Raw genomic sequence first — 178,157 nt, 5'->3', positions numbered from 1 at the left:
GAAGTCGGTCTGTTCGGTGGTGCCGGTGTTGGTAAAACCGTAAACATGATGGAACTGATCCGTAACATCGCCATCGAGCACAGCGGTTATTCCGTGTTCGCGGGTGTGGGCGAGCGTACTCGTGAGGGTAACGACTTCTACCACGAGATGAAGGATTCCAACGTTCTGGACAAAGTAGCCTTGGTATACGGCCAGATGAACGAGCCGCCGGGAAACCGTCTGCGCGTTGCTCTGACCGGCCTGACCATGGCCGAGAAGTTCCGTGACGAGGGTAACGACGTTCTGCTGTTCGTCGACAACATCTACCGTTACACCCTGGCCGGTACTGAAGTATCCGCACTGCTGGGCCGTATGCCTTCCGCAGTAGGTTACCAGCCGACCCTGGCTGAAGAGATGGGCGTGCTGCAAGAGCGCATCACTTCGACCAAACAAGGTTCGATCACCTCGATCCAGGCCGTTTACGTACCTGCGGACGACCTGACTGACCCGTCGCCAGCGACCACTTTCGCCCACTTGGACGCCACCGTCGTTCTGTCCCGTGACATCGCTTCCCTGGGTATCTACCCAGCGGTTGACCCACTGGACTCGACTTCGCGCCAGTTGGACCCGAACGTGATCGGCACCGAACACTACGAAACTGCTCGTGGCGTTCAGTACGTGCTGCAGCGTTATAAAGAGCTGAAAGACATCATCGCGATCCTGGGCATGGACGAACTGTCCGAAACCGACAAACAGTTGGTTGCCCGCGCTCGTAAGATTCAGCGCTTCCTGTCGCAGCCGTTCTTCGTGGCTGAAGTCTTCACCGGTGCTTCGGGTAAATACGTTTCCCTGAAAGACACCATTGCTGGCTTCAAAGGCATCCTCAACGGTGACTACGACCACCTGCCAGAACAAGCGTTCTACATGGTTGGCGGCATCGAAGAAGCGATCGAGAAAGCCAAGAAACTGTAATCATGGCGCCCGGAAACGGGCGCTCATCAGGTTGAGGCAGGCAAATGGCTATGACAGTCCATTGCGATATCGTCAGCGCGGAAGGAGAGATTTTCTCCGGTCTGGTCGAGATGGTGATTGCGCACGGTAGTCTGGGCGATCTGGGTATCGCTCCAGGCCACGCGCCGCTGATCACCGGTCTGAATCCGGGTCCGATCACGCTGACCAAGCAGGGTGGAGAGACCGAGGTGTTTTACATCTCCGGTGGTTTCCTTGAGGTTCAACCGAACATGGTCAAAGTGCTTGCCGATACCGTGCAACGCGCCAGCGACCTGGACGAAGCCTCTGCTCAGGAAGCCGTTAAGGCTGCCGAGCGCGCCCTGAACGAAAAAGGCGCAGATTTCGATTACGGATCTGCGGCTGCACGTCTGGCGGAAGCTGCAGCCCAGCTGCGCACCGTTCAGCAGATTCGCAAGAAGTTCGGCGGCTAAGGCCAACGTCTTTCATGTGCGATTGAGTAAAAGGGTAGCCTCGGCTACCCTTTTTCTTTTTCTGCGTCTTCCCGAATCATCTGCTCAGCCACGGCTGCGCCCGCTTGGAATCCTTTCATGTCACTCGATATCGTCATTCTTGCTGCTGGCCAGGGCACCCGCATGCGTTCGGCCTTGCCCAAGGTTTTGCACCCAGTCGCCGGTAACTCCATGCTGGGCCATGTTATCCACAGCGCTCGTGAGTTGTCGCCACAAAGCATTCAGGTGGTTATTGGTCATGGTGCGGATCTGGTACGTGAACGGCTGGCGGCTGACGATCTGAATTTCGTTCTACAAGACAAACAATTGGGCACGGGTCACGCAGTCGCTCAAGCAGTGCCCGTACTGAGCGCGGACACTGTGCTGATCCTCTATGGCGACGTTCCATTGATTGAGGTCGAGACCCTGCAACGCTTGCTGACGCTGGTCAATGATCAACAGTTGGGCCTGCTGACGGTCAATCTGGACGACCCAACTGGCTATGGTCGCATCGTGCGGGACGCTGACAATCGCGTCAGCGCCATCGTTGAACATAAAGATGCAAACGACGCGCAGAGGGCCATCAAAGAAGGCAACACCGGCATTCTGGCGGTACCAGGCAAACGCTTGGCGGACTGGCTGGGGCGTCTGTCCAACAACAACGCCCAAGGCGAGTACTACCTCACCGACGTTATCGCCATGGCCGTGAATGACGGCCTGACGGTGGCCACAGCACAGCCACAGGACGCCATGGAAGTGCAGGGCGCGAACGATCGCAAACAGCTTTCGGATCTGGAACGTCACTATCAACTGCGTGAAGCTCGTCGCCTGATGGCCCTTGGTGTGACCTTGCGCGATCCCGCTCGTTTCGATGTCCGTGGCCAAGTGACAGTGGGCCGAGACGTCATGATCGACATCAATGTGATTCTCGAAGGGCAGGTGGTGATTGAGGATGACGTGTCTATCGGCCCCAACTGCGTCATCAAAGACAGCACCCTGCGCAAGGGTGCGATCATCAAGGCCAATAGTCACCTGGAAGGGGCGGTCGTTGGAGAGGGCGCCGATGCTGGGCCGTTCGCGCGCCTGCGTCCTGGAAGCGTTATGGGGAATCGTGCCCATGTGGGTAACTTTGTTGAATTGAAGAACGCGCAGATGGGCGAGGGAGCCAAGGCGGGCCATTTGGCCTATTTGGGCGATGCAGTGATCGGGGCGCGCACCAACATCGGTGCAGGCACCATCACCTGCAATTACGACGGCGCCAACAAGCACAAGACCGTTCTGGGCGAAGATGTCTTCATAGGCTCCAATAACTCGTTGGTAGCACCTGTGGATATCTCGTCGGGTGCCAGCACAGCGGCCGGATCGACGATCACTCAGAATGTGGCCGTTGAACAACTGGCCGTGGCCCGTGCACGTCAGCGCAACATTGATGGCTGGAAGCGCCCGGTCAAAGTTAAAAAGCCCTGATTTATCCACAGCCCGAATCGGCCTGATCTCGACCCGCGTTCAGGCTTGATTCAATCCACAGGTGCTACCGTCGGTCATCCATCGACCTGCGACCTGTGCATTCGCGCTTGACGAATAACTTTCGATAGGTTTCTATTCGCTTCGCTATCTTTCGAAACGAAACTTAAAGTCGAAAATGTCGAAACGTAATACTCCCCAACGCCGTCACAACATTCTCGCCATGCTTGGTGAGCAGGGCGAAGTCAGTGTTGAAGCGTTGGCCAAGCGCTTCGAAACCTCAGAAGTTACGATTCGTAAGGACCTAGCTGCTCTTGAAAGCAATGGCCTGTTGCTTCGTCGCTACGGCGGGGCAGTGCCAATGCCTCAAGAACTGATCGGCGAGCCCGGCCAGCCGGTTTCCAGCTACAAACGCGCTATTGCCCAAGCTGCGGTCGCTCGTATCAGGGAGCATGCCCGAATCATCATCGACAGCGGCAGCACCACCGCCGCGATGATTCCCGAACTCGGTTTGCAGCCCGGCCTGGTCGTCATGACCAACTCCTTGCATGTGGCTAATGCCTTGGGTGAGTTGGAGCATGAGCCGGTGCTGTTGATGACCGGCGGCACATGGGACCCCCATTCCGAATCCTTTCAAGGCCAGGTCGCCGAACAGGTGCTGCGCTCCTACGATTTCGATCAACTGTTCATCGGTGCTGACGGCATCGATTTGCAGCGTGGTACCACGACCTTCAACGAATTGCTGGGCCTGAGCCGCGTCATGGCGGATGTCGCTCGCGAAGTGATCGTGATGGTCGAAGCCGACAAAGTCGGTCGCAAGATCCCCAACCTGGAGCTGCCGTGGAGCAGTGTCCATACCCTCATTACCGATGATCGCCTGCCTCAAGAAGCGCGCGACCAGATTCAGGCTCGTGGCGTGACGTTGATCTGCGCCACTGTTTCCTAGGAGAAGACCATGTGTGGAATTGTCGGCGCTGTCGCTGAACGTAATGTCACTGCCATCCTGCTGGAAGGCCTCAAACGTCTGGAATACCGCGGCTACGACAGCGCGGGTGTTGCGCTGTTCAGTAACGCCGGAGTGCTGGAGCGTCGTCGTCGTGTCGGCAAGGTGAACGAGCTGGAGCAATCGTTGGCAGGTGAGCCGCTGGCCGGTCGTCTGGGCATCGCCCACACGCGCTGGGCCACCCACGGCGCGCCACTGGAACACAACGCACACCCGCACTTTTCCAGCGGTGAGCTGGCGGTTGTCCACAACGGCATCATTGAAAACCACGAACCGCTGCGCGCCCGTCTGAAGGACCTCGGCTACCTGTTTACCTCGGATACCGACACTGAAGTCATCGTGCACCTGTTGCACCACAAGTTGCAGGACACTCCGGATCTGACCGCAGCGTTGAAAGCCACTGTCAAAGAATTGCACGGTGCCTACGGCCTGGCGGTCATCAGCGCCAAACAGCCAGACCGACTGGTCGCCGCCCGCAGTGGCAGCCCGCTGGTCGTGGGCCTGGGGCTGGGCGAAAATTTCCTGGCATCCGATCAACTGGCGCTGCGCCAGGTCACTGACCGCTTCATGTATCTGGAAGAGGGCGACATCGCCGAAATCCGGCGTGACAGCGTACAAATCTGGACCGCTGCCGGTTTGCCGGTCGAACGCGAAATCGTGCAATACCGTGAAGGCGCCGAGGCCGCGGACAAAGGCGAATTCCGCCACTTCATGCTCAAGGAGATCCACGAACAGCCGAAGGTCGTGCAACGCACGCTGGAAGGCCGACTGGGTCAAGAGCAGGTTCTGACACAAGCCTTCGGCCCTCAGGCCGCAGAGTTGTTCGCCAAGGTGCGCAATGTGCAGATTGTCGCCTGCGGCACCAGCTATCACGCCGGTATGGTTGCCCGTTATTGGCTGGAGGGTCTGGCAGGTATTCCGTGTCAGGTCGAAGTGGCCAGTGAGTTCCGCTACCGCAAGGTCGTGGTACAGCCGGACACGCTGTTCGTTTCGATCTCCCAATCCGGCGAAACCGCTGACACCTTGGCCGCGCTGCGCAACGCCAAGGAGCTGGGTTTCCTCGCCAGCCTCGCGATCTGTAACGTCGGTATCAGCTCGCTGGTGCGCGAATCCGACCTGACCCTGTTGACTCAGGCCGGTCCGGAAATTGGCGTGGCCTCGACCAAGGCCTTCACCACTCAACTGGTCGCCCTGATGTTGCTGACCCTGTCGTTGGGGCAAGTCAAAGGCACACTGCAAGCCGGTGTCGAAGCCGAGTTGGTAGAAGAACTGCGCCGTCTGCCGACTCGTCTTGGCGAAGCGCTGGCCATGGACAGCACTGTAGAGAAAGTGGCCGAACTGTTCGCCGAGAAGAACCACACCCTGTTCCTGGGCCGTGGTGCGCAATTCCCGGTGGCGATGGAAGGTGCTCTGAAACTTAAAGAGATTTCCTACATCCACGCCGAGGCCTACCCGGCAGGCGAGCTGAAACACGGCCCGCTGGCGCTGGTCGACAACGATATGCCCGTTGTCACCGTCGCCCCGAACAACGAGCTGCTGGAAAAGCTCAAGTCCAACCTTCAGGAAGTCCGTGCCCGTGGCGGCCAACTGATCGTCTTCGCCGACGAACAAGCTGGCCTGAACAACGGCGAAGGCACCCATGTCGTCGCGATGCCACATATCGTCGACGCCCTGGCGCCGATCCTGTACACCATCCCGCTGCAACTGCTGTCTTACTACGTGGCGGTACTCAAGGGTACGGATGTGGATCAGCCGCGTAACTTGGCCAAGTCGGTGACGGTGGAATAAGTTATCCACAGAGGGGGTGTCTGCAACACGCCGACATCCCATCAGCGCGTTATCCACACTGCTCAAACCGCCAGCCCTTCCCCGCGAACCCGCCTGCGTCAGCTATCGTCATAAGATCGGATGATCCGCACATCGACCGACACTTTCAGAAGGTAGAACACGTGAAATGTTCGGCATTTGCCTTGGTGCTGCTCTTTTCTCTGCTTATCAGACCCGCTGCCGCTGATCCTTATCAGATCGTGACGGAAGAATGGGCGCCGTATAACTACACCGAAAACAACCAGCTCACTGGCATGACCACAGATGTGGTGCGGGCGATCATGGGGTTGACTGGGGATAACTTCGAGACCGTGGTGCTGCCCAGTATGCGCAGCGCGAAGGTACTGAACAGTCGACCTCGGACCATTCTGTATTCGATGTTTCGCACCCCGGATCGCGAGCCGTTATACAAGTGGGTGGGGCCGATTGCCGAGGAGTCGATCTATCCCTATCAATTAGCCAGCGCCACGCCAGTCAACACCCTTGAGCAATTGATGCATGCGCCTCAAATCACGACGCGGATCGCGGGTTTGATCCCCAATACGTTGGAGGCCAAAGGCTTCACCAATCTGGACAAGAGCGCGACGGGCAGCGATCAGCTTTATCGCATGTTGTTGGCCGGACGCACGGATATCATCGTCGGCGACACCCCGGCAGGGGTCGTGTATTACAGCCATCAACTGAACATTCCACCGGCGACGCTGCGCAGAATTCCGGTTGAGCTGTATCGCTCATCGTTGTACATCGCGTTCAGCCCTGACTCGGAAGACAGCGTGGTAGCCGCTTGGGCGAACGCACTGGAAACGCTGCGCAGCTCGGGCGCTCTGGCGCGTATTCAGCGTCGGTATGACCATCTCGTTGAATGAAGAAGGGCTTTACGCAACCTTGATCAAGCCCTCGGCTTCGCGCGCCGAGCCTTTCGCTGTTTTGCCCGCCTGTTGCACGGCCCACTTCATGAATTCGACAATCGCCCACTCTTCTCGCCGCTCTTTCGCGCAGTAGACGAAGTAATCGAATTTCAGCTCGGACGTCGCGTGGGTGACTTGCACCAGTCGCCTGGAGCGTAGCGCTTCGGACGCAAAGACGTTATTCACAAGGGCGATGCCTTGGCCTGCGCAAGCAGCACTTATCAACAGGGACTCATCACCGTAGCTGGACCCCTGAATCATTTTGCGGTTGCTCACGCCAAATGCGTTCATCCACACCTTCCAGTAGTTGCGTTCGGTGTCCTGCAACAGTGGATAAGTCAGGCAATCCTGCGGGCTTTCGATGGTGCGCTGTTTGGTGAGCAGTTCCGGGCTGCACACCGGGATCAGGTAAGACGACCACAGGCGGGTGGCGTGGTTGTCGGGACTGGCGGCCATTTCGCGCTGGATCGAGATATCCACATGCCCGTGCTTGAGGTCGGAGAGGCCGTTGCAGATCTGGATCGAAATTTCGATGTTCGGGCAGCGTTCCTTGAAGTCCCCAAGGGCAGGAATGAGCCAGGAACTGGCGATGGTGGACGTGGTGCTGATGACCAGACGTGTTTGCCGGGGTTGTTTGAGTGCAGCGCCGGACCAGGCCTTTTCGATGACGTCGAAGGTGTCGGCCAGTTCGTCGTACAGGCTCCGACCACTGCTGGTGAGCTGAATGCCTTTGGCATCGCGTTCGAACAGGCGCTTGCCGATCTGATCTTCCAACCCTTTGATTTGCTGGCTGATTGCGGCGGGGGAAACGCAAAGGTGATCCGCCGCGCGTTTCATACTGCCCACTTTGCACACCTCGACGAAGGTGCGCAGTGCAATCAATGGGATCGCTCTGCTCATCGTACGTATTCCGTGTTCAGCAGTCGGAAGAGGGAGACTGTGGATAACTTACGAACCCGAAACTCAGGTCGTCGCGGGAGTGTCCTGGGTTTCCGGTGCGGGTCTGGGTTTGCTCTTGCTGAGCACGAACCACACCGCCAGGCAGATCAGGCCGCCGCCGTACAAGTGGCCGGCTGACAGGTGTTCATCCAGGAACATCACTCCCCAGAGCACGCCGAACGGTGGGATCAGGAAGGTCACGGTCAGGGAGCGCACCGGGCCAATGTCGGCGATCAGGCGGAAATACAGGATGTATGCGCACGCAGTACAGATGAACCCGACGGCCGCCAAAGACAGCCATACCGTGGCATCGCCCCAGCTGGCAGGCGGATTCACCACCGCCGAGATACCGAAGAACGGGGCCAGAAACAGCGTTGCGCCGACCTGACTACCGAAGGCGACCAGCTTCGCATCAAGGCCACCCTGATCGGCAATCCACTGACGCGTCAGGAAACCGGCTGCGCCGTAGCAACTGGTGGCAACCAGGCAAGCCAGCGCGCCCATGACCACGGTGCTGGTGAAGGTCATCGGGCCGGTGGTGGTCAGCAACGTTATCCCCAACAAGCCAATCAATACGCCTGCCGCTTTCTTCGGCGTCAGGGTGTCGTTGAAGAACATCGAGCCAATCAGCACGCCCATCAAGGGTGTGGTGGCATTGAGGATGGCGGAGTAACCGGCGGGTAATAACAGGGCTGCCATGCTGTACATCAGAAACGGAATGCCGGAGTTGATGACGCCCAGGATCAACGTGGCTTTGAACTTGCCGTTGAATTCATGATGCGTTTTGAGGATGGCCAGAATGACCAATAAACCGATGGCGCCCAACAGCACGCGAAAGAAGGCCGTCGGTAATGCGCCCAATACTGGCGCTGCCACGCGCATGAACAGAAAACTGGCTCCCCAGATCGCCGCCAAGAGCAGTAACCGAACATAATCAGATGGCCGCATGACACTTCCTTCCTGTCTTCAATGCGTTCAACAAAGCGGCTCGAAAAGTGTAGATTGACGCTTGTCGAGCCGGGGTGTGATGATTTCAACAGTGTCTTAAGCGTCGCTCAAGCGAGCTTTTCTAAAGCACATTAGATTTTCTTAACTCAAGGATTGGCATGAAATTCCCGCCCCTGTACGCCTTGCTGTGCTTTGAAGCGACGGGGCGTCACGCCAGCATGAAGAGTGCGGCGGGCGAGCTTTTCGTCACCCCGGCCGCGATCAGCCAACAGATCGCCAAGCTGGAAAAGGCCGTTGGCGTCACGCTGTTCATTCGCAACACCAAGCGTCTGGAGCTGACCCCTGAAGGCAAGATTTACCTGCGCGCCATTCGCCCGGCATTGGGGCAAATCTCGGACGCCACTCAGCGTTTGATGAACGACAACGGTCCCAACACCATCACCGTCAGCTGCACCAGCGGCTTTGCCATGCAGTGGCTGCTGCCCCGCCTTCCGGATTTTCAGGCGTTGTGTCCCGGTATTGAAGTGCTGATCAGCACCACCAACCGCTTGGTGGATTTGCTCGGCGATGGGGTCGATTTCGCCGTCCGCCATGGCTTGGGGCGTTATCCGGGGCTTGAGGTCGAGATGCTGATCAATGACCGTCTTCAGCCCGTTTGCGCGCCGAGTTTGTTGCCGGATTCCCGTTACCTGTCGTCCCCGATCGATCTGAAGAATTACAACCTGCTGCACGATGAACATCGCGAAGACTGGGCCTTGTGGCTCAGGGCCGTGGGTATCGAAGATGCTGAAGCGGCAGTGCATCGCGGCTCGGTGTTCGTGGATTCCAATGGCGTGATCGAGGCGGCGCTGGCGGGGATGGGTATCGCGCTCGTGCGCCGTTCGCTGATTCGTGAAGAGCTGGCATCCGGGCGTCTGGTGGTACCGTTTCGCGCCACCATCGACACGCCGATCGCGTATTACCTGGTCTACGACGAGACCGCCATCCTGCCCAAATCCAGCCGCCAGTTTCGCGACTGGCTGGTGTCCCAGGCGATTGCCAGCCAGCGGGAATTCACGACGCGCTAGTGTGCATAACCGTCCCCTACAGAAACTGCGTTCAGTTATCGGATGTTTATCGCGACAGTTAAGTCCTGCTTCAGTGTTCAGAATTAAAACACTCGTCAAGAAAAACACACCCAACCCTCTGATAAATATGCCGATTAAGCAAAGTTGAGTTAAGTCAAACTTAACCGTTGCTTGCGTATTTCTTGTTTGCTCCCTTTTGCGATTTTCTTCAGCTTATCCCTCAACTCGACGGCGTTGTTCAGCCGCTTAAACAACGGGCAGGGATGCTCCGCGCTGAAGGAGAACTTCATGACAGACTTTCAAATATTCCGGCCCATGGCGTGGGACAAACTGGTTCATGAATACGACCTGGACGGGTCCAGACTATTGCCCTGGGACGGTTACCCCACACCGATCGGAGGGGGCTGGTGTGTCGTGCGCCCGGGCACGAAATCGTTGTCGCACACCCAGATCGATCAGGAGTTTTTCATCGGCATCAAAGGCAACGCGAAGTTGGTGGTGGGCGATGAAACCTACCCCTTCACCATGGGCGATATCGCGGCCATTCCCAAACACACCGACCATTACGTCGTGAATGACACCGACGAAGACTTCCACTTTTATGTGGTCTGGTGGGATCGGGATTCGGCCAACCGCTTTCTCGATGAAGATGCGCAGCAGGCCATGGCGCTCAATGAGTTCGCTCTGCAAAAAGCGCCCATTCATGACGTCTCCGATCAGAGGGCTTCGTAATGGGCAAACTTCTGGTCACCATTACACCGCCCACACCCAATGGCGATTTACACATTGGGCACATGGCCGGGCCGTTTCTGGCTGCCGATATCTTCACTCGCGCCCAGCGCCAACGCGGCCATGACTGCACACTGGTGTCGTACTCCGACGACTATCAGTCGTACATGCTTCGGCGTGGAATCGAGCTGGATCGCGCGCCGCAGGAACTGGCACTGGAAAACACCGACAAGATCAACGACACCCTGGCCAAGATGGGGATTGAAGTTGATTTCTGGATGCGCCCTTATCGCAACAACTACTTCAAGAAGGCTGTCGAGGAAACCTACGAAGCCGCTGTGAAGGCAGGGGCCATTTACAAAAAGGTCAGCCAGGAGCCGTATTGCGAACATTGCGATAAATGGGGCTACGAGGCTTTCGGTCGGGGCAACTGTGATCACTGTGGTTCGGACTCCGACGCGAGCCAGTGCGAAGAGTGCGCGCACACGCCCAATGCGTCGAAGATGAGCGAATTCCGCTGCAAGTTGTGCTCGGGGCAAATGATCTGGAAGCCGGTAGAGCGCGAGTTTCTGGCGCTCTCCAATTTCCGCAGTCATCTGAAAAGCACCTTCGAGCACGCGCCGCTGCGGCCTTTCATTCGCCGCTTCTTGAATGAGGAATTCGAGATCGGCCCGATTGACTGGGCCATTACCCGCCCTCATGACGGCGGGCTGGACCTCAAGCCAGATGGCAGCCGACGCATCCACACGTGGGTCATGGGCCTGTCGGGTTATCTGGGCGCATTTCGCGAGTACCTGCACGAGCACAAACACGCGCCGTGGGAATACGACGAATATTGCCGTTCGGGCAAAGGCCGACTGGTGCATTTTCTCGGTTATGACTGCGCGTTCAGCCACATGATGGTGTACCCGGCCTTGTTGCAGACGATGCACGGCTATCGCATGCGTCAGACGTTCTACACCAACCAGTTTCTGACGTTGAATGGCAAGAACCTGTCGACCAGCCGCAACTACGCGATCTGGGCGCGGGACCTGGTGGCAGATGCCTGCACCGACAGCGCGCGGTTCTACCTGGCGTTGATTGCGCCTGAGCAGGACACCGACGATTTCGATGTGGATAAGTTTGCATCGTGGCGTGAGCACACGTTCAACGAAGTGCTGGTCAAGCTGGCCGCTCAGGCCGAGCGCGAGCGTGTCGACGGCGACAGCCTCAAAGTGTCCTCGGCGGATGCGGCGGCAATCAAGTTGTTGGTCGCTCGCTGGTTCGAGGTGACCTCGGTCGACCACTTCACCATGAAAGGCCTCGCGGTGCTGCTTTCCGACGTCATCAACGCGGCCCGTGATCGCCAGCTGCTCGGCAAGCGCATCCTGCCGTACATGGCCCTGATTGGGGCCATCGGCGCGCCCGTGTTCCCGGACCTGGCCCGGCAGATTCTGCGCTATTGCCGTTTCACCGAGAACGAGGTGTTTCAGCAACTGGTGTACGTCAGCGCCGTCGAGTACGAGATTTGATCGGGGGACATGCGCTGATGAAGACCTCATTCGATGTGATCGTGATCGGCGCGGGTGTCATGGGTGCGTCGGTTGCCGCTGCGCTGGTCGAGAGTGGCCTGGACGTCGCCTTGATCGAAAAGGGCATCGGTGGCGGACAGGGGGCGACGCGCGATACCGGCGGCATCGTGCGCGGGCTGGAACTGGACCCGGTTTTGCGTCCGCTGACCAGCCCCGCGTCCCGGCATGGCAGCACCGGCATCGTTCACGCCGTGTTCGAGCAGGCCCTCAAGCGTACCGGTGTGGCTTACATCGCCAGCCCTGGGGTCTGTGGAAAATACCTTGATGCGGTGGGCAGCGAGGGGACGCAGAACGTCGAACTGCACGCCTCGGTCAGCCCGTTGGATAACGGTCGCTTCTCGGCGTATTGCCCGGAAGAGTGCCTGTTGATCGAGCGCAATGGCGGCATCGTCGATGCACGGGTTGCGGTGTCGGGCCTTTGCCGTTACGTGCGGGAAAAGGCCGCTTTCATCGACCATCTGGCAGTGGATCGCTGCGTGGAACATGAGGGGCACGTTCAGGTGTTCGCGGGGCAACTGCGGCTGGAAGCCACGTGGGTGGTCGATGCGTGCGGTGCCAGTGGCCCGCTCGCCAGGCCTTATGGGGCGGTGCATGCGCGCACAATTCCTTTCACCCGAATAGGCTGCGATCAGTCGCCGAGCATGCCGGTCATCGCGCATCACCTGAACACCTACCTGCTGCCGTTGGGGCGTAGCGTGATTCAGGTGGGTGGGCAGCATCGGCAACGGGCAGAGCATGCCGATCAGTTGAATCTTGCGGTGCTGGACAACGAACAGGATGTGATCGAGCGCATCGCCAGGCTGGGTTACGACGCTCACCACAGCCTGCCGATCGTGACGCAAGTGGGCTGGGATGCCTACACCGATGACGGTCGGCCATTGATCGGGCGTTTCAGCCCTAACAGCCATATTTATCTGGCGACCGGCTTCTGCGGCATTGGCTTCAAGATGGCACCGAACGTCGCCGAACGCCTGGCTTACGAGTTAGGCAGCCTGATGGCCGGGGTGCAACTGGAAGCCAACCATCGCTCGATCATGCAGGCGTTCTGTCCTTCCCGGTTCACCGAGGTGGCCTTGTCATGATGCGCCTGGGAATCTGCGCGGCGCTGGACGTCGGCACGACCTTGCATGCACGGAGCTTTTTGCGAGGCGTTTATCTGTCCAGCCATCTGTTCAGCCATGTTCGTCGCGCTCAACACCTGTATTTCGATGACGGTGCCAGCGCGGATGGGGGACGGGCAGCGGCCAGGCGTTTCATCGATGCGCGGGTGGATGCGGTGATCGGCCACTTTGCGTCCGAGTCGGCGGCAGCCGTGGTAGAGAGTTATGCACAGGCTGGCATTCCGCTGATTCTCCCGGCCTCGACTTGCGCTGCGCTGACCGAGGACGGCAGTACGACGTTCCGTGTCTGTGCTTCGGATCGTGTGCTGGCCGGGCGCCTGTTGAAGTTCGCTGAAGCGCAGGGTCTGCGCAAGCTGGCGTTGTTCGCCGATCCAAGCCTGCATGGGCAGCGGCAACTGCACGAACTGGTGCAGAGCGCGCAGTTATCCACAGTGCGCATCGTTTCGGATACAGGTAATGCTGATGCGCTGGTGTTTTGTGGACGCCTGAAAGCCAGTCGCCAGTTCCTTGTGGAAAACCGCGCGGCCGGTTGTGAATTACCTCTGTTCTTTACCGATGACGCGGCTTCACCTGCGCTGGTCAGCGGCCTGGAACAGACCGGCAGGGTGTACGTCGTCAGTTTTCCTGTAGCCAGCGACCTGCCTGAAGCGCAGGCGGTCGACCTCACGTATCAACGCTTCTACGGCGAGCAGGCGCCGGTTTACGCCATCGAAACGCTGGCCGCCTTTTCGCTGGTCGATGTGGCTGCGCGTCAGCGGCGCGGCCTGCTGGATGCGTTGCGCTATGAAAAGTTTTCCACACCCGCAGGCCCCGTCAGCTTCAGCAATGGGGAAAACGATCACGCCCGGGTTTCGCTTTGGGTCTACGCCGACAAGCGCGTCCACGAACGACGGCTACTGAGTTGAACCGGGCCGACAGGCTCGCCACGTCTCTCAATCTTTCAGGAAGAACCACCATGAATCAGTTTGAAATCGAGGGTTTGCGTCAGGAGCTGGACGTTGCGTCGGTCGGCTTCGGTCCCGCCGGTATTGCGCTGGCCTGTGCGCTGGAAGACGAAGCGGAAGACAACGGCAAAAAGCCGTTTCAGCGAGTGAAGTTTTTCGAGAAGGGGCGCGACGCGACTTGGCATGGCGCATTTCTGCTGGCGGGGACGGACATCAATCACCACGTATTTCGTGATCTGGTGACCCCGCGTAACCCACGCAGCCGGTTCTCGTTCGCCATGTACCTCAAGGAGAAGGGGCGGCTGTACAAGTTTGGCCTGCTGGGGCGTCCGGCCAGTCGCGTGGAGTGGTCCGACTACATCGGTTGGGTTGCAGATCAGTTAAAGGATTATGTGTCCTACGAAGAAGGGGTTGTGGATATCTTGCCGGTCGCAGAAAAGGGCGTTCTGAAGGCTGTGGATATCGTCACCTCGGAAGGGACCTACCGCACCAAACGGCTGGTACTTTCCCACGGCAGCCTGCCCAAAATCCCTGAGGCCTTCAGCGCGCATCTGGGCGGTCGGGTTTTCCACACCTCCCAATACCTGAAGAACATTCACTTGGGTGGTGGTCCGATTGCCCAGCGCTGGCTGGTGTTGGGTTCGGGGCAAAGCGCAGGGGAAGCGGTGGCGCATCTGTTGGGCGCCGCGCCCACCACCCAAGTGCATTCGGTGCATCGTGGGGTGGGTTTCCGGGTGGGCCAGTTGGGGCAGTTCCCCAATATGGCGTTCCTGCCGGAGCAGGTTGATTACTTCCATCAACTGGAACCTGCGCGTCGCAACAAAGTATTCGACGAAATCCGCTCGACCAACTACGCAGGCATCGACGCTGATGAAAGTCAGGCGTTGTACTCGTTCATGTACGAAGGCGAGGTCAGCGGGCATCAACGGCTGAACTTACACATATGGTCCAACGTGGTGTCTGTGGAAAAAGTCGGCGACGCCTATTCCGTTCTACTGCGTGACAGCAACACCGGCCTTGAGACCACGCTCTATGTCGATGGCATCGTGCTCGGCACCGGTTATGAGCAACTGGCTGTGCCACCGCTGCTGACGTTGCTGCAACCCTGGTTGTTGCGCGATGAGGATGGCAGCCTGGCTGTGGACAGATCCTACCGGGTAGGTCTGCAAAACAGCGAAGGCTTGCAGATTCTGGCCAACGGCACATCGGAGAAAACCCACGGCATCAGCGATGCGCAATCGTTCTCGATGGTGGCGTTACGCGCTCAGCAATTGACCGATGCCTTGCTCGCCACCCAGCCACGGCAACTGGCGCCCGTGGTGGCCCATCCAAAACGCGCCGTGGCTGCACGCGCCGAGGCACGCCCATGAACTTCATTTCGCATATTGTCGGCGACTCGAATTTCGTTCGCCTCAAGGGGCTGGGCTTCGAGAACCTGCACCTGAAGCTGGAATCCTGCAATCCAGCAGGCTCGATCAAGATGAAGACGGCCATCGGTTTGATCGACTCTTATGCCGAGCGGCGACTTATCCACAAGGAGACCGTGTTGATCGAGTCGTCGTCCGGCAATCTGGGCGTGGCGCTGGCGATGATCTGCGCCGAACGTGGCTACAAATTCTGCTGCGTGGTCGATCCGAACACCAACCTGCACAACATCAAGATGATGGAAGCCTTTGGCGCCCAGATCGTGATCGTCACCGAGCGGGATGACAACGACGGCTATCTGGGCACGCGCATTCGCTATATCCGCGACACCGTCGCCCGTGATCCGCGCTACCTGTGGCTCAACCAGTACAGCAATCCGGCGAATGCCCGCACCCACGAGCAGACCACCGCCCGGTCGATTCACATCGCCTTTCCGGCGCTGGATTACCTGGTAGTGGGGGCGGGGACAACAGGGACATTGATGGGCTGCGTGCAATATTTCCGCAAGCATTCGCCGCGCACAAAGATCATCGCCGTGGACAGCGCAGGCTCGGTCACCTTCGGCCAGGCGCCAGGCAAACGCTACATACCGGGGCTGGGATCGAGCCAAATGCCTCCCATTTTTCGCGCCAATCACCTTCACAGGCAGCAAGTGGTCGATGAGCGCGCGACGGTGGCGATGTGTCGTTGGCTGGCCAAGTCCAATGGTGTTCTCGCGGGCGGTTCGACCGGAACCGTCGTCGCCGGGCTGGCCGCGCCCTCGGTGGGCATTCCCAAGGATGCGGTGATCGTGGCGATCTCGCCGGATGCAGGTGAGCGCTACCTGGAGACGATCTACAACGACGAGTGGGTCATGCAGAAATTCGGTCTCGCCGAGTTGTCGGCGCTTTCCTCGCAACCGATCAGTCGTTACCTCAAACAGTACGTGCATACGTTCGAAAGGGAGGAGGCCAATGTCTGATTTTCATGTCATCCCCGGCGCGGTGATCAAAGACATCCTCGATGCTCAGGCCCACTCAATGGTCACGCGGGTCGAACAGGTTTACCTGCAACACCATGACGGCCAGACCCTCAACCCGGACAGCTACTTTCTGCGTTTTCCACAGCAGCCTGCCAACCGCATCATCGCGCTGCCCGCGTCACTGGAAGGCGAGGATGCGGTGGCCGGGATCAAATGGATTTCCAGCTTTCCCGGCAACGTTCAGCAGCAGAAACCCCGTGCCTCAGCAGTCGTGATTCTCAACGACCGCGAGACCGGCTATCCCTTCGCGTGCCTGGAAGGCGCACAGATCAGTGCTGTCAGAACCGCAGCCTCGGCAGTGTCAGGCGCTTATTGGCTCAATGGTCAGTCGCATCACGTCGAATCTGTGGGATTTGTCGGCGCGGGCGTCATCGCCCGGAACATTGCCCGCATGCTGGCCGTTGAAGGCTGGGACATCGGGCAGGCGGTGGTGCATGACTTCGATGCGGCGTCGGCCGATGCCTTGAAAGGTTACGTCGAGCACATCGACTTATGCACAGCCCGCACCGGCTCGCTTGAAGAGGCGCTCGCTGCGGACCTGGTGATCTTTGCCACGACGGCGGGCGAACCTTACGTGAAGCCTCCGATGGCGTTTCGCGCCGGTCAGGTGGTGTTGAACATTTCTCTGCGCGATATCGCCCCCCAATTGCTGCTGGCGGCCAATAACCTGTGCGATGACGTCGAGCATTGTATGAAGGCCAACACCTCGCCCCACCTGACCGAGCAGCTCACCGGCAATCGCGATTTCATGAACGGCACCCTCGCCGGGCTGATCCGGGGCGAATTCACGCTTGATCCGGACAAACCCTCAATCTTCTCGCCGTTTGGATTGGGCGTGCTGGACCTGGCGCTGGCCAAGTTCATCGTTGACACCGCACTGGCCGAATCACGCGCTGTGGCCATCGATTCGTTCTTTGGAGAAACCCTGAGATGGAACTGAGTTCAGCGCTGCGTTTTGGTCGAAACACGTTCGAACGGCCAGTCTTCAATGATCGCGAGGCCGCCATTCGAATCGGCATCGTGGGCTGCGGTTCGCGCGGGCTGACCGTGCTCGAACGGCTCTGCGCGTTGGCTGGGCAGAGTGAGCGGCGGGTCGAGATTCATGTGTTCGACCCTCGCCAACCGGGGCCGGGACTGCACTCGGTGGAACAGCCCGACTGGTTGATGCTCAACACTGTGGCGTCGCAGATTTCCATGTTTCCCGACTCGGCTGCACTGGGTGGGCGCAGTGGGCGGCCGGGGCCGAATTTCTATGAATGGTGTCTGCGCTACAAGGCGACCGAACGCGTTGTCCGACCCAATGAATTCTTGCCTCGAGCGTGGTTGGGCGAATACCTGGCGTGGACGTATGAAGAGGTGATTCGAGCGCTGCCGGAGCACATGCAGGTTATTCATCATGCTCGCACTGTGGATAACATCGAACACATGGACCTGGGCGGGTTCGTGTTGTCCGCTGATGACGGGCGCAGCCATCGCGTGGACTGGTTGTTGATCACCGTCGGGCATGCCGATTCGCCCCGGCCAGTGGACAACCTTTTCGGGACGACGCAACGTTTAGGAGCTTATCCACAGGCTCAAGCGATGAGCCGTATTTCTTCCACAGCCGCAGTGGGCATCGAGGGGTTGGGCCTGTCAGCCATGGATGCCGTAGCGAATCTGACAGTGGGGCGGGGAGGGCGCTTCGTCGAAGGGCCTGAAGGGCTCGATTATCAACCGTCTGGGCGGGAACCACGCGTGTTCATGTATTCGCGTAGCGGGCTGCCTTATCGCACGCGGCCTGACATCGCACCTCATCGTGTCGGCGGTGCGCCACTGATATTCACGTTATCCACAGTGGCCGACCTTCGTGAGCGAAATCCCGATGGCCTAGACTTTGAAGCCCAGGTATTGCCGTTTATCAAAGCGGAAATGATCGCTGAATACTTCGGCATGGTGGCATCTTTGCGCGGCAAATCGTCCTTGCGTGTGAAATCTGAGATCGCGACGTCGTTTCTGCTGGGCGAAATGGGGGCCAAAGCTCAGGCGCTGTCACAGGAATTCGGCGTGCCCATGCCTGATGAAAGCCTCTTCAATCCCCGACGCACTCAAGCGCCTGTGGATAATTATTCACAGTGGGTGCAAGCCTTCATTCAGGAGGATCTGAAGGAGAGCATCGCTGATCTGGATCACAGTCCGATCAAGGCGGCGGCTGAAGTCTGGAGAAGTTGCCGTGAACAACTGCGTCGTGTTGTGGATAACAATGGTTTGACTCCGGAATCTCATCGCGTGTTCTTTGATGAATATGCCCCGCTGGTCAACAGGATGGTCGCGGGTCCGCAAAAAGAGCGTCATCAGGAGTTGCTGGCGCTAGCGAAGGCTGGAATTGTGTACTGGGTTCACGGCTCCAAAGTTATGCACAACTCCAGGACCGGTGAAACCTCGATTCAGCAGTCAGACACCGAGATCATCTCGCTGGAGACAGTCATTTGCGCCCACGTCAGCGACAGCCGACGCAGTGATGCGCAGCCTGAAATCATTCGCCAATTACGCGAGAGCGGTATTATCCACAGCCTCAATGCCGAGGGTGAGGGCGTTAGGGTCAACAGTGAAGGAAAGGCGCAGCCCAATCTGTGGATAACCGGGCCTATGGTGGAGGGGTCGACGTACTACAACCATTACGTGCCTTCGTCGGGGAGTTATTCACGGGCGTTCGTGGATGCGGACCGAATTGCGCGGGAGATGTTGGGGGTGGTGGTGACGGTGTGAATGCCGGTTCTGCCTGCTGCGCCTGCCGTTCGCTCAAAAGAGATGTTCTTGGCCCTTTTTCGTCTAGAAGGGCCTGTCTTTAATCGTATCCATCACTTGTTGCTCAATCAGCAGCCATTGGGCCGCGATGCTGCATCTTGCCTCGATCAGTTGTTGAATCACGTGAAAGTCTCTCAGCAGGTCCCTTGCGAAGATGGGTTCGTGATGAGCAATTCTGTTTCTGAGCATTCTGATAGAGTTCAAGTCGCCGAAAATTCTCTCCCGGTGTTCGGCGATGGTTTCTGTAGACATGAGGTTTGGCAGCACATGACGGAGGTGGGTATTCCAAATCCGGTCGTCGTGTCGGCTGGTGAACATCTTTTCCCAAAACACAAACTTGAGTTCAGCGATCACTTGTCCTGTTTTTTCCGTTCTCTGACGCACACATTGAAGATCCTTTAAGGCGTTGTAACCAGGCCCACTCTGCCGGGGGAGGCTTCGGTCAAACCCTGGATTCCACGGCCACTGTGGACCATGGACAGATTCAAGGGCGTCAGCGACCGCATTTCGCATCACCACTTCACAAATGTGGAGAGGGGTGAGAAATGCACCACAGATTCGTGCGTTCCACGCATACAGTTTCAATGCTGCTGAAATGTCGTGCCCCGCGGCCAAGGCGCGGGCTTCATACGTGGACATTCTTGATGGAGACAAAGCGGCTTTGACTGCGCATGATTTCTGCATTGACTGGTAAGACCTACATCCATATAGTTTCCGCACTAGCCACGGGATACGCGGGTGCTAGCACCTCCCCCCGAGGACAGACGAAGCAAAAAAGAACCCCGCCGTTGGCGGGGTTCTTCGTTTTCGGCGCCGAATTATACGCCCCTGTTTTTGGCCTCGATGGGGGAGAATCGCCCGATTTTCCATCGTGCCTTGTCAGACTTTTCCCTAACACCCTTTCCCCGCCCCCGCACATTTCAACCCCGCATTCCCCGGCAAATACTGCCGTCTGATGTTCTCCAGTTCTCCGCTGGCACGCAGGGTGTCGATGGCGCGATTGATCTGAGGCAGCCATTGCGCGAGTTCGGGTTGAAGTTTGATCACCAAGGGCGCTTCGCTGAGTTTGGCGCCTTGCTGGAACTGGGCGGGGTCCAGATGGTTGCTGGCGACCAATGCGTCGAAGATGTCGTCGACGATGGCGATGGCGTCGACGCGTCGGCTTTGCAACAGCTTGATCAGAGCGTCGTCCTGTGAGGTTTCCAGCCGTTCGATGCGGTGCATTTCAAGGGCCGGGTCCAGCGCCCAGTAGGTGTAGCCGCGCACCATGCCGACGGTGAGGTGGTTCATCTGCTCGATGGGGCGTTTGCGGTCGGGGTGGTCGGCGAGGAAGTACAGGTGCTCGTTGACACTTGAGTAGGGCTTGGAGAACACGAAATGACGCTGTTCTTCGGGGCTGTTCCAGATCAGCGCATCGGCGTAATTGAGGTCGATGTCGCCCTTTTGCAGCATTGATTGCAGGCGATTGACCGGGTAGGTCACGAACGTGACGTCGACCTTGGCAATTTGCATCACGCGCCGGGCGATGTCGACGGCCAGCCCCTGTAAATGGCCGTTGGCGTCTTCATAAGCGTAGGGCTTCCATTGCGCACTTCCGGCAACGTAGGGATCTGCCCACGCGGGCAACGCGCACAGGTAGAGCAAACACCCCATGATCAGTTTGCGTCCCATCCCCATACATTCCCTCGGTCATGGGTTCCCGTTAAAGGAGACCTAGCCTAGCAGCGGCAGATGTCCAGTATGTGTCGTAATGCCACTATTTGCCGAAGGATTCACGAAAAACCATGAAAAAAGCCCGCGCTGACAGAGCCAGGCGGGCTTCGGGTGATTGGGACGTTCAGGATCCAGGGCTCAGGCGAATGATTTTCGGGAACTCGGTCAACGTGACCGGGGCGCTGCATTGGTCGCCATTGCAGTTCCATTGCTGCCCGCTGTTAGCCATTCCCCGATCCGGCTTTTGGGTGTCGAGCATTCGCAGCGGGCCGTTGTCCATGGCGCTGGCACCGACACTCTCCAGGCGTTCACGCCCTGAGGCCCACGCCACCAGAATCCGCTCGTGGCCGTCGGTGAATGCCAGTTTGTAGACATTGTCGGTTTGCAGGCTGTGTGCAGCGTCGTAGCTGAAGTCACTCAGGTACGGACTGATGGCCTTGAGCACGGCGTAAGCGGGTTTTGGATTCAGGTCGATGTCGAGCAAGCCGAAGTTGTGCTCCTGATCGTCCCTTTTCGTGCCGTCGTTGATCAGGTCGTACCACCACATGCCTTTGATGTTGGGGAGGGTGCGCGCCAGGAAATACGCCCGCGCCAGATATGCAGCTTGACGAGGCGTATCGACGCCGCAGTTGCCTTCGTGGCTGGGCCAGCTCATTTCCGTCAGGTACAGCGGCACCTGTTTGCCTGCTTTGGCGCTGATGCTGCGATCCACGCCTCGCATCCACTCGATCCAGCTTTCTGGCGTGTTTCGATCGCGGCCTTCGCAATGCACGTAAGGGTGCAGCGAAATCCCGTCCGCGTACTTGAGCACGCCGCATGCGACGATCCGATCGATGAACCCGGCTTTGATACCCGCCGTGGTGGCCGCGCCCGCCAGCACTTTGGCCTGTGGATTGTTTTTGCGAATGATGGGTGCGGCGTCCCGTACCAAGGCCACGTAGTCGCTGCTCAGTCGCGGGTCGGACGGCCCGTCGACATCCCATTCGTTCCACACTTCATAGAACTTCACCGGGTTGCCCAATTGGCGAGTGATGTAGTCGACGTAGTTCAGGTAAGGGATTTTCACCTCGGGTTTGCGCGGCTTGGCGCCTCCCGTGAACACCGATCCATAGCCGAGGATGATCATCGGGTTCAGGTTCAGCCCTCCCGCCTTGGCCATCCATTGGCGCCATTGCGGGACGACGCGCAGTTGGCCGCGGATCGGTTCGGCGGTAGACCAGAATGCGTCATCCCGGATCGAACTCGCGCCCGCGATGCTCGCCAGTTCCAGGCTGCGCAGCGGCTGGTTCGGGTTGTTCATCGAATGGGTGGCGACGCCCACGATGAAAGGGTCTGCCACGGCAACGCCAGCGCCGAAAAGGCAGGACAGTAACAGCAGGCCTACGCGGCCAATACTCAATGCGCTCATGCGGGAAATGCTCTTCAGCTCAAACCTGGCAGGCCGCGCCACTGGGCGGCCTCAACTGGCTTTGGGGCACTGGCTTTGACCTGATATCTCGCTGCCAGCGCGTGCCCGATGGCCATGCCGAGGAACAGGTTGGCGAGGGTCACTTCCAGCGTGTCCGTGGTCCAGCTGACGATGCAGATGCAGAACCCGGTCGCCAGCATCGCCCGCCCGTAACGCGTGGTGCTGTTCGCGAGGGTGATGAACAGCGGGATATGCAAGGCATAGAGAAACAACCCGGCCACACCAAAGATTGCCCACAGGTAGACCACGGTGCTGTCGGAAATGGCGAACAGGTCCGCGCCCGGAATGGGGTATGCCGCGACCGAACTGCCCACCAGCCCAAAGCCTGCGCCTGTGTATTCGCGGTCTTCACGAATCAGCTCGTTGATCACGGTTGGCCAGGTGTTGACGAGCCGGTCATAGATCGATGACAGCGAGCTGGCGGCCGACACTTTGTTCGGGTCGAAATCGAACATCATCGCCGCGAACGGCAGCGACATCCCCAGTAGCACGGCGAAGACAATCGCGCCGCGGGTGGTCCAGCGAAATTGCAGAATCATCATCAGCCCTGCCGCCCCGGCCAGCGCCAGGACCGGTGCCTTGCTGGTGGTCAGCACCACGCCCGCCAGCCCCACGGCAAAGATGCCCAGTGCCAGGAGTCGGGAGCGCACGGTCGCCATCAGGTACAGGCTGAAAATCGAAATGATGATCGCCAGTGCACTGGAAATCCGCGCAAAGCCCGCAGGCCGGTCGGCGTCCTCGGAGGCCCAACTGGTATTGGCGCTCAATTCGGTGCCGCCGATGGAGTAGCTATAACCCTTCCACGGCAGATTGGAGTATTTGTCCAGCGCCAGCCCCGCCAGCGAGGCACCGAGGGCAAACACAATCGCCCACATGAACAAGCGCTTGTGACGAATGATTTGATCACCGCAGGTCAGCCCGAACAACAACGGGGCAATGCCATAGAGCGCGAACGCAAAATTACCGAAGCCCGCGCCATTGAGCGTCGCCCAGGCCGCTGACAGCAGCAGCGCGATGAAACTCAGCCACAGCGCAGGTCCTGCCTTGAAACTGCGCAGTTCCAGCGCGAAGAACAGCAAACAGGCGACTTTCGGCACGTAGAGCAAAACCGACACTCCGGCCTTGTCCAGATAAAACCGTAGCGCGCCGGAAAAGGTCTCGACAAGGATCAGACTGATCGCGACGACGACAATGGCGGTGGATTTGTCGAACGACATGATCGAAGGCTTTTCAACGTAAACGGGGGAAGGCGACATCATGGTTACAGCCCCTCGGGAGCGCTGGAAGTGATCGGCAGGCGCAGCAGCGAACAGGAAAGTGAGATCTGTGAGGCAAAGCTACCGCTCATCGAAGTCGGCGCAGGCCGTCGATTGGGGTGGAAGTCGTTGTGTGTTGGAGGGCCGTTGCGGGAGGGTGTGGCCGTGAAAGGTCCCTCTGGAACGGCGTGACAGGGGATATATCAGCCTCAGAATTTGGGGCTGTCAACTAAATAGTCAAATTTTCGGCCATTTGTCAGAGATCAAAAGATTCGTGTGTTGTAACTTATTGAATTTATTGAAGGCGTAAAAATTGACGCTATTAAACAGAAGAAAAAATGAGTCATAGCCCAAGCTGTCTATGACTCATTTTTGTAACAGGTAGATTGCCTGTCGTCGTTATCGGAATTTTGACGACCCCTGTGGGAGCGAATCACCTTTTGCCGCGGATCAGGTGTACTTGCGCTTATCCGGTGCAGGCGGGAAGTACTGGTACAGCCACGTCTCGCTCAAGGTCCGGTCGCCGGTCTTGATGAACATGCGCATTTCCACCGGGTCGACCGAGTCGTTGGTCGGGTACCAGTCGAAGGTCACGCGGAAGCCCTTGATGTCCGGCAGTACGAGTACGTTGAAGTCCTGCACCTTGCCATTGGAAACCGTGACCACCGGCTCGATGCCAGCGCCTTCGGGCAGTCGATCGATCCCGCCGCCGTTGAAGTCGACGGCAAAACGCCGTGCCCAGACGTCCGGGTAATGCTCGCCCGGTGCCCAGCCTTCGATGAAACCGCCCATGCCCGAGCGGGTCGCGTGGACTTGTGCCAGCGGCGTGCTCACCGGCGGCAGCGGGCTCCAGTAGAGTTTGTAGCCGTAGTTCATCGACATTCCGGCTTTGACCGGCACTTTCGGGTTCCAGAACGCGACGATATTGTCCAGCGTCTCGCCCGTGGTCGGCAGTTCCAGCAGGTCAATGGAGCCTTCGCCCCACGGTGTGGTCGGCTCGACCCACAGGCTTGGCCTGCGGTGGTACCAGTCGACCGTGTCTTGGTAGGTCTTGAAGTCATGGTCGGTCTGCACCAGACCGAAGCCTTTCGGGTCTTTGTCGGCGAAGGCGTTGAATTGCAGCTTGGCCGGGTTGTTCAGCGGGCGGCAGATCCACTCGCCGTTGCCGCGCCACATCGCCAGACGGTCCGAGTCATGGATTTCGGGGTGAATCGTGTCGCACATGCGACGCTCATGGGTGCCGCAACTGAACATGCTGGTCATGGTCGCAATACCCAACTGCTCAATGTCGGCGCGAGCGTTGATGTGCGCGTCGATGTCCATGACCACGCGTTCGGCCTGGCAGTCGATGTCGAAGCGATAGGCGCCCGTGGCGCTCGGCGAATCCAGCAGCGCGTAGACCACGAAGCGGGTGGCGTCCTTGGTCGGTTTCTCGAACCAGAACTTGGTGAAGTCGGGAAACTCTTCCGGCTTGTGCGCATAGGTGTCGATGGCCAGACCGCGGGCGGACAGTCCGTACTGCTTGTTGCTGTCGATGGCGCGGAAGTAGCTGGCGCCGAGGAACGACAGGATGTCGTTGATGGCGATTTCCGGGGCCTTGAACAGTTTGAAACCGGCAAAGCCCAGGTCGCCTTTGAGCTGGCTTTGATCGATGCGACTGGCTTCATAGTTGAACAACTCTGGGCGGAAATGCACTTCGCGCGCCTGGTTTGTTGCCGGGTCGACGCTGTACATGCGCACCGGGGTTTTGAAACCTGCGCCGACATGGAAGAAATGCACGTCCAACTGGCCCTTCACGTCGTTCCAAAGGGAATGGCCAGCGTCGTATTTGATCGCGTTGAATTGTTGCGGTGTCATGTTCGCCAGGGTTGGCGGCAGGTTCTGCTTGGTGCTGACGTAGGCTTTGCCCGCCATTTGCTTGGCGAGGTCTTGCAAGGTCTTGAAGTCGAAATGTTCGATGTCGCCGTCTGCTGCTGCCGCCAAGGCACGTGCTGCGTAGAGACCCGAGGCGGGCAGCACGCTATAGGCTGCCAGCGCCATGGAAGCTTTCAGTAGATTCCTGCGATTCATAAGGTGAAGCCTCTGAAGAAATGCTGTGCCTTCCTGCACATGGACGTGCGCTTTCCCAATCCTTGCCGAACGCAAATTACCAACAACACAGATAACAATCTCGGCATCTTGTTCGCAAAAAAGAGAAAAAATCGTTTCAGGGCACTTCGTGCGAAGCTTCAATAGGTTGCCAATGGTGTGTTCAGGTTTGTTGAACAAACGCCAGCCGTGCGGCGAATCCAATCAGCAAGCTGCCAAACAGCCACTGCTGGACCCGTTGCACTGTTTCGCTGTGTGCCAGCCAGTGGCCGATCCAGCCTCCGGCCATGGCGTAGACGCTGTCGAACGACAGGCCGATCACCACCAGGATCACCCCCAATTCAGCGAACTGCACGGGCACAGACCCGATCCGGGGATCGATGAACTGCGGCAGCAGCACCGAACAGAACAGCAGCGCCTTGGGGTTGAGCAGATTGGTCAGCAGGCCACGCAGGATCGCCGTTTGCCAGCCGATCGCCTGATCAGCGGTCCTGGTGGTGTGCAGAGCGCCTGCCGCGCCCGGTTTGAACATCTTCAGTCCCAGCCAGAACAGGTAGGCAGCGCCCACACCTCGCACCACGTCGAATGCCCAGGGGGTCACTTTGAGCAGTGCCGCCAGACCGAAGGCTGCCAATGCGACGTGGCAACCTCGGGCGATGGCCAGTCCCAGTGCAGTGGCCAGGGCTTTGCTTCGTCCATGGCGTGCGCCGGTTTGCAGCAACAGAATCATGTCGGGTCCCGGCACCAGCAGGATCATCGACAGGGCCACGATAAACAGCGCGATGTTTTCCATTATTCGGCTCTCAGGGCAGGGATTCGGAGAGAAAATTCTATGGCCGAAGGGCAGGGCAGGTGCTTGCGTGTTTGACCCTTGAAAGCCTTAGTATTGGCAGCTTCTGCTTCTATAGCTGCCTGAAAGGTGTCTGATATGCCAAACCATCCGAATGTGAGACTGGATGCCTACGACCGCCGCATCCTCAACGCGCTGCAACGCGATGGTCGCTTGACCAACGTGCAACTGGCCGATGAGATCGGACTGTCGGCTTCGCCCTGTTTGCGCCGGGTTCGGCATCTGGAAGAAGCGGGCGTCATTCGGGGTTATCAGGCAACGCTGGATGCCGATGCATTGGGGCTGGGGCTGACGGTGTTCATCGGGGTGAAGGTGGACCGCCATCACGAAGAAGAAGCGCAGAAACTTCATCAGGCGGTGTCGGCGTTGCCTGAGGTCATCTCGGCGTATCTGGTGTCGGGCGAGTCGGATTTTCTCCTGCAAGTAGTCGTCCCGGACCTGCGCAGCTACGACCGTTTTCTCAGCGAGACGTTATTGAAAATGCCAAGCGTGCGGGACATTCGCAGCAACTTTGCGATTCGCACGCTCAAGCCCCAAGGGCCACTGCCGTTGGGGCATTTGCCGGTTTAAGGCGGTGAGCACTCTGTAGCAGCACGGCTTGCCGGCGGCGGCGATTTCATATGCGCGACCGTCGGCAAGCCGTGCTGCCACAAAAGGGATGTCCGCGAGCCAATCACGCTTGCGTCGTATGCCCACCCGCACCCATCGCCGCCTGGCGCAACGCTTCGGAGCGGGTCGGATGTGGATGGCAGGTCAATGCCACATCTTCTGCCGACGCCGCGAACTCCATCGCCACGCAATACTCGGCAATCATCTCGCTGACACTCGGGCCGACCAGGTGCACGCCGAGGATTTCGTCGGTTTTTTCATCGGCCAGTACTTTGGCGAAGCCGTCGCTCTCGTGATTGACCTTGGCCCGGCTGTTGGCGCTGAACGGGAATTTGCCCACTTTGTAGGCGCGGCCTTCCTCCTTCAATTGCTCCTCGGTCTTACCGACACTGGCCATTTCCGGTCGGGTGTAGATGACGTTGGGGATCAGGTTGTAATTGAGTTCGCCCTTCTTGCCGATGATGCGTTCCACACACACCGCCGCTTCATCTTCGGCCTTGTGCGCGAGCATGGGGCCTGAGGTCACGTCGCCGATCACCCAGATGCCGTCTACCGCCGTGCGATGGCCCTTGTTGGCCAGCACGCCGCGCTTGTCCACTTCCAGCCCGACGGTTTCCAGACCCAGGCCTTTGGTCACTGGACGTCGGCCGATGGAGACCAGCACGTAGTCCGCTTCGATCACCTCGGCCTCGCCACCTGCTGCGGGTTCGACGGTCAGGCTCACGCCAGAATCGCTCGTGACGGCAGAGGTCACTTTGGAACTGAGTTTGAAGTTCATGCCCTGACGCGACAGCGAGCGGTGCAGTGTTTTGCCGGTTTCCAGGTCCGAGCCGTGGGCGACATGATCAAGGAATTCAACCACGGTCACTTTGGCGCCCAGCCGACGCCAGACCGAACCCAACTCCAGACCGATGACGCCCGCGCCGATGACCACCAGATGCTTGGGCACTTCGCTCAGGGACAGCGCGCCAGTTGAGTCGAGGATGCGCTGGTTGTCGATGGTCACGCCCGGCAGTGGCGTAGGTTCGGAACCAGTGGCGATGATGATGTCTTTGGCAGTCAGCTCGGTTTCAGCGCCGCTGGCGTCGGTGACGATGACCTTGCCAGGCCCGGCGAGGCGCCCCCAGCCCTTGACCCACTCGGCTTTGTACTTGCGAAACAGAAACTCGATGCCCTTGGTCAGCCCGGTCACGCTCTCGACTTTCTGCGCCATCATTTGCGCCAGGTTCAAGGTGGGTGTGACCTCAATGCCCAGCTTTTTGAACTCGTCTCCAGTGGCGGCTTCGTACAGCTCGGAGGCATGCAGGAGTGATTTGGAAGGGATGCAGCCTACGTTCAGGCACGTCCCGCCCAATGTCTCGCGGCCCTCGATGCAGGCGACCTTCAAGCCTTTTTGCCCCGCGTGGATGGCTGCGTTATAACCGCCTGGGCCGCCGCCAATGACGACAACGTCGTAGTGACTCATGAACGTACTCCTGAATGAAGAATCGACAGTGGAGGGAAGCGTAGACGTCCCTTCACGAATGTTCTGAAAGATCACAATCAGTAAAATTACGGCTGTAATATCTGGTCATGATTAAGCTGAGGTCAAGCCCTGTCCATTTCAAGGGCTATCGAGCCAGCAGAAAATGACCTGTGGATAAGATGTACACAGCTTGTGTGTAAAGCTGTTGAAACAGTTCGTTCACTCTGATGCGTAAGCTTTGGCCGAAGGCGCCGTGACCGGTTTCGTCACTTCCGCTACCGCCCGCCGGATGCGATTGAAAATGGTCACCAGCAGCAGAATGGCCATGATCGCCAGGGTGATATTGATCGGCGCAGTCAGCACGTAACCCGAGCTGATTCCGACCCCGAAAATCGCAAAACACAGCATCCGGACGTGGCTGTTCATCGGCCCGTCGCGACGCCGTGACGCCTTGATCAATGGCCCGAGCAGACCGGCAAATTCGCTGAAAATCGCCAGCAACGTCACCAGCAAAACCAGCAGCAGGCTTACCTTGGGAATGACTGCAAACGGCAGAAACAGAGCGGTTTCTGCAATCACACGGCTGAGCTCGTTGGCGCAATTGCCGAGTCGGGAGTGTTGACCGAATTCGCTGATCAGCGACGCTTCGACTGCGTTGAACAGCATGCGAATCAGTATCCAGATCGGGATCAGTATGAAGATCCAGTCGTTGAGCGCGAACGCGGCGACCAGCACGCCGACGGCCACTGAAATCAGCCCTGCACACAGGGTGACGTGAATGGCGCGCACACCGTCGTCGAACAGGGTTTTGGCGAGGGGGTGCAGGCATTTTTGCAGCCAGGTGTTGAGCATGATCGTGGCCCCCGTTGCCTGTGGATAACTATTCGGGAGCATAGTGCAGTTTTCGCGTGACGCAGATCCCTGTGGGAGGAATCGGGCCTGGGGCGTGAAGGGTCGCGCTACGGGTTGGAGGATTACCTGGAAATCAAATACCTGCTGATGGGTGGTTTGTAGTCGGTGATCGTTCCTACGCTCCGCGTGGGAACGATCAATGTGTATGGAAATTTCTGGTTTCGCTTCTCCGTCAATAACAATAACTGGAGGCAAACATGTCTGTTCACCCGGTCCAGATCGATGATCTGCCCATCGGTAAATTCCACATCAAAATCGCGGGCCTGACCTTTGGCGCACATTTCACCGATGGCTACATTCTGGCCTGATCGGCATCGCGTTCACGTTGCTCAGCCCCTAGCTTCAACTGGACGCCTTCTGGCAGGGGCTGATCGGGGCGTCGGCGCTGATCGGTCTGTTTCTCGGTAGCCTGTTTTTCGGCTGGATTTCCGACCGGCTGGGACGCCAGAAGATCTTCCTCGTCAGTTTCGTGTTGATCACCCTCGCCTCAGTCATGCAGTTCTACGCCGAAACCGCGATGCAACTGTTCCTCTGTCGGGTGTTGATCGGCATTGGTCTGGGCGCCGGAGACCCAGGCGTTGACGTTGAATCAGGCGTGTTCGGTGAAGGAGGAAGGCGAAGCCTCTGTTGCGACTCCAAAGGTTGTGCTCGGTTCTCAGATTTGAGGTGATTCCTTGTGGGAGATTCTATGGTGTCTGATCAATTGCTTTCGCCACCAAGGCGGCTCCCACAGTGATCGCGTCGAATCCAGATTTTTCGTTCGGCGCTGAACCTGTGGGAGCCGGCTTGCTGGCGAAAGTGCCGTGCCAGGCAGCATTTCGTTGTCGGATGTACCGTTTTCGCCACCAAGGCTCCCACAATGGTTGAAATCACGGGTTACTTACCAAACTCAACCACTCGGTAAATAACTGCACCTTCGACAACCCCTGCTTGTCATTGGGTACGTCGAGCCAATAACCGTACGGGCCGATCACTTCCACGGGGGGTGATCGGCAGCAGGCTGCCGTTGGCCAGTTCGCGCTCGATCATTTGCCGATCGATGACGGCCAGCCCACCGCCTGCCAACGCGGTGTTGATCACCTGATCCAAGGTACTGAACTCGATGCCCTGAGTCGCATCGACATCGATTCTTCCCACCGCACTCAACCAGTTTTTCCACACCTTCAGTCGTTTGCCTTCGTGCAGGATGTGCAGCAACGGAAAGCGGCGCAGGTCTGGTGCTTCGCCGTTTTCGAACAGTTCCGGGCTGGCCACGGCGAGTGCCGCTCCATCACCAGCAACTGGCTCTGGCAATGGGTATCCGCTTCCAGCCCGAAGCGAATGTGGCAATCCACGTCGGCATACCCCTCATGACTGGCCTGATTGGTCACGCTGAGGCTGATCTCGGGATAGCGTTGCACGAAGGTGCGCAATTGCACCGATAGCCAGCGGGTGGCCCAGGTCGGCGGCGCGAGGATACGCAGCCGCTGGCGCAAATTCGGCACCCGCACCGATTGCAGGGCGCGTTCGATGTGATCGAATGCTTGAGCCAGATTCGGTGACAGCGCAGCGCCCGATTCGGTCAGCGACAAGCCGCGAGGCGCGCGAATGAAAAGGGTGACGCCCAGATAGTCTTCGAGCTGTTTGATTTGTCGGCTGATGGCGCCCTGGGTCACGTTCAGCGACTCGGCGGCCTTGCTGAAACTGCGATGGCGTGCGACTTCTTCGAAGATGCGCAAGGTGTTCAGCGAAGGCAATTGACGCATGTGACGGCTCCAGCGCTGATCCGTGAAGCAGCGAGCGATGTTGTTTTTGTGGGCATTCGATAGCGCGTATCTGACGCGGTTGCGCAGGGTGGCGCAAGGGCTGCGCGGCAAAAACGCGGCCCTTGTTCGTCCGATGGGGGGCTAACCTGTCTGATGGCTGTCTGGGTGAAGAATTCGTCATGTTCGTAGGCGAGAACCAGACGAAAATTTCACGGCGCGTGTTATATCGTAACGCCTCATAAAACAGTGTTGCGGGATGTTTATTCCGCAGATTCGGCAGGTCGAGTGATGAGTTCAGCGTTCAGCAAATTCTGGAGTGTCGATGCGGGTTGATCTGGATGTCGAAGGTGCAGCGCCTGCAAGCCTGCCCAGGTTTCAGCGCGCGAGCTTTCAGGTGCGTCGGCTGTCGCGATTGACCTACGTACTGGGCGCGATGGGCGTGATGGGCCTGGTGGTTTCGCTGTTCGTCGATCTGTTCTCTCCTAATTCTCTGTGGACTGCTGTGCTGACCAACAGCGCGGCGAGCCTATTGGTGCTCGCTTCTGCGTTGCAGTCTGCGCAGATCGTGGCGCTTTGGCGATCTCACGTGCTGGCCCCTGATGACGTCGAAGTCATGGCCGACGAGAATGCCGTTGCCGAAGAGCAGGGCTGGTACGACCGCCTGTTGGGACGTATCGGCGGGGCAGGGACCTCGATGGTCGGCCAGATCGGCGTGCCGGTATTCTGGCTGGCGGGGTGGTCGTTGCTGGCGTTGATCAGCATTGGCCTGGTCTGGAATTTCACCCTTGTCGGCAGCAACGTCGGCCTGATCGGCAACGTGGTCGGTGGCCTCCTGTTATTGATCGGCTTTGGCCTGCTGGTGCTGGAGCGGCAGTTCAGCAACGAGTCCGAAGCGAGCTGGCCCGAGTCCGAGCAATTGGCGCAGATCGCGCGGGCGGCCATTGGCACGTTGTTGGTCGCGGCGCTCTGCCTGTTCTTCTCCTCGGTTGATCGGGTCTGGCCTGCGCGTCTGGCGGTGCTGATCGGCCTGTTGCCGGGGCTGGTGGCGGTCGAACTGTTGATCCGCGCCCTGCTATCGATCTTCAGCCCGCGCAACGAGCGCCTTGAGCCGCGTCTTGTGGCCAGCAGCTTCATCGCCGGCCTCCTGCGTTGGCCACCGCGTCCGTTGACAGCGTTGCAGAACGAATTGCACAACCGTTTTGGCATCGACCTTCGGCAAGTCTGGGCGTTTACCTACATGCGTCGGGCATTTCTGCCTGTGCTGGCGGTGATCGTAGCTCTCGGTTGGGTGCTCAGTGGTGTACATGAAATCCCGATGCAGGGGCGGGGCATCTACGAACGTTTCGGCAAGCCGGTCGAGGTATTGGGGCCGGGGCTACACGCCGGGCTGCCATGGCCGTTTGGCACAGTGCTCCCGGTAGAGAATGGAGTGGTGCATGAGCTGGCGACCAGCGTCTCTGAGGGTGCCAGCACTGAACAGACCCTCGACCCCGCCGAAGGTCCGCCGCCCACTGTTGCCAACCGCCTGTGGGACGCCACTCACATCAACGACAAATCCCAAGTGATCGCCAGCGGTTCGGGCGACAAGCAGAGCTTTCAGATCGTCAACATGGACGTGCGCTTCGTCTACCGCATTGGCCTGGACGATCAGGCGGCCATGGCTGCGACCTACAACAGCGCCGACATTCCGAGTCTGATTCGCAGCACCGCCAGCCGCGTATTGGTGCACGATTTTGCCTCGCGGACCCTCGACGAATTGCTCGGTGAGCAGCGCACCGATCTGGCCGCCGATATCGGCAGCGCCGTCGCACGGGACCTGAAAAAACTCGACAGCGGTGTGGAAATTCTCGCGACGGTCGTCGAGTCGATTCATCCGCCCGCCGGTGCTGCCAATGCTTACCATGCCGTACAGGCCGCGCAAATCAGTGCGCAATCCTTGATTGCCCGTGAGCGCGGTGCGGCGGCGGATCAGGCCAACCTCGCCCAACTGCACGCCAGCATCGCCCACGATCAGGCCGCAGCGACGTCTCGCGAAGTCATGGCCACCGCGCAAAGTGCCGATCTGCGCTTCAGCGCCGAGCAACAGGGCTACGCCAAGGCCGGTCAGGCGTTTCTGCTGGAGCAGTACCTGAGCCAACTGACCCAAGGCATGACCCACGCCAAATTGCTGGTGCTGGATCATCGTCTGGGTGGCGGCAGCGCGCCGACCATCGATCTGCGTTCTTTCACTCTTCCGGTCGACCCCGCCACGTCGCCCAAATCAGCCGAACAGCCAGTGGCTGAATAAGGAGTCGTCCCTTGAGTCTGTTTCATTCCCACGATCATCACGATCACTCTGGCCATGGGCATCACCACGGTCACCACCATCATGGCGAAGATTCCGGTCCGGTCGGCTTTCCGTGGCGTCGGGCAGGGCTGGCGGCGGTGCTGATCGCCTTCGCGGTGGCCGCGGCGAGCCTGGTGCAGGTGCGCTCTGGCGAGGCGACGGTCGTCACTCGGTTTGGCAACCCGTCTCGCGTGCTGCTCGATCCGGGCCTGAGCTGGCGCTGGCCTGCGCCGTTCGAAGCGGCCATTCCTGTGGACTTGCGTTTGCGCACCACTTCCAGCGGCTTGCAGGACGTCGGCACCCGTGATGGGCTGCGCATCATCGTGCAGGCCTATGTCGCCTGGCAGGTGCAGGGCGACCCGGACAACGTGAAGCGCTTCATGCGCGCCGTGCAGAACCAGCCGGACGAAGCAGCGCGGCAGATCCGTACCTTCGTCGGCTCGGCACTGGAGACCACTGCGGCGAGTTTCGATCTTTCGAACCTGATTAACACCGACGCCAATCAAGTGCGCATCGGTGACTTCGAAAACCAGTTGCGCCAGCAGATCGATAAGCAATTGCTGGCCACCTATGGCGTGCGCGTCCTGCAAGTCGGTGTCGAGCGTCTGACATTGCCTTCGGTCACGCTCAACGCCACGGTCGACCGCATGCGCGCCGAGCGGGAAACCATCGCCACCGAGCGCACCGCCATCGGCAAGCGTGAAGCCGCGCAGATCCGTTCAGCCGCCGAGCGTGATGCGCGCATTGTCGAAGCCGACGCGACGGTGAAAGCCGCCGACATCGAAGCGCAGTCTCGCGTGGAGGCGGCGCTGATCTATGGCCGCGCTTACGCCAGCTCGCCGCAGCTCTATAACCTGCTGCGCTCACTGGACACACTGGGCACCATCGTCGGCCCGACCACCAAGCTGATTCTGCGCACCGACGCCGCACCGTTCCGCGTGCTGGTCGACGGTCCGCCTGCCCTGGATGGCAAGCAGGACGGCAAAGCCGGGACGCAGCCATGAGTGAGCTGGACTCGACGCACATCGAGCGTCCGGTGGTGAACAGCCCGTGGCTGCAAGCCAGCCGTCTGGCGTTCCTCGGTTTGTACGTGGCGACATTGCTCGCGGCCCTCGGCTGGGCAGTGTCTAACGTGCGCCAGATCGACCCGCAAAACCGCGCCGTGGTGTTCCGTTTTGGTGAACTGGACCGCGTGCAGAACGCAGGCCTGCTGCTGGCCTGGCCGCAGCCCTTCGAACAAGTGGTGCTGTTGCCGTCAGCAGACCGCGTGATCGAGCGCCATGTGGAAACGTTGTTGCGCTCCCCCACAGCGCTTGCCGCTGACAAGGTCACCAGCTTCGCCACGCCGATGAGCGACGCATTGGCAGGTTCGGGTTTTCTGCTGACTGGTGATGCCGGTGTCGTACAGCTGGATGTGACGGCGTACTACAAGGTCACCGACCCCCGCGAGTTCGTGTTGCAGGGTGAGCACGTGCTGCCAGCCTTGGATCGTCTGGTGAATCGCAGCGCGGTCAGCCTCACGGCCGCGCGGGATCTGGACACGATTCTGGTGGCGCGCCCTGAACTGGTCGGCTCCGACAGCCAGGCCGCCGAGCGTCGCGAACGGCTGCGGGGTGATTTGGTGCAAGGCATCAACAAGCGTCTTGAAGAGCTGACGGCTACGGGCGTTGGACTGGGCGTGGAAGTGGTGCGTGTGGACGTGCAATCCAGCCTGCCCCCCGCTGCTGTGAACGCCTTCAACGCTGTTCTGACTGCCAGCCAGCAAGCCGATCAGGCCGTGGCCAACGCACGCACCGATGCCGAGAAACAGAACCAGACTGCCAACCAGCAGGCTGACCGTCTGTTGCAGGTCGCCCACGCCCAAGCCTCCGAGCGACTGGCCAAGGCACAGACCGACACTGCTGCCGTCACGGGGCTGGCACAGTCGATCCAGAACAAGAGCGACCCTGGCCTGTTGCTGCGCCTGTATCGCGAGCGCGTGCCCGGCATTCTCAAGCAGGCCGGTTCTGTGACGACGGTCGATCCCCATGACGATTCACGCCTGATCATTCAGGGAGCCGACAAATGAGTGGCGACGCCGCACACACCCATTCCCACGATCATCATGATCACCACCACGCGGAACCCGCCGCGCCCGGCAGTATGCTGACCCGCAACGAGCAGCGCAGCGCCGCGCGGCAACTCACGCTGGCGATGCTTGCGCTGGGACTGCTGGCGCTGGGGCTGGTCTGGCGATTCTTCGCACCCGAGCAAGTCGGCGTCAGCCAGCTGCTGTTGGGGGCTTCCTCGCTGCTGGTGGCAATTCCCGTGGTCGGTGCCGGTTGGCACAGCTTGCGCTACCCGAGCCTGCACGGCATCACCGATCAACTGATCGCGTTGGCGATGCTTGGCGCCTGGGCGACGGGCGACCTGATGACCGCTGCGTTGCTGCCGATCATCATGATCTTCGGCCACGTGCTGGAAGAGCGCAGCGTCATTGGTTCACAGGAAGCGATTCAGGCCCTCGGCAAGCTGACCCGCAGCCATGCGCGCCTGATCGCTCCTGATGGCTCGATTCGCGAAGTGGATAACGGCTCGCTGGTGGCCGGTGATCGCGTCGAAGTGCGCGCCGGAGATCGAGTGCCCGCCGATGGCTTGGTGATGTCTGGTCAGGCCAGCCTCGACACTGCACCCATTACGGGAGAATCTGTACCCCTCGAAGCCCGCGCGGGCATGGAAGTGTTCGGCGGTGCGATCAACCTCGACGGTCTGCTGCGCATCGAAGTGACGCGCATCGGCAACGAATCGACGTTGGGCAAAGTCATCGCACTCATGCAGAGTGCCGAGCGTTCGAAGCCGCCGATCACGCGGCTGCTGGAGCGTTACGCAGGCAGCTACATGGTGCTGGTGCTGCTGATCGCCGCCGTAACCTGGTTTGTCACCAACAATGCCCAGGCGATGCTCGCAGTGCTGGTCGCTGCGTGCCCTTGCGCGCTGGTGCTGTCGGCGCCTGCTACGGCCATCGCGGGAATCGCTGTAGCCGCCCGCCATGGCATTCTGATTCGCAGTTCAGCGTTCCTTGAAGAACTCGCCGACCTGACCTCGCTGGTGGTCGACAAGACCGGCACCCTGACCTACGGCAGCCTGCGCCTGCAATCGATAAAAGCCGAGGAGGGCGCGGGCGATGAGGTGGTTGCGCTGGCCGCAAGCCTGGGGTCTGCGAGTAGCCACCCGGTCAGTCGCGCGCTGGCGGGGTTGGTGGAGAAAGATCATCTGCTGGCGCTGGAAGACATTCGCGAGCGGCAGGGCTTGGGTGTTGTTGCGAAGACCGTTCGAGGCGAAGCAGCGTTGGGGCGTCCTGAACTGTTCGCGCAATTGGGTATAGCCACTTCACCCGTTCCCAACCATGACGGCCCGATTGCCGGGCTGGCCGTGAATGGGGTGTTTCTCGCGTGGCTGCTGCTGGCGGACAGCCTCAAGCCCGAGGCGCGTCAGGCCCTGGGTGAGTTGCGCGATCTGGGCATGGGGCGCCAGTTGCTGCTGACCGGCGACCGACAGAGCGTGGCCGATAGCCTGGGCGCCGAGGTCGGTATCAGCGACATTCAGGCGCAGGCGTTGCCTGAAGACAAGCTCAATCGGGTCATGGGCGAGATCAAAAGCGGCTTCCGGCCGATGGTGGTTGGCGACGGTATCAACGACTCCCTCGCGTTGAAAGCCGGCGTGGTGGGCGTTGCGATGGGCGCAGGCGGTGCTGACATCGCGTTGGCGTCGGCGGACATCGTGCTGATCGGCAGCGACCTGCGCCGCCTGGGCACCTGTGTGCGGTTGAGTCGTCAGTGCCGCTCGACGTTGCAGGTCAACGTGATCATCGGTCTGGGTTGGACGCTGGCGATTGTGGCGCTGGCGGCGTTCGGTGTGCTCGGTGCAGCAGGCGCGATGATTGCGGCGGTTTTGCACAACCTCAGCACACTGCTGGTGCTGGGCAACGCGGGGCGTCTGTTGCGCTTCCACGAACCTATCGCGAAATTTCACAATCCCGCTTAAGCCTTTTAATTCGGCGCTTTCAAGGAAAGCGCCGAAACAGACGCTCCCCCTAAGTATAAAAATTCGCTTGAGCTTTGAAGAACTCTGTAACAAATTACCAGTCAGTCATGAAGTGGGTGCTCCAACGCAGCAGGCTTCAAATTGGCTCGATCCTGGGGCAAGGAAGTACCCGGCATTAGGTTCGTCGCAGTTTTTCAAAAAAGCCGATAGCCTGACGGTTTCCAATCCAAGGGAGCTGGAACCGGTTTTGGACTACCCTTTTCCGTATTTGTGGATCAGGGGGTTATCTCAATGCTTGCGCAATTACCACCAGCGTTACAGAAGCTTCATCTACCACTGCGACTCAAGCTCTGGGATGGCAATGAGGTTGAACTGGGGGCTGACCCCAGCGTCACGATTGTCGTCAAGGACCCCTCGCTGGTGTCTGACTTCACCCACCCTAGCCTTGATCTGCTGGGCAGTGCGTTCGTTGAAGGGCGCCTGGAGCTGGAAGGCTCGATTAGCGAAGTCATGCGCGTTTGTGATGAATTGACCGCAGCGCTCGGGGACCCGGACGACGGTGTCGCGCCGGTCCGTACGCAGCACGACAAGGCCACTGATGCCAAGTCGATTTCCTACCATTACGACCTGTCCAACGACTTCTACCGGCTGTGGCTGGACAAGGACATGGTCTATTCCTGCGCTTACTTCAAGACCGGCGAAGAAACGCTGGATCAGGCCCAGCAGGACAAATTCCACCACCTTTGCCGCAAGCTGCGTCTCAAGCCTGGCGAGTATTTGCTGGATGTCGGTTGCGGCTGGGGCGGTTTGTCCCGTTTTGCCGCTCGTGAGTATGGCGTGAAGGTGTTCGGCATCACCCTCAGTCGCGAGCAACTGACACTGGCGCAGGAGCGGGTGAAGGCCGAAGGGCTTCAGGACCGTGTCGAACTGCAACTGCTCGACTATCGCGATCTGCCGCAGGATGGCCGCTTCGACAAGGTAGTGAGCGTCGGCATGTTCGAGCACGTCGGCCATGCCAACCTAGCGCTCTACGCCAAGTGTCTGTTCGGCGCGGTGAAGGAGGGCGGTCTGGTGATGAACCACGGCATCACCGCCAAGCACACTGACGGTCGCCCAGTCGGGCGCGGTGCAGGTGACTTCATTGATCGCTACGTGTTTCCCAATGGTGAGCTGCCGCACTTGGCAATGATCACCGGGTTTATCAGCGAAGCGGGTCTTGAAGTCGTGGACGTTGAAAGCCTGCGCCTGCATTACGCCAAGACGCTGGATCACTGGAGCATGCGGCTGGAGGCCAAGCTGGATGTTGCGGCGGCGATGGTGCCGGAGCAGGCGCTGCGGATCTTCCGTTTGTACCTGGCCGGGTGCGCGTATGCGTTCTCGAAGGGCTGGATCAACCTGCATCAGATCCTGGCGGTGAAGCCCCATGCCGATGGCGGCCATGACCTGCCATGGACGCGGGATGATCTGTATCGCTGATCTTGGCCTATGTAGCAGTCCAGCTTGACGGCGAAAGCGTCAGGGCAGACACAAGAATGTTGACTGACACGCCGCCTTCGCCAGCAAGCTGGCTCCCACAGTTTCGGTGCAGACAACGAGATTTGGATTCGCGGCGATTATTGTGGGAGCCGCCTTGGTGGCGAAGGCGTCAGGTCAAACAACATAGAAATTCCTATAGGACAACGGTGTTGCGGTTTCAGAGAATCGGTGAAATCAGCCGCGCCACGCGCATCCCCAACTGCTGCAAGTGATGCGTCTCCTTGCTCTCCTCTATGGAAATCTCATGGGCATTGCTGAAGTCATCGCTCAGCATCGCCTCGACCTCCCGCGCAAAATCCTCATCCACGGTCAGCAACATCAGCTCGAAATTCAGCCGGAATGAGCGGTTATCCAGATTGGCGCTGCCAATGGCTGAAATCTCGTTGTCCACCAGCACCACCTTTTGGTGCAGGAAACCCGGTTTGTAGCGGAACATTCGCACCCCAGCGCGCACTGCTTCGAAGGCGAACAGGCTGGATGCCGCATAAACGGTGTAGTGATCGGGTCGCGAGGGCAGCAACAGACGCACATCCACGCCACGCAGCACCGCTAAACGTAGTGCTGCTGACACCGCTTCATCGGGGATGAAATAAGGCGTGGTGATCCAGACCCGTTCGGTCGCCGCATGAATCGCCTCGACGAAGAACAGCGAGCACGTTTCCTGCCGGTCGGCGGGGCCGGTGGCAAGGAACTGACACAATACCCCGTTCTCTGGGTAGCGCTCGGGCAGAATTAGCGGCGGCAGTTCGCGGGTCGCCCAGAACCAGTCTTCGGCAAACGACTCCTGCAAGCACGCCACCACCGGCCCGACAATCGACACATGGGTGTCGCGCCACGGCGCAAGCGGAGGCTTGAGTCCCAGGTATTCATCGCCGACGTTATGGCCACCAACAAAACCCTTCACGCCATCCACCACCACAATTTTGCGGTGGTTGCGAAAGTTGATCTGGAAGCGGTTGAGCCAACCGCCACGGGTAGCGAACGCCTTAATCTGCACCCCGCCTGCGCGCAGCTTCTCAACATAACTGGCGGGCAGGGCATGGCTGCCGATGCGGTCGTACAGCACAAAGACCTCAACGCCTTCGGCCGCTTTCTCTAGCAATAGGGACTGCAAGCGGCGCCCCAAGTCGTCGTCGTGAATGATGAAAAATTGCACGAACACTACACGCTTCGCCGTGCGGATGGCATCGAAGATGGCAGAGAATGTGGCGTCGCCATTGATCAGCAACTTCACCTGGTTATTCGCCAGGCACGGCATGCGGCCCAGCTTGGGCATGGCACGCAGAGACTCGTAAGCGGCTGAGCGCCGGGCGGCTACAGCCTCCTCAATCCACGGCTTCCAGTTGAAGTCGACGATGGCGTTGCGCATCTCGTCGTTCGCCTGGCGCCGCGCCTTGATGTAGGCGTCAAAGGTGCTGCGACCGAAAACGAGATAGGGGATGAGCGTGATGTAGGGGATGAAAATCAGCGGCATCGCCCAGGCAATCGAGCCTTGTGCGGTTCGTACGGTCAGCAACGCATGAATCGCTGCTACGATGCCGATCAGATGAGTGAAGCCAAGCAAATAGCCAAAGAAATACGGGCTGTGGTAATCCATGCGCAACCTTGTGCTCGCGGCGTAGGTGTCTAACAGACCACAGCGCGCGGGGATTGTCGCTATTTTCTTGCGGCTGCAACTGGTCCGGGAATTCGCCGTCTAAGCGTCATCGTCGGGTGGCTGATGTCCGGTCAGCAGCCTGCACTCAACAGCTTCAGTGCAAACAGGAAATCATGTTCATGAAAAAGCGCGTATTGGCGTTGATGGTTTGTCTGGCCGCGCCCTTCGCTCAAGCGCAGGTGCTGCAGCCCGGTTTGTGGGAACTGACGTCGAGCAACATGCAGGTCGATGGGCAGCAGATGCCGGACATGCAGGTGATGCTCGCGCAACTGCAAATGATGGCGCCGCAGCAGCGGGCTGCGATGGAACAAATGCTGGCAAAACAAGGTATTACGTTGGGCGGACAAGGCGTGCGGGTGTGCCTGACGCCGGAACAGGTGAAGAATGAGCAGATCCCGCTGACTGATCCGAAGACCGGCTGCAACCAGCAGATCACCGATCGCAATGGCCCGACGTGGAAATTCAAATTCAGTTGCCCTCGTGCGCAAGGCACTGGCATTGCGCAGTTCCAGAGCGATCGCCAGTTCACGACTCACGTTGTCGGTTCGTTCAACGCCACTGGCCAGCAGCAGAACGGCAGCATGGACACCAAGGCTGTCTGGCTGGGTCAGAACTGTGGAACCGTCAAGCCTCGTACCTGAATGACCGTTCGTCTGAACGCCCCGCCAGCCGGGGCGTTTTAGTGTTCGCAGCTAAAACGTTGAGGCTGTTCCACGTGGAACATCTTGTTGTTTCACTTGAGTTTTTTGCCGTTACCCATTGTTTTAATGCGAAAACTTCAACGCCAACCTATCAAAAGCTTCATCTTTGACACTGTGCGGGCATGTTATATTGTTGCGAAGAATGTCACCTTTTTTCGGAACGTGTCATGCACCGACGTCAAATGCTGCTCAATATGCTTTTGGCCAGCGCCGCCTTCGCGCTTCCTTTCTCTGTCAACGCCACGCAGATTCGCAACGCTCGCCTTTGGCGCTCCGACAGCAAGCTGCGGCTGGTCTTCGATCTCAGCGGCCCGGTGCAGTACAAGACGTTCACGCTGAGTGCGCCTGAGCGCATCATCATCGACATCAGCGGCGCACGTCTGGAAGGCAACTTCAGCCAGCTCGCACTGGAGAACACGCCGATCAAAGGAATTCGCTCGGGGCATTTCGGGCAGGGCGACACGCGTATCGTGCTCGACCTCGCGTCCCCCGTTCAGCTCAACAGCTTCTTGCTGGGGCCTGAAGGTGCGCAAGGCAATCGACTGGTGCTGGATCTGGGGCATGACGTCGCTGCCCACGCGCCGGTGCAACTGGCTGCCGCGCCTGCGGCGGCTGCTAAACAACCTGCGCCCGTGACTGACAAGGCTCATCCCAAGCGCGACATCATGGTGGTGGTCGATGCAGGTCATGGCGGTAAAGACCCGGGCGCCATCGGCTCCAAAGGCGAGCGCGAGAAAGATGTGGTGCTGTCCATCGCACAGTTGCTCGCCAAGCGCCTGAAGCGTGAGAAAGGCTTCGATGTGCGATTGGTGCGCAACGACGACTTCTTCGTGCCACTGCGCAAGCGCGTCGACATCGCCCGCAAATACAACGCCGACATGTTCATCTCCGTCCATGCCGATGCGGCGCCACGGCTGACGGCCTCCGGCGCGTCGGTCTTTGCGTTGTCGGAAACCGGCGCGACCTCGGCAACCGCCCGCTTCATGGCACAGCGCGAGAACGATGCGGACCTGATCGGCGCCAACAGTCTGCTCAATCTCAAAGACAAAGACCCGATGCTGGCAGGCGTGATTCTGGATATGTCGATGAACGCCACCATCGCTGCCAGTCTGCAACTGGGCCACTCGGTGCTGGGCAGTCTGGAAGGCGTGACCACGTTGCACCAGAAGCGCGTGGAACAGGCAGGTTTTGCGGTGTTGAAGTCGCCGGACGTGCCCTCGATTCTGGTCGAGACCGGCTTCATCTCCAACAGCCGCGACAGCCAGCGCTTGGTGACGGCGCGTCATCAGCAAGCGGTGGCCGATGGCTTGTTTGACGGCATGAAGAGGTACTTTGAGCGCAATCCGCCGGTAGGGTCGTTCGTGGCTTGGCGTCAGGAGCAGAAGGCGGCGGAGCAGGCGCTCGTTTGATTCAATGAGTCCTGCGCGCTTTTTGTGGGAGCCGGCCGGGCGGCGCTCCGCTTGCTGGCGAATGCAATCTGTCTGACCACAGCAGGTGTATGACACACCGCGTTCGCCAGCAAGCCGGCTCCCACACATTAATCCGTGCCCTACTAGCGGCAACCCATCACCCGATCACAGGTGATCTTGCTCCGGCTGCCGCTGGAGCTGGACACCCGGCTGATGGTCGTCCAGCCCACTTTCTGGATTGTCCCCACCCACGCCTCGCCATCCGAGGCCAGCCCCGTAAAGAACGTCAGCGACCCATAGCGGCTGTTGGTCTGTGCCCAACTGCGTTTGTCCGCGCTTTCGTAACCGCGCAAATACATCGTCGTGCCTGCCATCGCCACGCTGTATTGGTTGTTGTAAGCGTCGATGCACGCCAATAACGTCGCGCTGCGCGTGCACAGCGCCTGATCCAGTTTTGGTGACGGCGGTGCTGCAAACGCCTGCGCGCTCAATAGCAGAACAAACCCGGCAAAAACGTTGAGAACCCTGACCATCGAGCGGACCTTGTAAAAAGTGTTAGCAGGTTTGTATTGTTATACTATAACGTAAAACCCACCTGAACCTGCTACCTGATGAGACTCCCATGAACCGTCTTCCCGTTACCGTCCTGTCCGGCTTTCTCGGTGCCGGTAAAAGTACCCTGCTCAACCATGTGCTGCGCAACCGCGAAAACCTGCGTGTCGCGGTTATCGTCAACGACATGAGCGAAATCAACATTGATGGCAGTGAGGTCCAGCGCGACGTCAGCCTCAATCGCGCCGAAGAAAAACTCGTGGAAATGAGCAACGGCTGCATCTGCTGCACCCTGCGCGAAGATTTGCTGGAAGAAGTCAGCCGCCTGGCCAACGATGGCCGCTTCGATTACCTGCTCATTGAGTCCACGGGCATTTCCGAACCGCTTCCCGTGGCCGAGACGTTTACCTTTCGCGACGAGAACGGACAGAGTCTCGCCGATATCGCGCGGCTGGACACCATGGTTACCGTGGTCGACGGGCTTAATTTTCTGCGGGACTACCAGGCTGCCGAAAGTCTGGCGACCCGTGGCGAAACGCTGGGCGAGGAAGATGAGCGTTCGATCACCGATTTGCTGATCGAACAGGTCGAATTCGCGGATGTAATCCTCATCAGCAAGATCGACCTGATCAGCGCAAGCGACCGCCAGGAATTGATGGCCATTCTTCAACGCCTCAACAGCCAGGCCGAAATCCTGCCGATGGTGATGGGCGCAGTGCCCTTGGGCAAGATTCTCGATACCGGACGTTTTGATTTCGAACGCGCCGCCCAGGCGCCGGGCTGGCTCAAGGAACTGCGCGGCGAACATATGCCGGAAACCGAGGAGTACGGCATCGCATCAACGGCCTATCGCGCCCGTCGTCCGTTTCACCCGCAGCGCTTTTTCGACTTCATCAACGGTGAGTGGACCAACGGCAAACTACTGCGCTCCAAAGGCTTCTTCTGGCTGGCGAACAAGCACCAAGAGGCAGGGAGCTGGTCCCAGGCGGGTGGTCTGATGCGCTACGGCTTTGCCGGGCGCTGGTGGCGTTTCGTGCCCAAAGAGCACTGGCCGCAGGACGAGGAAAGCACCGAAATCATCATGCGTAACTGGATGGCGCAGAGTGGCGATTGCCGTCAGGAGTTGGTGTTTATTGGGCAGAATATCGATTTTGATCAACTGAATGCCGACCTTGATGCTTGCCTGCTGACGGACATCGAAATGGCGGCGGGCGTTGAAGGCTGGACGCAGTTGGCCGATCCGTTTGGGGATTGGCACGGCGAGGCGGCGTAACTCGATGGAATTCCTGTAGGAGAACAACTGTGGGAGCGAATTCATTCGCGAGAGGCCGGTACATTCGATAGAGATGTGTCGACTGTACCTACGCATCGCGAATGAATTCGCTCCCACAGGGATGTCGTGCGCTTGTCAGATCCGGGAATGGATCTGGACGGTTATTGCGCCTTCCACACACCCTTACTCTGCTGCTCACAGAACGGCTTCAAAAACGCCGCATCGCTGGCCACGCCGTAATAGTGAATGTTCTGCCGATAGGGCATATTGGCGACTTGCGCGTTGCTGCACTGGCCAAATGACCCAGATGGGCACTGGTCCGCGTAGGTCACTTCGACCTTCTGATCCTTGAGCTGTGGTTTGCAAAAGCCGTCGTGGAACAGATCCGGCGGGATGGTGAGATTTTCCTGACAGACCTTCACGTCAAGCCGTTCGCCCTGACTGTGGACAACACAGGATTCAGCCCACGCCTGATTCGACGTGATGGCCAGCAGCACCAACGCCAGCCGCGCGGGCAGCCAGATTGCTCGCATTGATTACCTCCGTCTGCGCTCGTTTTCGGGAGCGACGTTCAAGAATGGCCGGACATGCTGCAGAACATTCCCACCCATGTCATTGCTGGCCCTTTGGGCGCGGGCAAGACCAGTCTGATCAAACACCTGCTGTCGCAGAAACCGGCGCATGAACGCTGGGCGATTCTGATCAACGAATTTGGCCAGATCGGGCTGGATGCTGCGCTGCTCGCCACGGCCGAGGATGGTATCGCACTTGGCGAGGTGGCTGGCGGCTGTCTGTGCTGCGTCAATGGCGCGCCATTTCAGATCGGGCTGGGCCGTCTGCTGCGCAAGGCGAGACCGAATCGCGTGTTCATCGAGCCTTCCGGTTTGGGCCATCCGGTGCAATTGATGGCGCAATTGAGAGAGCCACCCTGGGTGGGGGTACTCGCCGTTCAACCCAGCGTGGTCGTGCTCGATGCCCAGTCGCTTGCCGCCGGAAAGCCGCTTTCACAGACTCAACACGAGGCTGTGCAGAGCGCCGGTTTGTTGGTGCTCAACAAATCGGCCGGGCTCGACGACGCGCGACGACAGTTCATCGGCGAGTCTTTACCTGATCGGGCGTTATTCTGGACGGAGCTGAGCGCGGTACCGCTGGAGCGTTTGCCGGGCGTCGAGGTGCAGGGCATCGAGGGTGTGGATAACTTCGTCGCGCCCAAGGCCCTCGCGCAATGGCCTGCTGTCTGGGCCGATCCCATGACCCCGATTTGCCTGAGCCAAGGGCAGGCGGAGGGTTGGAGCATTGGCTGGCGCTGGCATCCTGACCGGGTGTTCGACGGCGCGAAAGTGCAGAGTTGGCTGCGAAGCCTTGACTGGCGGCGTGCCAAGCTGGTTATCCACAGCGCAGACGGGTGGATATCCGCGAACGCACTGGAGGGGAATGCTCTGAACTGGGCGCCGAGTGAGTGGCGCAAGGATTCGCGGATTGAATTGATCTTTGCAGAGCCTCAGGACGAGCTCAGGTTGAATGCGCAGTTGGCGGAGTGCGCAGCCTAGCGGCTGTTATCCACAGTGAATCACTGCTTCCATTTGTTGTGTTCCTGCCGCCATTCGCTGAGCTGAATGATTTCGGCAGTCGGTTTGGGGTCTTTGATTTCGAACGGGTAGGGCGCCAGCTCGATCTGCGCGGTGTGGGCGCCGAACATGGTGATCGTGCCGGGATGGCGTTGCTCGCCCGTCACGGTGAATTCGAAGTTATACACACGCGCCAGACGCTTGCGACCCTCGTTGTCGCGCTTGAACGTGATGCGACGCAGCGCAACATTGCCGTCGAGCAATTCGATATCGAGCTTGGCGCAGTGCTGCTTGACGCGCTCCAACGCCCGTTCGCGCAAACCATGGGAATGCCACAGCCATGCGCCAGCGGTTGCCAGCAACATCAGGACGAAAATATTGCCCAGGGTCAGCATGAAAAGAGAGCTCCAACAGAAGACGTTCAGCTTAACTGCGTCAGGTCACCGACAGCCATAGCCCGATGGTTTAATTTCGCTTCACTTCGTCCGGCATCGCCACTACTGTGCTTTCCCGGCTTCAGGAACCTGTCATGAAACGTTCGCCTCATCTACTCGCAATCCAGTCCCACGTGGTCTTCGGGCACGCTGGCAACAGCGCGGCCGTGTTCCCTATGCAGCGTATCGGCATCAATGTCTGGCCGCTGAATACCGTTCAGTTCTCCAACCACACTCAGTATGGACACTGGACAGGCGAAGTGCTGGCGCCGCAGCAAATTCCTGCGCTGGTCGAAGGGATCGCCGGCATTGGCGAGTTGGGCAACTGCGATGCGGTGCTTTCAGGCTATCTGGGCAGTGCGGCGCAGGGGCGGGCGATTCTGGCGGCGGTGGCGCAAATCAAACGGGCCAATCCGCGCGCGCTGTACCTGTGCGACCCGGTGATGGGGCATCCCGAAAAAGGCTGCATCGTGCCGCAGGAGGTCAGTGATTTTCTCTTGGAGGAGGCCGCCGCGGTGGCTGACTTCCTTTGCCCGAATCAACTGGAGTTGGACAGCTTTTCGGAGCGCAAACCGAGCGGATTGATGGATTGTGTGGCGATGGCTCGCGCGCTGTTGGCCAAAGGTCCAAAAGCGGTGGTGGTCAAGCACTTGGCCTACCCCGGCAAGTCGGACGACAGTTTTGAGATGTTGCTGGTGACTGAGCACGAGAGCTGGCACTTGCGCCGCCCGTTGCTGGCGTTTCCGCGCCAGCCGGTGGGGGTAGGTGACCTGACATCAGGGCTGTTCCTGTCGAAAGTCCTGCTGGGCGATGATCTGCGCAGCGCGTTCGAATTCACCGCATCGACGGTGCATGAGGTGCTGCTGGAAACCCAGGCTTGCGGCAGTTACGAGCTGGAACTGGTCCGGGCGCAAGACCGGATTGCGCACCCGCGGGTCAAGTTTGAGGCAACCCGGCTGGATGTCTGACAGACACATGATCGTTCCCACGCTCTGCGTGGGAATGCCGTTCTGAACGCTCTGCGTCCATCGCCGGGGTGACGCAGAGCGTCACGGGATGCGTACCCACGCAGAGCATGGGCACGATCAAACGCCATCGCGGATTCATCCGCGATGAGGGCTTTCAAACGCCAACGATTTCGATCAAACCCCGTCTTCGCGAATCTCGCGATACCGCTTTTCCAGCTCCTGACGAATCTGCCGACGCTGCTGCGCCTGTACGTAACGCCGTTTGCCTTCACTGGTCTCCGGCGTCAGCGGCGGGACGCCGGCTGGCTTGCGCTGGTCATCAACGGCCACCATGGTGAAGAAGCAACTGTTGGTGTGACGCACGGAGCGTTCACGGATGTTTTCCGTCACCACCTTGATTCCGACTTCCATGGACGTGTTGCCGGTGTAGTTCACTGAGGCGAGGAAGGTCACCAGTTCGCCAACGTGAATCGGTTCGCGGAAAATTACCTGATCCACCGACAGCGTCACGACGTAACGGCCCGCGTATCGGCTCGCGCACGCGTAGGCGACTTCGTCGAGGTATTTCAGAAGGGTGCCGCCGTGCACGTTGCCAGAAAAGTTGGCCATGTCCGGGGTCATCAAAACAGTCATCGACAGCTGGGCGTTTCCGGGTTCCATAGCGTGCTCACGGTCAGGTTGAGTCAATTGGCACCTCGGGTGGGTGCTCGAATGTCATGCGGCCATTAGAACCGACATTATCGGGACGCTGGCAGTGCGCTTGCCGTCACGCCCGGTGTCGATCTGTTTCCATATATTGCACCGCCTTTATCCGCTTTTGTGCGGTGTTAACCTGCGAAAACCCTTGGATGGGGTAATTCCTGCGTTCTACCCGGAAAATTCCGGCCCTGCTAACGAGTTTTCGTACGGCAGTCGTTGGTATTTCCGTCGAGAACGCGCACCTTCTCGCAGTCACAAGGAGCCACGTCATGCATGCCATCAGCTTTATTCAGGATCTGGCAGTCATCATGCTGGTGGCGGGGGTGGTGACGGTCCTGTTTCACCGTCTCAAGCAGCCCGTGGTGCTCGGTTACATTGCAGCCGGTTTCATCATCGGCCCCCACACCCCGCCGTTCGGCCTGATTCATGACGAAGAAACCATCAAGACCCTCGCCGAATTGGGGGTGATCTTCCTTATGTTCTGTCTGGGGCTGGAGTTCAGCCTGCGCAAATTGTTCAAGGTGGGCGCCACTGCATTCATTGCCGCCTTTCTCGAAATCATGCTGATGATCTGGATCGGCTACGAGATAGGCCAGTTCTTCGGCTGGAGCACTATGGATTCGCTGTTTCTGGGCGCGATTCTGGCAATTTCCTCCACCACGATCATCGTCAAGGCGCTCAACGACCTGAAGATGAAGAATCAGCGCTTCGCTCAACTGATCTTTGGCGTGCTCATCGTCGAGGACATTCTCGGCATTGGCATCATCGCGCTGCTGTCGGGGATCGCCGTGAGCGGTACGGTCAGTTCCGGCGAGGTGTTCTCCACGGTTGGCAAGCTGTCTCTGTTCATGATCGTCGCACTGGTGATCGGCATTTTGCTGGTGCCGCGTTTGCTGGCTTACGTCGCGAAATTCCAGAGCAATGAAATGTTGCTGATTACCGTACTGGGACTTTGCTTTGGTTTCTGTCTGCTGGTCGTAAAGCTGGAATACAGCATGGTGCTGGGCGCATTTCTGATAGGCGCGATCATGGCGGAGTCCAAGCAATTGGCGAAGATCGAGCACTTGATCGAACCCATTCGCGACATGTTCAGCGCCATTTTCTTCGTCGCCATCGGTTTGCTGATCGATCCACAGATTCTGCTCGACTACGCCTGGCCGATTGCGGTGATCACCGTTGCGGTGGTGCTGGGCAAGATGCTGTCCTGCGGCCTTGGCGCCTTTATCGCAGGCAACGATGGCAAGACTTCATTGCGCGTCGGCATGGGGCTGTCACAGATTGGCGAGTTTTCTTTCATCATCGCCGCGCTGGGGATGACGTTACAGGTCACCAGCGACTTCCTCTATCCCGTAGCTGTGGCGGTTTCGGCCATCACCACGCTGCTCACGCCGTATCTGATTCGCGCCGCCGATCCATTGTCCCACTCTCTTGCCGGGATCGTTCCTACGCGCATGGCACGTGTTTTCGGGTTGTATGGGGAATGGCTGCGCAGTATTCAGCCACAAGGGCAGAGTGCATTGCTTGCCTCCATGATTCGCAAGATCCTGCTGCAAGTGGGGGTGAATCTGGCGCTGGTGGTGGCGATTTTCTTCTGCGGCGCGTACTTCGCTGAGCGTATTGGCGATTACTTCAGCGAATGGGTCGCCGAGGTGGGCCAGCAAAAGGCCTGGATCTGGGGGGCGTCGTTGCTGTTGTCGCTGCCATTCCTTATCGCGGCGTACCGCAAGCTCAAGGCGCTGTCGATGTTGCTGGCCGAGATGAGCGTGAAGCCGGAAATGGCGGGGCGTCATACCGAGCGCGTGCGCAGGGTGATCGCCGAAGTGATCCCGTTGCTGTCGCTGATGGTGATTTTCCTGCTGATCGCTTTGTTGTCGGCGAGCATGCTGCCGACCAGCGAGTGGTTGCTGTTGATCGTTCTGGTGGCGGGGGTGGTGGCTGCGGTGCTGTGGCGCTGGTTCATCCGCGTGCACACGCGCATGCAGATCGCGCTGTTGGAGACGCTGGGGAACCATCAGGAGCCTTCCGAGCATTGAGGTGCTGAAGGCTCCTGAGGGGAGGGAACGTCTCAGCTTTCCAGCCAGACATCCCGTGCCCAGTGCCAGACCGATTCCCAGCTTTCTTCGGTGACGAGTTCTTCTTCGCCGGACCACAGCACTACGGTGCCGTCTTCCTCGACGCAGTAGTAGTCGTCGCCGTCCTGGCAGATCGGAATCAGGTCGCGCGGGACACCGGCGTCCCACGCGTTGGCCGCCACTTCTGGCAGGTAGGTGTGCGAACCCGGATCGGTGACCGTCACCGGCTCAAGGCTGCCGTAGACCACGTCGCTGACGTGCAGCAGGAATTCCTTGAAGACAAAAGGAATGTTGATGAACAGCTCTTCTTCGATTTCGACAAGCTGATCTTCGTCCGGCAGCTCAAGCGGGACGGGGACCGGCTCATTGGCTTCACGGAGTTGTTCGATGACTTCTTCCACGACGTGGACCCTCTAACGATTGGCGCGGTTTATACAGTAGCTCAAAGACATCACCAAATTAACCGCGGCCCCTAAAAAACAAAACCCCGATCGCAGTCGGGGTTTTGGATTAGCGAAGTGGCAAAGAGTTTCAGCCGTTCTGGCGGATACCTGCCACCAGCCAAGGCTGGTTTTCGCCTGGGGCGCGTTCCATGTTCCAGCTTTCGCTGAACACTTCACCTTGGTCGAAGCGCGAGGTCTTCGCCACACCGCTGAAGGTCAGGGTCGCGATGGTCTTGTCGGCGCGGTCGTCGACACCTTCCAGTTGCACGGTGAGGTTGTCGATGTAGGTCGACTGGAAGCCATCACCCAGATCCGCACGTTCTTTTTTCAGGAACTGCAACATTTGCGGGGTCACGAACTCAGCGATCTTGTCCATCTCGTTCGCGTCCCAGTGCTGCTGCAGCGACTGGAAGTGTGTACGTGCGGCTTCGATGAAGCGCTCTTCGTTGAACCAGGCCGGTGCGTTGATCACAGGGCGAGCCGACGCGGCAGGCGAACCACCGAACATCGAGTTGGTGTTCTGCGCAGGCTGTTCGAACGTTTCACGCTGGTACGGTGCGCCAGCCGGTGCCATTTGCGGCTGCTGCTTGCGACGACGTGCGGCGATAAAACGGAAGATCACGAAGGCGATGATCGCCATGATCAGGATGTCGAAGAACTGCATGCCCTGGAAACCGCCGCCCATGAACATGGAGGCCAGCAGGCCACCGGCAGCGATGCCGGCCAAGGGACCAAGCCATTTGGAAGCACCGCCTGCGGCTGGCGCAGGACGGCCGGCGGCGTTAGGGGCAGCGGCAGGAGCGGAAGGGGCCGTTTGGCGCGCCTGGTGAGTCGGCGCCGAGCCCATGCTCTTGCCACCACCAAAACGCGCGGCGTTGGCGTCCAGACTCATGGTGAGTCCGATGACCAGCGCCAGAGCGATGCTAAGAAAACGTTGCATAGTGGGAATTCCCGTTTGTGGATTGCACGCGCGCCATATTGAACAGGACAAATGTGTCTGACCAGCGACCAAATGTTTCTGGCTTTTGCGTGGATCTCAATAGCGCCCATAAGACTTGGGTTGTAGGGCTATGGAGAAAGTTCTGTAGGAAAGATGGGGGGCATTCGTAGGAATGCAAGCCATCGTGGATTCTGGCCATGACATTCGTGACGACGCGGTTCCCCTGTGGGGGCGAATTCATTCGCGAGAGGCCAGTACAGCCGCTAGAACATCATGGGTTGAAAAACCGCATCGTGAATGAAATTCGCTCCCACAGTTGTCTCCGGTTTCAGGCTCTGATCAAACCGGCTCCAGCTTTGCGTACCCCAGCATCAACCACTTGCTGCCTTCGGCGAAATTCACTTGAACCCGCGCCTGTGCGCCAGAGCCTTCGAAATTGAGGATCACGCCTTCGCCGAAGACCGCATGCTGCACACGCTGACCCAGCGAGAACTGGCTCTGCGGAATGCCCTCGCCTTCGAAAAGGCGACTGGGCGCCATGGTCTTGGAGCCGCCGAACGGGCGCGACACGCTGTTGGACAGGCGCACTTCCTGAATCAGATTTGGCGGCACCTCGCGTACGAAGCGCGACACCTTGTTGTAGGTCTCGCTGCCGTACAAGCGTCTGGTTTCGGCGTAGGTCAGCACCAGATGCTGCATGGCGCGGGTAATGCCCACGTACGCCAGGCGGCGTTCTTCTTCCAGACGGCCCGGCTCCTCCAGGCTCATCTTGTGCGGGAACAGGCCTTCTTCCATGCCGACGAGGAACACGTACGGGAATTCCAGACCTTTGGCGCTGTGCAGCGTCATGAGCTGAATGCTGTCTTCGTGTTCATCGGCCTGAGTGTCGCCCGCTTCCAGCGATGCATGGCCGAGGAAGGCGGCCAGCGGGGTCAGGTCTTCTTCGTCTTCACTGTTCTCGAAGGCGCGGGCGGCGCTGACCAGTTCCTCAAGGTTTTCTACCCGAGCCTGGCCTTTCTCGCCTTTTTCTTCCTGGTGGTAGGTGATCAGCCCGGACTGCTCGATGACGGTTTGGGTCATCAGATGCAGCGGCATGTCCATGACCTTGGCCGACAGGTTCTCGATCAGTTCGATGAACGCGCCCAAGGCACTGGCGGCGCGGCCGGTCAGGCCTTTGTTGGCGACCAGCAAACGCATGGATTCCCACATCGACACATCGGCGTGGCGCGCGTGTTCGCGAATCGCTTCGACAGTCTTCTCGCCGATACCCCGTGGCGGCACGTTGATCACCCGCTCCAGCGCCGAGTCGTTGCCACGGCCATCGAGCAGGCGCAGGTACGCCATGGCGTTCTTGATCTCGGCACGTTCGAAGAAGCGCTGGCCGCCATAGATACGGTACGGAATGCGCTCGCGCAGCAGCGCTTCTTCCAGCACCCGCGACTGGGCGTTGGAGCGGTAGAGAATGGCGATGTCGCTGCGGGACAGGCCGGTCTTGATCGCGCTTTCGATGGTCTCGACCACGTAGCGCGCTTCGTCGTGTTCGTTGAACGCGGCGTAAAGGCTGATCAGTTCGCCATCGCCGACGTCCGTCCACAGCTCTTTGCCCAAGCGTCCGCTGTTGTTGACGATGAGGCCGTTGGCGGCTTTCAGGATGCTGGCCGTGGAGCGATAGTTCTGCTCCAGACGAATGGTTTCAGTGTCCGGGAAGTCATCGGAATACTGATGGATGTTCTCGATCTTCGCGCCGCGCCAGCCGTAAATCGACTGATCGTCATCGCCCACCACCATCAGGCTGTCGCCGCCCTTGGCCAGCAGACGCAACCAGGCGTACTGAACGGCGTTGGTGTCCTGGAATTCGTCCACCAGAATGTGGCGGAAGCGCCGCTGGTAGTGCTCCAACAGGCCTTTGTTGTCGCGCCACAGGTCCAGTGCACGCAGCAACAGTTCGGAGAAGTCGATGACGCTCGCCCGTTGGCAGGCTGCCTCGTAGTTCTCGTAGATGGCTTTCATGGTACTCAGGAACAGGTCGCCGGACGCCTGAATGTGCTTGGGTCGCAGGCCTTCGTCTTTCTGGCCGTTGATGAACCACTGCGCCTGACGCGCAGGCCATTTCTGCTCGTCCAGTCCCATTTCGCGGATCACCCGCTTGACCAGGCGTTGCTGGTCGTCGCTGTCGAGAATCTGGAAGTTCTGGTTCAGGCCCGCTTCCTGCCAGTGCGCGCGCAGCAAGCGGTGCGCCAGGCCGTGGAAGGTGCCAACCCACATGCCCGCCGGGTTGATTCCCATCAGTTGTTCGATGCGGTGGCGCATCTCGGCCGCGGCCTTGTTGGTGAACGTCACCGACAGGATCGAATGCGGCGATGCGTTTTCGACCTGGATCAGCCAGGCGATACGGTGCACCAGCACGCGGGTTTTGCCGGAGCCAGCGCCAGCGAGAACCAACTGACGACCAACGGAAGCGGCGACCGCCTGGCGTTGGGCATCGTTGAGGGAATTAAGCAGGAGGGAGAGGTCGTCGTTATGCATCGGCGCATTCTAGGGGGCAGGGGGATGGCGGGCAAACCCTAACGCCGGTCGGTCGTGAAAAGCTGTCCGGATTACTTGTAGGAGCGTGGCCTGTCCCGCGATCTGCCGGGAACCGGCAGCAAATCCAGAGCACGCGGGGTAATCCGACAAATAGAAGTCGCTGACTTTACGACTGCTTCGCAGCCGATCGCGGGACAAGCCACGCTCCTACAGAGGTGTGTGCAATTCGTATGGGCGGTAACCATTCATGCATTTTATTTTTCTGACTGTATGGTCTCGCCAATGGCTTGTGTATGCTCCGCTGACGTTCAAGGCTCACCAATTATAAGAACCGCCATGACCACCAGCTCAGAAGCCCCGGCCGACTCTGTGGCGACACGCCGTGTCATCCGCAAACGTTACGCCACCCAGCTTGCCGTCGAGCGCACTCGTCTTCTTTATCAGGGGTCGATGCTGCCGACCCTGTTCATGTTCATCAATGGTCTGCTGTGCGCCTGGCTGCTCTGGAGCCCGGAGCGCTATGTGTTGGTCAGCATTTGGGTCGGCTGGCTGTCGGCGCTGGTGTGCCTGCGAATTCTGCAAGTGGCGGCGTTTCGAGCTGCCTCGCAGGAGCGTCAGGCGCATCCGATCTGGAAGCGCATGTTTCTTGCGGGAGCGTGCGTCAGCGGCTTCACGTTATCCAGCGCCGCGTTGGTGTTGGTCCCTGCGGAAAGCTTCGTTCAGCAGGCGTGGGTGTTCGGTCTCATCGGCGCGGCGACGTTGTCCGCGAGCGTGGCCTATGCGGCGAGTATTCCTGCCTTTCTGACGTTCGCCGTCCCCTGTCTGCTGCCGCCAATCGTGTATCTGTTCTGGGGTGGCGACGTGCCGTTGCGCGGATGGGGCTGGCTGGGGCTCATTCTGTTGCTTGCGCTTATCGTTGTCGCTGCGCAGGTCAATCGTTTGATTCAGCGTGGTCTGATGCGCCGCTTTCAGAACCTGGCACTGATCGAGCACTTACAACAGGCGCAAGCTAAAAGCGAAGAGCTTAATCGAGAGCTGGCCAGGCAGTACGAAGAGCGTACGCGCTACCTCTCCCATTACGATGAGTTGACCGGCCTGGCGAATCGGGCGCTGTTCAACGAGCGTCTGCGCGAAGCCAATCAGCGTGTGCGTCAGGGCGGGCGTAACCTGGCGCTGCTGCACATCAACCTCGATCGTTTCAAATTGCTCAACGACAGCCTCGGACACGACATCGCCGACCAGTTATTGCGCCATGTGGCGCGGCGGCTGATCGCAGAGCTGTCGGACGCTGACACCGTGGCGCGCTTGTCTGCCGATGAGTTTGCTGTCCTGCTCGATTCTCACGGCAATTTGACGGCGCTGGCGCGGGTGACCACACGTTTGCTGGCCAAGTTGCGCTCGCCGACGCCGGTCGCCGGCCACGACCTGGTGGTGAGTGCGTCGATTGGCATCGCTCTGTTTCCAGACTCGACCCGTGACATTTCTACACTGGTCACCCAGGCCAACATGGCGATGCAACACGCCAAGCATCTGGGCGGCAACAACTTCCAGTTCTACACCGAGAGCCTGCAAGCCAGAACGCTGGAGTGGCTGCAACTGGAGATCCAGTTGCGTCGCGCCATCGAGGAGGGCCAGCTTGAGGTGTTCTACCAACCCAAGCTGGAGCTGGCGACAGGGCGCCTGAATTCAGCCGAGGCACTGGTGCGCTGGCGTCATCCCTCGCGCGGCATGGTGCCGCCCGGTGAGTTCATCGGACTGGCGGAGGAGTCTGGCCTGATTGCCGACATCGGGGAGTTCGTTCTGCGTCGCGCCTGCCGTCAGGCATGTGAATGGCAGCGCAGTGGGCTGATGCCGATTCGGGTGTCGGTCAATTTGTCGGTTCATCAATTGAGACAAGGCAAGCTGGTGAGCCTGGTGCGTCAGGTGCTCGATGAAACCGGCTTGATGCCTGAATGCCTTGAACTTGAGCTGACCGAAAGCCAATTGCTGGACAGTGTCGAGCACATCATCAGCACGTTCCGGCAATTGCGGGAACTGGGGGTGAAGCTGGCCATCGATGATTTCGGCACCGGTTATTCGTCATTGAGTTACCTGAAGCGTTTTCCGGTGGACTACGTGAAGATTGACCAGGCGTTCATCCGTGGCCTGAACGAAGGCACTGAAGATGCGGCGATCACGCGTGCGATCATCGCCATGGCGCATAGCCTCGACTTGAAGGTGGTGGCCGAGGGCGTTGAGAACGCTGAGCAGTTGGCGTTTCTGCGTGCCCATGATTGCGATGAGGTACAAGGCTACTTGATCAGTCGGCCTGTTGAGGCAAGTGCGATGGGCGATGTCTTGCGTAATTATTCGTCAGTTGCCTGGAGTAGCGTGTGAAAAGTCCTACACTCCAGGGCGATCAGTCATCCAAGGCCAGTCGGTTGCGAACTGCTATCTCGTTTAGCTGTGCGGTTTGCAGGTCATGTAGTATAACTACAAGAAAGCTACAGCCCGGCCCATCCTCCACCTGAGTCCTGTCCTTTGAATCTGTTGCAGCACATCGCCCAGTCCCGCCATCTCTTGCGTAAGTCAGAGCTCAAGGTAGCCGACCATGTGCTGCTTGATCCTGCGGCTGTCATGCACAGTTCCATGGCCGATCTGGCCCACAGCGTAGGCATCAGTGAGCCGACCATCGTGCGCTTTTGCCGTGCGATCGGCTGCACCGGTTTTCAGGACCTGAAACTCAAGCTCGCGCAAAGCCTCGCGGCGGGGGCGAGTTTTGGGCAGTTCGCCATTCACGAAGACGATTCGGTCGCGGACTACAGCCTGAAAATTTTCGACACCACGCTGCACACTCTGATGGAAGTGCGCGAAAAGCTCGATCCTCACGCTCTGCAGGCGGCGGTGACGGTCATGGCCGCGGCGCATCGTGTCGAGTTTTATGGGTTTGGGGCATCGGGTGCGGTCGCGGCTGACGCGCAGCACAAATTCTTCCGGCTGTTGCTGACGGCGGCGTCCTACTCTGACCCGCATATGCAGGCGATGTCAGCGGTCACCCTCAAGCCAACAGACGTGGCTGTGTGCATTTCCCAGTCCGGGCGTTCGAAGGATTTGCTGATCACCGCCAATCTGGTGCGTGAGAGTGGCGCCAACCTCATCACCCTGTGCCCGAGCCAGACGCCGTTGGCTGAGCTGTCGACGGTCAACCTGGCCATCGATGTGCACGAAGACACCGAAATCTACACGCCACTGACCTCACGCATCGCCCATCTGGTGGTAATCGACGTGCTGGCGATGGGCGTGGCGATGGCTCGCGGGCCAAGTCTGGTCAACCACCTGAAAAGCGTGAAGCGCAGCTTGCGCAGCCTCCGGTTGTCGCCAAAGTCGATCAAGTCTTCAGAAGATTGATTGCTTGTCTGCCGCTGCCCCTGTAGGAGTGGGTGATCAAACCTTCACCAACTTGTAACTCTCACGCCACTTGATCGTCACGCCTGACGGTCACCCTGTACTTCCGCACACGCAATGGGAGACAGGATATGCCTCGGCACTACGATGACTCGCAGAACAGCACCAGCGCCAAGACCCGCCGCCAGCAGGAAGACCAGCGCCGCATGGCGTTTCGGCGTGCGATTGAAACCCGCTTCGAAGACCGCCGTCTGAGCCTCGAATACGACGATTATCTGGAAGTCTCGGGTACGTTCTGGCAGAGCGCTAGCGCGTCGGAAGGTGTCCGTCAAAGCGCGTGACCAGCTCACTGATTTGTGCCCGCTCGCTGCGAATGAATGCCAGGAAGGCGTGAGCCACTGGCGACAGACGTTTCTCCCGAGCCTGTACGACGCACCAGCTTCGATACAGCGGCAACTCGGCCACTGGCAGCTCTTTCAGCGTGCCGGTGGCCAATTCCAGACTCAGGGCATGGCGTGTAAGCAACGCCACACCCAGCCCCGCCACCACACATTCGCGCTGGGCTTCGGCCGATGACACTTCCAGCGATTGCTCGAAGTGAATGCGCTTTTCCTTGAAATACTCCTCGCACGCTTTGCGCGTTCCCGAACCCTGCTCGCGAACCACTAGTGTGTGGCTTTCCAGATCCTTCAGCGAGGGGCTGGCCAGTTGCGCCAACGGATGATCCGGCCTTGCGACGGCGACGATCGGGTTGTTCAAGAAGGGCAAAAACTCTAATCCCATGTCCTGCGGGACCATCGACATCACCACCAGATCGTCACGGTTGTCCGACAGTCGGCGAATCACCTGTGCGCGGTTAACCACCGTCAAATTGAGTGCAACTTCTGGGTATTGGCGTTTAAAAGCTGCGAACAGGTGCGGGACAAAATATTTCGCGCTGGACTCGATCGCGAGCTTTAATTGACCTTGCAACGAGCCCTGCATGTCCGAAAGCTGCATGTCGAGGTTCTCCAGCCGCCCAAAAATATCGCGACTGGCGAGTTGGAGTGCTTCTGCGGCTTCGGTCAGGTAAAGCTTCTTGCCAACGTACTCAAACAGAGGCTGTCCAATCAGGTCCTCCAGCTGACGAATTTGTAGGCTGACGGCCGGTTGCGTGAGTGACATTTCCTCGGCCGCGCGGCTGTAGGAACGTAGATCACAGACCTCGTTGAAGATTCGCAATTGACGCAATGTCATACGCATCAATGACTTACGCACTGTTCGCCTGCCTCGCAAATGACTGAATGAGCAACTATAAGGTTTTACTTATGTTTAACCCAATTTTTACTCATTTTTGTTAATTACTGATTCGTCATAGGGTGCACCCATCGCTGCGACGCAACATGCAGTAACGGAATGTCGCTACGTACTGGCCGGGTTTCCGGCCCGTCTGCTCATCGGTCGAGGAAATGCCAGTGATAACAAAAATCCTGATCGCCAACCGTGGAGAAATTGCTGTCCGGATCGTGCGTGCTTGCGCCGAAATGGGCATTCGTTCGGTTGCGATCTACTCCGACGCGGACCGCCATGCGCTCCATGTGAAGCGTGCGGATGAGGCGTATGGCATTGGTTCGGAACCGCTTGAGGGTTACCTGAACCCTCGCAAGCTGGTGAACCTGGCCGTGGAAACCGGTTGCGATGCGTTGCATCCCGGTTATGGCTTCCTCTCGGAAAACGCTGAACTTGCTGAGATTTGCGCCGAACGCGGGATCAAATTCATCGGCCCGTCCGCTGAAGTGATCCGTCGCATGGGCGACAAGACCGAAGCGCGCCGCAGCATGATCAAGGCCGGTGTTCCGGTCACCCCGGGCACCGAAGGCAACGTCGCTGACGTGACCGAGGCGCTGGCCGAGGGTGATCGCATTGGTTACCCGGTCATGCTCAAAGCCACGTCGGGTGGCGGCGGTCGCGGTATTCGCCGATGCAACAGCCGTGAAGAACTGGAGCAAGCCTTCCCTCGCGTCATCTCCGAAGCGACCAAGGCATTCGGAAAAGCCGAAGTGTTCCTCGAAAAATGCATCGTCAATCCCAAGCACATCGAGGCGCAGATCCTGGGTGACAGCTTCGGTAACGTGGTGCACCTGTTCGAGCGTGACTGCTCGATCCAGCGTCGCAACCAGAAGCTCATCGAAATCGCCCCAAGCCCTCAGTTGACCCCTGAACAGCGCGCCTACATCGGCGACCTGTCGGTGCGTGCGGCCAAGGCCGTGGGTTATGAGAACGCCGGTACTGTGGAGTTTCTGCTCGCCGAGGGCGAAGTGTACTTCATGGAGATGAACACTCGGGTGCAGGTGGAACACACCATCACCGAGGAAATCACCGGGATCGACATCGTTCGCGAGCAGATTCGCATCGCCTCGGGCCTGCCGCTGTCGGTGAAACAGGAAGACATCATTCATCGTGGTTTCGCGTTGCAGTTCCGCATCAACGCCGAAGACCCGAAAAACAACTTCCTGCCCAGCTTCGGCAAGATCACCCGTTACTACGCCCCCGGCGGGCCGGGCGTGCGCACCGACACGGCGATCTACACCGGCTACACCATTCCACCGTTCTACGACTCCATGTGCCTGAAGCTGATTGTCTGGGCGCTGACCTGGGAAGAGGCGATGGACCGTGGCCTGCGCGCGCTGGACGATATGCGTCTGCAAGGCGTGAAGACCACCGCCGCGTATTACCAGGAAATCCTGCGCAACCCGGAATTCCGCAGTGGCCAGTTCAACACCAGCTTCGTTGAAAGCCACCCTGAACTGACCAACTACTCGATCAAGCGCAAACCCGAAGAGCTGGCTCTGGCCATCGCTGCCGCCATTGCCGCCCACGCAGGCCTGTGAGGAATACAACAATGTCCAAAAAGATTTTTGTAACTGACACCATCCTGCGCGACGCCCACCAATCGCTGTTGGCGACCCGCATGCGCACCGAGGACATGCTGCCGATCTGCGAGAAGCTCGACAAAGTCGGCTACTGGTCGCTGGAAGTCTGGGGTGGCGCGACGTTCGACGCCTGCGTGCGCTTTCTGAAAGAGGACCCATGGGAGCGCCTGCGCCAACTGCGCGCCGCGTTGCCGAACACGCGTCTGCAAATGCTGCTGCGTGGCCAGAACTTGCTGGGCTACCGCCATTACAGCGATGACGTGGTCAAGGCCTTCGTCGCCAAGGCAGCCGTCAACGGCATCGACGTGTTCCGCATTTTCGACGCGATGAACGACGTGCGTAACCTGCGCGTGGCCATCGAAGCGGTGAAAGCGGCGGGCAAGCACGCTCAAGGCACCATCGCTTACACCGTCAGCCCGGTGCACACCATCGACGCCTTCGTCACTCAGGCCAAGCAAATGGAAGCCATGGGGTGCGACTCGGTAGCGATCAAGGACATGGCCGGCCTGCTGACCCCGTTCGCTACAGGCGAGTTGGTCAAGGCGCTGAAGGCCGAGCAATCGCTTCCGGTGTTCATTCACTCCCACGACACCGCTGGCCTGGCCGCGATGTGCCAGTTGAAGGCTGTGGAAAACGGCGTCGACCACATCGACACGGCGATCTCCAGCTTCGCCTGGGGCACCAGCCATCCGGGCACCGAATCGATGGTCGCAGCGCTCAAAGGCAGCGAATTCGACACTGGTCTGGATCTGGAGTTGTTGCAGGAAATCGGCCTGTACTTCTACGCGGTGCGTAAGAAATATCACCAGTTCGAGAGTGAATTCACTGCGGTCGACACCCGCGTACAAGTCAACCAAGTGCCAGGCGGCATGATCTCCAACCTCGCCAACCAGCTCAAAGAGCAGGGCGCCCTGAACCGCATGGGCGAAGTGTTGGCCGAGATCCCGCGTGTGCGCAAAGACCTCGGTTACCCACCGCTGGTGACCCCGACGTCGCAAATCGTCGGTACTCAAGCGTTCTTCAACGTGCTGGCGGGCGAGCGTTACAAGACCATCACCAACGAGGTGAAGCTCTACCTTACTGGCGGTTATGGCAAGGCGCCGGGTCAAGTGGATGAGACACTGCGCCGTCAGGCCATCGGCAACGAAGAGTTGATCGATGTGCGCCCAGCCGACCTGCTGAAGCCGGAAATGACCAAGCTGCGCGGTGAAATCGGCGCGTTGGCCAAGTCCGAGGAAGACGTTCTGACTTACGCCATGTTCCCGGACATCGGCCGCAAATTCCTCGAAGAGCGCGCGGCGGGCACTCTGGCGCCAGAGCAATTGCTGCCGATTCCAGAGCCGGGTGCTGTGGCCAAGGCCAGCGGCGATGGCGTGCCGACCGAGTTCGTGATCGACGTGCACGGCGAGAGCTACCGCGTCGACATCACGGGTGTCGGCGTCAAGGCGGAGGGCAAGCGTCACTTCTACCTGTCCATCGACGGCATGCCCGAAGAGGTGGTCTTTGAGCCGCTCAACGAATTCGTCGGCGGCGGTATCGGTAAACGCGCCCAGGCCAGCAAGCCGGGCCACGTCAGCACCACCATGCCGGGCAACATCGTCGATGTGCTGGTCAAGGAAGGTGATGTGGTCAAGGCTGGTCAAGCCGTGCTGATCACCGAAGCGATGAAGATGGAAACCGAGGTTCAGGCAGCGGTCGCGGGCAAGGTCGTGGCGATCAATGTTGCCAAGGGTGATCGCGTGAACCCGGGTGAGATCTTGATCGAGATCGAATGATTGCGATGGATCAATGAATGAAAGCCTCCTGCGCGCAGATGCGGGAGGCTAAATGGTTACCTCTGGGGGAGCTCTCGTGGCTCCTCTTTTTTTGCCTGCTGGTTTCGTTGAGTCCGTAGGAGCGCGCTCCTACAGATTGCCCAGCGTTCTGCGGATTAGAAACTCATCTGCCACTGCCCCATCAACGCATGATTACGGCTGTTGCTGCCCAATTCGCCGTTGTAACCGACGCTGAGGGTGTGGCGAGCGGAGATGCCCAAGTCCAGACCGGCTTCAACGACCATGGCATCGCGATCCAGCGCAGTACCTTCAACGCTGAATGCGCTGCCGCCCAGCACGAAGGCCTGACGGGTTTTGCTGTCGACGTCGCCGTAGGTGTGGCGCCAGCCCAGGCTGCCCCGTGGTGTAAGGCTCATGCCGTTTTCCAGTTGGGTCAGTTGTGCCAGACGTACGCCGAAGGTGCTGCTGAAATTGTCCCGGCTTTGCGAGTCGACGCTCAACGCCGCTGCGCCACCTTTTTCGGTGTAGCTGTCCCGGTGGTAGCGCTGGTAGCCGAGGTTGGCGAATGGTTCGACGTTCAGACGACCGCTGCCCATTTGATAGCCCAGTTCAGCGAATGCCTGCTGGCTGTCGGCGTCGTAGTCGCCTTTCGGACGATCGCTGAAGCCATCGAACGCCACCGAGCGTTTGCTCTCACCGTCATGACGGCTGTAAGCCGCGCCCAGGCGCAACGCGACCGGGCCATCCTGACGCTGCGCGTAGGCGCCGAGGTGCCAACTGTTGACTTTGCCGTCCACACCGGTGCTGTCCAGATCGGTGCGCGAGTAACCGCCCAACACACCCATGCGCCAAGCTGGGGTCAGCGACCAATCGACACCCAGCACCGTCCCTTTGGTGCGTTGTTCCAGCCCTGCGCTGCCATGTTCGCCATCGAGCCTGCCGTAGCTGCCGATGCCTTGCAGCCAGACACGACCGCGTGCGTTCGGGTCGTTCAGGTTGCGTGCGGCTGTCGGCACGCCAGTAGTGGCGAGGGCCGGGGTGTCTTTGTCGTCCATGCCGACCAACAGGCTGGAGCTGCTGCTCATCCCTTGCATCGCCGACATCATGGTGGCACTGACTTGGGAGGTTCCGCTCAGCGTCGCGCTGGTCAGGTTGGCGTTGCTGCTGCCAGCCAGTTGTTCGATGGCAGAGCCTGCGGATGACGTGCTGGTATTGAGCAAGGCGTTGTACAGCGCGTTGTTCTTGCCCAGTGTCGCCAGGCTGTTCGCGGCCTGACCGCCGTTGCCAGTGGTGGCGTAATCGTTGAAGGCCACGTCGTTACGGGTATACGTCAGGCCAACGTTGGTGGGTTGATAGCTGAGTGTCGGGGTCAGAAAGGCGTAATCGCTGGTGACGCTGCCAAAGGTGCCACTAATGCTGCCTGCCTGAAGCACGGTGTACTGGCTTTGCCACGGGTAAGTGCCGGAACTGGCATTGACCACCAGCGAGGCGCCGTTGAGGTTGGCGTTCCCGCTGACTTTGATCGTCGCGCTGCCGCCGTCTGCATCGGCGCCAAAGGCCACTGTCGAGCCGCTGCTCATGTTGAGATTGCCGTTGACCTGCGCAGCACCGAGGGTTTTGTTCGCGACCAATGTGCCGTTGACGTTCAGGCCACCCACCGTGCCGCCGCCTGCATATATGCCGCCCTGATCGACTGTCATGGCACCCGCGATGCCGCCCTGGTTGATCAGCGTCGCACCGCTGGACACGCTGCCGCCGTCGCTGAAATCGCCACTGCCGGTCAGGGTCCAGGTGCCCTGGCGCACTTGCAGCGTTTCGAAATTCTGGCTGGCGCCGAAGCTGCCACCCAGCGCGTCGTCCATGATGACCGTGTCAGTGCCGGTGCCGCCGTCGACTACGCCGACGAACCGGCTGTTGTGCCCCAATGTCAGGGTGTCGTCACCGCCGCCCATGTCCATGGCCAGGCCGTTGCTGCCACTGATCAAGCCATTGTTGTAGACATTGTCGGCGAACTCGCCGACAAATTTCACGCCGAAGCCACCCAGACCCTCGATGGTGCCGTGGTTGATCAACGTCGTGGCAGCCACACCGGGACCGTCGCTGCCGTTGTCGACCAGAATGGCGTTGTCGACGCTGCTGATCAGCGCGTTGCTGGCGTTGTAGATGTAGCCACCGCCTGCGGCGATGCCTTCGCTGCCGTTGGCAAAACCGTTCTTGTCCACGCCGCTGGCGCCCAGGCCCTTGATGATGCCGTAGTTCTCGATGTGGGCGACCAGGTCGATGTCCACGCCGTCACCGTCGCCGTTGGGCTGTAGGCCGTTGTTGCTGCCGGTGATGGTGCCGTAGTTGATCACGGTGCCATTGCCATCGGAACCGAAGCCCGAGCCGTTGCGGCCGATGATGACGCCCGTGCTGTAGTTGGTCAGCGTGGCGCCCAGGTCGGTGGTGATACCGTGGCGGCCGCCTGAAATCAGGCCGTAGTTGTTGATGGTCACGCCGGTCGCCGAGTCGACGTCGATGCCGTCGAATTTCTGATCGGCGTTGGTCGAGTCGCCCGAGGAAATCTCGCCGTAGTTGGTGATGGTGGCGTTCGAGCCGGTCTTCATACCGTCGCTCAGGTCGCCGCGAATCAGTGCGCCCTCGCGGTTGATGATGGTGGTCGTCACGCCCGCACCCCGCACGGAATCCAGGTCGATCCCCTGACCGCCTGCCGTCGAGCGGATGGTGCCGCTGTTGTCGATCAGAATGCTGCCGCTGGGGAAGTTGGTGTCGATGCGGATGGCGTCGTCGGTGCTGGTGATCACCCCCGTCGAGCGGTTGGTGATGCTGTAGTTGCGCGCTTGAGTTTCGTCGCCGCTGCTGTCGAACGCCCGCCCGCCAGTGGATTTGATAGTGCCGCTGTTATCCACAACCACACCGGAACCGCTGGTAATGTCATTGAAGCTGACCGCCTTGCCGCTCGCCTTGATGCCACCGGTGCTGGTCACGGTCAGCTTGTCGGTCCCGCTCAATTTGACGCCTGCCTGATCGGGCGTCGTGATCAGAAGGTCCTGAGGCGCCGCTACGGCGAGGGCTTCGCCTGCGAAGCCGCTGGAGACGATAAGAGCAACGTGCAGGGCGAGACGGTTCTTGGCGCGGAACATGACGGACGGCCTGTTTTTATGAAAAGGCCGTCCTATATAGCCGTTTGATATGACAGGTTTATAACGACCGGAAATGACTCAGTGTGTCGATTTGTTTCCCGTCCATGAAGTTATCCACAGCCAGCCAGGCCACGAAGGCCTTTTCGATCTGCGGCCATTCGCTGTCCAGAATCGAGAACCACGCGGTGTTGCGGTTCTTGCCTTTGACGATCATGTGTTGGCGGAACGTGCCTTCAAAGGTGAAGCCGAAACGCTCGGCGGCGGCGATGGAGCGGGCGTTGTCGGCGTTGCATTTCCATTCCAGACGGCGATTGCCCAGCGCGAATGACTCTTTTGCCAGCAGGTAGACCGCCTCCGTGCTTTTTGGTGTTCGTTGCATGGAAGCGCCGAACGTCACGTGGCCGATCTCGATGCGTCCCGCGCTCGGGACAATCGACATCAGGCTGAGGAAGCCGTCGATGGCGCCGCTCTGCTGATCGATCACGGTGTAGAACCACGGATCGGTCGAGCCTTGCAGGCCCACCAGGTAATCATCAAAGGCTGCGCGTTCGGTAAACGGCCCGACCGCCAGGTAATCCCACAGCTTTTGATCGGCGCCGGGGCCTTCCAGCGCCGTCCACAGCCCGTCGGCGTGGCGTGCTGCGTCGAGTTTTTCCAGGCGAACGAAGCGCCCATTCAATGTACGGGTGTCAGGCAGTCTTGCCGCTTGCCAGTGTTCAAGGTTCGACATGATCAGGTTTCCAGCGCTCAAAGCGGTTTGCGAAATTGAATGAAGCCAGGGCGTTCGGCGATGCGTTCGTATAGCTGGATGGCTGTTGCGTTGGTTTCGTGGGTCAGCCAGTGGACCTTGTCAGCGCCGTCGTTCTTCGCGGTGGCGTAGACGTATTCGATCAAGGTGCGACCTACGCCTGTGCCGCGTTGCTCGGGCGTTACCAGCAAGTCCTGAAGATAGCAGGACCAATTGATGCTCCAGTTCGAGCGGTGATAGATGAAATGCACCATGCCCACCGCTTTGCCGTTCTGCCAGGCAAGGGCGGCGTTGGTCGGCTCGTTGCTGTCGAGGAACCGCTTCCAGGTGCTGAGGGTGACGGCATCCGGCAATTCGGTCTTGTAGAACGTCAGGTAGGCCTTCCACAGTGGTAGCCATGCGGCGTGGTCATCGGCGGTAACGGGGCGGATCTGTACGTCAGACACGGTTTTCTCCTTGGCTCATCAAGCGAGCGATTTCCTGATCGTGTGGGTGTGGGCTGCTGGCCAGGCCTTTGCTCACGCCCGTGATGTCTTCGGCGCTGCGGTTCTGATTGAGCTTGCGCTTGCCTTCCAGTCGCTCGATAGGTATGGCGAAACCCACGACGCCGTGGAGCATTTTTTCGATGTAATCGGCGGGGGCGTCGCTCACGGCCCACGGCGAGTCACGGCCCGCTTCGTGTTTGTCGGTCAGGCCGCTGACGATCTCAAGCAGGCGCGCTGGATCGGTGAAGACTTCGGCATGGCCGTAGGCGTGGACCGCCAGATAATTCCAGGTCGGCACCACTTTGCCGTGCTCTGCCTTGGCGGCGTAGAACGAGGGGCTGATGTAAGCGTCGGCACCCTGAAAAATCACCAGTGCTTCGCCGGATGCCAGCGCCTTCCACTGTGGGTTGGCTTTGGCGAGGTGCCCGTACAGCGTGCCATTCGGCCCTTGTGTCGGGTCCAGCAGCAGCGGCACGTGAATCGCTTGCAGGCCTGCGTCATCGGCGGTGACCAACGTGGCCAGACGCGTGCCTTCGATTTGTCGATGCAGGCTGACGAGATCCTCATCTTTGAAGTAGCTGGGTGTGTACATGAGATTTTCCTTGGCGACTGACGCAATCCTAGGCAGCCTATTGGTCTGTTGTAAGAACCATTAATGGTCTATTTCATAGGGCCAATTCATGCCAATCAGCACACCTTCGCTGACCTTCGATTTCGCCGGTATCGAGTTGGACCGGCGTCAAGGTTTGAGCCGTCAGCTCTACCAGGCATTGCGCCAGCGGATTCTTGACGGACGTTTGAGCGGCGGCACTCGATTGCCCGCCAGTCGCGATCTGGCAGCGGCGTTATCCATTTCGCGCAACAGCGTGATGCGGGCCTACGATCAGCTCTACGCCGAAGGTTTCACAGAGGGGCGCGTGGGGGACGGCACCTATGTGGCTCAACTGCCCGACAAAAAAGCTGCCGTCCGTAAACTATCCACAAAAGTGTCCACAGGGTTATCACCAAACTTACCCACAGGCTTATCCACATTTTCTCAAAATGAGGCTGGTGATTTATCCAGTCAAGTTATCCACAGCGCTCCGCTGGCGTTGCTGGAACGGCATCATTTGAGCACTCATAAAACCGGTCTGCCGAGAGCCTTTCGGGTGGGAGTTCCGGCGTTCGACCTGTTCCCGTTCGACGTGTGGGGCAAGCTGCACGCGGGTTTCTGGCGAAAACCGGGCTTGCATCATCTCGGCTACGGCGACCCGGCAGGGGAGTGGCGGTTGCGTGAGCTGATCGCGATTTATTTAAGAACATCTCGTGACTTGCAGTGCACCCCTGAACAAATTGTGATCACCTCCGGTGCGCAGCAGGCGATCACGCTTTGTGCACAGTTGTTATTGAACGATGGCGATGGCGTGGCGATAGAAAATCCGGGCTATCGTGCAGCCGGTCACGCGTTCGCAGTGGCAGGCGCCAGGTTGCGTGGCCTGCCAGTGGACCACGAAGGGATGCGCTGCCCGGATTCGGCGGACTGTAGGCTGGCCTACGTCACGCCGTCCCATCAGTACCCATTGGGCGTGACCATGAGCCTGGCGCGGCGGTTAGAACTGCTGGCCTGGGCCGAGCGCACGCAGGGCTGGATCGTCGAAGACGATTACGACGGCGAGTATCGCTACAGCGGCGCGCCGCTGTCGCCCCTGGCTGCATTGGACCGAAACGGTCGAGTGATCTACGTCGGCACGTTTGCCAAGGTGGCGTTTCCTGCGCTGCGACTGGGGTATCTGGTGTTGCCGCGCAATCTGGTCAAACCGTTCAGCCAGCGCCGGGCGGTGGACATGCGCCATTCGGAGAGCGGCACTCAGGTGGTGATGGCCGAGTTCATCGCGGCGGGGCATTTTCAGCGGCATATCCGGCGTATGCGGCGGGCGGCGTTGAATCGGCGTGATGCGTTGTTGGCGGGCTGGCCCGAGCACATCTCCGGTTGCAGCCCGATGCCCAAGCCGTTGGCGGGGCTTCATGTGTCAGTGACGGTCGAAAGCCTTGCTCGTGAGCGGGAGCTGATTGCCAAGGCTGAGAGCGTGGGGGTCGAGCTTTCTCCTTTAAGCGATTACTGGCTACCGGATTCGGACACGCCTGTGGATAACCGGGCGGGGCTGGTGCTGGGATTTGCGGCGGTGCCCGAGGCGGATATCGCGTCGGCGTTGGCGCGGTTGCGGGGTGTTTGGTGAGTTGAGAGTGGTGACAGACCTTGTGGGAGCCGGCTTGCTGGCGAATACGGTATGCCAGCCAATTCATCTTTGACTGGCTCATCGTCTTCGCCAGCAAGCCGGCCCCCACAGGGATTGGCGCCAGAGTCAGGATCTCTGCCAAAAATTCCGACATAAGCCGTCGGATGTATACTCCCCATCGCAAACACATCCTGAGACACATCCATGAGCCTCCCTCTTTCCGCGTCGCCTGAGCGAAAGTTCGGCACGCCGCTGGTCGCCTTCATTCTGTTGGTGGTCGGTGCCTTATTCCTTCAATCCGCCGTTGGCGGCAAGCAAGTCCTGTTGCTGATCGTCGGTGCTGCGCTGGGCCTGACGCTGTATCACGCCGCGTTCGGTTTCACCTCGGCCTGGCGTGTGTTCATCAATGAACGCCGTGGCGCCGGTTTGCGGGCGCAGATGGTCATGCTGACGATTGCCGTGGTGCTGTTCTTCCCTGCATTGGGCGCAGGCACCTTGTTTGGTACGCCTGTCACCGGTCTTGTCGCACCGGCGGGAGTGTCGGTGGTGTTTGGCGCGTTCATTTTCGGCATCGGCATGCAGATGGGCGGCGGATGTGCGTCGGGCACCCTGTTCACGGTTGGCGGCGGTAATGCGCGGATGCTGGTGACCTTGCTGTTCTTCATCATCGGCTCGGTGGTCGCTACGCATCATGCGGACTGGTGGTTCTCGCTCCCATCGTTCCCGGCGACGTCCATCGTCAAAACCTTTGGCGTGATGCCTGCGCTGATCATGAGCCTGGCGCTGTTCGCGGTGATTGCGTTCGTGACCGTGAAGCTGGAAAAACGCCGCCACGGCGAGCTGGAAGCTGCGGTGACCAGTGAGCACGTGGGTTTGCGTCGTTTCCTGCGCGGTCCATGGCCGCTGGTCTGGGGCGCCATCGCGCTGGCGCTGCTCAACTACGCGACGCTGGCACTGGCCGGGCGCCCGTGGGGCATTACTTCGGCGTTCGCGCTGTGGGGCGCGAAGGCGTTGACCGCGATGGGCGTGGATGTCGGCAGTTGGGTGTTCTGGCAGATGCCTGCCAACGCCAAGGCGCTGGCCGCGCCGGTGTGGGAAGACATCACCACCGTCATGGACATCGGCATCATGCTGGGTGCCGCAGTGGCGGCGGGGCTGGCAGGACGTTTCTCGCCAAGCCTGAAAATTCCGACTCGTTCGCTGATTGCAGCGGTGCTGGGGGGGCTGTTGCTGGGTTACGGCTCGCGCTTGGCGTACGGCTGCAACATTGGCGCGTATTTCAGTGGCATCGCGTCGGGCAGCCTGCATGGCTGGTTGTGGTTGATCGCGGCGTTCGCCGGTAATGCGGTGGGTGTGCGCTTGCGCCCGTTCTTCTTTGAAGGCGAGCGTCGTCCGGTGGTGTTAAGCGGCTGCTGATCACACCCTGACGTCATGGTGGAAATCCCCCCTGTGGGAGCGAATTCATTCGCGAAGCGGTGTGTCAGCCACAGACGATGTGACATGTGCCGACGCCATCGCGAATGAATTCGCTCCCACAGAGTTGATCGTTATACCGAGGTCAGCCTCAGGCGAGCTGCGCTTTCGCGACCTTGACGATGTTCTCCGCCGTAAACCCGAACTTCGCCTGCAACTTGTCGATCGGCGCGGAGGCGCCGAAGGTGTTCATCAATATCTTCCCGCCCGTCTGACCTACGTAACGGTCCCACCCCAGCGGGCCTGCCTGTTCCACAACCACCCGCGCTTTCACGTCTGGCGGCAATACGCTGTCGCGATAGGCCTTGCCTTGATGTTCGAACAGCTCCCAGCTCGGCATCGACACCACACGCGCCGCAATACCTGCGGCTTTGAGCTGCTCAAACGCCTCAACGGTCATCCCCACTTCGCTGCCCGTGGCGATCAAAATCACCTCGACCTTGCCCTCCACGGCGTCGGCTAACACATACGCGCCTCTGGCGACACCTTCAGCGCTGGCGTATTTCGCGCGGTCCAGTGTCGGCATGGGCTGGCGCGATAGCACGATGCACGTAGGTTTGTGGGTCTGCGCCAATGCCACCTTCCAGGCTTCTTCGGTTTCGTTGGCGTCACCCGGACGCAAGGTCAGAAGGCCAGGGGTGGCGCGTAGCTGAGTCAGATGTTCGATGGGCTGGTGGGTCGGTCCGTCCTCGCCAACGCCAATGGAATCGTGGGTGAAGACGAACACCACCGGCAGCTCCATGATCGCGGCCAGGCGGATCGGCGGCTTCATGTAATCGCTGAACACCAGAAAGGTCGAGGTATAAGGGCGCAGATACGACAGCGCCAAGCCATTGGCAATCGCACCCATCGCATGTTCACGAACACCGAAATGCAGGTTGCGACCGCCATAGCTGCCTGCTTCAAAGCTGCCTGCGCCTGCGAACGTCAGATTGGTTTTGGTCGACGGCGAAAGGTCCGCCGACCCTCCGAGTAACCATGGGACCTGCTGGGCAAAGCCGTTCAGCACCTTGCCGCCTGCCGCCCTCGTGGCTTGACCCTTGGCGTCTGCTTCGAAACTGATCGCGGTATTGCGCCAACCCTCGGGCATCTCCCCGGCACGCATGCGTTGCAGTTCATCGGCCAACGCAGGTTGCTCTTTTTCAAAGCGGGCAAAGGTTTCCTGCCACTCCTCGAAATCCTTGGCGCTGCGTTCGAGCATGGCATCGCGCAGGTGATGGCGTGCTTCTTCAGGCACCAGAAACTGGCTGTTCTCGTCCCAGCCATAGGCCTTTTTGGTCAGTCGGATTTCCTCATCACCCAGTGGTTCGCCGTGAGCGGAGGCGGTGTTGTGTTTGTTTGGCGAGCCATAGCCGATCACACTGTCGACCACGATCAGCGTCGGCGCATCGTCAGTCTTGTGAAACGTGCGGATCGCCTCAGCCAGCGCAGCCGTATCGTTGGCGTCCTTCACGTGCAGGGTTTTCCAGCCATATCCCTCGAAGCGCTTTTGCACATCGTCGCTGTAGGCTAATTCCGTGTGGCCCTCGATGCTGATGGTGTTGTTGTCGTAGAGCCAGCACAGGTTCGACAGCTTCAAATGGCCCGCCAGCGACGCCGCTTCGGCGGTCACGCCTTCCATCATGTCGCCGTCCCCGCAGAGCACGTAGACGTTGTAGTCGAACAGCGTCGCGCCGGGCTTGTTGAAGTGTTCACCCAGCCAGCGCTCTGCCATCGCCATCCCGACGCTGTTGGCGCAGCCCTGACCCAGCGGACCGGTGGTGGTTTCAACGCCTGTGGTCATGCGGTACTCCGGGTGGCCCGGCGTCTTGGAGTTCAGTTGGCGGAAGTGTTTGATGTCATCGAGGCTTACCGCTGGTTTGCCGGACGGCTTGCCGTGCTCGTCGATCTCGACCACGCCCGCCAAGTGAAGCAGCGAATACAGCAGCATCGACGCGTGACCGACCGACAGCACGAAACGGTCGCGATTGGGCCAGTCTGGATGCTCCGGATGGTAACGCAGGAAGCTTTTCCACAGCGTATAGCCCACCGGCGCGAGCGCCATGGGCGTGCCGGGATGGCCGGAGTTGGCTTTCTGCACCGCATCCATGGCCAGCGTGCGAATCGTGTTGATGGTCAGTTGGCCGGTTTCATTGGCGTTCGGCGTAGCAGGCGAGCCCATGACGTTCTCCTCAAAGACGAATAGCTGAAACGTTCAGACAGGGTTGAGCACGTGCGAGGCGGGTTCGTTCCATGAAATATCCGAGGCGGGCGACCACGAAGAATGTTTCAGGATTTTCCAGCGCCGAACCAATGACCCCCTTCGTATTCGAACCCCTTGGAACCCGAGTGTGTTACCGGGTGTTGTAAAGCCGAGGGGGTGGGCATTGCAGGACATGATCATCAGGAAGTACCGCGCCATGATCAAAACGTTTACCTACATCGGCTGGTCGCTGTTCTGGCTGCTGATCTGGGACGTGATTGTGACGGTGGATTTCATGCTCTATCTGGAGCCCAAAATCACCTTGCCGTCGATGCCGCTGACCTTGCTGGGTTCGGCATTGGTGGTGTTGACCAGCTTTCGTAACTCAAGCGCGTACAACCGGTGGTGGGAAGCCCGCACGTTGTGGGGTGCACTGGTGAACAATTCCCGCAGCTATGCGCGGCAAGTGCTGACGTTGATCGACGACGAAGACGACCTGAACCCGGTCAAGGCCGTACTGTTGCGTCGGCATGTGGCCTACGTGGAGTGTCTGTCGGCACATTTGAAGGGCAGCGATTGCGATGAAGACGTCACTGCGATGATCTCGCGTGAGGAATACGACCGGCGCAAACGCACCAACAACTTTCCCAACGACATTTTGAACGTCTCTGCGGCGATCCTTGCGGACGAGTACAAGGCCGGGCGGCTGGACAGCATTCGTCTTGAGCGGCTGGAAGCGACGCTGGTGGAAATCTCCAACTGCCAGGGCGGCATGGAGCGGATCGCCAACACACCGCTGCCTTACCCCTACGTCACCTTTCCGCGGTTGTTCATCACGCTGTTTTGCATCATCGTGCCCATTGGCCTGGTCGAGACGCTAGGCTGGTTCACGCCGTTGGCCTCGACTGTTGTGGGCTTCATGCTGTTGGCCATCGAGAAAATCGGCACCGACCTGCAAAGCCCGTTCAAGGCGTCGGAGCACGAGATTCAGATGAAGGCGTTGTGCGCGAATATTTCGGGCAACCTGAACTCCATGTTGCGGGATGCCACCGAGAAGCAGCGCTAGTGATTCGATGAAATATGGGGAACACAGCCTGTGGGAGCCGGCTTGCTGGCGAATGCGGTCTGTCAGCTATGGATGTACTGACTGACCCGCCGTATTCGCCAGCAAGCCGGCTCCCACAAAGTTGTCATCCGGTTCCGGTCATCAAGTACCCGATTTGATTTTGGTCCACACCCGCGTCCGTGCCCGCTCGGCATCACGCGGCAACGGCGTCAGGGTGTACAGCGTTTTCATGGCTTCAGCAGTCGGGTACAGGTTCGGGTTGTTGCGGATCGCCGGGTCGACCATGTCGGTCGCGTCCTTGTTCGGGTTTGGATAGCCGACAAAGTCGCTGATTGGCGCGATCACTTTCGGTTGCAGGAGGTAGTTGATGAAGGTGTGGGCATCTTCCACATCCTTGGCGCCTTTCGGGATCGCCAGCATGTCGAACCAGATGGGCGCGCCTTCTTTCGGCAGGCGCATGTCCACGGTTACACCGTTCTTCGCTTCCTTGGCCCGGTTGGCCGCTTGCGAGAAGCTGCCCGAGTAGCCCACGGCCACGCAGATGTCGCCGTTGGCGATGTCGGCCATGTACTTGGACGAATGGAAATAGGTGATGTACGGACGGATCTTCATCAGCAAGGCTTCGGCCTTGTCGTAGTCCTTGGGATTCTTGCTGTTCGGATCAAGCCCCAGATGCTGCAGGGCCAGCGGCAGAATCTCTGAAGGTGAATCCAGCAGCGTCACGCCGCAGGCCTTCAGCTTGCTGATGTTCTCTTCCTTGAAGATCAGGTCCCAACTGTCCACCGGCGCGTTGTCGCCCAGCGCGGCTTTGACTTTGTCCGGGTTGAAACCGATCAAAATGGTCCCGTACATGTAAGGCACGGCGAACTTGTTGCCCGGATCGTTCGCCTCCAGCAGCTTCATCAGGCTCGGATCGAGGTGCGAATAGTTGGTCAGCTTGCTCTTGTCCAGCGGCTGGAACACTCCGGCCTGGATCTGCTTGGCCAGAAACACGTTGGACGGCACCACCACGTCGTAGCCCGAGTTGCCCGTCAGCAACTTGGCTTCGAGGGCTTCGTTGGTGTCGAAAATGTCGTAGATCAGCGGGACTTTGGTGTCCTTTTTGAAGTTTTCCAGCGTCTGCGGCGTGATGTAATCGAACCAGTTGTACACGCGCAGGGTTTTCGGCTCGTCGGCGTGCACCGCGCCGCCGAGCATGGCCGCGCAGAGGGCGGGGACGATAAGGCGCTTGAGTCTGTTCATCGTTATCTCTCTTCTTGTCTCGCAGATGGGAGGGGTCAGACGCGTTCAAAACCTTCCAGCACGTTCACGGCATTGATGCCGATTTCTTCGACGGCATACCCGCCTTCCATCACGAACAGCGTCGGTTTGCCCAGGCGCGCGATGCGTTCGCCCATGCGCAGGTAATCCGGGCTGTCGAGCTTGAATTGTGAGATCGGGTCGTCCTTGAAGGTGTCCACACCCAGCGACACCACCACAACGTCAGCGCCGAAGCGGTCGATCTCGTCGCAAGCTTTCTCCAGCGCGGCGCTCCAGATTGCCCAGTCACTGCCAGCAGCCAACGGATAGTTGAAGTTGAAGCCTTCACCCGCACCTTCGCCGAGCTCGTCCTCGTAGCCGAGGAAGAACGGGAACTCGGCTTCCGGATGGCCATGAATCGAGGTGAACAACACGTCGCTGCGTTCGTAGAAAATCGACTGCGTGCCGTTGCCGTGGTGATAGTCCACGTCGAGGATCGCGACCTTTTTGTGGCCCTGGTCGAGGAATGCCTGCGCAGCAATCGCGGCGTTGTTCAGGTAGCAATAGCCACCCATGACGTCACTGGCGGCGTGGTGCCCTGGCGGGCGGCACAGGGCGAAGGCACTGCGTGCGCCTTTCTGAATTTCAGCCTGAGCGGTCAACGCAACCTGCGCTGCACTGTATGCCGCTTGCCAGGTGCCCGCGGTGATCGGTGCCCCTGCGTCAAAGGTGTAATAGCCCAGTTGGCCGTGCAGGCTGGTGGGCATGACCGAGCGCAGTGTGCGCGCAGGCCAGGTGTAGGGCAGCAGGTCGCCTTCCGGGTTGGTGGCGGCCCAGCGATCCCATGCGCCTTTGAAAAATTCCAGAAATGCCTCGGTGTGAATGCGCTTGATCGGCTCGATGCCGAAATCCTGCGGGCCTTCCACGGCACCGATTTCGCGGTCTTTCACGCGTTGCAGCACATGGTCGGCGCGCGACGGCATTTCGAAGCAGGGCATCAATTTGCCGTCGATCAGCTCGCAGCGGCCATGATGCAGATGATGATCGTCTGAATAGATCGTCAGCATTTTCTTGTTCTCCTGTGGGCTAAGGTGTCCGACATTCTTGTGGCGGACGGCTTTTTGGAGAACGACGGAAACGGCCAAAAGGGGATGTATTCGGCCATAAAAGCTGTCCGAAAATCGCCCCTGAATAGGGCGCACTGCCCCGTTTGGAGGCGTGCTGCTACAGGAATGGGGGTCGGGCGTCAGGCCCGAAACTGGCTCGGCGCCACGCCGCTCCAGCGAATGAATGCATGACGAAAGCTCGCCGTTTCACTGAACCCCAGCACTTCGGCGATGTGATGAATCGGCATCTGATCGTCTTGCAGCAATTGCTTGGCCCGTTCGAAGCGTAGCTCGTCGAGCAATTGCTGATAACTGCTGCCCGTGGCCTGCAAATGGCGGCGCAACGTGCGCTCAGAGCAGTTCATTTTTTGCGCAAGCGTTCGCAGGCTGGGCGTCTGGTCCAGTTGGTCGGCAAGCAGCTGACGGATGCGTCCCAGCCACGCCTGGCGTCCGGTGAATTCGATGTTCTGGCGTCGGCAGCGCTCTCGCATGTCGCGATGGGTGACGGGATCGGCGAGGGTCAGCGTCTGATCGAGCCAGCGTCTGTTGAAGGCAAAGGCGTTGTCTTCGGCATTGAAATACAGCTCGCAATGGAAGCTTTCCCGATAGCTGGCCTGGTAATTCGGTGCCGCATGGGTGAAGCGCGCAGCCGATAGCGGCAAGGGTTTGCCCAGCAAGTCGTCGCAAATCACTTTCAGCGAGGCCATGCACAATTCGGCATTGAACACGCGCAGGCCCTCGTCGTCCCGGTAATCACTGGCGCTGAACCAGATGAGTTCGCCGTCCTCGATCAACTGTAATTCGAACAGCGTGCCCAGCAGTGCCGGATACTCCAGCGCCAGGCGCAGGGCGTCACCGAAAGTGGCACTGGTGAGCAGGGCGTAACCGAGAATCCCGTAAGACGACACATGCATGCGCCGCCCGAGCGGCAAGCCGATCTCCCGACGCAGCGCTACGGCGTTGGCGCAGACCTGCATTTCCTGAAAGGTGGTGATGCGAATGTCCGGTCGGCTCAGGTCCGCTTCCGTGATCCCGCTCCCGGCCAGCAACGCCTCGCTGCCCCATCCTTCGGCGGAAAAGGTTTCCAGCACCAAAGAGACGGCGTTGAGAGTGGTCAGGTGAGAGTGAAGCATGAAGGCGCATTCCGTTTTTTGGGTCGGAATGGGGGAGCAAGAGATGTGCCGGATAAAACCGCGTAAGTCAGCGTTGTTAGGTGCTCGTTGATCGGCCGCTTTCGCCAGCAAGCCGGCTCCCACAGGTTTTGTGCCTGACTCATCATCCAGGCTGAAACAAATCCCTGTGGGAGCCGGCTTGCTGGCGAAGGCGTGTTGAGTCGCGCAACAGGATGTCAGTCGGGCGGCTTACTGCAGTTCCCCACACACATCCAGCTCCACCAACCGCCGCACGTCATCCGCTGTCAGGCCCGCACCCAGCAACGCATGCAGTTTGCCGAACGCCGCTTCGCGGGTCATGCCGCCACCGGACAGCACACCCACGCCGCGCAAGCGGCTGCCTGCTTCGTAGACGTCCAGCTCCACACCACCTTCATGGCATTGGGTGATCGCGATTACGCAGATGCCTTGTTGGTGAGCGCGTTGCAGGCTGTCTAGGAAGGCCGGGTTATCGCTGGGGCCGGTGCCGCTGCCGAAGCATTCAAGGATCAGGCCCTGAATGCCGCTGCCGAGCAGGCCGTCCAGTTGAGCGGCGCCGATACCGGGAAACAGTGGCAGCACGGCGACATTGGCCAGCGTCTTCGGTTGGCGATAACCCAGCGCCGTAGGCAGCGTGCCGACGGCCTCCCCGCCCCGCGAACGGTTGAGAGCGGCAAACGGATTGCGGCCGAAGCTGCGAATCTTCGCGCAGCGGGTTGGCTGCATCAGCTCGCCGTGGAAGTACAAATGCACCCCCGACGGCAGGCCATTGCCCAGCGCTTGCAGGGCGCCGTTGACGTTTTCCCAGGCATCGCTGTCCGGCACGCCAGCAGGCAGCATGGAACCGGTGAACACCACTGGCGCATCCAGCCCCAGCAACTGAAAGCTCATGGCCGCAGCGCTGTAGGCGAGGGTGTCGGTGCCGTGCAGGATCAGCACGGCATCGCAGCCCTTCACGTCCACCGCATCGATCACCGCCTCGCGCAGACGATGCCAGTAGGCGGGCGTCATGTTGGCGCTGTCGATCAGCGGAGACATCTCGCAAAATTGCCATTGCGGCACTACCAGCTCGGGCAGTGCGGCCAGTTGTTCGGCCATCCGCGCTTCGAAACCGGAGGCGGGCGCCAGACCGTTTTCACTGGCCTGCATGCCGATGGTGCCACCGGTATAGAGCACCATCACGTGCTGAGCCGGTGCGGCGTTTTCGCGATTCATGGATGTCTCCCTGGACTGACTTCGGATGATTAACGTGCGTCGACGGCGGGGCTGCCAGTGACCGCTTCAGCGTTGGCCGCCGGTTGTTCCTGACCCGGTTTTGGCCAGGCTTTGAGGTCCAGATCCAGATCGGGGAACTGGCTGGAGTCGAACACTGGCGTTTCGATGCCCGCCTTACGCTGTGCATCGTAGTCGTTCAGGATACGCAAACCGATCTTGAACAGCATCGCCAAGGCAATCAGGTTCACGAATGCCAGCAGTGTCATCGTGATGTCGGCAAAGGCGAATACGGTGCCTAGGTCTTCCACGGCGCCCCACAGGATCAGTGCCAGCACCAGCGCACGGTAGCTGATCAGCGCCTTGCGGCTCTCGCCGACCAGGAAGCGCAGGCTGTTTTCTCCCAGGTAGTAGTTGTAGAGAATCGAGGTGAACACGAATAGCGCCAGTGCAACGCTGATGAACACGCGACCCCAGTCACCCACGACCGCTGCCAGCGAGTTTTGCGTCAGTGCAATGCCGTCGCCTTCGAAGCCCGGGGTATAGAAGCCGGACAGCAGGATCAGCAACGCGGTGCAGGTGCAGATGACGAAGGTGTCGAGGAACACGCTGAACGCCTGAACCACGCCTTGCGCGACTGGGTGCTTCACTTCAGCCACGGCTGCCACGTTTGGCGCGCTGCCCAGACCGGCTTCGTTGGCAAACACGCCACGCTTCACGCCCATGACGATAGCGCTGCCCAGCAGGCCGCCGAAGACTTCGTCCAGACCGAATGCGCTTTTGACGATGGTCATCAGCATGTGCGGAACGTGTTCGAACTGCACGCCGATCACGTAAAGGGTGACGCCGATGTAGACCAATGTCTTCACCGGAACCAGCAGGTCGGCGACTGCCGCGATCCGCTTGATGCCGCCAATGAATACCAGCCCCAGCAACACAGCCAGCGCAATGCCCGAATAGCCCGGCGAAACACCGAATGCGTTGTTCAGGGAGTGGGTCACAGCGTGGGATTGCAGACCGTTGAACGCGAAGCCGAAGGTCACCAGCAGCAGAACGGCCATGACCATACCGAGCCAGCGCTTGCCCAGACCGTGCTGAATATAGAAAGAAGGGCCACCGCGATACTGACCATCGGAGTCGCAGCGTTTGTACAACTGGCCGAGGGCGCATTCGAAGAAGCTGCTGGCCATGCCGACCAGAGCAGTGACCCACATCCAGAACACCGCGCCCGGTCCGCCCAGGGTCACGGCGATGCCGACACCGGCGATGTTACCGGCACCGACGCGGCCGGCCAGACTCAGCATCAGGGCCTGAAACGAACTCAATTGGCCAGAGCTGCTGCGCAGGCTTTCGCGAAAGACCGCGAACATGTGCAAGAAATGACGTAATTGAACGAAACGCGAGCGAATCGTGAAGTATCCACCGAGCCCGACGATGAGCACGATCAGCAGTTTTCCCGAAAGGAAGTCGTTGATGACTTCAAGCATTGTTGTTGCCTCGCTTTTTTAGAGGGGGCGCACTATACCGGTGCGCGTTATTGGAGTCTGTAAACCGTTTCTGCTTTTGAGCCCGTATCGCTCTCTGTGTGGGTGCTTGTCCGTCCTGGGCGTTCGATCTGTAGCAGTCCTACGTGCCGGCGTTGACGTCATCGAAATCGCTGCCGCCGGCAAGCCGGACTGCTACAGGGAGCGTTTCGTTTTCAAAATTCGATTCGCAAAAATGCGGATAAAAAAAAGGGCCTGGAAGCGTCTCCTTCCGGCCCTCAAAAGGGTGAGGGGTGTCTAGGCCCTCAGCCTGGTGATCGTGTTGCGGGTCCCGCGCAGGCCTGGCATCAGGCTTTCAGCGGAACCAGGCGTGGAGCAATCATGTTCTCGGGGCGCAGGATGTCGGCGAGCATCGCTTCGTCGAGCAAGCCCTCTTCGCGCACCAGTTCCAGCACGCCACGGCCTGTTTCCAGTGCGACGCGGGCGATGCGGGTGGCGTTCTCGTAACCGATGTACGGGTTCAGCGCAGTGACCAGGCCGATCGAGTGCTCGACCAGTTCACGGCAGCGTTGTTCGTTGGCGGTGATGCCGACGATGCAGTGTTCGCGCAGCATGTCCATGGCGCGCTGCAGCAGACGGATCGAGTCGAAGATCTTGTAGGCGATCAGCGGCTCCATCACGTTCAACTGCAATTGACCGCCTTCGGCCGCCACGGTCAGGGCCAGGTCGTTGCCCATGATCTCGAAGGCGCACATGTTCACGGCCTCCGGAATCACCGGGTTGACCTTGCCCGGCATGATCGAGCTGCCTGGCTGGCGCGCTGGCAGGTTGATTTCGTTGATGCCGGTGCGCGGGCCGCTGGACAGCAGGCGCAGGTCGTTGCAGATCTTCGACAGTTTGACGGCGGTACGCTTGAGCATGCCCGAGAACAGCACGAAGGCGCCCATGTCGGAGGTGGCTTCGATCAGGTCGGCGGCTGGAACCAGTGGCTGGCCGCTGATGATCGCCAGACGCTCGACCGCCAGGGATTGATAGCCGGGGTCTGCGTTGATGCCGGTGCCGATGGCGGTGCCGCCCAGGTTCACTTCTGTCAGCAGCTCAGGCGCCAGGCTGCGCAGGCGGTTGAGGTCTTCGGTCAGCGTGGTGGCGAAGGCGCGGAACTCCTGGCCAAGGGTCATCGGCACCGCGTCTTGCAATTGGGTACGGCCCATTTTCAGGACGTGGGCGAATTCCTGGCCTTTGGCAGCGAACGCTTGAATCAGGCTGCTGAGGCTGGCCAGCAAGGCATCGTGACCCAGCAGCAGACCCAGGCGAATGGCTGTCGGGTAGGCGTCGTTGGTCGACTGCGCCATGTTTACGTCGTTGTTCGGGTGCAGGTATTTGTATTCGCCTTTGGCATGGCCCATCGCTTCAAGAGCGATGTTGGCGATGACCTCGTTGGCGTTCATGTTGGTGGACGTACCGGCGCCACCTTGAATCATGTCAACCACGAACTGTTCGTGGAAGTCGCCGCGAATGAGGCGGGCGCAGGCTTCGCTGATCGCTGCGTGTTTCTCGTCGCTCAGATGGCCCAACTGATGGTTCGCATCGGCAGCCGCCTGTTTGACCATGGCCAGGCCGACAACCAGTTTCGGGTAGTGCGAAAGTGGAACGCCGGAGAGGTGAAAGTTATTCACCGCGCGCAGGGTCTGGATGCCGAAATAGGCATCAGCGGGTACTTCGAGGGTGCCAAGCAGGTCTTTTTCGATGCGAAATGATGCAGCGGAGGACATGATAGAGAAACTCTCAGGAGAGACACGGGCTAAGCCGGAACGCCTTGAATACTAGGCTTGTGGGCGATTGCGAACCAATGCTGTTAAGCGCTAGCCTATGCACGAACGGCATAATGAAGATGTGACGTTCGGATTGTGACGAGCGTATGAATGTGCTCGGCCGATCATCGCCAATGGGCGCAAACCTGTGGGAGCGAATTTATTCCGCGGCGATCCGACGATTGGCCGGCACATCCGATGCAAATGTGTCGCCCGCACCATTGCATCGCGAATGAATTCGCTCCCACAGGGGATAGCGATTTCAATCGCAACAAGGCGTAGAGCCCGATTCGTCCAAGCTCTGGAGAACAAAATGAACCTGGAAAGCAAATGGCTGGAAGACTTCAGTGCGCTGGCGGCCACCCGCAGTTTCTCCCAGGCGGCGGAGCGTCGATTCGTCACGCAGCCCGCATTCAGCCGACGTATTCGCAGCCTTGAAGCTGCGCTCGGGCTGACGCTGGTCAATCGCTCACGCACGCCCATCGAGCTGACGGCAGCAGGGCAGTTGTTTCTGGTGACCGCGCGCACGGTCGTCGATCAGCTCGGCGAAGTGTTGCGTCACTTGCATCATCTGGAAAGCGGGCAGGGTGAGGTGATGCAGATTGCTGCCGCGCACTCCCTGGCGTTGAGCTTCTTCCCGCGCTGGATCGCCCAATTGCGCAACGAGGGCCTGAACATCGCCACGCGATTGGTCGCGACCAACGTTGGCGACGCCGTGCATGCCCTGCGCGAAGGTGGTTGTGACCTCATGCTCGCGTTCTACGACCCGGACGCGGCGTTGCAGATGGACGCTGAAATCTTCCCTTCGCTGCATTTGGGCATGACCGAAATGCTCCCCGTTTGCTCAGTGGATGCCGACGGCAAGCCGTTGTTCGATCTGGAGGGCGATCAGAGTGTGCCGTTGCTGGCCTACAGCGCGGGGGCTTTTCTGGGGCGTTCAGTGAACTTGCTGCTGCGCCAGCGAGCCCTGCGCTTCACCACCGTGTACGAAACCGCCATGGCCGACAGCCTCAAGGGCATGGCGCTGCAAGGCCTTGGCATCGCTTGGGTGCCACGCCTTTCCATCGCTGCCGAGTTGGAACGGGGCGAGCTGGTGGTGTGTGGCGGCCCTCAATGGCATGTGCCGCTGGAAATCCGGTTGTACCGTTGTGCGCTGGTGCGCAAGGCCAATGTGCGGCTGTTGTGGCGCAAGCTGGAAGGGGGTGCCGTGCAGCCGGCCGCTTGACCTGAAAGTCAGTAAGTACAAGGCTTGCGAGGCCGGTTTCATTGGCTGACAGGAGGTCATTACCGCTCTGTCAAATGCGACTCTTTGCGGTATACTGCGCGGCCTTTGGCCGGTTGCACTGGTCATAATTCGTACGACAAGCCACGCCGGTCTTCCCGCGTGGCTTGTTGTTTTTAGACGCGCCTGCGGGCGCCCGATGAAGAGGCACGACGATGAGCGCACTGGTTGGCGTGATCATGGGCTCCAAGTCCGATTGGTCCACCCTTAGCCACACCGCCGACATGCTGGAAAAGCTCGGCATTCCGTACGAAGTCAAAGTGGTTTCGGCCCACCGTACGCCGGACCTGCTGTTTCAGTACGCCGAAGAGGCCGAAGGCCGTGGCATTGAAGTGATCATCGCAGGCGCTGGTGGGGCTGCTCACCTGCCGGGCATGTGCGCGGCCAAGACACACTTGCCGGTACTGGGCGTTCCTGTTCAGTCCTCGATGCTCTCGGGCGTCGACTCCCTGTTGTCCATCGTGCAAATGCCTGCGGGCATTCCGGTCGCGACGCTGGCCATTGGCAAAGCGGGCGCGATCAACGCCGCGTTGCTGTCCGCCAGCATCCTGGGCGCCAAGCACCCGCAATTCCACGCGGTGCTGAAGAAATTCCGCACTGAGCAAACAGACAGCGTTCTGGACAATCCTGACCCACGCGAGGCCTGAGGTTTTCATGAAGATCGGTGTAATCGGTGGCGGCCAACTGGGTCGCATGTTGGCGCTGGCGGGCACTCCGCTGGGAATGAACTTCGCGTTTCTTGACCCTGCTCCGGACGCTTGCGCCGCTGCACTGGGCGAGCATCTGCGTGCCGATTACGGCGATCAGGACCACTTGCGCCAACTGGCAGACGAAGTGGATCTGGTGACCTTTGAATTCGAAAGCGTGCCTGCCGAAACCGTGGCGTTTCTGTCGCAGTTCGTGCCGGTTTACCCGAGCGCAGAAGCCCTGCGCATCGCCCGCGATCGCTGGTTCGAAAAGAGCATGTTCAAGGACCTGGGCATTCCGACGCCTGCGTTCGCCGACATTCAGTCCCAGCCGGATCTGGACGCGGCGGTTGCCAGCATCGGCCTGCCTGCCGTGCTGAAAACCCGGACACTGGGTTATGACGGCAAAGGTCAGAAAGTGCTGCGCAAGCCGGAAGACGTGGTCGACACCTTTGCCGAGCTGGGCAGCGTGCCGTGTCTGCTGGAAGGCTTCGTGCCATTCACGGGGGAAGTCTCGTTGATCGCAGTGCGCGCTCGCGATGGCGAAACCCGTTTCTACCCGCTGGTGCACAACACCCACGACAGCGGCATTCTGCGCTTGTCCATCGCCAGCACCGATCACCCATTGCAGGCGTTGGCTGAAGACTACGCCGGTCGCGTGCTCAAGCAACTGGATTACGTGGGCGTGCTGGCTTTTGAATTCTTCGAAGTCGACGGCGGCCTCAAAGCCAACGAAATTGCCCCACGCGTTCACAATTCAGGCCACTGGACCACCGAAGGTTCGGAGTGCAGCCAGTTCGAAAACCACCTGCGCGCGGTTGCCGGTCTGCCACTGGGTTCGACTGCTAAAGTGGGCGAGAGCGCGATGATCAACTTCATTGGCGAAGTGCCTGCTGTGGACAAAGTCATCGCTATCGATGACTGCCATCTGCATCACTATGGCAAAGCGTTCAAGGCCGGTCGCAAAGTGGGTCATGCCACCGTGCGTAGCCAGGACCGTGCGACGCTGGATCGTCAGGTCAAGTTGGTTCAGGCCCTGGTCAAGAGCTGATCACCCAGGTTCTCCTGTAGGAGCCGCACTGTCCCGTTGAACCATTCGTCGCTTACACCCCTCTGATAGCGTGTTGCCAATTGCCGACTAGGCTTTGGTTTGTTCACTGAATCAGAGGGACATGGCATGGGCATCATCGGAACCATCTTCATCGGCCTGATCGTCGGGCTGCTGGCTCGTTTTCTGAAGCCGGGCGACGACAGCATGGGCTGGATCATGACCATTATTCTGGGTATCGCCGGTTCTCTGGTGGCGACCTATGGTGGTCAGGCGCTGGGCATTTACCAGGCGGGGCAGGGCGCAGGCTTTTTGGGTGCGCTGGTCGGAGCGATCATCCTGCTGGTCATCTACGGCATGATCAAAAAGAAATGAAATCCGGTCTGGCCCTCTGCGCTATTGCCGCGCGGAGGGCTAGAATGCGCGGCATTCAATTCCCCACGCCGAGCAACTCAATGCGTCGTCTTATCTTCGTTTCCCTGCTGCTGGTCTGCGGGCTGGCATGTGCCGCCGATTTGCCCGAGACCGACTGGCTCGAACTGATGCCCAAGTCGGATCAGAAGGCTCTTGAGGCCATGCCCGAAATCGACCACAACTCCCCGGAAGCCCAAGGCACGTTCGACAGCAAAGGCGGCCTGAAGCAGAGCAAGGGTTTGCCTGCGGTGATGTATTCCACCAAAACCGTCGCTGCCATGAACGGCAAGAACATTCGCCTGGGCGGCTATCCGGTGCCGCTGGAGACTGACGCGAAAGGGCACAGCACGCTGTTCTTCCTTGTCCCTTATCCCGGCGCCTGCATTCACGTGCCACCGCCACCGCCGAATCAACTGGTGCTGGTGCGGTATCCGAAAGGATTGAAGATTGATGACATCTACACGCCGTTGTGGGTGGTAGGCACGCTGAAGATCGAGAAGGTCAGCAATGATCTGGCCGATGCGGCCTATGCGCTGGATGCCACGAAGGTGCGGGTGGTGACTGAGGCGGATTTGTAAGAGCGCTTCTGCCCTTGTGGAAGCCCGCACCAAGCCGGCTCCCACAGGGGAAGGTCAGTGGCTGATCAATCGTCCGTCAGCGGCTCGGCCCAGAGGCTGACACCCATTACATGCATCTCGCCCGGCTTGAGCGTTACGATGTCGGTCATGACGTTCGCGGTTTCGACACACACCATACCCTTCCAGTCATCGGCGCCCATGTCGCTGAAGGTTTTGGTTTTCTCGATCCAGGGGTTCCAGACCACCGACGATTTCGAGCCTTGGGTCTGGATCTGGATGCGACGTTTCCACGCCGGGTCGACGATGGACACCAGGTCAGGTGTGTCCTGATAGATACGATCTGTCTCGCCAGTGAACGTAATGTCACCCACTTGAACGTTTTGCTGCTCCCAGCTTTCCAGCGTGTTCAGGTAGCTGACGCCGTCCAGGCCCTGAATGCTGATCTGATGCACATCGCTCACGGCGAAATAGGTGTGCAGCGCCTGGCTCAAGGTGACGTCGTGATCGCCTGCGTTGAAGCTGAGCAGGCTGACGTTCAGCGCTGAATCCAGACGAATGCTCAGCTTCAGACCCACCGTGTGCGGCCAGCCGGGCAAATGGCCTTCGGCCTTGAGCTGAATGAACTCGACGATCAGCGCTTCGCCGTCTTCGGCGATGTTGATCAGCTCCCAGTCCAATGCCCGCACTTCACCGTGGGCATTGGCAGGTTCGCTGCTCTGACGCATAGCCTGCACGCTCTGCGGGTTGCGCTGGAAGTTGCCGAACCATGGCCAGCAAATCGGCATGCCGCCGCGAATCGCCTTGCCGTGTTTGTACACCGCGTTCGGATTGGACCAGACCAGCGGCTCGTCACCGTTGACCTGATAACTGACGATGTGCGCGCCCTGCTGGGCGACCACCAGTTCGGCCTGGCCGTGGCGAATGCGCCAGCAATTGAGCTCGCCGAGCTGGATGGATTCGACTTCTGGCGTAGGCATAGGGGTACTCACTCAAAGGACAGTGACTGAATCAGACTGTGCCAAGCTTGATGAGTTTACTGCGCGCTGCCAAGTGCGATGAGGCCGACGCTGTATATCAGCGTCGGGCCGGAACCGAACGCGTGCGGCCACTGCCGTCGATGGCCACGAACACGAACACCGCTTCAGTCACTTTGCGCCATTCGCTGGACAGTGGGTCGTCGCTCCAGACTTCGACCATCATCTGGATCGAGCTGCGGCCGATTTCCAGCGTCTGGGTATAGAAGGACAGTTGTGCGCCCACGGCCACGGGCACCAGAAACGCCATGCGATCAATGGCAACCGTCGCGACGCGACCGCCTGCGACCTTGCTGGCCATGGCTGTGCCTGCCAAGTCCATCTGCGCGACCAGCCAGCCGCCATAAATGTCGCCGAAACCGTTGGTTTCGCGCGGCAGGGCGGTGATTTGCAAGGCGAGATCGCCCTGCGGAATAGGATCTTCCTGTTCAAGTTCGTTCATTACTGAGGGTGCCTCGAACCCATAACGCTCTAAGTCTTCAATTCATTAGTCAGGGAAACTCTGCGAAGACGACTTGGTTAAATGGCTTCGCACAACTTCCCTCAAAGACCGGTTGAGTCGCGGCCCGCAAGTATATCGGTCGATGCCTCACGAGACGACCGTTGGGTTCCCATTTTCCCCGACGCACGTTGCAATCCATGTGCATCTGCGCGCAATTTGCTATCGTGCCGAACCGATTTGGCGCACTACGCCGACATTGGCACGCAATTTTGATGCCCGATCACCTCTTCGAGACGATAAATCGCGTGCACGGCCGTTATCCCCGGCTGCATAGCAATTGATCATTCGCCCCAAGAGAGTCTCAAAAGAGAAGCCATTGTCATGTCCTCCGTGTCTTCCAGCGCTGCGCAGCCTTCGCGCCCGCTGACCCGCAACGATTACAAAACCCTGTCGCTTTCCGCCTTGGGCGGCGCGCTGGAGTTTTACGATTTCATCATCTTCGTGTTCTTCGCTGCCGTTGTCGGCAAGCTGTTTTTCCCCGTGGACATGCCGGAATGGCTGCGTTTGATGCAAACGTTTGGCATTTTCGCCGCCGGTTATCTGGCCCGCCCGCTGGGCGGCATCGTCATGGCCCACTTCGGCGATTTGCTGGGCCGCAAGAAAATGTTCACCCTGAGCATTTTCCTGATGGCGGTTCCAACGCTCATCATGGGCCTGCTACCCACTTATGCGCAGATTGGCATCTGGGCGCCGCTTTTGTTGCTGCTGATGCGCGTCATTCAGGGCGCCGCCATTGGTGGCGAGGTGCCAGGGGCGTGGGTATTCGTTTCCGAACACGTTCCCTCACGTAACGTCGGTTACGCTTGCGGCACGCTCACCTCCGGTCTGACCGCAGGCATTTTGCTCGGTTCGTTGGTCGCAACCTGGATCAACACCCTCTACACGCCGGCCGAAGTTTCGGATTACGCCTGGCGTATTCCATTCCTGCTGGGCGGTGTATTCGGTCTGATGTCGGTTTACCTGCGCCGCTGGCTGCACGAAACCCCGGTCTTCGCCGAGCTTCAACTGCGCAAGCAACTGGCCGAGGAAGTGCCGCTCAAGGCCGTGTTGCGCGATCATCGCGGCGCCGTTGTGCTGTCAATGGCGCTGACCTGGCTGCTCTCGGCGGGTGTTGTGGTCGTCATTCTCATGACCCCGACGCTATTACAGAGCATGTACGGCTTCGCGCCCGCTGTGACGTTGAAAGCCAACAGCCTGGCCATTGTGCTGCTCAGCCTGGGTTGTATCGGCGCGGGCGCGTTGGCGGATCGCTTCGGTGCAGGTCTGGTTTTCCTGTTGGGATCGCTCGGGCTGCTGATCACATCGTGGACTTTCTACCACACGGTCGGCGCTCATCCAGAGTGGCTGTACCCGCTGTACGCTTTGACTGGCCTGTTCGTCGGCACCATCGGCGCCGTTCCGTTCGTAATGGTGAAGGCCTTCCCGCCGGTGGTTCGATTCTCGGGGTTGTCGTTTTCCTACAACCTGGCTTACGCGATCTTCGGCGGCCTGACCCCGATGGTGGTCACGCTGATGCTCAAAGCCAACCCGATGGGGCCTGCGTGGTATGTGGCGATTCTGTGTGCGCTGGGGATGGTGATCGGGTTGTACTTGCTGAAGAAGAAAGTCGCCTGATCAAATTAATCCGCTGCTATTGAGAATTGGCTTATTTTGAGGCCGCCATCCCAAAGGGATGGCGGCCTTTCATTTTATTGTCATATCTCGGTCATAGAGTAGTCACAAGGCCATCATTGACCCCCGGCCAACCTTCAGACCTCGCCAGGAGCCAGGCATGACCTTCAAGCGTTTGATGACTGCACTCAGTTTCATTGCAGCCGGTATTACAACCGTTCATGCCGTGGCCGCTGTGGATCCTGCGATCAAGCCCTATGCAAAGACATCCGGCGTTTCAGGCAACCTGTCCAGTGTCGGTTCTGACACGCTGGCCAATCTGATGACGATGTGGGCCGAGGCCTACAAGCGTGAATACCCTACGGTGAACATCCAGATTCAGGCGGCCGGTTCGTCGACCGCGCCGCCTGCGTTGACGGAAGGCACCGCGACACTCGGGCCGATGAGTCGCAAGATGAAGGATGGCGAGGTGTCGGCGTTCGAGCAGAAATACGGCTACAAGCCGACGGCGATCCCGGTAGCAGTGGATGCGCTGGCGGTGTTCGTGCATAAGGACAACCCGATCAAGGGCCTGACGTTGCAGCAAGTGGATGCGATCTTCTCGGCCACTCGTTTGTGTGGCGCCAAGGCAGACGCGAAAACCTGGGGTGATGTAGGCGTAACGGGAGACCTGGCAGGCAAGTCGATCCAGTTGTTCGGGCGCAATTCGGTGTCGGGCACTTATGGCTACTTCAAGGAAGCCTCGCTGTGTAAGGGCGATTTCAAACCCAACGTCAACGAGCAGCCAGGTTCTGCATCGGTCGTCAGCTCGATCAGCAGTTCGTTAAACGGCATCGGCTACTCGGGCATTGGTTATAAAACGTCCAGCGTGCGTACGGTGCCGTTGGCGAAGAAAGAAGGGGATGCGTTCATCGAGGACAACGAGACCAATGCGCTCAATGGGACCTATCCACTGGCGCGTTTCCTCTATGTTTATGTCAACAAGGCGCCGAACAAGCCGCTCAATCCGCTGGAAGCCGAGTTCGTCAAACTGGTCTTGTCCAAACAAGGTCAGGAAGTTGTCATGAAAGACGGGTACATTCCTCTACCAGCCAAGGTCGTCAGCAAGGCATTGGCTGATCTGGGGCTATAAGAACGCGGCGGTGGCATGCACCGCCAGATAACCCTGATGCGGGGTGACAGGTTCGTCCCGCTGCTGGAAGACAGGGCCTTATGGAACGAGGCTTGCGAAAACAATGAACAGTCCGTTGCCACGGTTGCGAGGCGACGGGCTTTTTTGCGTCACCATGCTGTCATGTATCTGTCATACATAGCCGCTAGGGTGTGCGCATGAATGATTTGGCCAATTCATCGATGACCGAAAAGTCCCCTCCCGAACGCATTGATTTCAATACGCCGGAGATGCAATACAAGCGTCGTATTCGTGCGCTCAAGGACCGTCTGACGCGCTGGTACGTGTTAGTGGGTGGCCTCGCTGTTCTTGCTGCAATCACGCTCATCTTCTTCTATCTGGCCTACGTCGTGCTGCCCCTGTTTCAGGGCGCGAAGCTCACGGCTCACACCGCACAAACTCCGGCTTGGGAACAGGACGCCGGGAAGCCTCTGTTGCTGGTCATCGAAGAGCAGAATCTGGTGAGCATGCGCGTCTCCGACAAAGGGGAGGCGCTGTTTTTCAACACCAGGGATGGCAGTGAGCTGTCCCGTGTGACCCTGCCGATTCCTGCGGGCGCGCACGTCACGTCTGTGGCGCAGGATCAGCCGGGCAAGCCTCTGGTGGCGGTCGGTCTGTCCAACGGGCAGGTGCTGGTCTTCAAGCATGCGTACCCGATCAGCTATCCCGAGAACAAGAAAACCATTACGCCGGCCATCACTTACCCCTATGGCGAGACCCCGCGCGTCCTCGATGAGGAAGGCCGTGCGCTGGAGCATGTCAGTCTCAATGCGAATGACACCACGCTGATTCTCGCGGGCGCCACCGGCTCGCAACTGCACGTCCTGTCGCTGACGCAGGCTGAAAACCAGATGACGGGCGAGACGACCAGTACAGAAAGCCGGATCGACCTGCCGCAGTTGTCGGCGATGGTCAAAGCGATCTACGTCGACCCCCGCCAGCAATGGCTGTACGTGATCAATGGTCGCGCTCAGGCCGACGTGTTCAGCCTTCAGGACCGTACGCTCAACGGGCGCTACAAGCTGCTCGAAGACGCCAACGCCGAGACCACCGCCAGTGCGCAATTGGTGGGTGGCATTTCGTTGATGATCGGCAGTTCCAGAGGCAACATCGCCCAGTGGTTCATGGCCCGTGACGTCGACGGCGAAATGCGTTTGCAGCACATCCGCGACTTCAAAATGGGCGGCGCGCCGATTGCTCAGATCGTTGCCGAACAGCGCCGCAAAGGCTTCATCGCGATGGACACCTCCGGCAAGCTCGGCGTGTTCCACAGCACGGCCCATCGCACGCTGTTGGTTGAACCGGTCGCCAGTGGTCCGGCCATCATGGGGCTGTCTCCGCGTGCGGACCGCGTTCTTGTTGAAGACAACGGCAAGCTGCTGCCACTGACGCTGAAAAACCCGCATCCGGAAGTCTCCTGGAGCGCGTTGTGGGACAAGGTCTGGTACGAAAACTACGATGAGCCCAAGTACATCTGGCAGTCCACCGCTTCCAACAGCGACTTCGAACCCAAGCTCAGCCTGGCTCCGCTGACGTACGGCACGCTGAAGGCAGCGCTGTATGCGATGTTGCTGGCCGCGCCACTGGCCGTGGCGGCAGCGATTTACACCGCGTACTTCATGGCACCGGGTATGCGCCGCAAGGTCAAGCCGGTGATCGAGTTGATGGAGGCGCTGCCGACGGTCATCCTGGGTTTCTTCGCCGGGCTGTTTCTGGCGCCCTACATCGAGGGGCATTTGCCGGGGATTTTCAGCCTGTTGATCCTCCTTCCCATCGGAATTTTGCTGGTCGGCTTTCTATGGACCCGTCTGCCTGATTCGATTCGCCTGCGTGTGCCGGACGGTTGGGAAAGTGCGATTCTGATACCGGTCATTCTGTTGGTGGGCTGGTTCTCGCTGGGCATGAGTTCGCACATGGAGAACTGGTTCTTCGGCGGCGATATGCGCTCTTGGATCACGAATGACCTGAAGATCACCTATGACCAGCGCAACGCATTGGTGGTCGGTCTGGCGATGGGCTTTGCCGTCATCCCCAATATCTACTCGATAGCCGAAGACGCCGTGTTCAGTGTGCCGCGCAGTTTGACCCATGGCTCGTTGGCGCTGGGTGCGACGCCATGGCAAACCTTGATACGTGTGGTGATCCTGACCGCCAGCCCCGGCATTTTCTCGGCGCTGATGATCGGCATGGGTCGCGCCGTCGGCGAGACCATGATCGTGCTCATGGCCACGGGCAACACGCCGATCATGGACATGAACCTGTTCGAAGGCATGCGCACCCTGGCGGCCAACGTTGCCGTCGAGATGCCGGAGTCGGAAGTCGGTGGCAGCCACTACCGGGTGTTGTTCCTCGCGGCGCTGGTGCTGCTGATGTTCACCTTTGTCATGAACACCTTGGCGGAGCTGATTCGTCAGCGCCTGCGCAAGCAGTATTCGTCTCTCTAGGGCAGGTAGAAACAGATGAAAAAAGCCTCCCTGAAAAACTGGGTCAAAAGCGGCGCCCCCGGCGTGTGGATCAGCGCGAGTGCGGTGTCCATCGCCGTCATCATGACCATCGGGTTGCTGGCAGTGATCGCGGTACGTGGTCTGGGGCATTTCTGGCCGGCTGACGTGGTTTGCGCCCAGTACGCGGTGCCGGGGCAGGCGCCGCAAGTGCTGGTGGGCGAGTTGGTGCAATCCGAGCAAGTGCCTCGCGCACGCTTGAAAAGTGCTGGACTGCCCGTGCCCGACGAAGGCCCGGAATTCATGACCCGCGACCTGTTCAAAGTCGGCAATCGTGACCTCAACCCCAGTGATTTCAGTTGGGTCGTGGGCGAATGGCTGAAGGAGCAAAGCAGGCCCGATGAACTCATGACCCTTGAGCGGCGTGAGTGGGGCAATTTCTATGGCTATCTGGTCAACGTCAAAGAGAACGGCCAGGTGGTGGCAGAGGGGGAAGCGGCCTGGCCGCAATTGCAGGCACGCATTCAGCGCGCGCAGAAAATCTCCGATGAACTCAATGGGCTTCAAAAGGGCGATATCGGCACGATCAACCACGGAATCGAACGCCTGCGGTTGCAGGCGCGCAAACTGGAACTCAATGGTCAGCTCGACGCCCAGGCGCAGGCCGACATGGCGGCTGAGCGTGCCGAATACGATGCGCGTTACAAAGACATCGAATCCCGTCTGGTTGCACTGCATGCCGAGTTCGACCGCGACAGCCTGACGGCCCGTGACGCCAACGGCAAGGAAGTCGAGATCAGCCTGAGCAAGATCGTTCACGCTTACCAGCCAAACGTCATGAGCGTGACGTCGAAGCTGGGCTTCTACTTCAAGAAGCTGTGGGAGTTCCTCAGCGACGACCCTCGCGAGGCCAACACGGAAGGCGGCATCTTCCCGGCGATTTTCGGCACCGTGATGATGACCCTGATCATGGCCGTGATCGTGACGCCATTCGGGGTGCTGGCGGCGGTCTATTTGCGTGAGTACGCCCGGCAGGGGCCGATGACTCGACTGATCCGCATCGCCGTGAACAACCTCGCAGGCGTTCCGGCCATCGTCTACGGCGTGTTCGGTCTGGGCTTTTTCGTTTATGTGCTGGGTGGATCGCTTGACCGCCTGTTCTTCCCCGAAGCATTGCCTGCGCCGACCTTTGGTACGCCGGGCTTGCTGTGGGCCTCGTTGACCCTGGCGCTCCTGGCGGTCCCGGTGGTGATCGTGGCCACTGAAGAGGGTCTGGCGCGCATACCGCTGACCTTGCGCGAAGGCTCGCTGGCGCTTGGCGCGACCAAGGCCGAGACGCTGTGGAAGATCGTATTGCCAATGGCCAGCCCCGCCATGATGACCGGCTTGATTCTGGCTGTTGCCCGTGCTGCCGGTGAAGTGGCGCCGCTGATGCTGGTGGGCGTGGTCAAGCTCGCGCCATCGCTGCCAGTGGACGGCAACTACCCGTATTTGCACCTCGATCAGAAGATCATGCACTTGGGTTTTCATATCTATGACGTGGGCTTCCAGAGTCCCAACGTCGAAGCCGCTCGGCCACTGGTGTACGCCACGGCGCTGTTATTGGTGCTGGTGATTGCTTTGCTGAACCTGTCGGCGGTGACGATTCGTAACCGGCTGCGCGAAAAATACCGCGCCCTAGACGGCTAGAGGCAGCGACACGTTTCGAGCTTCAGGCGGCAAGCTGGATGCCGCGCCGATTTGCCCCACTTATAGCTTGCAGCTAAAGCTCGCAGCTAAAAATGAAGTGAGAGAGAGATGCAGAAAGATCCACAAACGCGTGGTGTGAACATGTCAGCTTTGGGGCGCAAGCGTCAGGGGCTGGACTTGGCCGGCGAGGACGTCGCGCTGGAAGTGCCGGGCCTGAACCTGTTCTACGGCGACAAACAGGCGCTGTTCGATATTCAGATGAACATCCCTCGCCAGCGCGTGACGTCGTTCATTGGGCCTTCGGGCTGCGGCAAGTCGACCTTGCTGCGCACCTTCAACCGCATGAACGACCTGGTGGACGGATGCCGCGTGCAGGGCGAAATCCGCCTTTATGGCCGAGACATCAATACCAAGGGCGAGGACGTCGCTGAGTTGCGCCGTCGCGTGGGTATGGTGTTCCAGAAGCCGAACCCGTTTCCCAAGACGGTGTACGAAAACGTGGTCTATGGCCTGCGGATTCAGGGCATCAACAAAAAGCGTCCGCTCGACGAGGCCGTCGAGTGGGCATTACGAGGCGCGGCACTGTGGGATGAGGTCAAGGACCGCCTGCACGAGTCGGCCCTCGGGCTTTCCGGTGGTCAGCAGCAACGCCTGGTGATCGCCCGCACTATCGCTGTCGAACCCGAAGTACTGCTGCTGGATGAGCCGTGCTCGGCGCTTGACCCGATTTCGACGTTAAAAGTCGAAGAGCTGATCTACGAACTGAAATCCAAATACACCATTGTGATCGTTACCCACAACATGCAGCAGGCGGCGCGTGTATCGGATTACACCGCTTTCATGCACATGGGCAAGGTGGTCGAGTTTGGGGACACCGATACGTTGTTCACCAATCCGACCAAAAAACAGACTGAAGACTACATAACCGGTCGTTACGGCTAGCACGTGTTTCGTCAGCCTTGAACCACCGCGCAATCAATCGGACGGACACTCAGCATGATCAAAGACAGCCATACACATCACATCTCCCAGCAGTTCAACGCTGAACTGGAAGATGTTCGCAGCCACCTGCTGGAAATGGGTGGTCTGGTCGAGAAGCAAGTAAACGACGCTGTGACGGCGCTGATCGAAGCGGACTCGGGTCTGGCTCAGCGCGTTCGTGAAGTGGACGATCGCATCAACCAGATGGAACGCAACATCGACGAAGAATGCCTGCGCATTCTGGCCCGTCGTCAGCCAGCGGCGTCGGACCTGCGTCTGATCATCAGCATTTCCAAGTCGGTAATCGACCTGGAACGTATTGGTGACGAGTCCACCAAGATCGCTCGCCGCGCCATTCAGTTGTGCGAAGAAGGCGAATCGCCGCGTGGCTACGTGGAAGTGCGCCATATCAGCGATCAAGTCAGCAAGATGGTGCGTGACGCACTGGACTCGTTCGCCCGTTTCGACGCCGACCTGGCCCTGTCCGTCGCTCAATACGACAAACACATCGACCGCGAGTACAAGACCGCGCTGCGTGAGCTGGTCACTTACATGATGGAAGACCCACGCTCGATCTCCCGCGTACTCAACGTGATCTGGGCGTTGCGTTCGCTGGAGCGTATCGGCGACCATGCGCGCAACATTTCCGAGCTGGTGATCTATCTGGTACGCGGCACTGACGTGCGTCACCTGGGTCTCAAGCGCATGCAGGAAGAAGTCAAAGGTCTGTCCGCCGAAATGCCTAATGTTCCGGACTCGCCTGACGATAAGTAAGATTGCCTGAGAAAAAATGCCTGGCGAATGCCAGGCTTTTTTTTGGCTGCCCGCCGTCTTCAGGCCCCTATTTTTCTGTCACCCGCGAATAAAATGTCCCGGTGTCGTCAAACAATTTGGCAGTTGGCCACCAGCCAGCGATATGCTCGCCATTTGCGGTGAACACGCCATCAGGAGCGTCGATGAGTAAAGTCAGTGTATTGGTGGTGGATGATGCGCCGTTCATCCGCGATCTGGTGAAGAAAGGGCTGCGAAATGCCTTTCCCGGCATCACCCTGGAAGATGCCGTCAACGGCCGCAAGGCGCAGGTCCTGCTGACCAAAGAAGCCTACGACCTGGTGCTCTGCGATTGGGAAATGCCTGAAATGTCCGGTCTTGAGTTGCTGACCTGGTGCCGCCAACAGGAAAGCCTGAAAACCATGCCGTTCATCATGGTGACCAGCCGTGGCGACAAAGAGAACGTCATTCAAGCGATTCAGGCCGGTGTTTCCGATTTCATCGGCAAGCCGTTCACCAACGAGCAACTGCTGACCAAGGTCAAAAAAGCCCTGCACAAGGTGGGCAAGCTGGACGCGCTGATGAGCAACGCGCCACGGCCCAACGCGGCGTTCGCCAACGACTCGCTCGGCGCGTTGACCGGCAATCGTCCGGAAGTCGTCTCCGCCACACCGACCGCTCCCGCTCAGCCGCTGATCAAGCCTCAGGCCGCTCCGGCGGCGCCTGCTGCTGCACCTGCCGGACGTGGTCAGGGCCAGTTGCGTCTCTCCAGCGGCACCCAGCAATGCGTGATCAAGGCGCTTACGCTCAAGGAAGCGTCCCTCATCGTGCGTCGTAGCGAGGTCCTGCCGCAGATTCTGGACGGCGCAGTGCTCGATCTGGAACAGGGCGAGAACGCTGAAGTCGCGCGTCTGAACGGCTACCTGCACGCCATTGCCGCGTTCGAGCAAAAGCCGGACAGCGACTGGCTGCAACTGACCTTCCGCTTTGTTGACCAGGACACCCAGAAGCTCGACTACCTGTCGCGGCTGATTGCTCGTGGCACGGCGCAGAAGCATTTCATTCCTGGTGCGTAGTTGCCTCACTTAATCGGCTTGCGCCTTCCTGTGGGAGCCGACTTGCTGGCGAAAGCGGAGTGTCAGTCACCAGAAGAGTTGATTGATATATCGCATTCGCCAGCAAGCCGGATCCCACAATAATGCGCGTCGAGACATGGACTCATGATCGGTGCCGATTCTGTGGGAGCCAACCGGGTGGCAAATGTGGCCAGCCAGACAACACCGAATCTCCCACAGCCTTTGCATAGAATTTGCACAACCCCTCGCGCCCGACCCTGACGCGATTTCCTTGACGCTTCGTCTATTACCGATTGATACGGATAAGTCCCGTTCTATCGACATCGCTGTTAGGCTGGCTTCCATTGTTTCCCAACGCCAGGCCTATCCAGATGTTAGAGCGCTTGCTGGTGGTGTGTGTATTGGTCCTGGCTGCGCAATCGGCCGCAGCCGTCACCATCTACCGTTTTACCGACGCCAACGGAGTGGTTTCGTTTACCGACCAGCCCGTCCCCGGCGCGCAGGTGATGAAACTTCGAGAGCGCATGGTCGAGCGCATCGACAGCCAGGTGCGCCTGAGTGTCAAGAAGGCCAAGGGCACAGACAGCCTTTATGTGCGCAATGACCTCTACGCGCCGGTGGAGGTCGAGCTGAAGCTGTCAGGCGTGAAGAACGTCGTTGGCGTTGCCGATCAAGTCATCCGTCGCACGATTCCGGCCCGCAGCAATGAACGCCTGATCGCCCTCAGCCCGCAAATCCCGAGCAAGGCGATGGCCTACAAGCCCAGTCTGCGTTCGATGATGGGGGATCCGACGCGAGGTATCGCCAGCAACAGCTTGGGGTATCGGTACCCGTTGCCATGGATTGGTGGGCCGTTTCGCATCAGCCAAGGCCCCAACGGCGCCTACAGCCACGTGGGCGCGAAGAGCCGCTACGCCATCGACATTGCCATGCCGGAAGGCACGCCCATTATCGCGGCCCGCAGCGGGACGGTGATCAAGACGGAAAACAATCAGTCAGGGCGAGGTGCCAATCCTTCGGGCAACTTCGTGAGGATTCTGCACGATGACGGCACGATGGGCGTTTATCTGCACCTGAAACAAGGATCGGTGGTCGTCAAGGAAGGTGATCGTGTCGTCGTCGGCACACCGCTGGGGCGTTCCGGGAACACCGGCAACAGCACAGGTCCCCACCTGCACTTCGTGGTGCAGCGCAACGTGGGGCTGGCGCTGGAGTCGATTCCATACGAATTCGCCCAGCCGGTGCAGAGCCTGCCGAATTTTGCGATTGGTGGGAACTGAATCGCGGAACCATGTTTCATCAAATTTGTGGGAGCCGGCTTGGTGCGGGCGGCTCCCACAGATCGCGCAGCACCTGATGCATCAATCCAGCTTCAACACCTTTGCCAGCACGATTTTCGGGCCTTTCATCTTTTTGATGATGATCCGCAGACCCTCGACTTCCATCACTTCCTCTTCCTCGGGCACGCGCTTGAGGCTGTCGTAGATCAGGCCGGCCAGCGTTTCGGCTTCGACGTGGTCCAGATCGATCCCCAACAGGCGCTCGACCTTGAACAGCGGCGTATCGCCCCGCACCAGCAGCTTGCCCGGCTGATAGGCGAGGATGCCGCGCTCGGCCTTGCGGTGTTCGTCCTGAATGTCGCCGACCAGCACTTCCAGCACGTCTTCCATGGTCAAGTAGCCGATCACTTTGCCATCCGCTTCCTCAACCAGCGCGAAATGCGCGCCGCCCTGACGGAACTGCTCCAATAGGCGCGACAGCGGCATGTGTTTAGAGACGCGCTCCAGCGGACGGGTCAGTTCGGACAGGTTGAACGACTCGGGAATGTGATCCAGCGCTGCCAATTCAAGCAGCAGATCCTTGATGTGCAGCAGGCCGACGAATTCCTCGCGCTCCGAGTCGTACACCGGATAGCGGCTGAATTTGTGGCGGCGGAACATCGCCAGAATCTCTTTGAGCGGCGCGTCGGCGTAGAGAATCACCATGTCTTCGCGGGAGTTGGCCCAGTCCACCACTTCCAGCTCGCCCATTTCCACGGCCGATGCCAGCACGCGCATGCCCTGATCGCTCGGGTCCTGACCACGACTGGAGTGCAGAATAAGCTTGAGCTCTTCGCGGCTGTAGTGGTGCTCATGGTGCGGCCCCGGCTCGCCTTGGCCCGCAATGCGCAGAATGCCGTTGGCGCTGGCGTTGAGCAGGTAAATCGCCGGGTACATGATCCAGTAAAACAGGTACAGCGGGACCGCTGTCCACAGCGACAGCAGCTCTGGTTTGCGAATGGCCCAGGATTTGGGCGCCAGTTCGCCGACCACGATGTGCAGGTAAGAGATGACAAAGAACGCGGTGAAGAACGACACGCCCTTGACTACTTCAGGCGAGCTGACGCCCACGGTTTCCAGCAACGGTGCCAGCAGATGCGCGAAGGCAGGCTCGCCGACCCAGCCCAGGCCCAGTGAGGCGAGGGTGATACCCAACTGACAGGCCGATAGATAGGCGTCGAGTTGGCTGTGTACCGTGCGCAGAATACGGCCTCGCCAGCCGTTTTGCTCGGCGATGGCCTCCACGCGAGTGGAGCGCAGTTTGACCATGGCGAACTCTGCCGCAACGAAAAAGCCGTTGAGCAGGACCAGAATCATTGCAAAGAGAATCATGCCGAAGTCGGCGAAAATTGAAGCCAGGCTAATACCAGGGGAAGGGTCCATGATGGAGTTTTGCAGGTTCCGTTTTGAAAAAAGAGATGAAATAAGCCCTCACAAATGGAGGGCCTAAGCAGCGCAATTTAGCGGCTATCTGCCGCCATTACTAGGGTTTGGTCATCTGTAGTGGGGCGAAGTTGCAGATAAACACACTGCCTTTCCCCAGTACGCTGTTGATTTCCAGCACGCCACGGTGACGCAACAGCACGTGTTTGACGATCGCCAGACCCAGCCCCGTGCCGCCGGTGTTGGACGCGCGGCTGGAGTCGACGCGGTAGAAGCGCTCGGTCAGTCGGGGGATGTGCTTGCTGTCGATGCCGATGCCCGAATCCTGCACGCTCAGGTGAGCGCCGCGTCCGTCTGCCCACCAGCGGATGCGGATCTTGCCCTCGGCAGGCGTGTATTTCACGGCATTGAAGATCAGGTTGGAAAACGCGCTGCGCAATTCCGCTTCGCTGCCCTTGAGGCTGACCTCGTCCTCGATCTCCAGCGAGATCTGCTGATTCTTGCTGCCGGACAGCGCCTGAGCATCGTTGGTGATGCTCTGCAACAGCGGCTTCACGGCGACCGGCTGGTTGTCCGACGGATAATCCGTGGCTTCGAGCTTGGCCAGCAATAACAGATCGCTGAGCAACGTCTGCATGCGCCCGCCCTGTTGCTGCATCTGTTGCAGCGCCCTGACCCAGCGCGGGTTCACCTCTTCGACGTTATCGAGCAGCGTTTCGAGATAGCCACAAATCACCGTCAACGGTGTGCGCAGTTCGTGGGACACGTTGGCCACGAAGTCTTTGCGCATTTGTTCGAGCTGGTGAAGCCGCGTCACATCGCGCACCAACATCAAGTGCTCGTTATTGCCGTAGCGCGTGATCAGCATCTGAATGCGCATGCGGTCATTGGCGGGCGAGGGGATTTCCAGCGGCTCGGCGTAGTTGCCTTGCTCGAAATACTCTTTGAAGCGCGGATGCCGCACCAGGTTGGTCACCGGCTGGCCGCTGTCCTGTGGGGTTTTCAGGCCCAGCAGGGTTTCGGCGGCACGGTTCCACCATTCCAGGTTGCCCTCGCTGTCGAGCATGATGACGGCGTCTTTCAGCGCGGCGGTGGATTCCTGAACCCGGTCGATGACCGCTTGAAGACGTCCGCGCACGCGCTGATCGCGGCGTTGCAGATGGTAGATGCTGTCGAAGACGTCGCCCCACAGACCGTAGCCGTCTGGCGGCGGCTCATCGGGTTTGTGGTTGCGCAGCCAGTCGTGCAGGCGCAGCAGTTGTTTGAGGGTCCAGGCCAGATAAACGCCCAGACCGATCGCCAGGCACCAACCGTAATGCCCGCTGACCAGCCCGGCCAGCAGCGAGGCTGTGACCAAAAGCAGCAAGTGGCGGATCAGGGTGCCATGCCAGTTGTGATTCAATTAACGCGTCCTTGTCTTACAGCGTAATGCTGACCTTCTCCAAAAGCGTTCTCAGCTTTTGGTGGAGAAACGGTAGCCAGTGCCGCGGACGGTTTGTACCAGATTTTCGTAAGCATCGCCGAGGGCTTTGCGCAGACGACGAATGTGCACGTCGACGGTGCGTTCTTCAACGTACACGTTGCCGCCCCAGACCTGATCCAGCAACTGGCCACGGGTGTAGGCGCGTTCCTGGTGTGTCATGAAGAACTGCAACAGGCGGTATTCGGTCGGACCCATCTCGGCAGGTTTGCCGTCGATGGTCACGCGGTGGCTGATCGGGTCGAGCAACAGGCCGCCCACTTCGATTGGCGACTCGCCGTCGTTGGGGCCTGCGCGACGCAGCACGGCCTTGAGGCGTGCAACCAGTTCGCGAGGGGAAAACGGTTTGGTGATGTAGTCGTCGGCGCCGACTTCCAGACCCTGAATCTTGTTGTCCTCTTCGCCTTTGGCCGTGAGCATGATGATCGGGATGTCACCGGTCAACTCATCGCGCTTCAGGCGGCGCGCCAGCTCGATGCCGGACGTGCCGGGCAGCATCCAGTCGAGCAGGATCAAATCGGGTTTGCGGTCAACGATCACGGCGTGGGCTTGCTGAGAATTCTCTGCCTCCATGCAGTCATAGCCGGCCATTTCCAGTGCGACGGCGATCATCTCGCGAATCGGCGCTTCGTCGTCGACGATCAGAATGCTCCTGCCAACCATGCCTCGAACCTCATGTCATTTAACTGTCTTGGGGCGCATTAGATAACGGAATTATTGCAGTCGTGTGACAGGTTAGCGGGAACGAGGCGCGATGTCCGGGCTAGAGCTAGACTATCGGTCCTGTCCTACAACGTTTGTCCAAACAACGACTAATAAAAAGAGGATGTATCTATGGCTAAAATTTCTAATGCTGTCCTGGGACTCTTGACCGCTGCCGCGCTGGCTTCATCCGGTATGGCGTTCGCGCATCATCAGGCAGAAACGAAGGATGGCGTGCTCGTCGACAAGAAAGGCATGACCCTCTACACCTTCGACAAGGACACCTCCGCCGGGAAGTCGGTGTGCAACGACCAATGCGCAACCAACTGGCCGCCGCTGGTGGCCGACGCGACTGACAAGGCCGAGGGCGACTGGACCATCATCAAGCGCGACGACGGCGCTTCGCAGTGGGTTTATAAAGGCAAGCCGCTCTACACCTTCAAAAACGACAAGGCCGCTGGCGACAAGATCGGCGACGGCAAGGGCGATGTCTGGCACGTCGCCAAGCCCTGACCCGACGTAGCGCGCTGAGCTGGCCCGTTCGGGTCAGCGCAGCGCGTAATCCACCACGATTCCGACGAAAATCGCCAGCCCCGCCCAATGGTTGTGCAAAAACGCCTTGAAGCAGGCTTGTGGGTCTTTGTAACGTGTCGACCAGAACTCCCAGCCAAAGCACGCCGCTGCCACCACCAAGCCAAGAAAGAAGTACAACCCCAACTCAAAGCGTGAACCGGCCAGCATCAGGCAGAACAGCGCCAGGCCTTGCAGCGTGAGGATGATCACGCGGTCGGCATCACCGAACAGCACGGCGGTGGATTTCACGCCGATCTTCAGGTCGTCTTCGCGATCCGTCATGGCGTAGTAGGTGTCGTAGCCCACTGTCCAGAGCAGGTTGGCGATGTACAGCAGCCAGGCTGCGGCAGGCAGATCGCCGGTCTCTGCGGTGAACGCCATCGGCATGCCCCAGGAGAACGCCGCGCCCAGCACCACTTGCGGGTAATAGGTGTAACGCTTCATAAAGGGATACGTTGCCGCCAGCGCCAGACCGCCGAACGACAGCCAGACGGTCGTCGCATTGGTCAGCAGCACCAGCGCAAAGCTCAGGCCCACCAGCACCGCAAACAGAATCAGCGCTTCTTTCGAGGTGACCTTTCCGCTGACCAGCGGGCGCAGTTCAGTGCGTTTGACGTGGCCATCGACCTTGCGATCAGCGAAGTCATTGATCACACAACCCGCCGCGCGCATCAGAAACACGCCGATCACGAAAATCAGCACATTGCCCAGCGAAGGCGAGCCTTTACCCGCGATCCACAGCGCCCACAGCGTCGGCCACAGCAGCAGGTAAACGCCGATGGGCTTTTCGATGCGCATCAGTTGGATGAAGTCCCAGGCCCGTGGGTGCAGGCGATTGAGGGATTTGAGCAGCGACAGGTACATCAGTGGCGCTCCTTGTGGGAGTCGGACGTCTGATCGATGGCGCGCCAGACGGTCGACAAAAACACTTCGGCCACCAGAATGCTCAACGGCCCTCGGCTGAAGCAGGAACGACGACCCCATAAACCTTCTGTGGTGTCGGCGTCGGGCAGCCAGCGTGCGGGGTATTGGCAGATTTGCAACGGGCCGCGTGCGAACGCCCGGTCACTGAACAGCAGTTCGCCCAGCGAGCGTGTGCCCAACTCATCCATGTGCAGGCCGTCCTGTTCCAGTGCGGCGCGCCCGGCGACACTGCGCGCGAACACCCACTTTTCGCCATGACCCAACAGATAGACTTCTCGCACCCAGCCCTCGCTGCCTTCGGGCAACTGCAAGGCAGCGCATTCATCGGCGCGCAGGCGTTGCCAGCCCTCGAACAGGGGCCTCACGCTGAAGCCATCGTGAGACAACCGCGTGAGGCGGCGGGTGAGGGAGTCTTCGTGGAACAGCCACTCAAGAACGCCAGGCTTGGGGGATTCGATCAGTTGATCGCGCAACAGCCATTCGGGCGACGGACATGCAGGATTTTGCTGGATCACGGTGGGCAAATATTGGCGGCAATCGAGGCGGCGAGCTTAGCATGATTGAGGATTCTGGCCGACGACCGGCGCCGATCATCCGCATCAATGAAGCTTGCGTCCGCACGCGTCGATCAGTAAAACGCCCAGACCCGATCGAAAAAGTGTGCGGCGCCAGTCCTGGAGTCATAGCCACGTGGTTGGGCACGTATAGCCTGAGAACCGAGAGAACCGACCGATGAAAAAGTGGCAATGCATTGTCTGTGGCCTGATTTACAACGAAGCCGATGGCTGGCCGGATGACGGCATCGCTCCGGGCACCCGCTGGGAGGACGTACCGGAAGACTGGCTCTGCCCGGATTGTGGCGTCGGCAAAATGGATTTCGAGATGATCGAAATCGCCTGATTTTCTGTCTTTGAATGACCTTGGAGGAATGAATGAACGCGCCTGTAGTGATCATTGGTACTGGCCTGGCGGGCTACAACCTGGCCCGCGAGTTTCGCAAGCTCGACAGCGAAACGCCGCTATTGCTGATCACGGCTGACGACGGCCGTTCCTACTCCAAGCCCATGCTCTCCACCGGCTTTGGCAAGAATAAAGAGGCGGATGGCTTGAGCATGGCCGAACCTGGCGCGATGGCCGATCAGCTCAAGGCCGAAGTGCGCACGCACACGCGCGTCAGCGGCATTGATCCGGGCCACAAGCGGTTGTGGATCGGCGAAGAGGCGGTTCCCTATCGCGATCTGATTCTGGCGTGGGGTGCGGAAACCGTGCGTGTGCCGGTCGAGGGTGATGCGGGCGATGCGATCTTTCCGATCAATGATCTGGAGGATTACGCGCGTTTTCGTGCTGCGGCGGCGGGCAAGCGTCGGGTGCTGATCCTCGGCGTCGGGCTGATTGGCTGCGAATTTGCCAATGACCTGATGCTCGGTGGCTATGAGGTCGATCTTGTGGCGCCTTGTGAGCAAGTCATGCCGACCCTGTTGCATCCTGCCGCTGCGGCAGCCGTTCAGGTGGGGCTGGAGGGGCTGGGCGCACGTTTCCATTTGGGGCCAGTTCTAACCCGGTTGGTGCGTGTTGAGGACGGCCTTGAAGCGCACCTGTCCGATGGCGAAGTGCTGCGCTGCGATCTGGTGGTCTCGGCGATTGGACTACGTCCCCGCGTGGATCTGGCAGCAGCGGCGGGTCTCGAAACCGGACGAGGGGTGGTGGTAGATCGCCATTTGAAAACATCCCACGCCAATATCTATGCCCTGGGCGATTGCGCCGAGGTCGACGGTCTCAATTTGTTGTACGTCATGCCACTGATGAGTTGCGCTCGCGCATTGGCGCAAACCCTCGCCGGAACACCGACGGCGGTGAAGTACGGCCCGATGCCCGTCACCGTGAAAACCCCGGTTTGCCCGTTGGTGGTCTCTCCCGTGCCAAAGGGGTTGGAGGGTGCCTGGAGCATCGAAGGGCAGGGCGCCGACATCAAGGCCCTGTGTCACGATGCCGACGGCAACCTGCTGGGTTATGCCCTCACCGGGGCCGCGGTGATGGACAAACTGGCGCTGAACAAGGTGCTGCCGCCCCTCTTGGCGTAAATACTTGTCGTTCTGTCGGATAAGGCACGTTTTTGAGGGGACAAACGTCGCTCTCGTACTGGCGCCGGGTTCAGCGGCATGCCATCCTCATTCCGGTCTGCCGCTACGTAGAGCCGTCGCGGCACCTGCTCGCAGTCCTTCTCGGCTGCACGGGACATAAAAACAAAAACCGTAAAAGAGGCTTCATATGCGTAAACCAGAACTCGCAGCCGCTATCGCTGAAAAAGCAGATCTCACCAAAGAACAAGCCAGCCGCGTCCTCAATGCCATCCTGGAAGAAATAACAGGTGCCTTGCACAAAAAGGACAGCGTGACTCTGGTCGGCTTCGGCACCTTCCTGCAGCGCCATCGCGGCGCACGCACCGGCAAAAACCCACAAACCGGTGAGCCGGTCAAAATCAGGGCTAGTAACACCGTTGCGTTCAAGCCAGGCAAGTTTCTGAAAGACAGCGTCAATCCGTAACGAACCGCTGAGCGCCTTGCGGAAGGCGGACAGCGCGCAAATGGGCATACCTGAGACCGGGATGCCCATTTTTATTGGCTGCGATTGTCTATCCCGCCACTTTGCGACCGGCGAGTTCTGCTCGCTCATTTCGCCTCAAGGCTCGCTACACTGCCGCTGGATGCGGAATTCGCATCGGATCGGTAGAGGCGTTGGACATGAAGTTTCGTTTTCTTCTCTGGATGCTGGGCCTTTTGATGGCCCGGGCCAGCCGCAACAATCCCGCGTTCCAGCAACAACTGGCGGGCAAGGAGCTGACCTTTCAACTACAGACCAGCGACGGCAAAGTTGCCCGGCATTTTGTGGTGCGTGATCAGCGAGTCAGTAGCCGGGGAGGCTCTGTGGCGTCGCCCGCCTTTGCCATCGCGTTCAAGGATGCCGCCTACGGCTTCGACACGATGCAGGCGAAGAACAAGCAACTGGCGTTCATGCAGGGGATTCAAAACAAAGACATCCAGGTCACCGGGAATACGGGACTGGTGATGTGGTTTCAGGGGCTGACGAAGTATTTGAAGCCGCGCAAGAAGAAAGCGTAATCCGAGGTGCCGATGGATTTACGCCTTATCTGTAGGAGCCGGCTTGCTGGTGAAGGCGGTGGGTCAGTTATGGATGAGTGAACTGTCCCGCCGCATTCGCGACCAAGGCGGCTCCCACTGTGATACGTGTCGAACGATGGATTTATGATCGGCGCGGATTCTGTGGGAGCCGGCTTGCTGGCGAATGCGATAGACCCGCCAACATAGAATCTCCTACAGGGACCGCCTCAATCCGGAGCCGTCAGTGAAACTGCGAAGCCAGCTCGCGCAGTAGCACTTCGGCTTCCAGCACCTTTTGCACAACGTCTTCGGCTTTTTCACGCGGCAGGTCCAGGCGCTCGAACAATTCGTCCGGGATGCTCTCCTTCGGACCTGAGCCGATGCCTTCCTTGCGCAGCAGGCGTACCGCCAGACACACCAGGTTGGCGTACTCGTGGTGCTCGCCTGCGTAGTGCGGGTCATGCTGGAAGCGCAGCGCGGTGGCCAGCTCTTCAGGCATGTCCCAGTTGCGCATCAGCCAGGAGCCGATTTGCTCGCGGGTGATGCCCAGCAGGTGCTGCTCCACGAAACTGTGATGCAGGTGCGGGTTGACCTCGATCTGACGGCAGATCAGCGAGAAGTGCGGCGGAAACACGTGGGCCAGTAACAGGTAGCCAAAGTTGTGCAACAGGCCCGCCAGATACGTCAGACCGCTCTCCGGGCGCTTGGCGCGCGGCATGGCGCGGGTCAGGCCCTCGATGACCGCAGCGGTGTAGATCGACTGCTGCCAGTACGGCGTGGCGTGCTGAGGATGATCTTTCGGCAGTGCCAGGGTTTTGCCCAGCGCCAGACCCAGGGCCAGGTTGATCACCAGATCGAAGCCCAGCACGCGAACGATAGCGTCTTCGACCGAGCGAATCTTGCCCGCCGAGCCGTAATATGGCGATGCGGCCCAGCTCACCACTTGGGCGGCCAGCGCCGGATCGGTCTCGACCACGCCGGTAATGTCATCGATGGTGGCGTCCGGGTCGACCCGCAGCTTGATGATTTTTTGCGCGGTGTCGGCAAGCGGCGGGATCTCCACGGTCGCTTCCAGGCGCTGCTGGATGCGGCGAGCGGTGAAGTTCTGCACAGCCTTGGTGATTTCGTCGCGGTCGTCGTCAGGGCGGGTGAGGTTCGGTTGCACCGAGGTCACTGGCTCACCGAAGGTGGCAGCGCTGGCTTTGCTCAACAGGGCCTTGAAGTCATCGCTGCTGATTTCCAGCAACAGGCCAGGCTCACCCGAGTCGATCAGGACGGTCGGCTCCAGCAGCAGGCGTTCATCGTAGAGGCATGGCGAACTGGTCAGGGCAGGCAAAGCAGGCAGAACGCGCAGGCTGTGTTTACCCAGCATCTGATCGAGGTGATCCTGCGACACAGCGGTCAGCTTGCGTCCGGTCAATTCGGTAATGCGATTCAAATCCAACAGCTGGTTTTGTGGAAACAGGACCAGCAACGCGCCCACGGTGTCATGGACTAGAATGGCCTGCACCTTTTGCGCGGTGGGGAGCGTTTCGTCGTCCATGACTTCGCGGTAGCTGATGGAAGCTTTGCCAAGCAGCTGCCGGATGACAGACGGGGCGTGTTGGGTTGCGTCGATTTGGGCAACTTCTGTCATGGCCTGTATCCAGATTCCTACAATTGCTGAAGTATAACCAGCTTAGTTGTTCTATAGGTGAGACACGTTCTTAATGCTGACCACTTCACACTTGGCCGTATTGCTGGCCGTGTCGCAGCCAGCGTTCCAGCAGCGGACTCACGTGTTGGGGCCAGCGCTCCAGTAAAGCCTGGGCCGCGTCCCTGACGGCGGGCAGCAAGTCTGCGTCGCGCATCAAATCGGCAACCTTGAATTGCAGCAAGCCCGTTTGTCGGGTTCCCAGCATTTCACCCGGCCCGCGAAGCTCCAGATCCTTTTCCGCAATCACGAAGCCATCGTTAGTTTCACGCATGATCCCCAGTCGCTGCTTGCCGATCTGCGACAGCGGCGGGTGATACAGCAGCACGCAGTGACTGACTGCGCTGCCGCGTCCGACTCGCCCGCGCAACTGGTGAAGCTGTGCCAGACCGAGCCGTTCCGGGTTCTCGATGATCATCAGGCTGGCGTTGGGAACGTCCACGCCAACTTCGATCACGGTAGTAGCTACGAGCAGCTGCAAATTGCCTAGCTTGAATTCGGCCATTACTGCCGCTTTTTCCGCAGGCTTCATGCGCCCGTGGATCAATCCAACCTTGAGTTCGCCCAACGCACTGGTGAGTTCTTCGAAGGTCGTCTCGGCGGCTTGGCAGGTCAGCTCCTCGGATTCTTCGATCAGCGTACAGACCCAATACGCCTGACGGCCTTCTGCGCAGGCATTGCGCACCCGTTCCACGACTTCGATGCGGCGGCTGTCGGCGACCAATACCGTGTTGACGGGCGTGCGGCCCGGCGGCAATTCGTCAAGGATCGAGGTGTCGAGATCGGCGTAAGCGCTCATGGCCAGCGTCCGAGGAATTGGCGTTGCGGTCATGATCAACTGATGCGGGCACATCAGGCCGCCCACACCCTTTTTGCGCAGGGCCAAGCGCTGCTGAACGCCAAAGCGATGTTGTTCATCGATGATCACCAGGGCGAGGTTCTTGAATTGCACTTCGTCCTGAAACAGCGCGTGAGTGCCGACGACCATCGGCGCTCCATTGGCGATTTGCTCAAGAGACGCGGCCCGGGCCTTGCCTTTGAGCTTGCCCGCCAGCCACGCAGTCTCGATGCCCAGTGGCTCAAGCCAACGGGTGAAATTGAGGTAGTGCTGCTCAGCCAGAATTTCAGTGGGAGCCATCAGTGCGACCTGATAACCCGCTTCCAGCGCCTGCAATGCAGCAAGGGCGGCGACCACCGTTTTGCCCGCGCCCACATCGCCTTGAATCAGCCGCAGCATGGGTTCCTGCTGGCTGAGGTCGTAGGCGATTTCCTTGCCGACCCGTTGCTGCGCGCCGGTCGGTGGGAAGCCCAGATTGGCCAGGAACTGTTTGGGCAAGCGCTTGGCAATGGGCAGTGCAGGCGCGCGCTGGGAGCGCAGACTCTCCCGCAGGCGCTGTTGCGACAGTTGATGGGTCAGCAGCTCTTCAAACGCCAGCCTGTGTTGAGCCCAGTGGTGGCCCAGCGCAAGTTCTTCGACGTCCGCGTTAGCCGGTGGGTGATGCAGGTAGCGAATCGCGTCGGCCAGTGGCGCGAGCTGGTAGTCGCGGGCCAGTTCTTCAGGCAGCCAGTCGGGCAGGCTTCGCGGGCCGAGCATGCCGAGGCTCTGTTGGCACAACTGGCGCAGCCGTTGCTGCGTCAGCCCTTCTGTTGTCGGGTAGATCGGCGTGAGCGTCTGCTCGACGGCGACGTGTTCCTCGCCGGTAATCGAGCGATATTCAGGGTGATAGATTTCAAGCCCTGAAGCGCCGGGCCTTGCTTCGCCGTAGCAACGCACGTGGGTGCCTCGTTTAAGGCCCTCTTTCTGTGCGTTGCTGAAGTGGTAGAAGCGCAGGCTCAAGACACCCGTGCCGTCACCGAGGCGCACCAGGAGACTGCGACGTTTGCCCATCACCACGTCGGCGCCGCTGACCACGCCTTCAATTACCGCATCCTGGCCGGGCCGCAGCGCGCCGATGGGCACGACGCGGGTGCGGTCCTGATAACGCAGGGGCAGGTGAAACAGGACGTCCTGAATGTTCTCAAGACCCACCTTCGCCAGCTTTTCCGCCATGGCCTCACCGACGCCCTTGAGCGCCGTGACCGAGACGTGGGACAGCTCTGTCATACCGCCACTTAGCTCGCTTGGGCCTGGGCTTTAGGGCGAGCGACGGAGCACAGACGGATCGAGTCGGCGAGGATTTCGATGGCCTTGGGGCGCGGGAAGCTCGCGCGCCATGCGATGGCCACGGTACGGAACGGCACGGGCGCAGACAGCGGACGGACCTCAATCACGCCGGGAGCGTAATGGTGGCTGTCGACGGCCGACATCGGCAGGATCGAAACCCCAAGACCCGATGCGACCATGTGGCGAATGGTTTCCAGAGAGCTGGATTCGACCGTCGTGTGCTTGGCGCTGTCGCCGCCCTTGACCAGTGTCGGACAGGCTTCCAGCACCTGATCGCGGAAGCAGTGGCCTTCACCCAGAAGCAGCAGGCTCTTGTCATTGAGCGCCGAGGCGTCGATGGTTTCTTTCTGCGTCCATGGATGATCGGAAGGCATCAGCACGTAGAACGGCTCGTCGTACAGCGACATGGTCAGTACGTCTGCTTCGTTGAACGGCAGGGCGATAATGATCGCGTCAAGCTCGCCATTGCGCAGCTTATCGCGCAATACGTGAGTGAAGTTTTCTTCGATGTACAACGGCATTTGCGGGGCGACCCGATGCAGTTGCGGAATCAGGTGCGGAAAGAGGTAAGGGCCAACGGTGTAGATCGCGCCGACTTTGAGTGGAGCCGTCAGTTGGTTCTTGCCGGTCTGGGCGAGTTCACGAATGCCTTGAGCTTGTTCGAGCACTTTCTGTGCCTGAGCCACGATGCCCTCGCCAACCGGCGTAAGACGTACCGCACTCTTGCTGCGCTCGAAAATCAGCACACCGAGTTCATCTTCCAGCTTCTTCACGCCCACCGACAGGGTCGGCTGGCTGACATGGCAGCGCTCGGCGGCGTGGCCGAAGTGCTGCTCTTGAGCGAGGGTAACGATATAGCGCAATTCTGTGAGGGTCATAGCGTGCGTCCATGAAGTTGCGGCCCCAGCATAGCGGGTGCAATCGATAGACGCACGTTATCAAGCCCTCTGTTGTCGCAAAATCAGCGTTTCAGCGTTTATCCAGGGAATAAACGAAGGGCGCGACGACTTCCAGCGTGCCATTGTTGAGTAATTCGGCCGGTGGTTTAGGCAACGGCTGGGCGCGACGAATCATTTCCAGCGTGGCCCGGTCCAGTGCCGCACTGCCTGAGCCGCCCGCGATTTCGTAGGACAGCACGCGGCCTTCGCCATCGACGACGAAGCGCAGGCGGTTGATGCCTTGCATGCCGCGACGACGTGCGTCCTCCGGATAGCGCTTGAATTTGGCCAGGTGGCGCAACAGATCACCCTGCCAGCTAGGCAGTGCGGTGCTCGGCGGCGCCGGCGGCGCCGCTTCAGGTGCTGCCGATTTTTCAGGCTTGGCGTTGGACGGCGGAGTGTCTACCGGTTTTTCATCGGCAGGCTTCTCTTCCTTCGGCGGCTCGACCTTTTTCACCGGCTTCGGTGGCTGAGGTTTCGGCTTTGGCTTGACCGGTTTTGGAATCGCGATTTCCGGTTTTGGCGCTTCAGCGATAGGCGGAATCGGCAGTTGTTCTTCCGGTGCCGGAGGCTGCGGCGGCTGAACCACTTTGGGCGGTGGTGGCGGAGCGGGCTCTGGGACGGGCGCCAGCTCGATCATCATCGCAGCCGGTGGCAGCTCGATGGCCTGCGGGGCGGACCAGTGCAACGCAACGAAAATCGCCACGGCATGGGCCGCCAGCACCAACAACAGACTACCGCTATAGCGCGTCAGTTTTTGGCGCGTATTGATCATTTCTTACCAACCGTCTCAAGACCCACCAGACCGACTTTCAGGTAACCGGCACCGCGCAGGAGGTTCATGACTTCCATCAGATCGCCGTAATCCACGCCCTTGTCGGCCTGGAAGAAAATCGTTGTGTCTTTCTTGCCCTTGGTCTTGGCGTCCAGCACCGGGCCGATCTGCTCGCGTGCGACTTTCTCGTCGCCCAGGTACAGGCTCTGGTCGGCCTTGACGCTCAGGAAGACGGGTTTCTCGGGCCGGGGTGCGGGTTTCGCCGTAGACGCGGGCAGGTCGACCTTGATGTCCACCGTGGCCAGAGGCGCCGCCACCATGAAGATGATCAGCAGCACCAACATGACGTCAATGAACGGCGTCACGTTGATTTCGTGGTTCTCGGCGAGGTCGTCGCCACCTTCGTTAAGATGCAGGCCCATGGTTTACCCCATCTTGACCATGTGCGGCTGCTGATTGCGGTCAGCGGCTGGCTGGTGGTCCAGGTCGCGGCTGACCAGCAGCAGCACCTGCGCCGAGGCGTCGGAAACCTGCGCCTTGTAGCCCGCGATTGAGCGAGCGAAGACGTTGTAGATGACAACCGCAGGAATCGCGGCGACCAAGCCCAGTGCCGTGGCCAGCAGCGCCTCGGCGATACCGGGTGCTACGACAGCGAGGTTGGTGGTCTGGGTTTTGGCGATGCCGATGAAGCTGTTCATGATGCCCCACACGGTGCCGAACAGACCTACGAACGGGGCGGTTGAACCGATGGTGGCGAGAACGCCGGTGCCCATGCTCATGTTGCGACCGCAGGCTGCGACCAGGCGCTCCAGTCGGAAGCTGACGCGTTCCTTGATGCCCTCGCGCTCGCGGCTGTTGGCCGACAGGTGCATTTCTTCCATGGCGTCGTGAACCAGCAGGTTGGCCAGCGTGCCTTCTTTCTTGGCACCCGCAGCGGCCTCGTCCAGTGTGCGAGCGCGTTTAAGGGCAGCGATTTCGCCTTTCAGGCGACGCTTGGCGCCCAGCAACTCAAGGCCTTTGGCGATCCAGATGGTCCAGGTGATGATCGATGCAACAGCGAGGCCGATCATGACCGCTTTAACGATAATGTCTGCGTTCTTGTACATGCCCCAAGGCGACAAGTCGTGGGACATGCCCAGGCTGTTGTCTTCGGCAGCGGCTTCCAGCGATTCAGTCGGCGCGGGTGCAGCGGGATCCTGAACGGCTGGCGCGGCATTGGTGTCCACTGGTGTGGCGGGTGCCGGAGCGGCAGACTGCACGGCCGACGCTTGTGCTGGAGCGGAAGAGTCAGCGAGCGCGACAGGGGCCAGCATCAGGCTGAACAGCAGCGCTGCGATAGCGCGCCCTGCACGCGGCAGGCCTGAAGACGTGATAGACGAAGCGGGGGATTGAGTACGTGTCATGCTGGCCCGACCTGATATGAAAAAGGTATTTCGTTCTGAATGCGTCACGCTGCGCGAGGCGAGCGGAGAAGAACAAAGGGCCGACATTATTGCAAGTAATTCTTGTTAACAAAAGTAATAGAGTATCTTTTTTTAACATAAACGCGTCCCGATGGTCGCTTGGCGCCCTTGTTTCATGGGGGCGAGCCTACTTTTCATGTGGAGATTGGTCATGACAGCGCCATCCGTTTTGATTGCAGGATGTGGCGACATTGGCGGGAGGCTGGCCGCACAAATCCAGCCTCAAGGCTGGACGGTGTATGGCTTGCGCAGAAATATCGCCAAGCTGCCACGCGGGGTGCGCGGCGTCAGTGGTGACTTGTTCGATGCGCGCATGCCTGACCAGTGGCCAGAAGGGCGCATCGACTATCTGGTGTATTGCGCCACGCCGACCGAGCGTGACGAAGCAGGATATCGCGCGGCGTATGTACAAGGTTTGCGCCATGTACTGGGCTGGATCGAGCGCAGCGGGCAAAGGCCCAGACGGATTTTCTTCGTGTCCAGCAGCAGCGTTTACGGACAGCAGGAGGGTGAATGGATTGACGAGACTTCACCCGCCGAGGGATCCGGTTTCTCGGGGCAGGTCATGCGCGAGGCAGAACGGGTCGCGCTCGAAAGTGGTTGGCCCGCCAGCATTGTCAGGCTGACGGGCATTTATGGACCGGGGCGCAGCGATCTGATGAATCGAGTGCGGCAAGGGTACAGCGTTGCGGTCGAGCCACCTTTATATGGCAACCGGATTCACGCCGACGACGCGGCAGGCCTGTTGGCGTTTTTGCTGCAAGCGGACGCGAAGGGTGTGGCGCTGGAAGAGTGTTATCTGGGTGTGGATGACGCGCCCGTGCCACTGGCCGAGGTGGTCGACTGGATGCGGCAGCGGTTGGGCGTGACGCAATGGTCGGACGAGAACAGCGTCAGGCGTGCGGGAAGCAAGCGTTGCAGCAATACCCGGGCGAAAGCGCTGGGCTGGGTGCCACGGTATGCGACGTATAAAGAGGGGTATGAGGCGATGTTGGGCAGCAGCCCGGATTGATCAGCGTATTGGGATATGTCTGTGGGAGTGAGCTCGCTCACGAAGGCGCTGTTTCAGACACCGCCAATGTGACTGATCCAATTCTTTCGTGAGCGAGCTCACTCCCACAGGCTGCATGTTTGCCAAGTGTCAGTTCTTCTCTAACACCCAATGCCGCTCGCCCGGACGCAGGTCCGGCATTTCGGTCGGTTGTGCGTTGTTCACGGCCTGGAAAATCTCCAGTTGCTTGCCTTGACGCACAAAAACCCAAGGGTTGCCGCGCTCGTTTCTTTCCAGCCACATGCTGTCGTATTCGCCGCTCATGGCCGCGCAATCGCCTGCCAGACACAGGGCGTAACGATCGTTGCCCGGCAAGCCGCTCACGCTGCCATCGGGTTCGAACTCGACTACGCTGCCTTGGCCTTCGCCATTGACGATGGTCCATTTACCGCCCAGGTACGCGGTGTATAGCGCGCGCTCGAAGCTGCTGCCCGGCTGCGCACCGGCCTGTGCAGGTTCTTTCGGCATGCGGAAGTGTTGCTCGGGGCCGGAATCGCTGGCGCTTTGTACCAGTTCGTCGCTCTTGAGTTTCAACTCGTCCGATGCGCTGCCGTAAACGTTGACCTTCCAGGCGCCATTCGGGTCCTTGGCGATCTTGCCATCGGTCAGCTCGAAACCGTTATAAGACGTGGCCTGCCCGGCCGCCGTGTTGATGTTCCACTCCAGCGTTGGGCCGTACGCCAGCAGCGACTGGCGCAAGTTGCCGCCTTCAGCCGCAGCGTCGATGGCTGCCTGGTTGATCCAGACGCCGTCAGGCGTTTTGTTGGAGTGGCTGGCACAACCGCTCAGCAGCGCGGCCAACAGCGAGAGGGCGAACGCGACGCGCATGGGCATGGCGGAGTCCTTCCTTTGTTCTGAGGGGGCGGAGCGCACATGCGCTCCGCGAGGGGTTTTACTCGATGACCAGCACGGCGTCCATTTCGACCTGCGCGCCGCGTGGCAGAGCGGCTACGCCGATGGCTGCGCGAGCCGGATAAGGCTGTTCGAAGTATTTGCCCATGATTTCGTTGACCTTGGCGAAGTGGCTCAGGTCGGTCAGGAAGATGTTCAGCTTGACGATGTCCTTGAACGAACCGCCTGCGGCCTCAGCAACAGCCTTGAGGTTTTCGAAGACCTGAACGGTCTGGGCTTCGAAGCCTTCGACCAGCTCCATGGTTTTCGGGTCCAGTGGAATCTGGCCGGACATGTAGACGGTATTGCCAGCTTTGATCGCCTGGGAGTACGTGCCGATGGCGGCAGGGGCTTTGTCGCTGGAGATAACGGTCTTGCTCATGAAAAACTCCTGTTGGCGGTTGGCTACGCGCGCATGCGGGTGATGCGGATCACCCCGGTCAGGGCGCGCAGTTTCTTGATCACGCGGGCCAGATGCACGCGGTCGTGCACGCTGACCACCAGTTGGACCACGCTGATACGACCATCGCGCTCGTCCATGCTGATTTTCTCGATGTTGCCGTCGGCGGCGTTGACGCTGCTGGCCAGCAGTGCGATCAGCCCGCGCTGATGCTCCAGTTCCACGCGCAGCTCGACATTGAATTCGCCGGTGACGTCCTTGGCCCAGGAAAGCTGGATGCACTTTTCCGGGTTGTGGCGGATTTCACTGATGTTGCGACAGTTGTCCAGGTGCACGACCATGCCTTTGCCCGCTGAAAGGTGGCCGACAATCGGGTCGCCCGGAATCGGCGTGCAACACTTGGCGTAGCTGAGTACCAAGCCTTCGGTCCCGCGAATCGCCAGCGGCCCTTCGGCGTTCGGCAGTTCTTCGGTTTCGCTGGCCAGGAGACGGCGGGCCACAACGTAGGCCATGCGATTACCCAGCCCGATGTCTTCGAGGAGGTCTTCGATGACCTCGACCCGGTACTCGGTGAGGATCGCTTGCAGACGCTCGTGGGGGATTTTTTCCAGGCTGCTGTCGAAGCCGTTCAGCACTTTGTTCAGCAGTCGCTCGCCCAAACTGATGGATTCCGAGCGGCGTTGCAGTTTGAGGGCATGACGGATGTGGGTCCGTGCCTTGCCGGTGACCACGAAGTTGAGCCAGGCTGGGTTCGGGCGAGCGCCCGGCGCGCTGACGATTTCGACTGTCGAGCCACTTTGCAGCGGTTCGGACAGTGGCGCCAGGCGACGATTGATTCGGCAGGCAATGCAGCTATTGCCCACGTCGGTGTGTACGGCATAAGCGAAGTCGACCGCCGTGGAGCCTTTGGGCAGCTCCATGATCCGGCCTTTGGGCGTGAACACATAGACCTCGTCCGGGAACAGGTCGATCTTCACGCTCTCGATGAATTCCAGCGAGTTACCCGCACGTTGCTGCATTTCCAGCACGCCTTTGACCCACTGACGGGCGCGAGCGTGGGTGCCTTTGGGCTGTTCGTCGCCGGACGACTTGTACAACCAGTGCGCCGCGATACCGTTGTTGGCCATCTCTTCCATTTCGCGAGTGCGGATCTGGATTTCGATAGGCACGCCGTGCATGCCGAACAGTGTCGTGTGCAGCGACTGATAGCCGTTGGCCTTGGGGATCGCGATGTAATCCTTGAACCGGCCGGGCAGCGGTTTGTACAAATTATGTACAGCGCCGAGTACGCGGTAACAGGTATCGACCTTGTCTACGATGATCCGGAACGCATAGACGTCCATGATCTCGTTGAAGGCCCGACGCTTGCCGCGCATCTTCTTGTAGATGCCGTACAGGTGCTTCTGGCGTCCGCTGACGTCGCCTTCAATGCCATCGACGGCGAGGCAGTGGGCCAGCGACTCTTCGATCTTGTTGACCAGTTCCTTGCGGTTGCCGCGCGCGCGTTTGACCGCCTGCCCAATGCGCGAGGAACGCATGGGGTACATGGCCTTGAAACCCAGGTCTTCGAATTCGATACGCACGCTGTGCATGCCAAGGCGATTGGCGATGGGGGCGTAGATTTCGAGGGTTTCCTTGGCGATGCGGCGGCGTTTTTCGCCGGAGAGCACTTCCAGCGTGCGCATGTTGTGCAGGCGGTCGGCGAGCTTGACCAGGATCACGCGAATGTCGCGCGCCATGGCCATGGCCATCTTCTGGAAGTTTTCGGCTTGAGCTTCGGCCTTGGTCTCGAAGTTCATCTGGGTCAGTTTGCTGACCCCGTCGACCAGTTCGGCCACGGTTTCACCAAATTGCGCACAGAGTGCTTCTTTGGCGATGCCGGTGTCTTCGATCACGTCATGCAGCATCGCAGCCATCAGGCTCTGATGGTCCATGTGCATGTCGGCAAGGATATTAGCCACCGCCAGCGGGTGCGTGACGTAGGCTTCACCGCTACGACGGCGTTGGCCGTCGTGGGCTTGTTCGGCGTAGAAGTACGCTCGGCGAACCAGATTGACCTGATCGGCGCCGAGGTAGGTCGAGAGGCGATCGGCGAGGGCGTCTATGCTCGGCAAGATGCGACTCCTTGCCGAAGATTGTGACCCTGCGCCTTGCTACGTCGACCGGGCATAGGCTTAGACGGCCTCGTTGGACTCGTCCTCGAACGCAGCGAACAGTGGTTCATCTTCAACGATTTCAGCTTCTGCAATGACGGAGTAGTCCATCAGGCCCGCTGCGATTTCACGCAGGGCAACAACGGTAGGCTTGTCGTTTTCCCAGGCCAGCTTTGGCTCTTTGCCGCCGGTCGCCAGTTGACGCGAACGCTTGGTGGCGAGCATGACCAGCTCAAAGCGGTTATCTACATGTTCCAGGCAGTCTTCAACGGTCACGCGGGCCATGGGTATTCCTCAGTAGCAAATGCGGTATGCGCGGTGCCCGGATTGGGCGAGCGGACTCGGTAGTTTAAAAAAACACCAGCCTTTATGGAAGCGCTGATTTTGTAGCAGTCCGGCTTGCCGGCGGTGGCGTCCTCAAAATCGCTACCGCCGGCAAGCCGGACTGCTACGGGTGTGCGTTAGGCCAGCAGTCGGGCCAGCAGCTCGGCATGACGCTGCTGCTGATGTTCCTGACTCAGCAGGTTGGTGCGGAAGATCGCTTTGAGGTCTTCCAGCGCCGTGGCGAAATCATCGTTGATCACGATGTAGTCGTATTCGACGTAATGGCTCATTTCGCTGACCGCTTCGCGCATGCGACCTTCGATGATCTCGTCGCTGTCCTGCCCGCGGTTGGTCAGGCGTTGACGCAAGGCCTGCTGGGTTGGCGGCAGGATGAAAATCGAGCGGGCGTGGGGCATCAGCTTGCGCACTTGCTCGGCGCCCTGCCAGTCGATTTCCAGAATCAGGTCGTGACCTTCATCCAGGGTCTGCTGCAGACGGCTCTGCGAGGTGCCGTACAGATTGCCGAAGACTTCGGCCTGTTCGAGAAAGTCGCCGTGCTCGATCATTCGCACGAATTCGGCGCGGTCGACGAAGTGATAGTTCACGCCGTCCACTTCACCGGGGCGCATGGCGCGGGTGGTGTGGGAAATGGAGACGCGGATTTGCGGCTGCGCATCGATCAGGGCTTTGACCAGGCTGGTCTTGCCCGCGCCCGAGGGGGCGGAAACGATATACAACGTGCCGGTGCTATGGGTCATGTCGGGTCTGGCCTTACTCAATGTTCTGCACTTGTTCGCGCATCTGCTCGATCAACACTTTCAGGTTGACCGCAGCCTGAGTGCTGCGAGGATCGAAGGCTTTGGAGCCTAGTGTGTTCGCTTCGCGGTTGAGCTCCTGCATCAGAAAATCCAGACGTCGTCCTGCCTGGCCACCGGCCTTGAGCACGCGGCGGACCTCGGTCACGTGCGTGCTCAGGCGGTCGAGTTCTTCGGCAACGTCGCTTTTCTGCGCCAGCAGGACCATTTCCTGTTCCAGTCGCTGCGGGTCGAGCTCGGCTTTCATGTCGGTGAAGCGATCGAGGATTTTCTGACGCTGCGCGGCCAGCATCTGCGGCACGAGGGTGCGCAGGGTAGCCACTTCGGTCTTGATGGAGGAAAGCCGTTCGTCGAGAAGTTTCGCCAGGTCTTCGCCTTCGCGTGCACGGCCGGCCTTCAGTTCGTCCAGCGCTTCGTTGAACAGGGCCAGCGCGTCGGCATTCAGCGCCTGCGGATCGGTTGCGTCGCCGACCAGCACACCCGGCCATGCGAGCACCTCCAGCGGATTCAGCGCAGCAGGCTGTTTGATCAGGCCCGCAACGGTCTCGGCCGCGGCCACCAGTTGGCTGGCGCGTTCGCGGTCGATTTGAAGCGGCTTGCCTGCGTTCTCTTCGGTAAACCGCAGGGTGCATTCGACTTTGCCCCGCGACAGCCCTTGACGCAGCGCTTCGCGTACAGCGCCTTCCAGATCGCGAAAGGACTCGGGCAAGCGCAGGTGCGGTTCTAGGTAACGATGGTTGACCGAGCGTAATTCCCAGCTCAGCGTGCCTTGTGAGCCCGCTCGTTCGGCACGGGCGAACGCCGTCATGCTGTGCACCATGGGAAGTACCTCTATAAAAGTCAGAGTCAGCCTTGCAAGGGGCAATCGCTGCCCGATGGGGTCGTGAAGAGACGACAGGCTATAAAGGCGCAAGATTGTAGCGCAGAGCGAGGTGTGCGCCCAAATGTGGCGTTGTCGCAGAAGATGTTCGGTACCGTGATTTTGCTGCCGGGCAGTGCGTGTTTTTAAGGTCCGACCGGCTCAGGTGATCATTGCAGGGCGATTAGATGCCCCAAGCGCAGGCTTGCACCTCTATAATGCAGGTCAGTTTTCCGTCTCAGTACAGGTATCCCAGATGAAACGTCCAAGTGGTCGCGCTGCCGATCAGCTCCGCTCGATCCGCATCACCCGCAACTACACCAAGCACGCCGAGGGTTCTGTGCTGGTCGAGTTCGGCGACACCAAGGTGATCTGCACCGTCAGCGTCGAAAATGGCGTTCCTCGCTTCCTCAAAGGCCAGGGTCAAGGCTGGCTTACTGCCGAATACGGCATGCTGCCGCGCTCGACCGGTGAGCGTAACCAGCGTGAAGCGAGCAAGGGCAAGCAGGGCGGCCGCACCCTGGAAATCCAGCGTCTGATCGGCCGTTCGCTGCGCGCCGCACTGGACATGTCCAAGCTGGGCGATATCACCCTGTACGTCGACTGTGACGTGATTCAGGCCGACGGCGGTACTCGCACGGCGTCGATTACCGGCTCCATGGTTGCGCTGGCCGATGCGTTGAAAGCGATCAAAAAGCGCGGCGGTCTGAAAGCCGGTGATCCGCTGAAGCAAATGATCGCGGCCGTTTCGGTCGGCATGTATCAGGGCGAGCCGGTGCTGGATCTGGATTACCTGGAAGACTCCGCTGCCGAGACCGACCTGAACGTGGTCATGACCAGCGCAGGCGGCTTCATCGAAGTTCAAGGCACTGCCGAAGGTGCGCCGTTCCAGCCTGAAGAGCTGAACGCCATGCTGGCACTGGCGCAAAAAGGCATGACCGAGATTTTCCAACTGCAGAAAGCTGCGCTCGCCGACTGAGCGCTGCACGCCCGAACCGTTGCACCGCCATCAATACAGGGAAAGCATGATGATCGATCAGACGCCGTTACCCACGCCGAGCAAAGAAGTCCGTCAGTGGGCAATGTTGTGCCACTTTGCGGCGTTTTTCGGGTTGATCTTCCCTTTCGGTAATCTGTTGGGGCCCCTGATTGTCTGGCAGTTGAAGAAGGAAACCGACCCGTTCATCGATGCGCAGGGCAAGGAAGCACTCAACTTTCAGATCACCGTCGCCATTGCGGCGATGATCTGCTTCCTGCTGATGGTCATCGTGATCGGCTTCCCGCTTTTGATGCTGGTGGGCGTGGGCGCGCTGGTGCTGACGATCATTGCCGGGATCAAGGCCAACGACGGGGTTGCCTACCGGTATCCGTTTACCTGGCGGTTGATCAAGTAGGCGGGCGTATGCGTCTCTTTGGCAGAATGCAAATCCTCTGTGGGAGCCGGCTTGCTGGCGAAGGCAGTGGATCAGCAATAGCTATGCTGACTGACACACCGCTTTCGCCAGCAAGCCGGCTCCCACAAGGATCATCGGCGTCATTACAAACGCCAGACAAACAAAAGCCGACTTCACGTCGGCTTTCTTTTGAGCGAGCAGGGCGTCAGATGGTCAACGTCCAGTCGTAGTCCACGATCAGCGGCGCGTGCTGCGAGAAGCGCGGCTGGCGTGGCAAGCGTGCGCTGCGTACGAAGCGGCGCAGGCCCGGGGTTAGCAGTTGATAATCGAAGCGCCAGCCCAGATTCAGCATCTCGGCCTGTTCGTTATCCGGCCACCAGCTGTACTGGTCGCCTTCACGGCTGACTTCGCGCAGGGCGTCGACATAGCCCATGTTGCCGACAATCTCGTCCATCCAGGCGCGTTCTGGCGCCAGAAAACCCGGGGATTGCTGGCTGTCGCGCCAGTTCTTGATGTCCAGTTTCTGCTGCGCAACGTACAGTGAGCCACAATAAATGTACTCACGACGTTTGCGACGCTGCTTGTCCAGGTACTTGCCGAAGTCGTCCATGAGCTTGAACTTCTGGTTCAAGTCTTCATCGCCGTTCATGCCGGAAGGAAGCAGCAAAGTTGCAATACTGACTTTGTCGAAATCGGCCTGCAGGTAACGCCCGTAACGGTCGGCTGTTTCAAAGCCCAGACCGTTGATCACCGCCTTCGGTTGCAGCCGCGAGTAAAGCGCCACGCCGCCCTGGGCAGGAACTTCAGCATCGCAGGCATACAGGAAGTAGCCGTCCAGCTGGTAGGCTGGGTCGTCTAATTCAAAGGCGGAGGCGCGGGTGTCCTGAAGGCAGATGACGTCGGCATTCTGGGCTTGCAGCCAACTGAGCAAACCACGCTCGACTGCAGCCTGAATACCATTAACGTTCACACTGATGATCCGCATAAATGGCCCCAAAAATCACGTGCGTGTATGATACCCGAGGTCTACCTAATTAGCTAAATCCGTGGTATTCGGGGCTTTTTTCATGCAGCAGTATCAACGTGATTTCATTCGTTTTGCCATCGATCGTGGTGTTTTGCGCTTCGGTGAGTTCACTCTGAAGTCGGGACGCACCAGCCCTTACTTCTTCAATGCCGGTCTTTTCAACAGCGGTTCGGCACTTGCCCAACTGGGCAAGTTCTATGCGGCTGCGGTCGTTGAAAGCGGTATGTCCTTCGACGTGTTGTTCGGGCCTGCGTACAAGGGTATTCCTCTGGCGGCCGCGACGGCCGTGGCCTTGGCCGATCAGCACCAGCTCGATTTGCCGTGGTGTTTCAACCGTAAGGAAGCCAAGGATCACGGCGAAGGCGGCAGCCTGGTGGGCGCGCCGTTGACCGGTAACGTCTTGATCATCGATGACGTGATCACCGCAGGCACTGCGATTCGCGAAGTCATGCAGATCATCAAGGCTCAGGGCGCGAATGCGGCCGGTGTGTTGATCGCATTGAACCGCCAGGAGCGCGGAAACGGCGAGCTGTCGGCGATCCAGGAAGTCGAGCGCGACTTCGGTATTCCGGTGGTGAGCATTGTGTCGTTGAATCAGGTGCTGGAATTCCTGGCCGACGATCCACAACTCAAGCAGCATTTGCCGGCTGTGGAAGCGTACCGGGCTCAGTACGGCGTCTGATTCTTCAGAGGGTCTGGTTTTTATGCTCAAAAAGCTGTGCACAGCAGGTCTATGGTTGTCGCTGGGCATGGGGTGCGTCCCGGGCGTTCACGCCGATGACGGCCCGGGCATCGTGTTCTATCGCTACGTCGACAGTCGTGGTGTCACGGTGCTGGATCGTCAGGGCGTGCCACCCGAGTATGCGGGCAAAGGTTATGAGGTCCTGAACCAGCGCGGGCGGGTCATTCAAGTGGTCCCGCCTGCGCCGACTGCCGATCAGGCGCGCGAGGCGCAAGCGGCTGCCCAAGCGGCCAAGGTTCAATCGGACGCCGACGCGCAGTTATTGCACCTGTACAGCAGTGTGAGCGATGTCGACCGCGCGCGAACACGCAAGCTGGCGGAAATCGACGCGCTCATCTCGGTCGCGCAGAGCAATATTCAGGGGCTGGCGAACCAGCAAGCTTCGCTGCAAAGCCAGGCCGCAGATCAGGAGCGCGCCGGACATCCGGTGCCGCAGGGATTGATCGATCAGATGAGCGACCTGCAAGACCAGCAACAGAACCTCAAGGTCGATATCCTCCGCTACCAGACGAACCGACAGCAGGCGGACGCCGACTTCACGCAGGATCGTGCGCGGTTGCAGCAGTTGTTGTCGCAGTAACGCTTGCAGATACACCATTCCTGTGGGAGCAGGCTTGCTGGCGAATGCGGCGTGTCAGCCAACTCATTCGTAGCGGATAGACCGCTTTCGCCAGCAAGCCGGCTCCCACCGGAAATAGCGCGAGACCGCTCTGATCAGTGACGCTTGCGGTTGCTGATCAGGGTGCCAACGCCGGTGTCGGTGAAGATTTCCAGCAGCACGGCATTCGGTACGCGACCGTCGATGATGTGCGAAGTGGTCACGCCGCCTTGCACCGCTTCCAGCGCGCAACGGATCTTCGGCAGCATGCCGCCGTAGATGGTGCCGTCGGCGATCAGGCCGTTCACTTGCTCGGTGGTCAGGCCGGTCAATACCTTGCCTTCTTTGTCCATCAGGCCTGCGATGTTGGTCAGCAGCATCAGCTTCTCGGCCTTGAGGGCTTCTGCGACTTTGCCCGCCACCAAATCAGCGTTGATGTTGTAGGACTCACCGTCAGCACCCACGCCAATCGGCGCGATCACCGGAATGAAATCGCCTTTGACCAGCATGTTCAGCAGGTCGGTGTTAATGCCCACAACTTCGCCTACGTGGCCGATGTCGATGATTTCCGGCTTGGTCATGTCTGGCGTCTGGCGGGTGACGTTCATTTTCTTCGCGCGGATCAGTTGAGCGTCTTTACCGGTCAGGCCGATGGCGTTGCCGCCGTGACGGTTGATCAGGTTGACGATGTCCTTGTTGACCTGGCCGCCCAGCACCATTTCCACGACGTCCATGGTCTGTGCGTCAGTCACGCGCATGCCGTCGATGAAGTGGCTTTCGATGGACAGGCGCTTGAGCAGGTCGCCGATTTGCGGGCCGCCGCCATGAACCACGACCGGGTTGATGCCCACTGCCTTCATCAGCACGATGTCGCGCGCGAAGCCGGTTTTCAGCTCTTCGCTTTCCATGGCGTTGCCGCCGTACTTGATCACCAGCGTCTTGCCGACGAAGCGTCGGATGTAAGGCAGCGCTTCGGAAAGGACTTTGGCGGCGTTGGATGCGGCATCGCGTTCGAGGGTCATTTGGGCTCCACTCAGAAAAGGTTGATCAAAAAGGAAGTTCTAGATCCGGTGCTACGTTTTTCAGCTGGGTATGGAAAACGTCCTTGATCCGCTGCAACTCGTCCTCGGTCTCGGCTTCGAAGCGTAATACCAGCACCGGCGTGGTATTGGAAGCACGAACCAGACCCCAGCCCTTCGGATAATCGACACGCACGCCGTCGATGCTCGTCAGATTGGCATTGCCCCACTGCGCATCACGCTCCAGCGCTTCGATGATGCTGAATTTGCTGGTTTCCGTGACCTTGATGTTGATCTCCGGAGTCGATAGGTCATTCGGGAACGTCTGGAACAGCTCTTCAGCGCTGAGGGATTCCTGGCTGAGGATCTCCAGCAGGCGCGCAGCGCTGTAAATACCGTCGTCAAAGCCGAACCAGCGTTCCTTGAAGAAGATGTGGCCGCTCATTTCTCCAGCCAGCAGCGCACCGCTTTCTCTCATCTTCTTCTTGATCAGCGAATGGCCGGTTTTCCACATCACCGGGCGCCCGCCGTATTCCTGAATCAGCGGGATCAGACGGCGTGTGCATTTCACGTCAAAGATAATGTCGGCCCCCGGATTGCGCTTGATCACATCGCGAGCGAACAGCATCAGCAACCGATCGGGGTATACGACGCTTCCCGCGTTGGTGACGACACCTACGCGATCGCCATCACCGTCGAATGCCAGGCCCACGTCGGCGCCGGTCTCTTTGACTTTGGCGATCAGGTCCTGAAGGTTCTCCAGCTTTCCGGGGTCCGGGTGATGGTTCGGGAAGTTGCCATCCACCTCGCAGAACAGCGGGATGACCTCACAGTTCAGCGCGGCCAGCAAGTGTGGAGCGATGACACCCGCCGCGCCGTTGCCGCAATCGACTACCACTTTCAGGCGTCGGGCCAGTACCACGTCATTGGTGATCTGCCCCGAGTAGAGTTCGAGAATGTCGACCTTGCTGACGCTGCCCTTGCCTGCGGGCAAGTGGTTGCGCTTGATGCGGTCGTGCAGGGCCTGGATCTGCTCATTGGCGAGCGTATCGCCCGCGATGACGATCTTGAAGCCGTTGTAGTCCTTGGGGTTATGGCTGCCGGTCAGCATTACGCCAGTGCGACCCTGCAGGACGTTGGCGGCGTAATAGAGGGCCGGGGTAGGAACGAGGCCGACGTCGCTGACGTTGCAGCCGCTGTCGTAAAGGCCCTTGACCAGTTGCGCGATCAGTTCCGGTCCGGAGAGACGCCCGTCGCGGCCCACGCAGACGTTCGGCTCGCCTTGGGCCAGGCTTTGAGCGCCGACAGCACGGCCAATCCAGTAGGCGGTTTCGCCGCTCAGGGTTTCGCCCACGATGCCGCGAATGTCATAGGCGCGGAAGATCGAGTCTGGAAATTCGGGAGCGTAGGAAACGGTACTGCTCATTGTGTGTAATTGCTCCGACTTCTGGAATTCCTGTGATTCATCGAGCAGGTCGATGTCGAGAATGTCGGTGTCCTGAAACAGCGGATTGGTCAGTTCGGTGTCATCGACCGACGAAAATACGGCTTTGCTGCCCGTGGCACCGGGGGCTGCGGCTGCCGCGCCATTGCTGGGCGTCGGGACCGGCGATGCGGGTGAATTGCGCAGCGAGAACGTCGCCAGGCTCTGGGCCAGCCCATTGAGGGCGGGCATGCTCAAGCCGAAAGCTTTGACGGCTTTGCCGCCTGAGAGTTCTTGCAGCAGTTGCTCCAGTTGCCGGGCGTCGGCTTTCACCCGGCGCTTGAGCGTGCTCTCGTTCAAATACAGTCCCAACAGCAGACTGCCCAGCGCCACCAACGCGGCCAGGGCCAGCATCAAGGAAGGCGGGGATGATTGCAGCGCAGGGCCGGGAGTGAACGTCAGCTTCCAGTTCGCAAAGCCCGTCGGGAAATCCACCGCACGGCCGCCATCGGCCTGACCCCGAGTCAGAAAGCTCTGTGCAGTGGCATCGCCGAATTGCTGACTGAGCACGATCTGGCCGACATCAGCGGGGGCGTCAGGCAGCGCGTTGGTCAAGCGTTGCAGTTTGAACGCCAGCAGCAGGGTGCCAGTAATCGGTCCGTCAGCGGTCGGACGTATAGGTGCGACGCTGTAGATCAACCAGTTGTCGCCGACTTTCCGGGCTTCCGGCGCTGGGGTTTCGCCTTTTCCGGCTTTGCTGAGCATGTCGAGTGTGGCGAAACTGATCGGCAGCGCAGATTGATTGTCTGGCGTGTTGAAGCCCAGCGGACTCACCCGTGCACCGACAACGCTGTCGCGATGGTTCAACTGGTTCTGAGCGGCTGCGATAGCCGCGGGATCATTGCTTTGCAAGGCTTGGGACAGCGCGGGGTCCAGTGCGGCGGCCTGAGTGCCTGCATTGATCTGATGCAGCGCCTTGCCGATGGCGCCCGCTTGAGCGGTGCCCCAGGCCTGAGCCAACTGATCTTTTTCCTGCGGCTGGCTAAGCAGACCGAGCCAGACTAGAACGCCTGCAGCCAGCAAGCCAATGAGGGAGGGAAGAAGGCCGGGGCTTGCCAGGCTCAGATTGGAGTCCTTGACCGTTGCGTCAGTCGTTTCCGGGCGAGGGGTCGCCTTGGCTGTGCGCTTGATGCCTTTCAAACTTGACTCTCCCTTCTCGTACTGCCTGGTGCGTTTTATGTTTATAGCATCGTGCCAGAGCGGTTCAGTTGGCGCGCCAAGTCGACCCTCATCGACTCAATGGCTGCCGGAATGACCGAAGCCGCCCGCGCCGCGCTGGCTCTCGTCGAACTCCTGCACCACTTCGAAGTGCGCCTGAACGACCGGAACCAATACCAACTGGGCGACGCGCTCACCCACGGAAATCTTGAACGCGGTCTGGCCACGGTTCCAGCAAGACACCATCAATTCGCCCTGATAATCCGAGTCGATCAGGCCCACCAGATTGCCCAGCACGATGCCGTGCTTATGGCCCAGTCCCGAGCGCGGCAGAATCAATGCGGCAAGGCTTGGGTCTGCGATGTATATCGACAGACCGGTGGGAATCAAGAGGGTCTGACCGGGTTCCAGTACCGTGTCCTCTTTGAGCATGGCGCGCAGGTCCAGGCCGGCAGAGCCAGTGGTGGCGTAGGCCGGGAGCGGAAATTCGCCACCAATGCGTGGGTCGAGGATTTTGGCTTGTAGAGCGTGCATACGTGATTAAACCTGGTTCAAACGATCGGCGATAAAAGTCACCAGCTGGCGGGCAATCTTGGCCTTGCTGGTCTGGGCGAAGAGCGTTTCTTGCAACGCTCGGTCGATCACACTGCATGCGTTTTCTTCGCTGTTGAAGCCAATGCTTGGGTTGGCGACATCGTTGGCGATGATCAGATCAAGGTTCTTGTCCTTGAGCTTGCGTGCGGCGTAGTCGAGCAGGTGTTCGGTTTCGGCGGCGAAACCGACACTGAACGGGCGATCCTCACGTTGGGCGATGGTGGCCAGAATGTCCGGATTACGGACCATTTGCAGCAGCAGGCCATCACCCGTCGTGGGGTCTTTCTTCAATTTTTGTGGTGCAACGACTTCCGGGCGGTAGTCGGCGACCGCTGCCGACGCGATGAACAGGTCGCAGGGCATGGCGGCTTCGCAGGCCGCGAGCATGTCTCTTGCGCTGACCACGTCGATGCGCGACACGCGATCCGGGGTCTGCAAATTGACGGGGCCTGTGATCAGCGTGACGCGTGCGCCCGCTTCGGCGGCAGCTTCGGCGAGGGCAAAGCCCATTTTCCCGGAGCTGTGGTTGGTGATGTAGCGTACCGGATCGATGTTTTCCTGCGTTGGCCCTGCGGTAATCAGCACGTGTTTGCCGGTCAGGTTCAGGCGCTGGAAGCAATCGGCAGCGGATTGCGCCAGATCGTTGGGTTCGAGCATCCGGCCATAACCCACGTCGCCACAGGCCTGGCTACCACTGGCCGGGCCAAACATGCGGAAGTCTCGGGACTCCAGGGTTTGCAGGTTGGCTTGCACGGACGCATCGCGCCACATCGCCTGGTTCATCGCCGGAGCGACCGCGACGATGGCATCGGTGGCCAGCACCACGGTGGTCAGCAGGTCATTGGCGATGCCTTGGGCCAGGCGTGCGATCAGGTCGGCGGTGGCGGGGGCGATCAGCACCATGTCCGCCCATTTGGCCAGCTCAATGTGACCCATGGCCGCTTCGGCGGCGGGATCCAGAAGATCCAGATGAACCGGGTGGCCGGACAGCGCTTGCATGGTCAGAGGGGTAATGAATTCGGCACCGCCCTTGGTCATGACGACGCGTACTTCGGCTCCGTGATCGCGCAACCGGCGGACCAGTTCGGCGCTCTTGTAGGCAGCGATGCCGCCGCCGACGCCGAGAACGATGCGTTTCCGATACAGCCGCTGCATAGGCCTGCCTTTTGGTCGAGTTACACGCGGCAATCTTGTGGCCGATCAGGCCCCGATTGACGCGTAAAAAAGATGGCTAAGATAGCACAGCGACCGCATGGGAACAGCGGCGCCCACTGACAGGGAGGTGCTATGAGTATTCGCGATTGGCCAGCGGCAGAGCGTCCACGGGAAAAGCTGCTTGAGCGCGGGGCGGCGAGTCTTTCCGATGCCGAGTTGCTGGCGATTTTCCTGCGCACGGGGGTGTCCGGGAAAAGTGCAGTGGACCTGGCGCGGCACCTGTTGAATCAGTTCGGGAGTCTGCGTGCATTGCTGGAGGCCAATCTGGCCGTGTTCAGCAACGAGCAGGGGCTTGGGCCTGCCAAATATGCGCAGCTTCAGGCGGTCATGGAGATGGCCCGGCGGCATTTGGGGGAGGGGCTGCGACGCGGTTCTGCATTGAAAAGCCCGGCTCAGGTGCGCAGTTACCTCAAGGCCATGCTTCGACATGAGCCACACGAAGTGTTCGGGTGCCTGTTTCTGGACAGCAAGAACAGGGTCCAGGCGTTCGAATCGTTGTTTCACGGCTCGATCAACGTGGCTCACGTCCATCCGCGACAGGTAGTCAAGCGAGCACTGGCGCACAACGCGGCGGGCATCATTCTCTGTCACAACCATCCGTCAGGCGTGACCGAGCCAAGCGAAGCGGACATCGAGTTGACCAAAATTCTGAAAGAGGCGTTGGCCATTGTCGATGTGAGGGTGTTGGATCACGTCATCATCGGGGATGGTGATCCGTTGTCGATGGTGGAGCAGGGGTTGATGTGAAGGGGGCAAAATACCCGTGCCGCAGAGACAATGCCCCGATTAAACGTAGCTCTTGTGGGAGCCGGCTTGCTGGCGAAGACAGGGTGTCAGCTACGGATGAGTCGACAGACAAACCGCATTCGCCAGCAAGCCGGCTCCCACGATGAAAGTGTGACCGGCAACACAACATCTACAGGGATGACCCCCACTACTTCACCACTACCTTCGAAAAATCCTGCCGTCCAAACGGGCTGACGTTGTAATCCAGAATGTTCTTGCGGGTTAGCGCGAATGCAGTCGGGTGCGCCAGCGGCAACCACAAGGCCTGTTTCTGGATCTGCTCCTGAGCCTGATGGTAGAGCTTGCTGCGTTGTCCCTGATCGGTCACGGCCTTGCCTTCGCTGATCAGCTTGTCCAGACCCTCGTCGCAATAGCGCGCGAAGTTGGTGCCGGATTTGACCGCCGCGCAGGAAAATTGTGGCGTCAGGAAGTTATCCGGATCGCCGTTGTCACCCGCCCAGCCCATGAACAGCAAGTCATGCTCGCCGGTTTTGGCGCGACGAATCAGCTCGCCCCATTCAATCACCTTGATCTCTGCCTTGATGCCCACGGCGGCGAGATCGTTCTGTAGCAGCTGCGCGCCTGCGCTGGGGTTCGGGTTCAGCAGGCTGCCGGACGGGCGCGTCCAGATCGTGGTTTTGAAACCGTCCTTCAACCCGGCCTTGGCCAACAGTTCCTTGGCTCTGACCACGTCATGCTTGTAGCCCGGCAGGTCGCTGGCGTAACCCCAGGTGTTCGGCGGGTATGGGCCGTTGGCGGCGCGCGCAGAGCCTTCAAACACCGCTTTGAGGTAAGTGTCCTTGTCGAAGGCGAGGTTGATCGCCTGACGCACTTCCGATTTGTCCAGCGGAGGATGCTGGCTATTGATCGCCAGAAATGCGGTCATGAATGCGTCAGTCTTTTCGACTTTGAGGTTCGGATCCTTGCTGGCCTCGGTGACATCCAGCGGCTTGGGCGAGAGGGCAATCTGGCATTCGTTCTGTTTGATCCGTTGCAGGCGCACGTTAGCGTCGGGGGTGATCGCGTAGATCAGCGTATCGACAGCCGGTTTGCCCGCGAAGTAATCCGGGTTGGCGGTATAACGCACCACGGAGTCTTTCTGAAAACGCTTGAAGATGAACGGCCCGGTGCCGATGGGTTCGGCGTTCAGCTTCTCGGGCGTGCCCGCTTTCATCAACTGCGCGGTGTACTCCGCCGAATAAATAGAGGCGAAGCCCATGCTCAGGGTGGCCAGAAACGTCGCGTCAGGGTGATCCAGGGTGATGCGTACGGTGTTGGCGTCCGGGGCTTCGATTTTCTTGATCAGCGAAGGCCACTGCATTGACTGGGCGTGGGGGAAACCCTGAACGGCGACCTTGTTCCATGGATTGGCGGGGTCGAGCATGCGCTGGAAACTGAACACCACGTCCGCCGAGTTGAAGTCGCGGGTCGGCGTGAAGTAGTCGGTGTGATGGAATTTCACCCCGCTGCGCAATTTGAAGTCATAGGTCAGGCCGTCGGGCCAGACGCTCCAGCTTTCTGCCAGACTAGGGACGAGCTTGCCGGTCTGGGCGTCGTAATCCACCAGGCGGTTCATCAGTACGTCGGCCGACGCATTGGTGGTGGTCAGCGAATTGTACTGCACAACGTCAAAGCCTTCGGGGCTGGATTCGGTGCAAACGCTCAGGCTGGTCGCGGCCTGAGCCATCAGCGGCATGGACAGAGAGGCGAGCAAAAGGGGTAAAGCGGCTAGGCGCATGGCGATTTTCCTTTCTAAGATGGCCCATCTGCCGGTGCAGTCTGGCAAGAGGCTTACCCTAGACCATGCGTCGGCACAGGACAATCGATCCGGCGCGACGAGTGGTATATTTCCCCTCGCGCCCTGTAGCGACGGCCCTGTCAGCCGCAAAAGCCTGATTTTCTTTCAGGTAATTCGTCGTTTCTGTTGTTGCTCCAAAGGCTTTCTGGTATAAAGCAGCGCTCTTTTCTAGGGGCCCGCTGCCTTCACCGTCGGTGTGGCCGGTAAGACCCCTGAAGAAACGCGGCGCCTGGCGCCAAATGACTGAGAGATTAAGCGGCCAACCCATGCCGGGTTGGGCATGTGGTTTTAGAGGGCTGAGGCATGTCGAGAGTCTGTCAAGTTACCGGTAAGGGTCCGGTAACCGGGAATAACATTTCCCACGCAAACAACAAAACCCGTCGTCGTTTCCTGCCAAACCTGCAGCATCACCGCTTCTGGGTTGAGAGCGAGAAACGCTTCGTACGTCTGCGCGTATCTGCCAAAGGCATGCGCATCATCGACAAGCGCGGCATTGATGTCGTTCTGGCCGAAATCCGCCGCGACGGCGCAAAGGTTTAAGGAGAGCATCATGCGTGAACTGATCCGTTTGATTTCGAGCGCTGGCACTGGTCACTTCTACACCACTGACAAGAACAAGCGCACCACTCCGGACAAAATCGAGATCAAGAAATACGATCCGGTTGTTCGTAAGCACGTGATCTACAAAGAAGGCAAAATCAAGTAATTGATTTTTCCGACTGACGAAAAAGCCCGCAGCGATGCGGGCTTTTTTGTGGGCGCGATTTGAGGATGCTGATAGGCGCGTTTTGGGAGATTCTATGGTGGCAAGTCAACCGCCGTCGCCACCAAAGCGGCTCCCACAGGTTCATCGTTTAACACGAGAATTGGATTCGGCGCGATCTTCGTGGGAGCCGCCTTGGTGGCGAAGGCGGCGCGTCATACAGCAGAGTGCCGACTGGCGCGCACCCCAATTCGTCAGGCTTTCTGCTCGAACACCACGTAGATCTTGCGGCACGCCTCCAACACTTCCCACGTTCCCTTGAATCCTGCCGGGATCACGAAACGATCACCCGCCCGCAGGGTTTTTGCCTGTCCACTCTCATCCCGAATCACCGACACGCCCTGAACGATTTCGCAGTATTCGTGCTCGGTGTAGTTGACCTTCCACTGCCCGACTTCGCCTTCCCACACGCCCGCGTTCATCTGGCCGCAAGGGCTGTTGTAGTGGTTGTAGATCGTCTGCTCGGGGTCACCTTTGAGAATCTTTTCTGCGGCAGGCTTGAAACGCTCTGCGTCTGTGCTGGCTTCACTGAAGTCGACGATGCTTTCGATGCTCATGTCCCTGGCTCCTGAATCGCGCTGGCTGATGGTGGTTGGATAGCGAGGGCGGGGGAGAGTGCCGCGTCTCGTCGGTCCGCTATTGAACGGCGCTGTTGAATAAAATGCACGATAAAACGTCGTTTTTCGTCTTTTTGTCCAATATATTGGAAATTGTGTCGGCGCTGGTTTAGGGTGACGGATGCCTTTGGCCGACCGGCAGTACGTCAGGCGATGTCCTGTAGCACGGTTCATGAGCGCGAGGGCGCGCATATTTCATAAGAGGAGGACGTTTCATGACCACCCTGACTCATGCTGACTGGGAAAAACGCGCCCAGGCTTTGAAGATCGAAGGCCGTGCCTTCATCAACGGTGAATACACCGACGCCGCATCCGGCGCCACGTTCGATTGCATCAGCCCGGTGGACGGCCGCTTCCTCGCCAAAGTGGCCAGTTGCGATGCTGCTGACGCTCAGCGCGCAGTGGACAGCGCTCGCGCCACGTTCAATTCTGGCGCGTGGTCCCGTCTGGCGCCTGCCAAGCGCAAGGCCGCGATGCTGCGTTTTGCGGCTCTGATCAAAGAAAATGTAGAAGAGCTCGCGTTGCTCGAAACCCTCGACATGGGTAAACCGATCAGCGATTCCTACGGCATCGACATTCCTGGCTCGGCCAATGCCTTGAGCTGGAGTGGCGAGGCCATCGACAAGCTGTACGACGAAGTAGCGGCCACGCCTCACGACCAGTTGGGTCTGGTGACCCGCGAGCCCGTCGGCGTGGTCGCGGCCATCGTGCCGTGGAACTTCCCGCTCTTGATGGCGTGCTGGAAACTTGGCCCTGCGCTGTCCAGCGGTAACTCCGTCATCCTCAAACCGTCCGAAAAATCGCCACTGACCGCCATCCGCGTCGCACAACTGGCCGTTCAGGCGGGCATTCCAGCGGGCGTACTCAACGTGCTTCCTGGCTACGGTCATACCGTTGGCAAGGCGCTGGCGCTGCACATGGATGTCGATACGGCCGTATTCACTGGCTCGACCAAGATCGCCAAGCAACTGCTGGTGTATTCAGGTGAATCGAACATGAAGCGCATCTGGCTGGAAGCCGGTGGCAAGAGCCCGAACATCGTTTTTGCCGACGCCCCGGACCTGCAAGCCGCTGCTGAATCCGCTGCCAGCGCCATTGCCTTCAACCAGGGCGAGGTCTGCACCGCAGGTTCGCGCTTGCTCGTGGAGCGTTCGATCAAGGATAAATTTCTGCCGATGGTGATCGAGGCGCTTAAAGCCTGGAAACCGGGCAACCCGCTGGACCCGGCGACCACCGTGGGTGCGTTGGTGGATACGCAGCAGATGAACACCGTGCTGTCGTACATCGAAGCGGGTCACACCGATGGCGCCAAGCTGGTCGTAGGCGGCAAGCGCATTCTGCAAGAGACGGGTGGCACCTACGTCGAACCGACGATTTTCGATGGCGTGACCAATGCCATGAAGATCGCTCAGGAAGAAATCTTCGGCCCTGTGCTGTCTGTGCTCACCTTCGACACCGCCGAAGAAGCCGTTCAAATCGCCAACGACACGCCATATGGCCTGGCGGCGGCGGTGTGGACTTCGGACCTGTCCAAAGCTCACCTTACCGCCCGTGCACTGCGCGCAGGCAGCGTGTGGGTGAACCAGTATGACGGCGGCGACATGACAGCTCCGTTCGGTGGCTTCAAGCAATCGGGTAACGGTCGTGACAAATCGTTGCATGCGTTCGACAAGTACACCGAACTGAAGGCGACCTGGATCAAGTTGTAAGCCTGGATCATCTTGACCCCGCTTCTGCCCGAAGGGCGTAGCAAGCTGCGCTCCTACGCCCTTCGGGCAGAGTCAAAAGCAAATGCCGATCAGCCGGGCTTTTCCCAAAAGCCCGGCTGTTTTTTCTCTTCTCCTTGAGCCACAGGAGCGTGGTGATGCGTTGGGGTACTTATTTCGCGGTGCTGTCGTCCGTGCTGAGCGTCGGTCTGGCGCTGGGCGTGAGCATGCCGCTGGTGTCGTTGCGCCTCGAAGCCTGGGGTTATGGGGCGTTTGCGATTGGCGTGATGGCCGCCATGCCCGCCATCGGCGTGCTGTGTGGCGCCGGGTTGGCCAGCCGTCTGGCGTCGATGTTCGGCACTGCGAACCTGATGCGCCTGTGTCTGTGGGGCGGCTCGATTTCGGTGGGGCTTTTGGCCCTGCTACCCCACTACTGGATCTGGCTGGTGCTGCGGCTCATGCTCGGCATGATCCTGACCATCGTCTTCATCCTCGGTGAAAGCTGGATCAACCAACTGGTTGTCGAGCGCCTGCGGGGCAAGTTGGTGGCGCTGTACGGCAGCAGTTATGCCTTGAGCCAGCTAGGCGGTCCGTTGTTGCTGGGTGCTCTGGGTACTGAGCACGATTACGGCTTCTGGGTCGGCACTGCGCTGCTGGCCACTTCACCTTTCCTGCTGTTGGGGCGTACCGGCGCACCCAGTGCCGAGTCGGGCCATGTCACCTTTCGCGATCTGGGGAGCTTTTGTCAGCAACTGCCTGCCATTGCGTGGGCGATCGCGCTGTTTGCAGGTTTCGAGGCGATGATTCTGACGTTGCTGCCGGTTTATTGCCTGCAACAGGGCTTCACCCCGGAAGTAGCGCTGATGATGGTCAGTACGGTTGTGGTGGGCGATGCGCTACTGCAACTCCCTATTGGGGCGCTGGCGGACAAGATTTCCCGGCGAGGGCTGTTTTTGGGCTGCGCACTGGCGCTGATGCTGTCGAGTCTGGCAATACCGTTGCTGGTTCACACCCTTGCGATCTGGCCGTTATGGGTCCTGTTCGGTGCCAGCGCGGGCGGACTGTTCACCCTGTCGCTGATTTTGATCGGCGAACGCTATAGAGACGACGCGCTGGTGCGAGCCAACGCTCATGTGGCGCAGTTGTGGGGGATTGGGTGTCTGTTGGGGCCGCTGGCGGCGGGCGCCGGGAGCCAATGGATCAGCGGCCAGGCCTTGCCGTTACTGATGGCGGCGGGTGCGCTGGGGTTGGTGATTCTGGCCCGGCGTCCTCGCGCCTTCGGTGTGCAGCCGGTTGCGGTCTAGAGCATCCGCTCAAGCCCCACGGCGCTGCTGAACCACGCGTTCAGTCGGCGCCACCAGTCGCCCGGCTCCTTGTACAGCGTGTGCATTTTGCCGTTGTCCTCGGTCACCCAGACTACCTGATCGTTCTCCAGTCTGACCTCATAACTGAGTGCAGGCGCCATGCCTTGTAGCGCCAGTTCGCGCAGCTTCTCGGTCAATTCGGGGCTGTCCACCAGTACGCCTACTTCGGTGTTCCACAACACCGAACGCGGGTCGAAGTTGAACGAGCCGACAAAAATTTTCTGCCGATCAAAAATCATTGCCTTGCTGTGCAGGCTGGATTCGGAGCCACCCCTGAGGGTCTTGGTGCGCAGAAACCGTGGCCCGCTCCCTCTGGTATTGCTCGGGTCGCCCGGTTGGCGACGCAGTTCGAACAGTTTGACCCCGTGGGCGAGCAGCGCCTTGCGATAGGGGGCGTAGCCGCCATGTACAGCCGGTACGTCTGTGGCTTCAAGGGCGTTGGTCAGCAGGCTCACCGACACGCCTTTGTCAGAAAGGCCGGTGAGGTAAGTCAGACCTTGTTGTCCCGGCACGAAATAGGCCGAGATCATCATCAGTTCCTGATGGACGTTGCTCAAATCAGGGCTGAGCTGTGTAGTCAGCAGCAGGTGTGGGTCCGGATCGCCCCGGGACAGCACCTTTGTGGGCGCGTCCCACAGTGCCTGGTTGTGCGCCCAGATCAGTTCGTTGAGCCAGGTTTTCAAGTGCGGCTGGGTTTTGTAGGCCATCAACCGTTCGTAGAGCGCCTTTTTTTCGACGTGGGCTTGCTCCAGGGAGGCGGCAAGGCGTTTGCGCGCTTCGGCCAGGTCCTTCATGTCTGGCGGCCAGTAAATGAAATCATCCACGGGCTTGCTCAGGGTGCTGTTCCAGTACTGGTCGAAGCTGTGGCTTAACTGCTCGGCCACAGGCCCAACGCTGAGCAGGTCGACGTCGGTGAAGTTGAGATTCGGCTCAGCGTCGAAGTATTCGTCACCCAGATTGCGCCCGCCGACGATCGCCACCGCGCTGTCGGCCAGCCACAGTTTGTTGTGCATGCGTCGATGTTGCTGAGACAGATTGAACAGGCGGCCTAGCGAGCGTGTGGCGCCGGTGCTGCGCCCCAGGTTGAGGGGGTTGAACAGGCGAATCTGAATATTGGGGTGAGCCGCCAGCGTCGCGATGCTTTCGTCCAGCCCGTCGCTGGTCATGTCGTCCAACAGAATGCGCACCCGCACGCCCCGGTCGGCGGCTTTCAACAACTCGTCAATCAGCGTGCGGGTGCTGAGGCCGTCGTGGACGATGTAGTACTGCAAGTCCAGGCTGGTTTTGGCGTTGCGGATCAATTCCGCACGCGCCGTGAACGCTTCGGTGCTGTTGGACAGCAACCGAAAGCCGGAACGCCCTCCATAAGGCGCCGCCTCGGCCAGAATAGAGCGTCCAAAGGGTGACGCGGAAGCAGGGATGGCCTGAGTCGGCCCATCCTGTTGCGCAGGCGTGCTGGCACAGCCGCTGACGCCGAGGGCAAAGGCCAGAAGAAGAGGTAGTGCCCAATTGTTCGTCAACGCTGTCATCCAGAAGTCACGCCATGGCGATATGACCGTACGTTCGGCAAAAGGTTAAGCCTGTTCGGTCAGGATTCAGCCATAAGCCGCGCTGCCGTTTCACCCACTTTACGCACAGCCGCTTCAATTTGCGGTGTCGGCTTGGCAGCGAAGTTCATACGCAGGCAATTTCTGTACTTGCCGGACGCTGAGAAAATGCTGCCAATGGCGATTTGTACACCTTGCCCTTCCAGCGCCCGGTTCAGGCGCAGCGAATCGAAATCCTCGTTGAATTCGACCCACAGCATGAAGCCCCCTTGTGGGCGGCTGACCCGGGTGCCGTCCGGGAAATAGCGCATGACCCAATCGGTCATCAGATCGCGGCTGCGTTGGTATTGCGCGCGCATGCGGCGCAAGTGCGGCTCGTAATGCCCAGCTTGAAGAAATTCAGCGATCGCCAGTTGGGGTTGGGTCGCGGTCGAACCAGTGCTGATGTATTTCATGTGCAGCACGCGGTCCAGATAGCGACCCGGTGCGATCCAGCCCACCCTCAGGCCAGGAGCGAGCGTTTTCGAGAATGAACTGCACAAGAGGACGCGTCCGTCTTCGTCGTAGGACTTGATCGTGCGGGGGCGAGGATAGGTGTAAGACAGATCGCCATACACATCGTCTTCGATAATCGCCACGTCGAACCGCTGTGCGAGGGTCAGCAGCGCACGTTTGCGGTCTTCGGGCATGTTATAGCCCAATGGGTTGTTGCAACTGGGGGTCAACTGTATGGCCTTGATTGGCCACTGCTCCAGCGCCAGTTCCAGCGCATCGAGGCTGATGCCGGTCAGTGGGTCGGTCGGGATCTCCAGTGCCTTCATACCCAGCCCTTTGAGGGCCTGCATTGCGCCATGAAAGCTGGGGGAGTCGACGGCAACGATGTCGCCTGGTTGGCAGATCGAGCGGATGCTCACGGCCAGCGCTTCCTGCGCGCCGGTGGTGATGACCAGATCGTCAGGCGCGACGCTGGTGCCCGAATCCAGCAGCAGGCGCGCGACCTGCTCGCGCAGGGTTTGGGTGCCGTGAATGTTGTCGTAATACAGGCCTGGCATGTCCTGGCGGCGGCTGATCTTGCCCAAGGCTTGGGTCAGCGGGCGCAGGGTCGGGCTAGTGATGTCCGGCATGCCGCGCGCCAGTTGCACGACGTCCGGGCTGGGTGCCGCTTTGGCCAGTTCCAGAACGTGGTCCCACTGCGAAATGTCCACCGGCCGTTGCGCCGGGCGTCCGACAGCGGGCAGGGCAGGTGCCTTGCGACTTGAGGGGACGAAGTAACCGGACTTCGGTCGCGGTGACGCCAGACCGTTGTCTTCGAGCAAACGATAGGCCTGCTGAACCGTGCTCAAACTGACGCCATGCTCAACGCTCAAAGCCCTGACGGATGGCAGCCGGTCGCCGGGACGATAGAAGCCGTTTTCGATGCGTGTGCCGAGCAGCTCGGCAAGGTTGACGTAGAGGGTCATGGCGTACTCCCGCACAGTGGTCTGTCGGTCTACCGATACAGATGGGGCAAAAATACAGCATTCAGGCGCTTGTGTGCGGAATCTGTATTAAAAAAATATGAGTTTTTTGGATCTGTAATGTTTTTCCATACAGACGCATCATGGAATCACTTGAAACCCATGATGAGGTGTCTGCAAATGAGTGGAATCAGTGATGTCCGGTTAACGCTGTATGCACAGGAGCTGGTGGAAAAGCAGGACGCCAAAGTGCGTCTCAACACACCGAAAGGATTGAGTGTGTGGGGCTTGTTTCAACACCGCCGCACCACCCGGCGCGCGCTGTTGGGGCTGACGGATGATCAATTGCGTGACATCGGCCTGAGCTATGAACAGGCCCGGCGTGAAGGGTTGAAGCCGTTTTGGAGGGAGTGATGGGGGGCATGGTGCGCTCGATTCCTTGTAGGAGCGTTGCCCTCACGTCAGCTCTTTGAGCCGATGCCACAACATCCCCAACGCCAACAACGGCGAGCGCAAATGCTTACCGCCGGGGAAGGTGATGTGCGGGACCCTGGCGAACAGCTCGAACCCCTCGCTGTGTTGGCCGCTGATGGCCTCACCGAGCAACTTGCCTGCAAGGTGCGTGGCGTTCACCCCGTGGCCTGAATAGGCCTGCGCATAAAACACATTGGGCTGTTCCTTGAGGCGCCCGATCTGTGGCAATCGGTTGGCACCGATGCCAATCATGCCGCCCCATTGATAATCGATCCTCACGTCTTTGAGCTGTGGAAACACCTTGAGCATCTTCGGTTGCATGTACGCACCGATGTCTTGCGGATCGCGCCCTGAATAGTGGCAGGCGCCGCCGAACAACAAGCGACGATCCGCCGACAGTCGGAAATAATCCACAGCGACGCGTTGATCGCACATCGCGGTATTGCGCGGCAGGAGTTGTTGCGCCAGTTCTTCGCTCAACGGCTCGGTGGCGATGATGTAACTGCCAGCAGGCAGGACCTTGCCGCTCAATGTCGGATCGAGGCCATTCAAATACGCATTGCAGCCGAGCACCAGCGTATCGGCGCGCACCAGGCCCTGCGCTGTATGCACTTTGACCTGTGGACCGTATTCCAGGCGGGTCACGGCGGAATGTTCGAACACGTACACGCCGAGAGACTGCGCAATAAGGGCTTCGCCCAGCGCCAGGTTCAGCGGGTGCAGGTGCCCGGAACCCATATCCAGCAGGCCGCCTGCGTAGTTGCCGGAGTCGATCACGCTGCGGATGTTGTCGGCGGCAATCAGTTGCAAGTCGTGCGTGTAGCCCAAACTGCGCAGTTCTTCGGCGTCCTCGGCGAAGCCTTCGAACTCCTTGGGTTTGTTGGCCAGGTCGCAGTAGCCCCACGTGAGGTCGCAGTCGATCTGATATTTCTCGACACGCTGACGCACGATCTCGACCGCTTCCAGCCCCATGAGCTTTAGCTGGCGCACGCCTTCATCGCCGATCTCGTTGCGAAAGCGCTCGACATGATGGCCCACGCCGCGAATCAACTGCCCGCCATTACGCCCGCTCGCGCCCCAGCCGATCTTGTGTGCTTCCAACAGAGCGACGCTCAAACCGCGTTCTGCCAATTCGATGGCGGTGTTCAGCCCCGAAAATCCACCACCTACCACGCAGACATCCACCTTCACCTCGCCCGTCAGGGTTGGGTAATCGGGCTGGGCGTGGCTACTGGCCGCGTAATAAGAGGCGGCGTGGGGGGCGGTGTTCATTCGGTCAGTCTCGGACGGCGGGCTTGAAAATGTACGGAGGGTAGCGAGGTGGGATGGCAGGGGCAACCCGTGCTGCCATGAGGGATTTCATGAAGACGCGCTTCATGCACAATGACGTCTTTCACAGGGAAAAATGCTGCCATGAGCTGCAACAGCCAGAAAATCCGCGATCTACGGCGGCAGATTCCGTCATTCGAATGCGTGCCCGGCTGTCACGATTGCTGTGGCCCGGTGACCACGTCCACCGAGGAAATGTCCCGTCTGCCGCGCAAGACCGCTGCCGAGCAGGAAGCGGCGCTGAACGAGCTGAATTGCGTGCATTTGGGGCCGAACGGCTGCACGGTCTACGACGAGCGTCCGTTGATCTGCCGTCTGTTTGGCACAACGCCTACGCTGCCATGCCCCAATGGCCGACGCCCCGAGGTGCTGATTCATCCTCGGGTGGAGAAACAGGTGCATGACTTCATGGCGTCGACGCGGCAGGTGTTGGTCTGACGCCGCTCTTGAAATCGCCTTGCTCATTGTGGGAGCCGGCTTGCTGGCGAATGCGTCAGGTCAAGCACATTGATTGCGCCTGATTCACCGCTTTCGTAAGCAAGCTGGCTCCCACAATGCTCGCAGGTGATCGGTACGTTCACTCTGGAATCGGCAGATTCAAACTCTCTTTCACCTCTTCCATCACGATGTAGCTCTTGGACTCCCGTACATGGGGCAGTTTGAGCAGGATGTCGCCCAGCAGCTTGCGGTAGGAGGCCATTTCGGAAATCCGCGCCTTCACCAAATAGTCGAAGTCCCCCGACACCAGATGGCACTCCAGCACATGGGGCAGTTTGAGGACCGCTCGGCGGAATTCCTCGAAAGTGTCGCCTGATTTGTAATCCAGGCTGATCTCTACGAACACCAGCAGGCTAGCCTTCAGGTTTTGCGGATTGAGACGGGCGTTGTAGCCCATGATGATGCCTTCGCGCTCAAGACGACGGACCCGCTCCGTACACGGCGTGGTAGACAGGCCGACGCGTTCTCCCAGTTCCGTGAACGAGATCCGGCCGTCGTTTTGCAGGATGCGCAGGATGTTGCGATCGATCTTGTCCAGTTCACGTTTTGACTGGTGTTGGGTACGCATTGGCGAAGCCCCTCTGCTAAACCGATGGTTGTCGAGAATTACCGCCGAATATAGGCGTTTATATAGTGAAAAGCACTGCTTGGCGCTGCTTATACTGCGCACATCCTTGCTTAAAACTTCAAAACGTCAGCGGATATCCGCGATGAGGTAATCAACATGCGCGTCCTGGTCCTTGGAAGTGGCGTAATCGGTGTCACCAGTGCTTACTACCTGGCCCGCGCGGGTTTCGAGGTGACCGTCGTCGACCGTCAGCCTGCTGCCGCTTTGGAAACCAGCTTCGCCAACGCAGGCCAGGTCTCACCGGGCTACGCATCGCCGTGGGCCGCGCCCGGTGTGCCGCTCAAGGCCATCAAATGGCTACTGCAACGTCACGCGCCGCTGGCGATCAAGGCCACCGGCGACATCGATCAGTACCTGTGGATGGCGCAAATGCTGCGCAACTGCACGCAAAGTCGCTACGCCGTGAACAAAGAGCGCATGGTGCGCCTGTCCGAATACAGCCGCGACTGCCTCGACGAACTGCGCGCCGAGACCGGTATCGCCTATGAAGGCCGCAGCCTGGGCACCACGCAACTGTTCCGCACTCAGGAGCAATTGGATAACGCCGCCAAGGACATCGCCGTGCTTGAACAAGCCGGTGTGCCGTACGAAGTGCTCGACCGCGAAGGCATCGCCCGCGTCGAACCGGCACTGGCCAGCGTCAGCAACATCCTCAGCGGCGCACTGCGTCTGCCGAACGATCAGACCGGTGATTGCCAACTGTTCACCACCCGCCTGGCCGAGATGTGTGTGAAGTTAGGCGTTGAATTCCGTTTCGGCCAGTCCATCGAGTCGATTGATTTCGCGGGCGATCGCATCAATGGCGTTCGCATCAGCGGCAAATTGGAAACGGCGGATCGATATGTGCTGGCGCTCGGCAGCTACTCACCGCAATTGCTCAAGCCGCTGGGCATCAAGGCCCCGGTTTATCCGCTCAAGGGCTACTCCCTGACCGTGCCGATCACCAATCCGGACATGGCACCGACCTCGACCATTCTCGACGAGACCTACAAGGTCGCAATCACCCGCTTCGACAACCGCATTCGCGTGGGCGGCATGGCGGAAATCGCCGGTTTTGACCTGTCGCTTAATCCGCGTCGGCGCGAAACGCTGGAGATGATCGTCAACGATCTCTATCCTCAGGGCGGCAATTTGAGCGAGGCCAGTTTCTGGACCGGCCTGCGCCCGACTACGCCCGATGGCACGCCAATCGTCGGTGCCACGCCTTATCGCAACCTGTTCCTCAATACCGGCCACGGAACATTGGGCTGGACTATGGCCTGCGGCTCCGGCCGTTTGCTGGCAGACCTGATTGCCCGCAAAAAACCACAGATCAGCGCCGAAGGCCTCGATATTTCCCGTTATGGAAGTTCCAAGGAGATCGCCAAGCATGTCAGTACAGCGCCAGCTCACCAATGAGCGCATGAGTCAGATCGTCGTTCACAACGGCACCGTTTACCTTGCCGGGCAAGTGGGTAACGACCTGACAGCGGGTATCGAACAGCAGACCCGTGAGGTGCTCGGCAACATCGAGCGTTTGCTGGATCTGGCCGGGACCGACAAAAGCCGTCTGCTGTCGGTGACGATTTACCTGAACGATATCGGCTCGCACTTCGCCACCATGAACGGCATCTGGGACACATGGCTGGCCAAAGGCGTCGCACCTGCGCGTGCAACCGTTGAGGCGAAGATGGCCGCGCCGAACGTGCTGATCGAGATGTCGGTGATCGCTGCACTGCCGTAATTGCTTACATCCCCCAGTTCAAAACTTTCTGATAAGAAGCCCCACCATGCGTCCAGCCCGCGCCCTCATTGATCTTCAGGCGTTGCGCCACAACTACCAACTGGCCCGTGAAACCACTGGCGCCAAGGCTCTTGCCGTGATCAAGGCCGATGCCTATGGTCACGGCGCGGTCCGCGTGGCACAGGCGCTGGAAGCCGAAGCAGACGGCTTTGCCGTTGCGTGCATCGAAGAGGCGCTGGAGCTGCGTCAGGCCGGGATTCGTGCGCCGATTCTGCTGTTGGAAGGGTTTTTCGAGGCCGATGAACTGGCGCTGATCGTCGAGCACGATTTCTGGTGCGTGGTGCACTCGCTGTGGCAACTGGAAGCGATCGAGCGAACCAGCGTCGGCAAGCCGCTGAACATCTGGCTGAAGATGGACTCGGGCATGCATCGCGTCGGGGTTCATCCGGCAGATTATCAGGCCGCTTACCAGCGTTTGCTGGCGACCGGCAAAGTCGCAAAAGTCGTGCTGATGACTCACTTCGCCCGCGCTGACGAACTGGGCAGCGTACGAACCGACGAACAAGTGGCGATATTTCAGGCCGCCCGCGAAGGGCTGGCGGCAGAAGTCAGCCTGCGCAACTCTCCGGGCGTGATGGGCTGGCCGAACGTGCCGAGCGACTGGGTGCGCCCTGGCATCATGCTGTATGGCGCAACCCCTTTCGATCAGCCGCAGTCGGTGGCCGATCGCCTGCAACCGGTTATGACCCTGGAATCCAAAGTCATCTGCGTGCGCGAATTGCCTGCCGGTGAGCCGGTGGGCTATGGCGGCGCGTTCGTCACGGATCGCACCATGCGCATCGGCGTCGTAGCCATGGGCTACGCCGACGGTTATCCGCGTCAGGCGCCAACGGGCACGCCCGTCATGATCGACGGCCAGCGCAGCCAGTTGTTGGGCCGCGTATCGATGGACATGCTGTGCGTCGACCTGACCAACGTGCCAACGGCGGGTGTCGGGAGTCGCGTCGAGCTTTGGGGCAATAACGTGCTGGCCAGTGAGGTCGCCGCCAGTGCGGGCACTATTCCGTATCAAATCTTCTGCAACCTCAAGCGCGTCCCAAGGCTCTACTCCGGGGCCTGACAGCCCGTCTGTGCAAAACCCTCGGCGGCCCGCGCTGGCCGCCAGTCTCCTCGCGGATTTCCTTGTCTGCTCAAGTGTTGTAAATACTGAACGCTGTTGCCATCATGGCGACCACGTGACCGTGCTTGACTACCAGGAGGACCCCCGCATTGGACGTCGGTGAACGACTGCAATCCATTCGCAAATTAAAAGGTCTGTCGCAACGTGAACTCGCCAAAAGAGCGGGTGTGACCAACAGCACCATTTCGATGATCGAGAAAAACAGCGTCAGCCCTTCGATCAGCTCGCTGCGCAAGGTGCTGGGCGGCATTCCGATGTCCATGGTCGAGTTCTTTTCCGAAGAACTGGAGCCAGAAAACCCGACTCAGGTGGTCTACAAGGCCAGCGAGCTGATCGATATTTCGGACGGGGCTGTCACCATGAAGCTGGTCGGCAAATCCCATCCGGGTCGTGCGATTGCCTTTCTGACCGAGGTCTACCCGCCGGGTGCAGACACGGGCGAGGAAATGCTGGTTCACGAAGGCGAAGAGACCGGGATTCTGGTCGAAGGCCGACTGGAACTGGTGGTCGGGATCGACACCTATGTGCTCGAAGCCGGCGACAGCTACTACTTCGAAAGCACGCGGCCCCATCGCTTCCGCAATCCGTTCGATGCGCCTGCACGACTGATCAGTGCCGCTACGCCAGCGAACTTCTGATCGCCGCCCCACCTGCGTCCAGCGGGTGGGGCGAATTGCCCCCAACAACTTCGCATCACTCAGTGGCCCGACGCCCGACGGGGCACCCGCTATACTTTCGCAACCTGCGACTGACCGTGAGCGCAGCGGCGTGATAGCCACCATGAGGGTGAAAGCGTGAACATAACTAATAAGATCCTGGCTGTTGTTGCACTGCTTGCCTGGTGGATATTGGCGGCGCAAGCCACGACCCAGGACGACCTGGCCAAACGGCTCGAACCCGTCGGACAAGTTTGCATTCAGGGTAAGGAATGTCCCGGTATGGACGTGGCCGCGACGGCGGGTGGTGCGGGCGGCGCCAAATCCCCTGATGACGTGATCGGCAAACACTGCAACGCCTGCCATGGCACCGGCTTGCTGGGTTCGCCGAAGATCGGCGACAGCGCCGACTGGGGCAAGCGGGCCAAGGAGCAGGGCGGCCTTGAAGGCCTGCTGGCCAAGGCCAAGACCGGCATCAACTCCATGCCCCCGAAAGGCACCTGCGCCGATTGTTCGGATGATGAGTTGATCGGCGCGATCAAGAAGATGTCGGGGCTGTAACGCGCCTGGGCACATCACCAGAACCGAGGCTCCATGTTCAAAAAAATACTGCTGTTGTCGGGGCTTTCGTTGTTGATGTTCACGGGCGTGGCCAGCGCGACCATGCGCTGCGGGACGGCGTTGATCAGCTTGGGTGATACCGCGAGTGTGGTGCGGGAGAAGTGCGGGGCACCTGACAAGAGCGAAGAGCAGGAGCCCGTCGCACGGGTCAATGGCGTCCCGCGTCTGAATGCTGTGAAGGTCAGTTTCTGGGTCTACGGCCCGCGCAATGGCGCCTTTCAGCATCTGAAATTCATCGAAGACAAGCTGGTGGCGATCGACACGCGGCGAGATTGAAGTCCGGCCCGGTGCCGTTTCTGCCTCGGTATTCCCAAGGTTTGCAGCCAGCAGCAAACGGTCGTGCAGCAATTCCCGATCCTCTCCGGTCCAACCTCCATCGAATAACAACCCAGGAGAGGCCGGATGCCGCATTCCTGCTCGATCGAGCAAGCTGTCGATCATGTACTGGCCGAGCTACCTAACCACATTCGCATGGGCATGCCGTTGGGGTTGGGCAAGCCCAATCGCTTTGCCAATGCGCTGTACAACCGGATCAAATCCCTGCCTGACCGACAACTGACGATCTACACCGCGCTGTGTCTGGGGCGTCCAAAAGCTGGCGACGGTTTGCAGGGGCGTTTCCTTGAGCCGTTTCTGGAGCGTGTTTTCGGCGATTATCCCGAACTGGATTTCCTCACGGATCTGCATAAAAGCAACCTGCCTCTCAACGTGCATGTCGAGCAGTTCTTCATGCAGCCCGGCAGCCTGCTGGGCAGCGTCCAGGCGCAGCAGGATTACGTCAGCAGCAACTACAGCCATGCAGCCCGGGACATCAATGCCAGTGGTGTGAACCTCATAGCGCAGCTGGTTGGCCATGACACTGATCGTCCAGACACGTTGAGCCTGAGCTGCAACCCCGATATCACCCTCGATTTGCTGCCTATGCTGGAAAAGCGTCGCGCAGCAGGCGAACCGGTTCTGGTGCTGGGCCATGTGCATGCCGATCTGCCTTATATGCCGGGCGATGCCGAGGTCAGCGTCGAGACATTCGACCTGTTGATCGAGCACGAGGAGCGCAGCACGCTGTTCTCCACACCCAACATGCCGGTGAGCACTCAAGATCACTTTATCGGCCTATATGGCAGCACGTTGGTGCGTGATGGCGGCACGTTGCAAATTGGTATCGGGTCGATGGGAGACGCCTTGACCGCTGCCTTGCTCGCTCGCCAAGCCAACAACGAAAGCTACCGCGCGTGTCTGGCCGAGCTGCATGGGATTTCCACCTGGAAACCGTTGATCGAAGGCGAAGGCGGGGTCACGCCTTTCGCGGACGGCCTGTATGGGTGCAGTGAAATGCTGGTCAACGGCCTGTTGGTGCTCTTCGATGCGGGGATTATTCGGCGCAAGGTTTACCCCAACGTCGAGCTGCAAACGTTGGCCAATGCCGGAGCCTTGGACGAGTCTCTGCATGGCGATGGCGTTTCGATTCATGGCGGGTTCTTTCTGGGGCCGCGCAGCTTCTATCAGCGGCTTCGGGAGCTTTCTCCCGAGCAAAAAGCCCAAATCGACATGACGGCCATCAGCTACATCAACGAACTTTATGGCGATGAGACGTTGAAACGCCTACAACGGCGGGACGCGCGGTTTATCAACAGTGCATTTACGGTCACGTTGCTCGGCGCTGCGGTGTCGGATCAGCTTGAAGACGGCCGAGTGGTCAGTGGGGTGGGCGGGCAGTACAACTTCGTTGCTCAAGGCCATGCGCTGGAGGGCGCGCGCTCGATTCTGATTCTGCGCAGTTGGCGTGAGTCGGGCGGGGAGGTCAGTTCGAACATCGTGTGGGAATACGGGCATACGACGATTCCCAGGCATCTGCGTGACATCGTCATCACCGAATACGGCATTGCCGATTTGCGAGGCAAGACGGATGCAGGCGTGATTGAAGCGCTGCTAAATATCACCGATTCGCGTTTTCAGCAGGGGTTGATCGACCAGGCGCAGAAAGCGGGCAAGTTGCCGAAGAGCTTTCGTCTCGACCCGTTGTTCAGCCAGAACACGCCGCAGCGACTGAAGGAAATTCGCGATCAGTTTCCGTCGCTGTTCGTTGAGTACCCTCTGGGCAGCGATTTCAGTGCCGAAGAACGCGATTTGTTGCGGGCGCTGAACTGGCTGAAGAGCAAGTTCAAACTCACTGAGATTCTTGAGTTGGGTAAAGCGACACTGGAGGCGCCAGAGCCTGGCGCATTTCCTGAACACCTCAAGCGCATGGGGCTGGATGATCCGCAGGGGTTGCGCGAGGAGCTGTATCAGCGGCTATTGCTGGCGGGGTTGCAGGCGACGAGTTAGTACTCGGACAGCGCAGTTCCCTCTGTTGGAGTGAGCTTGCTCACGATGGGGCCAGATCATCACACCTGAAGCGGCTGAAATACCGCTTTCGTGAGCAAGCTCACTCCCACAGAAGCAGAGCGCGGGGTGTCAGGACAGGGTTTTGATGACCAACAGCCCAGCCGCCACAAACCCGGTCACCGCAAACACCTGCTGTAACCTGGGCCCGGCGAGAAACCGCGCCACCTGTCGTCCTGCAATCAATCCCACCACCGCACCTACCGCGAACGGCACGCCCACGGCCCAGTGCATCACCCCGCTCACGCTGGCGCTGACCACACTGCTCATGGACACCAGCGCAATCACGGCCAATGACGTCGCGACGATGCTTTTCATGTCCAGATCGGTGTAGCGGGTCAGTGCCGGGATGATCACAAAACCGCCACCCACCCCCAGCAATCCGGACAGCAACCCGGACATCACCCCGGTTATCGCAAGTGAACGTGCGCAGGGCAGGGTCCAGCGCAGACGGCCTTCCAGTGGATTGAGCACGCACGGTAAAAACTCGGCCCGTTCTGGCGGTTTGCCGTGATGCAGTTCGTGGGCGGCTTTGCGATAGATACGTGCGCAGGCGTAGCACAGCACCAACGAGAACCCCAAAGCGAGTGGCGTATTGGGCAATTGATGCGCAAACCACAGGCCCAGTGGGGTGAAGCAGACGCCGATTCCGGCGATGAACAGCGCAGCGCGATAGCGCACGATGCCCTGGCGTAGACCAAGCAGTGCACCGACGGCTGCGGCCAGACCTACAGCCAGCAGTCCGACTGGCGCGGCTTCGACCATTGACAGGCCAAGGCCAAAGACAAGCAACGGCACCGCAAGAATCCCGCCCCCTGCGCCGGTCAGGGCAAGTACGGCGCCAATGATCGTACCGAGGCCGGCTCCGATCAGTTCGTGTTCTGTCATAGGGCGTTAATTGGCACCTTTAGATAGCTGACCCCATTGTCCTCGGGTTCGGGCATGTGCCCGCCGCGCATGTTGATCTGCACCGAGGGCAGGATCAGCACCGGCATGTCCAGTGTGGCGTCACGCTTCTCGCGCATTTCGACGAACGCGTCCTCATCGATGCCTTCGCGGATGTGGATATTGCTGGCGCGTTGCTCGGCGACGGTGGTCATGTACATCAGCTCGCGGCCATTGGGCAGGTAGTCGTGGCACATGAACAGGCGGGTTTGCGGCGGCAGGCTGAGAATCCGGCCAATCGAGCGGTAGAGCATTCGCGCGTCGGCGCCGGGGAAGTCGCAACGGGCCGTGCCGTAATCGGGCATGAACAGCGTGTCGCCGACGAACGCTACGGTTTCGTTACCGACTTCGATCAGGTAGGTCATGCACGCCGGGGTGTGGCCGGGAGTGTGCATGGCGCGGGCCTGCAGGGAGCCGATCTGGAAATGCGCGTCGTCCTCCAGCAGCCGATCGAACTGGCTGCCATCGCGGGCGAATTCGCCTTTGGCGTTGAACAGGGTGCCGAAGACCTTCTGCACACGGGTGATATGGCTGCCAATGGCAACCGTGCCGCCGAGCTGCGCCTTGAGGTAGGCCGCAGCGGAAACGTGATCGGCATGGACGTGGGTTTCCAGAATCCACTCCACGCTAACGCCCAGTTCGCGGGCGCGGGCGATCAGTTTGTCAGCGGATTCGGTCTTCGTACGGCCGGACTTCGGGTCGTAATCCAGCACGCTGTCGATCAGTGCGGCCTTGAGGGTCGAGCGGTCCACGACCAGGTAGCTGATGGTCCAGGTGTTTGGGTCGAAGAACGCTTCGATGCTCAGTTTTTCGCCGATGATCATAAGATGTCTCCACGCTCCTGCAGGGTATGCGTCGATGGGTCAGACGAATGTAACCACACCACCGGCCAGCGATTTGACCCGTGCCAACGACTCTACACGATAGCCTTGCTCGTCCAGCTCTGCGCGGCCGCCCTGAAACGACTTCTCGATGACGATGCCCAGACCGGCCACGGTTGCCCCTGCCTGCTTGATGATCGAGATCAGAGCCTGGGACGCCTTACCGTTGGCCAGGAAGTCGTCGATGATCAGCACGCGGTCGCTGCTGGTCAGGTGGCGCGTGGAGATGGCGATGGTGCTCTCGGTCTGTTTGGTGAACGAGTAAACGGTCGCCGAGAACAGGTTTTCCGTCAGGGTTAGCGACTGGTGTTTGCGCGCGAAGATCACCGGAACACCCAGTTTCAGGCCGGTCATCACAGCAGGCGCTATGCCCGAGGCTTCGATGGTGACGATCTTGGTGATGCCCGAGTCTGCGAACAACGTGGCGAACTCGTCACCGATCTGCTGCATCAGAGCTGGATCGATCTGATGGTTGAGAAACGCGTCGACCTTCAATACCTGGTCGGAAAGTACGATGCCTTCCTCGCGAATTTTCTTGTGCAGTGCTTCCACGTTGGTGTTCCTCAGGGCGCAAAACGCGCAAATATAAAGGTTGTGTGTCAGAGCTTAGCGTTTGAGCATCGCCCGGATGTCCGCCAGCGCGGTGTTTCCGCGTACGGCCTTCACTTCGGTCGGTGTGTCGTCGTTGCCTTCCCACGCCAGGTCGTCCGGGGGCAGTTCATCGAGGAAGCGGCTGGGCAGGCAGTCGATGATTTCGCCGTATTGCTTGCGCTTGGCGGCGAAGGTGAACGCCAGCGTCTGGCGGGCGCGGGTGATGCCCACGTAGGCCAGTCGACGCTCTTCCTCGATGGTGTCGGCTTCGATACTGGAGCGGTGCGGGAGGATTTCCTCCTCCATGCCCATGATGAACACGTAGGGAAATTCCAGACCCTTGGAGGCGTGTAGCGTCATCATCTGCACACCTTCGGCGCCGTCTTCCTCTTCCTGCTGACGTTCGAGCATGTCACGCAGGACCAGCTTGCCGATGGCCTCCTCGATGGTCATGCCGCCTTCTTCGTCTTTCTCCAGCGTGTTCTTCAGCGCTTCGATCAAAAACCACACGTTGCCCATGCGGTAATCGGCGGCCTTGTCGCTGGAGCTGTTCTGACGAATCCAGTTCTCGTAGTCGATGTCCATGACCATGCTGCGCAAGGCGGCAATCGGGTCGTTGAGCGCGCATTGCTGGCGCACGCCGTCCATCCAGTGCTTGAAGCGCTTGAGACGGTCGGTGAAACGGCTGTCCAGATGTTCGCCCAGTCCCAGTTCGTCGGTGGCGGCGTACATCGAGACGCCGCGTTCGGTGGCGTAGTTACCGAGTTTCTCCAGCGTGGTCGAGCCGATTTCCCGGCGCGGCACGTTGATCACGCGCAGGAAGGCGTTGTCGTCGTCCGGGTTCACCAGTAGGCGGAAGTAGGCCATCAGGTCTTTCACTTCCTGACGCCCGAAAAAGCTGTTGCCGCCCGACAGACGATACGGGATTTGGTGGTGCTGAAGTTTCAGCTCGATCAGCTTGGCCTGGTAGTTACCGCGATAGAGGATCGCGAAATCGCTGTAGGGCCGGTCGGTGCGCAAATGCAGGCTGAGAATCTCGACCGCCACGCGCTCGGCTTCGGCGTCTTCGTTCTTGCAGCGAATCACCCGAATTTCGTCGCCGTGGCCCATTTCGGACCACAACTGCTTCTCGAATTCGTGAGGGTTGTTGGAGATCAGCACGTTGGCGCAGCGCAGGATGCGGCTCGTCGAGCGGTAGTTTTGCTCCAGCATCACCACTTTCAGCGACGGGTAGTCTTCCTTGAGCAGCATCAGGTTTTCAGGCCGCGCGCCGCGCCAGGCGTAGATCGACTGGTCGTCGTCGCCGACCACGGTGAACTGGCAGCGGGTGCCGATGAGCATTTTCACCAGCAGGTACTGGCTGGCGTTGGTGTCCTGGTATTCGTCTACCAGCAGGTAGCGCACCTTGTTCTGCCACTTTTCGAGGATGTCGGCGTGCTCTTCGAACAGTTTCACCGGCAGCAGGATCAGGTCGTTGAAGTCCACCGCGTTGTACGCCTTGAGCGTGCGCTGGTAGTGGGTGTAGACGATGGCGGCGGTCTGCTCCTTGGGATTGCGCGAGTTGGCCAGGGCTTCTGCAGGCAGGATCAGGTCGTTCTTCCACGAGTCGATCATGTTCTTGATCTCGTCGACGCCGTCGTCGCCCGAGTATTCCTTCTGCATGATGTCGGTCATCAAGGCCTTGACGTCGGTCTCGTCGAAGATCGAAAAACCCGGTTTGTAACCCAGGCGCGCATATTCCTTGCGGATGATGTTCAGGCCCAGGTTGTGAAACGTGGAAACCGTCAGCCCGCGCCCTTCACCTTTGCGCAGCAGGGTGCCGACTCGTTCCTTCATTTCCCGCGCCGCCTTGTTGGTGAAGGTCATGGCGACGATGTACTGCGCGCGTATGCCGCAATTCTGAATCAGGTGGGCAATCTTGCGCGTGATCACGCTGGTCTTGCCGGAGCCAGCACCGGCGAGCACCAAAAGAGGGCCGCCGACGTAGTTCACGGCTTCTTGTTGCCGGGGATTGAGTCGGGACATGGGGAAAAAGGGGGTAACCAGAAAAATGGGCGGGCATTTTAACAGGGTCCAGGGATTGTGCAGCGACCGTCTGACACTGTGATGCGTCACGCTATCTATATTTCGCCGTTTTGTTACATTTGCGCATCACGCGATGGATCACCGCGTTTGACGCCATTCGATTGAGTGGGCGCCGAAGACTTTTGTTTGTGTGGGGAGCTAGCTTGTCTACGCCTGTCGAACCCTTGCGTTTGCTGCTTCTGGCGGACACGCCGGAATGGCCAGCGTTACTGCGCGAGTGCCTGGCGCCACTGGGCGGCGCCGTATTTCTCGACTGCGCGTCGGGCTGGGACGCTATTGGCGATCCTGCCGACCCCGCTCATGCGTTCATTTTGTTTACTCCGCCCCATCTGCAACCCCTCGCTGGTCAATGCAACTGGCCAACGGTCCTGCTGCTCGATAGCGAACCGGATACCGATCCGATTGGTGTGGCCGACTGGCTGGTGCGTGATTCGCTGACGCCGCAAAGCCTGCGCCGCTGTTTGCGCCACGTGCGTGAACGCGGCTTATTGGAAAACACCCTGCAACGGCTCGCCGAGCAGGACCCGCTCACCGGCATCGCCAACCGACAGGGCTTTCAGACCCTGCTCGCGGCACGACTGGCCGAGTTCGACGGGCGCGGGTTGGCGCTGGGGCATCTGGACCTGGACAACTTCCGCCGTGCCAACGATGCCTTGGGGCATCAGGCCGGGGATCGTTTGATTTTGCAGGTGGTCGCGCGGCTCAAGAGTCAGCTTGAGGCGTGTGATCAGCTAGCGCGCCTGGGCAGCGATGAGTTTGCCTTGTTGATCGACACCCGCCGCGCCCCGGAGCGCGCCGAATGGATGGCCGAGCGCATTACCGAGGCGTTGTCCGAGCCCTACTGGATCGACGGTGAAAGCCTGTTGATCGGTTGCAGTCTGGGCATCGCCCACGCCCGAGCCGACGCCGGGGCCGACCCGTTGATGTGGCATGCGCACATTGCCATGCAGCAGGCCAAAAGCACGCAGGGCTGCACCTTTCACGTTTTCAACGAGCGCATCAACCGCAATGCCCGCAGCCTCGCCGATTTGGAAAGCGAGCTGCGCCGTGCGTTGCGCCGCGATGAGCTGGAGCTGCATTACCAGCCACGTCTGTGCCTGAATACCGGCAAGATTCTGGGGCTGGAAGCCTTGGTGCGATGGCGCCACTCCGAGCGGGGCCTGTTGCCACCGAGTGAGTTCGTGCCGTTGGCCGAGCAAAGCGGCTTGATCGTGCCGCTGGGCTACTGGGTGATTTCTCGTGCGTTGCGTGACATGCAAACCCTGCGCGAAAAAGGCCTGCCACCGCTGCACATGGCGATCAACCTGTCGTTTCGCCAGTTTCAGGACAACCAACTGCTGCCCACGCTGAGCCGTTTGATTGCTGATCGCGGCATCGATGCGCAGTGGCTGGAATTCGAACTCACCGAAACCGCCGTCATGCGCCGCAGCGACCTGGTCAAACAGACCATGGACGCTCTGGGCCGCTTGGGCGTGCGCTTCTCGCTGGATGATTTCGGCACCGGCTTCTCGTCATTCGTGCACTTGAACAGCCTGCCGATCACCTTGCTCAAGATCGACAAGAGCTTTGTCGGCGAAATGGAGCAGCGTGAAGAGAACCGCAAACTGGTCCACGCCATGATCAACCTGGCGCATAACCTGAGCCTTGAAGTGGTGGCCGAAGGCGTCGAAACCCCGGCACAACTGGCGTTGTTGCGCAGTTTCGATTGCGATCAGGCGCAGGGGTATCTGATCAGTCATCCGCTGCCGTTGCCGGAGTTGCTGGATTACCTGATGTTTGGGGAGCGGGATGGGCGGGTGATGCGGGGGTTGTGAATAAGTGAATATTTCCGGCTAACGCTGAATCTGTGGGAGCCAGATGGGTGACGAATGCGGTTGATCAGACCACATAGAATCAGCCCATCACCACAACGCCCGTTGCCTCTTTGCGCAGCAGCTTCGTGGTTTTGCGCTCAAACGCCCAGGTCAGCGCCACGGCCGAGCACAGCAGCCCCAACGCCAGGCCCCACCAGACCCCCTCAGCGCCGTAGTGGCCTACAAAGCCAAAGCCCCACGCCAACGGCGCGCCCACCAGCCAATAGCTGATCAGGCCAATGAGAAAGGTGGTTTTGGCGTCCTTGAATCCCCGAATTGCCCCCATCGCAATCGTCTGCGTGCCGTCGAGGATTTCGAACCACGCGGCAATTGCCAGCAGTTTCACGGCCAACTCGACCACGTCCTGATACTTCGGGTCGTTCAGATCCACGAACAAGCCGATCACCGCATGGGGCGCGACCCAGAACAGGATGCCAAACGTCAGCATCAACAGGCCGCCGAACGCGATGCCCATGCGGCCCGCCGTGCGCGCCAGCAGCAGATTGCCTGCGCCGTAATGCAGGCCGATGCGCATGGTCACGGCGTAGGAAATCCCGACGGGAATCATGAAGGCCATCGACACCGATTGCAGGGCGATCTGGTGCGCCGCCATTTGCGTGCTGCCCATTGCGCCCATGCAAAACGCGGCGAAGGTGAACAGGCCGACCTCCACCGCATAAGTGCCGCCAATCGGCAGGCCCAGACGCCACAGCTCTTTGAGGCAGGTCCGCGACAGGTTCATCAGGTCTTTGTGAATCGGGTACGCCGCGTACGCGTGGTGGTAGCGAATGTGCAGCCACAGGGCCAGCGCCATGCTGTTGGTGACAATCGCCGTGACCAACCCGATCCCCATCAGCCCCCAATGCGGCAAGCCGAACAACCCGTGGATGAAGGCGTAATTGAGTCCGAAGTTGGCCACAACGCCCACCAGGCTGATGACCATGACAGGGGTGGCCCGGCCCAGCGCACTGGTGAAGCCCCGCAGCGCCATAAAGCTCAGCAGTCCCGGCAGCGCCAGCGGCAAGGTGATTAGAAACTGACTGGCCATGTGCACGTTGGCTTCGTCCTGACCGAAGTGAGCCAGAATCGGTGCGAGGTTCCAGAGGATAAGTGCGGCGATCAGCGCCATGCCCCACGCCAGCCACAGCCCTGCCTGAGTCAGACGGGTGGCGCCCGCGTCATCGTTAGCGCCTTTGCGAATGGCCACCAGTGTACCGACGGCAGCCATCACGCCGACGCAAAAGAAGGACACGAAGTTGTAGCTGGCCGCGCCCAACCCACCGCCCGCCAGGGATTCAGGGCCGAGCTTGCCCATCATCACGGTGTCGGTGAAGACCATCAGCATATGCGCCATCTGGGAAGCGATCAGCGGCCCGGCCAGGCGCAGGATGATCCACAGTTCTTTGAAGGCGTGCTGTTGCATGGTTGGACGCTCGGGAGGGAGAGGCATTGGTGAGCTGCCCATTGTCGTGATTCGCCCCGCGATGCACAAAGGGATAAATACGATCAGTGGCATGAGTAAAACTCATCCTGAGTGTTTTGCAGTAGAGTGCTTTGCATCGCCATCAGGCAAAGAGGAAAGCGCCAGATGCCTCGTAGTCTTCCGCCCTTGTATGCGCTGCGTGCATTTGAAGCCGCTGCGCGACACAGCTCGTTCACCCGCGCGGCTGAAGAGCTGTCGATCACTCAAAGTGCCGTCAGTCGGCACATCCACACGTTGGAGCAGCACTTCGCCTGTCGGCTGTTTCGCCGCAATGGTCGCAACCTGCAACTGACCGAAGCGGCGCGAGAGCTGTTGCCGGGTGTGCGCGAAGGGTTCTCTGCGCTGGAGCGGGCGTGCAGCGCACTGATGGCCGAAGAGGGCATCCTGCGCATGAAAGCCCCGTCGACCCTGACCATGCGCTGGCTGTTGGCACGACTCAGCCGGTTTCGCCATTTGCAAGTCGGCAACGAGGTGCAACTGACCAGCGCGTGGATGGACGTCGACCATGTGGACTTCACTCAGGAGCCGTTCGATTGTGCTGTGTTGCTCAGTCGTGGCCATTTTCCGCCGGACTGGGAGGCGACTTACCTGTTTCCCGAACTGCTGATTCCGGTCGGCTCACCCAGCTTGCTCGACGATGCGCCTTGGGACGCCGAACGGCTGGCGAGTACTGAACTGCTGCACCCCACCCCCGATCGTCGTGACTGGCGCAGTTGGTTGGAGCGCATGGGCTTGTCGGATCAGGTGTCGCTAAAGGGTGGCCAGGTGTTTGACACGCTGGAGCTGGGCATGATCGCGGCGGCGCGGGGGTATGGCGTGTCCATGGGCGACCTGTTGATGGTGGCTGAGGATGTGCTGCAAGGTCGCTTGAGCCTGCCTTGGCGAACGGCGGTGGTCAGTGGCGAGAACTACTATCTGGTCTGGCCCAAGACCCGGCCCGGTGGTGAGCGACTGCGCCGATTGAGCGATTTTTTGCAGAGCGAAGTGCAGGCGATGGAGTTGCCTGAGGTGACCATTTTGGAATAAGGCGCAAACGTGCTCTTGATTCTGGCCGAAGGCCGTAGGAGCGCAACTTGTTCGCGATCTGGCGCGAATCGGCGGCAACCTAGTTGAATGCGGTATGTCTGAAATGACGAGGTAGCAGTTTTTACTGCCGCTTCGCAGAAGATCGCGGGCAAGCCACGCTCCTTCGGCCTTCGGCCAGAAGCCATCTGTCCTAAAACCCGGCGTAGGACTCAAGTATTCAGGCTGTCAGCCGATTCCTCATTGCAGAGCCGATCCTTCTCTATCGGCCCATCAATACCCTCTATTAGAAACAGTCCGAATGGTTTGCCTGAGATCAGGACGATCCGGTCGTTCGGCAAGGAGTCTCCATGCCTCAACCCCGTGCCCGTATTGCCTCGCAGCTCGGCATTGCCCTGGCTGTCATTCTGGCCGTCGTCATCAGCGGCAGCACGCTGTTTGCCCTGCGCTCGCTGGATTCGGCGAACTTGGCTATCCGCGAAGAGCACATGGGCAGCGAAGCGCGGTTGCTGGCTGATCAGTTGAATACCTTCCACAGCACCCTGCGTGACAGCACTCAACGCTTGAGCGGCCTGTTCGAAAAACGCTTCAGTGGCCTGACGGTTCAAGCCGACCAACAGATCGCTGTCGCGGGCGTACAGACCCCGGCTTTGTTGCTCAATGGCAACCCACTGAACAACGATTTCGCCGAAGTCGACGACTTCAAGAAAATGACCGCAGGCGTGGCGACCGTGTTCGTGCGAAGTGGTGACGATTTCATCCGGATCAGCACCTCGCTGAGCAAGCAAGACGGCTCCCGCGCCATCGGTACGGTGCTGGATCACAAACATCCGGCCTACGAAAAGCTGCTGGCCGGGCAGGGCTACGTGGGCCGCGCGCTGCTGTTCGATCGCCTGTACATGACCCAGTACTCCCCAGTGCGCGACAGCAGTGGCAAGGTCATCGCCGTATTGTTCGTGGGCTTCGATTACACCGACGCGCAAAAGGCGCAGTTCGATAACCTCAAGAGTTTCCGTATCGGCTCGACGGGCTCGCTGGCCTTGCTCGACGAGCAGAACAAATGGCTGGTGCCGCCTGCCGGGGTGAAGGATCTTGATCAGGCAGCAAAGGGACTGGCTGACTTCGTCAAAACCCCGGGCGTGGGCCGTTTCTGGCAAGACGCCGGCAATGATTTCTACACCGTGGCCGAGCCGTTCAACGGCGGCCCGTGGTCGATTCTGGCGGTGATGCCAAAAGATGAGATCAGTGCGGTGACCTGGAGCGTTGGCACTCAGTTAGCGATCGGCAGCCTGTTGGCGATGCTGATCGCTGTGGGTTCGGCCATCTGGCTGCTGCGCAGCAAATTGCAGCCATTGTCCGATCTGGTCAATCAGGCCGAGGCGCTGGGTGCGGGTGACCTGAGCGTGCGTCTGAATATTGCCAGTCACGACGAAATTGGCCAGTTGGCCGGTAGCTTCAACAAGATGGGCCAAGCACTGGAAACCATGGTTTCACACATTCGTACGGCGGCGCAGGAAGTCAGCGGGCGGGCGCAGGCGTTGTCCGGTTTGTCCGGCGGCGCGTATGAAGGCATGGAGCAGCAATCCGGCGAAATCACCAGCATGGCCGGGGCCGTCGAAGAATTCAGCGCCACGGCGCTGACCATCGCCGACAACATGGGCAATACCGAACGCTTGGCGCAGGGCAATGCCCAACAGACGCGCATTGGTCGTGCATCGATGGAAGAGGCCTCGGCGTCGCTGGAGCAAATCGCCGGGTCGCTGGGAAGCACCGCTGCGGTCATCGACACGTTGGGTCAGCGATCTCAGGAAATTGGCGGGATCGTCAGCGTCATCACCTCCATCGCCGAACAGACCAACCTGTTGGCCCTCAATGCCGCCATCGAAGCTGCGCGTGCGGGCGAACAAGGCCGTGGTTTTGCTGTGGTTGCGGATGAAGTGCGCAATCTCGCCTCGCGCACCCGTCAGGCCACCGATGAGATTTCCGGCATGATTGCCAGTATCCAGCAGGAAACCGGCAACGCCATCAGCACCATGGAGCAGGGCAACACGCTGATGCAAGAAGGCCTCTCGCGCAACGCCAAGGTCGCGGCTGCATTGGCCCAGATCGACGAACAGAGCCGCTCGGCAGGCGAGCAGTTCGCCTCGATTACCACGGCGACTCAGGAGCAAAGCAACACTGCGACGCTACTCAGTGCCAACCTGCAAAGCATTGCGCTGGCCAACAGCGAGCAACGTGAAGTGGTGTCGAACCTGGCGGTGACAGCGCAAGAGCTGAACGCGCTGGCGGCGGATTTGCGTAAGGAAGTGGATCGGTTTAGATAAACCTCGGCTGGCCACTCATTCTGCCGATGATGGCCATTGCTGAGCGGCGTGCAGAACTCGCAGGATGGTGATCGAGCAGGCGTTTTCGGCGTAGATCACCAGATAATTGGGCATGACCACCATTTCCCTCGTCCCGGGCTCTCGACCTGTTTTATAAAGCCTTGGGTGTTGAGGCAGATGCCCGATTCGCAGATCAATTTCGTCTTTCAATCGCCAGGCAGCCGCCGAGTCGTGATCTGAGATGTAAGCCAGAATCGCCAGCAGGTCTGCCTTGGCGTATTTGCTCCATTCAACTGTCAGCACCGTGCTTCCTTTTGAGTAGATTGGTCGCCTCGGCCATCACGCTTTCGTGAGATTCGGTCGGGCTTGTGTCCTCCATGGCCTCGCGCACTTTGGCCCTGAACCACTTGTCGTAAGCCTCTGCATCGCAAGTGAAGCCGGGAGGCAGAGCGCCTTCTCTGGCGACACGCGTCAGCAAGATTCGCACAGCATCAGATACCGTGAGTCCGAATTTTGCGAGCGTTTCGGCGGCTTGAGTCTTGAGTTCGTCGTCAATTCTTACGTGCAGCATCGATGTCTGAGTGGCCATGATGTATCCCTCTAAAAGGCTCACTATGTATCTCATATGAGATACAGGCAATGAGTCATTTTCACCCCGACGATGGCCGGTACTGCAACGCTTCGGCAATGTGCGCTCTTGATATCGCGTTCGCTCGCTCCAAATCCGCCAACGTGCGTGCCACCTTCAGCAATCGATGGGCTGCGCGCAACGAAAGGTTCAAACGCTCACACGCTGTTTCGAGCCAGGCCTCATCTTCAGGCAGTAACACGCAGTGTTGGCGCAGGGCTGGCAGGTCGAGAAAGGCGTTGGCGCAGCCTTGTCGTTTTTGCTGACGTTCGCGGGCCTCGGACACCACCTGGGCAGCCTGCGCGCTGGTTTCGCCGATCTGTGCAGGGGCCGCCAGTGAGGTCGTCTCGCGGGCGACTGTCAGGTGCAGGTCGATCCGGTCCAGCAGCGGGCCGGACAGTTTGTTGCGATAGCGCTGGATCTGGTCGGTCGAGCAACGGCAGCGCCCGGTTGGCTCTCCGTAATAGCCGCAAGGGCAGGGATTCATGGCCGCGACCAGCTGAAATCGGGCGGGAAACCGTACACGGTCCCGCGCCCGTGAGATAACGATATGGCCTGATTCCAACGGCTCTCTCAAAACCTCCAATACGCGCCGGTCAAATTCGGGTAGCTCATCCAGAAAAAGGACACCGTGGTGCGCCAGCGTAATTTCGCCAGGCTGCGGACGACTGCCGCCACCCACCAATGCCGGACCAGACGCAGAGTGATGAGGTTGCCTGAATGGACGCTGCGGCCAACTGGTCAATGGTGCGTGACTGGCGACCGATTGAATCGCCGCTACCTCCAACGCCTCGCGCTCATCCAGCGGTGGAAGAAGCCCCGGCAGGCGGCTGGCAAGTAACGTCTTGCCGGTCCCTGGAGGCCCACTGAAAAGCAGGTTGTGCGCCCCGGCTGCGGCGACCAGCAGCGCACGCTTGGCGGCACTCTGGCCCTGAACTTCGCTCAAATCGGGGTAAGGCAGCGGTTGCAGGATCAGCCCGTTGGATTTGTAAGGTGCAATCGTCGTATGGCCATTAAGGTGCGACACCAACTCCAGCAGATGACCGACCGCGATGACCTTCAAGCCTGACGCCAGGCATGCCTCCTCTGCGTTTACAGCGGGGACGATCAACGTATGCCCGGCATCCCGAGCGGCCAGTGCGGCGGGCAAGACGCCCTGCACCGGCCGAATTGCCCCGGATAACGCCAGCTCGCCAAGGCATTCCACATTGTCCAGCGCCAGCGTCGGAACCTGCGCGCTCGCAGCAAGCAGCCCCAATGCAATCGCCAGATCAAACCGCCCGCCATCCTTGGGCAGATCCGCCGGAGCGAGATTCAACGTGATCCGCCGCGCCGGAAACTCCAGCCGACAATTCAGAATCGCACTGCGCACCCGGTCCTTGCTTTCCTTCACCGCGCCTTCGGGTAAGCCGACCAGCGTCAGGCTTGGTAATCCGTTGGCCAGATGAGTTTCGACGGTAACGGCGGGAGCTTCGACACCCACTTGGGCACGGCTGAGAACGATGGCGAGGGACATGTCGATCCTTGGGGCGGCACCGCTTCCTGCGGCGGGCTGAAGGATAGTCAGCGAATTGATCCGGCCGCTCACGCAAGTTCTACGGCATGTGTCCCAACTGGGAACTGCGGCCTCGATCCGGCCACTCAGTCCTCACATTGAAGTGCCTTCTCGGGCTTCGAACTTCTGACTCTCAACGCCAGGACCAGACCATGACACCGATCAACTCGCTGATTCGTACCACGCCGCTCGACGTGTCGAGCACGCAGCATTTTCCAGACTCCAGATCGCAACAGGAGCAAGGGATATCTGCCAGAAGCGGCAATACGCCCGTTTCTTTCATGTCGCAGCCGCAGAACGCGCAGGTCAACTTTGGCGGGGCGAACAACGCGCTCCAACAGCCGCAGAGCAATTTTTCAGCAAATGGAGGGCAGGCGGATCCGTTGACCCAACTGATGACCTTGATTCAAGACCTGCTGCAACGCTTGCAGGCCTTGATGCAGGGCAACTCGGGATCGGTGAACACCCCGTCCAACAACGCAGTCACTGGCGGTGGCAAGGTGGGTGGAAACTCTGGACACAACCCCGTGGACAATCACGCCTCGACTCAAGGCACGCCTCAAGCGGGCAAGGGCGGCAGCAGTCCCGCGAATGGCCAGTTTTCCGAGCACTCACTGGGTAATCAACTGAGCGTGCAGAAATCCCCGGAAGACAAGATCGGCATGGCCAAAGACCCTGAGCGTGGTGATGTAATCAAGGTCGACTTCAACAAAGGTCATTACACCGAACACTCCACCAGCCCCCGCGCCGAGATCAAGGACGGCACCAAGCTGCAGGAAGGCGAGCCCTACAGTTTCAAATTCGGCATGAAGCGCGAGGCCAACAATGACGGCACGTTCTTCCAGGTGCTGGACCACAACAACGCCAAGCCCAGCCCTCGCGCTTGGCTGGCGACCAAGGATGGTCAGTATCAGTTGCACCTGAAAACCAGTGAAGACAGCAACGCGCCTTCGAAAGTGTTCAACATTGGCAAGCCTGGCGATGCCGCCAAAGATGTTGGAAAGTGGGCGGATTTTCAGATCGATTTCAAACGCGGTATCGGCGATGGCGAAATCTCGGTGACCAAGAACGGCGAAAACGTCTTCGACAAAAAAGGCATCTCGACCATGTTCGATACCCACAGCAGCGACTCTTACGCCAAGTTCGGCCAGTACCGAAACGAAGGCGACCACAGCCCGGCGACGAGCCTGTTTTCGGGGTTCAGTGTGGCGAAAGGGTCATGATCGATCATTTCACCGAGACGATGTGGATCGTCTGTATACGTTTCACAACGGATTTCCGCATTGCTCTGGTGAGAAAGGCGATCTAGCATAGATTCTTAACGAGTAACGTTAAGCGTTAGCAATGCTTGCAGGTTTTAAATGTACGGACACAGAATCGCTTTTTCGGCATGGCAAAACCCGTGTGTGGTCCTCAATTCTCTCGATGGCCGAACGCAAATTGACCATGTTTGATGCTGCCACATCGTTGGTAGATCTCAAGTCACCATCCGGGAACCGGCTAGAGGCGCTCGGTGGTGATCGCAAAGGACAGCACAGCATACGCATCAACGCGCAATGGCGTATTTGCTTCATGTGGGGCGCGAATGGGCCGGAAGAAGTCGAAATCGTTGATTACCACTGAGGTAGCCATGAACAGAAATGGAATGCGTCCGGTCCACCCCGGCGAGGTGCTCAAAGAAGAATATCTGGAGCCGCTGGGTCTGACCTCGGCAGCATTGGCGCGGGCGCTCAATGTTTCCACACCCACTGTCAATGACATCGTGTTGCAGAGGCGAGGTGTGAGCGCCGATGTGGCGCTACGTTTGGCGGCGTGCCTGGATACGACTCCAGAGTTTTGGCTGAACCTGCAGCTCATCCACGACTTGCGCAAGGCTGAAATGGAACGAGGCTCTGCGATCAGGGCACAAGTTCAACCCATCACGCACTGCGCATGAGCGGGTTCATTTTTTTGCGGGCGGTGAAAGGCTTCGCTAAAGCGGCTCTGTTGTGAGTACGTAGGCGGTCCTTGGTTAGCGTGAAAAGGGCTTCTAGCCTGTCATCTTTCCTGTCTGGCCTCACGTCCACCCATAGCGAACAAGGTGAAAGAAGACCGGCGCGGCAAAACACACAGAGTCCAGACGGTCGAGCATGCCACCGTGGCCCTGGATCATGTGACCCCAATCTTTGACGCCCTGGTCGCGCTTGATGGCTGACATGACGATGCCGCCAGCGAACCCCAAAAGGTTGATCAGCAGGGCAATCAGGAGCGACTGCCAGGCCGTGAACGGGGTTATCCACCACAAGGAGGCTCCGATCAGTGAGGCCAGCAATACGCCGCCAATGAACCCTTCTACGGTCTTGGAGGGGGACAGGTTGGGTGCGATCTTGCGTCTGCCTAACAGTTTTCCGCAGACGTACTGCAACACATCGGACACTTGCACGACGATCACGAGATAGGCCAGCAACAACAGGTTTCGGCCTTCGTAGCCTGCGATATCCAACGTCAGTAAAGCTGGCACCGACGATACGCAATACACTGCAATCATCAGCCCCCACTGCACTTTGGCGGCGCGTTCGAGAAACCGCGTACTGTCACCGCCCAATGCGGCGAGTATCGGTAGCAGCAAAAATCCGTACACCGGTATGAGGATTGAAAACAGCCCGTACCAATCGATGTAGATCAGCAAGTATTGCAGCGGCAGGCAGAGGTAAAACGCGGCCGCCAAGGCGGGGTAGTCACTGCTGCGCGTTGGCGTCAGGGTCATGAATTCACGCAGGGCATAGAACGAGACTGCGCAGAACAGCACGATCACCGCGGTATTGCCCAGCCAGAAGGCACCGCCGATCACCAGCACCATGACCCACCAAGCGTTGATTCGAGCGTTAAGGTTGTCGAGCACCGGGTTGGATGGGGTCTTGCTCAGTCGCTTCAGGGCCCAGCCGATCAGCGAGGCAAGCAGCAGAATGGCGCCGATACCGGCAAACAGGATCAGGGTCTGTTGGTCCATCTCAAGCCTGCTCCGGATCTAGGGCCAAAAGCGCATCACGGCTGCGCTCCAGGAATTGCTCCTTGCTCTCGCCGTTCTCGATCTTGAGCGGAGGACCAAAGATGGTTGTACACAGCAAGGGCAGCGGTAAGAAGCGCCCTTTGGGCATGACTCGATTCAGGTTGGTAATCCATACGGGAACGATTTCAGCCTGCGGGTGGCTTTTCGCAAGGTGATACAAGCCACTTTTGAACGGTAATAGCCCGGTGTCTGGATTGCGCGTGCCTTCGGGGAAAATGATCAGCGAGTCGCCGTTTCGCAGGGCGTCAAGCATCACTTGCAGTGGTTTGTGGGTCGTCATTTTGCGCTCGCGATGTACCAACACTCCGTTGAACACGCGATTGATCAGATAGCGGCGCACCATGCTTCGCTGCCAGTAATCAGCACTCGCCACGGGGCGAGTGGTTTTGCGCAGAAGTGATGGCAAGGATGCCCAGAGCAGTACGAAATCGCCGTGGCTGCTGTGATTGGCGAAGTAAATGCGCTGACGGCGCTGTGGCGAGCAGCCCTTCCAAAGGCTGCGCGCGCCGGTGATACTGCGTGCAGCGCGAGTGATCAGCTTCGCGACCAAAGGTTCGAGCATAAATCTGTTCCTTATGCCACGGTGACCAGCCAAGGTATTGCCAGGCTGAAAGAGAGAGTCAGCACGATCTGTGCAGCCAGCAGCGTGACCTGCCGACGCAATAAACGCAGCGTGTTGCCAATACGCTTGTCCCATGGGCGTCCGGCCTTTTCCTCGGGTTGCAATGCGAGCGCGGTCAACGCGTGATCCAGCGCCTTGGTTTTGTCGGTAAGCGGCTGAGGGTGGTCGGCCAGTCGTTGCATTAGATGGGCGTCGAAGCTGACGCGAATCGCCCAGTATTTTTGCAGCAAGCCCATGATGAGCAAGGCGGTGCCAAAACCCGAGATCCACGGATTGAACGGCGCCAGCAGGCCGTGGCATGTGCTGATCAATGCGCCCATGAGTGCCAGTCCTGTGGATAAGTTATCCAGCATGCGCCCGCATCGCAGGAGGCTACCTAACGTATATAGCTGCATGTCAGTCACCATTGGCAGGCCCTGCTTTCGATACGAGTGAGGTCAGCAGTTTGCGATGTTCGTCATGCAAGACAATTCGCGGACGGGCTTTTTGAATCTGTTGGATGGCGGCGTCGACACTGGTCGCACGACCGGTATGTAGAAGCCACGCGGCGACAGCCATGGCACCGCGTGAGTACCCCAGTGCACAACACACCAACAGTGGGCCGTGTTCGCGTAAGTGCTCGACAGTGACAGCCGCCTCACGGCACTGCTCGACGTTTGCGACAGTCAGGTCTAGCACCGGTTGCGAGTGATAGGCGATTGCCGATCCATCCAACGGCAGCTCGGCACAAAGATCGAGCACAGCCAGGAAGCGGCCGTTTTTCAGCTCCCCTGCGGTGGGAATTCGCCCTAGGCAAACGTTATCCACAATCAGGCAGGGATGTGGATGCTTGCGTGTCCACCAACGTGAATTGAGCCATGCCGCCGCCAGATAGGGAGCGAATAGCCAGCGCGACGCCATGCTAAGTTGTCCATTGGCTCCTTTCTGGAAGCCTGTCGCATCGAACAACACGTAATTAAGCGCAACCAGCATCACAGACAAAGCGGGCCAGAATAGCCACCAACCAGGCCCCCCAACTCCTAACGCAAGCGCAGCAATCGACAGCCCCAGCAATGCATAGCGTCCTGCCAACTGCCTGCGCCGTGGGCTGACAGTCAGGCGCACTCCGCTTAACATTCCGGGTCGTTGTTGCGGCCATAACCAGATGCACAGCCAGCCGACCAATGCGCCGGTGGGTACGTCGATGAAGTGATGCTGATAAGTCGTCAATACTGACAGACCGATCAACGCAAACCAGCCATGCACGAGCCAACGCCAAAAACCACCTGTGTGCTGTGCATAACACACCCACAACACGATTAGCAGCGCGATGTGCAATGACGGCGCTTGATTGAACGGTTTGTCGAACCCGGCCAGCGCAGCAAACAGCCAGCCGAACATGCCATCTGTTTCTGGTTTTGCGAAGCTGAACTGCAACGGCCAGAGCAAAAAGCAACTGACCGCAATGACCTGTGCGGTCAGCAAACGCAAGGCGTGGCATTTCAGGGCTTCGTGGGTGCGTGGCAATAACAGTGACAGTCCGTAGAGCACGTCGATGGACCAGTACGGCAGGATCGTCCACGCCCAGAACGGCATGTGCCGCTCCCAGTCGAACACCAGACTGGATACGTCGCTACGCTGGCTGGTGACCCATGTCGCCAAGCCATAACTGCCGAAAAAAAAGGGCGCCAGCAGGCACAGCCACAGCAGCGCTGATTTGCGCAAGCCAGGCTCACGGATCATGGCGTAGCCACCGTCATGGTCATTGCACCCGCTGCGCTAATGACACGGTGAAAATGCCCCATTCGTCGATGCGTTGAGTGATTTTTCGAAACCCGACTGCTTCAACCAGTTGATCCATTTCGATCTGAGTACGCCGACGCATGACCCAGGATTGCCCCTCACGGTGGCTGGTCAGCGTGCGCGCGATCAGCTCCAGTTGAGGGTGCCAGGGCTGATTGGTGTAAATCAGGTAGCCGCCAGGCTTCACTGCTTCGGCTAAACCGGCCAGTGAGTCGTTGATCAGTTGGTTGACGGCAAATAGCTCGTACAAGCCGGAAACGACAGCCAAGGTGGGAGAAGGAGAGAGTGCGGCCAAATCTTCGCGATCAAACGCATTCCCTTGGGAGAAACTGGCGATTTGGTCCAGGCCAGTTTGCTTGATCAAAGCGCTGCCGTCGCGCACATTGATGTCGCAGTAATCGCGCAGCAGAATGGATTCGGGCAGCGAGTTTATCGCGTGCATAGCATCGAGAATGTAGCGGCCGTGCCCGGCAGCGATGTCGACGATGCGCACGTCCTGATCATCAATGCGCAGCTTTTCGATGGCCAAGCGCAGCAGTTCTTCGGCATGGAGTTTGCGCTGGCGAATGCCGCGCCAACCGATGGAGTCGAGATAGCTGCGGTCAATTAGCCGACCCAGTGGCGAGCGGCCGCTAGCTTGGTTGCGGTACACGTAATCGAGCGTGCTGCCAGAGTCGAAGCCAGTGTCAAAGCCCAGTTTTATCCCGGTTGACAGTGTGCTGCCGATGCGCATGCCTGCGCGGGTCGCTCTCCAGTAGAGGCCGCGCAAGGAGTTGCGTGGTAGTGGCGCTGCGAGTGATTCAGACTCCGCACAGGTGTCACCTAGCTTGTCGCTATTCCTTAGATCGGGCAGGTTTTGCGGCTGATCAAAGGTTTGCAGGATGAAGCGGCGCACGCGGGTAATGGCAGTCGCTCGATCGCGCTCTCCCAGCGTGTCATGAAAAAAACCTGGCAGGAGATGCTTTTCTTTGTGTGGGCTGCCCAAGCGGTCGAAGAACTGCTCCTGGGGTTTGCGCTTGACCACGAAGTCTGCACCGGAAATCAGTAATTGCGTAGGGACTCGAATCGCCTGAGCGTCAGCGACGACCCTTTCTGCGGCGCAGTGAAGCCCCAATAGCACCTTGGTCGAAACAGCTTTGGTGATCAATGGGTCGTTGTCATAAGAGGCCGCTCGCTGTGGATCGTGTGTGAGCAATCCCGCCTTGACGTAGCTGTTGACGAAAAAATTGCCGCGAAAGCGCTGTGCCAGTGCCAGCCCTTTTAAAGCGAAGGGTACGTACAGCTTGATTTCGAAGGCCGGTGAAGCCAGTACCAGCGCACGAATCTGCGGTGCGTAATCATGCACCCATGTCGCCGCGATCACGGCCCCCACACTTTGCGCGACGACCGCGATATCACTTGTTGCCACGCAATGCTCTGTGGCCAAGTGATCGCAGAAAGTCTGCAAGTCGCGCACGCAGGTGGCAAAACTGGGGCTGTCACCCCTCGCACCCGGCGACTCACCGTGGCCACGGGCGTCACATGCGAAAAAGTCGAAGCCCGCCAGACTCAATTCGTCGACCAAATGGGCCACGCGGCCGGAATGCTCATGTCCCCGATGTAATAACACAATGGCCTTGCCTGAGGTGTCCAACATCGGATCGATCTTTGGCCAGTGGCGGTAAAAAAGCTCGACGCCGTCATGGCTGATGAAGGTTCGGCTGCGGCACTCGCGCATCGCATATCCTCATTCAGTGTGGGAGTATTTTTTTGCTTCGTTGAGGCCCTGACGGACTCTGTTGATCAGGGTGAACAGCAAGAGGATGCAGGTGAGCGCCAGGAGCAGGTTGAGCCAGATTGTATCGAGCCATCCCAGAGCAATGCCGATAGCCGCGACACCAAACACGAAGGCTCTGTCACTTTTACCCATCGGCCCGTCGTAGCGGCGGCTGGCGCCGATCATTGGAGACATCGCGCCTGCGTACTCACAAAGCAAGGCGAGCAGAGTGGCCAGAAGCACCAGCGCCCAGCTCACGTCGGAAATAACCAGGAAGGGCAGGATCAACGCGCTATCGGCGATCACATCGCAGAGCTCGTTGAGATAGGCGCCAAGATCGGACTTTTGTTGGAATTCGCGGGCCAGCATGCCGTCGATTGCATTGAGCGCCATGCGTGCGAGCATCCATGCAGGTACGAGAAGAAAGATCCAGATATAAGTCGCCAGCAGTGCGATCAGTGTTCCAACCAACAAAGAGCCTCCAGCCGCCAACAAAGTGACCTGGTTGGCCGTAATGCCTCGGTCATACAAGCGTTGAACGCATGGCCGCAGGAAACGCTGGAATGCGGGTTTGAGCTGGTAAATCGAAGGCATCTAGTCGGATTCCGGTCTGGCGAGTAGCACCTGAAGAAGATGTCCGGCAGCCGAGCCTGGCAGGCGTTTATCAGCTAACTCCGTGCTCATCAACCAGTGATCAATAGGGTGCTCACTGGTGCGAACGCGTAATTAATTGATGCAGGCTTTACGGCCCTCTGAAGCAGGTGCAAGAACGGATACCGCGATGTGCGGACTGTCGTGAGGTGGGGAAATTACCAATTCAGACGGCAGAAAGATGTAGGACGGTTCTGAATATTAAATCTGGGGCGAAAAATCTCTGCGCCGCTAAGGAGGTGGTGCTCAGGGGTTATCGTGCGAGCTGTCGATATGTCCGGTGGTCGCGCACCCTCTTCGCCCATGTTCAATCCGGAGGCGAGGAGGGTGCTCCAAAATAATCACTCTTGGGATTTCTCCGCCAACCGCGTTTCCATCTCTGCCATCTTCGCCTCCAGTGCCTCAAGGCGGGCACGGGTGCGCGCCAGGACGACCATCTGGCTGTCGAATTCTTCGCGGCTGACCAGGTCCAGTTTGCTGAACCCACTTTGCAGCAGGGCCTTGAACTGGGTTTCGAATTCATTGCGCGGCAGTGGCGTCTCGCCGTTGAACAGGCGGGAGGCGTGGCCGCTCAGGGCGTCCAGAAAAGCTTTGGGTGCGAGCATGAGGGTCTTCCCGAATCAGATGGGCGGCAGTGTATCACGCAGCGTCTATAGTCATTTCACGCACCTTGGTTTGCACGGTTTTCGCGCATGAGGCGGTGCACGTGCGCACTGTTGTTGTGCGGGCGGATTGGATGATGGCGATCTGGCCCCTCGATACCGGGCACAAGGCGGCGTAATTCGCGGGTTTTCACGAAATGGCAAGGTTTCTGCTTAGTGGCATATGACCCATGCACTGATGCAGTCGCTGTGACGAATGCAGTGCGGCAGGCGGAGCGGGGAAGTGTTTCGTCAGAAGCGGTTTTCTGGAGTTGGTCAGGTCTGTTTCGGGCCATCGACGCGTTACAAAGCCAGACACTGCGCTTAGACTTGAGTCGGGTTTGTTTTCCTGGGGCAAGTCCACCAATTCGGGAGAAAGTTTCATGAAGCTAGTCACTGCCATCATCAAGCCGTTCAAGCTCGACGACGTACGCGAGTCGTTGTCCGAAATCGGCGTGCAGGGCATCACGGTAACTGAAGTCAAAGGCTTCGGACGTCAGAAAGGCCACACCGAGCTGTATCGCGGTGCGGAATACGTAGTCGACTTCCTTCCCAAGGTGAAGATCGATGTTGCGATTGACGACAAGGATCTGGACCGCGTTATCGAGGCGATAACCAAAGCGGCCAACACCGGCAAGATCGGTGACGGGAAGATCTTCGTGGTCAATCTGGAACAGGCTATTCGCATCCGTACCGGCGAAACCGATACCGACGCAATCTAAGCCGCCAACACCCAACGCCCCAGGAGTAAACAATATGACTCTGCGTCAAATCGCAGGGCTAGGAGCCCTGTTGTCCCTCGTAATCCCTGGCCTGGCCATGGCGGCGGACGAAGTGGTAGCCCCTGCAGCCCCGGTACTGAACTCAGGTGACACCGCCTGGATGCTGACTTCCACCGCTCTGGTGCTGTTCATGACCGTGCCGGGCCTGGCGCTGTTCTACGGCGGCATGGTGCGTTCCAAGAACGTGCTGTCGGTGATGATGCAATGCTTCGCCATCACTGGCCTGATCAGCATCCTGTGGTGCATCTACGGTTACAGCATGGCGTTCGACACCACTGGTATGGAAGCCAATGTCGTTAATTTCAACTCCTTCGTCGGCGGCCTGTCGAAGGCGTTCCTGGCAGGCATCACGCCTTCCAGCATTACCGGTGCGACCGCCCTGTTCCCAGAAGCGGTGTTCGTCACCTTCCAGATGACTTTCGCCATCATTACCCCGGCTCTGATCGTCGGCGCTTTCGCAGAACGCATGAAGTTCTCTGCGATGCTGATCTTCATGGCTATCTGGTTCACTCTGGTCTACGCGCCAATCGCGCACATGGTCTGGAGTGGTGTGGGTGGTCTGCTGTGGGATTGGGGCGTTCTCGACTTCGCAGGCGGCACCGTTGTTCACATCAACGCCGGTGTGGCTGGCCTGGTGGCGTGCCTGGTACTGGGCAAGCGTAAAGGTTTCCCGACCACCCCAATGGCGCCGCACAACCTGGGTTATACCCTGGTGGGCGCTGCGATGCTGTGGGTAGGCTGGTTTGGCTTCAACGCCGGTTCCGCTGCTGCGGCCAACGGCACTGCCGGTATGGCTATGCTGGTCACCCAGATCGCAACCGCTGCCGCTGCACTGGGCTGGATGTTCGCCGAGTGGCTGACCCACGGCAAACCAAGCGCACTGGGCATCGCCTCGGGTGTGGTTGCCGGTCTGGTTGCCATCACCCCTGCGGCCGGTACTGTCGGCCCAATGGGCGGCCTGATCATCGGTCTGGCGGCGGGCGTGGTCTGCTTCTTCTGCGCCACCAGCCTGAAACGCAAACTGGGCTACGACGACTCCCTGGACGCCTTCGGCGTGCACGGTATCGGCGGTATCCTGGGCGCGATCCTGACGGGCGTCTTCGCTGCACCTTCGCTGGGCGGCTTCGGCACCGTGACTGACATCGCAGCTCAAGTCTGGATTCAGTGCAAAGGCGTTGGCTTCACGATCATCTACACCGCGATCGTAACCTTCATCATCCTCAAGGTGCTGGACGCAGTGATGGGGCTGCGTGTCACCGAGGAAGAAGAAGCCGTGGGCCTGGACCTTGCGCAGCACAACGAGCGTGGCTACAACTTGTAATCACGGCTGTTGAGAAAAAATGCCCGGATTTCCGGGCATTTTTTTGTCTGGCGTTTGTCGATAGGCAGAGCGACCAGCCAGTGACGTGAAGATGCAATCCAGATCCTGTTCAATGCGAGGTCCGAGCCGATTCGGCAAGGATTGAGGCGGTCTGCGCGGGAAGGTTCGAGGCTTACAATAAACGTCACTCATTACCCGCTTTGCTTTTTTTTCTAGCGCGTTAGAATGCGCGCCGAAGGGCGGAGAACTGTATGTGGCAACAGACCAGAATCACCCTGCGGGCAAGGCCCCGCGGATTTCATCTGGTGACCGACGAGATCGTCGCAGGGCTTCCCGGACTGCGTGATTGCCGAGTCGGCCTGTTGCATTTGTGGCTGCAGCATACCTCGGCGTCGTTGACCATTAACGAGAATGCCGACCCGGCAGTGCGACGTGACTTCGAACGTTTCTTCAATCACCTGATCCCACAAGGACGCAGCGATTATGAACACGATGATGAAGGCCCGGACGACCTGCCAGCGCACTTCAAAGCCAGCTTGCTGGGCTGTCAGCTGCTCATTCCGGTCACGGGCGGACGGTTGGCGATGGGAACCTGGCAAGGTGTCTATTTAGGAGAGCATCGCGATTCAGGCGGTGCGCGTAAAGTCCTCGCAACCCTTCAGGGAGAGGGGCACGACCGCTGATTGTCGGCGGTAGTTGAATTTTTTCCGGCTGTCTTAGAAATTAAGCGCAGCTGGGCTATAACTAATCTGCTTTCGCAAGTCATGAGGTAGAACATGAGCGACGACGACATCGATAACGAAAGTCTTGACGACGATCTGGAAGGTGAGGACGAGGGTGAGGAGCTTGCGGCTGCTCCTGAAGACGACGGCGCGGAAATAGACGACAGTTCCGATGCCCCGGCGACTCCCGCCAAAGGTAAAGCCAAGGCTGCGGTCTCGGTCGATGAACTGCCCAGCGTTGAAGCCAAGAACAAAGAGCGTGATGCTCTGGCTCGTGCGATGGAAGAGTTCCTGGCCCGTGGTGGCAAGATCCAGGAAGTGGAGGCCAATGTGGTCGCCGATCCGCCAAAGAAGCCTGACAACAAGTACGGTAGCCGCCCTATCTGAAGGCGTCTGATCCCTGCTGAAAAAAGCCCGCTGTCGCTGCGGGCTTTTTTTTGGCTTTGGTTTTTTAATTTTGGGTTTTGGCTTGGAATTCTTACTCTGATGCCCTGCTGGCGAATAGGCCTGAAAGGCATCAATGTAGCGATCTAAAGCCAAACGCCCTCACCCCCACCGCGCCAACACCTCAGGCAACTGCGTCAGACTATTGATCTCGGCATCCGGCAATATGTCCGCCTCCCACGCCTTGCCGCTCGGGTTGTACCAGATCGCCCGCAAGCCCGCCTGCTGGGCGCCTGCAATGTCGTCGCCTGGATGATCACCCACATGAACGGCATGAGCGGCTTGGGCCTTGCCGCGCTTCAGGGCTTCGAGGAAAGGCGCAGGATCGGGCTTGCCGATGCCCAGATCCTCCGCACACAGCGCAAAGGCGAAATAGTCTGCCAGACCCAGGCGGCGGACATCCGCGTTGCCGTTGGTCACGACGCCCAAGGTGTAAGACTTGGTGAGGATTTCCAGCGTTGGCACCACTTCCGGGAAGATATCAAGCTGATGGCGCCCCCTCAGGAACACTTCGAAACTTTGTTCCGCCAGATCCTGCGCTTCGCTGTGGCTGTAGCCTGCATCTTCCAGCGCGTGAAACAGTACCCGGCGACGCAGTGCACTGATCCGGTGCTTGAAACTCGGATCGGCCTCGACCAGGCGCGCGCGGATTTCCCACAAGTGCTCCACCGGCACCGGGCCCAGTTTTGGCGCATTGGCACCCAGCCAGTCGCGCAACATAGCCTCTGCGCTGACGATAGCGGGTGCGGTTTCCCACAGGGTGTCGTCCAGGTCGAAGGTGATCAGCTTGATGCTCATTCAGAAGAATCCTTGCGTTTGGCCCGAGGATGAGCGCTGTCGTACACGTTCGACAGGTGCTGGAAATCCAGGTGGGTGTAAATCTGAGTCGTGGTGATGTCGGCGTGGCCAAGCAGTTCTTGCACGCCACGCAAGTCCTGGGATGATTCGAGCAGATGGCTGGCGAACGAGTGCCGCAGCATGTGCGGGTGCAGGTTCTGGCCCAGTTCGCGTTCGCCAGCGACCTTGACCCGAACCTGGATCGCGCGCGGCCCCAAACGTCGGCCTTGTTGGCTGACAAACACCGCATCATCCTGAGGGTTGGCCAGTGCGCGTTGTTTTAACCACGCCGCCAGCGCTTCACGGGCTTTTCGGCCGACCGGAAGCACGCGAGTCTTATTGCCCTTGCCGAGCACTTGAACCAGACCGTCTGCGAGGTCAAGTTGCTCACAGTTAAGCCCGGTCAGCTCTGATAACCGCAAGCCCGACGAATAAAACAGTTCGAGAATCGCGTGATCGCGGCGCGCGAGAAACTCGTCCTCAACGCCCCCTTCCAGCAATTGCAGCGCGCGGTCTGCATCCAGCGTTTTCGGCAGCCGACGCTCACCTTTCGGCGGCGACAGGCCATTGGCAGGATCGTGCTCACAGATCCCTTCGCGATTGAGATACTGGTAGAAACCGCGCACGGCAGACAACAGTCTCGCGATGCTGCGAGAGGACTGGCCTTGATGGTGGAGTTGAGCGACAAGGGTGCGCATGGCGGCCGGGTCCAGCGCTTTCCAGTCGGTGATGCGCTGTTTGTCACAAAAGCCCATCACGCGACTCAAATCCCGACGATAAGCCTCCAGCGTGTGGCTCGACACTTGGCGCTCGCTGCGCAGGTGTGTGCAGTAAGCGTCCAGTTGCCGTTCCATGGCTAGCGCACCGAGCGCAAGGCGTTGGTGAAGCGCGGCAGCAGGCGGCTCAGCACGTCGGCGATGTAGGTCAGGAACAGCGTGCCCACCGAGCTTTTGTAGTGCTGCGGGTCGCGGCTGCCGATGGCGAGCACGCCATGCAAGCCCAGATGATTCAGCGCGACGATGGCGGTGGAACCGACCTCTTTGCTTTGATCGGCACCGAACAGAAACTCCAGTTCGTGCTCGCGCAGAGCGCCACACACGGTCTTACCGCCGGACAGCAGGCTGCCGATGGCTTTCTGTGCTTCTGCGCTGCTGACCCAGCGGCCGACGGTCATCGGGTTGTCGCTGAACAGGATCAGGCTCACGAACGGCACCTGAAAGTCCTGACGCAGACTGTCTTCCACCGCCATGACGATTTCTTCAAGGCTGGTGGCGTCCATCAGCGCAAGGATCAGGCGACGGGTTTTCTCGAAAAGTCGGTCGTTGTCACGCGCCACATCCATCAATTGAGAGAGGCGGTGACGCATCTCGATGTTGCGCTCGCGCAGCAACTTCAACTGGCGCTCGACCAGAGAAACGGTGTCGCCGCGCTGATGAGGAATGCGCATCGCGGCGAGCAGTTCATCGTGCTCGGCAAAGAAGTCCGGGTGTTTGTGCAGCCAGGCCGCGACAGCCTCGGCTTCAAGCGCAGGCACTGTCTGATCGGCGAAGGTCTCGCCGGGCGTGTCGATTGAAGTCTGAGGCTTGTCGGTCATTGCATGCTCTCACTCATAGACGAACTTGGCCTTCATAGACCCTGACGGCCGGGCCGGTCATCAACACCGGATGACCAGGCCCCGCCCACTCGATGGACAGGCGTCCGCCTGGCAGATCGATCAGCAGTGGCGAATCCATCCAGCCTTGACTGATGGCCGCAACCGCCGCCGCACACGCGCCCGTGCCGCAGGCCTGGGTTTCCCCGGCGCCGCGCTCCCAAACGCGCAGTTGGGCGCGCTGACGGTCGACGACATGCAGAAAACCCACGTTCACTCGAGCCGGAAAGCGAGGATGATGCTCGATCTTCGGGCCGAGGCTGTGAACGGGGGCGTTATTGATGTCGTAGACCCGCAGGACGGCGTGAGGGTTGCCCATCGACACCGCCGCCAGCTCGACGCTTTCGCCGTCGACGTCCAGCGTGTAGCTGGTCGCCTGTTGCGGCGCATCGAAGGGGATATCGGCCGGGGCCAGACGCGGCGCACCCATGTCGACGCTGATCTGCCCATCGCTACGGATGTCCAGTTCGATGATGCCGCTTTTGGTTTCGACGCGGATCAGCTTCTTGGCCGTCAGGCGCTTGTCCAGCACGAAGCGGGCAAAGCAGCGCGCGCCATTGCCGCACTGCTCGACCTCGGAGCCGTCGGAGTTGAAGATTCGGTAGCGGAAGTCCACGTCCGGATTGTTCGGCGCTTCGACCAGTAGCAGTTGATCGAAACCGATACCGGTGTGCCGATCGCCCCATTGTTTGGCGTGCTTGGGCAAAATGTGCGCGTGCTGGCTCACGAGGTCCAGCACCATGAAGTCATTGCCCAGGCCGTGCATCTTGGTAAAACGCAGCAGCATGGGATTACTCCGGCAACAGGCTTTCGCCAGCGAACAGCTCTGTCAGGGTTTCACGACGGCGTACTTCGAATGCCTGATCGCCGTCGACCAACACTTCAGCGGTACGGCCGCGCGTGTTGTAGTTCGAGCTCATGACGAAGCCATAGGCACCGGCCGAATGCACGGTCAGCAGATCGCCCTCGGCCAGCGCCAGCTCGCGCTCTTTGGCCAGGAAGTCGCCGGTTTCGCAGATCGGGCCAACGATGTCGTAGGTACGCGCCGCGCCATCGCGAGGCTGAACGGCTTTGACGTCCATCCACGCCTGATACAGCGCCGGACGGATCAGGTCGTTCATCGCTGCGTCGACGATGGCGAAATCCTTGTGCTCGGTGTGCTTGAGATACTCGACGCGGGTCAGCAGCACGCCTGCGTTGGCGACGATGAAACGGCCCGGTTCGAACATCAATGCCAGATCGCGGCCTTCAATGCGTTCGCGCACGGCCTTGATGTAATCGCCTGCCAGTGGCGGTTCTTCATCGCGATAACGCACGCCCAAACCACCGCCCAGGTCCAGATGACGCAGTTGAATGCCGCAGTCGCTCAGGCGATCGACCAGATCCAGCAGGCGGTCCAGCGCATCGACGAAAGGCGACAGCGTGGTCAGTTGCGAACCGATGTGGCAATCGACGCCGATCACTTCCAGGTTTGGCAGTTGCGAGGCGCGGACATAGACGTCTTCGGCGTCAGCGATGGCGATGCCGAACTTGTTCTCTTTCAAACCGGTGGAAATGTACGGGTGCGTGCCTGCATCGACGTCCGGGTTCACGCGCAGGGAAACCGGGGCGCGAACGCCCATTTCGGCGGCCACGACCTGCAGGCGCTCCAG

163 protein-coding genes and 3 pseudogenes (1 of these 166 running past the window's edge) are annotated in these 178,157 nt (G+C 59.5%); 84 read left to right on the top strand and 82 right to left on the bottom strand.

Translation table 11 applies throughout. From position 1 onward, the window contains the following. The 6 genes from atpD to ACI2KB_RS14800 all read left to right on the top strand — a co-directional run. Positions 1 to 951 (top strand): F0F1 ATP synthase subunit beta (gene atpD / locus ACI2KB_RS14825; RefSeq protein ID WP_404635678.1); only part of this gene is annotated, 951 nt, incomplete at its 5' end. 44 nt (positions 952 to 995) lie between these two features. Beyond that, positions 996 to 1,421 carry a F0F1 ATP synthase subunit epsilon gene (locus ACI2KB_RS14820; protein ID WP_108236319.1) on the top strand — a complete coding sequence of 142 codons (426 nt, stop codon included), beginning with the start codon at positions 996 to 998 and terminating at the stop codon, positions 1,419 to 1,421. A gap of 117 nt (positions 1,422 to 1,538) precedes the next feature. Then, positions 1,539 to 2,906, top strand: coding sequence for a bifunctional UDP-N-acetylglucosamine diphosphorylase/glucosamine-1-phosphate N-acetyltransferase GlmU (glmU, locus tag ACI2KB_RS14815; RefSeq protein ID WP_404635676.1), 1,368 nt, complete (start codon positions 1,539 to 1,541; stop codon positions 2,904 to 2,906). 175 nt (positions 2,907 to 3,081) lie between these two features. Beyond that, positions 3,082 to 3,849: a DeoR/GlpR family DNA-binding transcription regulator gene (locus ACI2KB_RS14810; RefSeq protein WP_404635674.1), complete on the top strand. Its 768-nt coding sequence runs from the start codon at positions 3,082 to 3,084 to the stop codon at positions 3,847 to 3,849. Positions 3,850 to 3,858: 9 nt separating this feature from the next. After that, a complete protein-coding gene (gene glmS / locus ACI2KB_RS14805) occupies positions 3,859 to 5,694 on the top strand; it encodes a glutamine--fructose-6-phosphate transaminase (isomerizing) (protein ID WP_404635672.1) in 1,836 nt (611 codons plus the stop codon). Positions 5,695 to 5,855: 161 nt separating this feature from the next. Next, positions 5,856 to 6,599: a substrate-binding periplasmic protein gene (locus ACI2KB_RS14800; protein WP_404635670.1), complete on the top strand. Its 744-nt coding sequence runs from the start codon at positions 5,856 to 5,858 to the stop codon at positions 6,597 to 6,599. Between the two features lie 9 nt (positions 6,600 to 6,608). On the opposite strand, the gene ACI2KB_RS14795 is transcribed toward ACI2KB_RS14800, so the two are convergent. Further along, entirely contained in the window at positions 6,609 to 7,541 is a 933-nt protein-coding gene (locus ACI2KB_RS14795; protein WP_404635668.1) for a LysR substrate-binding domain-containing protein, read from the bottom strand. 63 nt (positions 7,542 to 7,604) lie between these two features. After that, the gene (locus ACI2KB_RS14790) at positions 7,605 to 8,528 is read right to left on the bottom strand and encodes a DMT family transporter (RefSeq protein ID WP_404635666.1); all 924 of its coding nucleotides are present in this window, start codon (positions 8,526 to 8,528) and stop codon (positions 7,605 to 7,607) included. Between the two features lie 158 nt (positions 8,529 to 8,686). On the opposite strand from ACI2KB_RS14790, the gene gcvA reads away from it, so the two are divergent. The 8 genes from gcvA to sbnB all read left to right on the top strand — a co-directional run bounded on the left by gcvA (position 8,687) and on the right by sbnB (position 17,346). Then, a complete protein-coding gene (gene gcvA / locus ACI2KB_RS14785; protein ID WP_404635664.1) occupies positions 8,687 to 9,595 on the top strand; it encodes a transcriptional regulator GcvA in 909 nt (302 codons plus the stop codon). Between the two features lie 288 nt (positions 9,596 to 9,883). Continuing rightward, a complete protein-coding gene (locus ACI2KB_RS14780) occupies positions 9,884 to 10,327 on the top strand; it encodes a cupin domain-containing protein (RefSeq protein ID WP_404635662.1) in 444 nt (147 codons plus the stop codon). Beyond that, positions 10,327 to 11,835 carry a methionine--tRNA ligase gene (locus tag ACI2KB_RS14775; protein ID WP_404635660.1) on the top strand — a complete coding sequence of 503 codons (1,509 nt, stop codon included), beginning with the start codon at positions 10,327 to 10,329 and terminating at the stop codon, positions 11,833 to 11,835. Before ACI2KB_RS14780 ends, ACI2KB_RS14775 begins: the two co-directional genes overlap by 1 nt. A gap of 17 nt (positions 11,836 to 11,852) precedes the next feature. Continuing rightward, positions 11,853 to 12,977, top strand: a complete 1,125-nt coding sequence (locus ACI2KB_RS14770) for an NAD(P)/FAD-dependent oxidoreductase (RefSeq protein WP_404635658.1) — start codon at positions 11,853 to 11,855, stop codon at positions 12,975 to 12,977. Continuing rightward, entirely contained in the window at positions 12,974 to 13,921 is a 948-nt protein-coding gene (locus tag ACI2KB_RS14765; protein WP_404635656.1) for an ABC transporter substrate-binding protein, read from the top strand. Before ACI2KB_RS14770 ends, ACI2KB_RS14765 begins: the two co-directional genes overlap by 4 nt. Positions 13,922 to 13,971: 50 nt before the next feature. Beyond that, positions 13,972 to 15,330 carry a SidA/IucD/PvdA family monooxygenase gene (locus ACI2KB_RS14760; protein WP_404635654.1) on the top strand — a complete coding sequence of 453 codons (1,359 nt, stop codon included), beginning with the start codon at positions 13,972 to 13,974 and terminating at the stop codon, positions 15,328 to 15,330. Beyond that, on the top strand, positions 15,327 to 16,346 hold the full coding sequence (sbnA, locus tag ACI2KB_RS14755) for a 2,3-diaminopropionate biosynthesis protein SbnA (protein WP_404635652.1): 1,020 nt from the start codon (positions 15,327 to 15,329) through the stop codon (positions 16,344 to 16,346). The genes ACI2KB_RS14760 and sbnA overlap by 4 nt, the downstream gene beginning before the upstream one ends. Then, a complete protein-coding gene (gene sbnB / locus ACI2KB_RS14750) occupies positions 16,339 to 17,346 on the top strand; it encodes a 2,3-diaminopropionate biosynthesis protein SbnB (protein ID WP_404635650.1) in 1,008 nt (335 codons plus the stop codon). Before sbnA ends, sbnB begins: the two co-directional genes overlap by 8 nt. 2 nt (positions 17,347 to 17,348) lie before the next feature. Here sbnB and ACI2KB_RS14745 read toward each other — a convergent pair whose 3' ends face one another. Beyond that, complete coding sequence (locus ACI2KB_RS14745; RefSeq protein ID WP_404635722.1) at positions 17,349 to 17,510, bottom strand: hypothetical protein; 162 nt, start codon at positions 17,508 to 17,510, stop codon at positions 17,349 to 17,351. On the opposite strand from ACI2KB_RS14745, the gene ACI2KB_RS14740 reads away from it, so the two are divergent. Then, positions 17,454 to 19,151: an FAD/NAD(P)-binding protein gene (locus ACI2KB_RS14740; RefSeq protein ID WP_404635720.1), complete on the top strand. Its 1,698-nt coding sequence runs from the start codon at positions 17,454 to 17,456 to the stop codon at positions 19,149 to 19,151. The genes ACI2KB_RS14745 and ACI2KB_RS14740 overlap by 57 nt on opposite strands. Positions 19,152 to 19,214: 63 nt before the next feature. On the opposite strand, the gene ACI2KB_RS14735 is transcribed toward ACI2KB_RS14740, so the two are convergent. The 6 genes from ACI2KB_RS14735 to ACI2KB_RS14710 form a co-directional block, all read right to left on the bottom strand. Then, entirely contained in the window at positions 19,215 to 19,829 is a 615-nt protein-coding gene (locus ACI2KB_RS14735) for a hypothetical protein (RefSeq protein WP_404635648.1), read from the bottom strand. Positions 19,830 to 20,081: 252 nt separating this feature from the next. Continuing rightward, a complete protein-coding gene (locus ACI2KB_RS14730) occupies positions 20,082 to 20,861 on the bottom strand; it encodes a substrate-binding periplasmic protein (protein WP_404635646.1) in 780 nt (259 codons plus the stop codon). A gap of 166 nt (positions 20,862 to 21,027) precedes the next feature. Further along, complete coding sequence (locus tag ACI2KB_RS14725; protein ID WP_404635718.1) at positions 21,028 to 22,320, bottom strand: hypothetical protein; 1,293 nt, start codon at positions 22,318 to 22,320, stop codon at positions 21,028 to 21,030. Between the two features lie 5 nt (positions 22,321 to 22,325). Continuing rightward, the gene (locus tag ACI2KB_RS14720; protein WP_404635644.1) at positions 22,326 to 23,630 is read right to left on the bottom strand and encodes a hypothetical protein; all 1,305 of its coding nucleotides are present in this window, start codon (positions 23,628 to 23,630) and stop codon (positions 22,326 to 22,328) included. A gap of 447 nt (positions 23,631 to 24,077) precedes the next feature. Then, positions 24,078 to 25,697, bottom strand: a complete 1,620-nt coding sequence (locus tag ACI2KB_RS14715; RefSeq protein ID WP_404635642.1) for a glucan biosynthesis protein D — start codon at positions 25,695 to 25,697, stop codon at positions 24,078 to 24,080. 181 nt (positions 25,698 to 25,878) lie between these two features. Beyond that, entirely contained in the window at positions 25,879 to 26,508 is a 630-nt protein-coding gene (locus tag ACI2KB_RS14710; RefSeq protein ID WP_404635640.1) for a LysE family translocator, read from the bottom strand. Between the two features lie 153 nt (positions 26,509 to 26,661). Here ACI2KB_RS14710 and ACI2KB_RS14705 point away from each other — a divergent pair, with 153 nt between their 5' ends. Beyond that, positions 26,662 to 27,135: an Lrp/AsnC family transcriptional regulator gene (locus ACI2KB_RS14705; protein ID WP_404635716.1), complete on the top strand. Its 474-nt coding sequence runs from the start codon at positions 26,662 to 26,664 to the stop codon at positions 27,133 to 27,135. A gap of 103 nt (positions 27,136 to 27,238) precedes the next feature. Here ACI2KB_RS14705 and lpdA read toward each other — a convergent pair whose 3' ends face one another. After that, on the bottom strand, positions 27,239 to 28,639 hold the full coding sequence (lpdA, locus tag ACI2KB_RS14700; RefSeq protein ID WP_404635638.1) for a dihydrolipoyl dehydrogenase: 1,401 nt from the start codon (positions 28,637 to 28,639) through the stop codon (positions 27,239 to 27,241). A 219-nt stretch (positions 28,640 to 28,858) separates the two neighbouring features. Then, positions 28,859 to 29,491, bottom strand: a complete 633-nt coding sequence (locus ACI2KB_RS14695) for a CDP-alcohol phosphatidyltransferase family protein (RefSeq protein WP_404635636.1) — start codon at positions 29,489 to 29,491, stop codon at positions 28,859 to 28,861. 81 nt (positions 29,492 to 29,572) lie between these two features. On the opposite strand from ACI2KB_RS14695, the pseudogene ACI2KB_RS14690 reads away from it, so the two are divergent. After that, positions 29,573 to 29,653: pseudogene (locus tag ACI2KB_RS14690) on the top strand (hypothetical protein); the annotation flags it as partial. Positions 29,654 to 29,748: 95 nt separating this feature from the next. Continuing rightward, positions 29,749 to 30,113: pseudogene (locus ACI2KB_RS14685) on the top strand (MFS transporter); the annotation flags it as partial. Between the two features lie 307 nt (positions 30,114 to 30,420). Here the strand turns inward: ACI2KB_RS14685 and ACI2KB_RS14680 are convergent. Next, positions 30,421 to 31,296, bottom strand: a pseudogene (locus ACI2KB_RS14680) (LysR substrate-binding domain-containing protein). A 322-nt stretch (positions 31,297 to 31,618) separates the two neighbouring features. Here ACI2KB_RS14680 and hflK (ACI2KB_RS14675) point away from each other — a divergent pair. The 5 genes from hflK (ACI2KB_RS14675) (at position 31,619) to cfaB (ending at position 39,121) form a co-directional block, all read left to right on the top strand. Further along, entirely contained in the window at positions 31,619 to 33,583 is a 1,965-nt protein-coding gene (gene hflK / locus ACI2KB_RS14675) for a protease modulator HflK (protein ID WP_404635634.1), read from the top strand. A gap of 11 nt (positions 33,584 to 33,594) precedes the next feature. Then, positions 33,595 to 34,626: a protease modulator HflC gene (gene hflC, locus ACI2KB_RS14670; RefSeq protein WP_404635632.1), complete on the top strand. Its 1,032-nt coding sequence runs from the start codon at positions 33,595 to 33,597 to the stop codon at positions 34,624 to 34,626. Then, complete coding sequence (gene hflK, locus ACI2KB_RS14665; RefSeq protein ID WP_404635630.1) at positions 34,623 to 35,690, top strand: protease modulator HflK; 1,068 nt, start codon at positions 34,623 to 34,625, stop codon at positions 35,688 to 35,690. The genes hflC and hflK (ACI2KB_RS14665) overlap by 4 nt, the downstream gene beginning before the upstream one ends. Next, positions 35,687 to 37,645, top strand: coding sequence for a cation-translocating P-type ATPase (locus ACI2KB_RS14660; RefSeq protein WP_404635628.1), 1,959 nt, complete (start codon positions 35,687 to 35,689; stop codon positions 37,643 to 37,645). Before hflK (ACI2KB_RS14665) ends, ACI2KB_RS14660 begins: the two co-directional genes overlap by 4 nt. Before the next feature lie 291 nt (positions 37,646 to 37,936). Beyond that, the gene (cfaB, locus tag ACI2KB_RS14655) at positions 37,937 to 39,121 is read left to right on the top strand and encodes a C17 cyclopropane fatty acid synthase CfaB (RefSeq protein ID WP_404635626.1); all 1,185 of its coding nucleotides are present in this window, start codon (positions 37,937 to 37,939) and stop codon (positions 39,119 to 39,121) included. A 217-nt stretch (positions 39,122 to 39,338) separates the two neighbouring features. On the opposite strand, the gene cls is transcribed toward cfaB, so the two are convergent. Continuing rightward, a complete protein-coding gene (gene cls, locus ACI2KB_RS14650; protein WP_404635624.1) occupies positions 39,339 to 40,778 on the bottom strand; it encodes a cardiolipin synthase in 1,440 nt (479 codons plus the stop codon). A 179-nt stretch (positions 40,779 to 40,957) separates the two neighbouring features. Between cls and ACI2KB_RS14645 the strand changes: the two genes are divergently transcribed. Then, positions 40,958 to 41,479 (top strand): DUF3617 domain-containing protein, encoded by a 522-nt coding sequence (locus ACI2KB_RS14645; RefSeq protein ID WP_404635622.1) that lies wholly within the window; start codon positions 40,958 to 40,960, stop codon positions 41,477 to 41,479. 227 nt (positions 41,480 to 41,706) lie between these two features. After that, entirely contained in the window at positions 41,707 to 42,948 is a 1,242-nt protein-coding gene (locus tag ACI2KB_RS14640) for an N-acetylmuramoyl-L-alanine amidase (protein ID WP_404635620.1), read from the top strand. 143 nt (positions 42,949 to 43,091) lie between these two features. On the opposite strand, the gene ACI2KB_RS14635 is transcribed toward ACI2KB_RS14640, so the two are convergent. After that, complete coding sequence (locus ACI2KB_RS14635; RefSeq protein WP_404635618.1) at positions 43,092 to 43,481, bottom strand: glutamine synthetase; 390 nt, start codon at positions 43,479 to 43,481, stop codon at positions 43,092 to 43,094. An 89-nt stretch (positions 43,482 to 43,570) separates the two neighbouring features. Between ACI2KB_RS14635 and zigA the strand changes: the two genes are divergently transcribed. Continuing rightward, positions 43,571 to 44,773, top strand: coding sequence for a zinc metallochaperone GTPase ZigA (gene zigA, locus ACI2KB_RS14630; RefSeq protein WP_404635616.1), 1,203 nt, complete (start codon positions 43,571 to 43,573; stop codon positions 44,771 to 44,773). A gap of 161 nt (positions 44,774 to 44,934) precedes the next feature. Here zigA and ACI2KB_RS14625 read toward each other — a convergent pair whose 3' ends face one another. Continuing rightward, positions 44,935 to 45,306 carry an NADH:ubiquinone oxidoreductase gene (locus tag ACI2KB_RS14625; protein WP_404635614.1) on the bottom strand — a complete coding sequence of 124 codons (372 nt, stop codon included), beginning with the start codon at positions 45,304 to 45,306 and terminating at the stop codon, positions 44,935 to 44,937. Positions 45,307 to 45,360: 54 nt separating this feature from the next. Here ACI2KB_RS14625 and ACI2KB_RS14620 point away from each other — a divergent pair, with 54 nt between their 5' ends. Beyond that, positions 45,361 to 46,323 carry a CobW family GTP-binding protein gene (locus ACI2KB_RS14620; RefSeq protein ID WP_404635612.1) on the top strand — a complete coding sequence of 321 codons (963 nt, stop codon included), beginning with the start codon at positions 45,361 to 45,363 and terminating at the stop codon, positions 46,321 to 46,323. A gap of 20 nt (positions 46,324 to 46,343) precedes the next feature. Here the strand turns inward: ACI2KB_RS14620 and ACI2KB_RS14615 are convergent, their stop codons facing one another. After that, positions 46,344 to 46,736: a DUF3301 domain-containing protein gene (locus ACI2KB_RS14615; RefSeq protein ID WP_404635610.1), complete on the bottom strand. Its 393-nt coding sequence runs from the start codon at positions 46,734 to 46,736 to the stop codon at positions 46,344 to 46,346. Between the two features lie 134 nt (positions 46,737 to 46,870). On the opposite strand from ACI2KB_RS14615, the gene pdxY reads away from it, so the two are divergent. Further along, positions 46,871 to 47,743, top strand: a complete 873-nt coding sequence (gene pdxY / locus ACI2KB_RS14610; RefSeq protein ID WP_404635608.1) for a pyridoxal kinase PdxY — start codon at positions 46,871 to 46,873, stop codon at positions 47,741 to 47,743. A 174-nt stretch (positions 47,744 to 47,917) separates the two neighbouring features. Here pdxY and ACI2KB_RS14605 read toward each other — a convergent pair whose 3' ends face one another. Then, on the bottom strand, positions 47,918 to 48,403 hold the full coding sequence (locus tag ACI2KB_RS14605) for an acyl-CoA thioesterase (RefSeq protein WP_404635606.1): 486 nt from the start codon (positions 48,401 to 48,403) through the stop codon (positions 47,918 to 47,920). Positions 48,404 to 48,711: 308 nt separating this feature from the next. Here ACI2KB_RS14605 and ACI2KB_RS14600 point away from each other — a divergent pair, with 308 nt between their 5' ends. Then, on the top strand, positions 48,712 to 50,475 hold the full coding sequence (locus tag ACI2KB_RS14600; RefSeq protein ID WP_404635604.1) for a cation:proton antiporter: 1,764 nt from the start codon (positions 48,712 to 48,714) through the stop codon (positions 50,473 to 50,475). A gap of 32 nt (positions 50,476 to 50,507) precedes the next feature. Here ACI2KB_RS14600 and ACI2KB_RS14595 read toward each other — a convergent pair whose 3' ends face one another. The 3 genes from ACI2KB_RS14595 to uvrD all read right to left on the bottom strand — a co-directional run bounded on the left by ACI2KB_RS14595 (position 50,508) and on the right by uvrD (position 54,423). Further along, positions 50,508 to 50,915: an SMI1/KNR4 family protein gene (locus tag ACI2KB_RS14595; RefSeq protein ID WP_404635602.1), complete on the bottom strand. Its 408-nt coding sequence runs from the start codon at positions 50,913 to 50,915 to the stop codon at positions 50,508 to 50,510. Between the two features lie 130 nt (positions 50,916 to 51,045). Further along, positions 51,046 to 51,897 carry a Tim44 domain-containing protein gene (locus ACI2KB_RS14590; protein ID WP_404635600.1) on the bottom strand — a complete coding sequence of 284 codons (852 nt, stop codon included), beginning with the start codon at positions 51,895 to 51,897 and terminating at the stop codon, positions 51,046 to 51,048. 339 nt (positions 51,898 to 52,236) lie between these two features. Beyond that, positions 52,237 to 54,423 carry a DNA helicase II gene (gene uvrD / locus ACI2KB_RS14585; protein ID WP_404635598.1) on the bottom strand — a complete coding sequence of 729 codons (2,187 nt, stop codon included), beginning with the start codon at positions 54,421 to 54,423 and terminating at the stop codon, positions 52,237 to 52,239. 336 nt (positions 54,424 to 54,759) lie between these two features. Here uvrD and ACI2KB_RS14580 point away from each other — a divergent pair, with 336 nt between their 5' ends. The 3 genes from ACI2KB_RS14580 (at position 54,760) to ACI2KB_RS14570 (ending at position 58,148) form a co-directional block, all read left to right on the top strand. Further along, positions 54,760 to 56,799 carry a putative bifunctional diguanylate cyclase/phosphodiesterase gene (locus tag ACI2KB_RS14580; RefSeq protein WP_404635596.1) on the top strand — a complete coding sequence of 680 codons (2,040 nt, stop codon included), beginning with the start codon at positions 54,760 to 54,762 and terminating at the stop codon, positions 56,797 to 56,799. A gap of 144 nt (positions 56,800 to 56,943) precedes the next feature. Continuing rightward, positions 56,944 to 57,810 carry a transcriptional regulator HexR gene (gene hexR / locus ACI2KB_RS14575; protein WP_166593990.1) on the top strand — a complete coding sequence of 289 codons (867 nt, stop codon included), beginning with the start codon at positions 56,944 to 56,946 and terminating at the stop codon, positions 57,808 to 57,810. Between the two features lie 128 nt (positions 57,811 to 57,938). Continuing rightward, positions 57,939 to 58,148, top strand: a complete 210-nt coding sequence (locus tag ACI2KB_RS14570; RefSeq protein WP_404635594.1) for a PA3496 family putative envelope integrity protein — start codon at positions 57,939 to 57,941, stop codon at positions 58,146 to 58,148. Here ACI2KB_RS14570 and ACI2KB_RS14565 read toward each other — a convergent pair. Next, positions 58,114 to 59,064, bottom strand: a complete 951-nt coding sequence (locus ACI2KB_RS14565; RefSeq protein ID WP_404635592.1) for a LysR family transcriptional regulator — start codon at positions 59,062 to 59,064, stop codon at positions 58,114 to 58,116. The two genes, ACI2KB_RS14570 and ACI2KB_RS14565, sit on opposite strands and share 35 nt — an antisense overlap. 197 nt (positions 59,065 to 59,261) lie before the next feature. On the opposite strand from ACI2KB_RS14565, the gene ACI2KB_RS14560 reads away from it, so the two are divergent. Next, positions 59,262 to 60,677, top strand: coding sequence for an acetyl-CoA carboxylase biotin carboxylase subunit (locus ACI2KB_RS14560; RefSeq protein ID WP_404635590.1), 1,416 nt, complete (start codon positions 59,262 to 59,264; stop codon positions 60,675 to 60,677). 11 nt (positions 60,678 to 60,688) lie between these two features. Then, on the top strand, positions 60,689 to 62,494 hold the full coding sequence (gene oadA, locus ACI2KB_RS14555) for a sodium-extruding oxaloacetate decarboxylase subunit alpha (protein WP_404635588.1): 1,806 nt from the start codon (positions 60,689 to 60,691) through the stop codon (positions 62,492 to 62,494). A 155-nt stretch (positions 62,495 to 62,649) separates the two neighbouring features. Here the strand turns inward: oadA and ACI2KB_RS14550 are convergent, their stop codons facing one another. From ACI2KB_RS14550 to ACI2KB_RS14535, 4 genes are read right to left on the bottom strand one after another with little or no spacing between them, the layout of a single operon-like run. After that, positions 62,650 to 65,637 (bottom strand): autotransporter domain-containing protein, encoded by a 2,988-nt coding sequence (locus ACI2KB_RS14550; protein WP_404635586.1) that lies wholly within the window; start codon positions 65,635 to 65,637, stop codon positions 62,650 to 62,652. Between the two features lie 58 nt (positions 65,638 to 65,695). Beyond that, positions 65,696 to 66,367, bottom strand: a complete 672-nt coding sequence (locus tag ACI2KB_RS14545; RefSeq protein ID WP_404635584.1) for a GNAT family N-acetyltransferase — start codon at positions 66,365 to 66,367, stop codon at positions 65,696 to 65,698. Between the two features lie 17 nt (positions 66,368 to 66,384). Further along, positions 66,385 to 66,831 carry a GNAT family N-acetyltransferase gene (locus ACI2KB_RS14540; protein ID WP_404635582.1) on the bottom strand — a complete coding sequence of 149 codons (447 nt, stop codon included), beginning with the start codon at positions 66,829 to 66,831 and terminating at the stop codon, positions 66,385 to 66,387. After that, positions 66,824 to 67,462 carry an FMN-binding negative transcriptional regulator gene (locus tag ACI2KB_RS14535; RefSeq protein ID WP_404635580.1) on the bottom strand — a complete coding sequence of 213 codons (639 nt, stop codon included), beginning with the start codon at positions 67,460 to 67,462 and terminating at the stop codon, positions 66,824 to 66,826. Before ACI2KB_RS14535 ends, ACI2KB_RS14540 begins: the two co-directional genes overlap by 8 nt. Positions 67,463 to 67,550: 88 nt before the next feature. Between ACI2KB_RS14535 and ACI2KB_RS14530 the strand changes: the two genes are divergently transcribed. Both ACI2KB_RS14530 and ACI2KB_RS14525 read left to right on the top strand, forming a co-directional pair. Further along, complete coding sequence (locus ACI2KB_RS14530) at positions 67,551 to 69,086, top strand: PLP-dependent aminotransferase family protein (RefSeq protein WP_404635578.1); 1,536 nt, start codon at positions 67,551 to 67,553, stop codon at positions 69,084 to 69,086. Positions 69,087 to 69,290: 204 nt separating this feature from the next. Further along, entirely contained in the window at positions 69,291 to 70,502 is a 1,212-nt protein-coding gene (locus ACI2KB_RS14525; protein WP_404635576.1) for a YeeE/YedE family protein, read from the top strand. Positions 70,503 to 70,650: 148 nt separating this feature from the next. Here the strand turns inward: ACI2KB_RS14525 and tkt are convergent, their stop codons facing one another. Next, positions 70,651 to 72,720 carry a transketolase gene (gene tkt / locus ACI2KB_RS14520; protein ID WP_404635574.1) on the bottom strand — a complete coding sequence of 690 codons (2,070 nt, stop codon included), beginning with the start codon at positions 72,718 to 72,720 and terminating at the stop codon, positions 70,651 to 70,653. A gap of 205 nt (positions 72,721 to 72,925) precedes the next feature. Here tkt and ACI2KB_RS14515 point away from each other — a divergent pair, with 205 nt between their 5' ends. Continuing rightward, entirely contained in the window at positions 72,926 to 73,807 is an 882-nt protein-coding gene (locus ACI2KB_RS14515; RefSeq protein WP_404635572.1) for a bestrophin family protein, read from the top strand. 141 nt (positions 73,808 to 73,948) lie between these two features. Here ACI2KB_RS14515 and ACI2KB_RS14510 read toward each other — a convergent pair whose 3' ends face one another. From ACI2KB_RS14510 to ACI2KB_RS14485, 6 genes are all read right to left on the bottom strand, one after another. Continuing rightward, positions 73,949 to 75,049: a polyamine ABC transporter substrate-binding protein gene (locus tag ACI2KB_RS14510; protein ID WP_404635570.1), complete on the bottom strand. Its 1,101-nt coding sequence runs from the start codon at positions 75,047 to 75,049 to the stop codon at positions 73,949 to 73,951. A 35-nt stretch (positions 75,050 to 75,084) separates the two neighbouring features. Then, complete coding sequence (locus tag ACI2KB_RS14505) at positions 75,085 to 76,113, bottom strand: histone deacetylase family protein (RefSeq protein WP_404635568.1); 1,029 nt, start codon at positions 76,111 to 76,113, stop codon at positions 75,085 to 75,087. A gap of 179 nt (positions 76,114 to 76,292) precedes the next feature. After that, entirely contained in the window at positions 76,293 to 77,285 is a 993-nt protein-coding gene (locus tag ACI2KB_RS14500; RefSeq protein WP_404635566.1) for an AraC family transcriptional regulator, read from the bottom strand. Between the two features lie 228 nt (positions 77,286 to 77,513). Next, entirely contained in the window at positions 77,514 to 78,518 is a 1,005-nt protein-coding gene (locus tag ACI2KB_RS14495; RefSeq protein WP_404635564.1) for an asparaginase, read from the bottom strand. A 29-nt stretch (positions 78,519 to 78,547) separates the two neighbouring features. Continuing rightward, a complete protein-coding gene (locus ACI2KB_RS14490; RefSeq protein ID WP_404635562.1) occupies positions 78,548 to 80,002 on the bottom strand; it encodes an alanine/glycine:cation symporter family protein in 1,455 nt (484 codons plus the stop codon). 344 nt (positions 80,003 to 80,346) lie between these two features. Continuing rightward, positions 80,347 to 81,771, bottom strand: a complete 1,425-nt coding sequence (locus ACI2KB_RS14485; protein WP_404635560.1) for an aspartate ammonia-lyase — start codon at positions 81,769 to 81,771, stop codon at positions 80,347 to 80,349. 352 nt (positions 81,772 to 82,123) lie between these two features. Here ACI2KB_RS14485 and ACI2KB_RS14480 point away from each other — a divergent pair, with 352 nt between their 5' ends. The 5 genes from ACI2KB_RS14480 to ACI2KB_RS14460 all read left to right on the top strand — a co-directional run bounded on the left by ACI2KB_RS14480 (position 82,124) and on the right by ACI2KB_RS14460 (position 85,818). Continuing rightward, the gene (locus ACI2KB_RS14480) at positions 82,124 to 83,035 is read left to right on the top strand and encodes a LysR substrate-binding domain-containing protein (protein ID WP_404635558.1); all 912 of its coding nucleotides are present in this window, start codon (positions 82,124 to 82,126) and stop codon (positions 83,033 to 83,035) included. A gap of 212 nt (positions 83,036 to 83,247) precedes the next feature. Continuing rightward, on the top strand, positions 83,248 to 83,739 hold the full coding sequence (gene purE / locus ACI2KB_RS14475; protein WP_074754780.1) for a 5-(carboxyamino)imidazole ribonucleotide mutase: 492 nt from the start codon (positions 83,248 to 83,250) through the stop codon (positions 83,737 to 83,739). Between the two features lie 7 nt (positions 83,740 to 83,746). After that, positions 83,747 to 84,829 carry a 5-(carboxyamino)imidazole ribonucleotide synthase gene (locus ACI2KB_RS14470; protein WP_404635556.1) on the top strand — a complete coding sequence of 361 codons (1,083 nt, stop codon included), beginning with the start codon at positions 83,747 to 83,749 and terminating at the stop codon, positions 84,827 to 84,829. 126 nt (positions 84,830 to 84,955) lie between these two features. Continuing rightward, a complete protein-coding gene (locus tag ACI2KB_RS14465; protein ID WP_404635554.1) occupies positions 84,956 to 85,201 on the top strand; it encodes a GlsB/YeaQ/YmgE family stress response membrane protein in 246 nt (81 codons plus the stop codon). Positions 85,202 to 85,281: 80 nt separating this feature from the next. Further along, positions 85,282 to 85,818: a DUF3299 domain-containing protein gene (locus ACI2KB_RS14460; protein ID WP_404635714.1), complete on the top strand. Its 537-nt coding sequence runs from the start codon at positions 85,282 to 85,284 to the stop codon at positions 85,816 to 85,818. A gap of 65 nt (positions 85,819 to 85,883) precedes the next feature. Here ACI2KB_RS14460 and ACI2KB_RS14455 read toward each other — a convergent pair whose 3' ends face one another. Further along, on the bottom strand, positions 85,884 to 86,795 hold the full coding sequence (locus tag ACI2KB_RS14455; protein WP_404635552.1) for a D-hexose-6-phosphate mutarotase: 912 nt from the start codon (positions 86,793 to 86,795) through the stop codon (positions 85,884 to 85,886). A 97-nt stretch (positions 86,796 to 86,892) separates the two neighbouring features. Continuing rightward, positions 86,893 to 87,294: an acyl-CoA thioesterase gene (locus tag ACI2KB_RS14450; RefSeq protein ID WP_108236231.1), complete on the bottom strand. Its 402-nt coding sequence runs from the start codon at positions 87,292 to 87,294 to the stop codon at positions 86,893 to 86,895. Between the two features lie 381 nt (positions 87,295 to 87,675). Between ACI2KB_RS14450 and ACI2KB_RS14445 the strand changes: the two genes are divergently transcribed. The 8 genes from ACI2KB_RS14445 to ACI2KB_RS14410 all read left to right on the top strand — a co-directional run bounded on the left by ACI2KB_RS14445 (position 87,676) and on the right by ACI2KB_RS14410 (position 98,374). Continuing rightward, positions 87,676 to 88,968 carry an MFS transporter gene (locus tag ACI2KB_RS14445; protein ID WP_404635550.1) on the top strand — a complete coding sequence of 431 codons (1,293 nt, stop codon included), beginning with the start codon at positions 87,676 to 87,678 and terminating at the stop codon, positions 88,966 to 88,968. Positions 88,969 to 89,125: 157 nt separating this feature from the next. Continuing rightward, complete coding sequence (locus ACI2KB_RS14440; RefSeq protein ID WP_404635548.1) at positions 89,126 to 90,097, top strand: phosphate ABC transporter substrate-binding protein PstS family protein; 972 nt, start codon at positions 89,126 to 89,128, stop codon at positions 90,095 to 90,097. Between the two features lie 197 nt (positions 90,098 to 90,294). Further along, positions 90,295 to 92,580: an ABC transporter permease subunit gene (locus tag ACI2KB_RS14435; RefSeq protein ID WP_404635546.1), complete on the top strand. Its 2,286-nt coding sequence runs from the start codon at positions 90,295 to 90,297 to the stop codon at positions 92,578 to 92,580. 15 nt (positions 92,581 to 92,595) lie between these two features. After that, positions 92,596 to 94,266, top strand: a complete 1,671-nt coding sequence (gene pstA, locus ACI2KB_RS14430; protein WP_404635544.1) for a phosphate ABC transporter permease PstA — start codon at positions 92,596 to 92,598, stop codon at positions 94,264 to 94,266. A gap of 108 nt (positions 94,267 to 94,374) precedes the next feature. Then, positions 94,375 to 95,208: a phosphate ABC transporter ATP-binding protein PstB gene (pstB, locus tag ACI2KB_RS14425; RefSeq protein ID WP_404635542.1), complete on the top strand. Its 834-nt coding sequence runs from the start codon at positions 94,375 to 94,377 to the stop codon at positions 95,206 to 95,208. 54 nt (positions 95,209 to 95,262) lie between these two features. Further along, positions 95,263 to 96,021: a phosphate signaling complex protein PhoU gene (gene phoU / locus ACI2KB_RS14420; protein WP_404635540.1), complete on the top strand. Its 759-nt coding sequence runs from the start codon at positions 95,263 to 95,265 to the stop codon at positions 96,019 to 96,021. Between the two features lie 182 nt (positions 96,022 to 96,203). Beyond that, on the top strand, positions 96,204 to 97,094 hold the full coding sequence (locus tag ACI2KB_RS14415) for a response regulator (protein WP_404635538.1): 891 nt from the start codon (positions 96,204 to 96,206) through the stop codon (positions 97,092 to 97,094). A gap of 371 nt (positions 97,095 to 97,465) precedes the next feature. Then, positions 97,466 to 98,374, top strand: a complete 909-nt coding sequence (locus tag ACI2KB_RS14410) for a peptidoglycan DD-metalloendopeptidase family protein (protein ID WP_404635536.1) — start codon at positions 97,466 to 97,468, stop codon at positions 98,372 to 98,374. An 81-nt stretch (positions 98,375 to 98,455) separates the two neighbouring features. Here the strand turns inward: ACI2KB_RS14410 and ACI2KB_RS14405 are convergent, their stop codons facing one another. The 3 genes from ACI2KB_RS14405 to phoB all read right to left on the bottom strand — a co-directional run bounded on the left by ACI2KB_RS14405 (position 98,456) and on the right by phoB (position 101,939). After that, on the bottom strand, positions 98,456 to 99,796 hold the full coding sequence (locus ACI2KB_RS14405) for a hemolysin family protein (RefSeq protein ID WP_404635534.1): 1,341 nt from the start codon (positions 99,794 to 99,796) through the stop codon (positions 98,456 to 98,458). 100 nt (positions 99,797 to 99,896) lie between these two features. Then, entirely contained in the window at positions 99,897 to 101,198 is a 1,302-nt protein-coding gene (gene phoR, locus ACI2KB_RS14400; protein WP_404635532.1) for a phosphate regulon sensor histidine kinase PhoR, read from the bottom strand. A gap of 51 nt (positions 101,199 to 101,249) precedes the next feature. Further along, positions 101,250 to 101,939 carry a phosphate regulon transcriptional regulator PhoB gene (phoB, locus tag ACI2KB_RS14395; protein ID WP_062379821.1) on the bottom strand — a complete coding sequence of 230 codons (690 nt, stop codon included), beginning with the start codon at positions 101,937 to 101,939 and terminating at the stop codon, positions 101,250 to 101,252. 171 nt (positions 101,940 to 102,110) lie between these two features. Here phoB and ACI2KB_RS14390 point away from each other — a divergent pair, with 171 nt between their 5' ends. Continuing rightward, entirely contained in the window at positions 102,111 to 102,491 is a 381-nt protein-coding gene (locus ACI2KB_RS14390) for a hypothetical protein (RefSeq protein WP_404635530.1), read from the top strand. Between the two features lie 33 nt (positions 102,492 to 102,524). Here the strand turns inward: ACI2KB_RS14390 and ubiA are convergent, their stop codons facing one another. After that, positions 102,525 to 103,415 carry a 4-hydroxybenzoate octaprenyltransferase gene (ubiA, locus tag ACI2KB_RS14385; protein WP_404635528.1) on the bottom strand — a complete coding sequence of 297 codons (891 nt, stop codon included), beginning with the start codon at positions 103,413 to 103,415 and terminating at the stop codon, positions 102,525 to 102,527. Further along, complete coding sequence (locus tag ACI2KB_RS14380; RefSeq protein ID WP_404635526.1) at positions 103,415 to 103,990, bottom strand: chorismate--pyruvate lyase family protein; 576 nt, start codon at positions 103,988 to 103,990, stop codon at positions 103,415 to 103,417. Before ACI2KB_RS14380 ends, ubiA begins: the two co-directional genes overlap by 1 nt. 217 nt (positions 103,991 to 104,207) lie before the next feature. Between ACI2KB_RS14380 and ACI2KB_RS14375 the strand changes: the two genes are divergently transcribed. The 4 genes from ACI2KB_RS14375 to ACI2KB_RS14360 all read left to right on the top strand — a co-directional run bounded on the left by ACI2KB_RS14375 (position 104,208) and on the right by ACI2KB_RS14360 (position 106,594). After that, on the top strand, positions 104,208 to 104,375 hold the full coding sequence (locus ACI2KB_RS14375; RefSeq protein WP_108236219.1) for a rubredoxin: 168 nt from the start codon (positions 104,208 to 104,210) through the stop codon (positions 104,373 to 104,375). Between the two features lie 32 nt (positions 104,376 to 104,407). Then, a complete protein-coding gene (locus tag ACI2KB_RS14370; RefSeq protein WP_404635524.1) occupies positions 104,408 to 105,556 on the top strand; it encodes an NAD(P)/FAD-dependent oxidoreductase in 1,149 nt (382 codons plus the stop codon). 187 nt (positions 105,557 to 105,743) lie between these two features. Then, on the top strand, positions 105,744 to 106,019 hold the full coding sequence (locus tag ACI2KB_RS14365; RefSeq protein WP_404635522.1) for an HU family DNA-binding protein: 276 nt from the start codon (positions 105,744 to 105,746) through the stop codon (positions 106,017 to 106,019). Between the two features lie 197 nt (positions 106,020 to 106,216). Continuing rightward, positions 106,217 to 106,594 carry an SCP2 sterol-binding domain-containing protein gene (locus ACI2KB_RS14360; RefSeq protein WP_404635712.1) on the top strand — a complete coding sequence of 126 codons (378 nt, stop codon included), beginning with the start codon at positions 106,217 to 106,219 and terminating at the stop codon, positions 106,592 to 106,594. Between the two features lie 241 nt (positions 106,595 to 106,835). Here ACI2KB_RS14360 and ACI2KB_RS14355 read toward each other — a convergent pair whose 3' ends face one another. From ACI2KB_RS14355 to exbB, 6 genes are all read right to left on the bottom strand, one after another. After that, entirely contained in the window at positions 106,836 to 108,230 is a 1,395-nt protein-coding gene (locus ACI2KB_RS14355) for an HDOD domain-containing protein (RefSeq protein WP_404635520.1), read from the bottom strand. Between the two features lie 85 nt (positions 108,231 to 108,315). Beyond that, positions 108,316 to 110,391, bottom strand: coding sequence for an ATP-dependent DNA helicase RecG (gene recG / locus ACI2KB_RS14350; protein WP_404635518.1), 2,076 nt, complete (start codon positions 110,389 to 110,391; stop codon positions 108,316 to 108,318). Between the two features lie 8 nt (positions 110,392 to 110,399). Further along, positions 110,400 to 111,329: a hydrogen peroxide-inducible genes activator gene (locus ACI2KB_RS14345; RefSeq protein ID WP_404635516.1), complete on the bottom strand. Its 930-nt coding sequence runs from the start codon at positions 111,327 to 111,329 to the stop codon at positions 110,400 to 110,402. A 91-nt stretch (positions 111,330 to 111,420) separates the two neighbouring features. Further along, positions 111,421 to 112,164 carry an energy transducer TonB gene (locus ACI2KB_RS14340; RefSeq protein ID WP_404635514.1) on the bottom strand — a complete coding sequence of 248 codons (744 nt, stop codon included), beginning with the start codon at positions 112,162 to 112,164 and terminating at the stop codon, positions 111,421 to 111,423. Continuing rightward, positions 112,161 to 112,586 carry a TonB system transport protein ExbD gene (gene exbD / locus ACI2KB_RS14335; protein WP_108236211.1) on the bottom strand — a complete coding sequence of 142 codons (426 nt, stop codon included), beginning with the start codon at positions 112,584 to 112,586 and terminating at the stop codon, positions 112,161 to 112,163. Before exbD ends, ACI2KB_RS14340 begins: the two co-directional genes overlap by 4 nt. 3 nt (positions 112,587 to 112,589) lie before the next feature. Next, a complete protein-coding gene (exbB, locus tag ACI2KB_RS14330) occupies positions 112,590 to 113,567 on the bottom strand; it encodes a tonB-system energizer ExbB (protein WP_404635512.1) in 978 nt (325 codons plus the stop codon). 211 nt (positions 113,568 to 113,778) lie between these two features. Between exbB and ACI2KB_RS14325 the strand changes: the two genes are divergently transcribed. Then, positions 113,779 to 114,639, top strand: a complete 861-nt coding sequence (locus tag ACI2KB_RS14325) for an SDR family oxidoreductase (protein WP_404635510.1) — start codon at positions 113,779 to 113,781, stop codon at positions 114,637 to 114,639. Positions 114,640 to 114,768: 129 nt separating this feature from the next. Here the strand turns inward: ACI2KB_RS14325 and ACI2KB_RS14320 are convergent, their stop codons facing one another. The 6 genes from ACI2KB_RS14320 to ACI2KB_RS14295 all read right to left on the bottom strand — a co-directional run bounded on the left by ACI2KB_RS14320 (position 114,769) and on the right by ACI2KB_RS14295 (position 120,081). Then, on the bottom strand, positions 114,769 to 115,506 hold the full coding sequence (locus tag ACI2KB_RS14320; protein WP_404635710.1) for a hypothetical protein: 738 nt from the start codon (positions 115,504 to 115,506) through the stop codon (positions 114,769 to 114,771). A 64-nt stretch (positions 115,507 to 115,570) separates the two neighbouring features. Next, positions 115,571 to 115,951 (bottom strand): RidA family protein, encoded by a 381-nt coding sequence (locus ACI2KB_RS14315; protein ID WP_166594036.1) that lies wholly within the window; start codon positions 115,949 to 115,951, stop codon positions 115,571 to 115,573. Between the two features lie 23 nt (positions 115,952 to 115,974). After that, positions 115,975 to 118,083 carry a bifunctional GTP diphosphokinase/guanosine-3',5'-bis pyrophosphate 3'-pyrophosphohydrolase gene (spoT, locus tag ACI2KB_RS14310; RefSeq protein WP_404635508.1) on the bottom strand — a complete coding sequence of 703 codons (2,109 nt, stop codon included), beginning with the start codon at positions 118,081 to 118,083 and terminating at the stop codon, positions 115,975 to 115,977. 60 nt (positions 118,084 to 118,143) lie between these two features. Continuing rightward, the gene (gene rpoZ / locus ACI2KB_RS14305) at positions 118,144 to 118,407 is read right to left on the bottom strand and encodes a DNA-directed RNA polymerase subunit omega (RefSeq protein WP_108236206.1); all 264 of its coding nucleotides are present in this window, start codon (positions 118,405 to 118,407) and stop codon (positions 118,144 to 118,146) included. Positions 118,408 to 118,583: 176 nt separating this feature from the next. After that, entirely contained in the window at positions 118,584 to 119,204 is a 621-nt protein-coding gene (gene gmk, locus ACI2KB_RS14300; RefSeq protein WP_404635506.1) for a guanylate kinase, read from the bottom strand. Between the two features lie 13 nt (positions 119,205 to 119,217). After that, a complete protein-coding gene (locus tag ACI2KB_RS14295; RefSeq protein WP_404635504.1) occupies positions 119,218 to 120,081 on the bottom strand; it encodes a YicC/YloC family endoribonuclease in 864 nt (287 codons plus the stop codon). A 295-nt stretch (positions 120,082 to 120,376) separates the two neighbouring features. On the opposite strand from ACI2KB_RS14295, the gene rph reads away from it, so the two are divergent. Then, the gene (gene rph, locus ACI2KB_RS14290) at positions 120,377 to 121,099 is read left to right on the top strand and encodes a ribonuclease PH (RefSeq protein ID WP_404635502.1); all 723 of its coding nucleotides are present in this window, start codon (positions 120,377 to 120,379) and stop codon (positions 121,097 to 121,099) included. 46 nt (positions 121,100 to 121,145) lie between these two features. After that, complete coding sequence (locus tag ACI2KB_RS14285; RefSeq protein ID WP_404635500.1) at positions 121,146 to 121,514, top strand: DUF4870 domain-containing protein; 369 nt, start codon at positions 121,146 to 121,148, stop codon at positions 121,512 to 121,514. 205 nt (positions 121,515 to 121,719) lie between these two features. Here ACI2KB_RS14285 and ACI2KB_RS14280 read toward each other — a convergent pair whose 3' ends face one another. Then, positions 121,720 to 122,499 (bottom strand): exodeoxyribonuclease III, encoded by a 780-nt coding sequence (locus ACI2KB_RS14280; RefSeq protein WP_062379788.1) that lies wholly within the window; start codon positions 122,497 to 122,499, stop codon positions 121,720 to 121,722. An 82-nt stretch (positions 122,500 to 122,581) separates the two neighbouring features. Here ACI2KB_RS14280 and pyrE point away from each other — a divergent pair, with 82 nt between their 5' ends. Together pyrE and ACI2KB_RS14270 are read left to right on the top strand one after the other, a co-directional pair. Continuing rightward, complete coding sequence (gene pyrE / locus ACI2KB_RS14275) at positions 122,582 to 123,223, top strand: orotate phosphoribosyltransferase (RefSeq protein WP_404635498.1); 642 nt, start codon at positions 122,582 to 122,584, stop codon at positions 123,221 to 123,223. A gap of 22 nt (positions 123,224 to 123,245) precedes the next feature. Continuing rightward, positions 123,246 to 123,863 (top strand): DUF4124 domain-containing protein, encoded by a 618-nt coding sequence (locus ACI2KB_RS14270; protein ID WP_404635496.1) that lies wholly within the window; start codon positions 123,246 to 123,248, stop codon positions 123,861 to 123,863. A gap of 134 nt (positions 123,864 to 123,997) precedes the next feature. On the opposite strand, the gene argB is transcribed toward ACI2KB_RS14270, so the two are convergent. The 4 genes from argB to coaBC form a co-directional block, all read right to left on the bottom strand. After that, positions 123,998 to 124,903: an acetylglutamate kinase gene (gene argB, locus ACI2KB_RS14265; protein WP_404635494.1), complete on the bottom strand. Its 906-nt coding sequence runs from the start codon at positions 124,901 to 124,903 to the stop codon at positions 123,998 to 124,000. A 25-nt stretch (positions 124,904 to 124,928) separates the two neighbouring features. Beyond that, positions 124,929 to 126,326, bottom strand: a complete 1,398-nt coding sequence (locus tag ACI2KB_RS14260) for a phosphomannomutase/phosphoglucomutase (RefSeq protein ID WP_404635708.1) — start codon at positions 126,324 to 126,326, stop codon at positions 124,929 to 124,931. A 1,293-nt stretch (positions 126,327 to 127,619) separates the two neighbouring features. Then, positions 127,620 to 128,075: a dUTP diphosphatase gene (gene dut / locus ACI2KB_RS14255; protein ID WP_404635492.1), complete on the bottom strand. Its 456-nt coding sequence runs from the start codon at positions 128,073 to 128,075 to the stop codon at positions 127,620 to 127,622. A gap of 6 nt (positions 128,076 to 128,081) precedes the next feature. Further along, a complete protein-coding gene (coaBC, locus tag ACI2KB_RS14250; protein WP_404635490.1) occupies positions 128,082 to 129,290 on the bottom strand; it encodes a bifunctional phosphopantothenoylcysteine decarboxylase/phosphopantothenate--cysteine ligase CoaBC in 1,209 nt (402 codons plus the stop codon). Between the two features lie 132 nt (positions 129,291 to 129,422). On the opposite strand from coaBC, the gene radC reads away from it, so the two are divergent. Next, complete coding sequence (gene radC, locus ACI2KB_RS14245) at positions 129,423 to 130,097, top strand: DNA repair protein RadC (RefSeq protein ID WP_404635488.1); 675 nt, start codon at positions 129,423 to 129,425, stop codon at positions 130,095 to 130,097. 187 nt (positions 130,098 to 130,284) lie between these two features. Here radC and ACI2KB_RS14240 read toward each other — a convergent pair whose 3' ends face one another. After that, positions 130,285 to 131,874 carry an ABC transporter substrate-binding protein gene (locus tag ACI2KB_RS14240; RefSeq protein WP_404635487.1) on the bottom strand — a complete coding sequence of 530 codons (1,590 nt, stop codon included), beginning with the start codon at positions 131,872 to 131,874 and terminating at the stop codon, positions 130,285 to 130,287. 363 nt (positions 131,875 to 132,237) lie between these two features. Between ACI2KB_RS14240 and rpmB the strand changes: the two genes are divergently transcribed. Together rpmB and rpmG are read left to right on the top strand one after the other, a co-directional pair. Further along, on the top strand, positions 132,238 to 132,474 hold the full coding sequence (gene rpmB, locus ACI2KB_RS14235) for a 50S ribosomal protein L28 (protein ID WP_108236194.1): 237 nt from the start codon (positions 132,238 to 132,240) through the stop codon (positions 132,472 to 132,474). Positions 132,475 to 132,484: 10 nt separating this feature from the next. Beyond that, the gene (rpmG, locus tag ACI2KB_RS14230; RefSeq protein WP_003177274.1) at positions 132,485 to 132,640 is read left to right on the top strand and encodes a 50S ribosomal protein L33; all 156 of its coding nucleotides are present in this window, start codon (positions 132,485 to 132,487) and stop codon (positions 132,638 to 132,640) included. Between the two features lie 251 nt (positions 132,641 to 132,891). On the opposite strand, the gene ACI2KB_RS14225 is transcribed toward rpmG, so the two are convergent. Beyond that, positions 132,892 to 133,254, bottom strand: a complete 363-nt coding sequence (locus tag ACI2KB_RS14225; RefSeq protein ID WP_404635484.1) for a cupin domain-containing protein — start codon at positions 133,252 to 133,254, stop codon at positions 132,892 to 132,894. 275 nt (positions 133,255 to 133,529) lie between these two features. Between ACI2KB_RS14225 and ACI2KB_RS14220 the strand changes: the two genes are divergently transcribed. Together ACI2KB_RS14220 and ACI2KB_RS14215 are read left to right on the top strand one after the other, a co-directional pair. Further along, complete coding sequence (locus ACI2KB_RS14220; protein WP_404635482.1) at positions 133,530 to 135,023, top strand: aldehyde dehydrogenase; 1,494 nt, start codon at positions 133,530 to 133,532, stop codon at positions 135,021 to 135,023. Between the two features lie 155 nt (positions 135,024 to 135,178). Continuing rightward, positions 135,179 to 136,324 carry an MFS transporter gene (locus tag ACI2KB_RS14215; protein WP_404635480.1) on the top strand — a complete coding sequence of 382 codons (1,146 nt, stop codon included), beginning with the start codon at positions 135,179 to 135,181 and terminating at the stop codon, positions 136,322 to 136,324. Here the strand turns inward: ACI2KB_RS14215 and ACI2KB_RS14210 are convergent. Continuing rightward, a complete protein-coding gene (locus tag ACI2KB_RS14210; protein WP_404635478.1) occupies positions 136,321 to 137,913 on the bottom strand; it encodes a phospholipase D family protein in 1,593 nt (530 codons plus the stop codon). The genes ACI2KB_RS14215 and ACI2KB_RS14210 overlap by 4 nt on opposite strands. Positions 137,914 to 137,972: 59 nt before the next feature. Next, the gene (locus ACI2KB_RS14205; protein ID WP_404635476.1) at positions 137,973 to 139,391 is read right to left on the bottom strand and encodes a PLP-dependent aminotransferase family protein; all 1,419 of its coding nucleotides are present in this window, start codon (positions 139,389 to 139,391) and stop codon (positions 137,973 to 137,975) included. A gap of 177 nt (positions 139,392 to 139,568) precedes the next feature. On the opposite strand from ACI2KB_RS14205, the gene ACI2KB_RS14200 reads away from it, so the two are divergent. Continuing rightward, on the top strand, positions 139,569 to 139,802 hold the full coding sequence (locus tag ACI2KB_RS14200) for a DUF1127 domain-containing protein (RefSeq protein WP_404635474.1): 234 nt from the start codon (positions 139,569 to 139,571) through the stop codon (positions 139,800 to 139,802). Positions 139,803 to 139,844: 42 nt separating this feature from the next. Here ACI2KB_RS14200 and ACI2KB_RS14195 read toward each other — a convergent pair whose 3' ends face one another. Further along, positions 139,845 to 141,134 (bottom strand): NAD(P)/FAD-dependent oxidoreductase, encoded by a 1,290-nt coding sequence (locus ACI2KB_RS14195; RefSeq protein WP_404635472.1) that lies wholly within the window; start codon positions 141,132 to 141,134, stop codon positions 139,845 to 139,847. Between the two features lie 141 nt (positions 141,135 to 141,275). Here ACI2KB_RS14195 and ACI2KB_RS14190 point away from each other — a divergent pair, with 141 nt between their 5' ends. Next, the gene (locus ACI2KB_RS14190; RefSeq protein ID WP_404635470.1) at positions 141,276 to 141,629 is read left to right on the top strand and encodes a YkgJ family cysteine cluster protein; all 354 of its coding nucleotides are present in this window, start codon (positions 141,276 to 141,278) and stop codon (positions 141,627 to 141,629) included. Positions 141,630 to 141,768: 139 nt separating this feature from the next. On the opposite strand, the gene dadR is transcribed toward ACI2KB_RS14190, so the two are convergent. Next, positions 141,769 to 142,257: a transcriptional regulator DadR gene (dadR, locus tag ACI2KB_RS14185; RefSeq protein WP_081564731.1), complete on the bottom strand. Its 489-nt coding sequence runs from the start codon at positions 142,255 to 142,257 to the stop codon at positions 141,769 to 141,771. Positions 142,258 to 142,413: 156 nt separating this feature from the next. Here dadR and dadA point away from each other — a divergent pair, with 156 nt between their 5' ends. From dadA to ACI2KB_RS14150, 7 genes are all read left to right on the top strand, one after another. Further along, the gene (gene dadA / locus ACI2KB_RS14180) at positions 142,414 to 143,715 is read left to right on the top strand and encodes a D-amino acid dehydrogenase (RefSeq protein ID WP_404635468.1); all 1,302 of its coding nucleotides are present in this window, start codon (positions 142,414 to 142,416) and stop codon (positions 143,713 to 143,715) included. After that, entirely contained in the window at positions 143,687 to 144,040 is a 354-nt protein-coding gene (locus ACI2KB_RS14175) for a RidA family protein (protein WP_404635466.1), read from the top strand. Before dadA ends, ACI2KB_RS14175 begins: the two co-directional genes overlap by 29 nt. 46 nt (positions 144,041 to 144,086) lie before the next feature. Further along, entirely contained in the window at positions 144,087 to 145,160 is a 1,074-nt protein-coding gene (gene alr, locus ACI2KB_RS14170; RefSeq protein WP_404635464.1) for an alanine racemase, read from the top strand. Positions 145,161 to 145,309: 149 nt separating this feature from the next. Next, positions 145,310 to 145,858 (top strand): cupin domain-containing protein, encoded by a 549-nt coding sequence (locus ACI2KB_RS14165; protein ID WP_108236183.1) that lies wholly within the window; start codon positions 145,310 to 145,312, stop codon positions 145,856 to 145,858. A gap of 156 nt (positions 145,859 to 146,014) precedes the next feature. Further along, complete coding sequence (locus tag ACI2KB_RS14160) at positions 146,015 to 146,437, top strand: c-type cytochrome (protein WP_404635462.1); 423 nt, start codon at positions 146,015 to 146,017, stop codon at positions 146,435 to 146,437. A gap of 33 nt (positions 146,438 to 146,470) precedes the next feature. Beyond that, on the top strand, positions 146,471 to 146,773 hold the full coding sequence (locus ACI2KB_RS14155) for a DUF2845 domain-containing protein (protein ID WP_404635460.1): 303 nt from the start codon (positions 146,471 to 146,473) through the stop codon (positions 146,771 to 146,773). A 126-nt stretch (positions 146,774 to 146,899) separates the two neighbouring features. Next, positions 146,900 to 148,822, top strand: coding sequence for an acetyl-CoA hydrolase/transferase C-terminal domain-containing protein (locus ACI2KB_RS14150; protein WP_404635458.1), 1,923 nt, complete (start codon positions 146,900 to 146,902; stop codon positions 148,820 to 148,822). Positions 148,823 to 148,951: 129 nt separating this feature from the next. On the opposite strand, the gene ACI2KB_RS14145 is transcribed toward ACI2KB_RS14150, so the two are convergent. From ACI2KB_RS14145 to rep, 4 genes are read right to left on the bottom strand one after another with little or no spacing between them, the layout of a single operon-like run. After that, on the bottom strand, positions 148,952 to 149,767 hold the full coding sequence (locus tag ACI2KB_RS14145) for a sulfite exporter TauE/SafE family protein (RefSeq protein ID WP_404635456.1): 816 nt from the start codon (positions 149,765 to 149,767) through the stop codon (positions 148,952 to 148,954). After that, positions 149,764 to 150,648, bottom strand: coding sequence for an MBL fold metallo-hydrolase (locus ACI2KB_RS14140; RefSeq protein WP_404635454.1), 885 nt, complete (start codon positions 150,646 to 150,648; stop codon positions 149,764 to 149,766). Before ACI2KB_RS14140 ends, ACI2KB_RS14145 begins: the two co-directional genes overlap by 4 nt. A 39-nt stretch (positions 150,649 to 150,687) precedes the next feature. Continuing rightward, the gene (locus ACI2KB_RS14135) at positions 150,688 to 151,257 is read right to left on the bottom strand and encodes a xanthine phosphoribosyltransferase (RefSeq protein WP_404635452.1); all 570 of its coding nucleotides are present in this window, start codon (positions 151,255 to 151,257) and stop codon (positions 150,688 to 150,690) included. Positions 151,258 to 151,311: 54 nt separating this feature from the next. Then, a complete protein-coding gene (gene rep, locus ACI2KB_RS14130) occupies positions 151,312 to 153,321 on the bottom strand; it encodes a DNA helicase Rep (protein ID WP_404635450.1) in 2,010 nt (669 codons plus the stop codon). A 203-nt stretch (positions 153,322 to 153,524) separates the two neighbouring features. Between rep and ACI2KB_RS14125 the strand changes: the two genes are divergently transcribed. Further along, a complete protein-coding gene (locus tag ACI2KB_RS14125; protein WP_404635448.1) occupies positions 153,525 to 155,195 on the top strand; it encodes a putative bifunctional diguanylate cyclase/phosphodiesterase in 1,671 nt (556 codons plus the stop codon). A gap of 79 nt (positions 155,196 to 155,274) precedes the next feature. On the opposite strand, the gene ACI2KB_RS14120 is transcribed toward ACI2KB_RS14125, so the two are convergent. Further along, positions 155,275 to 156,657: a NorM family multidrug efflux MATE transporter gene (locus tag ACI2KB_RS14120; RefSeq protein WP_404635446.1), complete on the bottom strand. Its 1,383-nt coding sequence runs from the start codon at positions 156,655 to 156,657 to the stop codon at positions 155,275 to 155,277. Positions 156,658 to 156,822: 165 nt separating this feature from the next. On the opposite strand from ACI2KB_RS14120, the gene ACI2KB_RS14115 reads away from it, so the two are divergent. After that, positions 156,823 to 157,743, top strand: a complete 921-nt coding sequence (locus ACI2KB_RS14115; protein WP_404635444.1) for a LysR substrate-binding domain-containing protein — start codon at positions 156,823 to 156,825, stop codon at positions 157,741 to 157,743. 347 nt (positions 157,744 to 158,090) lie between these two features. Then, positions 158,091 to 160,064 carry a methyl-accepting chemotaxis protein gene (locus tag ACI2KB_RS14110; RefSeq protein ID WP_404635442.1) on the top strand — a complete coding sequence of 658 codons (1,974 nt, stop codon included), beginning with the start codon at positions 158,091 to 158,093 and terminating at the stop codon, positions 160,062 to 160,064. A 15-nt stretch (positions 160,065 to 160,079) separates the two neighbouring features. Here ACI2KB_RS14110 and ACI2KB_RS14105 read toward each other — a convergent pair whose 3' ends face one another. The 3 genes from ACI2KB_RS14105 to ACI2KB_RS14095 all read right to left on the bottom strand — a co-directional run bounded on the left by ACI2KB_RS14105 (position 160,080) and on the right by ACI2KB_RS14095 (position 162,208). Continuing rightward, on the bottom strand, positions 160,080 to 160,367 hold the full coding sequence (locus tag ACI2KB_RS14105) for a type II toxin-antitoxin system RelE/ParE family toxin (protein WP_404635440.1): 288 nt from the start codon (positions 160,365 to 160,367) through the stop codon (positions 160,080 to 160,082). Further along, complete coding sequence (locus ACI2KB_RS14100; protein WP_404635438.1) at positions 160,354 to 160,653, bottom strand: type II toxin-antitoxin system RelB/DinJ family antitoxin; 300 nt, start codon at positions 160,651 to 160,653, stop codon at positions 160,354 to 160,356. The genes ACI2KB_RS14105 and ACI2KB_RS14100 overlap by 14 nt, the downstream gene beginning before the upstream one ends. Before the next feature lie 61 nt (positions 160,654 to 160,714). After that, positions 160,715 to 162,208 carry a YifB family Mg chelatase-like AAA ATPase gene (locus tag ACI2KB_RS14095; protein WP_404635436.1) on the bottom strand — a complete coding sequence of 498 codons (1,494 nt, stop codon included), beginning with the start codon at positions 162,206 to 162,208 and terminating at the stop codon, positions 160,715 to 160,717. A 191-nt stretch (positions 162,209 to 162,399) separates the two neighbouring features. Between ACI2KB_RS14095 and ACI2KB_RS14090 the strand changes: the two genes are divergently transcribed. From ACI2KB_RS14090 to ACI2KB_RS14080, 3 genes are all read left to right on the top strand, one after another. Next, positions 162,400 to 163,470 carry a heparin lyase I family protein gene (locus ACI2KB_RS14090; protein WP_404635434.1) on the top strand — a complete coding sequence of 357 codons (1,071 nt, stop codon included), beginning with the start codon at positions 162,400 to 162,402 and terminating at the stop codon, positions 163,468 to 163,470. A 121-nt stretch (positions 163,471 to 163,591) separates the two neighbouring features. Beyond that, positions 163,592 to 163,870, top strand: a complete 279-nt coding sequence (locus tag ACI2KB_RS14085; protein ID WP_404635432.1) for a type II toxin-antitoxin system RelE/ParE family toxin — start codon at positions 163,592 to 163,594, stop codon at positions 163,868 to 163,870. Between the two features lie 7 nt (positions 163,871 to 163,877). Next, positions 163,878 to 164,183, top strand: a complete 306-nt coding sequence (locus ACI2KB_RS14080; protein WP_404635706.1) for a HigA family addiction module antitoxin — start codon at positions 163,878 to 163,880, stop codon at positions 164,181 to 164,183. 120 nt (positions 164,184 to 164,303) lie between these two features. On the opposite strand, the gene ACI2KB_RS14075 is transcribed toward ACI2KB_RS14080, so the two are convergent. The 7 genes from ACI2KB_RS14075 to ACI2KB_RS14045 all read right to left on the bottom strand — a co-directional run bounded on the left by ACI2KB_RS14075 (position 164,304) and on the right by ACI2KB_RS14045 (position 170,712). After that, positions 164,304 to 165,236, bottom strand: a complete 933-nt coding sequence (locus ACI2KB_RS14075) for a phosphatidate cytidylyltransferase (RefSeq protein WP_404635430.1) — start codon at positions 165,234 to 165,236, stop codon at positions 164,304 to 164,306. 1 nt (position 165,237) lies between these two features. Continuing rightward, positions 165,238 to 165,858 (bottom strand): lysophospholipid acyltransferase family protein, encoded by a 621-nt coding sequence (locus tag ACI2KB_RS14070; protein WP_404635704.1) that lies wholly within the window; start codon positions 165,856 to 165,858, stop codon positions 165,238 to 165,240. A gap of 11 nt (positions 165,859 to 165,869) precedes the next feature. Next, on the bottom strand, positions 165,870 to 166,238 hold the full coding sequence (locus tag ACI2KB_RS14065; protein WP_404635428.1) for a hypothetical protein: 369 nt from the start codon (positions 166,236 to 166,238) through the stop codon (positions 165,870 to 165,872). Between the two features lie 76 nt (positions 166,239 to 166,314). Beyond that, positions 166,315 to 167,640 (bottom strand): phosphatase PAP2/dual specificity phosphatase family protein, encoded by a 1,326-nt coding sequence (locus tag ACI2KB_RS14060; protein WP_404635426.1) that lies wholly within the window; start codon positions 167,638 to 167,640, stop codon positions 166,315 to 166,317. Between the two features lie 19 nt (positions 167,641 to 167,659). Beyond that, on the bottom strand, positions 167,660 to 169,417 hold the full coding sequence (locus ACI2KB_RS14055) for a bifunctional alpha/beta hydrolase/class I SAM-dependent methyltransferase (protein ID WP_404635424.1): 1,758 nt from the start codon (positions 169,415 to 169,417) through the stop codon (positions 167,660 to 167,662). A gap of 9 nt (positions 169,418 to 169,426) precedes the next feature. Then, positions 169,427 to 170,050 carry a CDP-alcohol phosphatidyltransferase family protein gene (locus ACI2KB_RS14050; RefSeq protein ID WP_404635422.1) on the bottom strand — a complete coding sequence of 208 codons (624 nt, stop codon included), beginning with the start codon at positions 170,048 to 170,050 and terminating at the stop codon, positions 169,427 to 169,429. Between the two features lie 398 nt (positions 170,051 to 170,448). Further along, positions 170,449 to 170,712 (bottom strand): accessory factor UbiK family protein, encoded by a 264-nt coding sequence (locus tag ACI2KB_RS14045; RefSeq protein ID WP_404635420.1) that lies wholly within the window; start codon positions 170,710 to 170,712, stop codon positions 170,449 to 170,451. Between the two features lie 419 nt (positions 170,713 to 171,131). Here ACI2KB_RS14045 and glnK point away from each other — a divergent pair, with 419 nt between their 5' ends. The 4 genes from glnK to sutA all read left to right on the top strand — a co-directional run bounded on the left by glnK (position 171,132) and on the right by sutA (position 173,960). Continuing rightward, positions 171,132 to 171,470: a P-II family nitrogen regulator gene (gene glnK, locus ACI2KB_RS14040; protein WP_002555808.1), complete on the top strand. Its 339-nt coding sequence runs from the start codon at positions 171,132 to 171,134 to the stop codon at positions 171,468 to 171,470. Positions 171,471 to 171,504: 34 nt separating this feature from the next. Beyond that, entirely contained in the window at positions 171,505 to 172,851 is a 1,347-nt protein-coding gene (locus ACI2KB_RS14035) for an ammonium transporter (protein ID WP_404635418.1), read from the top strand. 251 nt (positions 172,852 to 173,102) lie between these two features. Continuing rightward, positions 173,103 to 173,534: a secondary thiamine-phosphate synthase enzyme YjbQ gene (locus ACI2KB_RS14030; RefSeq protein WP_404635416.1), complete on the top strand. Its 432-nt coding sequence runs from the start codon at positions 173,103 to 173,105 to the stop codon at positions 173,532 to 173,534. 93 nt (positions 173,535 to 173,627) lie between these two features. Continuing rightward, positions 173,628 to 173,960 carry a transcriptional regulator SutA gene (sutA, locus tag ACI2KB_RS14025; RefSeq protein WP_404635414.1) on the top strand — a complete coding sequence of 111 codons (333 nt, stop codon included), beginning with the start codon at positions 173,628 to 173,630 and terminating at the stop codon, positions 173,958 to 173,960. A gap of 159 nt (positions 173,961 to 174,119) precedes the next feature. On the opposite strand, the gene ACI2KB_RS14020 is transcribed toward sutA, so the two are convergent. The 5 genes in view from ACI2KB_RS14020 to lysA are tightly spaced (at most 13 nt apart) and all read right to left on the bottom strand, a layout consistent with a single transcriptional unit that may run on beyond the window. Then, positions 174,120 to 174,815 (bottom strand): HAD family hydrolase, encoded by a 696-nt coding sequence (locus tag ACI2KB_RS14020; RefSeq protein WP_404635412.1) that lies wholly within the window; start codon positions 174,813 to 174,815, stop codon positions 174,120 to 174,122. Then, positions 174,812 to 175,708, bottom strand: coding sequence for a tyrosine recombinase XerC (xerC, locus tag ACI2KB_RS14015; protein WP_404635411.1), 897 nt, complete (start codon positions 175,706 to 175,708; stop codon positions 174,812 to 174,814). The genes ACI2KB_RS14020 and xerC overlap by 4 nt, the downstream gene beginning before the upstream one ends. A 2-nt stretch (positions 175,709 to 175,710) precedes the next feature. Beyond that, positions 175,711 to 176,448 (bottom strand): DUF484 family protein, encoded by a 738-nt coding sequence (locus ACI2KB_RS14010; protein WP_404635410.1) that lies wholly within the window; start codon positions 176,446 to 176,448, stop codon positions 175,711 to 175,713. Between the two features lie 13 nt (positions 176,449 to 176,461). Next, positions 176,462 to 177,292: a diaminopimelate epimerase gene (gene dapF, locus ACI2KB_RS14005; RefSeq protein WP_404635409.1), complete on the bottom strand. Its 831-nt coding sequence runs from the start codon at positions 177,290 to 177,292 to the stop codon at positions 176,462 to 176,464. 4 nt (positions 177,293 to 177,296) lie between these two features. Beyond that, positions 177,297 to 178,157 carry the 3' portion of a diaminopimelate decarboxylase gene (gene lysA, locus ACI2KB_RS14000; RefSeq protein ID WP_404635408.1) on the bottom strand. Its footprint extends 387 nt past the window's final position, so 861 of the gene's 1,248 nt are visible here — the last part of the coding sequence; its start codon lies off the right edge, out of view; its stop codon occupies positions 177,297 to 177,299.

This window comes from Pseudomonas sp. NPDC088444, from assembly GCF_044900175.1.
Lineage (GTDB): Bacteria > Pseudomonadota > Gammaproteobacteria > Pseudomonadales > Pseudomonadaceae > Aquipseudomonas.
Note: the sequence above shows the minus strand (reverse complement) of the source record. Positions and strands in the feature narration are given on the sequence as shown.

Coding starts and splice junctions, on each gene's coding strand:
- ACI2KB_RS14820 (WP_108236319.1), top strand. CDS start 996: ATGGCTATGACAGTCCATTGCGATATCGTCAGCGCGGAAGGAGAGATT.
- glmU (WP_404635676.1), top strand. CDS start 1,539: ATGTCACTCGATATCGTCATTCTTGCTGCTGGCCAGGGCACCCGCATG.
- ACI2KB_RS14810 (WP_404635674.1), top strand. CDS start 3,082: ATGTCGAAACGTAATACTCCCCAACGCCGTCACAACATTCTCGCCATG.
- glmS (WP_404635672.1), top strand. CDS start 3,859: ATGTGTGGAATTGTCGGCGCTGTCGCTGAACGTAATGTCACTGCCATC.
- ACI2KB_RS14795 (WP_404635668.1), bottom strand. CDS start 7,541: ATGAGCAGAGCGATCCCATTGATTGCACTGCGCACCTTCGTCGAGGTG.
- ACI2KB_RS14790 (WP_404635666.1), bottom strand. CDS start 8,528: ATGCGGCCATCTGATTATGTTCGGTTACTGCTCTTGGCGGCGATCTGG.
- gcvA (WP_404635664.1), top strand. CDS start 8,687: ATGAAATTCCCGCCCCTGTACGCCTTGCTGTGCTTTGAAGCGACGGGG.
- ACI2KB_RS14780 (WP_404635662.1), top strand. CDS start 9,884: ATGACAGACTTTCAAATATTCCGGCCCATGGCGTGGGACAAACTGGTT.
- ACI2KB_RS14775 (WP_404635660.1), top strand. CDS start 10,327: ATGGGCAAACTTCTGGTCACCATTACACCGCCCACACCCAATGGCGAT.
- ACI2KB_RS14770 (WP_404635658.1), top strand. CDS start 11,853: ATGAAGACCTCATTCGATGTGATCGTGATCGGCGCGGGTGTCATGGGT.
- ACI2KB_RS14765 (WP_404635656.1), top strand. CDS start 12,974: ATGATGCGCCTGGGAATCTGCGCGGCGCTGGACGTCGGCACGACCTTG.
- ACI2KB_RS14760 (WP_404635654.1), top strand. CDS start 13,972: ATGAATCAGTTTGAAATCGAGGGTTTGCGTCAGGAGCTGGACGTTGCG.
- sbnA (WP_404635652.1), top strand. CDS start 15,327: ATGAACTTCATTTCGCATATTGTCGGCGACTCGAATTTCGTTCGCCTC.
- sbnB (WP_404635650.1), top strand. CDS start 16,339: ATGTCTGATTTTCATGTCATCCCCGGCGCGGTGATCAAAGACATCCTC.
- ACI2KB_RS14745 (WP_404635722.1), bottom strand. CDS start 17,510: ATGAATCTCGACCCGCCGCTCACTCTGCCCAGCCAACGCGCAGAGCCG.
- ACI2KB_RS14735 (WP_404635648.1), bottom strand. CDS start 19,829: ATGTCCACGTATGAAGCCCGCGCCTTGGCCGCGGGGCACGACATTTCA.
- ACI2KB_RS14730 (WP_404635646.1), bottom strand. CDS start 20,861: ATGGGACGCAAACTGATCATGGGGTGTTTGCTCTACCTGTGCGCGTTG.
- ACI2KB_RS14720 (WP_404635644.1), bottom strand. CDS start 23,630: ATGATGTCGCCTTCCCCCGTTTACGTTGAAAAGCCTTCGATCATGTCG.
- ACI2KB_RS14715 (WP_404635642.1), bottom strand. CDS start 25,697: ATGAATCGCAGGAATCTACTGAAAGCTTCCATGGCGCTGGCAGCCTAT.
- ACI2KB_RS14710 (WP_404635640.1), bottom strand. CDS start 26,508: ATGGAAAACATCGCGCTGTTTATCGTGGCCCTGTCGATGATCCTGCTG.
- lpdA (WP_404635638.1), bottom strand. CDS start 28,639: ATGAGTCACTACGACGTTGTCGTCATTGGCGGCGGCCCAGGCGGTTAT.
- ACI2KB_RS14695 (WP_404635636.1), bottom strand. CDS start 29,491: ATGCTCAACACCTGGCTGCAAAAATGCCTGCACCCCCTCGCCAAAACC.
- hflK (WP_404635634.1), top strand. CDS start 31,619: ATGCGGGTTGATCTGGATGTCGAAGGTGCAGCGCCTGCAAGCCTGCCC.
- hflK (WP_404635630.1), top strand. CDS start 34,623: ATGAGTGAGCTGGACTCGACGCACATCGAGCGTCCGGTGGTGAACAGC.
- ACI2KB_RS14660 (WP_404635628.1), top strand. CDS start 35,687: ATGAGTGGCGACGCCGCACACACCCATTCCCACGATCATCATGATCAC.
- cfaB (WP_404635626.1), top strand. CDS start 37,937: ATGCTTGCGCAATTACCACCAGCGTTACAGAAGCTTCATCTACCACTG.
- cls (WP_404635624.1), bottom strand. CDS start 40,778: ATGGATTACCACAGCCCGTATTTCTTTGGCTATTTGCTTGGCTTCACT.
- ACI2KB_RS14645 (WP_404635622.1), top strand. CDS start 40,958: ATGAAAAAGCGCGTATTGGCGTTGATGGTTTGTCTGGCCGCGCCCTTC.
- ACI2KB_RS14640 (WP_404635620.1), top strand. CDS start 41,707: ATGCACCGACGTCAAATGCTGCTCAATATGCTTTTGGCCAGCGCCGCC.
- ACI2KB_RS14635 (WP_404635618.1), bottom strand. CDS start 43,481: ATGGTCAGGGTTCTCAACGTTTTTGCCGGGTTTGTTCTGCTATTGAGC.
- zigA (WP_404635616.1), top strand. CDS start 43,571: ATGAACCGTCTTCCCGTTACCGTCCTGTCCGGCTTTCTCGGTGCCGGT.
- ACI2KB_RS14625 (WP_404635614.1), bottom strand. CDS start 45,306: ATGCGAGCAATCTGGCTGCCCGCGCGGCTGGCGTTGGTGCTGCTGGCC.
- ACI2KB_RS14620 (WP_404635612.1), top strand. CDS start 45,361: ATGCTGCAGAACATTCCCACCCATGTCATTGCTGGCCCTTTGGGCGCG.
- ACI2KB_RS14615 (WP_404635610.1), bottom strand. CDS start 46,736: ATGCTGACCCTGGGCAATATTTTCGTCCTGATGTTGCTGGCAACCGCT.
- pdxY (WP_404635608.1), top strand. CDS start 46,871: ATGAAACGTTCGCCTCATCTACTCGCAATCCAGTCCCACGTGGTCTTC.
- ACI2KB_RS14605 (WP_404635606.1), bottom strand. CDS start 48,403: ATGGAACCCGGAAACGCCCAGCTGTCGATGACTGTTTTGATGACCCCG.
- ACI2KB_RS14600 (WP_404635604.1), top strand. CDS start 48,712: ATGCATGCCATCAGCTTTATTCAGGATCTGGCAGTCATCATGCTGGTG.
- ACI2KB_RS14590 (WP_404635600.1), bottom strand. CDS start 51,897: ATGCAACGTTTTCTTAGCATCGCTCTGGCGCTGGTCATCGGACTCACC.
- uvrD (WP_404635598.1), bottom strand. CDS start 54,423: ATGCATAACGACGACCTCTCCCTCCTGCTTAATTCCCTCAACGATGCC.
- ACI2KB_RS14580 (WP_404635596.1), top strand. CDS start 54,760: ATGACCACCAGCTCAGAAGCCCCGGCCGACTCTGTGGCGACACGCCGT.
- ACI2KB_RS14570 (WP_404635594.1), top strand. CDS start 57,939: ATGCCTCGGCACTACGATGACTCGCAGAACAGCACCAGCGCCAAGACC.
- oadA (WP_404635588.1), top strand. CDS start 60,689: ATGTCCAAAAAGATTTTTGTAACTGACACCATCCTGCGCGACGCCCAC.
- ACI2KB_RS14550 (WP_404635586.1), bottom strand. CDS start 65,637: ATGTTCCGCGCCAAGAACCGTCTCGCCCTGCACGTTGCTCTTATCGTC.
- ACI2KB_RS14545 (WP_404635584.1), bottom strand. CDS start 66,367: ATGTCGAACCTTGAACACTGGCAAGCGGCAAGACTGCCTGACACCCGT.
- ACI2KB_RS14535 (WP_404635580.1), bottom strand. CDS start 67,462: ATGTACACACCCAGCTACTTCAAAGATGAGGATCTCGTCAGCCTGCAT.
- ACI2KB_RS14530 (WP_404635578.1), top strand. CDS start 67,551: ATGCCAATCAGCACACCTTCGCTGACCTTCGATTTCGCCGGTATCGAG.
- ACI2KB_RS14525 (WP_404635576.1), top strand. CDS start 69,291: ATGAGCCTCCCTCTTTCCGCGTCGCCTGAGCGAAAGTTCGGCACGCCG.
- tkt (WP_404635574.1), bottom strand. CDS start 72,720: ATGGGCTCGCCTGCTACGCCGAACGCCAATGAAACCGGCCAACTGACC.
- ACI2KB_RS14510 (WP_404635570.1), bottom strand. CDS start 75,049: ATGAACAGACTCAAGCGCCTTATCGTCCCCGCCCTCTGCGCGGCCATG.
- ACI2KB_RS14505 (WP_404635568.1), bottom strand. CDS start 76,113: ATGCTGACGATCTATTCAGACGATCATCATCTGCATCATGGCCGCTGC.
- ACI2KB_RS14500 (WP_404635566.1), bottom strand. CDS start 77,285: ATGCTTCACTCTCACCTGACCACTCTCAACGCCGTCTCTTTGGTGCTG.
- ACI2KB_RS14495 (WP_404635564.1), bottom strand. CDS start 78,518: ATGAATCGCGAAAACGCCGCACCGGCTCAGCACGTGATGGTGCTCTAT.
- ACI2KB_RS14490 (WP_404635562.1), bottom strand. CDS start 80,002: ATGCTTGAAGTCATCAACGACTTCCTTTCGGGAAAACTGCTGATCGTG.
- ACI2KB_RS14485 (WP_404635560.1), bottom strand. CDS start 81,771: ATGTCCTCCGCTGCATCATTTCGCATCGAAAAAGACCTGCTTGGCACC.
- ACI2KB_RS14480 (WP_404635558.1), top strand. CDS start 82,124: ATGAACCTGGAAAGCAAATGGCTGGAAGACTTCAGTGCGCTGGCGGCC.
- purE (WP_074754780.1), top strand. CDS start 83,248: ATGAGCGCACTGGTTGGCGTGATCATGGGCTCCAAGTCCGATTGGTCC.
- ACI2KB_RS14470 (WP_404635556.1), top strand. CDS start 83,747: ATGAAGATCGGTGTAATCGGTGGCGGCCAACTGGGTCGCATGTTGGCG.
- ACI2KB_RS14465 (WP_404635554.1), top strand. CDS start 84,956: ATGGGCATCATCGGAACCATCTTCATCGGCCTGATCGTCGGGCTGCTG.
- ACI2KB_RS14460 (WP_404635714.1), top strand. CDS start 85,282: ATGCGTCGTCTTATCTTCGTTTCCCTGCTGCTGGTCTGCGGGCTGGCA.
- ACI2KB_RS14455 (WP_404635552.1), bottom strand. CDS start 86,795: ATGCCTACGCCAGAAGTCGAATCCATCCAGCTCGGCGAGCTCAATTGC.
- ACI2KB_RS14450 (WP_108236231.1), bottom strand. CDS start 87,294: ATGAACGAACTTGAACAGGAAGATCCTATTCCGCAGGGCGATCTCGCC.
- ACI2KB_RS14445 (WP_404635550.1), top strand. CDS start 87,676: ATGTCCTCCGTGTCTTCCAGCGCTGCGCAGCCTTCGCGCCCGCTGACC.
- ACI2KB_RS14440 (WP_404635548.1), top strand. CDS start 89,126: ATGACCTTCAAGCGTTTGATGACTGCACTCAGTTTCATTGCAGCCGGT.
- ACI2KB_RS14435 (WP_404635546.1), top strand. CDS start 90,295: ATGAATGATTTGGCCAATTCATCGATGACCGAAAAGTCCCCTCCCGAA.
- pstA (WP_404635544.1), top strand. CDS start 92,596: ATGAAAAAAGCCTCCCTGAAAAACTGGGTCAAAAGCGGCGCCCCCGGC.
- pstB (WP_404635542.1), top strand. CDS start 94,375: ATGCAGAAAGATCCACAAACGCGTGGTGTGAACATGTCAGCTTTGGGG.
- phoU (WP_404635540.1), top strand. CDS start 95,263: ATGATCAAAGACAGCCATACACATCACATCTCCCAGCAGTTCAACGCT.
- ACI2KB_RS14415 (WP_404635538.1), top strand. CDS start 96,204: ATGAGTAAAGTCAGTGTATTGGTGGTGGATGATGCGCCGTTCATCCGC.
- ACI2KB_RS14410 (WP_404635536.1), top strand. CDS start 97,466: ATGTTAGAGCGCTTGCTGGTGGTGTGTGTATTGGTCCTGGCTGCGCAA.
- ACI2KB_RS14405 (WP_404635534.1), bottom strand. CDS start 99,796: ATGGACCCTTCCCCTGGTATTAGCCTGGCTTCAATTTTCGCCGACTTC.
- phoB (WP_062379821.1), bottom strand. CDS start 101,939: ATGGTTGGCAGGAGCATTCTGATCGTCGACGACGAAGCGCCGATTCGC.
- ACI2KB_RS14390 (WP_404635530.1), top strand. CDS start 102,111: ATGGCTAAAATTTCTAATGCTGTCCTGGGACTCTTGACCGCTGCCGCG.
- ubiA (WP_404635528.1), bottom strand. CDS start 103,415: ATGTACCTGTCGCTGCTCAAATCCCTCAATCGCCTGCACCCACGGGCC.
- ACI2KB_RS14375 (WP_108236219.1), top strand. CDS start 104,208: ATGAAAAAGTGGCAATGCATTGTCTGTGGCCTGATTTACAACGAAGCC.
- ACI2KB_RS14370 (WP_404635524.1), top strand. CDS start 104,408: ATGAACGCGCCTGTAGTGATCATTGGTACTGGCCTGGCGGGCTACAAC.
- ACI2KB_RS14365 (WP_404635522.1), top strand. CDS start 105,744: ATGCGTAAACCAGAACTCGCAGCCGCTATCGCTGAAAAAGCAGATCTC.
- ACI2KB_RS14360 (WP_404635712.1), top strand. CDS start 106,217: ATGAAGTTTCGTTTTCTTCTCTGGATGCTGGGCCTTTTGATGGCCCGG.
- ACI2KB_RS14355 (WP_404635520.1), bottom strand. CDS start 108,230: ATGACAGAAGTTGCCCAAATCGACGCAACCCAACACGCCCCGTCTGTC.
- recG (WP_404635518.1), bottom strand. CDS start 110,391: ATGACAGAGCTGTCCCACGTCTCGGTCACGGCGCTCAAGGGCGTCGGT.
- ACI2KB_RS14345 (WP_404635516.1), bottom strand. CDS start 111,329: ATGACCCTCACAGAATTGCGCTATATCGTTACCCTCGCTCAAGAGCAG.
- ACI2KB_RS14340 (WP_404635514.1), bottom strand. CDS start 112,164: ATGATCAATACGCGCCAAAAACTGACGCGCTATAGCGGTAGTCTGTTG.
- exbD (WP_108236211.1), bottom strand. CDS start 112,586: ATGGGCCTGCATCTTAACGAAGGTGGCGACGACCTCGCCGAGAACCAC.
- exbB (WP_404635512.1), bottom strand. CDS start 113,567: ATGACACGTACTCAATCCCCCGCTTCGTCTATCACGTCTTCAGGCCTG.
- ACI2KB_RS14325 (WP_404635510.1), top strand. CDS start 113,779: ATGACAGCGCCATCCGTTTTGATTGCAGGATGTGGCGACATTGGCGGG.
- ACI2KB_RS14320 (WP_404635710.1), bottom strand. CDS start 115,506: ATGCGCGTCGCGTTCGCCCTCTCGCTGTTGGCCGCGCTGCTGAGCGGT.
- ACI2KB_RS14315 (WP_166594036.1), bottom strand. CDS start 115,951: ATGAGCAAGACCGTTATCTCCAGCGACAAAGCCCCTGCCGCCATCGGC.
- rpoZ (WP_108236206.1), bottom strand. CDS start 118,407: ATGGCCCGCGTGACCGTTGAAGACTGCCTGGAACATGTAGATAACCGC.
- gmk (WP_404635506.1), bottom strand. CDS start 119,204: ATGACCCATAGCACCGGCACGTTGTATATCGTTTCCGCCCCCTCGGGC.
- ACI2KB_RS14295 (WP_404635504.1), bottom strand. CDS start 120,081: ATGGTGCACAGCATGACGGCGTTCGCCCGTGCCGAACGAGCGGGCTCA.
- rph (WP_404635502.1), top strand. CDS start 120,377: ATGAAACGTCCAAGTGGTCGCGCTGCCGATCAGCTCCGCTCGATCCGC.
- ACI2KB_RS14285 (WP_404635500.1), top strand. CDS start 121,146: ATGATGATCGATCAGACGCCGTTACCCACGCCGAGCAAAGAAGTCCGT.
- ACI2KB_RS14280 (WP_062379788.1), bottom strand. CDS start 122,499: ATGCGGATCATCAGTGTGAACGTTAATGGTATTCAGGCTGCAGTCGAG.
- pyrE (WP_404635498.1), top strand. CDS start 122,582: ATGCAGCAGTATCAACGTGATTTCATTCGTTTTGCCATCGATCGTGGT.
- ACI2KB_RS14270 (WP_404635496.1), top strand. CDS start 123,246: ATGCTCAAAAAGCTGTGCACAGCAGGTCTATGGTTGTCGCTGGGCATG.
- argB (WP_404635494.1), bottom strand. CDS start 124,903: ATGACCCTCGAACGCGATGCCGCATCCAACGCCGCCAAAGTCCTTTCC.
- ACI2KB_RS14260 (WP_404635708.1), bottom strand. CDS start 126,326: ATGAGCAGTACCGTTTCCTACGCTCCCGAATTTCCAGACTCGATCTTC.
- dut (WP_404635492.1), bottom strand. CDS start 128,075: ATGCACGCTCTACAAGCCAAAATCCTCGACCCACGCATTGGTGGCGAA.
- coaBC (WP_404635490.1), bottom strand. CDS start 129,290: ATGCAGCGGCTGTATCGGAAACGCATCGTTCTCGGCGTCGGCGGCGGC.
- radC (WP_404635488.1), top strand. CDS start 129,423: ATGAGTATTCGCGATTGGCCAGCGGCAGAGCGTCCACGGGAAAAGCTG.
- ACI2KB_RS14240 (WP_404635487.1), bottom strand. CDS start 131,874: ATGCGCCTAGCCGCTTTACCCCTTTTGCTCGCCTCTCTGTCCATGCCG.
- rpmB (WP_108236194.1), top strand. CDS start 132,238: ATGTCGAGAGTCTGTCAAGTTACCGGTAAGGGTCCGGTAACCGGGAAT.
- rpmG (WP_003177274.1), top strand. CDS start 132,485: ATGCGTGAACTGATCCGTTTGATTTCGAGCGCTGGCACTGGTCACTTC.
- ACI2KB_RS14225 (WP_404635484.1), bottom strand. CDS start 133,254: ATGAGCATCGAAAGCATCGTCGACTTCAGTGAAGCCAGCACAGACGCA.
- ACI2KB_RS14220 (WP_404635482.1), top strand. CDS start 133,530: ATGACCACCCTGACTCATGCTGACTGGGAAAAACGCGCCCAGGCTTTG.
- ACI2KB_RS14215 (WP_404635480.1), top strand. CDS start 135,179: ATGCGTTGGGGTACTTATTTCGCGGTGCTGTCGTCCGTGCTGAGCGTC.
- ACI2KB_RS14210 (WP_404635478.1), bottom strand. CDS start 137,913: ATGACAGCGTTGACGAACAATTGGGCACTACCTCTTCTTCTGGCCTTT.
- ACI2KB_RS14205 (WP_404635476.1), bottom strand. CDS start 139,391: ATGACCCTCTACGTCAACCTTGCCGAGCTGCTCGGCACACGCATCGAA.
- ACI2KB_RS14200 (WP_404635474.1), top strand. CDS start 139,569: ATGAGTGGAATCAGTGATGTCCGGTTAACGCTGTATGCACAGGAGCTG.
- ACI2KB_RS14195 (WP_404635472.1), bottom strand. CDS start 141,134: ATGAACACCGCCCCCCACGCCGCCTCTTATTACGCGGCCAGTAGCCAC.
- ACI2KB_RS14190 (WP_404635470.1), top strand. CDS start 141,276: ATGAGCTGCAACAGCCAGAAAATCCGCGATCTACGGCGGCAGATTCCG.
- dadR (WP_081564731.1), bottom strand. CDS start 142,257: ATGCGTACCCAACACCAGTCAAAACGTGAACTGGACAAGATCGATCGC.
- dadA (WP_404635468.1), top strand. CDS start 142,414: ATGCGCGTCCTGGTCCTTGGAAGTGGCGTAATCGGTGTCACCAGTGCT.
- ACI2KB_RS14175 (WP_404635466.1), top strand. CDS start 143,687: ATGTCAGTACAGCGCCAGCTCACCAATGAGCGCATGAGTCAGATCGTC.
- alr (WP_404635464.1), top strand. CDS start 144,087: ATGCGTCCAGCCCGCGCCCTCATTGATCTTCAGGCGTTGCGCCACAAC.
- ACI2KB_RS14155 (WP_404635460.1), top strand. CDS start 146,471: ATGTTCAAAAAAATACTGCTGTTGTCGGGGCTTTCGTTGTTGATGTTC.
- ACI2KB_RS14150 (WP_404635458.1), top strand. CDS start 146,900: ATGCCGCATTCCTGCTCGATCGAGCAAGCTGTCGATCATGTACTGGCC.
- ACI2KB_RS14145 (WP_404635456.1), bottom strand. CDS start 149,767: ATGACAGAACACGAACTGATCGGAGCCGGCCTCGGTACGATCATTGGC.
- ACI2KB_RS14140 (WP_404635454.1), bottom strand. CDS start 150,648: ATGATCATCGGCGAAAAACTGAGCATCGAAGCGTTCTTCGACCCAAAC.
- rep (WP_404635450.1), bottom strand. CDS start 153,321: ATGTCCCGACTCAATCCCCGGCAACAAGAAGCCGTGAACTACGTCGGC.
- ACI2KB_RS14120 (WP_404635446.1), bottom strand. CDS start 156,657: ATGCAACAGCACGCCTTCAAAGAACTGTGGATCATCCTGCGCCTGGCC.
- ACI2KB_RS14115 (WP_404635444.1), top strand. CDS start 156,823: ATGCCTCGTAGTCTTCCGCCCTTGTATGCGCTGCGTGCATTTGAAGCC.
- ACI2KB_RS14110 (WP_404635442.1), top strand. CDS start 158,091: ATGCCTCAACCCCGTGCCCGTATTGCCTCGCAGCTCGGCATTGCCCTG.
- ACI2KB_RS14100 (WP_404635438.1), bottom strand. CDS start 160,653: ATGGCCACTCAGACATCGATGCTGCACGTAAGAATTGACGACGAACTC.
- ACI2KB_RS14095 (WP_404635436.1), bottom strand. CDS start 162,208: ATGTCCCTCGCCATCGTTCTCAGCCGTGCCCAAGTGGGTGTCGAAGCT.
- ACI2KB_RS14090 (WP_404635434.1), top strand. CDS start 162,400: ATGACACCGATCAACTCGCTGATTCGTACCACGCCGCTCGACGTGTCG.
- ACI2KB_RS14085 (WP_404635432.1), top strand. CDS start 163,592: ATGCTTGCAGGTTTTAAATGTACGGACACAGAATCGCTTTTTCGGCAT.
- ACI2KB_RS14080 (WP_404635706.1), top strand. CDS start 163,878: ATGAACAGAAATGGAATGCGTCCGGTCCACCCCGGCGAGGTGCTCAAA.
- ACI2KB_RS14075 (WP_404635430.1), bottom strand. CDS start 165,236: ATGGACCAACAGACCCTGATCCTGTTTGCCGGTATCGGCGCCATTCTG.
- ACI2KB_RS14070 (WP_404635704.1), bottom strand. CDS start 165,858: ATGCTCGAACCTTTGGTCGCGAAGCTGATCACTCGCGCTGCACGCAGT.
- ACI2KB_RS14065 (WP_404635428.1), bottom strand. CDS start 166,238: ATGGGCGCATTGATCAGCACATGCCACGGCCTGCTGGCGCCGTTCAAT.
- ACI2KB_RS14060 (WP_404635426.1), bottom strand. CDS start 167,640: ATGATCCGTGAGCCTGGCTTGCGCAAATCAGCGCTGCTGTGGCTGTGC.
- ACI2KB_RS14055 (WP_404635424.1), bottom strand. CDS start 169,417: ATGCGCGAGTGCCGCAGCCGAACCTTCATCAGCCATGACGGCGTCGAG.
- ACI2KB_RS14050 (WP_404635422.1), bottom strand. CDS start 170,050: ATGCCTTCGATTTACCAGCTCAAACCCGCATTCCAGCGTTTCCTGCGG.
- ACI2KB_RS14045 (WP_404635420.1), bottom strand. CDS start 170,712: ATGCTCGCACCCAAAGCTTTTCTGGACGCCCTGAGCGGCCACGCCTCC.
- glnK (WP_002555808.1), top strand. CDS start 171,132: ATGAAGCTAGTCACTGCCATCATCAAGCCGTTCAAGCTCGACGACGTA.
- ACI2KB_RS14035 (WP_404635418.1), top strand. CDS start 171,505: ATGACTCTGCGTCAAATCGCAGGGCTAGGAGCCCTGTTGTCCCTCGTA.
- ACI2KB_RS14030 (WP_404635416.1), top strand. CDS start 173,103: ATGTGGCAACAGACCAGAATCACCCTGCGGGCAAGGCCCCGCGGATTT.
- sutA (WP_404635414.1), top strand. CDS start 173,628: ATGAGCGACGACGACATCGATAACGAAAGTCTTGACGACGATCTGGAA.
- ACI2KB_RS14020 (WP_404635412.1), bottom strand. CDS start 174,815: ATGAGCATCAAGCTGATCACCTTCGACCTGGACGACACCCTGTGGGAA.
- xerC (WP_404635411.1), bottom strand. CDS start 175,708: ATGGAACGGCAACTGGACGCTTACTGCACACACCTGCGCAGCGAGCGC.
- ACI2KB_RS14010 (WP_404635410.1), bottom strand. CDS start 176,448: ATGACCGACAAGCCTCAGACTTCAATCGACACGCCCGGCGAGACCTTC.
- dapF (WP_404635409.1), bottom strand. CDS start 177,292: ATGCTGCTGCGTTTTACCAAGATGCACGGCCTGGGCAATGACTTCATG.